Below are 230,686 nucleotides of genomic sequence, written 5' to 3'. Positions count from 1 at the left end.
GGGTAATATGAGTTCAAAATATGTTAAATTAAAGAATATAGTTAAAATATATAAAGGTGACGATGGAAAAACTTTTACTGCAGTAGATAATGTGTGTGTAGATATAAAACCTGGAGAATTTGTTACACTTTTAGGGCCTTCAGGATGTGGTAAAACTACAACACTAAGAATGATTGCAGGATTTGAAGTTCCTACTAGTGGTGATATATATATAGGAGAAGATAAAGTTAACAGTTTGACTCCAGATAAGAGGGATACTGCAATGGTTTTTCAAACCTATGCTTTGTTTCCTCACCTAAATATATTTGAAAATGTAGCTTATGGACTTAGGATAAAGAAACTTCCAACAGCTGATATTAAAAGAAATGTAGAAAATATACTTAGTTTAGTAGGGCTTGAGGGGTTAGCTAAAAGGGCTCCAAATCAACTTTCAGGTGGACAACAGCAAAGAGTTGCACTAGCTAGAGCACTTGTAATGCAGCCATCAGTACTGTTGTTTGACGAGCCATTATCAAACTTAGATGCAAAGCTTAGAGTATACATGAGAACAGAAATAAGAAAAATACAAAAGAAAATAGGAATTACCAGTGTATATGTAACTCATGATCAAGCAGAAGCTATGAGTATGTCAGATAGAGTTATTATAATGAATAAAGGTGTAATAGAGCAAATAGGAACTCCTCAGGAAATTTATAAGAAACCTGCTTCAGAGTTTGTAGCTGATTTTATAGGAGTTGCAAATATATTTAGTGCTAAGGTTAAAGAAGTCACTAAAGATGGAGTTTCTGTAGAACTATTTAATACTAATTTTATTGTAAAAACAGATGCTAATGTGAAAGTAAATGATGAAGTTAAAGTAGTAATGAGACCAGAAGCATTGAAACTTTCAGATGAAGGCAATGTAAAGGTTAATGTTAAGACTTCAGTATTTATGGGGGCTTATCAAGATTATGTAGTAACTTATGAAGGATTAGCTGTGAAAGTTTTAGATTATGATCCAGCAAATAAAAAAGTCTATAAAGAAGATGAAAATGTTTATTTGGATATAAATCCAAGTATCATTCATATAATCCCAAAGGGATAAAATTATAAATTACGACCGCAGAAAAAGACCTTATTGGTCTTTTTTTGTATTAGGCATATGAAAGAAAATAACAAGTCAGTATGTTAGTATATTTTGCGTTATACTGCGTCAACAGAACCCTTTGATAGAACAACTATCAGCGGAACCTGTTTACTTGTCCATGGCAAAATATACTAACATCTTTGACTTGCTATTTTCTTTCATATGCCTTAATGATAAATTTAAAAATATATTGTATAATTGAAATAGTAGGTGATAAGGTGATTAAAGACGTAGAATATAAAATATTGAATTATATGATACATGTGGATGATTTTTTAACAATTAAAGACATAGCTAAACAGTCAGATATAAGTGAGAGAATGGTAAGATACGCTTTAGATAACATAGAATATATTCTTAAAAAGAATAATATGCCTGAACTTAAAAGAAAATATGGACTAGGTATTAAAATTTGTCTTACAAGGAGGCAATTGGATACTATTGCAAGAAAAGAAGCTATATATAAAAATTACTTAGGATTTAGTAATAAAAACAGACTTATACTATATCTTTTAAAAAGTCATTATTCTAGAACATTACTTGAACTTTCAGAATTTACAGGAGTTAGCAAGGCTACTGTATCTAAATATTTATATGAAGTTGAAGAATATTTATTGGAGAAGGATATAAAGCTTGTTAAAAAGAGAAATAAAGGAATATACTTTGTAGGTAAAGAAATAGCTAAAAGAAGATTAATATATGATATTATGTTAGAAAGCTATGACTATTCAAAAATGCAGGGAATATTAAATCCTAAAAATATGGATGATTTAATGATAAAAAATTATTTTTATGGTATAGATATAAAATATATATGGGAAATACTTAGAAAATATCTATTGCAGAGAAAAGTTACCTGTTCTGATGTAGCTTTTTATAATATGCTAATAAATACTTGTATAATGGTAAAAAGAGTTCAGCAGAGATTTTTCGTAGACATAGAATTAGAAAAAATGGATTATTTGGCTGAAACCTTTGAATATGAAGAAGCCAAAAAGTATTGTATGGATATTTCGGAAAAGTATGATGTAGTTATACCTAAAACAGAAATAGTTTGGATTACAATGCATTTTTTAGGTGCTAATCCTGTAAAATTTCTTGAAGATGATATTTTTATTAGTGTTTCAGAAAGAAGCAAACTTATGAAGTGTACAGGTGCTATGGTGGAAGCTTTTGAAAAAGAGATATGCACTAAATTTAGTAATCACAGTGAAATTGTAAGTGGGTTATTTGTTCATTTAATTCCAGCTATAAATAGAATGAAGTATAATATATTTATAAAAAATAATTTAAAAGAAGATATAAAAAATTGTTATCCGTTAATATTTAAAGCTACAGTGAAAGTTTGCAAATATGTTGAAGAACAATTTAACATAAAGTTTATGGAGGATGAAATATCTTATATATGTCTACATTTTGGCGCAGCTTTGGAAAAAATGAATAAAGGATTTACAACTCAAAAAAGAGTTATGGTAGTATGTTCTACAGGCATTGGAACTTCTAAACTTTTAGCTAGTAAGTTAAAGAATAATTATGAAGATATAGAAATAGTAGACATACTTTCTTATAATGAGTTTATATCAAGAAATACCTTTGATATAGATTATGTTATAAGTACTGTGGCTATAAAGGAAGCTAATGTTCCAATTATAGTAGTAAATCCTTTAATTAATGATGATGATAAGGTTAAACTTTCAAAAATTTTTAATCCTAAAGTTAGAAGAAATGAAGGAGATATTGATACTTTAATGAAAATAATAAGCAGTAATTGTATCATAAAAGATGTAGATAAACTTAGGAAAGAACTAACTCAACATATGTTTGGAGATTATAAAGAAAAAATACTCCATATAGATGACTTATTAAATGAAGATTTAGTTTTAACAAAAGGAGAATTTTCTTCTGCAAAGGAAGCTGTAAAATATTGTGGAAAATTACTTTTGGATAAGGGGATTGTAAATGAAAATTATGTGGATAGTCTTGTAAAGTCTATTGAAAAAAAAGGCAAAAATGGACCTTATATTGTTATATCAAATGGCATAGCGCTTCCACATGGAAGACCAGAAGATGGAGCATTAGATACAGGATTTTCTATTATTACATTAAAGGAACCCTTGTGTTTTGGACATAAAAATCATGATCCAGTTAAAGTAATAATAGCATTTGCAACCAAAGATAATAAAAGTCATTTAAAAGCTTTAGAGGAAATCGTAACTGTTTTTAATCATAGAGAGAATTTAAGATCTCTACTCAAGTGTGATACTGAAAAGGATTTTATGAACAATATTATGAATTTAGTTAAAAAAGAAGCTGCGCATTAAAATTAAGAATTTGTTTTACAAATATAGCTTGAAAATTGGAGGTAATTGTAGTGATTGACATAGTGGTAGTATGCAGCCTTGGGCTTGGAAGCAGTTTTATAATAGAATGTAATGCAAAAAAATATTTTCAAAATAAAAATATAAAATATAATATTATGCGATGTGATGTTACTACAGCAGAATTTTATGAAGCGGATGTTTACATATGTTCAGAAGACATAAATTTCACAGTAGATAAAAAACAAATAAATAAAATAGAACTTTTAGATTTGATGGATGAAGACGAACTAAAAACCAAACTTGATGGTTTCTTGAAGAGTAGAGGTTTTTAAATATGGAGACTTTAATGAAAAGTGATGTGTTTCTAGTAATCATTGTTGCATTAGGTCTTATAGTACAAAGAAAAAACTTTAAAACTATAATTGTTTCTTTAATAAAAGTAAGCATGGGATATACAATAATAAATTTTGGAGCTACTATGGCTACAAATACATTAGGTGTGCTCAGTCTTATTATAAGAAGATCAGTGCAGGCATTTGATATTATTCCAAGTAATGAAACTATGATAAATATAACAGGTAATACTAATGGAAAAAATGTATTTTTTATAATGCTTATTGCTATGACAGTTAACATCATCATATGTAAATTTACAAAAATAAAGTATATTTTCTTAAATGGATATTATATTTTTTATATGGCAGGGATGCTGGCTATATTAATTAACAATAAGAATTCAAAAGCATCTGTTATATTAGCAGGAGCGTATTTAGGAATTTTCATGAGTATATTACCTTTTATTACGTCAACATTTATTAAAAAAGTATCAAAAAGAGATGATATAGGGTTAGCTCATTTTGGAAGTTTTGCTTGTATTGTTGGAGGAATGTGTGCCTTCTTATTCAAAAAGTCTGACAAAATAGAAAAAAGAAAAAATAAAATTTCATTTATGAGGGATAGTAATGTGCTTATGGCAGTAAGCATGTTTATAATATACTTTTTAGCTATAATAAATGTAGACAAGGGTTTTTTAAATGATTTTACAGGAGAAACAAATAAGTTATACATAGCCTTTAAATATAGTATGAATTTCACTGTTTCTTTTTATCTAATAGTTTTAGGTGTTAGAATGATGACAGATGAAATATTGTATTCTTTTAAAGGAATTGCAGAAAAAATTATATCTAATGCTAAACCAGCTATGGATGCAGCTGTATTTTTTGTATACAAGCCTGAAATGGTGATGCTGGGTTTTATATGTAGTCTTTTAGCAGGGATAATAACATTTTTTATTCAAATAAATCTTAAAACTATCATAGTTGTTCCAGCTGTTACTGCCCATTTATTTTCTGGTGGTACTGCTAGTATTTTTGGATATTCTGTTTCAGGAAAAAAGGGAGCCGTAATATCTTCATTTGTACATGGAATAATTATTACTATATTACCCATATTTCTACTACCTATATTAAAACCACATATAGGACTTATGAGAACTTGTTATGCTGATTCAGATTTTAGTATATTAGCAATTATATTTAATTTTATAATTAGACTTTGTTTTTGATAACAAAAAAATCATAATGGCATATAATATTAAAGTGTAATAATGTTAAAAGGTGATTTTAATGCTATTTTGTCCTTACTACAATAGGTTCTTTAGACAGGGACCACCATACTCATACATTAGAGTTTTTCATGCAGCACCAGATGCACCAACAGTAGATGTTTATGTTGACAATACTATTATAGTATCAAATGTTAGATTTAAAGGTTTTTCAAATTATATAAAGGTATCATCAGGAAAGCATAAAGTTGAGGTTTTTAGAAGAGGTACTAAAAATAATCCATTAATAAGCAGTGATTTAATTATACCTGAAAGTAAAATACTTACTTTAGCTGCAATAGGTATAATGCCTAATTTAGACTTGAAAGCCATAGAAGATACTTTAGAACCTTTAAGACCAGGAAGAACTAAAGTTAGATTTGTTCATCTATCTCCAGGAGCTCCTGCAGTAGACATTACTCTGTCAAATGGAGATATAATTTTTAAAGATGTTTCTTATGGTGAAGTTACTAGATATAAAGAAATTCGTCCAGGAAATTATAATTTCCAGGTAAGAGTAGCAGGTACAGATAAAAAAGTATTACTTTTACCTAATACTAGATTTAGACCTAATAGGTTTTACACTATTTATGCAGTAGGTTTAGTAAGTAGAGAACCTAAATTGCAAGTTTTAATACCATTAGATGGAAACACATATTTAAAGTTTTAAAATAGATTATTTACAAAGTAAGCATATTGCGAAGCAAAGCTTCGCAATATTTTAGTAAAAAATTATAGCAACTAGTATTGACAAGCTTCAGTGAAAATGTTATCATCAATCTATAATAAGTTAATTGAGGATTGTTACTGGTTATGCAGGCAAAACCTAAATTAAAGTAAACATGTTTTTGTTTGTTTTAATTTAGGTTTTATTATTTTATAAAATAAAATCATTTGATACATACAGTATACTTTAATAGTGGAGTGATACATATGGTAATAAAAAAGATACTGAATAATAATGTAGTTACTATCATAGATGAAACTACTGGTTTAGAAAAAGTTATCATGGGTAGAGGGATTGCTTTTAAAAAAAATATTGGAGAAAATTTAGATGAGTCAAAAATTGAGAAAGTATTTTCTATAGAAAATAAAAATGAAAATGTAAAGTTTCAAAAGCTTATAAATGAAATACCACTTGAATACATAAAAGTGTCTGAAAAGCTAATAAGTCATGCAAGAGAAGTTTTAGATAATAAACTAGATGATCATATATATGTAGCTTTAACAGACCATTTAGCTTTTGCTATAAAAAGATCAATATCAGGCATATATATAGAAAATCATTTGCTTTGGGAAATACAAAGAATTCATAAAAAGGAATATGAGATTGGGCTTTGGGCTTTAAAATTTATAAAAGATGAATTAAATATTGAAATGAAAGAAGATGAAGCTGGATTCATAGCTTTACATTTAATTAATGCAACTATAGGACAAAATATGGCCAATACTATGAATATAACTTCTATAATACAAGATATACTAAATATAATTAAATATTATTTTACTATAGAATTTGTAGAAGAGGATATTTCCTATGATAGATTAGTCACACATTTAAAATATTTTGCTCAAAGAGTTATGAGTAAAAAGCATTTATCAGAAGAAGAGGTTTCATTTTTAAAATTAGTAAAAGAAAATTATAAAGATGCTTATAATTGTACTTTAAAAATTAAAGCATATATAGAAAAGAATTATGATTATATGGTAAGTGATGGAGAAATAGTTTATCTAAGTTTACATTTGCAGAGAGTAATATCTGCTTTAAAAAATTAATAGATTAGGATTGTTACTGTTGTCAGGCAAAACCTAGATTGAATTAATATATATTTAAGCTAAATTTAAGTTTAAATGTATTTTAATCAATTTAGGTTTTTTTATATTAAATTTAAAATTAAAACATTAAATTGTAGGCGCCAAATTTGATGTTATTTATTAAACATGTAAGGAGGAAAATTAATATGGATTATAATAAATTAGCAAAAGAAATTTTACCATTAGTTGGTGGAGAAAAAAATATTGAAAGTGCAGCTCATTGTTCTACAAGGTTACGTTTAGTTTTAAAAGACAATAAAAAAGCTAATAAAAGTAAATTGGAAGCTATGGAAGAAGTTAAAGGTGTTTTTGAAAGTGCAGGTCAGCTTCAGATAATTATAGGTCAGGGAGCTGTAAATAAAGTTTATGATGCTTTAGTATCAGGTACAAATATTTCAAAATCTAGCATGGGAGAAGCAAAAAAGGCAGCTATGAAAAATATGAATCCATTGCAAAAGTTTGCTAGAGTCTTATCTAACATATTTGTTCCTATAATACCAGCCATAGTAGCTAGTGGACTTTTAATGGGTGTTTTAGGGATGTGCAGTACTTTTGGATGGATAAATTCAAAAAGTGGTATGTTTGTACTTTTGGATATGTTCTCCAATGCAGCTTTTGTATTTTTACCAGTTCTAATAGCTTTTAGTGCAGCTAAAGAATTTAATACAAATCCATTTTTAGCAGCAGCTTTAGGTGCAATTATGATTCATCCTAGTTTGCAAAATGCATGGACACTAGGTGAAGGTATAAAAAACAGTATAACAATTTTTGGTTTACATCTTAGTATGGTAGGATATCAAGGAACCGTTTTACCTATACTTATAGCAGTCTGGGTAATGGGATATATAGAAAGATCACTTAGAAAAGTAATTCCCAATGTATTAGATATACTTGTAACTCCATTTTTAACTTTAATGATTAGTGCATTTTTCTCAATGTTTGTTATAGGACCGGCAGGAAGATTTATCGGTGATGGAATATCATTAGGACTTCAATCTTTATATAATGGAGCAGGATTTTTCGCAGGTATTGTACTCGGAGGATTATATTCTACTATAGTAATAACAGGAGTACATCATAGCTTCCATGCTATTGAAGCAGGACTTTTAGCTAATCCACACATTGGTAAGAACTTTTTATTACCAATTTGGTCTATGGCAAATGTAGCACAAGGTGGAGCAGCTTTAGCAGTGTACTTTAAAACGAAAAACGAAAAAATAAAATCTATTGCAGTTCCAGCATCATTATCCTGTTTACTGGGAATTACAGAACCTGCTATATTTGGAGTAAATTTAAGATTTGGAAAACCATTTATTGCAGCAGCTGTAGGAGGTGCAATAGGAGGTGCTTATGTAGTATTTACTAAAGTAGCTATGACTGCAGTGGGAGTTACAGGCATTCCAGGAACTGCTATTGTAAAACAAGGATCAATAATTAATTATTTAATAGGTTTAGTCTTAGCCTTTGTAGGAGCTTTCATTGTAACTATAGTAATTGGCTTTAAAGATGAAGTTGAAGTAAAAAGTAATAAGAATGATGATAATGAAGAAGTAGAAGAAGAAATTATTAATAATGTAGATAGCATTGAAAAATTAGTAGCTCCAATGAATGGAAAATCAATAGATTTGACAGAAGTGCCAGACAAAACTTTTGCAGCAAAATTATTAGGTGAAGGTATGGCTATAGATCCTGAAGATGGTATAGTTGTATCACCTATTGAAGGGAAAATAGCACATTTATTTGAAACAAAACATGCTGTAGCTATAGAAGGTAAATCTGGTATTGAAGTATTAATTCATGTGGGAATAGATACAGTAAAAATGAATGGAGAAGGTTTTAAAGCTTTTGCAAAAAGTGGTGATTATGTTAAAGCTGGAGATAAATTATTAGAAGTAGATTTGGATTTAGTAAAAGAAAAAGCAAAATCGTCTATAACTTCTGTAGTTGTAACTAATACTGATAATTTCAAGTTTGTAAAAGGAATAAAAAAAGGAAAAATAGAATTAAATGATGAATTTATATTGGTAGGAAGTAATAAGGCTTAAAGCATGGATATGTAATTTTTGGAACATTGGATCAATGTCCGCAGAATCATAAAAGGTATTAAAGAAGGGAAGTGAGTTTTAGTGAGAGTTTGAGACTTATTATACAAGCTCTCACTAAAGATAAAATATGAATAATAGTATATTATGTGTAGGTGAACTACTTATTGATTTTATCTGTTCGGATGTTAATTCTACATTATCTGAAGGAAGTAATTTTGTTAAAAAAGCAGGGGGAGCACCTGCTAACGTTACAGCAGCTATAGCTAAGTTAGGTGGAAAGGCTTTATTTGCAGGCAAAGTTGGAAAAGATGCTTTTGGAGTGTTTTTAAAGGATACTTTAGATCAGGTAAATGTAGATACCTCTATGTTAATTATGGATGAGAATTCAAATACTACTTTAGCTTTTGTTTCTTTAAAATCTGATGGGGAAAGAGATTTTATATTCAATAGAGGTGCAGATGGATTATTAAAATATGAAGAATTAGAAGAGCAAAAAATAAAGGCTTCAAAGATAATACATTTTGGATCTGCTACAGCACTTCTTGGGGGAAAATCAAAAGAAACTTATTTAAAAATTATGGAAGTTTCTAAAAAAGAAAATATATTTATAGCTTTTGATCCTAATTATAGAGTAGATTTGTGGAAAGGAAGGGATACAGAATTTATAGAGGTATCTAAATTCTGTATGAAGTATGCTGATTTTGTAAAGGTAAGTGATGAGGAAATAAAAATTATATCAGGAACAGATGATTTAAATAAAGGTCTAGAGATATTTCATAAGTTAGGAGCTAAAATTGTAGCTGTAACTTTAGGCAAAGAAGGTACTTTAATATCAAATGGGAAATTATGCACTACAGTTAGTAGTATAAAAATAAAATCTATAGATTCTACAGGTGCGGGAGATGCTTTTGTTGGAGCATTCTTATATAAAACAGCTAAACTTGAAGATCCTAAGTCTTTAATAGAAAGATTTGATAAAATTGAGGAAATAACTGGTTTTGCAAATAAGGTAGGAGCTATTGTATGTACAAAGTTAGGAGCTATAGCAGCGCTACCAACATTAAAAGAAATAGAAAAACTATAATTAAATATTTTTAAATCTAAGGTTAATAGAATACAAAGGAATAGTGATTTAAATATGAATATAGATAGAAATGAACAATTATTAAAAAAGGCTTATGAAAGTATGAAAAAGATGGAGCCAATAGTAGAATCTGATTATTACAGACTAAAATATCATATAATGCCTCCAGCAGGACTTTTAAATGATCCTAATGGTTTTATATGTATAAATGGTGAATATCATTTGTTTTATCAATTAAATCCTTTTGGTACTAAACATGCATCAAAGCATTGGGGACATGTTAAAAGTAAAGATTTAGTTCATTGGAGAGATGCTTCTATAGCATTGATTCCAAGCAATTGGTATGAAACTCATGGGTGTTATTCTGGCAGTGCAGTTAATAATAATGGTGTTTTAACTATTATGTATACTGGAAATGTTAAAGATAAAGAAGAAAATAGAGAAACTTATCAATGTTTAGCTTTTAGTAAGGATGGCATAAATTTTGAAAAGTATGAAAATAATCCAGTAATCAGTAATCAACCATCAGGATATACCAGACATTTTAGAGATCCTAAGGTTTGGAAAAATGAAGAGTTGTGGTATGCAGTATTGGGCACTCAAACTACAAAAATGGAAGGAAGAGTTTTATTATTTAAATCGGAAAACTTAAAGAAATGGGATCTTATAGGAGAAGTAACAGGTTCAAATATAAATGGCTTAGGAAACCTTGGATATATGTGTGAATGTCCTGATCTTTTTCATTTAGACGGTAAAGATGTTTTAATAACCTGTCCTCAAGGGTTAGAGGCAAAAGGTGATTTATATAATAATATATATCAATCAGGATATTTTATAGGAAAATTGAATTATGATACAGGAAAAATGGATCATGGAAAGTTTGTAGAATTAGATAGAGGATTTGAATTTTATGCGCCACAAACAACTATAGATGATAAGGGAAGAAGAATTTTAATAGCATGGATGGGACTTCCAGACAGAGATGAACATCCTACAGTACAACATGGATGGCTACATACAATGACTATTCCAAGAGTATTACAACTTAAAGGTGAGAAATTGTATCAAAACCCTGTAGAAGAAATGAAATTACTTAGAAAAGAAGAAATTTCATATAATGATATAATAATAGATAATGAAGAAATTCAGCTTGAAAATATTCAAGGGGATGTTTTAGAGCTTTATGTGGAATTTGAATTAAATGAAATAAGCAATTTAGAGGAAATGGGTATAAAGGTAAGGTGTTCAGAGGATAACAAGGAATATACTACATTATCATATAATTTAAATGATGATAAGTTTATACTAGATAGAGATAATAGTGGAAAAGGTTATAAAGGCATAAGAAAGTGTAAAGTAGATTTTTGTGAAAAATTGAAATTGAATATTTTCATGGATACTTCTTCTATAGAGATATTTGTAAATGATGGTGAAGAAGTTTTTTCGGCTAGAATTTATCCTGAAAAAAATAGTACTGGTATAAAGTTTTTTGCTAGAGGTGGCAGCGTAAAAATAAATAAAATATTGAAATGGAATATATAAAAAACATATTGACATAATTAATCGAAAATTATAAAATAATAGTTGAAAGTTTGTAAAAATTAAAAAAAATTGGTGTACAAAGAAGTACATTCTAGAGAAGCAGAGTAGCTCCATAGGAAATTAAATTTCCTGTGGGGCTTTTTTATTTAAGCAGACATTCAAAATCTGTGATTTTAAGACCATAGATTACTCATCCGACCATAGGAGGATGAGTTTCAATATTAAACATAAGGAGGATTTACATGGAAGATTTTAAATTAAAAACAAGTATTTTTTTTGGAGAAGGGTCTTTAAAAAGATTGAGTGAGTTACAATGTAATAAGGTGTTTATAGTAACAGATCCTTTTATGGTTAAATCAGGTTCTATAAATAAGATAGTGGATAAATTTAAAAATACAGATATGGATTTATCAATATTTTCAGATGTAGTACCAGATCCACCTATAGAAAATATAATTAAAGGTGTAAAGGTTATAATGGAATTTGATCCAGATGTTGTAGTGGCTTTAGGTGGTGGTTCGGCTATTGATACAGCAAAAGCTATACGTTTATTTAGAAATAAAATATCAAATCAATTACAAAGCAGTACAAATAAGAAAAAAGTTAAATTTATTGCTATACCAACTACAAGTGGTACTGGATCAGAAGTTACTAATTTTTCAGTTATAACGGATAAAGAAAAAGGTATAAAATATCCTTTAATTTCAGATGAACTTTTAGCAGACGAAGCAATACTTGATGCAGAACTTGTAAAGACTGTTCCAGATTTTATTACAGCAGATACAGGTATGGATGTTTTGACGCATGCAATTGAAGCTTACGTTTCATTAAAGTCCACAGATTATACAGATGCTTTAGCTGAAAAATCTATAAAAATGGTTTTTGAAAATTTAATTGCTGCATATAAGCAGGGGGATAATATGGAAGCTAGAAGAAAAATGCACAATGCATCCTGTATGGCAGGAATAGCATTTAATTCAGCTTCATTAGGCATAAATCATGGAATAGCACATACAATAGGAGGAAGATTCCACCTTTCTCATGGAAGAACTAATGCTATATTATTACCTTATGTAATAGAATTTAATGCAGATATGAAAAATACTTCAATTTACAATTATTCAGATTGCTCAGATAGTAATGCTGCGAAAAAGTATGCACAAATAGCAAGTATTTTGGGACTTCCATGTCCAACTGTGAGACAGGGAGTAAAAAATCTTATATCAGCTATAAATAAGCTATTAAAAGATCTTAAAATACCAAATTCATTTAAAGAAGCAGGATTGGATAAGAAGAAATTTTATGATGAATTGACTACACTTTCACAAAAGTCTATAAATGACAGATGTAGTAGTACAAACCCTAAAGATCTAAACATTGAAGAAATAATTGAATTACTTAAAAAGTCGTACAATGGCAAATAGTAATAAATTTTAAAAATATATTGACATATTTAATCAAAAAGTGTAATATTTAATCATAGATACACAATGAAGTGTATGAATTTAGAAAAGCAATGAGGCTTCTTAGAAATATATTTTATTTTTAAGAGGCCTATTTTATTTGAAAGAGGTGATAATGCATTATGGAAGACAAACAAAGAATAATTCAAGAATATGTGCCAGGGAAACAGGTAACATTAGCTCATATTATAGCCAATCCCAATAAGGATATATATAAGAAGTTAGGACTTGTTTCTGAGATAAAAGATGCCATAGGCATTCTCACTATAACTCCAAGTGAAGCGTCTATAATAGCTGCAGATGTAGCAACTAAAGCAGCTGGAGTATCAATAGGTTTTTTAGACAGATTCAGTGGTTCTTTAGTTATAACAGGGGATGTAGGAAGTGTAGAGTCAGCTGTTAAAGCAGTGCTCAATGTTTTAACTAACACAAATTCTTTTTCAGCATCGCCTATTACAAAGTCATAAAGTATTTTTAAATAATTAAAGTATTAGAGGAGTTATATTAAATATGAAAACGTTATTGCTCATAGGAAGGACAGGCTCTGGAAAAACTACATTGACTCAGGTGCTAAATAAAGAATGTGTGCAATATAAAAAAACTCAAGCTATTGAAGTTTGTGAAAATATAATCGATACTCCTGGAGAATACATAGAAAATAGAGCTTATTATAAAGCTTTAATAGTATCTTCAGTGGAGGCAGATATAATTGCATTTGTTCAGGATTGTACAGAGGAAGAAAGTTTATTTCCACCAGAATTTGCGGGGGCTTTTGAAAAGACAGTTATAGGAATTATAACAAAAATAGATTTGTGTAAATGTGAAGACAGCATAAAAAGGGCACAAAAGTTACTTGAAATTGCAGGCGCTAAAAAGATATTTAAAGTTAGTAGTACAGAAAGTTCAGGTATAGATGAAATAAAAAAATGTATTCATTAAAATTTATTTAAATATATTTTTTATTTATGAGGTGAAGATATGTTAAAAAGAATAGTAATAGCCGATGATGAACCTATTACAAGAATGGATTTACGAGAAATGCTGGAAGAAGCTAAGTACAATGTGGTAGCAGAAGCTTCTGATGGATTTGATGCAGTGGAGCTTTGTAGAAAATATTCGCCGGATTTGGTGATTATGGATATAAAGATGCCTATACTTGATGGACTAAATGCTACAAAAATAATTCAAAATGAAAATTTAGCAGGTGGAGTAGTGCTTCTTACAGCCTACAGTGGAAATGATTTTATTGAAAAAGCAGCTAAAGTTGGAGCAATAGGATACTTGGTAAAACCACTAGATCAAAAATCTTTAGTTCCTACTCTTGAGGTAGCAATATCTAAAAGTAGAGAACTTAAAAAGATGAAGGAAGATCTTGAAAATGTTAGTAAGAAACTTGAAGAAAGAAAAACAATAGAAAAGGCTAAAGGATTGTTAATAAAAAAAGAAAACATTAGTGAAGAAGATGCTTACTCTAGAATTAGAAATTTAAGTATGAATAAAAGATGCACCATGAAACAAATATCGGAGGTAATACTTTCGAATTATGCGTAATTCAAACATAAGAGAATTATGTATACAATATACCGATTTAACTAATTATGATATATTAAAAATAGAAGATATGGTGTGTTCAATACAACCTTTAGCAGATGTATCTAATGGAAATGTATTTATAGATTGTCCAACAAGAGATAAAGATGTAGCAATAGTAGTAGCAGAAGCAAAACCACTAAGTGGTAAGAGTATGTATAAAAATTCAGTAGTTGGGAAATTAGCTTATAGAGATAATGAGCCAGCAGTATTAAGAACATTAGAGCTTGGTATAGCTACCAAGGAATTAAAAGCTGTAACTCAAGAAATGGTAAATGTGAGACAAAATGTTGCACCTATTGAAAATAATAATAGGGTAATAGGTGCACTTATAATAGAAAAAGATGTAACAGGTAAGATTAATAATGACAGATATGTGGAAATGCTAACTGAAGGATATAAAACATTAACAGATACACTTATGTCTATAACTGAAGGTGGCAATCCTATAACTAACAATTTAGATCAAGCTATAATCATGTTTGATGAAAATGGTATAGTAAGGTTTAAAAATCCTAAAGCTGATAGGCTTTATTCCAAATTAGGTTATAAGGATACGTTAATTGGTATGGATTATAATAATATATCCTTTGATAATTCTACATTTGAAAATGTTATAAAAGACATTAGTATGGAGAATACTTCTTCAGGTCAAAGTATTCAAGTACAAGAAGTTAATGTTGGAAATTTGTTTTTAGAATTAAAAAGAATATTTATACCAGCAAAGACAATAAAACTTATTATAATGATTAAGGACATAACCAGTATGAAACAAAAGGAAAAAGAACTTATATTAAAATCTGTGGCTATTAAAGAAATACACCACAGAGTTAAAAATAATCTTCAAACCGTAGCAAGTCTTTTAAGGCTTCAAGCTAGGAGAAGTGATAATGAAAATACAAAAGAGTCTTTAAATGAAAGTATGAATAGGATATTAAGTATAGCAGCTACCCATGAGATTCTTGCTAAGGAAGGTATAGATGAAGTAAATATTCAGGATGTAATAAGCAATATAAAAAACAATAGTGTAAAATATTTTGATGGTGAAAGCAAAAATATAAAAGTAAATTTAGAAGGTGACGATTTTAAAATAGATTCTGATAAGGCAACTTCTATAGCATTAGTTGTAAATGAGTTATTACAAAATTCTATGCACTATGCTTTTAAAAATAAGGATTCAGGAATTATAAATATAATAATTAAAAAAGGCGAAATTTATTCTGCTATAAACTTAATAGATAATGGAATAGGTTTTGATATTAAAAATAAGAGAAGCAACAGTCTTGGTTTAAGCATAGTACAGAATTTAGTAAAAGATAAATTAAATGGAGATATAGATATAGTTTCAAATAGCAAAGGAACAAAAATAAGATTTGATTTTAAAAATTAAAATAGTGAATTAAACACAAAGGCGTGTTTATATAATCAAGCAAAGAGGCTTAAAATTATTATTTAAACTTAAATTTAAATAATAATTTTAAGCCTCTTTGTATTTTTAAAAGGAAGGAGGATTGAAAGTGAAAGAAGAGATTTTAAGTGTAGGAATTGACATAGGAACATCTACTACACAACTTATATTTAGTAATATAACAATTGAAAATACAGCTTCAAGTTTTTCTGTACCAAGAATAAGTATAGTGGATAAGAAAATTGTATATAGAAGTGATATTTACTTTACACCTCTTATATCTCAAAAAGAAATTAATGGTGAAAGGGTAAGAGAAATTGTAAAAAGTGAATATGAGAAAGCAGGAGTATCTAAGGAAGATGTTAGAACAGGAGCTGTAATTATAACAGGAGAAACTGCAAGAAAGAACAATGCCAATGATGTAATACAAAAATTAAGTGGGTTTGCTGGAGATTTTGTAGTGGCAACTGCAGGACCAGATCTTGAGTCAATAATTTCAGGAAAAGGTGCAGGTGCAGACAGAATATCTAAGGAAGAAAATACTGTGGTAGTTAATTTAGACATTGGTGGAGGAACTACAAATAGTGCAGTATTTAATAGAGGAGAATTAGTAGAAGTTGGATGCCTTGACATAGGTGGAAGACTCATAAAAATTGATAAATCCTCAAAAAAAATAATCTACATAGCAGAAAAAGTAAAAGAGCTATGTAAGCTAAAGAAAATTGAAATTCAAGAGGGTGAGGAAGCTTCAAAGGATAAGCTTTCTACTGTAGTAGATGAAATGGTAAAGCTTTTGGAAGAAAGCGTAGGGCTTAGGGAAAGATCAGGATTTTATGAAAGAATTATAACTAATAAAGGATTAGATCTTAAAAAAGATATAAAATGCATAACTTTTTCAGGAGGCGTTGCAGATTATATATACAATGAACCAGATGGAGAAATTTTTAAATATGGTGATATAGGAATATTGTTAGGTCAAGCTATTAAAAAATCTTTTTTATGTGAAAAGTTAAACTTAAAAAAATCTCAAGAAACTATAAGAGCTACAGTGGTAGGTGCAGGTTCACATACTACAGATATAAGTGGAAGTACTATAACTTACACAGAAGATAAACTTCCTATAAAAAATCTTCCAATATTAAAGTTATCTTCAGAAGATGAAAAATTAGATCCTAAAGAACTTACTAAAGTTATAAAAGAAAAATTAAACTGGTTTGTTTTAGAAAATGAAATTCAGCCAGTGGCACTTGCTTTAAAAGCTAAGAAGAATCCTAGTTTTAAAGAAATTCAAGAGATCTCTAGTGTGTTAATAGAAAGTATGACAGAAATAATTAAAGAGGATTTTCCTATTATAGTTGTAGTAGAAAATGATATTGCTAAGGTTTTGGGACAAACTATACAGAATAACTTAAAGTTTAATAAACCAGTTATATGTATAGATGCTATAAAAGTTCAAAATGGGGACTACATTGATATTGGTAAGCCATTAGCAGATGGAAAGGTAGTACCTGTAGTAATTAAGACATTGGTATTTAATTCTTAATAATACAAAGGAGGGAATTGTTTTGAAATTAAAAACAAAATTATTTGGACATGTATATAAATTCAAATCATTGATGGAAGTAATGGCTAAAGCTAATGAAGAAAAATCAGGAGATAAGCTTGCTGGAATTGCTGCCGAATCTTCTGAGGAGAGAGTAGCAGCTAAGGTAGTTTTATCAGAAGTTACTTTGGAAGATTTGAGAAATAATCCAGCAGTACCATACGAAGTTGATGAAGTAACAAGAATAATTCAAGATGCAGTAAATGAAAAAATTTATAATGAAATAAAAAATTGGACAGTATCAGAATTAAGAGAATGGATATTAGATGAGGACACTACTGGTGCTGATATAAAGAGAGTAAGCAGAGGATTAACTAGTGAAATGGTTTCTGCTGTAGCAAAATTAATGTCAAATTTAGATTTGATATATGGAGCAAAAAAAATAAGAATATCTGCTCACTGTAATACAACTATAGGATTAGATGGAACTTTATCTGCAAGACTTCAACCTAACCATCCTACAGATGATCCTGATGGAATACTTGCCTCCCTTATGGAAGGTTTAAGCTTTGGTATAGGAGATGCTGTTATAGGATTAAACCCAGTTGATGATTCTGTGGAAAGTGTAACAAAAGTATTAAAGAAATTTGATGAATTTAAAAATAAATGGAAAATACCAACACAGAATTGTGTACTTGCACATGTAACAACTCAAATGGAAGCTGTAAGAAAAGGAGCTCCAACTGATCTTATATTCCAAAGTATAGCAGGTTCGCAAAAAGGAAATGAAGCTTTTGGAATAACTGGAGACATGATTGAAGAAGCTAGACAACTTGCATTAAAAGAAGGTACTGCAGAAGGACCAAATGTAATGTATTTTGAAACTGGACAGGGATCTGAATTATCTTCAGACAGCCATCATGGAGTTGACCAGCTTACTATGGAAGCAAGATGTTATGGTTTTGCTAAAAAATACAATCCTTTCCTTGTAAACACAGTAGTTGGATTTATAGGACCTGAATACTTATATGATAGCAAACAGGTTATAAGAGCAGGATTAGAGGATCATTTCATGGGCAAACTTACAGGAATACCAATGGGTTGTGATGCTTGTTACACTAACCATATGAAAGCAGATCAAAATGACATAGAAAACTTAGCTGTACTTCTTGCAGCAGCAGGTTGTAACTACTTTATGGGAGTGCCACATGGTGATGATGTAATGCTTAACTATCAATGTACAGGATACCATGATACAGCTACTTTAAGAGAATTATTAAACCTAAAACCAATAAAGGAATTTGATGAATGGCTTAATAAAATGGGTTTTATAGAAAATGGAAAATTAACTAAAAAAGCAGGAGATGCATCTGTATTTCTTAAATAGTGAAAGGAGAAATATCAATGATATCAGAAGTAGAATTAAAACAATTAGTTTCCCAACTTTTAACGGAAATGACAAGTGATAAAAAAGAGGAAGTTAAAAAAGAAATTGAGCATAAAGAATGTGTATCATCATCTCAGGTAGAAAATGGATTTGTAGATGATATAACAGAAATTAATATAAAAGAGCAGCTTTTAGTACCAAATCCATCAGATGCTGAAGGATATTTAAAAATGAAAGAAAAGACTCCAGCAAGAATTGGAATATGGAGAGCTGGTCCAAGATATAAAACAGAAACTTCACTTAGATTTAGAGCAGATCATGCAGCAGCACAGGATTCAGTATTTTCGGACGTTTCTGAGGAATTTTTAAAGGAAGAAAATCTTTTCTCAGTAAAAACTTTATGTGAAAATAAGGACGAATATATAACAAGACCAGATTTAGGAAGAAAATTTTCAAAGGAAACAATAGATGAAATTAAATCTAAGTGCACTAACAAACCACAGGTTCAAATTTATGTATCAGATGGCTTAAGCTCAGCTGCAATAGAAGCTAATATCAGGGATATACTTCCAGCTATTATGCAGGGACTTAATTCTTATAATTTAAGTGTTGGAACTACTTTCTTTGTAAAATACGGAAGAGTAGGAGCTATGGATGTAATTTCAGAAGCATTACAGGCAGATGTTACTTGCGTGCTTATAGGAGAAAGACCAGGTCTTGTAACAGCAGAAAGTATGAGTGCGTATATAGCTTATAAGGCAACAGTAAATATGCCAGAAGCTAGAAGAACTGTTGTTTCCAACATACACAAAGGTGGAACAGCACCAGTTGAAGCAGGAGCACATATAGCTGAAATCATAAAAGAAATTTTGGATAAAAAAGCAAGCGGTATAGATTTAAAAATTTAACTGGTTTAGGAGGAAAAGCATATGAAAAACGAAGCTATTCGTGCAACAGTATTAAGTGTAAAGATAATTTCAAATGTCAGTCCAGAAATGGCTAAAGCCTTTAATTTAGAATCACATCACAAAAGTCTTGGTTTAATAACATCAGATATAGATGATGTAACTTACACTGCTTTAGATGAAGCTACAAAAGCAGCAGATGTAGATGTAGTTTATGCAAAATCAATGTATGCAGGTTCTGCTAATGCAAGTACAAAATTAGTTGGTGAAGTTATAGGTATACTTGCAGGACCAAATCCAGCAGAAGTTAGAAGTGGACTTAACTCACTTCTTGACTTTGTAGAAAATGGAGCACATTTTGTAAGTGCTAATGATGACGATTCAATAGTATATTATGCTCATTGCATATCAAGAACTGGAACATACCTTTCTAAAGTAGCTAATATAAAAGAAGGAGAAGCAATAGCTTATTTAATAGCACCTCCTCTTGAGGCAATGTATGGATTAGATGCAGCTTTAAAAGCAGCAGATGTAAGTTTAGCAGCATTTTACGGACCACCATCAGAAACTAACTTTGGTGGAGGATTATTAACAGGAAGTCAATCAGCTTGTAAAGCAGCATGCGATGCTTTTGCTGCAGCAGTTCAGTTTGTAGCTGAAAACCCAACAGCTTTTTAAGATAAGGTAACTTTATGAATAATGGAGCATTAGGGTTAATAGAAGTATACGGTTACCTTGGTGCCATAGAAGCTGCTGATACGGCACTTAAAGCTGCTAATGTTGATTTAATAGGATGTGAAAAAGTAAAAGGTGGAATAGTTACTGTAAAGATAAAAGGAGATGTAGGAGCTGTTAATTCAGCAGTACAAGCTGCAGAAGAAGCTGCTAAAAAAATCTCTAAACTTATTTCAACACATGTTATAGCAAGACCAGATATAAGTACCTGGAGTATTGTAGAAAAAAATTCACAGCTAATTGAAAGTAATGTCAATGATACACAAAAGACTGAAACTATAGAAGATAATGATTCTATTTGTGAAGATGTAATTGTTGAAAAAGTTTTAAATGATGCAGAGGAAAATAAAAACATAACATGTGAAAAAACTGAGGAAGTTATAACTGAAGAAATTGTAAATGAAGATTTTGCAAAAGAGTTAGAAAAGAAAACTGTGGAAGAATTACGAAGATTAGTAAGATCAATGAAATCGCCTATGACAAACAAACAAATTAAATTTGCTAGAAAAGATAAGCTGATTCAAGAAATACTAACCTATTATAAGGAGGAGTAAATAGATGGACGTTATAGATAAGGACTTAATATCTATTCAAGAAGTTAGAAGTCTTGTATCAAAAGCTAAAGAAGCTCAAAAGATACTTGCAGCAATGAGTCAGGAACAAATAAATAAAATAGTTAAGGCAATATCAGATGCTGGAGCTAAAAATGCAGAAAAATTAGCTAGAATGGCAGAAGAAGAAACAGGATTTGGTAAGTGGAGAGATAAAATTATAAAAAATACCTTTGCCAGCAAGTCAGTTTATGAATATATAAAAGATATGAAAACCGTAGGAATCATAAATGAGGATAGGGAAAAGAAAATTGCAGAGATAGCAGTACCTGTAGGTGTTGTAGCAGGTCTTGTACCTTCAACAAATCCTACTTCAACAGTTATATATAAGGCTATGATATCTGTTAAAGGTGGAAATTCTATAGTTTTCTCACCACATCCTAATGCAAAAAATTGCATATTAGAAACTATTAAAATTATTTCTAAAGCAGCAGTTGAAGCAGGATGTCCAGAAGGAGCTATAGCAGGTATTACAGTTCCAAGTATGGAAGGCACATCTGAACTTATGAAACATAAAGATGTAGCTTTAATACTTGCAACTGGTGGATCAGCAATGGTAAAAGCAGCATACAGTTCAGGAACACCAGCCATAGGAGTAGGACCTGGAAATGGACCTGCATTCATAGAAAAATCTGCAGATATAAAATTAGCTGTTAAGAGAATTTTAGATAGTAAAACTTTTGATAATGGAACAATATGTGCTTCTGAGCAATCAGTAGTAGTAGAAGAATGTTCAAAAGATAAGGTTATTGAAGAGTTCAAAAAACAAGGTGGATACTTCATGACAGAAGAAGAAGCAGATAGATTATCAAAATTTATATTAAGAGCTAATGGAACAATGAATCCTAAAATTGTAGGTAAGAGTCCTAAGAATATAGCAGAAATGGCAGGTATAAGTATACCAGAAGGTACACGAGTACTTATTGCTAAGGAAACAAGAGTGGGAAAACAATATCCTTATTCAAGAGAAAAACTTGCTCCAATTTTAGCATTTTATTGTGAAGAAAATTGGGAAAAAGCATGTGAAAAATGTATAGATGTATTAAATAACGAAGGGGCTGGACATACTCTTATAATTCATTCAAAAAATGAAGATATAATAAGAGAATTTGCACTAAAAAAACCAGTTTCAAGAATTCTTGTAAATACTCCAGGAGCTTTAGGTGGAATAGGAGCAGCAACAAATCTTGTTCCAGCGCTAACTTTAGGCTGTGGAGCAGTAGGTGGAAGTTCAACTTCTGATAATATAGGACCTATGAATTTAATCAATATAAGAAGAATGGTTTATGGAGTTAAAGAAATAGAAGAGTTAAGAGGAGAAGATAAAGTTTCTTCTTGTGAAAATTTAAAAGATTTAAATGAAGAATATATAAATGCAATAGTTGAAAAATTACTAGAAAAACTTAAAGGTTAATAAGTAAAAGATTATAAATTAAAATAAAATTATTTAAATATTTAGGAGGAATTTAAAATGGCAAGTACAAACGCATTAGGAATGATTGAAACAAAAGGATTAGTAGGAGCAATAGAAGCAGCAGATGCTATGGTTAAGGCTGCAAATGTTACTTTAGTAGGAAAAGAACATGTAGGAGGCGGACTTGTTACAGTAATGGTAAGAGGAGACGTTGGAGCTGTTAAAGCAGCTACAGATGCTGGTGCAGCAGCTGCAGAAAGAGTTGGAGAATTAATATCAGTTCATGTAATTCCAAGACCACATACAGAAGTAGATGCAATACTTCCAAAAGTAGAAATTCAATAAATTTATTTAAATAGATAAAGGAATTGCTGTTTACTCCAGATTAAGAACATGGGGACAAGCTAGCGGTTATTAGAAACTAATAAAATATACTATCCGTTAGGTAGTTAACTTACGGATAGTATGTTTATATAGGACATTCTAAAAAGGATGTGAAAATTATGGTACTTACAGAAGCAGGAGTAAGAAGGGAACTTAAAAATTTACCAGAAGGTGAAAAGAATTTTCAAATAGAAAAAGGGGTTATTGTAACTCCGTCTGCAAGACAATATTTAAATGATAGAAATATTAAGTTAGTAATAGTTGATAAATTAACTAATAAAAATAGCAAAGTTGAAGTTTCAAACCAAAGTGAAGATTCGGGTAAAATTTTTCCTAAATATAAGTGCTTTCAAGGTGGTTATTTAGAGGAAAAACCTGAACACATGACTCAGCTTTATGGAAATAAGTTAGTATTTAAAGATCATAAAAAAATTGTATTAAGAGGAAAAATAGATAGTTTAGAGTCTAAAATATTAGAAACTCAAGTTTTAGCAGTAAAACTTCAAAATGAAAAGTTAGTATTAGAGCTGGAAGAAATTTTATCCTTTGTAAGAGAGATATTAAGGTGTGAAGTTTTAGAGAAACCTCTCAGAGATATTAATCTTATAGGAATGAATGAAAAGGAAATTAGAGAAATTTCTCATAATCCTAAAAAGTATTTTAATATGGAACACTTTTTTACAAGTTATAAGATGGGTGAAATTGTAATTTCAATAAATTCATTAAGAAGTGCTGTTCGTGAGGTAGAAATAGAAGCATTTAAAGCTTTTAAAAATGAAGAGGGAGAGGTATCAAGAGAAGATATCATAAGAGCTCTAAATAGATTAAGCAGCTGCTTTTATGTAATAATGTTTAGATATCTTACAGGTAAATATAAGTAGAAAGGGGTATAAGGTTGGCAAGTTTAGATTTGGAATTTATAGTTCAAGAAGCTTTAAAAAGAATTGAAGAAAAACTTTCTATACAGGTTGAAGCTTCTGGAAGGCATGTACATCTTTCGAGAGAAGATGTAGAATTACTTTTTGGCTCAGGGTATAAGCTTACAAAAGCAAAAGAGTTGTCTCAAGTAGGAGAGTATGCTTGCAAAGAAAGGGTTACACTTATAGGACCTAAAGGTACTATTAAAAATGTAGTGGTTTTAGGACCAGAAAGAAAAAATACTCAAATAGAACTTTCTCTTACTGATGCTCTTTCTTTAGGAATAAAGGCTCCTATTAGAGAGTCTGGAAATATTAAAGGCAGTGCAGCAATTACTGTAGCAACAGAAAAATCTTCTAAGGATTTTAAGGAAGGTGCTATAGTAGCTAAGAGACACATACATTTATGTCCTAAAGATGCAGCTTTTTACAATGTAAAGGATAAAGAGATAGTTAAAGTTAAAGTTTTAAGCAGCAGACCTTTAATTTTCGATGATGTTGTTATAAGGGTAAATGAAAACTTCAGAACTTTTATGCACATAGATTATGATGAAGCAAATGCTTGTGGATTTGTAAAAGGAACAAGAGCAAAAATTTTAAAATAGCTTTCCATAAAGGATGTGATATAATTGGATATGGAAAATTTAGTAGATATGATTACTAAAGAAGTAATGAGAAGAATACAAAAGTTATCCTATGATGAGAATAGATACATTAAGGATAAAGTATTATTGCTGGAAGATTGTTTTGAAAATTCTAATATAAAAGAAGCTTTAGAAGAAAAGTATATAGTTGATTCATATAGCAGTGATATAAATGTAGACTGTTATAAGGCAATTGTATTATCAAAATTAAATTTAAAAGTTTTATCTAATTTAGCTCTTGGACTTTGTAATGGTGAATATGAACACATTATTATAAATGCACTTTTTAAAGGTAAAAGAGTATACGTTTTAGAAGATGGAATAGAATATAGAAAATATATGTCAGGTGCCAATAAAAACTTATATAAGCTTTACACAGAATATGAACAAAAACTTATATATAATGGTGTTGATATATTAAATGAAGGAAATTTAATAAGAACATTGTTATGTGGACAAGATATTCACAGATCACAGAACCATGAAGTTTATGAGAACAGTATAAGCGAAAAAATTGAAAAAGAACAAGAGGTTATAAAGAATTCTTTGAGTAAAAAGCTTATAACAGAATTAGACTTAAGAAGGCTTTATATGGATGGTGTAAAGGAAATAGGCATACTTAAAAAATCTATATTAACACCACTTGCACAAGACTTTATTAGAATTAACCATTTAAAAATAAAGAGAGTGTAGCTTTGGAGGAAAACTATGGTTATAGGAAAAGTTATTGGCAATGTATGGGCTACAAGAAAAGATGAAAAGTTAAATGGGTTAAAGTTTCTTGTAGTATCACCGTCTAAAAGTACGGATGAAGGTGGAAGGTCAGCCTTTGTAGCTGTTGATAATGTAGGTGCAGGGATAGGAGAAACTGTACTTGTAACAAAGGGAAGTGCAGCAAAGTCTTCCTTTGATATAAAAGCAGTCCCTATAGATGCAGTGATTGTTGGAATTATTGATAGTCTGGAAGTAGAAGAAAGTTTACTAAAATAAATCATGTTAAAAAAATAACTATTGATTAGTGTATTTCTTTAATATGTTTAAACGGAGGGATGGGGATAACATGCAAATAAATGAAATAATTATATATATCATGGTTGTATTTATGGCTGTTTCAGCTATTGATAAATGTATTGGAAATAAGTTCGGACTAGGAGAGAAATTTGAAGAAGGTTTTATGGCTATGGGTTCACTTACTGTAGCAATGGTAGGTGTTATATGTTTGGCTCCAGTGCTTGCAAACGTGTTAAAACCAGTAGTAGTTCCACTTTATAAAGCTCTTGGTGCAGATCCATCTATGTTTGCAACAACATTACTTGCTTGTGATATGGGAGGATTTCCACTTGCAACTCAACTTGCAGAAACTAAAGCAGCAGGTTTATTTGCAGGAGCAATACTAGGATCAATGATGGGACCTACAATAGTATTTACAATTCCAGTAGCACTTGGAATCATCGAGAAAAAAGATCATAAGTTCTTAGCAACAGGTGTGCTTGCAGGTATTATAACAATTCCAATAGGCTGTTTAATAGGTGGTCTTGTAGCAGGACTTGGAATAGGAATGATACTTAGAAATTTAGTACCAATAGTAATTTTTGCAGCGCTTATAGCTATAGGACTTTGGAAAATACCAGAAAAAATGATAAATGGATTTAACTTGTTCGGAAAATTTGTAGTTATACTTATAACAATAGGACTTGCTTGTGGAATAATAGAAAAGCTAACAGGATTAGTTATAATCCCAGGAATGACTCCACTAGATGACGGAATTAAAGTAGTTGGAGATATTGCAGTAGTATTAGCTGGTGCATTCCCTATGGTTTATGTAATTACAAAAGTATTTAAAAAGCCACTTATGAGACTTGGATCACTTCTTGGAATGAATGATGTTGCAGCAGCAGGTATGGTAGCAACTCTTGCAAATAATATTCCTATGTTTGGAATGCTTAAAGATATGGATGACAGAGGTAAGCTTATAAATGTAGCCTTTGCTGTAAGTGCAGCTTTTGTATTTGGTGATCATTTAGGTTTTGTTGCAGGTGTGGCAAAACAAATGATATTCCCTATGATAGTTGGAAAGCTGGTTGGAGGCGTTACGGCAGTGATGTTGGCTTGTGTAATAGCTTCTAAAAGCAGTATTGTATCTAAAAATAATGAAGGTAAAGCCCCAGGCAGTGAAGCGATGAATTCTTAAATATTAGTTGGTAAAATTAGGAGGTATATATATGCAAAATATTGATTCAAAATTACTTGAAGATATGGTAAGAAAAATAATTACAGAAACTTTAACTGGAAGTACTAACAAGGAAGACTTTGAAAAACATGTAGATCCAAGTGGAATATTATCAGTAAAATTAAATACAGTTAAACCAGAAAAATTTGATACAGGAAAAGAAGGAGATAAAGTTTATCTTAAAGATCTTGTAACTTTAGAGGAGAGTCCAAGACTTGGATGTGGTCTTATGGAAATGGATAAGACATGTTTTGACTGGACATTAACATATGATGAAGTAGATTATGTTATAGAAGGAACTTTAGAAATTAATATAGATGGAAGAAAAGTTGTAGGAAATCGAGGAGATATAATCTTTATACCTAAAAACTCAAAAATACAATTTTCAGTACCAAACTATGCAAAGTTTTTATATGTAACATATCCAGCAGATTGGGCAGAACAAAAATAGAATAAATAGTATATCAAGTGATTCTTAGACTCAGGTGGAGTTTGCTTGTGAGGAATACCTCTTACCTGAGCAAAAACTCGTTAAATGTCATTTAGACATTTAACCCATCTGAGCCTTAGAAGAACTTATCCAGGCGCGTAAAGTAGCTATCCCCCACTTAAAGAAGATGGGGGTATTAGCAATGGTAGCGATCGGATAAATTAGAGCTGTGAAACATAAGGGATAGGACCTTATTTTCACAGCTTTTTTTTATAAGAAAAACTTTTTGAATGAGGATTAGTTTGTTATTTTTTTAAGATTCTTTATAAAGATATTCGCATATACTTATTAAAGATAAACTTGATATAATGCCTATAAGTAAAATATAGAATAATTAAATATAATCACGAAGTATATGTGTTTTAAAAAGTAAAAATATTCGTGATTAAAATCGTATACAAATAAAATCGTGTATTATGTTTTATAAAAAGCATGCAAATTTAATGAAAATGGGTATATATACAAATTTTTTTGTAAAAAAATAAATAAATATTCGTTTTTTATAAAATGTATGATATAATAAATTCTGTAAAAATATAAAAACACGAACAATACATATTTTTGCCCAAGATTACATGATAATGGAAATTTAAATAAGAAATTATAATATATAAGGAGATTAATATGTTTACAATACTAGATCTAGTTCAACCTGAAACAATTGATGAAGCATATAGAATGCTTACGGATAAAAAAAGCAATACCATTCTTGGAGGATGTGCCTTTTTAAGAATGGGTGCAAAACGAATAGGAACAGCTATAGATTTATCAAAACTTAATTTAAATTATATAAAAGAAGATAATGAATATATAGAAGTAGGGGCTATGACAACTTTTAGAGATATTGAGACAAGTCCTTTGTTTAAAGAATATTTTAATGGATTATTACCTAAATCTGTTAGTAACATAATAGGAGTGCAGTTTAGAAATGTAGTCACTGTAGGTGCTACTGTATACTCAAAGTATGGTTTTTCTGATTTAATAACAGCTTTATTATCTTTGGACACAGAAGTAGAACTATATAAAGGAAAAAGAATGTTTTTGGAAGAGTTTTTAGAAAGACCTTATGAAAAAGATATTTTAACTAGAATATTTATAAAGAAAAATAATAGAAAAGCTGTTTATGAAAATTTAAGAAATGCTATAAGTGATTATCCAATATTAAATGTAGCTGTTTCAAGATTAGAAAATCAGTGGAATATAGTCGTGGGAGCTAGACCTTTAAATGCTAAAATTGCTAAAGCTGCATCAAAGGAGTTATCAAGGGAAGATTTTAGTACGCAAAATATAGAGAATATAGCAAGTATGGCTTCAGAAGAGTTATGTTTTGGAACAAATATGAGGGGTTCTGGAGAATATAGAAAATCTATGTGTAAAGTTCTTATAAAGAGAGCAATAATGGAGGTATTACAGTGCAAATAGAAGTTATTATAAATAATAAAAAAGTTAATTTTGAAATAGAAAAAGATGAGTTTTTAGCAGATACTTTAAGAAATAATGGAATAATGAGTGTAAGAAAAGGCTGTGATACAACTTGCTGCGGGCTTTGCACAGTATGGATAGATGGAAAGCCAACTTTATCCTGTTCAACTTTATCTATAAGAGTTAATGGAAAAAATATTACTACTATAGAAGGAGTACAGAAAGAAGCAGAGGAGTTTGCCAAAATTCTTGTATCAGAAGGAGCAGATCAGTGTGGATTTTGTAGTCCAGGTTTTATAATGACTGTAATTGCTATGAAAAATGAGCTTAAAAATCCAACAGAAGAAGAAATAATTCACTATTTAACTGGCAACTTATGCAGATGTACAGGTTATATGGGACAATTAAGGGCAGTTAAAAAATATCTGGGGGTAGCATAAACATGAGAATAGTTGGTAAAGGTATTTCAAAAATAGATGGAATGAGTATTGTAACTGGTAAACCTGTTTATACAGAGGATTTAGCAGTTAAAGATGCGTTAGTTATAAAAATACTTAGAAGTCCCCATGCTTTTGCAAAAATAAAGTCTATAGACACATCAAAAGCAGAAAAAATAGATGGTGTGGAATGTGTTTTAACATATAAAGATGTACCTAATGTAAGATTTACTTTAGCTGGACAATCTTATCCAGAACCTTCACCTTATGATCGTTTAATATTAGATGAAGTTGTAAGATATGTAGGAGATGAAGTGGCAATTGTAGCTGCAGTTGATGAAAAAACTGCATTAAAAGCTATGAAATTAATAAAGGTTGAATATGAGAAGTTTGAACCTGTTTTGGATTTTGAAAAAGCAGAAGGACATAAGTCAGTAATTCATGCAGAAGACAATCTTCACTGCAATTTTGATATTGGCATGCAGAAAGAAAAAAATGTTGTTTCAATTCAAAAGATAGAAGCTGGAGATTTAGAAAAGGAATTTGAAAATTGTGATGTGGTGGTAGAGGATACTTATTATACACAAGCACAGGCTCACTGTATGATGGAAACTTATCGTTCATTTAATTATATTGATCATGCAGGAAGACTTGTTGTTATAAGTTCTACACAAATTCCCTTTCATGTTAGAAGAAAATTAGCTAGAGCTCTTGATATACCATCAAGTAAAATAAGAGTAATTAAGCCAAGAATAGGTGGAGGATTTGGTGGTAAACAAACTGTTGCAGTGGAAATATTTTCGGCTATAGTAACTTTAAAAACAGGAAAACCATCTATGATTATATATGATAGAAAAGAAACTTTTGAATGTACAACTACCCGTCATGCTATGAGAGTAAAAGTTAGAATGGGAGCCGATAGTGAAGGATATATAAGAGCCATAGATATACAGGCTTTGTCAGATACAGGAGCTTATGGTGAACATGCATCTACAGTATTTGGACTTGTAGGTCAAAAAACTCTTCCTTTATATAATAAAACAAAAGCTGTTAGATTTATGGGAAGTGTAGTATATACAAACAAAACTCCATCAGGAGCTTTTAGAGGATATGGAGCAACTCAAGGAACTTTTGCTGTTGAATGTACTGTTAATAAATTAGCACAAGCTTTAAAAATGGACCCAACAGAAATTAGAATGAAAAATTTAATTAAGGCAGGAGAAACGTGCTTAATATATGATGATGGTAAGAAAATAGAAAGTTCTACTCTTCACAAATGCATAGAAAAAGGTAAAAAGTTAATAGGTTGGGATGAAAAATATCCTAAAAGAGAGATAAGTGAAACTAAAGTAAGAGCTGTAGGCATGGCAGTGACTATGCAGGGTTCGGGAATAGAAAAAATAGATACTGCTTCTGCTGAAGTTAGATTAAATGATGATGGAAATTACACACTTCTTGTAGGTTCTACAGATATGGGAACTGGAAGTGATACAATACTTACTCAAATGGCAGCTGAAATTTTAGAAACTGATATGAAAAAAATTATAGTATATTCAGCAGATACAGATGTATCGCCATATGATCCAGGTTCTTATGCTTCTAGTACAACTTATGTTACAGGAATGGCTGTAGTAAAGGCAGCGGAAGATTTAAAAGAAAAGATTGTAAGGCAAGCAGCTAAAATGTTAGAAGTATCTTTTGAAGATGTGGAATTTGATGGAGAAACTATAAAAACTGTTGATGGAAAGAAAAATTTAAGTTTAGAAAAATTAGCTGAACAGATGGTATTAGGCACAGTAAAATGTCAGCTTGTAGGCAATGCTACTCATGGAAGTGAAGTATCTCCACCGCCATTTATTGCAGGATTTGCAGAAATAGAAGTAGACAAAGAGACAGGAAAAATAGACATGATAGACTATGTGGCTGTAACAGATTGTGGAACAGTTATAAATTCTAATTTAGCTAGACTTCAGGTAGAAGGTGGAATTTCTCAAGGTATAGGATTAGCACTTTATGAAGATGTGTTGTATAATAAAAATGGTAAACTTATGACAAACACATTTATGCAGTATAAAATTCCATGCAGAAAAGATGTAGGAAATATAAGAGTGGATTTTGAAGAAAGTTATGAGCCAACAGGACCTTTTGGAGCAAAATCCATAGGAGAAGTAGTTGTAAATACACCAGCACCAGCAATTGCACAAGCAGTTTATAATGCTGTAGGTGTTAGAATTACATCTCTTCCAATAACTCCAGAAAAGGTGTTTATGGCAATACAAGAAAAGAGTAAATAAGGAATCTTCAAAAAAATAACAAGTCCATATGCTAGTTTGTTTTTGTAATACTGCGTCGACAGAGCCCTTAGATAGCTTAAGCTTCTGAGGAACCTGCTTCCTTGTTTTACCAAAAATATATCTTGCATATTGGACTTCTTGTGTTTTAAAGATGCCTAAAGTTATTTTTAGTTAACAGTTGAGAATTAACAGTGAATAGTTATTGAAGTTAGGTTTAACAAATAAAAGGTTTAATCAAAAGGCTTTTGGCAAAAATGTAAAACGTAAAAAATCCAATAACTATTTACTTTTTACTATTAATTCTTAACTATTTATAGAGGTGTTTTATGAATGTAAAGGATTTATTAAATCTAAAAACAGGAGATGTAATATCAATTGTAGGTGCTGGTGGAAAAACCACATTTATGTATTCTTTAGCAGAAGAGCTAAGATATGAAAATAAGGTACTTGTAACTACCACTACAAAGATTTACATGCCGCACAAAAAATATTATGATTTTGCTATTATAGATAAGAATAATTTAAATAAGTATAATTATAAAAAGGATAATGGTATATACTTATATGGCAGTTCTCTAAATGAAGAACAAAAAATAGTTGGATTGAGTACTGAGCTTATAGAAACTCAATTGCCTTATTTTAACTATGTTTTAATAGAAGCAGATGGATCTAAAAGGAAGCCTATTAAAGGATGGAAGGATAATGAACCTGTTATAAGCAAAAAGACTTGTAAAACTATAGGTATTCTAAGTATAGAAGTTTTAGGTAAAAAAATAAATTCTGAAAATGTCCATAGACTAGATGAATTTAAAAGGATAACTAGTTTTAAGGATAATGAATTAATAAATATAGAATGTTTAACATCATTGGTATTTCATCATAAAGGTTTATTTAAAGATGCTGAAGGGGAAAAAGTTTTATTTATAAACAAAGTTGATTCAGAGGCTGAATTTATTATAGCAAAAAAATTGGTAAATAATATTTTAGAAAACAACAATAACTATATAGATAGAATTTTAATTGGAAGCTTAAAAAATAAACAATACCAGTTAATAATTTAATTTTCATATAGTAAGCGTAATCCGACACAATTGCGAGTAACCGAAGAAACGTTAAGCTGTATTACGGCTGATATATGTTGTGCAGGAACACTCGCTTCATTTAAGAAGTTCTAATGCTTGATCTATTAAAAAATAGCTACCTCCTCAAATGTGACGTCCTGTCACTTTCGGAGCTTTTGCCTTCCTGGCAAAAATTACGCTATTTTTCAATATTTCAAGCAAAGAACTTCTAAAATTCGCTCGAATATTCCTGCACGACATATATCAGCCTTCATACAGCTTAACGTTTCTTCTTACTGCAGTGTGTATGTATACTATTATTTATATAAATCAATATGATGTTTAAGGGTGAGAAAAATGATTAGTGCTATTATTATGGCTTCTGGTTTTGGAAGAAGAATGGGAAAAAACAAGCTCTTACTACCTTATAAAAATAAGGCTGTGGTTGAATATATTATAGAAAAGGTAATGGAATGTGATTTTTTAAGTAAAGTGCTTGTGGCTAAGGATGAAGAAGTATTAAAAATAGGAGTAAAAAAAGGAATTAAGGTTATAAAAAATAATAATGCATTTGAAGGACAAAGTGAGTCTATAAAAATAGGAATAGATGCTTCAAAAGAAGCCGATGGATATATGTTTTTTACAGCTGATCAACCTTTACTTGATGTGGAAACTATAGAACTTTTAATAAACACTTTTGAAAATAATAATAATTGTATAGTTCTTCCTGTACATAAAAATAAGAAAGGTAATCCTGTAATATTTCCTAAAAGATTTGTAAATGAACTCAAATTACTTCAAGGTGATACAGGTGGGAAAAGTGTTGTTAATAATCATATTAATGATATAATAACTGTAGATATTAAAAATGAATGTGCTTTGTTTGATATAGATACCTGGCAGGATTATGAGAAAATTACAAATGATTAGAGGATGATTAAATGGATGAAGAAATTATTATAATAAGAGGAGGAGGGGATGTTTCCTCTGGAATAATACAAAAACTGTATAGAAGTGGATTCAAAGTTTTAGTACTTGAGATAGAAAAGCCTACTGCTATTAGAAGAAAAGTCAGCTTTTGCGAAGCTGTATTTAATGGATGTGCAATAGTAGAAGATATAAAAGCTATACTTGTAACAAATATATGTGAAATAAAAAAGGCATGGTCAGATAATATTGTGCCAATTGTTATAGATTCCAAAGGTAAATATATAGAGTTACTGAAGCCTAAAGTTGTTATAGATGCAATACTAGCTAAGAAAAATTTAGGTACAAATATGAATATGGCACCTATGACTATAGGTGTTGGGCCTGGATTTGAAGCAGGAAAAGATGTAAATGTAGTTGTAGAAACTATGAGAGGACATAATTTAGGAAGATTAATATTTAGTGGTTCAGCTATAGAAAATACAGGCCTTCCTGGGGAAATAGCTGGTTACTCAGGGGAAAGAGTAATACATAGTCCAGCTTCTGGTATTATAAGTAATGTAAAAGAAATTTCAGATATAGTTAAGGCTGGAGAAGTTATAGCTTATGTAGGTGAAACAGAGGTTAAAGCTGGTATTGATGGGGTATTAAGAGGAATTATAAAAAATGGAAGTGGAATTTTTAAGGGACTTAAAATAGCAGACATTGATCCAAGAATTGAAGAGAAACAAAATTGTTATACAATTTCTGATAAAGCTAGAAATATTGGAGGAGCGGTGCTAGAAGCGGTATTACATTTGAAAACAGTTGGAACAAAAAGTTTAGAGAAATAACTAAAGTTATATAAAAAGGTTTCTAAACTTTATTTAAAATATAAATGACTTTATTTTATGGATACTATCCGCAATATTTTGAGTCTAAGAATTACTTTATAAAAGGCACTATTTGTTATTTTAAACAGGTAGTGCTATATTTTTGTTACTGATAATGGTAAAATATAGAATGTGGAAAAATTGCAGTTTAAATTAGTATATAAATCAATTTTTAATTAAATTATTGGTATTTAGAAATAAGGCTAAATTGATTAAAAATTAAATGTTGTTTAAAGTAGGTACAAGCTGTAATTTGTAAGCCAAAATAAAGGAGGTTTTTTGCATGAAGGTTAAGATGTCGGATTTTTTAAATAACACAAAGCCAAGTATAAAGAAGCTTATAGAAAATCTTTCTAAAGATTTTAAATGTGTTTCAGTTTTAGGTACTGATGTTTGTGGAAAGTTATATGTAGTTCAAAAAACAGGTATTTCCATTAAGGATTCATTTTGGAGTGAAAGAGGTTTTGTAGTAAAAGTCCATAATGGAATTAACTATTCAGAGTTTTCTTTTAATGAGATAAGTGAAAATAATATTGATAATACAGCAGAAGAAATAAGAAGAAAAGTAAAATCCCAAATTGAGGTATTAAAAAACAAAGTAAATATAAATTCATATGACTTGATAAATGAAGAAAAAATTCAAAAAAGCTTTGTAGGAGAAGTTAAAATACTTCCAGAGGAAACTAGTGATAAAGAAATAATAGAAAAAATGACAGCTATAAAGGATAAGGCTTTTACTTTAAGTAAGCTTTTAATAGATGTAAGAGTGCGTTATCAACGAGCTCATGTATCGAAAATTTTTCTTTCCAATAATAAAGATTTAGCTCAAAGCTATATATGGAGTGAAGGAGCAATATTTAGCATTGTAAGACAGGACAATAAGACTAAATATTCATATAGTCCTCTTTCTGGACTTAAAGCTTCTGAACTTTTAGATGAAATGTCAGAAAAGGTAGATGAAACTGTAGATATTTCTATAAAACTTCTTAATTCGAGCCCAGTTACTCCTGGGGAGTATGATTGTATATGTTCTCCGGATGTTTCAGGAATAATTGCACATGAGGCTTTTGGTCATGGAGTTGAAATGGATATGTTCGTAAAAAATAGAGCTAAAGCAGTGCAGTATATGGATAAGGCAGTAGCATCTAAATTAGTAACTATGCATGATGGAGCTGCATCAGCTTCTGATGTTTCATCATATTTGTTTGATGATGAAGGAGTGTTAGGTACAGATACTATTGTTATAGATAAAGGAATACTTAAAAAAGGAATTTCGGATACGCTTTCAGCTTTAAAGCTAGGAACTAAGCCAACAGGAAATGGTAAAAGAGAGTCTTTTGAAAGAAAGGCATATTCAAGAATGACCAATACTTATTTTTCAGCTGGGACTGATAAACTAGAAGATATGATAGCTTCAATAGAGTTTGGATATTTATTAGATGCTCCAACCAGTGGAATGGAGGATCCTAAGAATTGGGGAATACAATGCATGGTAAATTATGGCCTTGAAATAAAAAACGGAAAGCTTACAGGAAACATTGTATCACCAGTAGTTTTAACAGGTTATGTACCTGATCTTTTAAAATCTATATCTATGGTTTCAGGTAAAGTAGAACTTTGTGGTTCAGGTGCGTGTGGTAAAGGACATAAGGAATATGTAAAAGTATCCTGTGGAGGTCCATATATTAAAGCGAAAGTGAGGTTAGGATAAAATGATAAATAGAATAAAAAATATATTAAAAGCCTCTAATATTAATGAATATAAGATAACTGAAACAAAAGTAAATTCAGAAGAGTTATTTTTTATAAAAAAGAACTTAGATATGAATAGAAGCAAAGATGTTCATAATTTCAATGTTATAGTTTATAAAGATTTTGAAGAAAATAATGAAAAATATAAAGGTTCTTCTATGGTAAGTATTCATCCTACTATGAGTGATAAAGAAATTAAAAAAGCTATAGAAGATGCGGCTTTTGCTGCTAACTTTGCTAAAAGTCAGTATTATGAAATTCCCCAAAAATTCACAAAAGAAGTTGAAAAAATTAAGGAAAGTAAGTTTAAAGATAAGTCTTTTTCCTATTGGATGGAGAAATTAGCACAAAAGCTTTATGAAGCTGATAATAAGGAAAAGGGGAATATAAATTCTGCTGAATTCTTCTTAGAAAAGGTATATAAAAGAGTTGTAAATTCAAAGGGATTAGATGTTAATTTTGAAAATTATAAAGGAAATATTGAATTTGTAACTAACTGGAGAGAAGAAGAGGAAATAGAGTTATATAAATCCATGGACTTTTCAGATTTTGATGAAAAGCAGATTGTAAACTCTGTAAATGAAATGTTATTTGCTTCAGAACAAAGAGCGCTAGCAAAGGACATGCCGAAGTCAGGAAAACATAAAGTTATATTTACAGGGGCAGCTGTTAAAGAACTACTTTCATATTATGTTTATCAGGCAAGTGTAGAAGCAGTTTATAACAATATGTCAAAGGCTAAATTAGATGAAAATATACAAGGAAATGATGCAAAAGGAGATTTATTAAATATAACTTTAGATCCTACTTTAGAAAATTCATCTTTTTCTGCACCTTTTGATGAGGATGGTCTGCCTTTATCAAAAGTTAAAATATTTGATAAAGGGGTACTTAAAAAGTATCATGGAGATTTTAGAAATAGTTTCTATTTAGGAGTAGAACCTACGGGGACTATTCATAATTTCATAGTAGATGGTGGAAGTAAAGCTTACGAAGACATGAAAAAAGAACCTCATATAGAGCTTGCTGAGTTTTCTGATTTTCAAATTGATGAACTTACAGGTGATTTTGGAGGAGAAATAAGATTGGGATGGTATTTTGATGGCATAAAAACTATTCCTATAACTGGAGGTTCTGTATCTGGTAATATAAAAGAATTCCATAATAGTATGTATTTTTCAAAGGAAATTGAAAAGGATAATGAATTTCAAGGACCAAAGGCTTTAGAAATGTTTGATGTATTTATTGCTGGAAAATAGCTTGCTTTGAAAATTTAATGTAGAAAATTTTATTTAATTTGAATGTAATTTTCAATTTAAAAAGCTATGAAAATAGGTGCAGCACCTTTATTTCATAGCTTTTATTTTTGCATAGATCAGTGGTTATTTAAAAAATTAAAACTGCTTTTTAAACCATATGTCCTTTTAATAAAGTAGTAGTTTTTGAATTTAATTTTTTACATATTTTTTCATAAACCAGTAAAGCATTTAAAAGAAGTAATGTGCTGGTAATAAAAAATACATACTTTATACCAAAGTGTGAAGCTAGCTGTCCACCAAGTAAAGAACCAGAAAAGGTACCTAAATAAAATGCGCTCATATTAAAGCCAAACATTCTTCCAGTAAGGGCTTCAGGTGTTATTTTTTTTACAAGTGTATTAATTGATGGCGCTAGTCCTGCTGTTACAAAACCTAATGAAAACCTTAATATTATTAACTGCCAGGAGTTTTTTACAAAAGCTTGAGGTATAAATATTAAGCCAGCTATAATAAGTGATGCAAACATAACCTTTTGAGGTCCAATTTTATCTGATAGTTTTCCAAGTCTTGGAGCTGCAATAATGCTGGCAAGACCAGAAGCAGAAAATGCCATTCCAGAAATTAAGGCAACATGGGATGAGTTTCTAGATAACTGAGATATATATACTGTCATTATAGGTTCTATGGAAAAAAACGCAAGCTGCAAAATAAAAGAAGTAGCAAATAAAACAATAATTAAGTGACAATCGGGTAATTCTTTCCAAAACTCTTTTGTACTGAGTACTTTTTTATTAGATTTTACAAAGTCTTCTTTTACAAATAGTAAAGTTAGAATAAAAGCAATTAACATAAGAACACCAGTAAAGAAAAAAGTAAATTGCAGCCCTAAAAATTCATCAAGATATCCTCCAATAAGCGGCCCAAGTAGTGAACCGGAAATAGAAGCTGTGGACAATGTACCTAATGCCCAGCCAGAATGTTCCTTTTCAGTTTGAGTTGCAATTAATGTCATACAAGCAGTGCTGTAACCTGCTACAACTCCTTGAAGCATTCTTAGACCAATAAGTTGATATACATTTTGTGCAAGTCCCATAGTTGAAATTACAATACACATTCCAATACTTGCACGTAAAAGCATAGGTTTTCTACCCACCTTATCAGCGGCATATCCCCAAATTGGTGAAAATATTGCTAAAACTATAAAGGTAATTCCAAAAGCTAATCCAGATATTTGTTCAATAGTAGATATATTATGAACACCAAGCTGCTTAATATAAAGTGGCATTATTGGTGCTATTTGGCTTAGACCTAAAGCGGTTACAAATGTTCCAAACCAACATACAATTAGATTTCTTTTCCAAGTTTTCAATGGTGTCGTCCTTCTTTCGCAATTAATATTTTAATTATAACTTTAAGAAATATAAAAATAAAGATTATATATTAAAAGTTGATAATTACAATCGAATCTTCATTTAACATTATAAATAAAGAGATTTATTAAGGAAAGTGGCAAAAAGTTATGAAATTAGGGTATTAATCACGCATTTCATAACGTTTGGTATACATATCACTGCATAATTTAAGTTTTTATATTATTTTCCAGTGTATTTATATTGTTAATATTTATTATGTGAGACATTACAATTGAAAGTATAAAAATTAAAATTGAACTAGATATGATTACGTGTCTTATACCAATATAAGTTGACAGAACTCCAATTAAAAACATAAAAATAATTGTTAGTATGCTTTGAAAAAATGAAATGCTGCTGGTTATCCTACTCAATATTGAAATTGGAATGTTTTCTTGCAAAGATGTCGTATAACCTGTACTACATAGAGATTGAAAAAATCCTACCATAAGAAAACCTGTGCCTGCGATAATAAGAGAGTTGGAAAATGAATACATAATAAATCCAAGGGCGCTAAAAATACTACCAAATTTTAAAAGGTTTTTATTTGATATTTTATTGCCAAGAATGGTAAGTAAACTACATCCTAACACATAACCTGCCCCTGCCATGGCAAATAATATGCTGTATTCTGAAGAATTTAATTTTAGAATTTTTGTGGCAAAAACAACCTCCTGGGAATCAAGTGATGCACTTATAACGATTATAATTATATATAAGAAATTAAGTATAGCAAATTTAGAATTTTTATATATCATAAAATCATAAGTGTTTTTCCAGTCTGCTGCTAAAGATTTTGCTATATTCGGTGACTTATTTGCTAGATTATTGTTTTTTATTTTGTATGTCGGCATTAAGCTTAAAAGTATTGCAGCTGCAAAAAATGACATAGAGTTTACTATAATTGCTGTGGATACAGTTGAAAACTTGAGAATTATTCCAGCAGCAGCAGGTCCTATTACAGCTGATCCACAATTCAACATTCCCTGAATAGAATTAAGCCTTGTTCGTTTATTTGGTGGAATACTTTCTGTGAAATAAGGAAATGATGCAGAATTATATATTGAACTTCCTATGTTTAGAAAAAATATTAACAAATAAATAATTGCTAAATTTTTTACATATACCATGAAAATTAATAATATACCACTAAATACATTAATTAATATCATAAATATTTTTTTATTAGATTTATCTAGTACACTTCCAGACCAAAATTTTGTTAATATTGATGCAGCATACGGAATTACCCATATACTTGATACTAGAATTGGAGAATTAGTATTTTTCAAAATATATATATTAATGCATATTAAATATATATAATCTCCTAATGAAGATAATCCTTTGCTTAATAATATTATTAAAACTTTAAAATGCCAATTTTCTCTTATTTTAGGTATATGTATCATTTTATATTCTCCCTAATATGTTTCAGTAAGATCTAATGCAGTAATTTATGTTTATTGTAATTGCTATAATATTTAAACGTAAGAAATCCACGCTATTTTATGTTTTAACTTATATCATAAAATTAGTATATATATGTACTACTAAAATAATTATTTATCATAGTAAACCTCTTTCTTAATAAAAAGATAGTGCAAAGTTTAAGCTACTTATCTTTATTATTTTTACTAATTAAGTGATATGAAAAACAATTAATTCAAATTAAGAACAGATATGGTATAATAATACAATAGTTTATTAAATCATGCAATAATAAATATGGATAATGAAATTCATAATAACACATTAAGTTTGGATATCTATAATCACAATTAAATATTTATTTAATATTATAAATAAAGAGATTTATTAAGGGGAAGGGTAAAGATGAAAAAATTAAACACAGAGAAGCTTTCTGTTCAGTTTAAAGATGGAGCTACCATGGTAAATCCCATTATACCTAGAAGATATACTTTAACTCATTCAGATACAACAGCAGAACTTTTCTTAGTAATAGGGTTAACTTATGCTTACGAAAACATAACAGAACAGAGAGATGAAGTGCTTGGAGAATGGAAAATTGTAAATAATCAATGTGTTTTAAATATTTTTTGTCATGTTGGCGGTGAAAATAATAAAGATAAAGCAGCTATAAGATATAAAATTTTTGTGAGAGAATTACCATTAGCACTAGAAGCAATTTGTTATGGAGATAGAAAGTTTTTGCAAGCATATCCAGCATTAAAAAACGCACCAATAATAGTTAAATTTGAATCTATTTATAAACAATATAATCGTGTAGAATATTGGGGGATGCCTAAGGATTACTTATAATTGAATTATATTAAGAACAAGCTTTAACTGTTAAAAGATATATTAGTTGAAAAAGTAGAGATGAAAGAGAGAATTTGTAACAGAAAAAGCTTGTTTTTTATGATGCCATATATAACATTCATTATATTTTTTAAAGATTTGATTTTAAAAAAGTATGCTTGAATTTAAGAATGTGAATTTTGTATCAACTTAAAAAATATATCAGCCTAAAAAATGTTTCAAAAAAATCTAAATAATATTTATTTTAAAAGTTATTTTTTGGAAAAAGGTTGTAAGTTTCTGCTATAATGATTGTAATATATTTATTTTAATAATGTTTTTAAAAAAGAAGTTATTATAGTAACAGTTGTATCAAACAAAAGGTAGCAGGAATAATATTGTGAGCTTTATTGTTATATTTTGATTTGTAATATATATTTGGAGGGATAAAGGTGATTAAGAAGAACTTAGCCTTAAGTATAGTTCTAGCATTAATATTTTCAGGATGTGGAACAATGAATGAAAATACATCAAAAAATACAGATAATAATAAAGAAACTGCTTTGAATAATAAAAATACATATAATAATTCTATTAATAAGAGTTCCACAGATACAAAAAAGGTAGCTGATACACTTAAATCTAAAGAAAAACCGTTTACTCCTTTGGTCTTATCAGATACTTCATCGCTTAGTACTAAACCTATACCATGGTCATGGCTATATTCAGCAAGAGATAATGCAACATTACTATCAAAATATAAAGGCTATGGTTTTGGAGATACTTCAAAAAAAATTATTTATCTTACCTTTGATGAAGGTTATGAAAATGGCTATACTGCTAGTATTTTAGATACTCTAAAGGCAAATAATGTACATGCAGCTTTCTTTGTAACGAAACCATTTGTAACCTCTAATTTTAAGGGAGTTCCGAATACTACTTTATTAAAAAGAATGAAAAGTGAAGGGCACATAATAGGTAACCACTCTGTACACCATAAGTCTATGCCTAAATTTAAAAATGAAAATGCTTTTGATGCTGAAATTACTGGAGTAGAGAATGCAGTAAATAGCATTCCTGGTTGTAAGATGTCAAAATATTTTAGACCACCAGAAGGCACTTTTAGTGAGTTGTCACTTTATTACACTCAAAAACTTAGTTATAAATCTATATTTTTTACTTTTGCATACCAGGATTACAATGCAGATAAACAGCCTAATAGTGAGATCGCTAAAGCTACTATTTTGAAAAATACTCGCAGTGGAATGATTTGCTTACTTCATGCTATGTCTAAAACTAATGCCACTATTTTAGATAGCTTAATTAAGGATTGGAAGAGTAAAGGCTATGAATTTAAAACTTTAGATGATCTTCCAAATTAATAGGTTTTAGTAAGAGAACCATTAGTTAAATTGTATGAAGAAATATATATTTTATGTTTATTAGAGTTACTAATGATCTTAAAGAAGGATACTATAAAGATAAAACTAGATTATATCTACATATCAATTGTGAATAAAAATTCTGGCATAAAGGTGAAATAACAAATTAAATTAAGTTGAATTGGTTGGCTGTATTATACTATTTTGGAAACAATCAGGTGTTTGCCTTATGATTTTAAAGCTAATTTCTAAAGAAGTTAAATAGAGGCATATACAAGGTAGTGTAGCAGAACTAGGAGTATATAAAGGTGGATTTGCTTATATGAATTTAAAAATTCGGAAGAAAATGAATTTAGTGTTTTTTATATTTTTGTTGTAAAAAATATTGTTTGAATATATAAAGAAATTTTAATAAATAATATTGAACATCAATGGGAAATAATGTATAATTAGTACATGATTGGAAAAAACAGTCCAATCGGATAAAAATATTACAAATTATAACTGCAATTTAATTTGCAAATTTTGTATGTAGAAAGGAGAATGAAAATGAAAGTATATGGAAAAGGTAAAAAAACAAAGGTTAACTATATTCCAACATATATATGGACTCAAGGAACTGATTGTTAATATTGTAACTTATAATGTTTGATTTTTTCTAATAAATATTGAAAGCACCACAGCATGCATAATGTTTTGGTGTTTTCATATTTTAAAATAACTATGAAAGAAGGTATTTAATGTTAACTTTAAATGATAACGATATTGCTTTTTCAAAATATGCTCAATTTATAAAAGAAAAAAATACAGTAATTATAATCAATGGCTATTCCGGTGTTTGGGGGGCAGTGGATAGAGACATGTTCGATAAGATAAATTACTGTATTGTTAATAGATTTTCTCCACTACAATACATAAATAGTTTAGACAGCCAGTGTGATAAACAGCAGTTGAGTGAAATTTTTCAAGTTTTAATTGAAGAAAAGATGTTAAAAAATTCAAGTGAGGAAGAATTAAAAATAGATATTAAAAATATTAAAGATGTTGAATTTAAACTAACTAATAGATGCAATTTAAAATGTTTGCATTGTGCAGCTTCGGCAGATATAAACAATGAAGATTTATTGGGCACTGAAGAAATAATAAAAATTTTAAATAAGATTTCTAAAATGAATGTAGATACTTTACTTTTGACCGGCGGAGAACCTTTAATAAGAAAAGATATAGAACAAATACTTTTACATATAAATAAAAATTTTAAAGGAAAAGTTAATTTAATAACAAATGGTACATTAATAAATAAAGAAATGGCTGCTATATTAAAAAAATGTATAGGCGCTATTTCTATCAGCATAGATGGTTATGATGAAAAATCTACTGAATATGTAAGAGGTAAGGGCGTTTATAAAAAAATAGTACAAGCAGTACATTATCTAAAAGAAGTTGGGTTTACAAAAGATACTATAGATCTTAGTATGACATGCACATATCAAAATATAGAACACAAGGATAATTTTTATAACTTGTGTAAAAAGTTAGATGTAACCGGAAGTGTTAGAAAGTTGTCTCCATTAGGAAGAGGCTTAAAAAACTATAAAGATATTGGAACAAGAGATTATCTAGCATTAAATGGCATTAACAGTGAAGATATAGAGACAATTAGGGAAAGCTTGGAATGTAAAATATTTTGTAGAGCGGGAATCGAAAAATTCATGATTAATGAATTTGGAGATATGTATCCATGCCTTATTTTAGAAAGTGAAGAATATAAGTTTGGAAATATAATAAAGGAAGACCCTAACTATATATTTGCTTCTAAAAAATATTATGAATTTATTAAAAATAAATTACAAAGAAGCATTGTTGATGATGTAGATAAATGCAAAGATTGTAATGTAAGATATTTTTGCATGGATAGATGTTTAGGACAAAATATTGGATACTATAGCAATAAGGAAATTTGTGAATACAGGTGCAATCAAGTGTATCCATATTTAAATAAGGTTTTGTGGGATTAGAATTAATACATTTAAGAAAAAGTTTATTTTACATTAATTAATATTATAAAAATGAATAATTTTGTATTAAAGTAGATTAAAATGCAGGTTTGAAAAACATTTTCTAAGAATTAAGAAATGGTCAGTAAATTCCCAAAATAGATTATATTAAATTGAAAAGTTGTTTTTATTGAATTTGGATTAGATCAACTAATTGAGATATGCTGTACAATATACTATTTAGATTTTAAAGTTATTTAATTAAAATTAATAAAAATGAACTATGTAGAATATCTGCAATTATATTTGTGGATATTTATTTTTTATTAAGTAGTTATAAAACAATTTAAAAAATTAGAATAAAAAATGAAAATTATAATTAATAGCATATAAAATTGAGAAAAATCATAAAATTCTACATATAATTTTCAAAAATTAACATTTTAACACGTATAATTTTTAAAAATTACAAAAAAATTACATAAAAGATTATAACTATAAGACATTAATAAATTTTACAATAAATGCAATTAGTGATAAAATCTAAAATATAATATTTAAAATATACTGAAAATTATTTATTTTACATATTATGAACTAAGCATATAATAAAAACTTTTAATTAGATATTTGCAATAACAAAATAAGGGGGAATAAAATTGAAAAGTAAAAGATTAATGTCATTTCTAGTAACAGCAATGATAGTATCAACTACTGGATTTGTTGGATGTGGAGGGAGTAGTCAACAGACACAAGGATCAAGTGAAAAATTAGATAAGGATCAACATTTAGTTTTATGTCTAGATGAAGAACCAAAAACTCTAGACCCATCAAGATCTACAGATACTTATAGTGGTACAGTTATAACAGATACTCAAGAAGCTTTAACAAGATGCTTAGATAAGAATGGAGAAGAATCTATTGAAGCAGCAGGTGCTGAAAGTTGGAAGACATCTGAAGATGGACTTACATGGACATTTAAATTAAGAAGTAATAAATGGTCAGACGGAAAAGAAGTTAAAGCACAAGATTATGAATATTCAATAAAGAGAACCTTAGATCCTAATACTGCATCAGAATATTCATATTTGCTTTATCCAATAAAAGGTGCTAAGGAGTACAATAAAGGACAAGGAAAGGTTGAAGATGTAGGTATAAAAGCTTTAGATGATAAAACTTTAGAAATAAAACTTGGAAGTCCTTGTGCATATTTTATAAAAACAACTTATTTTAAAGTATTTACTCCTCAAAGAAAAGATATAGTTGAAAAAAGTGGAGAAAAATTTGGTTCAGAAGGTGACACTTTAGTTTCATCTGGTCCTTTTATAATTAAAAATTGGGTTCACAAGAACAAAATGGAATTGGAAAAAAATCCAAACTATTGGGATAAAGATAAAGTTAAATTAGACAAAGTAACATTTAAGATTATAGCTGATGTCCAAGCTAGAATGAATGAATTGTATAATGGTTCCCTTGACTTATGTCGAGTAGAAAAAAAGGAATGGTTTGACAAATTTAAGGCTAAAAATGATTTGACATATGTAACAGGACCAGATATATCAACAGATTATAACTTTTTTTATTGTAAGGACAAATTGTTTTCAAATATGAAAGTAAGAAGAGCATTTTCTTTAGCACTAGATAGAGAAGATCATATAAAAACATTATATCCAGAAACAAGAAAACCTTTTTATGCATGGTGTCCTCCTGCAATGAAAATTGGCGATGAAGATTTTAGAAAAAAGGTAGGAGAAGAACCTCTTAAGAAAATAAAGGAGGAAGTAAAAGATCCTAAGGCACTGCTTTCAGAAGGTTTGAAAGAATTAGGAATGGATCCAGATCCATCAAAAATAACTGTTACTATAGCTGAAGGAGGAACAGATGCTAGAGCAAAACAAGTGTGTGAACATGAGCAGGCAAATTATCAAAAGGTTTTAGGTTGTAAAGTAAAAATAGATTATATGGATTGGGCAATATTCCAAGATAAAGCAAGAAAGGGTAACTACCAAATAGCAGCTATGAATTGGGGTGCTGATTATAATGATCCTATGACAATGTTTGATTTATGGACAACAGGCTCGGATATGAATAATCCTAAGTGGTCAAATGCAAAATATGACGCCCTTATAGAGAAAGCATCAAAAACTATGGATCAAAAAGTTAGATTTGAAGCATTTAAAGAAGCAGAACAAATACTTCTTTCTGAATCACCAATATCTCCAACAAGTTATAGAGTAAAAACCTACTATATGAAAAAATGTATTAAAGGTATGCAGTATCCAATGTTTTCAACAAAGGAAGAATTTAAATATGCATACATTCAAGGAAGAGATAACAAATAAAATTAAATTTGAATTAAGTTTCACTTAAATGAAACTTAATTCAAATAAATTTTTATAATTTGTATGGAGGGTAAAATAATGCTTAAATTTATTCTGAAGAGAATAGTATATATGTTTATAACATTATGGGTAGTTATTACTGCTACATTTGCATTAATGCATGCTCTGCCAGGTGATCCCTTGGCTGGTTTAGCAAGAGAACTGCCTGCTCAGATAAAAGCTAATTACTATGCTAAATATGGATTAGACAAGCCGGTATCACAGCAGTATGTAGTTTATTTAAAAAATTTAGTTAAGGGGGATTTGGGTGAATCACTTACAAATCCAGGTAGAGATGTAAAAAATGAAATAAAAAAGCAATTGCCAGTAACAGGACAAATTGGAGTGCAAGCAGTAGCTATGGGATTTGTTATAGGAATAACTTTAGGAGTTATTGCAGCCTTTAATAGGAATAAAACCCCAGATTATGTAGTTATATTTATAGCACTTTTAGGAGTATCTATACCAAGCTTTGTACTAGCGGCATTGCTTCAATATTTCCTTACAGTTAAAGCTACATTGTTACCAACTACAGGGTGGGGCGGCTTTAAATTTTCAATACTACCATCTATTGCCTTAAGTTTTGCAGCTATTGCAACTTACGCAAGATATATGAGGACAAGTTGCTTAGAAGTAGTAGGACAAGATTATATACTTACAGCTAGAGCTAAAGGTGTATCAGATTTTAATTTAATATGGAAACATATAATAAGAAATGCTATACTTCCAGCTATAACAATATTAGGACCAGAGATAGCAGCAGTATTAACAGGCTCCTTTGTTATAGAAACTATTTTTTCAATACCAGGACTTGGATCAAACTTTGTAACAAGCATAAACAACAGAGATTTTACTATGATTATGGGAATGACTATTTTCTATGCTGCACTATATATATTAGCACTCCTCATAGTAGATATTCTTTATGCATTAGCTGATCCAAGAATAAGAATTGATGGTGGAAAGAGATAGGAGGAAGAGTAATATGGCTGAGCTAAGAAAAGAAAAGTTTAAAATTATAGGGTGCGATGCTTCTGAAGGAGAAGCCATAGTAAGACCTAATATGACATATTGGCAGGATGCATGGAGAAGATTAAAGCAAAATAAGATTGCCATACTTTCTTTGATAGTACTAGGTATAATAACACTTTTGTGTATTATAGGCCCTCATTTAACTCCTTACAAGTTTAGTGCAGTAGATTCTAGCATAGTAAACCAAGGACCAAGTGCGAAACACTATTTTGGAACTGATGAACTAGGAAGAGATATGTTTGCAAGAATATGTAAGGGCGGTAGAGTATCTTTAATAATAGGTTTGATAGGTGCAGTTATAGATGCTACTGTGGGAGTTTTGTATGGAGGTATTGCAGGATATTTTGGTGGAAAAGTAGATGTTATAATGATGAGAATTGTTGAAGTACTTATAAGTATACCATATTTGTTGGTTGTTGTTTTGCTATCTTTAGTTTTAGGACATGGTATGCCAGCACTTATAGTTGCTATGACAATTACAGGCTGGGTTGGTATGGCAAGACTTATAAGAGGACAGGTGCTTCAAATAAAAGAACAGGAATATGTATTGGCAGCACAGGCACTTGGAGCTAGTTCACTAAGGATTATACTTAAACATTTGCTGCCTAATACTATTGGAGTTATTATTGTTGCTATAACCTTTGATGTTCCTTCATTTATATTTGGTGAAGCATTTTTAAGTTTTATAGGTCTTGGAATACAATCTCCAAATACAAGCTGGGGAGCTATAGCTGCATCAGCACAGCAGTATTTAATGTTTTATCCAGAGCAGCTTTTCTTCCCATCACTATTTATAAGTTTAACTATGTTATCCTTTAACCTTTTAGGTGATGGATTAAGAGATGCACTAGATCCAAGATTACGTCAATAATTGGAGGTAAGCAGAATATGGAAAGAGTTTTAGATGTTAAAAATTTAAGGGTATCATACCATACCTATGCAGGTGAAGTTCAATCTGTTAGGGGAGTAGATTTTCATTTAAATAAGGGTGAAACATTAGCTGTAGTTGGAGAATCAGGATGTGGTAAAACTGTAACAGCTAAATCTTTAATGAAATTAATACAAACTCCACCAGGTGAAATAAAGGAAGGTTCGGAAATATTACTTAATGGTAAGAATGTTTTAAATATGTCTAAAGAAGAGTTAAGAAAAATGCGTGGAGAAGAGATAAGCATGATTTTCCAAGATCCTATGACATCTTTAAATCCTACAGCAAAAATTGGTAGTCAAATTGCAGAAAGCTTGATTATACACAGAGGAATGAAAAAGGCTGAAGCACTAAAAGAAGCTGAAAAAATGCTAAAAGTAGTTAATATACCTAATGCAGAAAAAAGAGTTAATCAGTATCCACATGAGTTTTCAGGTGGTATGAGACAAAGGGCAATGATTGCCATTGCACTGGCTTGTAATCCTAAGATTTTAATTGCTGATGAACCAACTACTGCATTAGATGTTACAATACAAGCTCAAATAATAGATCTTATAAAAGAACTTCAACAAAAATATGGAACAGCAGTATTAATGATTACTCATGATTTAGGAGTAGTTGCAGATATAGCTCATAGAATACAGGTAATGTATGCAGGGAAGATAATTGAAAGAGGCTTGACAGCGGAAATATTTTATAATGGAAAGCATCCGTATACCTGGGCACTTTTACAGTCAGTTCCTAGATTAGATACTGCACACAAAGATAAATTGTATTCTATACAAGGGACGCCTCCAGATTTATTAAAGCCACCTGTAGGATGTGCTTTTGCATCTAGATGTAAATATTGTATGAATATATGCAAAGAAGAATTACCACCATATACAAAAATTAGCGATACCCATGAAGTGGCTTGCTGGCTCCAGGATCCTGATGCTCCTAAGGTAGAAAATCAATTATCAACAAGCAGGGAGGCAGAATAATATGAGTGAAAATTTAATAGAAGTAAAAAATCTTAAAAAATATTTTAATGTAGGAAAAGGTGCTGTCCTTAAAGCTGTAGATGATGTGAGCTTTAGCATAAAAAAAGGAGAAACTTTAGGACTTGTTGGAGAATCAGGATGTGGAAAAACAACTTGTGGAAGAACTGTGTTAGGACTCTATTCTGCAACAGAAGGTGAAGCTTCATTTGAAGGTGTTGACATTCATAAATTAAAAGGAAAAGAAAAAGTAGATTTTACAAAAAAAGCACAAATGATATTTCAAGATCCTTATGCATCTTTAAATCCAAGAATGACAGGTGGAGATATAGTTGGTGAAGGTTTAGACATACATAATATGTATAAAGGACAGGAAAGAATGGAGAAGATATATGAAGCTTTAGATTTAGTTGGACTAAATAAAGAGCATGCATCTAGATTTCCACATGAGTTTTCAGGAGGACAAAGGCAAAGAATAGGAATAGCTAGAGCACTTGTTATAGATCCTAAATTTATAGTGTGCGATGAACCAATATCAGCGCTTGATGTTTCAATACAAGTCCAAGTAGTTAATCTTTTAATTAAACTTCAAAATGAATTGGGGCTAACATATTTGTTTATTGCTCATGATCTTTCAATGGTTAAACATATATCAGATAGAGTTGGAGTTATGTATTTAGGAAAGATAGTAGAATTAGCTTCTAGTCATGAATTATATGCAAAGCCAATTCATCCTTATACTAAAGCATTACTTTCAGCAATTCCAATTCCTGATCCTAAAATTGAAAAAGAGAGGAACAGAATAATGCTTGAGGGTGAAGTTTCAAGTCCAATAAACCCTAAGCCAGGCTGTAGATTTGCTTCAAGATGCAGATTTGCAAAACCTGAATGCAAAGAAAAAAGTCCAGAATTTAAAGAAGTGGAAAAAGATCATTTTGTGGCATGCCATCTTGTGTAAATAGGTATAAAAAATAAATAGGTTTTACTATTATAAAAACTATAATAGTAAGCCTATTTTTATGCACTAGTTTAAATGATGTTTTTTATACTCTAGCATAATAGAATATAATATTATATGATAATTATTATATATAGGTATTTTATAAAAGGAATTTTAATAGTATAATTTATTTAATAAAATTAAACATATATCTATATGTAAATTATTTGGGGGTATAAAATGAGCAGATTGAAACAAATATTAGAATACAATGAGAATTTTGTAATTAATAATGAATATGAACCATATGTAGTTAGCAAAATTCCAAAGAAAAAGATGGTTGTATTATCTTGTATGGATACTAGATTGACAGAGTTATTACCAAGGGCTATGGATATAAAAAATGGTGATGCTAAAATAATAAAAGATGCAGGAGCAACAGTTATTCATCCCTTTGGTGGTGTTGCCAGGAGTATAATGGTTGCAATATATGAATTTGGAGCAGAAGATGTTTTTATCGTAGGGCATTCTGGATGTGGGATGAGTAATTTAGATACTAAAAGCTTTGTTGATAAAATGATAAATAGAGGAATAAGGAAAGATACTATAGATACATTAAACAATGCAGGAGTTCATGTTGAACAGTGGCTTCATGGTTTTGAATCGGTGGAAGAATCTATAAAAGAAAGTGTTAAAATGATAAAAAATCATCCTTTAATTCCTAAAGATATAAGGGTACATGGATTAATTATGGATTCAAAAACAGGAAAAATAGATGTAGTTATAGATGGAGATAAAGAAGAGTAGATGATTTGGTAATTAAGGTTTAAAGTTTCAAAACTTAAGTATACAAAAAGGTAAAGCAATGGAGATAGCTAAGATATGCTTTTTGATAACGAAGATACAAAAAAGTAACAAGGTAATAAGTGTTATTTATATAGGTGTAGATTATTAGATGCTCTATTATGAAAGAACTATAAGTGGATTTTTAACTATTAATCTACTTATAGTTCTTATTAAATTCCATCCTAAAAAAGCTATATCTTTAACTTATTTCGTTTCATTAACTTTGAAATAAAACGAAAAGTTGTTGAAGAAAGCATTATACCAAATGCAATAGCTCCTCCTACAGCAACGGTTTGCATACCTTCAGAGTATGCTAAAGAATAGTTTTGCTCTACTATATTATTTATAGTAGTGTATGCTGTTATACCAGGTACTAATGGAAATATCCCTGGTATTGAAAATTGTACAGCCGGGGTCTTAAGTTTTCTTGCCATCAATTCACTATATATACCTACAGAAAATGCTCCTGCAAAGGATGCAGAAACTGGATTAAGAGTATATTTATGAACTGTAAGATATACTACCCAGCCAAGAGTCCCACAAAAGCCTGTCCATATTATCTTTTTTCTATCAATATTAAAAAGAATAACAGGAAATATACTACCTAAAAATGCTAATATTATTTGTTTTATCATAGTTTTATACCTACTCCAAGAGTTAATGCTGAACCGATTCCTACACCTATTGCAGTTATGACAAGCATTGCTTCGCCAAATTTAGTCATACCAGATTCAAAGTCACCAGATATAACATCTTTTATACCATTAGTAAGTGGTACTCCGGGTAATAATATCATTATTGCACCAGTTATAACATTACCTTTACTTACAAATGGCAGTAAGCTTTGCGCTGTTATACTGGAAACACCTATAATAAATCCAGAAAGAAAAAATTCAAAAAACTGAAAAAATCCAACTCCAGATATTTTTTCTAATAAAAAATAAACACATATACTTACAACTGCAGAGACTATTGAATCATATATTGTTCCATTAAAGAACAATGAATAAATAAATGAAGTCATACTGGCGGAAAATAGTCTTACTGGAAAACTGAAATATGGAGCTTGATCTATATCTTTTAATATTTGTTTAGCTTTTTCATAGGAAATAGGTTCATTTTGAATATTTCTTGAAAAAGAATTAATAAGTTCTATTCTATATAAATCTACCCGTCTTGTCCTGATTTTTTTTAACGAAGTTACTTTTTCATTATTATCATCTACAACAGAAATAAATACTCCCTTAGCTGTAACTATACATTCACATTGTAGATTGTAGGAATTACATATTCTCTCAATTGTTTCCTCAACTCTATAAGATTCTGCACCGTTACTTAAAAGCATTTCTCCCGCTGAAAGAGAAATTTCCAAAACTTGTTTGGATTCCATAATATACTCCTTTGTTGTTTTTTCGAATATTGATAATGCTCATAGTAAGCATTAATCATCATTATAAAGTGTATATAAAAATTATAAAAAATGCAATCTTTTTGTATACAGAATTGGTCGATATTTATAACGTAAGTAGTGATAATTTTTAAAATTATATCAATAATGTTTATTTAATTTCATTTTGTAATTCAGTTAATTCATCTTGATTCTTTGATTCATTGGAATCTGTGTCAAAGGAATTATTAACATTTTCCTGTATAAAATTTATCGTACATGAAAGATTATTTATTACATGTTTGTAAGTATCACTTAGCTGAGTTAGTGAAGCTACCTTTTGATGATTTTTTTTCTTTTTACACTCTTCTATTTCTTTTAAAATTTTTTTATTTTCTTCTCTAAATATCCAAACCAGACCGTTAGCTGTTTCGTACTGTTTTTGGCACTTAATTAAAGTGGATGAAGACATTTTCATATTATCAGATTTAGTAGAGCCTTTAAGTAGAATATTAGAAGCAAGATTTAGTGCATTCTTAAATACATTATCTAGTAAACCTGTATATTTATTTGTATCACTTCCATAAGTACCAGAAACAATTTCTTTTTTTATATTTTCATATTCTGAAGAATATTTTTCTATAAAAGGAGACTTAGTAATGTCCTTTATAGAAGTTTCAATACGATTTAAAAATTTATAACCTAGTACAGCATCATTAGAGATACTTGAATTATCGGTACCTTTAAAAATTGTATTATTGGAATTTTCATTTGTATGTTTGTTATCATTGATGGAATTTTTATATTCAATAATGTTGGAGTTAGTTTTATATGAAATTGATTTATTAATTGTAATTAAATCCATAATAATCCCTTCTTACATTTTTTATTTATACTTCCAATATCGAAACATAATTGGATTACTAAAGGTATAATTTCCAAATTGTTGAATTCTTTTTTTAGGTTAGACCATTTGAAAAAAGTAAAACGGTCTTAATATGCTTTTTTATTCAGTATTATATATTTTGCATAAAGAACTATAACATGTTGTTTTTTACAAAGTATCTGTTATAATTAATATATAACAAGCATAACAAATATAATAAATATATCAATAGAAAAGAGGAGTAATATGTTAAATAGAAATGTTAGATTAAGTTTAATTTTGGCTATTACAGCATGTACTTTTATATCTTCTTCAGTTTATGCAGATGGAAATGTCAGTATAAAAAGACTTAGTGGTAATGATAGATATGAGACTTCTGCCAATATAGCTAATTATTATCAAGCTGGACAATTGGATAGTATTATTGTTACTAGTGGTAATGGATTTGCGGATGCACTTTCAAGTAGCTCACTTCAAGGAATTGGAGGTTCCCCTGTAATGCTTGTAGGAGATAATATACAAAATAGCAGTAAAACTATAAATTATATTGAAAATCATTTAAAGAAGGATGGTACTATATATATTTTAGGAGGGGAAGCTTCTGTAAATAGTGAATTTGAGAAATATTTTAAAGAAAAAGGATTTAATAAAATAATAAGATTAGGCGGAAATGATAGATATGAAACTAATATAAAAATAGTAAATCAAACTAATGTAAGGGAAGGTACCCCAATAGTTATAGCAAACGGCGATAATTTTCCAGATGCTTTAAGTATATCCAGCATAGCAGCGTATAAGGGATATCCTGTTTTTATAACTCCATTTAATAGCTTGCCAAGTAAGACAGAAGAAAAAATAAAGAAAATTAAACCTTCTAAAATATATGTTATAGGAGGAAGCAGTTCAATAAGTAGTGGCATAGAGGATAAATTAAAACAAATATCAAAGGATATAGTAAGAATACAAGGTAAGGATAGATATGAAACCTCTATGAATATATGCAAATATTTTGATGAGAATTTAGATAATGTGATAATTGCCAGTGGAGAAGCTTTCCCAGATGCACTTTCTGGAACTGCTCTTTCAGCTAAACTTAAAGCACCTATAGTAATAACAGATGGAAATAATATTAGCAGTATTAAAGAATATATAAAAAATAGAAATTTTAGAAAAGTAATAATACTTGGAGGAGAAGGTACAGTTTCAAAAAATATGGAAAATGTTTTAAGTTCTAATGGGGATACAAATTTATCTCAAGATTTAAAAGTTAAAGCTGAAAGTTTTGTAAGTAATTTATCAAATAAGAATATAGATGAGGCTTTAAAACAATTAAGTAGTGATTTAAAGACAGGCTATGGAGAAGGTATAATGAAAAATTATCTTTCAAGTGTAAGTTTTAAGGGAGTTGACACAAAACCAATAGATGTAAAGCAAGAAGAAGCACCACTTGGAAATGTAATTACGCTAACGTATAAAGTTGAAGCATATTCTACCACTGTGGATGTAAAAATAAAATATGATAATGGTGGACAAATATACGATTTAGTATTTGAAAATACTTCAGCTGTGAGTAAGTATAAACTGCCAGCCTATGCAAATATGGATAGCTTTATTGAAAAGAATGTAATCATAGGTGATGGAAAATATAAATTACCTGGAGTATTAAGTATGCCTAAAGGAAATGGTCCATTCCCAGCAGTGGTACTTGTTCATGGCAGTGGTGCTAGTGATAAGGATGAAACCAATGGTGATACAAAAGTATTTAGGGATATATCAGCAGCACTTGCTTCAAAGGGAATTGCAGTATTACGTTATGATAAAAGAACAGAAGAATATGTACTTCCTGGGTTAGCAGATACAAAGTTTGATTTAAATAAAGAAACAGTAAATGATGCGGTGGATGCAGTAAGTTTATTAAAGAAAACTGAAGGTATTGATTCGAATAAGGTTTTTGTTTTAGGACACAGTCAGGGAGCAATGCTTACATCAACAATAATAAAAGATTGTGGTGATAATGGAGCAGCTGGAGGAATAATGATGGCTGGACCAGTAGATTTTCTGGATACTTTTTTGGAGCAGGTTAAATATTTAAATTCAATAGGTCAGAAGAATGAAAGTATGCTAAAAAGTGTAGAAAATTTATATAACACAGTAAAAAGTAAAGACTTTCCAGGGAATATGACTGAAGATATGCCACTTTTTGGTGCCTATCCATATTATTGGTTAAGTGTTAAAAATTCAACTCAAGTAAATGATGCTGTAAGTATAAAAGCACCTCTTCTTATTCTTCAGGGAAAGATGGATTATCAGGTTGATGTTTCTAATGTTGACAAGTGGAAAAATATATTGAAGAATAAACAAAATGTAGATTATAAATCTTATGATAAGTTAAACCACTTTTTTATAGAAACAAAATCTAAATCAATGGAGGGGTATGGAAAAGCTGCTAATGTGCCTGATTATGTTTTAAATGATATAACTAATTGGATTAATAGATATTCAAAGTAAAAATTAAAAAAGAGAGGAGCGAATTATATTTGTTTAAATATGTAATTGATGAGGATTTAGAATTAAAATTGCTGGATAATTCTCATATAGAAGAACAATTTGCATTAACACAGAGAAATCGTTCTTATCTTAAACAGTGGCTACCATGGGTAGATGGAATTAAAAGCTTTGAAGATGTGGCAAAGTTTATAAAGAAAACTAAAAAGCAATTTGTGGACAATGACGGATTTCAATGTGGAATATGGTATAAGGGTAGAATGGCAGGTATAATTGGATATCATAATATTGATTGGACAAATAAATCTACAAGTATAGGTTATTGGCTTGGTGAAGAGTTCCAAAATAAGGGGATTATGATAAGAGATTGTAAGGTGCTAGTAGATTATGCTGTAAAAGAATTAGGATTAAATAGAGTGGAAATTAGATGTGCTGAAAAAAATTTAAAAAGCAGACATATTCCAGAAAAGTTGGGGTTCAAAAACGAAGGTACTTTGAGAAATGTAGAATGGTTGTATGATCATTATGTTAGCCATGTTGTTTATGGAATTCTTAAAGACGAATGGATTTAATATTAGTATGTTAGCATAAAAAAATAGTGGTTGCTGGGTAAAATGGAAATACTAATCGTATTATAAAAAGTAGGTAAACATATTCTGTAGGACAGACACAGAAAAGAGCTGTGTTATCTTGCAGGGTACAGTTTACCTTTTTTAGTTAGACAAAGTGCCTTGAATTTTGAACTTAGACATTTCTTTACTTAATTGTTATGTGCTTTTTTTAATTATTTTGAAATTAACATAATTATGATTTATTTATATGGAGATAAATAAAAAAGTGTTTTTAGTAGGCGTTTGCAAAATGTTAAATCTTAAAGGATTTAAAGTTTTGCAAGAGTCTATTGTTAATTAAGAAACTAATAATGCATATAAAAACTATAATAATTTAGGAAAAAGGTTAAAAACATATTGACTTTATGTATCACTCTGATATAATTATGTATATCATGGTGATATATGAAAATATGATATATAAAACAGTAATACATAAATAGGAGGCTGGATTAAATTGGCAAAGGTGAATAAAACTAAATATGCTCTTTTAGGAGTACTTACTTTAAGTTCAGGTTCAGGATACGATATTAAGAAATTTTGTGATTCATCTATAGGACATTTTTGGCATGAAAATTATGGACACATATACCCTGTACTAAAGAAGATGGAAGAGGAAGAATTAATAACAAAAGAAGTTCAACAAACAGAAGGAAGACCATCAAAAAATATATATTCTATTACAGAAAAAGGTAAGAAGGAATTAGATGAGTGGCTTGTACTTCCTGTAGAGCAGCAACCTGTTAGATCAGAGCTTTTACTTAAAATATTTTGTTCAAAGGATATACCAGTTAAAAATGTTATTGAAAAAGTTCGAAAGATACAGGAAGAATGTGAAGAAGAAATTCAAGTATATTTAAAAATTAAAAGTTTATTGAGTTCAGACAAAATAGATAAAAAGAATTCAATATTATGGATTAGCACTGTTAATTTTGGAATGCATGATTGTGAAGCAAGATTAAAGTGGTGTGAGGAAACATTAGAAGCTTTAGAAACTATAAAAGATTTATAAAGTAAAATTTAATCCATAAAAAATTAAAACGATTAGTAATTTGATAAAATGAGAGGAGATATTTTAATATGAAAATTTTAGCTATAAATGGAAGTCCAAGAGGAGAAAAAGGAAACACGGAGGTTATTTTAAAGCCATTTCTCAAAGGATGTGAAGAAGCTGGTTCAGAAATAGAAATAGTATATCTTAAAGATAAAAATATAAAGCACTGCAGTGGATGTTTTACTTGTTGGACAAAAACTCCAGGAAAGTGTATTCATAAGGATGATATGGAAGAATTGCTCAAAAAAGTATTAGAAGCTGACATAATAGTTTATGCCACTCCATTATACTATTTTACTGTAACAGGTATAATGAAAGATTTTATGGATCGTATGCTGCCATTAAATAATAGAGAAATTGTTAAAAAAGGTGAAAATTATACACATCCTAAACGTTTTGGAAAATCACCTGCTAAAAGTGTGTTAATTTCAAATTGTGGTTTTCCTGGACAATATAATTTTTCGGGTTTAGTTGAAACATTTAAAGTTATGACAAAAGGAAACTTAGTAGCATCAATTTTATGTGCACAGGGTGGAATACTTGGAGGAATAAATGATAGTGATATGTTAAAGAAGTTATATGTTCCATTTTTCAAAGCATTAGCTAATGCAGGAAAGGAAGTTGTAAATTGTGGATATATAAAAGCTGAAACACAAGCTATAATTGATAAAGATTTTATTAGTCCTGAAATGTATACTAAAAATGCAAATATGAGTTGGTAGTCAAGGAGAATTAATTATGGAAAAGTCATATGTAAAAAAGCCTTCAATATTGAAAAGTATATTTAATAAAGATTTTGTTATAAGTGCTATTATTCCTGTTGTAATTTTTACAATTTTCAGCAAAATAAATATGCAGCTTAATGGAATAATAATTTCTGGCTTATGGAGCATTGGTGTAGTTATAGTTAATTTTGCTAAACAACATGAAATTAATGCACTTGCAGCAATGGCAGCAGTTTTTTCTGGTGTTGGATTAGTAGTAACAATTATCTCAAAAAATCCTACTTTTTATTTAATATCTCCAATAGTTCAGGATATCTTATATGCACTAATTTTCTTTTGGTCATTATTCTGGAAAAGATCTTTTATTCAAATAATAGTAGAACAAAGTTATTTAAAAAATGCTCCAGAAGAACTTAAGAAAAAACCAAAATACAAATCTGCATGGAGAATTCTTACTATTTCCTGGATTATTTTAAATATAAGCCAAGCAGCCTTGAGAGTTGTACTTTTATACACAGTATCTATGAGTTCATATTATACAATAAGCACTTTTTATGCCAATATATCAAGTCCATTACTTTTAATATTTTGCATTACATTTCCAAAGAGGTATTGGAAAAATAGAAATTAGGAGATGTAGATTTAAAAATATATTACTTTGGGGTCAAAGCCTTGGAGGTTATTTAGTCATGGAATGTACATTCTTGGTATAAAAACTCCTGCTGAATGGCTGTTAAAAGCTGAACAATATTGTTTTGATGGTGTATATTATATTTACTTCAAAAGAAGGTAGAGGAAAGTTATGTGTTAGATTATTAGTAGTATCTCATTTACTTTTCTGAAAATAAAGGAAATTTAGCTTTTATGTAGAAGTTATATTCAAGAGGGGATGTGTAAAATCATGGATAAATATAATATACCATTGGGGACTTTAGTTGAGGTAAAACATATTGATTTACAGGCTGATAAAAAGAATCATGGAGTAAGGCTTTATGTTGTGGCACACCATAAAGATGCAAAAGGGACACCTATATATTCATTAGGATTAAAAGGAGAAACCAATGCCTTAAAAATGTACAATGGATATTATGAGGAAAATTTAAAAGTTATTGATAAAATATCCGTTGAGTTAACTAAGGATGAAATAAATGATATAGTTCAGTGGGGAAACACCTGTGAAGAAGAAGGATGGCTAATTGAAAAGGAAGTAAATCTAAAAGATAGGTTAAGTAAAATTATTTAATTTATACCAAAAGAATCTCTGTATTTTTACAGAGATTTTTTGTTGTAGCTTTTTATTATAAGATAGTAAATAAAATTATAAAAATGATTTTTAATAATTTAGATCGATATCTAAGGTTGAAAAATTTTATTTGTTAAATTATTTTAATATTACTCAGTATTTGTTTTTAACATAGTTGGATAAAAACACCTTCTAATTGTGATATAATAAAAAGTAAAATTATATCAAAATCTACATAGTATGTTATTTATGTTTACTATATGGATAAAATAAAGTCTTGTATCATTAAATGTAGAGCATGTATAGGAGGAAATTTTAATGAATAAAAAATTAATTGGAGTTTTAGCAGGAATGGGTCCAAGATCAACAGCACCATTTATTGATTTAGTTATTGATGAATGTCAATTTCAATATGGAGCAAAGTATGATGAAGAATTTCCAAAGATGATGATATATTCTTTACCTACTCCATTTTATATTGACCGTCTAATAGACCATGAACTTATGAAAAAAACTATAATCGAAGGATTGAAAAAGCTTCAATCAACTGGTGTAAGTTTTATTGCAATGCCATGTAATTCAGCACACATATATTTTAATGAGTTGAAAGAATCAGTTAATATTCCTTTATTAAATATTGTAGAGGAAACAGTTAAGAAATTGCCTGTAGATTCACATAAGGTAACCTTGTTTTCAACAAGCTCAACCTTTGGAGCTGAAATTTATCAAAAAGGCATAATAAATGCTGGTCATGAATTTATTTTTAAAAATGAGTGGCAAATAAAATTAAATAATCTTATTCAAAGTATAAAGATAAATAAGGGAGATGAAAACAATATTTGTATTTGGAAGGAGCTTATTGAAGAAGTAAAAAAGGAATCTATTGAAAATATAGTAATAGCTTGTACAGATTTAAATGTAGTATTAGAAAAAGTACATCCTTCAATTAATATTATTGATTCATCAAAATGTTTAGCACAAACAGTAGTTAGCAAATATCTAAAGTTGCCTGAATAAATGAAATAAGAGAGGGTGGGGAACTTATGATTCAATCAAAAGCTTGGGATTGGAGCAAAAATGAAAATAATTGCTGGTTAATTCCTACAACAGAATCTTGTTATTTAGCTGAATCATGGAAATCAAAAGGTTTTAACAAATTTCTAGACTTAGGTTGTGGGTTAGGACGCCATTCAATTTACTTTGCTAAAAAAAGCTTTGAAGTAAATTCTGTAGATTTATCACAATATGGAATAGATCATTTGAAAGCATGGGCAGAGAAAGAAAAGCTAGATGTTAAAAGGGGAGTATGCGATATGGTTAATTTACCATTTGCTAATGAGACCTTTGATTGCATAATGGCTTACAATGTTATATATCATACAGATACTGAAGGATTTATTAAATCCCTTGAAGAAATTAAACGAGTTTTAAAAAGTAAAGGAGAATTGTTTATTACTTTAATTTCAAAAAACACCTGGTCATATGAAAATGCTAATGAATTTAAACGTATTGACAGCAATACTATTCTAAGAAATGAACATAATACAGAATTAAACGTTCCTCATTTTTATGTGGATATTGAAGATATAAAAAAATATTTTGCAGATTTTGATTTTGTGAACATGCCTGTTGAAGAAACTGAATATAATATGAAAAATTCAAAATATTTTTCCAAGCATTTTAAGCTGATTGTCAGTAAGAAATAGTTATGTATAGAATAATTTTAATATGTGCACAACTTTACTTAATTTAAGGTATATGAATTGTTAATATGATCATCATAATTGCATTTAAAGCAAGTAATACTATTGTTATTTACTCAACTTTCGGACATACAAGATTTCCACTTAATATAAAAATAATGCGACGCAACTAAGATATTGAAGTGCGGTAGTAGTTTGTATTTTAACTTTTACTACGTGATATATAATAAGTGTTTCATCACTACATAAAAGTTAAAATCTAGACTAGTAACTTCAAGCGTACGCATATAATTAGATTGTCATAAGTTATTTTAGTAATTAAAAATTATATTTATCAATACCTTATAACGCTTAAAAATTAAGGCGAAGCCTGAAGGTATATTAAGTTTAAAATCAGTTATTTTCTATTTTATTCTATAGGAAATTATAAAAATTTAAATTTGTGGATAACTTGTGGTAATATTAATATTATGGATACGAAAAAGATAACTATTAAAGAAATATTAATTGATAGATATGATGACTTTAAAAACAAGTATTGGTATAGGGTTCCTGAGAATATGCGACAGCATATAGATGATTTAGTAAATAAAGCTATTAACTGTAGTGATATTAAGAATGGATTTGCTGAATATATTTGCGAAGCATGTGGGGATATAATTAAAGTACCTTTTACATGTAAAAGTAAGTTTTGTAATAGAGGTGGTAGACTTTATACACTAAAGTGGGCAGAAAAACAACAACAAAATATGTTGAGAGTTGTTCATCGACATAGCGTATTTACAATGCCTGAGTATCTAAGAAAATTCTTCTGTAGCAGAAGGGGAACTATTAAAAGAATTACAGGATGGCGTATATAATGTTATTTCTCATTGGTATAAAAAGAATAAGAAATGTGATTATGGGGTAGGAGTAATTGCAGTAATACATACATTTGGTAGAGATTTAAAATGGAATACTCATGTACATGCTTTAGTTACTGAGGGAACTGTAGATAAAAGTTTGTTTATAAAGTTGAACTTTAACATAGGATGTATTTAAATAAATTGGAAAAGACAAGAATCATCTTTATCAGCACAGTTGAGCTTTAATACGATAAGTAAAGTAAATGTTGTTGTTAGTTTATATAGCAGCAGCATTTATTTTTATTTTCTATATTATAAACAGTATCCAAAAGTATACTACAATACTTTTATGTGCCTACTTAACAAAAAATAAATATAGTATTACAATTAAAAAAGCTTATGGCTATGTTTGTAAAGTTTACCATATTGAAAATGTGTATTATAGAACAGATTGTTAGGGGGAGTTCCTGTGAAAAGTTTTTTTGTTAATAATGGACTTGTAAAAATACATGTATTGGAGAATGGTGTTTATTCTAGTAAAACGCCATCACTACTTGTAATTAGCGGACTTTGGGAGCCAGCTGAAAGAGCCATACCCATACTTTCAGGTATTTCTAGCCATGTTGTGGCATTGAGTTTGAGAGGACGCGGCTTAAGCTCAACACCTGAAACGGGCTATAGTCTTGAGGATCATCTTTCTGATATCCAGGCAGTTATTAATCACTGCAAACTTCAAAATTATTGTGTTCTTGGATTTTCACGAGGTGCATCCTATGCACTTGGATGGAGCTTAAAAAACCAACAAAATATGTGTGGACTTATTATTGGTGACCAACCCCCCATACATACTAAGTTAAGTTCTGAAAATGTGAAATTTTGGTGCAGTCTTGAATATTTAGGAGTTCCAATACTCAATTTCATGCGCCGCAAAGCAATTGAGGGACTTGGAAAAGAAGCAGAAGAAATTGACTTTTCCTCTAAAATATCACAGTTGAAGATTCCAGTAACTTTATTTGTTGGTAGGGGTAAAGAAGTTAAGATATCATCTGATATCTTAGATGAGACTTTACAATTATATAAAGAGGAAATACCATCCTGTGAGGTTATTGAATTTTCCAAATCTGGACATATGATTCCTGATGAAGAACCTGAAAAATATATTGAAAAAATTATTTCATTTATAAACAAAATAGAATGCAATAATGTTTAATATTCTTATACATATAGATTAAAAAACAAATCAATTCTATGTAAGGCATCTGATTGAATTATTTTTATTCCTAAAATTCTACTGCCTATGACTTTATCAAAGTATAAGAATTTTTCTACAATAAACTAAGAAGATACTATTAAGGCTGAGTTTTTCAAAGGGAGGCAAAGGTTTTATATAACCCAAGAAATTGAACATTAAAAATAATGTATAAAAGTAGTTTTTTTATAAAAACATCTCGAAAGAGATTTCTCAATTGAATTGTTGAAAAATGTAATACGAAAATATAATAACGTTTCAAATAATAAGTATTAAGAAAGCTACGCTTTTTTATTGAGATCTATATCATAATGTATTATAAGCAATTTTTAATATTAGAATTACAATAGTTACTATACAACTTTTTAGGTGGAGGAAGCTTTGAATATATGGTGTATAAAAGCTTTTGAGTGAATCGCTTACTCCTCTGACATAAGGAAGAGGAGTTTCCTTAACTAAAAAAATCTCGTAATTTGAATCAGGACGATTCAAGCCGCGAAAGTCCCAGGACGGGACGTTTGAGCGAGTAGAGATTTTTTGAATTTTAGGCATTAGAGCTCCTTAATAAACGGTCAGCTTTTTTACACCATATATTCAATGCGGACTCCACCTAAAAAGTTGTGTCGCATTTTGCTTTAACTGTGAAAGTTGCGTTATTTAATAATAAGGCCCAGCAAAGAAGAAAGATAAACTGCTTGCATGGTAGTAACTATGGCACCCTTAACATCATTAATATTTGCTCTCATGCCTTCAATATCACAATTGGTAAAATCTATTCCTTTAAGACTTGTAAAGTTCATTTGAGCTTGAAGTAAATTACACTCTTGAAATTCAATTTTTGAAAATGTTGAATTTTGAAAATCTGAAGAACGCAATTGACATTGAAGGAATGCAGTTTGTTTACAATTAGAATAGTTAAAAAAAGCATATTCACCATTACAATTTTCAAAAACTACATTTCTTAAGGTAGCTTCGCTTAAATTAATACCAATAACCTTACAATTTACAAATTCTACTTTATGTAATGAAGCTTCAATAAAATCTGCATTTGATAAATCACAATTTTCAAATATTACATCGACCATTTCTATATGTCTAAAAGTTATTTTGTTAAAAATAACATTTTTAAAAATAACTTGTTTAAAAGTTATTCTATCGGCTTCATAATTATCTAAAGAACAATCAATAACTTTCCCAAAAGAGAATATAGCTTCATCTACAATATCTTCGCAGGATAAGTTTAAGATATCCATGTTACTATCAAGTTTAGGTCTTAAAACCTTTGTTTTTATTTTTTTGTTTTCCATAGGGGTACCTCCACTTTAATTTATAAGCTTAAATTATTTATTTCCTAGTTTGCTAATATAATAATAATAGTTGTTTTTATTGTAATTTAAGGATAAGGCATCTTAAAAAAAATAACAAGACCAAATGTTAGTATATTTTTTGTAATACTGCATTGGCAGAATCTTTGGAGAGATTAGTTTTTGTGTGGAACCTGTCTCCTTATCTTACAAAAAATATACGTTACATATTGGACTTGTTATTTTCTTTAAGATGCCTAATATATTTTAATACCTTTAAGGAAAGGCAACTATTAATGTCTTTCCTTATACCGTAATGATCTTTTAGATAAAATCTACTAATAAATATTATCAATGTCAAGTAAATTTTTAAGTGATTCCTTTTCATAGTTAATTTCTGAAGAAGTTCTTATACCTAATCTTCTAAAAATAGGTACTGGAGGACACCATCCATAGAGTGCATGATACAATAAAAATCCGCCTACCATTCCTGAAAGGGCAAACCATTTTTTATTTATTGTAAAACCAAATATGGTGCTTAAAGATACAATGGATGCTGCATTAGCTTCCAATAATCTTTCAATATCCCATTCTTTATCAAGTTCTTCTATCCTAGATAAAATTTCGCTATCATCTTTGCCAATATAATAAGCAATATTCTCTAAGGTTTCTCTTTTTATTTCATTATTAATATCTTTATCAGTATTAAATTCTACTCTTTTGGTGGTAGCTGGAAAATCAAACATAAAAAATACCTCCTATAATTTACATCTCACAATGTTTAGTTATAGTTATTATACGCAAAAACAAAATAATAATTAAATAGAATTAATGAGCATAATATAAGGAATAAATTCATGAAGTTTTCATATGTGCTTGTATAAAATGCATATAACACAGTATAAAGAATAATAAATTCACAGATAATTTTTCATAGGATAGTAAATTTATTAATAAAGCATAATTGTTATGTATAGAAAAACTATAAAGATAAAAAACTATATAAGGAGGTGTTTGGGTATGGAAATTGCTATTATGGGAGCAGGGATGGCTGGATTATCCTGTGCTACAACATTGGAGAAGCATGGAATAAAACCAACCATTTTTGAAAAAAGGAGCCGTGTAGGAGATAGATTTGTGAACGCAGAGGCTACGTTCAGTATATTAAACAGACCTATTAAGGATGAGCTGCAATATCTTAAGGAAAATTATGATATAAATTTAAGACCTACGGATATGGTTAATAAATTAGTGATTCACTCTAAGAATGAAATAGGATGTATTGATGGACCCATAGGTTATATAAATATTAGAGGTAGACATGAAAATGCTTATGAATGTCAATTGGAAAAACAGGTAAAATCTAAAATAAACTTTAATTCTACTTATGAATATGAACAATTGTGCAAAGAGTTTGAATACGTAATATTGGCAACTGGAGATGGGGCATATGCTTGTAAACTAGGAAATTACAGATGTGATCTTACATGTACTATAAAAGGAGCTACAGTTGAAGGTGAATTCCTTACAAATATTGCCCACGTATGGTTTAATTATGATATAATACCAAAGGGTTATGCATGGTTAATACCTTTTTCAGAAAAAGAAGCCAATTTAGTTATTGCCTATCCTGATTATCCAAGCAATATAAAATTAGATGTAAATACTATATGGGAAATGTTTTATAATACAGCTTGTAGAGCTTTAGATGAAAATTTTAAGATAACTGATAGGTTTGAAATTACAAGATACATGATGGGTATATGTGATAAGGCTATCATTGATAATACATATTTTGTTGGAAACTGCTTTGGAACAATTTCACCAGGACTTGGCTTTGGACAGTTTACTTCAATACTAACAGGAGTTTATTCGGCTTACGATTTATGTAATTTAGAAAAATATGAGAAACTTACAAAGCCTTTGTTTGAAAACTATAATAATTCAATCAATTTAAGAAGATTTTTAGAAAATTTAAGTGATGATAATATAGATCTAATAACTAAAAATTTAGATAATAAATTGTTAGATAAATTAGTTAACAAAATAACTAGCAATGAAAGCCAACTAGAAGTATTAAAAGTTTTAACTCCAACTATGAAACTATGGAATCATTATAAAAAGGTAAAGTCTTAACAATACTTATTTATGATCATTATACCAGCACTTACCACAACTTAGGCAAACTCTAGTGGAATAATTACCACAATGACCATAGCTATCTATTTTAGTTTCTTTTTCCGATTTTAAGCCTGTTGCTATTCTTTTTATGAAACTTTTACTATTTTTTTTATTTATATTATTAAAGCTTAATTTGGTAAATTTCATAATTTAATTATCCTCCCTCTTAAGTGCTATTAAATTTAATATGCTTTGTAATATAAGTATTATACTATAAAATAACTATATATTCCGTAACAATGGTTACGGAATGTGACCTTGTAAAGAGTATTATTTCTTAAATAGGAACAATCTATAAGCAACGATGCAACTTGAGTACTTTTTAAGAGATTTGCACTATAGGTATTAAATTGGGTTAGATTAGATGCTACTATAGTAACATATTTATTAGTGTTTAGAAATACTTTTATGTTAATAAAAGTTATGAAATAAAAAAGTGTTATTTTTAAATTTCTATTGAATTAAATTTAGTAATAATATATAATTTAATTACACCCCCATAGGGGGGTGGGGAGGTTAACGCGTTGGATGAAGAAAAAAGAAGGGAGAGAAGACAATGATAATCAGAAGCTTAAAAATAGAAGGAATGACCTGTGCAGCTTGTGCAAAGGCGGTAGAAAGAGCTTCTAAAAAATTAGATGGTGTAGAAGAAGCTAGTGTGAATTTGGCAACAGAAAAATTGAATGTAAACTTTCACGAATCAAAAATTAATGTTAAGGATATACAAGAAGCAATAGAGAAGGCTGGATATAAGGCAATATTAGAAGCTGCAGTTAAAACTTTAAAAATAGAAGGGATGACCTGCGCAGCTTGCGCAAAGGCAGTGGAAAGAGCTTCAAAAAAATTAGACGGTGTATATGAAGCAAATGTAAATTTGGCAACAGAAAAGTTGACCTTAAGCTTTGATGCTTCAAAGGTTACTGTTTTTGATATAAAAAAGGCAATAGAAAAAGCTGGATATAATGCAGTAGCAGAAGAAGTTAATAGAACCTTAAAAATAGAAGGGATGACCTGTGCAGCTTGTGCAAAGGCAGTAGAAAGAGCTTCAAAAAAATTGGATGGTGTTACTTTGGCAAATGTAAATCTTGCCACAGAAAAATTAAATGTGAGCTTTGAGCCTTCTAAAGTAAAACTTTCGGATATAAAAAAAGCAATAGAAAAAGCAGGATATAAAGCTTTAAAAGAAGAAGTTTCTATTGATACAGATAAGGAAAAAAAGGAAAGAGATATAAAGGCGTTGTGGAACAGATTTGTAATATCTGCTGTGTTTGGAATTCCACTTCTTATAATAGCTATGGTACCCATGATTGGTGAGAAGATGGGATTTATGCTTCCACAGGCTATAGATCCAATGGAGCATCCTGAAATTTTTTCTATAATACAATTAATTTTAGTATTACCTATAATGATTGCTGGTAGAAAATATTTTACTGTGGGTTTTAAATCATTGTTTAGAAGAAGTCCTAATATGGATTCACTTATAGCAATAGGTTCATCAGCAGCCTTTATCTATAGTGTTTTTGCAGTATATGAAATTTTTATAGGAAACACAAACTATCATTTATATTTTGAATCAGCAGGTACAATACTTACGCTTATTACGCTAGGTAAATATCTGGAGTCTGTTGCTAAGGGAAAAACTTCAGAAGCTATAAAAAAGCTTATGGGACTTGAACCAAAAACTGCTACTATAATTAAAGAAGATAAGGAAATAGAAATTTCCATAGAAGAAGTTGAGGTTGGAGATATAATTGTAGTAAAGCCTGGTGAAAAGATACCTGTAGATGGAGAGGTTACAGAAGGAATCACTTCAGTAGATGAATCTATGCTTACAGGTGAAAGTATACCTGTAGAAAAGAAACATTCCGATAAGGTTATTGGAGCAAGTATAAATAAAAATGGCTCCATTAGATATAAAGCTACGAGAGTTGGAAAAGATACAACACTCTCACAAATTATTCGATTGGTAGAGGAAGCTCAAGGATCAAAGGCTCCTATTGCAAAATTGGCAGATATTATATCAGGATATTTTGTGCCTGTAGTAATGACATTAGCTATAATTGGTGCTTTAGCATGGTATATATACGGCGAAAGTGGAGTATTTTCACTTACTATATTTATATCAGTATTAGTAATTGCTTGTCCTTGCGCTTTGGGATTAGCCACACCAACGGCTATTATGGTTGGTACTGGAAAGGGTGCTGAATATGGTGTGCTTATAAAAAGTGGCACTGCACTTGAAACAGCACATAAAATTCAAACTATAGTATTTGACAAAACAGGAACTATAACTGAAGGCAATCCAAAGGTTACAGATATAGTTACAATTCCAGATATAGATGAAAATTATTTATTGCAATTAGCAGCTTCAGGGGAAAAATCATCAGAGCATCCTTTAGGAGAAGCAATAGTTAAAGAAGCTGAAAACAGGAAAGTTGAATTAAAAAAACTAGATTTATTTAAGGCTATACCAGGTTATGGAATAGAAGTTACTATAGAAAGTAACAAAGTACTGCTTGGCAATAAAAAGCTTATGAATGAAAGGAATATTTCTTTAGAAGAATTAGAGGAGAAATCGCAAGCTTTAGCAAATGAAGGCAAAACATCTATGTATGTGGCCGCTTCTAATAAGGCAATTGGTGTAATTGCTGTAGCAGATATAGTTAAAGAACACAGTAAAAGAGCTATAGACAAACTTCATTCTATGGGAATTGAAGTAGCAATGATAACTGGAGATAACAAGAAGACTGCACAGGCTATAGCTAAACAGGTTGGAATAGATAGAATACTTGCAGAAGTTTTACCACAAGATAAAGCCAAAGAAGTTAAAAAACTTCAAAGTGAAAACAAAAAAGTTGCTATGGTTGGAGATGGAATAAATGATGCACCAGCTTTAGCACAGGCTGATATAGGCATAGCTATAGGATCTGGTACAGATGTAGCTATGGAATCTGCAGATATAGTTTTAATGAGAAGTGATTTAATGGATGTAGTTACAGCTATAGATTTAAGCAAAAAAACTATCAAAAATATTAAAGAAAATTTGTTTTGGGCGTTTGGCTACAATACTTTGGGAATTCCAGTAGCCATGGGAGTACTGCACATATTTGGAGGACCACTTTTAAATCCAATGATAGCAGCACTTGCTATGAGTTTAAGTTCTGTATCAGTTTTAAGTAATGCTTTAAGATTGAAAGGCTTTAAGCCATCAATATAAATAATGTGATAAACTTATAAAGTGAAAGGTGGAATAAATTATGAAAAAGAAGATAATGGTTGAAGGAATGAGTTGTGGACACTGCGTTAATCATGTAAAAACAGCACTAGAGGAACTTAATGGTGCAACTAATGTATCTGTAGATTTAGATTCTAAAACAGCCGTAGTTGAAGCTAGCAGTGAAATTGAAGATGCTGATATAAAATTTGCTATTGAAGATGCAGGCTATGAAGTTGTTTCAATAGAACAAGCATAATATTCATAATAAAAATTAAATTTAAAAATATGAAGAAGCGGTTTTACTATAAAAAGTAAGTTATATAGCAAAACCGCTTCTTTTTTAGTGTTTATGGATTAGTAATGTGAATAAATTAAACTTAGGTTAAGGAGGAAATCATGATGGTATCTTTAATGTTAGGTTATTTTATTTTTTGACATGTAAACTGTATAGGAATATTATTAACAAAGAAAGTAGTATTATACTGCAGATAAAATTACATAAAGGATGGATTATAATTATGAACAAACCGGAGCTTTTAGCCCCAGCGGGAAACCTAGAAAAACTTAAGATAGCTATAAATTTTGGAGCTGATGCTGTATATCTAGGAGGAAACAAACTTAATTTAAGAGCACTTGCAAATAACTTTACTGATGAAGAATTGAGGGAAGGTATTGAATTTGCTCATTCCAGAGGTAAAAAGGTACATGTAACAGTAAATGTATTTCCTCATAATGAAGATTTACTGGGACTTGAGGAGTATCTTAAACAATTGGATAACTTGGGTGCAGATGCAATACTTGTTTCAGATCCTGGAATTATAATGACAGCAATGGAAGTTGTGCCAGATTTGGATATACATTTAAGTACTCAAGCAAGTTGCTTAAATTATAAATCAGCGTTATTTTGGCATAATCTAGGCGTTAAAAGAGTTGTTATGGCAAGAGAAGTTGGTCTTAAAGAACTTGAAGATATAAGAAAAAAGCTTCCACAATCCTGTGAAATAGAAGCTTTTGTTCACGGTGCCATGTGTATGGCTTATTCAGGAAAATGTTTACTTTCAAATTATTTAAAAGGCAGGGATTCTAATAGGGGAGTTTGTGCACAACCTTGCAGATATCAGTGCCGTCTAATAGAAGAAAAAGTCCCCGGACAGTATAATGAAGTTACTGAAGAAATAGGTGGAGCTTATATATTGAATTCAAAGGATCTATGTATGATAGAGCATATTCCTGAGCTTGTAGATTCAGGAGTAAATTCTTTTAAAATTGAAGGAAGAATGAAGAGTTCCTATTATGTGGCATCTGTGATAAGAGCATATAGAGAAGCTATTGACAAATATATAGAAGATCCTAAAAATTATGTATTTGATTCTAAATGGAAGGATTATCTTTTAAAACCTAGTCATAGACCGTATACTACTGGATTTTACTTTGATGAGGATATGAGGCAGTATTATGATAGTTCTTCTTATATTCGAAACTATGACATAGTAGGAATTGTAAGAAATTATAATAAAGAACTGCATATTGCAACTATAGAGCAAAAGAACAAGGTTTATAATGGAGATACGGTTGAAGTATTAACCCCTAAAGGAAACAATAAAGTTGTAAAGCTTCAAGATATGAAAAAAGAAAATGGTGAATCTATAGAGAGTGCGCCTTCAGCACAAATGATTTTTACCATATATTGTGATGAGAATTTAGAGATAAATGATATGCTTATTAAAGCAAAAAAATAATGCAATTTAAAATGTGTTAATTGTAGTTACATATAAAATTAGTTATAATAAAGACAATATTATGGAAATGAGGGATAGAGTGAAAAAAGGTATGTTATCAATGGTTACCATAATTCTTTATATACTATTTGCAATTGGAACTGTAATTATGTTGTGGATGGTTTACAATCATATAGAAGGTAAAATAGCTCTCTATTTTGGAATGGCATATGTATTTTTAACTTTATTTTTGATTGTATATGTTCCTATTGTAACTATTTTTAATTCAAGAAAATTGAAATGGGTTGACATAAAGAAAAGATTGTTTAAGTTTTTTATTTTATTTATTGTATTTGGTGCGTTAAACTATGTATTTGATTATATTTTTAGATCTTCCAATGTAGATTTATTTAGAAATTTTTCTATTGCACTAGGTTTAGCCTTTGGTATTTCTTTTATTGATATTACACTGAAAAAAAAGGAAGTTGAGTAAGCAGGGTATTCATAATTGCTGAGCTACAAATATATAGGTAAGGAATGGAAAATATGCTATAATTTTAAGTAAGGGTAGGTAGAAAATATAATATGCTAACAAGGAGGAATTTTACTATGTTACATTCTGAGTATGTAATTGGAATAATTCTCATTGCTGCTGGAGTTATACTTAAATTGTTTCCACCAAAGCATATAAATAGTTGTTATGGATACAAGACACCATTTTCTATGAAAAATAAAACTATATGGGATGAAGGAAATCGTTTTTCGGCTATTATGCTTGTGTATATTGGTGCTGCATCTTTAATAGTAGCAGTATTGTGTGATGTAATATATATGGGTGACTTTGATAAAGCATTTAAAATTTCAACCACCATATCCATAATAGCACTTATATGTTCTATAATTTACACAGAAATTCACTTAAGAATATTATTTGATAAAAACGGAAATAGAAGAATATGATTTTTAGAGCAATTATAATGTAATAAAGTAAAAAATCAAAACCTGATTTAGGCATATGAAAGAAAATAACCAGTGAAAGATGTTAGTGTGTTTTGCCATTGACAAGAAAGCAGGTTCTGCTGACTCAGTATTATGCAAAATATACTAACATACTGACTAGGTATTTTCTTTCATATACTTTAAAGCAAAACAATCAGATTCTGATTTTTAAAATGAGATTTTCAAAAATTGTTAAAAGCTTTATACTATCTATTTGTATCAAATAAATTCATATTAACATTGTTAAATAGGGTACGATTATAATTTTTAGCAATCTTTTTTTGTAAACTTGCAGCATTAGTATTTGTCTGAGACATTAGTTCTAGTCTTTTAGCTTCTGCCTCTTTTTGTTCCTCTAATTGTTTATATTTTTTTTGCAATATTTCATTAAGATCTATACGTGAGAGCTTGCCAGGTTCCTTTTTGGATTTTGAGTCGGAATCCGAATTTGACTTTGAATTAATAGGTTCGGTAATTGCTCCACCAAAAAAATCACCGTTTGCATCAATACCAGTAACAGTAGCTACTACTCTCTTACCCTGTAGAGCATACATGCTTTTTAGCCAGGCTTCTGCTGAAGGCTCCCATTGAAGTTTTGCTTCTAAATCTTCTGCAGCTTTAGGATCAGATGCTACCTTTTTTAAGTAAGTAGGGTCTATTCTAATATTTCCCAAACCCTTAACATCAGGAGGCATAAGTTTACCTGGTGCAAGACTTCCTAATCCTACTTGAAATTTTAAATTAGGAAATTTGCTGGAAAGTTCTTTAAGATAATCATCTACAGAACTATTTTTATTACTAGATGTTAATTCAGTAGTCGATTTTGAAGAGTCTGTAGAATTTGTTGAATCTGTTTTTTTAGATGATGTAGTTCTTGAATTAACACTCGTTTCACTATATTTATTTAAATTGTAATTAGTAGATAATCCTAATGACATGAGAATTCCACCTTTCTTTTAAAATGTATTTAATTTACTTTATAATATTAAGGAAATAGTTGATTTCCTATTTAAATATTTAATTTTGTAACTGTTAATCCTGTGATTTTGTTATTTTTTAATTTATAATCACAAGTTAACATAATTGACATAAATAGTTAGTCATTCCTGTTTTTTATATCGTATTAAAAAAAGGATACTTTATCCAAATATAGGTAGTGATGTTTTCTCTATAGTGAAATGTTAAATATATTTATAAACAATAAATATGATTAAAAAGCTTGTTATAAATTTTTAAATATGAATATACAAGGTTACTTAATTTTTAGGTAAAAAGGTGTACTGCACAGAGAATGTATATTATACTTATATTTATATATAAATCGGCATAAAAGGGGGCTAATTTTAATGAAAACCAAAAAACTTAAATCTAATCTTTTACTTTTACTTGCTGCAACTATATGGGGATTTGCATTTGTTGCTCAAGTAGTTGGGGGGAAATATATAGGGGCATTTACTTTTAATGCTGTAAGATTTGCGCTTGGAAGTATATCATTGATTCCTCTTATTCTTTTTTATAACGATTCAGAGAAAAAGCATGAACATTTTAAAGAGTTAAAAAAAGCATTTTGGCCTGGAATTATTGTAGGAATTTTTATATTTTTGGGTTCATCTTTTCAACAAGTAGGGATAGCATATACTACAGCGGGAAAAGCAGCGTTTATAACTGGTTTATACATTGTAATTGTGCCCATTTTTGGTGTGTTTTTAAAACAGCATATCAATATTAATAATTGGATTGGCGTTATAGTTGCTGTTATAGGGTTATATTTCTTGTGTATAACAGATAAATTTTCTATATCTTATGGTGATTTTCTTCAGCTTATATGTGCTTTCTTCTTTGCGGTTCAAATACTTTTAATAGATAATTTCTCTAAAAAACTTAATATTTTAAAGTTAGCGTTTATTCAATTTGTTACGTGTTCAATGCTTAGTTTGGTGAGTGCTCTATTTGTAGAAAAAATATCTATGAGTTCAATTTTATTAGCTGCAGTACCTATTTTATACGGAGGCATTCTTTCATGTGGTGTAGCCTATACTCTTCAAATTGTAGCTCAAAAAAATGCAGAACCATCTCAAGCGGCTATTATAATGAGTATGGAAGCAGTATTTGGTAGTATAGGTGGCGTTTTAATTTTAAAGGAGAGTATTGGTATTAGAGGAGCTTGGGGGTGTGCGCTTATGCTTATGGGTATGCTTCTAGCACAAATTAATATTAAGAAAAAGGACAATTCTAGTTGTGATGTTCAGAGGAGTGAAGTGAAAGGCGAAGATAAAAGTGCTACTGATTTTTAAAAATAATTTAATGTGATAATTATAAATGTTTAATTATGCTTATAGGAAAAGGTTGCGGGCAAAATATGTTTGTCAGCAACCTTTTCTTAAAATTTATTATATGGTTAAAATAGCAGCTAAAGCATAAACTATATTAGAATTTTATTGAAACATAGAGTAGCAGCTGTGGGATAAATTTAAATGTAGAAATTAAAATATTAATAGAGGTGATTTTTATGAGTTTACAAGGTTTTTATTTAATGCCACATCCACCAATTGTGATTCCAGAGGTGGGAAAGGGAGAAGAAAAGAAGATTACTAATACTAGTAATAGTTTGCATGCCATAGGAAAGGAAATTGCTGAAAAATCTCCTGATACTATTGTAATAATAACTCCTCATGGAACTATGTTTCAGGATGCAATTGCACTTAGCTTGGAGGATGAAGTTTCGGGAAGTTTAGAAAACTTTGGAGCTTCTAATGTTTCTATGAAATTTCCAATTGATAAAGCCCTTACTAGTAAAATTTATGAATTATCATATAAAGATGATATAGCTGTTGCAATGGCTACAAATTCCCTTTTAAATAAGTATAATACTTGTGTTTTTTTAGATCATGGAGCTATGGTTCCTCTGTACTTTATAAATAAATATTACAAAGAATATAAGCTGGTACATATTACTTACACTGGATTAGGTGATATTGATTTATATAAGTTTGGCATTAATATTAGCAAAGCGGTAGAAGAACTAGGTGAAAATGCTGTTGTTATAGCAAGTGGGGATTTATCTCATAGATTGAAGGAAGAGGGCCCTTATGGCTATAATCCTTTTGGAGAAAAATTTGATAAGGAGTTTCTTCATCACTTAGAACAAGGAGATGTAAAATCTGTTTTTACCATGGATAAAGAAACTATATGTAATGCTGGAGAATGTGGTAGGCCTTCTACTGTAATTTTACTTGGCACATTAGAAGGCAAGAAATTTAATGGTGAACTTTTAAGTTATGAAGGTACTTTTGGAGTAGGTTATGGAGTAATGAGGTTTAATGTTGATTCTAAGGATTCGCCTAAGTTGCAGGAGTTAGAGGCTCTTAGGAGAGCTTCCTTAGAAAAAAGAAAAAATGAAAGTGATGCTTATGTAAAACTTGCAAGGGAAAGTCTTACTAGCTATCTAAGTTCAGGAAAACAAATTAAACAGCTTCCAGGTTATGTGACAGAAGAAATGAAAAATAATAAAAGAGGAGTGTTTGTATCTTTAAAAAAGCAGGGAGAATTAAGGGGTTGTATTGGAACTATATTTCCTACAACTGAAAGTGTTGCAGAAGAAATTATACGAAATGCTATTGAAGCTGGAATTAATGATCCTAGATTTTATGAAGTACAGGAGGAAGAACTTTTAGATATTATTTTTTCAGTGGATGTTTTAACGGAATCTGAACCTTCTTCCAAGGAAGAATTAGATCCAAAGGAATATGGTGTAGTTGTAAGAAGCAGAGGAAAAACGGGACTTTTACTTCCTGATTTAGAAGGTGTAGATACTGTAGAAGAACAGTTATCAATTGCTCTGCAAAAGGCTGGTATAGCATCTAATGAAGAGTATACAATAGAAAAGTTTAGAGTAATTAGACATAAAGAAGTGTAATATAAGCGCATAATCTATATTCTGGTCAAAGTTTAAAGGTAAAATTATATCTGTTATATTCATAATTATGCAAATCGAAATTAAATTTATATAATTCCTTATATTTTGGTAAATTGAAATTTAATTACAACCAATTAATTTTTGGGGTAGAAAACCTTTTATATGATTTTCTACCCTTTTGATTTTTATGAAGTAGTATAAATGTGTTTTTCAGATATAATTCAAAATAGCTTTTTACATAAATTCAAAATAAGGTTTTTATTGGGAATACCAAAAAACATCCAGAAATAATTTTGATAAAAGGGTTTAAACAGATAAACAGTAAGGTTTTTATATAATTTTAAGTATCTGCTAAATAAATTAAAAGTTACATAGTTTATTAAAAAGTGATAATACTAAAATAATAAATATATGATGAATTATTTATAAATACTTATTAATTTGTAAATATAGTATCTCTTTTTTATGGGGGTGTTAAAAGTGTGTGCTAATAAGTCTTTATCTAAAAATATAGATGATAATATTAATGAACTTGTTAGTAAATTTAAGGAATGTCCTGATGTAATAAATAAAAAGTTAATACTTAAGGATGGAAGAAAAGGATGTTTTTTTTATTTAAAAGGCTTTATAAACATTGATTTGATTCAAAGGGACTTTGTAAAGCCTATGTTATCCATGGATATTGAAAATATACCTGATAAAGAAATTTTAGATTATTTGCCTTTGCTTGATACCTCATTAGAGTATGACATAGATGCTACTGTTAAATCAGTATTGAATGGAAAGATAATTTTTTTAATGGATAAATTAAATTATGTTATTATATGTGGATTGATTGATGCAGAAAAAAGAAGTATTACCGAACCAGAAAATGAAAAAAATGTTCGTGGACCACATGAAGGGTTTATTGAAAGTCTTGATACAAATATTGCTATGTTAAGAAGAAAAATTAAAAATGAAAATTTAAAATTTAATACTATAACACTAGGAAATGAAACTAAACAGACAGTTGCTGTTGCGTATATTGATGGAATTGCAAATCCCAAATTGTTAAGTACATTAATTAATAAAATAAGTAAAATTAATACGGATGGATTACTTGCTATTGGGTATATAGAACAATATATTACAGATTCACCTAATTCACCATTTCCACAGTATTTAGCAACAGAAAGAGCTGATAAAGTAGTTTCGTCTTTACTGGAAGGTAGACTTGTAATATTAATGGATGGAACTCCTTTTGCATTAATTGCCCCAGTTTCCTTTTGGTCTTTTATTCAGGCACTTGATGATTATAGCACTAAATGGATGTTAGGATCGTTTATTAGATATATAAGAATAATTTCAGTAGTAATTTCAATGACATTACCTGCTTTATATATATCAGCAACTGCTTTTCAATATTATTTAGTTCCTCTAAATTTACTTATACCATTAGCAATATCTAGAACTGAGGTAGCTTTTCCACCTGTTGTTGAAGCTTTAACAATGGAATTCACAATTGAAATCATTAGAGAAGCATCCATTAGATTACCTACATATATTTCAACTACTATTGGTGTGGCAGGAGGAATTATAATTGGTCAAGCGGCAGTTAATGCAGGAATTGTAAGTAGTTTATTTATTATTGTAGTTGCAGTTACAGCTATGGCATCTTATGTAATTCCTGTTTATGATTTTGGATTGGCATTGAGATTAGTTAGATTTTTATTTTTAATGTTTGCATCTTTTTTTGGAATTATTGGGGTGTTAGTAGGAAGTGTTTTTATTATTTCACACTTACTATCATTAGAATCATTAGGTCAACCTTATTTCAGTCCAATAATACCCTTTAAAAAAGATGATATTAAGGATACAGTAGTTAGAGCACCTTTAAGTTTTATGAAAATAAGACCTCATATTTCTCTGCCATTAAAGAAGAAGCGAGGAGGGAAATAGTTGGTTGATAAAAGACATGAAATTACATTAAAACAACTTATAATATTTGGTATATCCGCTCAAATTGGTTTAGGTATTCTTACGCTACCATCTAATCTTGCAAAAAAGACCGGTCATGATGGATGGCTTGTTGTGGTTGCAGCAGGATGCATAATGTTATTACTTGCTATTTTTATAGCATTGCTCATAAATAGATACCCTAATAATTCAATTTTGGATATTAATGTTTTACTATATGGCAAGTACTTTGGAATGTTCTTCAATTTTATATTTATATGTTATATTCTTTTTACTACAAGTTTAAGCAGTAGATTTTTTGCTGAAATGATTAAAATTTCAGTATTGAACCAAACACCATTAATTGTCATATCACTTTTTATTTTTATACCTACAATTTATCAAGTAACTAAAGGATTAAAAGTAATATGCAGATTTGCCAGTTTACTAATATTAGCACACATTACATTAATTTTAACTTTTCTCCTGATTATAAGAGATACAAGGGTAACATATTTAATGCCAATTGCTAAATCAGGTATTATTACAATATTTAAAAACATGCCTTATGCATTTTTTTCATTTTTGGGTATTGAATTAATAACAATTTTTTATCCTAATGTTACAAATAAAAGCAATCCAGTAAAATGGGTAACCATTGAAAGCATATATATAGCTATATTTTATATAATTGTTGTTGCTTTTACTACAGCCTTATTTGGTGAGAATAAATTAAAAATGATTATATTTCCTATGTATAGTGTTGAACGAGCAATAAAAGTCCCAATACTAGAAAGGCTGGATATATTTTTTATTGCCTTCTGGTTTCCTATTATGGCAGGTTCAGTAAGAAGTTATTTTTTCTCATCTTACTATTGTATAGCAAAATTATTTAAAATACGCAGAGAAAAATTATTGATTGCAATAGTATTCATTGTTGTAATGATAATTGGTAGAATACCAAAAAATCTTGAGGATATTTTTACATATATGAATTATGATGCTTTATTAGGTGCAGCAAATATATTATTTATAGCATTTTCATTTTTTATTTCTTTGATAAGGAGGAGGTAATGCTTCCAATGAAAAAGTTTATTGCTTTAGTTATAATATTGTCCTTATTTTTAGAAGGATGCTGGGATCAGAAGGTTTATGAAAATATAGGATTTATACTGCAACTTGGATTGGAAACATCAGATAGCGATGATAAAATTTTAATGACTTATTCAAGTCCTGTTGTAGAACCAAAGACAAAGGAGCAAATTGAGGTTATATACAAGGATAATGAAAATTTGTTAAGGCAATTTAGAGAAGATGCAAGAAAAATATCCTCTAAGCTGTTAGAAGCAGGAAAGATGCAGCAAGTTTTAATATCAGAGTCCTTGGCAGCAAAAGGTGGGATGGCAAATATACTGGATGTTTTTGAACGTGATCCAACTAATCCTTTAATAGCATATGTGGCAATTGTAGAAGGTAGTCCTAATAATTTAATACAAAAGGCTCAAGCTTTCGGAGATAAGCCAAGGCCAGCATTTTATATACGCCAGCTTATTGAGCATAATATAGACCAATCGAATATACCAGACACTCAAGTATATAATTTTACTACAGATCTTTTTTCACCAGGAATAGATCCTGTAGCGCCTATATTGAAATTGGAATTTGAAAGGGGAAAGGGTATTGAAGTAGCTGGAACAGCCTTATTTTCAGATGATAAATTTGTTGGCAAAGTAGATACAAGGCAAACTTTACTTTTGCTATCTATGATGGGAAAAGCAAAAAAGTCAACATACATAAGTATTTCACCTCAAGATCCTAAATATAATAATGGAAAAAAGGGATGTGCCTTCAATATTTCCAAAATTAAGAGGCACATTAATGCATATATAACAGAAAATATACCAACAGCAGATATCAAATTAGATTTCAAAGGGTCTATAAGTGAACTCTATTGGAATGGTATTGGAAATAAAGTAGATTTAAAAAATATTGAACAGGAGTTAGCAGATGAAATAAGGCAAAATTGTAAACAGATCTTAAAATATACTCAAGAAGTTGGTAGTGACCCTTTAGGTATAGGCGATATAGTTCGAGCTAAGCATAATTCATATTGGGAAAAAGTTGATTGGAAAAAAACATATCCTCAAGTTAATTTTAATGTTGATGTTAATGTGCACATATCACATCATGGTATTATAAATTAAAATACCTTTTTATGCTAGATTAACGATATTTATATTATTAAGTGACTATTGAAAGATTTATTGTACCTTAAGTAGATAAAAGTCATTAATTCTGTAATAAGCGTATTCTCCTAATAAAGATATAAAAATAACTAAAATATAATATTAATATATATACAATATCACTTTATATAAGCTCTGCATAATCTATTAGTAAAGTAATCTTATAAGAGGGAAAAAATGAGTACATTATTAACCCCCCTTCATTATATCTATTTAATATTCATATTTATAATTATTGCAGCTATGGCCAAGAAAAGAGATATTTCATTAATTTGTATACTTGGTATATTCTTGCTTGGATTGGTAGGCACAGGTTCTTTATACCATTCTACTATGGGGGTGTTTAACAGCTTTGTTTATGCCACTAAAGAACTTATGCCCACCATATTTATTATATCTGTTATTGTTGCTATGAGTAACGTGTTAATAGAATCTGGTATAAATGAAGAAATAGTACAGCCCTTTAAAGGAGTAATAAAAAATTACTGGATTGCTTATTGGGTTATCGGTATAGTTATGATGATACTTTCCTGGTTTTTCTGGCCATCACCAGCAGTAGCACTAGTGGGGGCTTTATTTTTACCTATAGCAAAGAAGGTAGGACTTCCAGCTATAGGGGTGGCAATATCAATGAATTTGTTTGGACATGGTATAGCTTTGTCAGGAGATTATATAATTCAGGCAGCTCCTAAGCTTACAGCAGATGCAGCAGGTATACCAGTATCTAGTGTAGTTAACGCAAGTATTCCGTTGGTAATTACTATGGGTTTAGTAACCACTATAACAGCATTTTACTTACTTAGAAAGGACATTAAATTAGGGAAAATATCTACAGAATATACTATGGAAGATGAAAATGATGAAAAGAAACCTAATTTAGTTACTCTTTCAAAGAATTTTAAAAGGATTTTAGCATTAATAACTTTTGGTTTATTTATTGTAGACATATTTGTGATGTATACCGCTAAACTGCAAGGTGGGGATGCTACTGCGCTTATAGGTGGAACGGCTATATTTATAATGAGTTTAATATCTCTATTAACTTACAAAAATGAAGCTTTAGAAAAAATAACAGGTAATCTTGTTAAAGGATTACAGTTTGGTTTTAAAATATTTGGTATAGTTATACCTATAGCTGCATTTTTCTATTTAGGGGATTCAGCTTTTAACGAAATATTTGGAAAGGTATTGCCAGTTAATTCTAATGGTATAGTTAATGATTTAGGCGTATGTCTAGCTAATCTGGTGCCTTTAAATGCTGCAGTTGCATCTACAACTCTTACTGTGGTTGGCGCAATTACAGGTTTGGATGGATCAGGATTTTCAGGAATATCTTTAGCAGGTTCTGTAGCAAAATTATTTTCTACAGCTTTAGGTGGAGGAGTAGCTACTCTTACTGCACTAGGACAAATAGCAGCTATATGGGTTGGAGGAGGAACTATAATACCATGGGCTGTAATACCTGTAGCAGCTATATGTGGAGTGGATCCTTTTGAACTAGCGAAAAAGAATTTAAAGCCAGTTATTATAGGTTTGATTGTTACTACAATAGTTGCCATGTTTATCATATGATTTAGAAATGATGAATATACGTAAAAAATGAAATGTTTTCATGCTTAACTGAATTTTCATAGTTTAAAAATAATATTATGCAACTTGAAGTATGGATTTTAACTTTTATTTCGTGATATATAGGGTAAGAGGTTCTAGCTATTCTAAAGCTTAAAGTTTGTGAAAGACTAAGAACTTTGTCAAACTACTACTATTTGAAGTTTACGCTTTAGGTTGGAATTAAAATATATAACTTAAAATATATAGATAAAAAATAATTATTATGAAAGCTACGCTTTTAAACTAATGGGAATAATAGTATATATGTAAACTGAAGTAAGAAGAAACTTTTAACTGTATGAAGACTGATATATGTAGTGCAGGAACATTCGAGCGAATTTTAGAAGTTGTTAAGCAGAGAGCCAAAATCTATGATTTTGTGCGAATCGCTTACTCCTCTGACAAAAGGAAGTGGAGTTTCATTACTCTAAAAATACCGTAATTTTTGCCAGGACGGCAAAAGCTCTGAAAGCGACAGGACGTCGCATTTGAAGAGGTAGGTATTTTTCAATATCTCAAGCAATTAGAACTTCTTAATGAAGTGAGTGTTCCTGCACTACATATATCAGTCGGAATACAGTTAAAAGTTTCTTCGGTTATTTGCAGTTGTGTTGCAATGTGATTACTAATTTAATTTCTCAATTTGTGTTTGTATGCTGCTACTTACATTGCTTCCTTGAAAATAACTGGAATATATAGTATTATCCTTATTTTCACCAACTGTATCATAACCTGTAATAAAATGAGCTGGTCCGCTTAAATTTGAAAAATAGCTATAATCTATAGTTTTGTTTCCGTTATAATAATATAGATTAGTTGGCTCTGCGGGTATCCATCCGTATTCTGGTAAGTAGTACTCTGCCCAGGCATGTCTATAATTGTTTCCATTTGCTACATTATTACTAAAGTTTTCTCCATCAACCCAATATCCAGTAACAACTCTAGCAGGAACACCAGAAGCCCTTAAAAGTGCAACAAATAATTCAGAATAGTCTTCACATACTCCTCTAGAGGTTTGCAGAGCATTTAAAGCTCCTTTATTTTTATTATTTTGATCATAAGTCATATAGTTATTTACAAATTCATAGGCCTTTTTTGCCTTGTAATAAGGATTACTTATTCCTGCAAATAAATCTTTTGATTTGTCTATAATAGCTGAATTATTACTCTCTATTTTATCAGAAGCTGATGTATATTTAGTATAATCACTAAAGCTGCTGTAATTTCCAGAGGTTTTAGATAAATCCTTTATATATTTTATACCACTGACTTGTATAGTTCTAGTGACTTGATATTGTGACTTTTCTCCAGCTTTTAAATAGGTAGAACCTGTAAGTTTTTTGTTCACAGAATTTTCAGAAGTAATTTGAGAATTTTCGCCAGTTCCCTTTAAGTCCATTTCCTTTTGATAAGGAGAGTTACTTGGACTTCCAATGTTATAAGTTATATCCAATTTTGTGTCACTGTCACTTGAAAAAGTTAAAGTATCAGTAACTTTATATGTATGTGTATTCACTAGAGAGTAGCTAGAAGTATCAATAGCTTGTACACCATTTTTAGTTGTAAATTTCATAGTTGCAGGATTTAGAAGAGCAGCTCCATTTAAAGCTTTTATGTTGTTCACATATATAGTATAAGTTTTACCTGGAGTGTAGCTAACTAAGGGCTTTACAGAAATAATATTTCCGCTGGAACTTAAGTCTAATTTTATTGAACTTCCAGTATCATCAATAACTTTTACATTTTCGTTAGTTACGGTGTTTTTATCAATGTCTTTTGAAAATTTAACATTCCAAGTTTTATCTGTACTTATATTTTGTTGGTCAGTAAAAACAGTGTAATTACTTTGTGCAAAAACAGTACTAGTGCAAAATAATACCATTAATGAAATAAGAAGAAAATGTACTTTGAACGTTAAAAATCTTTTAGTACTACTTTTTAGAAACATAATTTCACCCCTTTGATTTACATTAATTATATTATAGCATATTAGGGTTAAGGTTGTTATAGGGTAAATTTTTTCACAATATGGCAATTTTATTTATTAAGATACAAAGGTGATGTTAAAAATAATATTTCATAAATATTTTATTCATTTTAAAATTAGTATAAAAAATTTTCTTTATAAAGGTTCTTTGAATTGTTTTGTTAGAGCGAAAATAATACTCATAGTTAAAATTATTTTATACATTTATTTTGAGTATAGAATTATAGTATATTACAAAAACTTATTTTTGATAGTATAACTTATGGAAGTTTATTTTTTAAAAGTATGATAGTAGTTCTTATTAATTGATTTTTAGGTTAAGATGGAGTTTGCTTATAAAAATTACTTTCCAAGGAGAAATGGTATCCATCAGATAAAATTGAATACATGTATTACAATATTTGGAAATTCGAGGTGTAATTATGAAGACACAGGCTATGTTTTATGAAAAACTTAAAGATAAAATTCACTGCTTCTTATGTCCACACAATTGTGTTATTGAAAATGGGCATTTTGGAAAATGCAATGTGAGAACTCATGAAAATGGAGAACTTTTTACTATAAATTATGGAGAAATTACTTCAGCTTCATTAGATCCTATAGAAAAAAAACCTTTTCATTATTTTAGACCTAATACTGAAATTTTTTCAGTAGGAAGTTTTGGATGTAATTTTACCTGCGGCTTTTGCCAAAACTACAGTATTTCTCAGTTTAAAGCTGAAAGTAGACTCATATCTAAAGAAAATTTAGTAGAAACTGCACTAACTATGAAAAACAATATAGGGCTGGCGTTTACCTATAACGAACCGAGTATTTGGTATGAATATGTATATGATTGCGCTAAACTTTTAAAAGAAACAGATCCTAATGCATCAGTAGTACTTGTTACCAATGGATATATTAGTGAGGAGCCTTTAAAGAATCTCCTTCCTTATGTTGATGCTATGAATATTGATCTAAAGAGTTTTAGTACTGGATATTATAAAGATCTTTGTGGAGGAAGTCTGCAGCCTGTGCTAAAAACAATTGAAATAGCTGCAAAACACTGCCATGTAGAGATTACAACATTATTAGTAAGCGGTGAAAATGATAATCTAGATGAAGTAGAGGAAATTGCAAAGTTTATAAATTCTGTAAATCATGATATCCCTCTACACCTTTCTAGATATTTTCCAAGATACAAACTTGAAAATTCACCTACAGATATAAACTTTATGAGAGAAGCGGAAAAGATTGCTAAAAAACACTTAAGCAAAGTAATTTTGGGGAATGTGTAAATAGATTATTGCTAAAGAATTTAAGGAGGATTTATACATGGAAAATGTATTGTTTAGCACCATAGTTAGAAGTATTATAATTTACATTTTAGCAATATTTTTAACTAGACTTGTGGGAAGAAAACTTATATCTCAAATGACATTTTTCGATTTTGTTATGGGAGTTTCAATGGGGGCAATAATTGCAAATACCATTGTGGGTCCAAGGTTCACTGTAATATCTGCCGTAACTGCTCTTATTTCAGTAACTATTCTAACAATTATAACTGCATATTTACATATTAAGAGTTTTAGGGTAAGAAAGATGGTAAATTCAGAACCAGTTACTTTAGTTGAAAATGGGACTATTGTTGAAAAAAATATGAAAAATATTAGATTGACTATTGATGAATTAATGATGAAGTTAAGAGAAAAGAATACTTTTAACTTAGGTGATGTAGAATTTGCAATAATGGAAACGGATGGAGAGTTATCAGTGCTTCAAAAAGCAGATAAGCAACCACTTACTCCATACCATATGAATATAAAGGCAACAACATCTGGACTTATGAAAGATATAATAATAGATGGGAACATAATGGATGAAAATTTATCAGCTGCAGGATTAAGTAAGAAATGGTTAAAAGCTCAACTAAATAATCAAAATGTTAAAGATGCTTCAGAGGTATTTTATGCGGGAATAGATAATAATAAAAAGTTAGTAATATCAAGAAAAAATAAAAACAACAAAGAATATCATGGAAAATATGGTATTGAGTAATATTGTTATTTAATGATGCATTAACATTAATTTTAATAGTTTTAATCTTACATAAAAGCAATTTGTGTTGTGATAGGATTAATAATATTATATTGGAAGATATATTAACTTTTGTTTTTTTATTCTGCAGACATATGTATAACTAGACAATTCATAAATTAGAATTACTAAAGAACTTCTTACTTAGAAACTGTGTGTTAATAAGAATATATTTTGTTGTACTTACAAAACATATAATAATGTACTTTAAGATATAAGGAGATTGCACCAATGAAATTTTTTAAATCGGAATCTACAAATAAAATTAATGAAGATAACTCAAGTATAGTTATTAGCAAGGATATAAATGAAAATATAAGTAGAATAAAAGTTGATTTTGGCGGCAGTAGTGATTTTAAAATTGACTATTTCAAATTTGATAATAATGCAGATTTTATTTGTGCAACTATATGTATTAAAAGTTTAACTGATAAAGTGATTATGAATTCATTGTCACTGGAACTTTCAAAGTTAAAATTAAAATACCTCAATTCAAAATTTAATATAGAATTTGATACATTAATAAATTATTTTTCTGGCATAAGAGATTTAGAAGAAGATAACGATTATGAAACTCTTTATATTGAACTACTTTTGGGCAATACTGTATTTTTAGTTGATGGATATGATAAATTTTTTTCAATAAGAACTAATACTGATGAAGGTAGGGCAGTTCAAGAACCAACTTCTCAGACAATAATAAGAGGTCCTAAAGATTCATTTACAGAAAAATTGAGTGCAAATATTTTACTTATTAGAAAAAGAATAAAAAATAAAAAATTAAAAATGGAGAATTTGTTTTTAGGTAGTGTAACCAAAACAGCAGTAAGTGTAATGTATATTGATGAAATAGCCAAAGATGACATTGTACAGGAAATAAAAAACAGGCTTAATAAAATAGAAATTGATGCTGTATTAGAAAGTGGGTATATTGAAGAACTAATTAAGGATGATAAATATTCTATATTTCCTACTTTTTTGAATTCAGAAAAACCTGATTCTGTAGCTGCAGCTTTGCTTGAAGGAAAAGTAGCAATTTTAGTTGAAGGAACACCTTATGTATTAACGGCTCCAGCAATTATGTTTGAATTTTTTCAATCAAGTGAGGATTATTATCACCATTATATTATATCTTCAATGATGCGCTTTATAAGATTTATTGCCTTTTTACTGACCCTTTTAACACCAGCAACATATATAGCAATAACAACATTTCATCAGGAAATGCTTCCTACACCTTTACTTATAAGTATAGCTGCACAAAGAGAAGGTGTTCCTTTTCCGGTCTTTATAGAAACATTATCTATGGAGTTTGTGTTTGAAATAATAAGAGAAGCAGGTATAAGGATGCCAAGAGCTGTAGGATCAGCTATCTCTATAGTAGGAGCGTTAGTGCTTGGCCAGGCAGCAGTAGAAGCTGGTATTATATCAGCTTCCATAGTAATTGTTGTTTCAATAACGGCTATATCAAGTTTTGCTATACCTAATTATGAGATGTCAAATGCTATAAGGGCCATAAGATTTATTTTAATGTTTTTGTCAGCTTTACTTGGATTATATGGGGTATTTATAGGACTTATTATTTTGGTGCTTCACTTATGTAAAATAAAATCTATAACAGTTCCATATTTAACACCAATTGCACCAAGAGTGAAAAATAGTAATAAAGATACATTCTTTAGATTTCCATTATGGAAAATGAAACATAGGCTTACGTGTATTAGTGCTACTAGTGCGTTAAGAGTGAGAGAAAAAGATCCTGTAAGCTCAAGTCAAAAGAAAAAACCAGAATTAAGGTGATGTAATGAATTTTAGAAAGGCATTAATTATTTTTATTATATTACAAAGTACATGTCTTACTGGATGTTGGAGCAGTAAAGAAATAAATACTCTTGCAATTGTTGTGGCTACTGGGATTGATAAAACAGAAAAGGGATATTTAATTTCAGAACAAGTTATAAATCCAAAGGTTATAGCTGCTAAAAAAGCCACAAATGAGACACCAGTCGTTTTATATACAGCGGAAGGAAGAGATTTAGATTCAGCGATTAGAAGTATTACAGCAAAATCTCCAAGGGCAATATATAATTCACATCTTAGAATGGTTATACTTGGGAATAAAGTTGCGGAAGATGGAATAAAAGATATTCTTGACTATTTTGCACGTAACCATGAATACCGTACCGATTTTTATTTTGCAGTGGCTAAAAATAGAACTGCAAAAGAAATTTTGAGCGTTTTAACTCCTATAGAATCAATACCAGGAATTTATATGTATAATTCACTTAAGTTATCTAGTAGGGAATGGGCACCTACAAAAGCTGTGAGAATTATTGAATTAGTTAACTCTATTATTTCAGATGGAAAAAATCCTGTAATTACAGGCATCGAGATTAGTGAAGGTGAAACTTTAGCAAAATCTATGGAAAATTTAAAACAAAGTGGTGAAATTAAAAAAATAGCCTATTCAGGTTTAGGTGTTTTTGAAAAAGATAAACTTATAGGTTGGTTAAATGAAGATGAAAGTAAGGGATATAATTATATTGTTGGGAATGTAAAAGGTTCAGTAGGATATTCATATTATGGTGATAAAGTGAAAATTACAGGTGAGGTTATAAATGCTAAAACCAATGTGAAAGTTTCTTTAGTAAATGATAAACCTGTTATAAATGTAAAGATAAATGTAAAGCAAAATATTGGAGCAGTAGAAGGAGAATTTGATGTTTCGAAGGAAGAAAACCAAAATATACTAAATAAAATAGGTGAAGAAAGAATAAAATTGATATGTGAGAAAGCAGTTAATAAGGCACAAAATGAACTTAAAAGTGATATTTTTGGTTTTGGAGAAGCGGTGCACAGGAAGAATCCTAAGTTATGGGCAAAGATTAAAGGTGATTGGAGTACTGAATTTACACATGTTCCTGTGAATATTATGGTTAATCTAAAAACAAATCAGCTTGGTCAAATAACAAAATCATTTTTTATTAAGGAGAAATAGTAACATGGCTATAGTATCTATTTTATCTGTATTGGTGTTTAGTATAGTATTAAGTATTGTGGAAATTCCCAAAATGTTGAGACAAAAACTTTATAAGGAACTATATACATTTATAGTATTACTTTCATTTGGTACAGTACTTGCAATACTAAAAAGTTTTAATGTTGATATACCAAATCCTTCAGATTTTGTACAATGGGTGTATTCTCCTTTTAACAATATTATAAGAGAATTATTAGAATGAGGTGGTGACTATGAATAAAACTAGAATAACAAGTCATCAGTTATTTGCGTTGACGGTAAATTATTCATGTGGTACTTCAATTATTGTGGTATCAGCTAGTCTTGCAGGAATAGCAAAACAGGATGCATGGATTTGTACAATATTAACACCTTTATTTGGTTTGTTTTTTGTCTGGATTTATTATTATTTAGCTAGCTTATATCCTAATAAATCCTATGTTGATATAATTTGTTCAGTATTTGGGAAATGGTGTGGAAGTTTTATATCTGCTGCTTTTGTGTTTATTTGTTTATTAGATGTGCCACAAATTATATGGTATGTTGGAAATTTTATTACAACACAAAGTTTAATAAATACTCCTATATATGTAGTAAATACAGTTATAATTATTGCTGTTGTGATAGGGGTATTATATGGTATTGAAGCAATAGCACGTGCTTCAGAGATATTTATTTATATTGTTTCATTTATGCTTATACTAGCATTTATATTGGTTAGTCCTAATGCTAAGTTTCAAAATGTATTGCCAGTTTTAGAAAAGGGGATTATTCCTGTTTTAAAGGGAGCAGTTCTTTTATCAAGTTATACTACCTGGTCATTGATTGTTTTAAACATGATATATCCTCTAAATGTTAGTAATGTAAAAGATATACGCAAACCTTTATTTATAGGATATTTATGGGGGTCTTTTATTATTTTTATGTGTAATAGTATGTCTATTTTAGTTTTAGGTAGCAATATTGCGGCAAATTTGTCATTTCCAACATATGCACTTGCAAAAGAAATTAACGTTGGTATTGTTTTTACTAGAATGGAAGCTATCATATCAGCATCTTGGATCATAACGTTATTTTTTAAAGCGTTATTATATTTTTATGGAGGAACTATAGGTGTTTCACAATTACTTGGACTCAAGGATTATAAAAAAATAGTACTGCCACTTGGATTAATATCAACAGTATTTTCTAATATTGTTTATCCAAATAGCACTTATGAAGCAAAATGGGATAGCACTACATGGGTACTATTGATAGGTACCTTTGCTGTTGTACTACCAATAGTGATATTAACTATACATGCGATAAAAAATAAAATGAGAATAAAGTAATTTAATGTACATTTCTAAAATACATAGTACACTTAATATTAAAGATTTGTATAAGTGATGTTAATAATATACATATTTTTATTTATAGGAACACAAAATAAAAATATGTATTGGTTTTTTTAGAAATAAAAAGGAAGTGTAGTTATGGATAAAAATAAATGTATTAATAACAGTGGCTTAATATCAAAATCCTATTGGCTTGATTCAACCTCTGAAACAAACTATCCTACTTTAGAAAAAGATATTGAAACTGATGTTGCAATTATAGGAGGAGGCATTACAGGCATTACCACTGCTCTTCTTTTAAAAGAGGAAGGTTTTAAAGTTGCATTAGTTGAAGCAGATAGGATAGCTCAAGGAACTACAGGGCATACCACTGCTTATGTTACTTCGCAACATGATGTAATATACAATGATTTAATAAAAAGTATGGGAGAAAAGAAAGCTAAGCAGTATGCAGATGCCAATGAAGGTGCTATAGATTTTATAGAGAGTATGGTGAATAAATATAATATTAATTGTGATTTCTGTAGGCTGCCAGCATATATTTATACTACGGATGAAAATTACATAGCTACTCTAAAAAAAGAAGCTGAAGCAGCTAAAAGCTTAGGCATAAATGCAAAGTATGTTGAAAATTTAGGTTTGCCATTTCAAATAAAAGGTGCACTATGTTTTGAAAATCAAGGACAATTTCACCCTAGAAAATATCTTCTTAAAATTGCAGAGAACATTCCAGGTGGTGGAAGTGAGATATATGAACATACAAGAATTGTAGACATAGAACATGATGAATTATATACTTTAATAACAGATACAGGGATTAAAGTAACAGCCTCAAAGGTTGTTTTAGCTTCACATTTTCCTTTTTATGATGGTCTAGGGTTATATTTTGCAAGACTTCGTCCACAAAGATCATATGTAATAACTGCAAAAATAAAGGATAAATTACCTAAAGGTACCTTTGTAGATGCAGGAGAAGCAGGATGGTATTTTCGCTCACAAAGCTATAGGGATGAGCAGATGATAATTATTGGAGGCCAAGATCATAAAACTGCTCATGGTACGGACATGGCAGATCATTATATAAAATTAAAAAATTACGCTGAAAGTACCTTTAATATTGAAAAGTTTATATATGTATGGTCAACACAAGATTATATAACCGTAGATGGTGTACCGTATGTAGGAAATCTTACCTCTTCATCAGAAAATATTTATGTTGCTACAGGTTATGGTGAATGGGGCATGACAAATGGAACAGCAGCTGCCAATATAATAAGGGATCTTATAGTTAAAAATGAAAGTCCCTATGAAGATGTATATAATCCATCACGTAGTATTATAACTGAAGGAATTAAAAACTTAGTTAAAGAAAATTTTGATGTTGCAAAGGAATTAGTAAAGGGAAAACTTGAAATTGGGCAGTATAGTGCTGATTTAGAAAATGATGAGGGAAAGGTAATAGATGTTCATGGAGAAAGATATGGTGTGTATAGAGATAAAAATGGTAAATTACATTTAGTTGATATAACATGCACACATTTGGGATGTGAACTAAAATGGAATAGTGCAGAAAAGTCCTGGGATTGTCCCTGTCATGGTTCAAGATTTACATTTGAAGGTGATATTATAGAAGGTCCAGCTGTAACTAGGTTGAACTACTACAAAGAAGGAAAAAATACTATTGATTCAAATATATTTTAATTTTAGATGCTTTCACAAAATTGTAAACTGTAGTTAGTTGTCCCATTGAAAACTTAAATTAGTGTATAATGAAAGTGAAAAATTTTAGTATCCAATGTTTGGGGTTATTAAGATAGTATAATAATTTAAAATTTAAAGGATATAATAAATTATGATTAGTAGGTAGTAACTAAAAGGCAGTTTAAGTGAATAACATTTAAACTGCCTTTGGTTATGCTTTTTAATGGTATTTTCATGAAATAAGTATGCATTAAAATAATTTATAAATCTTAAATAAAATACAATTGGTTTGTTTCATTGATCTCAACGTATGCATGAGAATTTAAAACATTAATTTGGTGTAAATAAAGTAGATTTTAAATTAAAAGTTTTGATTTTTAGTACAGTTAATTATAGAATTAACTATGTGACTATTTTAGTATACTTAATTTGGAGGAATAAATATGATGAAAAAAGAGAATTTTTTAAAGGACATAAAAAGTGGAGATGATGTAAAAATATCACTGATGGTAATGAAGATAATATTTAAAGATGATGATAAGTATGTATGTATATTAGCAGATAAGAGTGGAGAAATAAAGGTTAATGTACCAAGTAAGAATAAAGATATTACAGAAGGAGCAGTAATAGAAATTGAGGGAAGTAAAGATGGAAATTTAAATATTAAAAATTATGAATTAGTTTCAGAATATAATATTTCAGATTATCTTCCATCAGTAAAAAGACCAATTAAAGACATTATGGATGAAATTGATCTATATACAGATAAATATATTGTTTCAAAGGAAAGTAGAGCCTTAAATGATTATTTCTTTAAAAATGAAGCATTTTTAGAAAAATTTAAAAGGGGAATAGGTGGAGTATCTATGCACCATAACTATATAGGCGGTCTTGCAGAACATACATTAAATGTTATGTACTTAACAGCTATGCTTTGTGAAAGATACAATTGTAGAAGAACAGAAATAGCAGTACTTTCAGCAAAACTTCATGATATTGGCAAGGTTTATGAATTGTATTATGATGGACCTTTTAAATATACTAATAGGGGAGAAATGGAAGGACATATTGTCATTGGTGTAGAGCTAATAGATAAAGCTGTTAGAGAAAATCTAGAACTTTATTCAGAAGAATTTATTACCAGGGTAAAAGGATGTATTGTTCAACATCATGGTAAACTTGAATTTGGGTCTCCAAGAACAATGAAAATGGAGGAGTCCTTTATAGTTAATTATGCTGATTCTATAGATGCTACTATGAATAAGATTTCTCAGGTGAAAGATAAAACAGAACCTGGTAATTGGTCAGAATATGACAGGAGAATTGAAACAAAATTATACTTATAGTAAAAAGGATAGGAGTAAATATATGAAGGTTTTACTTGTAAAGATAACTTTAAGAGCATTATGGTCACACTCATTAAAGGAAAAGAGAATGGTAGTTAAGAGTATAATTCAAAAATTAAAGAATAAGTTTAATATATCAGTAGCGGAAGTTGATGAGCAGGATATTCATCAACTAATAGTAATAGGTATTGCAGGAGTATGTACAGCTTCAGCACAGGTGGATTCCACTTTAGAAAATATTATAAATTTTATAGAGTGTAATACGGATGCAGAAATAAGTAACATTGAAAGGGAGGACATTGGAACTTTATAAAACTTAATATAATTAGGCTTATTGATTCTAAAATTATGAGTATAATATAATCTTAGAATCTTTATCATTGACTAGAAATTTATTATAATGTAAAGTAACTATAAGAAAAAAATTAGAAACAAGCTTCTAATGAAAGGTAAGGTGAAAATGAAGATAGACAAAAAATTATTGCAATACTGTTTATATACAGCAGGAACAGTACTTCTAATTTATATGGGTATAATGATTTTTAATAATATAGGAACCATATTTTCTTTGTTAAATGATACAATAACTAAAATTATTACACTTCTTAAACCCTTTATTATTGCATTAGTAATAGTGTATTTATTGAAGCCAGGTGTGAATGCTATTGAAAAATTCTTAGAAAAGAAAAAAATATTTAAAAAAGTGTCTTCTAGAAGAGTGGTTGGAATTTTTATAATGTATACATTAGTAATTGCTGCTTTTATAGGTATTATTAGTGGAATATATATTATGGTAGGTGGAAAACTTTCTAATAATACAACCATAACTAATATGACAATGTTTTTAACTGAACACTTGAAGAATTCAACATTATCAGCTAGTTATATAAGTGATAAATTAAGAAGTTTAAATATTTCAATACCAGGAAATTTAAATGACAAAATTGCTGAAATTGTAAACTCTCTACAGTCATATTTTTATACAAGTATAGGGTCAATGACAAATTCTGTTGTAGCCATAGGTGGAAATATAGCTTCATTTTTTATAGCTGTAGTATTAAGCATTTATTTAGTACAAGATTTTGAGTATTTTATAGGATTATGGAATAAAATTTTTAATCTTATATTTGGGAAAAGTAAAGTAGGAAGTAAATTAAAAGAAACTTTAAATATTATAAATGATACATTTTATAAATATTTAAGAGGACAGTTGCTAGAAGCTTGTATTGTAGGAGTTTTATCAGCTATTGTGTTGTATTTCATTAAAATAGATTATGCTTTTATGATAGGAATTATTGCAGGTATTTGTAATATGATACCATATATTGGACCTGTTGTTGGAACTGTTCTTGCAGTAATTATGGCATTACTAAGTGGACAACCTATTACGGCAATGTGGGCAGTTATTGGAATGCTTGCAGTTCAACAAATAGATAATAACTTATTAGCACCTAAAATAGTTGGAGATAGTGTAGGATTACATCCAGTGTTTACTATGATTGCAATTCTCATAGGTGGAAATGTAGGAGGACTTGTAGGTATGCTTATAGCAGTACCGGCAGCTGCTTCTTTAAAAATATTACTTAGTAAATGGTATAATAATCACATGGAGAAATCCCAGCAATAAATATTAGTAAAGTTTTAAATGTATTTGAATTTAAAACTTTCATTAAAACTATTGTAATTGGTTTTAAAAAATAGCAGGTATTTAAGGCATCTTCAAAAAAGTAATTTGAGCTGTATTTTTAAAGGTTTCAGTCAACTAATATGACTTGAAACTTTAAAGTACAGCTCTTATTAAATGAATTTTATCCGATCGCTACCATTGCTAATCCCACTATATTCTATCAAAGTAGGGTATAAGCACTGCTACGCGCCTGGATAAGTTCTTCTAAGGTTCAGCTGGATAAAGTCATTCTTATAAGCAAACTCCATCTTAACCTAAGAATCACTTGATAAATTTAAAGTTAAAATTTCTTCAAAACTATCAATAACATAATCGTATTCTTCTGCATTGCCAAAGCCATATCTTGCAAATACAAATGGAATTTCAGCTACTTTAGCAGATTCTGCATCTGTAGCAGTATCTCCTACATAAACTGGGCTTTTTAAAGAATTTCTTTTTATGATAAGTTTATTATTTTTACCTTTTGATAGTCCAGTTACTCCAGAACATTCAAAATCAATGAAATATTTATCTAATTTATGTGCTTTGAAAAAGCACTGGATATATCCATCATGACAATTACTAACTATAAATAACTTATACTTTTTACTTAAGATTTTAAGTGTTTCTTCTAATTTAGGATATAATCTTCCACCATGTTCTTCTAAATATACCTGCTCTGTTCCACAAAACTCTTCCATTAATTTAATTTGCATAGATTCGTCTAATTGCGGGAATAATTTCTTGCCAATATCTTTTATTTGGAGTCCCATGCAGCTTTCCATATCTTCATAGGTTATTACTTTTTTTACATCAGGATACTTGGATAAAACATTTTTAAGTGAAGTACAAGCTTCTCCTATACAACTCCAAAGAGTTCCATCTAAATCAAAAATTATACTATCAACAGCCATATTATATTTCTCCAATCTATAAAGTTACTGATATAAAACTACATAAGTAAGTTGTAATTTTATACTACACCTATTATAGCATAATTTATAATTTTAATGTATTAGGTAGATTCGTGTTCAAATTTGTAAAAGTTTGATACAAATTCATTGTTTTGGTGTCAAATATAAATAAGAAACGTAAATACTGTTTGAAAACTAAAATATATTCAAAATTATGATATAAGCAAAGATTTTATCTTATGCTTTATGTTAATATAATATATTATTTTTAGGGGGTGAAACAATTTTTAATATATGGAAGTTATATATCTGTTTTTATGACTAATACTATAACTATAAAGAATTATTACAAGTTTATATAAAAATTTAATTATAAGGAAAGTGTTCAAAATATAATATTGTAATTGATTTGAAAATGATTCCTTATTTTTATTAAACTTTATGTTATTATGTAAAACTTTTAATACATAGGAGGTAGAAGTTTCGCATGAAATACAGTAAAGCTAGCTGCTACTTGAAAAATAAAATAATTCATTTTATATTTTTTGGAAGTGTTTATCTTAATGTAGAGATAATTACTAGAGCTTTTAGTGGTTCATTAGTGGGTTTTAATGGAATGGGTAAATGGAGTTTATGTGGATGGACCTCTTTATGGATGTTTATAGTAGGCGGGTTTTGCGCAGCAACCATAGGTTCTTTAAATGATAAACCAAGGTATTATAGCTTAAAAATGTGGCAGCAGGTGATTATTGGAGGATCTTTAATTACTGCAGTTGAGCTCCTTGCAGGATTGTTCTTTAATGTATATTTACATTTAAATTTATGGGATTATTCAGGGGAGAAGTTTAACTTTTTAGGACAGATATGTTTGCACAACTGCATAGCATGGTATTTGTTAAGTGTGATAATTATATGGCTTGATGATGCATTATCTTATTACTATTACAATGATGAAAAACCAGGCAGCTTATTTAGCTATTTTGTAAAACTATTTAAGCTTCAATAAAAAATTTTTAACAAAATAAATTTATTGATGCAATTTAAAAATGGCAAATAATTTATTCTTTAAATTTTCCATGAAATATATTGTTATATTTGATCTTTATTTTTGTAATGATAAAGATCAAATATTAAATGTTATTTATAAATTATTGTAGCATGGACAAACATTTTAAGATGAATAAAAGTGAGTTATGATGATATAAATTAATAATCATTGAGAATTAGGTAAATTGGAAAAGGATGATAAGATTAATCTGTTATAGACTAATTTAATTTTAGTCTTACTTCAAATATGGTCTTGTTATCTTTACTTGTTACTTCAATTTTTCCATTATGTATATCAATTATGCTTTTTACAATAGCAAGTCCAAGTCCTGAACCACTTTTATTGCTGGAACGAGATTTTTCGGCTCTATATAATCTTTCAAATATATATGGTAAATCTTCTTTAGGTATGGTTTCTCCATAATTCATAATTCTTACTATAGCTTCATGACCTTCACTTAAAAGTTCAATATTAAGATATTTACCTTCCTTACCATATTTAATAGCATTATTTATTAAATTATCAAATAGTCTTGCCATTAGAACAGGATCAGCTTCAACAAATATATTGTTATTTGAAGAAGATATTTTATAATCCATAGATGCTTCTTTAAAAACAGGAATGAACCCTAATACTACTTGCTCTAAAAGTTCATTTATTTTTATTTTTGTTTTATTTATTTTAAGCTCTTTATTATTAAGTTTTGAGTATTCAAAAAGATCATCTATTAATCCCTTTAAATTAGTACACTTAGTATAAGCAATATCTACATAATGCTGAAGTTGAACATCATCAGCATATTTTTGATTTGATATTAATTCAAGATATCCTAGTACTGAGGTTAAAGGAGTTCTTAAATCATGGGATACATTAGTTATTAATTCATTCTTTGATCTTTCCCAATTTCGTTCTTCTTTTATAAGGGTGTTAAGTTTAGATGACATATTATTTATGGTTTCTGCCAGGTTTCCAAATTCATCACTAGTTTTTATAGGAATATTACTTTCTAAGTTATTTTCTGAAATATTTTGGACTGTTTCAGTAATTTCATCAAGATACATCATTTCTTTTTTGGTAAATGAAAGAAAAAACATAGCCATTAATACAATAAATATTAATATCATAATAGACAAAAATGTAATTGCATGATTATTTATCCAAACAGTTACTTTAGTATACTGTTTATAATTTATTAAAAGAAAAAGAAAAAAGAGAAAAAATGTACTTATTGCTGATATAAGAGCACTTACTAAGTATATAATAATGAACTTATATCTAATAGATAAAGATTTACTTTTCAATTTTATATCCTACCCCCCATACTGTTTCTAATATTTTAGGTTCTTTAGGAGTTTGCTCTATCTTTTCTCTAAGTCTCCAAATATGTACCATCACTGTATTGTTTCCTTCAAAGTATTTTTCTTTCCAGACACTTTTAAATATATCTTCTCCACTAAATACTATTCCAGGATTTTCAGCAAGTAATATTAATATTTCATATTCTGTAGGTGTTAGATTAACCTCATTATCAAACACCAAAACTTTATGATTCTTTTTGTTTATTTTTACGCCTTTAAATTCTAATATGTCCGTATTTTCATTAACTTTTATTTGAGAATTTAAATATAGGTAGCGGCGGAGTTGAGATTTAATTCTTGCGATTAACTCCATAGGGTTAAAAGGTTTTACCATATAATCGTCAGCACCAGTTGAAAGTCCTAAAATTTTATCCATATCTTGAGATTTAGCACTAAGCATTATAATAGGAATATTTAAGGTACTTCTTATTTTTCTACATACAGCTAGTCCATCAATTCCAGGCATCATAATATCTAGAATCACAAGATAGATTTTTTCATTATCTAATATTTTTAATCCTTCTTCTCCATTATATGCTTTGTATACCTTATAACCTTCATTAGTTAAATAAACTTCAATTAATTCTACTATTTCTATTTCATCATCAATAACTAAAATATTATAATCATTCATAATTTTATCCTTTCATCAAAGTAATATAGGAGCTATAATTTTACATTTTAACTTAGGCATCTTCAAAAAAATAATAAGTCCATCTACTAGTGTATTTTGCGTCATGCGGCGTCGGCAGAACCCTTAGATAGTTCACTATCTGTGGAACCTGCATCCTTACCTGACGGAAAATATCCTTCGCATCCGGGCTTATTATTTTCTTTCAGATGCCTTATACAATTATATCATTTAGAAATATAACTGCAAATATGCTATATACTTTTCCAAAGGAGTATCAAAATCAAGTGATTTTTAAGTTTAGATTGAGTTTTTTCTAAGTCTATTTATAATTTAAATCCAAGCATATTCCAATAATTTAAAAAACATATAAATAATACTGAAGCTATTGTAATTACTGTATAACAACCTCTTTTTGTTAAAGCCCAATGTTTCTTTCTCCATATTATAAAAGTAAATACTACATTAAATATTGTCAAAATGCTTGTAGCCATTAATCCTGAAAGTAAAGCATAAAATATATTTGGCAGTCCAAAATTCATATCATAGCCTACATGTATTAAAACTGCAAAAATTCCCATAGTACATAATGTGTTAAAAAAACATGATGTTTTTAAAGATAACTTTGCTAAAATCAATAATTTTGAATCCTGGCAGGTCTTTCTTCTTATAATTCTTATAATAAATTTACTAAAACAAACTAAGGATGTTATTGCAAAAATTAATAAACTTCCAGCAAGTAAGCATAAATTTAATTTTTGATTTTCATACCACTTAGTCTTTTCAAAAGATTCTTCAGGAGTATTTCCACTAAATAAATGAGTTACATGTCCACTTTTATCTTTTCTAAAAGCAACATATTCAAGGTTATCCTGCCTCTGAAAAAGCATAGGTTTAATTTGAACAAGTTTTGTGGAAAAAGGTACTTTTTCCATAGACATTCCTTTCATTGTAAGAGTACCATTTTTATTATCTTCAATTTTAACTTCATAATCATCGCCAAATAAAGCAAAGCATTTTGTAATATAGCTTTTTGAAACGTCATGATATTCTCTGTATGTTCCAGCATATTCATGAGTTTTTTCTTTAAAGTTAGAAGGCGGATTTATAAGTTTATTTTGTTTTAAAGGGTAATAATGATTTACAAAAGCATCTTCAAATTGAAATGTAATAGGATTTAAACTATTAGTAGCTACATAAAATCCTAAATTATGTTCAGGCATTAAAAACATTGAAGTTATAAAACCATTAACAGCTCCTTCATGTTTAATTATCTTCTGGTTATTTTTATAGTTTTGAATAAAACCATATGCCATTCCAGGTAAATCAGTGTTATTTGTAAAATGCTGCTTTTGCATTAGCTTTGAAGTACTTTCATTTAATATTTGATTATCACCAAGTTTACCATTTTGTAAATTTGCAATCATAAAATTAGCCATATCAATTACAGTTGAATTTATACTTCCACAACCTAAAGAGGGTTCATATCCAGTATAATTTACAGTATTTAAGGAACCATTTTCAAAATTATATCCTGAAGCCATATTTTCTACTTTTGATACTACATTACTATTTTTCATGTTTAAAGCATCGAAAATATTCTTTTGCATATAGTTTTCGTAGGACATTCCTGAAATTTTTTCTATAAGATAGCCAAGTAGATTGTATCCACTGTTGGAGTAATTTGTAATTGTTCCGGGTTCATTTATTACATTAGGTACATGAGTCTTCATATAATTTTCATAAGAAATTTGGTTAAGCTTACTTTTGGAAGCTCCTCCAATTTCACAACCGCTGTCCAGTCCGCTGCTGTGTGTCATAATGTTTGCAAAGGTAACGGGTTTAGAAAATTTATTATTAACCTTAAAAGTTTTTAAATAGTTATTTACATTATCATCTAAATTTATTAGTCCTTTTTCGTATAGCTGCATAACAGCTGCTGCTGTAAATAATTTACCTACTGAACCATTTCTAAATACTGTTTTATCAGGATCAATTGGTACTTTTTTTTCAATGTTAGCATATCCATATCCCTTTTTAAAAATTACTTTACCATCTTTTACTACAACAATTGCAGCACCTGGTACATTATTTTTTTTCATATTTTGGGTAAAAAACTTATCTGAGAATAATTCTATTTCTTTTTCATTTATAGGTCCATTAAAATTTTTTGTTGTTTTTATATCTACATTACTATTTTCAAGTTCATCTCCATAAACAGTACTATTAAAATTTACTACAAAAGAGAGTATCATTAGTAAACTCATAAAAAATGAAAATGTTCTTTCTGTTGATTTTTTTATTTTCATAGTTAATCCACCTTCCATAAATGTTTTTGTGTTTATCATGTATTTAAATTTACACTAATTATATAAAGATAAATTAACTAATTTCTTACGATTTTCTAACGAAATATTAAAGAAACTAAAATAAAGAATGTACTTATTGACAAAATGTGATATAATGTCATATATCATGCAAAGCTCGTATATATTCGGAGAAATGGTCCGAAGGTTTCTACCTGCTACCGTTAATTAGCAGACTACGAGGTATTAATTTGGGTTTTTAGGTATCAAGTGATTCTAAGATTCAGGTGGAATTTGTTTAAGAGAAAAACTTCTTTTCATCTGAGCAGAGGAAGAACTTATCCAGAGGCGTGTTACGGATGAGCAGCCATTGGATAAAATATCTATTGTCTAAAAAAAACACCTCAATTTTATATTGAGGTGTTTTTTTATAAGTAAGCTAAAAGATATATGCAGAGTTCTATGTATGATTAATATTTCTTAAAATCCATAAGAAAATTACATATGGAATTAAGAATCAAGTGATTCTTAGACTCAGGTGGAGTTTGCTTGTGAGGAATACCTCTTACCTGAGCAAAAGCTCGTTAAATGTCATTTAGACATTTAACCCATCTGAGTCTTAGAAGAACTTATCCAGGCGCGTAGCAGTGCTTATCCCCCACTCAAAGAAGATGGAGGTATTAGCAATGGTAGCGATCGGATAAATAAAGAGACAGATATTCGGTTAGCTTGCAGAATTAGTTATAAGATATAGTTATTGATAATCTTATTAGGGTATATATATTGCAGTTCTTGATAGTATTATGTAATACAATCCCAAAACAGTAATAGGCATATTGGCTGCAGCCGGAATTTAATCTTTAGACTTGTAAAGTCAAACAAAAAATGTATGAGGTGATACTATAATGGAAACATTGTGCAAAAGAATTTTAGAAGAAGGACTAGCATTGTCCTCAACTGTATTGAAAGTTGATTCTTTTTTGAATCATCAAGTAGATCCCAAATTAATGTATGAAATAGGAACTAATTTTAAAAACTATTTTAAAGATCGAGGAATTACTAAGGTATTTACCATTGAAAGTTCAGGAATAGCTCCAACAGTTATGACTGCAATGCAAATGGATTTACCAATGGTAACATTAAAAAAACAAAGAGGAAAAAATTCAGATGGGGATGTTTATCAAACTACTGTACATTCATTTACTAAAGGTAACGATTATGAGTTAACATTATCTAAAAAATATATTACAAAGGAAGATAATATATTAATTATTGATGATTTCCTTGCAAATGGAGAAGCTGCACTTGGAGCAGCACGTTTAGTTGAGGAAGCAGGAGCTAAAGTTTCAGGAATAGGAATTGTAATTGAAAAATCTTTTCAACCAGGTCATGATATTATAGAGAATAAGGGATATGACTTGTATTCTTTAGCGCGTATTGCTAAATTGGAAAAAGGACTAATTGAATTTGTAAAGTAATTATTATTAAAGATGTAGTATGAAAAGTAAATAAGTTGTAAATAATACTAAAAGGCACAAGTTATATATAATGCAAAGTTAGTAAGTAGGTTTGTAAAACTACTTACTAACTTTTTTATTATATAGGGATTCTTTATTTTCTGCACAAAAAAGTATTATGTAAATTATTATAATTAAATAAACATAATAAATTTAATTTTCTATTTAGGTTAATTTACATAAAAGTTTTTTATTTGCAAACAATATTACAAAGATATATTGTTTTTTAAAAAATAAATTAAATTAATAAAAATGAGTAATTAAATAAAGTAAATATAATTTAAAGGTTTGTTTTATGTATGTACTAGGTAGGTTTACTGTGTTAAAATAAAGTTACTTTAAATGATGAATTCATTATTTCGTAGTAAATACTTAATAAAAAGGAGCAGTTTAATGAAAAAGGTAATTATTATATTTACTGGTGGAACAATATCCATGAAAAGAGATGAAAATAATGTGGCAGTGCCATCTATGAGTGGTGAAGATATACTTAAGTTAACCCCAGGTATAGAGAAAATTGCAAATATAGATTTTTTAAATTTTGGTATGATACCAGGCCCACATATGACTCCAGAAAAAATGATGAAGTTATCTAAATTAATAAGTAAGAAAGTTGAAGTTGAAGGATATGATGGAGTAGTTGTTACTCATGGTACAGATTCTTTAGAGGAAACTGCATATCTTGTAGATTTAACCTATAATGGTTCAAAACCTATAGTATTTGTGGGTTCAATGAAAAGTAGTTCTGACTTAGGATGGGATGGTCCTCCTAACTTAATAGATGCAGTAAATACTGTAATATCAGAGGATTCAGTTAATAGAGGTGTAATGGTGGTTATGAATAAAGAAGTACATGCTGCTTCCCAAGTAACTAAAACTAACACACATTCATTAGATACTTTTAAAAGCATGGATTTTGGACCTGTTGGAATTGTTGATAATAATAAAGTCAATTTTTATTACAGTTATAATAAAAAGCAGTATATTCCTGCAGAAAAAGTTGATAGTAATGTAGCCCTTATAAAATGTGGTTGTGGTATGGATGATAGCATTTTAAGGTTTTGTGTAGATGCTGGAAGTCATGGAATAGTAATTGAAGGTATGGGAAGAGGGAATATTCCACCTAAGATGGTCTGTGGTGTAGAATATGCTTTAAGTAAAAATATACCTGTAGTTTTGGTTTCTAGATGTCCTATGGGTAAAGTTTCTGCTGACTATGGCTATGAAGGTGCAGGAAGAGAACTTACTGAAAAAGGTGTTATTCTTGGAGATAATTTACCTGGACAGAAGGCTAGAATTAAACTTATAGCCGCCTTAGGATTTACAAAAGATTTAAATAAAATAAAAGACATATTTGAGAAAAGTTTTTATTAGAAACATCTTTTTTGGGGGTGTGTTTTATGGATATTACTGATTATAAAATAATTGAAATACTTCTTGAGGATGGAAGAATATCAATGAAAGAACTAGCACAAAAAGTATCGTTGAGTGCACCAGCAGTAACAGAAAGGATAAAAAGGCTTGAAGATGCCAATATTATATCCGGATATAAAGCTATTATAAACTATGAGAAACTAGGGAAAAATATTAATGTGCTTATAAACTTAGATATGAAAGTACAAAATACTAAAAAGTTTATGGAATTTATAAGTACTGAACATTCAATAGTAGAATGTCATCATGTTACTGGACCTTATTGCAAAATTCTTAAAGCTAGGCTTGCAAGTATTGTGGAATTAGAAAAATTAGTTGAGAAAATACAGAGATTTGGAAACACAGAGACATTTATAATACTTTCTTCGGTGGTAAAAGATAAAGTTGAAGTTGATTTAAAATGTGATCAAGTACAATCTTAATTTATCCGACGACTACAGCTAGTAACATTTATATTATCTTTGAATGGAAAATATTGAAATTGTCTAGCTCCGAAAATAGGTATTACAGAAGGTAAACTTCATCTGAGTCTAAGAATCACTTGATGTTGAATTATTAGGATTATAGAAGTTCTTTATTCACAAAGTAGATGAATTAAAAAACTATATATTTAATCAAAATAATAGATGTTTAATAAAAATAATAGAAATATGGTAAGTATTCAAATAATATAACAACTTTTAAAGTAAAGATAAATTAAGCAGGAGGGAAATTATGGATAACTATAATCTTCAACGTGAAGAAATAGAAAGGGTTTATGGAAAAATTAGTCCTTTTGAACTTAAAGATAGATTAATAAGTTTAGCTGAAGAATGCAAAGAAAGTGGTGCACATTCACTATTAGATGCAGGTAGAGGAAATCCTAACTGGATTGCAGCAACACCTAGAGAAGCTTTTTTTACCTTTGGTCAGTTTGCTGTGGAAGAAAGTCGAAGGGTGTGGAGTAATAATGACTTAGGTGGCATGCCTCAAAAATCAGGTATTGCAGCTAGATTTTTAGAGTTCTTAAATAAAAATAAAAATGCACCAGGAATCGAACTTTTAAGAAGAATGATTAATTATGGTGTGACAGTAAAATGTTTTGATGCTGATGATTGGATATATGAACTAGCAGATGGAATCATTGGAGATAATTATCCAGTGCCAGATAGAATGCTTAAACATGTTGAAAGTATAGTTCATGATTATTTAATTCAGGAACTATGTTATAATGAGCCACTAGAAAGAAAGTTTGATTTATTTGCAGTGGAAGGAGCTACTGCAGGAATGTGCTATATTTTTGACAGTTTAATTGCAAACAATATATTGTCAAAGGGCGATAAAATTGCACTTATGGCACCAATTTTTACACCATATTTAGAAATTCCTCATTTACCAAGATACAATTTTGAAGTAGTTGAGCTTTTAGCTGAAGAAGTGGGCGAAAATGGAACACATACAGGACAATATTCTCATTCAGAACTTGAAAAACTTTGTGACCCAAGCATAAAAGCCTTATTTATAGTTAATCCAAGTAATCCTCTTTCTGTAGCAATGAAGCCAGAAATAGTAAAAGATTTAAAAGAAATTGTGGAAAAGCATAATCCTAATCTTATGATTATTTCAGATGACGTATATGGTACTTTTGTAGATGATTTTCATTCTTTAATGGCTGATTTACCTTACAATACCATTGGTGTATACTCTTTTTCAAAATATTTTGGAGTAACAGGTTGGAGACTTGGAACTATTGCATTATATGAAAACAATGTATTTGATAAGTTACTTAGAGAACTTGATGCAGATAAAAAGGAAAGGGCAAGAATACGTTATTCTGGAATTTCAACTAATCCTGAGACAATTCCTTTTATTGATAGAATTGTAGCAGATAGTAGGCAGGTAGCTCTTAATCATACTGCAGGATTGTCTACACCTCAGCAGGTGCAAATGGCATTTTTTTCATTGTTTTCTTTAGTAGATAAAGAAAATAGATATAAAAAGTTAACTAAAGATATTTGCCATCGTCGTCAAAAATTATTGTTTAAAGGATTAGGATTGGAACTTACAAAGGATCCATTTGATGCTGCATATTATACTCAGTTCGATTTATTAGAATGGGCTAAATATAACTATAGTGAGGAATTTGCCAACTATTTAAGAAATAATTATAGACCAATAGATGTTTTGATGAGGTTAGCAGAAGAATCTTCTATTGTGCTTTTAAGCGGTAGTGGTTTTCATGGAACTGAATGGTCCATAAGAATATCTCTTGCAAATTTAAGTGACGAATGTTATTCAAAAATTGGAGAAATTATTCGCAAAATATTGGAAAGCTATGCTGAAGATTGGAAACAACTGAAATAAAAAAATCAATAAAACAAAAATATTTAATATTCGGAAAATGCTTTTTCGTATTGACAGTAAAATATGTGGATGTTAGAATGATAAAAATTGAAAAGACGAAATAAATAAAAAAAACACATTTTAAAAAATTATTAGAAAATTATCAAAAGTGTGTTGACAGGAAATAAGATATATAGTATACTCGTAAACAACATTAAAAACTGTGATAGGGATCAAGTAAATATGATTAATATTTTAAAGAGAGTGAATGTTTTGGTGGAAGTTCATAAATATTACATATTGAAACTCACCCTGGAGTTGTAGGCTGAAATGATAGTAAGCTGTGCCGGTGTAAGCCGTTATATGATTGAGTAATAAATTTGGGTGGTAACGCGACAGACTTTCGCCCCATGACGGAGGTCTGTTTTTTTTATACAATTTATTGGAAATATACATGAAAAATATATGAAAAGCTTAGATAGGGATCAAGTAAATATGATCAGTGTTTTACAGAGAGTGGATGTAGGTGAAAGTCCATAAATGCTGCATATTGAAACTCACCCTGGAGCTGCAGGCTGAAATAATAGTAAGCTGTGCCGGTTATGCCGTTATAAATTTAAGTAATAAATTTGGGTGGTACCGCGAACAGACTTCTCGCCCCATGGTGAAGGCCTGTTTTTTTTATACCTAAAATTAATTAGATATAAATTTCCAACTATACGGTGGAAACTTATTATATATCCTTGTAAAATAATACAAAATATGTAATTAAAAGGAGGAACAAGTGATGTCAAAATTTCAAAGTAAAGCTCAATCAGTAAATTCTAAGGGGGTTAATTCAGTGGCAGTAGAAAATAATTTAGTAAATGATTCAGAGGTTTTAGTTTCTCAAAATAATAGTGCATATTATGAATACTTAAGAGATATGAAAAATGGGGATTTCAATGACACTTGTGATTATGTAACATCTTTTATGACATTTTAAAAGTTAAGAAAAATTGTATTAATAAAAGTATATTAAATAAAAAATCATTAATAAATTAGGGGGCAACGGAAATGGCAAAAATGTATTACGATAAGGACGCAAATTTAGAATTATTAGCAGGAAAAAAGGTAGCAATTATAGGTTACGGAAGTCAGGGACACGCTCATGCACTTAACTTAAAAGATAGTGGAGTGGATGTTTGTGTAGGATTATATAAAGGCAGCAAATCTTGGGGCATTGCAGAAGAAGCAGGACTTAAAGTAATGGAAGCTTCAGAAGCAGCAAAAATAGCTGATTTTATAATGATATTAATACCTGATGAAAAACAAGCAGCACTTTACAAAGAAAGTATAGCACCAAATCTTACTGAAGGAAAAACTTTAATGTTTGCTCACGGCTTCAATATCCATTATGGACAAATAAAACCACCTGCTAACGTGGATGTATTAATGGTTGCTCCAAAGGGACCAGGACATACTGTAAGAAGTCAGTATAAAGAAGGAAAAGGAGTACCTTGCCTAATTGCAATGCACCAGGATTATAGTGGAAAGGCAAAGGAATATGCTTTAGCTTACGCAAAGGGAATTGGTGGTTCTAGGGCAGGAGTTTTGGAAACTACATTTAAGGAAGAAACAGAAACAGATCTTTTCGGAGAACAAGCAGTATTATGTGGTGGAGTTTGTGAACTTATAAAAGCTGGATTCCAAACTTTAGTAGAAGCTGGTTATCAACCTGAAAGTGCATATTTTGAATGTTGTCACGAACTTAAATTGATTGTAGATCTTATAAATCAAGGTGGATTAGGTTATATGAGATATTCAATAAGTGATACAGCTGAATATGGAGATTATGTAAGTGGAAAAAGAGTTATTACAGAAGAAAGTAAAAATGGAATGAATGAAATTTTGAAGGATATTCAAGATGGAGTTTTTGCTAGAAACTGGCTTCTTGAAAATCAAATAAATCGTCCAAATTTCAATGCTGTTAGAAGACAGGAAAAAGAACAGCAAATAGAAACTGTTGGTGCAGAACTTAGAAAAATGATGACTTGGAATAAAAAGTAATAAACTTAGCACTATAGGGAGGTCTTTTTATGGATAAGAAGATATATATATTTGATACAACTTTAAGGGATGGGGAACAAACACCAGGAGTTAGTTTAAATCTTCAGGAGAAGTTAGAAATAGCAAAGCAGCTTGAAAAATTAGGTGTAGATGTCATTGAAGCAGGGTTCCCCCTTGCTTCAAAAGGAGATTTTGAAGCAGTTAAAGCAATTGCTAAAAATGTAAAGGGACCTGTTATTGTAGGCCTAGCTAGAACATCAAAGAAAGATATAGATCGTGCTTGGGAAGCTCTTAAATATGCTGAAAAACCTAGAATACACACATTTATAGCTACTTCAGATCTTCATATGGAGCATAAACTAAAAATGGAACCAGATGAAGTATTAAATACAGCTGTAGAAATGGTTAAGTATGCCAAATCATTATGTCCAAGTGTGGAATTCTCACCAGAGGATGGAACAAGAACAAAACCTGAATTTTTATACAAGGTATTAGAATCTGTAATAGATGCTGGAGCTGATATACTTAATATACCTGATACTGTAGGATATTCAACACCAAATGAATATGGTGCATTTATTAAGGGAATTAAAGAAAATGTTCCTAATATTGAAAAAGCAATTATAAGTGTTCACTGTCATAATGATTTAGGTTTAGCTGTGGCAAATTCTTTGGCAGCTATTGAAAATGGAGCAACACAAATAGAATGTGCAGTAAATGGCTTAGGAGAAAGAGCTGGTAATGCAGCACTAGAAGAAATTGTCATGGCTATCAAGACACGATCAGATAATTTTAATTGTTATACAGATATAGTTACAGAACAAATAAGCAAAACTAGCAATTTAGTAAGCCATATGACAGGTGTAGAAATTCAACATAACAAGGCTATTGTGGGAGCTAATGCTTTTGCTCATGAATCAGGTATACATCAACATGGAGTATTAAATTGCAGGGAAACTTATGAAATAATGACTCCAGAATCCGTAGGCTTAAAGAAAAACTCTATAGTGCTTGGTAAACATTCAGGAAGACATGCTTTTGAAGAAAGATTGAAAGAATTGGGATATGCTAATTTAAGTATGGATAAGATAAATGAAGCTTTTATAAAATTTAAGGATTTAGCAGATAAGAAAAAGTCTGTTTCAGATGAAGATATTGAAGCTTTAGTTATACAGGAAGCTTTTCAAATTCCAGAACTATTTAAGCTTGAGTATTTTCAAATTTCCAGTGGAAACAGTACTTTGGCTACATCCACAGTGAAGCTTGGATTTGAGGATAAAAAGCTTGAAGAAGCTTCATTAGGTGATGGACCAGTGGATGCAACTTTTAAAGCTATTGAAAAAGCTATTGGAATTGATGTGATATTAAAGAATTATTTCTTAAAGGCAATTGGGAGTGGAAAGGATGCATTAGGAGAAGTGACTTTGAAGATTGAAAAAGAGGGTAGAATCTATTCTGGCAAAGGAATTAGCACAGATGTTATTGAATCCAGTGCAAAAGCTTTTATAAATGCTATTAATAAAATGCATTATGAAATGAATTATGACGCCAATGAAATTAGGCAAGTACAATAAAAATTAACATATTTATATGAAAACTATAAATCATTTATAATAACTTTCATTAACTATAATTTGTTAATAAAATTGGATTTTTACACCTATAAATAGGTTAAAGAATACAATAAAATAAGTTTTGTAATATTGCTTAAAATACAAATATTAACTTAAACACATGGATAGGGGGCAAATAATATGGCGATGACTATGACTCAGAAAATCTTAGCTGCTCATGCAGGACTTGAAAGTGTAAAACCTGGACAATTGATAAAGGTAAAATTGGATTTGGTATTAGGTAATGATATAACCACTCCTGTGGCTATTAAGGAATTTGACAAAATAGGAGTAAAAAAGGTGTTTGACAAGAAAAAAATAGCTATTGTTCCAGATCATTTTACACCTAATAAGGATATAAAATCTGCTGAACAGTGTAAGTGTACAAGGGAATTTGCGTGTAAAATGGAAATTGAAAATTATTTTGAAGTTGGACAAATGGGAATAGAACATGCACTTATTCCTGAAAAAGGTTTGGCTGTTTGTGGAGATGTAATAATTGGTGCAGATTCTCATACTTGTACTTATGGTGCTTTAGGCGCATTTTCTACAGGTATTGGAAGTACTGATATGGGAGCAGGTATGGCTACAGGAGAAGCTTGGTTCAAGGTTCCAGAAGCTATAAAGTTTGTATTAAAGGGAAAGATGGCACCTTGGGTAAGTGGAAAAGATGTTATTCTTCATATTATAGGAATGATAGGAGTAGATGGTGCTCTTTATAAATCTATGGAATATACAGGTGAAGGTTTAAAAAATTTATCTATGGATGATCGCTTTACTATGGCTAACATGGCTATTGAAGCAGGTGCTAAAAATGGAATTTTTGAAGTAGATGATAAAACTATAGAATATGTAAAAGAACATTCAAATAGAGAATATACTGTTTATACTGCAGATGAAGATGCAGAGTACAGCAGAGTTATAGAAATAGATTTATCATCCATCAGACCTACAGTTGCATTCCCACATTTACCTGAAAATACAAGAACTATTGATGAAGTTGGAGAGGTTTTTATAGATCAAGTAGTTATAGGTTCTTGTACTAATGGAAGAATAGAAGATTTAAGAGCAGCGGCTAAGGTCTTTAAAGGAAACAAAGTTAATAAAAGAGTAAGAGCAATTATATTTCCTGCAACTCAGAAGATTTATCTTGAAGCTTTAAGAGAAGGACTTTTAGAAATTTTTATAGAAGCTGGAGCAGTGGTTAGTACACCTACTTGTGGACCTTGTCTTGGAGGACACATGGGGATTTTAGCCAAAGGAGAAAGAGCTATTGCAACTACTAATAGAAATTTTGTAGGAAGAATGGGACATCCAGAAAGTGAAGTGTATTTAGCAAGTCCAGCAGTAGCAGCAGCATCAGCAATTACAGGAAAAATTTCATCTCCAGAGGAGGTAGCAAAATAATGATTAAGGGTAAAGCAATTAAATATGGAAATAATGTAGATACAGATGTTATCATACCAGCAAGATATTTAAGTACAAGTGATCCAAAAGAACTAGCAGCTCATTGTATGGAAGATTTAGATAAGGATTTTAAAAATAAAATATCAGCTGGAGACATTATGATAGCAGGAAAGAATTTTGGATGTGGTTCTTCAAGAGAACATGCACCCATTGCTATTAAAGCATCAGGCATAGGATGTATTATAGCAGAAACTTTTGCAAGAATATTTTTTAGGAATTCAATAAACATAGGACTTCCTATAATGGAATGTACTGAAGCTGCAAAAGATATTGAAGAAAATGATGAAGTATCTATAGATGTTTCTACAGGAATAATAACTAATATTACTAAAAATAAAACTTACATTGCAGTTCCTTTTCCACAATTTATGCAGAAGATTATAGATGCAGATGGACTTATAAATTATATTAAGCAAGAGGTGGATGAATAATGAAAATAGCAGTAATGCCGGGAGACGGAATAGGTAAAGAGATAATTAAACAGGGAATAAAGGTAATAAAAGCAATTGCCAATAAATACAAATGTGATTTTGAAATTAAAGAAGCGTTAATAGGTGGAGCAGCTATAGATGAAACAGGATCTCCACTTCCAGAGGAAACCATAGAAATTTGTAAAAGTAGTGATGCAGTACTGTTAGGTGCAGTAGGTGGACCTAAGTGGGATAAGCTCCCAGGAAATTTAAGACCTGAAGCAGGTCTTCTAGGTATAAGAAAGACTTTAGAGGTATTTGCTAATTTAAGACCAGCTATTTTATTTCCTCAGCTTAAAGCTGCTTCAAATTTAAAAGAAGAAGTATTAGGCGATGGTTTAAATATTATGATTGTTAGAGAATTAATTGGTGGTGCTTATTTTGGAGAAAAAAAGAGAGTAGATATAAAAGAGGGACAAAGAGCCTCAGATACCATTGTTTATTCTACTCCTGAAATAGAGAGAATTGTAAAAATGGCCTTTCAGGTTGCAAGAAAAAGAAATAAAAAGCTTACATTAATAGATAAAGCAAATGTACTTGAAAGCTCAAGACTTTGGAGAGAAGTTACAGAGAAAATATCAGAGGATTATAAAGATGTAGAGTTAAATTATATGTATGTAGATAACGCAGCTATGCAGCTTATTCGTGATCCTAAGCAGTTTGATACTATTGTCACTGAAAATATGTTTGGGGACATTTTAAGTGATGAAGCATCTATGCTTACTGGTTCTTTAGGAATGCTTCCTTCTGCAAGTCTTGGAGAAGGGAAAGTTGGTATGTATGAACCTATTCATGGATCAGCTCCAGATATTGCAGGATGCGATAAAGCTAATCCTATTGGAACTATTATGAGTATTGCTATGATGCTTAGATACAGCTTTAATATGGAAGAAGCAGCAAGAGATATAGAAAATGCAGTTTCAAAGGTTTTAGATAAAGGTTATCGTACATCGGATATTATGGAACAGGAAAAAATATTAGTAGGAACAGAAAAAATGGGAGAACTTATAGCACAAGAAATTCAATAGAGCGGGTATAAAATGGGATAAATGAAAAGGGGGCTTTTCATTTATAATTTGGGGAATTTTCCTTATACCTTAAGTGCTAGTAAATGAATAAATAAGGGGGTAAACTAATGAAAGCTGCAGAAGCTATTATTCAATGTTTAATAAAAGAAAATGTAAAAACTGTATTTGGGTATCCAGGTGCTACAGTGGTAGCTTTGTATGAAGCTTTAAGAGAATCGGAAATTGAACATATATTAGTTAGACATGAACAAGCAGCAGGACATAGTGCCAGTGGATTTGCAAGAGCTACAGGAACTACAGGAGTTTGCATTGTAACTTCTGGTCCCGGTGCTACTAATGTTATAACTTCAGTTGCTACAGCTTATATGGATTCTATACCAATGGTTATTATTACGGGGCAGGTTAAATCCAATTTAATTGGAAAAGATGTTTTTCAGGAAGCGGATATTACTGGGGCAGTGGAATCTTTCACAAAGCATAATTATTTAGTGAAAAGTACTGAGGATATTCCACGTATTATAAAAGAAGCTTTTTATATAGCAGGAACAGGAAGACCAGGACCTGTATTAATTGATATACCATCAGATATTCAAGAACAGGATATAGATTTTGAATATCCAGAAGAAGTAAACATTAGGGGCTACAAACCTACAGTTATTGGGCATAAAGGGCAAATAAAAAGAGCTTTAGATAAGATTAAAAGTAGTAAAAAACCTCTCATCTGTACTGGGGGCGGTATTGGATGTGCTAAAGCAGAAAAAGAATTAATGGAATTTGTTAAAAAATCGAAGATTCCAATTGTACATACTCTAATGGGCAAAGATTGTGTGCAGGGAGACAATTCTTATTATATAGGGCTTATTGGATCTCATGGATTTAGTTATGCAAATAAAGCAGTATCTGAGGCTGATGTTTTAATACTTATTGGTACTAGAATTGCAGATAGAGCTACAGCAGGATCTAAATATTTTGGAAAAGATGCAGAAATTATTCATATTGATATTGATCCAGCAGAAATAGGAAAAAATTTAGGAACTAATATTCCTGTGGTTGGGGATTGCAAAAACATATTAGAAGAATTAATTAAGGGTATAGAACCTTTGGAAACAGAGCAGTGGATTAATGAAATAAGAAGCTGGCAAAAAGAAAAAAATGTATGTACCTTTGAAAACAAGGTTAATCCAAAATATTGCTTGAAGATTTTGTCGGAAGTTATAGAAGATGATGCCATTGTTACTGTAGATGTAGGTCAAAATCAAATTTGGTGCGCTAGAAATTTTACTGTAAAAGGTGAAAGAAGATTTTTAACTTCTGGAGGACTTGGAACTATGGGATATTCTCTTCCAGCAGCAGTAGGTGCAAAAATAGCAGAGTCTAATAGAAGAGTAGTTGCTGTTATGGGAGATGGATCATTTCAAATGAGTTTATTTGAGCTTGGGACTGCAGCTCAAAACAATGTAAATTTAATAATAATATTGTTTAACAATTCAGGACTTGGAATGGTTAGGGAAATACAAAACAGAATTTATGAAGGAAATTATGGAGTTGCCTTAAATTGTAATCCAGATTTTATAAAAATAGCTGAAGCTTATGGTTTTGCAGGAAAAAAAGTTAATTCTAATGAAGCTTTTGAAAAAGCTCTTAAAGAGGCTATGGAATCTACTAAAACTTTTCTTATAGAATGTGAAGTTGATCCACGAGAAAGTACTTTTTAAAGGGGGCGATTATTATAAATAAGTATGTATTGTCAGTACTGGTAGAAAATCATTCAGGAGTTTTAAGCAAAATTTCAGGATTATTCAGCAGAAGAGGCTATAATATTCACAGTTTAACAGTAGGAGTTACAGAAGATCCTGAAATATCCCGTATGACCATAGTTATTATAGGCGATGAATATATGGTTGAGCAGATTAATAAGCAATTAAATAAACTTGTAGAAGTTATAAAAGTAGTAGAATTGGATACAAACAAATCTGTTTACAGGGAGCTTGCTTTAGTAAAAGTAACTGTGGATATGAATACTAAATCTTCTATTACGGAAACAGTTAATATATTTAGAGCTAATATTGTAGACCTGAATAATAAAAGCATGACTATTGAAATAACTGGGGATGAAGGAAAAGTATCAGCTTTTATTAATCTTATGAAGCCTTATGGTATTAAGGAAATTGTGAGAACAGGTGTAACTGCTCTTGAAAGAGGATGTAAATCCATAGATATAGAAGGGATTGAGTGTAAATTTGCATAAAAGCAAATTTACACTCAATCCTTTTAATTTTACAGAAAAGTGTTAACAAAGCTGTAAACAATCTAAAGTCCCTAAAATGTTATTTTTAAGAGAATATTTAATAAATTTAAAGCCAAAACTGTCAAATAGTAGTATAATAATGAATGTAGATTAATGAAGTTAATATGTTTTAGATAAGGCTTTATATGGTTCTAGGTAAAAACATTGGAGTTAAGTTTCAATTTGTAGGAGGATTCATAGCAATAAATGATAGAAAATGAAAACAATAAGGAGAAAACAATAAAAAAACCTAAAATAAAAGTAAATAGAAAGAAAATGACAAGATCTTTATGTATACTTGTTGTATTGTTTTATATTATGCGTATATCTTGGATACATTTTTGGGTTAATAAGTATGACAAGCTTATATATCCTGGAGTTAAAGTAGAAGGTATAAAATTAAATGGAAAAACTAAAGAAGAAGCTGTAAATACTTTGAAACGCAATTATGTAAATGAAATATTTAAGAAAAATATAGTGATTAAGGTTCAGGACAAATCATATACAATAAATTATTCAAAGCTTAATATAAATTATAATATAGAAGATACTGTAAAAGATGCTTTTAAGTATGGTAAGGACAAAAGTACCCATGATAAATATAAAGCTATAAGAAGTTCAGAAGAAAAGAATTTTAGTTTGAAGTATAAATATGATAAAAAAGAAATTGAAGAAACTATATCAAAAATTCAGCAGCAGTTTGATAAAAAGCCAGTAGATGCTAAAATAACTAAAAATAAAGATGATGACTTTAAAATTACTTCAGAAAAATATGGACAAGAGGTTGATAAGGACAAACTTATTAAGGATATTGATGAGGGAATTAGCAATAAGGCTATTAAGGATATAGTAGTTAATGCTTCATTAAAAAAGGTACAACCTTCTACAAAAAAATCAGACTTAGAGAAGATTGATACAAAAATATCTAGTTTTACTACTAATTTTTCATCTTCATCAGATAGTAGAATTAACAATATTAATATATCAGCAAAGGCTTTAGATGGAACTACTATAATGCCAAAAGGAAAATTTAGTTTTAATAATATAGTAGGAGAAAGAACGGAGAAAAAAGGATATAAAGCTGCAACAATTATTGTGGGTGATAAATTAGAGTCTGGTCTAGGTGGAGGTGTATGTCAGGTGTCAAGTACACTTCATAATGCTGTAGTAAGAGCGGGTATAACACCTACAGAAAGAGATCACCACAACATGCCTGTTAGTTATGTAGGTCTTGGAATGGATGCAACTGTGGATTATGGAAATATAGATTATAAGTTTAAAAATACACTGGATTATCCTATATATATAGAGTGTGTAGTAAAGGACAAGGATATAACATTTAATATTTTTTCTAATTCTAAATTAACTAAAAAAACCTATGACCTTGTAAATAATGTTAAAACCGTGAGCAAGGCTGGAAAAACAATATGTACAGTAAAAGCGTATAAAGTCACTTATGTAGATGGAAAAGAGGTTTCTAGACAGGAAATAAATAGTGATGATTATGCAAAATAAAATTTTGTAATAATTATATAGGGACTTTGAAAGATTTTTTGTTGAAATTTTGTCTTTCAAAAGTCCCTTATTATTATGTAGGAGATTTAAATATTTTTTCAAGATTAATTTTTAGATCTTTATACAATGAACTTACAAAAGTATCTTTAGAGTAAAACACTTTTGGAGTACCATAACTGCCATTAACTAAAGTATATTGAGTTATTGATCCACTTGGTTCAACTATATTATACTCTAATACTCCGAATTTTTGGTATATACGAGCCTTAATAAAATAGTCGTTGTCAGAATATTTTTCAGATACTACTTCAAAAACTATTTTTGGTGATGATATAAAACTTTCACCTAAAGTTTCAGCATCTTCACACATGATAAAAATGTCAGGTAATAAGTTATATTGTTCATTTTCATTCTTAAATATAACTTCTATTTGCTTAGAAAAAGGTTCACAGTTGCTTCCGTCAAAATATTCATCTAACCTAGAAAGAAGTCTTCTTACTATTCTATTATGGTTTTGAGATGTTCTGGAACTAAATAATATTTCACCATTTAGATATTCGCAGATTCCATCATATTTACTTTGAATTTCCTCAAATTGTTTTGGTGTAATAAATACATTTCTAATCGGTTCCATATATTCATCACCTCATTATATTATATTTCTATAAACTTATTATATGTCTATTGTTAACGCTTATCAATTATTTATTAAAATTAGAGTTAATTTAAAAACTAGTTATGAATTACATTAATTATAAAAGTATAATTTAGAAAATATTATATTCTAAGTTGTGATATAATATTTTGTGTAAAACTGGACCATGGAGGTGAATGAAGTTATGGAATATAAATCCACTATTAAGTCCAGACCTTATTTGTATAAAGAAACCAAAAAGGCTGCAATCCTTATAAATCAAGGTTTATCTTTAAGTGAAATAAAAAAGAAATCATTAGAAGAAAATATTTTTCAACTTGAAAGTGAAGCTAGAAAAAAGGAAGTTGCATCAATAATAGCTTCAAGATTACAAATTTTGGATAAGCACATAATAGAAAAAATAGTAAAGGGCAACATAGAAACATCTAAAATACTTGTTTTATATTCAATTATCAAAACAGATAGGTTATTTTTTGAATTTATGAATGAGATTTATAAGGAGAAAATATTATTAAGAGATTTTTATATAAAAGACAAAGATTTTAATTTATTTTTTCAAAGTAAAAGAGAGCAAAGTGATAAAGTAGCTTCTTGGACAGAATATACATTAAAAAAGTTAAAACAAGTTTATATAAGAATTCTTTTTGAATGTGGGCTTATTAAAAACCAAAAAGGGGATAGAGAAATAAAGATTCCTATAGTAGAGAATGAAGTAAAACAATATCTCTACAAAATAGGAGATAAAATATATATAAATGCAATACTAGGAGATAATGAGTAAAGGAGTAGAGATGGTAATGAAGGATATATATCAAAGAATTGATGAAATATTACCTAAGATCGTTGAATCTACATTTATACAAAATAAGGGATTAGGTAATGAAATAGGATTCTATATTTTTGACTATAATCCAGAACATGAACTCTTAATTAGGGAGAGAATAAAATTTATAAAGGAAAAGGCTAAGGAAGTATATGGATTAAATATAGTTGAATTTGATCTTTATGATATAATTTTAGAAATTTTAGAGTCAAAGGGATATTTTAAGAAGAATCTAGAAATGGAACAGAAAAAAGGCAGTGAACAAGTGTTCAATGCTACTAAAAAAACATTAAGATTAACATTAGAAAATGACTTAGTGGTAAAATACATTTCAGAAAGGTTAGAGGGAAGGGACATTGTATTTTTAACTGGTATAGGGAAGGCTTGGCCTATAATAAGATCACATACTATTTTAAATAATCTACATAGAATCGTAGAAAAGCAGCCATTAATAATGTTTTTTCCAGGAAACTATGATGGTGGTTCACTTATGCTCTTTAATACTTTGAAAGATGACAATTATTATAGAGCATTTCCATTAATAGATAAAGTTTAGATTAATTCAGAAAGGTAGAATTGATTAACTAATGTTTGTAAAAGTAAGAGCCTAGTGGTAGTTATCGGATAAATATTAAAAGTATAGGGGGAAATTTATATGGACTTCATGTTAAAAGATATGTTTTATAAAAAAATAGATAGAGATATTAAAGGTGTTATAAAAGTTGGGCAGTATGATGATGAAAATATAAAGCAGGAATTAGATGAATATGTTGTAACTGGTGAGTTAAACAAACATATTGATAGATTTTTTGAAAGCTATAAAACAGGTATATTAGGAAATACAGATAAAAACGGTGTATGGATTTCAGGATTCTTTGGTAGTGGTAAGTCTCATTTTTTAAAGATACTTTCTTATCTTTTAGAAAATAGAGACATAGAAGGAAAGAAAGCTATTAATTATTTTGATGATAAGGGATTGGATAGCGTTATATTAGCAAATATGAAACAAGCAGGAGATGTAAAAGCAGATGTTATTCTTTTCAATATAGACTCGAAATCTGACTCTGATTCTAAGTCTAATAAAGATGCAATTGTCAATGTATTTAACAAGGTATTTAATGAAATGCAGGGCTTTTGCGGATCTATGCCTTGGATAGCAGAATTAGAGAGGCAAATGGTTAAAGATGGAGTTTATGAAGATTTTAAAAGGACTTTTGAAGAAATATCAGGTAATTCATGGATAGATGCAAGGGAAGACTTCTTCTATGAAGAAGATTCAATTATAGAAGCCTTGTCTAAAACTACTAAAATGAGTGAGGAAGCAGCAAGAAATTGGTATAACAAGTGTGAAGAAAATTATTCATTAAGTATAGATAAGTTTGCTTTCAAGGTTAAAGAATACAGTGATTCTAAGGGAAAAAATCATCATGTAGTTTTCTTAGTAGATGAAATTGGTCAGTATATAGGAGATAATACTAGGTTTATGTTAGACCTTCAAACAGTTGTAGAGGATTTAGGTACTAAATGCAACGGAAAATGCTGGGTAATAGTTACATCTCAAGAAGGATTGGATGAATTTACAAAGGTTAAAGGAAATGATTTTTCTAAGATTCAAGGCAGATTTAATACTAGATTATCTCTTTCATCAGCAAATGTGGATGAAGTAATTAAAAAACGTATACTTAGAAAAAAAGATACTGCTATAAGCCATTTAAAAGCATTATATGAGCAAAAAGAATCTATAATAAAGAATCTTTTAACCTTTACATCAGATACTGCTGAAATGAAATTATATAAAAATGGAGAAGATTTTGCAGAAGTATATCCATTTATTCCTTACCAATTTAATTTACTTCAAGCTACCTTTAATGGAATTAGGGAGCATGGAGCATCTGGTAAGAGCTTATCTAAAGGAGAAAGAAGTTTATTAGGTGCATACCAACAAGTTGCTGTAGATTATATGGATAAGGACTCTAATATACTTATACCGTTTTCAGCTTTTTATAGAACCATAGAAACTTTTTTAGATTCAGCCATTAGATCAGTTATCATTCATGCAGAAAACAATGATCACTTAAACGATTATGATGTGGAAATTTTAAAACTTTTATTTTTGGTTAAGTATGTAAAAGAAATTAAAGCTAATATAGAAAATTTATCTACATTATTAGTAAGTGAAATAGATGATGACAAACTAGAAATAAAGAAAAAAGTTCAAGAATCCTTAAACAGACTAATAAGAGAAACATTAGTTCAGAAGAATGGTGATGAATATATATTTTTAACTAATGATGAGCAGGATGTAAATAAAGAAATTAAGAATATGCCAGTAGATAGTGGGGAAGTTGTTCAAAAGATTGGAGAAATAATTTTTGATGATATATATGGTGATCCTAAATTTTCATATTCAAAAAAATATCAATTTACATTTAATAAAATAGTAGATGATAGAACTAGAGGACCACAAACAAATGAAATAGGAGTTAAGGTTATAACTGCAAATTTTGATTTAGTAGGTGGCTCTAGTGAAAGTGAGTTAAAGCTTTTATCTACTAGAGAAAGCAATGTAATTATAAATATTGCAAAGGAAGTTAATTATATTGAAGAAATAGAAAATGTATTAAAGATAGATGCTTATTTAAGAGTTAAGGGAGGAACAAAATCTAGTACAGCTATAGAAGACATTAAAACAAAGAAAAGCAGGGAGAGAGAAGATAGAGCCAAAAGAGCAAAGTTTTTAATAGAAGAAGCTTTAAGAACTGCAGAAGTATATGTGAATGGAAGTTTACTAGATATAAAAGAAAAAAGCAGTATAGATAGAATAAATGAAGGACTAAGGGCCTTAATAGATTCTAAGTATAATAAGATTAACTACATAAAGAGTTTTAAAGAAAATGCTAAAGAGCTTTATGACATTATGGATGCAAGATTAAACCAAATGGAGTTAGTGGATAGCAATCCTAATAGATTAGCGGTAGATGAAGTTAATAATCATATACAAACTAGTTCAGCAAGAAATCTGCAAGTTACAGTTAAGAGCGTATTAACTAAGTTTTCAAAGCCTCCTTATGGATGGAAAGACATTGACATACAGACCATAATAATAACTTTATTTAAAAAGCAGGATATTAAAGTTATATTGAATGGAGAAGTAGTGACTCCTAACAATAGAGAAATAGTAAACTATATTACTAAGAGAGATTATATTGAGAGAGTTATATTAAAGACTAGAGAAAAAGTAAGTCAAAAATACATAGATGTAGTTCGTGATTTAAATAAGGATTTGTTTGGATTTTCATCACTACCAGGTGATGAAGATGGAATAATGAGTATATTTAAAGATGAATGTAAGAAGGAGCTATCAAGAATAAACGAAATGCTTGTTAACTTTTCACATAGAAACTCTTACCCAGGAGAAAATATATTAAAGGATGGTAAGAAATTATTTGTAGAAATAGTAGAGCTTACAGATACAATTGAGTTTTTTAAAAAAGTGTATGATTTAGAAGATGAGTTATTAGATTATGCAGATAATATTGATGAGATAAAGGGATTTTTCTATAAGAAAGAAAATGGAAGAATAGATTTTTCATCTAAAGGCGAGCAGAGGATTATATTTGATGATGCTTTAGATAAGTTAGAAAACTTTCAAGATAATAAAGAATATATAGTAAACGATGATGTAAAGAGAGTTGTAGAAGAAATAAAGGAAATATTGAGAATGTCTAAACCTTATTCTAAGATACCAGGAATACCACTTTTAATAGAAAAGTATAACAACAAGATATTGTCATTACTAGAAGAAGAAAGTATTCCTGTAAAAGGCTTTATAGAAATGTGTAAAAAAGAGGTTTTTGAAACCTTAGACAATTATGATTTTAAGGATAAGTTTAATAATAAAATAATTGAAGAATTTAATAACCTTTATGCTAGAGTTGAAGGAGCAAATAATTTTGCTGTACTTTCATCCATGTCTGATCTCGCAGATAAGCTTAAGCTAAAATTAATTAAGGAAATAATAGAAGAGGATGAAAGACAAAAGATAATAAAGTCTAAGAAAATAGAAAATGCCAATAGAGTGGCAGAGAAACCAGAAAATAAAGAAGAAAAAACTATTGCTGCAGCTTATGAAGTAGATAGTATACCAGAGGTTATTATAAAAACAAAGACTTTAAGCATGAGGGAATTAGTTAAAGGTCAGAAGACTATAAAGAATAATGATGACATAGATGAAGTTGTAGAAGCACTAAGAAAGAAATTAAGAGAAGAGCTGGAAAAGGATACAATAATAAGTTTGGTTTAGTGGGCAGTGATTAGTGAGCAGTAAGTATTGGGTAGATAGTAACTAACCACTGCTCACTAGATATAAGAAGGGGAAAAACAAATGGATAAAAATAAAATAAAAACTTTTGCCATATGGGCTAGAAAAAATTTAATAGGTTCAGTTAGTGAAAGAGCAAATAGAATAGGTGTAACAGAAAATAAAATAGAAGATGCAGTAGCTGTACAAGGTGGATTTAAGTTAGAAGGTAAGGAAGAAATATTTAAACTTTCTAAAGGGCATAGAGATAAGCTAGTAAATGAAGTTAGAGAAAAAGGCTTTGATCAAGTAATGGAAGAGGCAGCGTATACCTGGTTTAATAGATTTATGGGACTCAGGTATATGGAAGTGAATGACTATCTTCCAAGTGGAATAAGAGTTCTTTCATCAGAAGTTGAAGGAAAAACAGAGCCAGATGTTTTAACTAGAATATCCGAAGTAATAGATGAATTAAAATTAGATGCAGAATACATATATAGACTTTTAGATAGTGGAAAGACAGAAGATAGAGAAGAAGCCTATAAGCATATTTTAGTAAAGCAATGTAATGAACTAGGCAAAATAATACCTCAAATGTTTGAAAAGATAAGTGACTATACAGAATTATTACTACCAGATAACCTTTTAGAAGAAGGTTCTGTAATAAGAAAAATGGTAGAAGATATAGAAGAAGTAGACTTTAAGGAAGAAGTAGAAATAATAGGCTGGATGTATCAATACTATATATCTGAAAAGAAAGATGAAGTATTTGCAGCCTTAAAAAAGAATGTAAAAATATCAAAAGAAAATATACCAGCAGCAACACAACTTTTTACTCCAAAGTGGATAGTTAAATATATGGTAGAAAATTCACTAGGCAGATTGTGGCTTGAAGGACATCCCAATGAAGAGATTCAAAAGGAGTGGAAATACTATTTGGAAGAAGCAGACCAGGAGCCGGAAGTAGAAGAAGAATTAAAGAAGATAAGGGAAGAACATAGTAAATTAAAGCCAGAAGATATAAAGGTATTAGATCCATGTATGGGCTCAGGACATATATTGGTGTATGCATTTGACGTACTTTATAAGATATATGTATCAGCAGGATATTCAGAAAGAGAAATACCTAGAATGATACTACAAAATAATCTTTATGGTCTGGATATAGACGATAGAGCAGCACAACTGGCTTCTTTTGCTTTGATTATGAAGGCTAGACATTATAATAGAAGGTTGTTTAGGGAGATTGAAAGAGTAGACTTGGAATTAAATTTATGTTCAATACAAGAGAGTAATGAAATAACTAAAGAGGCTATAGACTACTTTGTAGGAGTTGATAGTGGACAGAAGATAGTGGACAGTAAGAAGATTAAAGAAGATGTATTACAAGAAGTTGCTATGGATACTGTGAAAGTTGGTAATGATACGCTTAGAGAAGATATTGAATATTTAGTTGAAGTGTTTACTGATGCTAAGGAATATGGGTCTATACTTGAGGTTAAAAAAGTAAATTTTAAAGCATTGAAACAGAGATTAATGGAAATAGAAAAAGATGATAACTTTATATTTGGTGATTATAGAAGAATACTTTTGGATAAACTTCCTGTAATAGTTAAACAAGCAGAAATAATGGGTAGAAAATATGGGATTTGTGTTACTAATCCTCCCTATTTGGGTAGAAAAGGTATGTCGATAAAATTAATAGACTATATTGATGAAAAATATTCTAAACATAAACAGGATGTATATTCGGTATTTATTGATAAGGTTAATAACTATACAAACAAATATTGCTTTATGGGAATGATAACCCAACATTCATGGATGTTTTTGGAGAGATTTTCAGAGTTGAGAATTAAATTACTAGATTATACAACAATAATAAATATGGTTCATTTAGGTGCAAGAGCATTTGAAGAAATAAGTGGTGAAGTAGTTCAATCAGTAGCATTTGTATTACAAAACAGAAACAATAAGCAATATATTGGAAAGTATTCAAGGCTAATAGACTATAATAACACATATGAAAAGGAAAAAAATTATCTGGAAAAAGAAAATATAATATGTACTAAGCAAAAATTATTTAATGAAATACCTAATAATTACATTGCATATTGGATAACTGTTAATATGAATAAATTATTTGCAAATAGCAATTTAACTTCTTATGGAAAAGCACGAGAAGGTATGGCAACGGCAAACAATGACTACTTTCTAAAATTATGGTATGAAGTAAATTATAACCATATTAGGTTTAACGAATTTTCAAGGGAGTCAGCAATAATTAGTCAGAAGAAGTGGTTTCCGTATAATAAAGGAGGAGAGTATAGAAAATGGTATGGAAATAGAGATTATATAGTTAATTGGTATAATGACGGGGAGGAAATAAGAAATTTTAAAGATGGAAAGGGAAAAGTAAGATCACATAATTATAATCTAGAATATATATTTAATGAAGGAATTGGGTGGTCGTCAATTAGTTCAGGTATATTTAATTCTAGGTATATACCACATGGAACGTTATCTGATTCTAAAGGACCTACCTATTATTGTGATACAGATGAAAATTTAAATTATATATTAGGATTTCTTAATAGCAAAATTTCAAATGAACTACTTAAAATTTTGGCTCCAACACTAGATTATAAAGTTGGAGATATAGCGGATTTGCCTTTAATTTTAAAAGATGAAAAAAAGTTTTTAGTTAATCAATATGTTGATTTTTTAATAAATAAATGTAAAAATGACTGGGATTCATTTGAAACCTCATGGGATTTTAAAATACATCCACTTCTATTAGTGGATAGTGGAAAGTGGATGGTGGGGATAGTAGAGATGAACAAAAAAATACTAATCACTATTCACTATCCACTACCTGCTATATCTCTGATGCATTTAATATTTGGAAGTCATTTACGGATAGTCAATTTAATCAATTAAAGCATAATGAAGAAGAATTAAATAAAATCTTCATTGACATCTATGGTTTACAGGATGAATTAACTCCAGAAGTAGAAGATAAAGATATAACCATAAGAAAAGCAGATAGAGAAAGAGACATAAAATCATTTATTTCTTATGCTGTTGGTTGTATGCTTGGAAGATATTCCATAGATGCAGAAGGTCTTATTTATGCAGGTGGAGAATGGAAGGATAAATGGAGAGGTGATAATGGAGAGTGGAGAGTTAGGAAGCAATTAAAAAATGAAGATGGTGAAATAGTAGTTGATGAATGGATTAAGGCTACTTTTGTGCCAGATTTAGATAATGTTATTCCTATTACAGAAGATGAGTATTTTGAGGATGATATAGTTTCTAGATTTATTGAATTTGTCAGAACTGTTTATGGTAAGGAAACTTTAGAAGAAAATTTAGATTTTATTGCTGATTCAATAGGTAGAAAGCCTTCCGAAACTGCAAGACAGGCAATTAGAAGATACTTTATTAAAGATTTTTATAAGGATCATTTAAAGGTTTATCAAAAGAGACCCATTTATTGGATGTTTGATTCAGGTAAAAATGACGGCTTTAGGGCTTTAATTTATATGCATAGATATAATGAACAAACTGTAGCAAAGGTTAGAACTGATTATCTTCATACATTACAGAGAAAGTATGAAGCAGAAATACAAAGACATCAATTAATAGTGGATTCAGAAGAATATACTGCAAAAGATAGAACTGCTGCTAAAAAGAAGATAAGTAAAATAACTAAACAGATAGAAGAATGCAGGGAGTATGATCAGGTAGTTGCTCATTTAGCTAATGAGAAGATAGCTATTGATTTAGATGATGGAGTCAAGGTTAACTATGCTAAGTTCCAAGGAGTTAAAGTAATTAACTCTAAAGGAAAAGAAGTTAAGATGGACTTATTAGTAAAGATTTAGAAATTAATATAGGGTATGCTTAGTGTATACCTTATATCTTATAAATAGGAAGATTATAAGGCAGGTGAGTATATAGGTGCTTATTAAATTTGATTATTGGGAGATTGATGAAGAATCTCCATTCGGTAGTGGAGCCAGTGAGAAAAAGTGGCTTATTAATCCTAAAACTAGGCAGAAAGGTATATTTAAATTTCCTAAGGGTGCAGATATGGGGAAGCCTACAGGCGAATATTGGGCTGAAAAAATTGCATCACAATTGGCTGAAGTTTTAGAAATAGAATGTGCTAAGGTTGATATAGGAACATTTAGAGGTAGAGTAGGATCTATGAGTTATATGATATTAAATGATGAAGAAGAACTAATAGAGGGGATTCAATATATTACTAAGATATATAAGGAATATAATCAAGATAAGTTTATTGACTACAAAACAGCAGAACCTTATTCTATAAATATGATACTTCAATCAATTAAGGAAACAGGATTAGAAAAGGATTTCTTAGCTATTCCAATATTTGATGCATTAATAGGCAACAGTGATAGACATCATAGTAATTGGGGAATAGTAAGGAATAAAGTAAGTGGACACATAAGAATATCACCATTATATGATAATGGATCATCGTTATGTTGCCTTATTGATCCAAAAGATGTTCCGAACTTTTTAAGAGATAAGATGAGATTTGAGTCTTTAATATTTGGTAAATCAAAATCTATGATAAGATGGACAAAACCTAATAGAATAAGACATTTTGAATTAGTTGAATATATTAAAAGTGAATACTATGAAGAAACAGTTTGTATAGTAGATAAAATAAGAGAGAAGTTAAATGATAATAGAATAAGAGATATTGTATATAGTTATGATGATGGAATAATTCATCCCAATATAAAAAAATTATTATATGCTTTTTTAATAGAAAGAAGAAAGAGAATTATAGATATATATTATGGAGAAAAGGAGGAATAGTAATGAGTACAATTAATACCAGAGACTATATTTATCTAGTTTGGAAATATTATAAAACTAGGCAAAGATATATAGTTGGGGAGTTGTCTAAAAATGGCAAATATGAATTTAGATATAAAGCTGAAGATATAAACAAAGCAATTAAAAATGGGTTTAAACCACTTATAGCATTTCCTGACATAAATGAAGTATATGAAAGTTATGATATATTTCCTGCTTTTTCAAGTAGATTACCGGATAAGAGAAGAAAAGATGTAAAAGAAATATTAGCAAAATACAAGTTAGAAAAGTATGATGCATTTGAACTTTTAAAAAAGAGTGGAGGTAAACTTCCAACAGATAGTTTAGAATTCATAGATCCAATATTTTTAGATGAAACTAATATTGAGAGGGAGTTTTATATAGCAGGCGTTCGATATTATGACTATTGTGATGAGAAAAGTAAAAATACAAAATTAAAATTAGATATTAATGAAAAGCTGATATTAGAAAAAGATTACAATAATAAGTATGATAAATATGCAATAAAAGTTATTAATAAAGAAAATAAAATTATTGGATATATACCAGTTTTCTTTAGCAAAGAGATAAGTGAAGCCATTGAAAACAACAGAAAAATTAAATGTGTTGTAATTAATAAAGAATGTAGTGATACTTGTGAAGAGTGCATAAAGGTTAAATTAACTATTATTTAAATACTTTAAGATAAAAAAAGAAAACTAACATTGTTGTAAAAATAAGGATTTTTAAATAACATATTGACAAATAGTAAAATTTTAGGTATTATAGTAATAGGAACTAGGTAAATGTTTATAGCATATCGAGAGTTTAACTAGTTACTATAACAAGGCAAATGCCGTAAAGTATCCCCTGTGTTCATATGAGCATAGGGGTATCTTTTTTTGTATTAATTTGTAAAAAATGTATTTTGGTAGAATAGGGTGATTGTATGGGTGAAGAAATTAATTATTCATTAGGGCTTGATATTGGTATTGCTTCGGTAGGATGGTCTGTTATTAATTTAGATGTAAATAGAATTGAAGACCTGGGTGTTAGAATTTTTAATGCTGCTGAAAATCCAAAGGATGGAGCATCGTTAGCACTGCCAAGAAGATCAGCTAGAGGAAGAAGACGTTTACTTAGGAGAAAAGCATATAGAGTAAAACGTGTTAAAAATTTTATAATGGCAAGAAAGATTTTGAGTGAGGATAAATTAAAGAACCTTTTTATAAATAAGAATGTTATAAGTGTATGGGAAGCAAGAGTAAAAGGATTAAATGAAAAGCTGTCAGAAGAAGAATGGTCAAAAATATTAATTAACTTATGTAAAAGAAGAGGGTTTAAGTCAAATAGAAAGAATGAAGCAAAGAATAAAGAAACTGGACAAATTTTGAGTAGTATTAATAATAACCTTGAAAAAATGAAAGAGGTAAATGCTAGAACGGTTGGAGAATTTATTTATAATGAAGTTAAATCTTCAAAAGATAGGTATAAAGCTTTACGCAATAAGTTTGGTGAATATAATATGTGTGTGTCTAGAGACATAATTAGAGAAGAAATTCATACTTTATTTGAAAAACAAAGAGAGTTTGAGAACGAATTTGCAGCAGATGAACTAGAAGATGAGTATTTAGCTATATTTGATTCTCAAAGACCTTATTCGAAATTTGAAGATTTAGAGAAATTAGTAGGATTTTGTACCTTTGAAAAGAAAAAATACAAACGAGCACCTAAAAATTGTATTTCATCAGAGGAATTTGTATTGTATGAAGGAATAAATAAACTTTCAATTATGAATAATGGTGATAGAAGAAAATTGACTAATGATGAAAGAGAATTAATTGTAAATGAAGCTTTTAAAAAGAAAGAAATAAAATATACTAATTTAAGAAAACTATTGAATTTAAAAGAAGAAGATAGGTTTTTAACATTAACATATAGTATTGATAAAGATACTTATAAAACTGAAAATACAAAATTTATTTCATTAAAAGGATATCACGAAATAAGGAAATCTATAGAGTATGGTGTTAGTAAAATGTACTGGCAGGAAATTAAGAATAATAGAAAAATGTTAAACGATATTGCTTATGTTTTAACTTTAGGAAAAACAGATGATGATATTATTAAACAATTAAAATTAAGAAATATTTCAGACACAAAGGTTATAGACTCCCTTTTAGATATTTCATTTAGCAAATTTAATAATTTGTCTATAGAAGCAATAGAAAAGATATTGCCTTTTATGAAAGAAGGATATCAGTATAACGAAGCTTGTGAAAAAGCAGGGTATAATTTTAAAGCATTATACGAGGGAATTAAGAGTAAAAAGTTGCCAGTTATTGAGATAGATGAGATAGTAAATCCTGTAGTTAATAGAGCATTAGCTCAAACAAGAAAAGTTATTAATTCAGTTATTGATAGATATGGTTCACCAATAAGAATAAACATTGAATTGGCAAGAGATTTAGCTAAGAATTTTAAAGATAGGAAAGCTATTGAAAAGGAACAAAAAGAAAATAGATGTAATATAGAGAAGATTAGAGAAGAAATTAAAAGTTTAATGGGAAAAGAGCCAACAGGAAGTGAAGTACTGAAATATCGTTTATGGCAGCAGCAAAGGGGTGAATGTGCATACACTCAACAATCTATATATATAGAAAATTTGTTTGATCATGGATATTGTGAGATTGATCACATAATCCCATTCAGTAGGTCCTTTGATGATAGTCTATCTAATAAGGTATTAGTATTAGGTATAGAAAATCAAAGAAAGAGTAATAGAACCCCATATGAATATTTTGGATTAGATGAGCAACGATGGAACAGATTTGAGACATGGGTAAAAGGAAGTTACTTGAATTATAAGAAAAAAAGTAATTTGTTAAAGAAGAGGTTATCTGAGGAAGAACAAAGAGAATGGAAGACTAGAAATTTACAGGATACTAAATATATATGCAGATACATAGCTAATTATATTAATAATAGACTAGAATTTAAACCAAGTGAGTCAAAACAAAAAGTTATTACTATTAATGGTAGAGCTACTGCTTATTTAAGAGCTAAATGGGGATTGATGAAGGTTAGAGGAAATGGTGATAAGCACCATGCTTTAGATGCAGCTGTAGTTGCAGTTGCTACTCAAAAAATGGTACAGCAAATATCAAAATATAGTAAGGCACATGAATTAAGTAGTATTAGAAATAACCATGAGTTCATTGATATGGAAACAGGTGAAATAGTACAATTAGAAGAATATAAGGATCTTCTTAAAAAAATTCTTCCAAGACCTTGGTTAGGTTTTAGTGAAGAATTATCAATGAGGTTAAGTAATGATCCAATTAGTGAATTGAAAAAATCACCATTTAAAAGTTATGATGAAGAGTTTATTAGAAATACAGTAAAACCAATTTTTGTTTCAAGAGTTCCATTTAGAAAGATTGGTGGAAAATTATTTGGAGAAACTGTTTATTCAAAAAAGCATTTTAATAAAGATGGATATTTTGTTAAGAAAAAGAAGCTGACAGAGTTGACTAAAGAAGATTTGAATAATTTTTATAACTATGGGTGTGATAAAAGACTTTATGATGCAATAATGGAGAGAATGGAACAATTCAATTATAATGCAAAGAAGGCTTTTGAGGGGAAATTTAGAAAGCCAACTAAAAATGGTACTGAAGGACCTATGGTAAGAAGTATAAAAATTAAAACAAAGGTGCCTTTTAAAGATGGAATAGAACTTCAAAATGTTGAAGGTTTAGTTGCTAAAGAGGGAATGGTAAGAATAGATATTTATGAAAAAGAAAATAAGTATTTTGTGGTGCCAGTATATAGATATCAATTAGCTAAAGGAATAATTCCTAAAAAGGCAGTTTTAAGGAACTATCAGGAGGAACAATGGCCGACAATGGATGAAAGTTATAAGTTTAAGTTTTCTATTTATAAAAATGATTTAATAGAAATAAAATATGAAAAGAAGAGCGGTTATTTTGGGTATTATGATGGTTTTAATAGACATACGGATTCATTAACTATTCAAAATCATGACAGATCTGAAGAGTATGAGGGAGTTGGAATTAAATTAGGAGTTGTAGAATTTAACAAATATCAAGTAGATGTATTAGGAAATTACTATAAAGTTAAGGCAGGTGGAAAACAATGAGCTTTAGAAGTGTAATAATCTCAAATTCTGCTAATTTAAGCTTAAGAAATAGCAATTTAGTAATTAATAATGAAGATGAATTTCAAATTCCTATAGAAGATATATCCGTTTTAGTTATAGAAGGGATATCTGTTAGATTAACAAATAGATTGCTAAGTAAGTTATCAGAAAATAATGTTGCAACTATTATTTGTGATGAAACACATTTACCTTCCTCTATAGTATTACCTTTAAATACACATTATAGATCTTATAAAGTGTTAAAACAACAATTGAATCAAAGCCAGGCTTTTAGCAAAAGAATATGGCAAGGTATAATTAAACAAAAGCTATGCAATCAAGGAAAATGCTTAGATATTTTATCATTAAATGGAGGGGAATTTTTAGGAAAATTGTCATCTTCAGTTGAGAGTGGTGATAAAGGCAATAAAGAAGCAATAGGTGCAAAATATTATTTTAAGTGTTTATTTGGAGAAAATTTTACACGTGATGATGAGAATGGAATTAATTCAGCTTTAAACTATGGTTATGCAATTATAAGAAGTGCAGTTGCAAGGGCTTTAGTTATGTACGGATTTAATACTGCGTTGGGTGTAAATCATTGTAATGAATTAAATTCTTTCAATCTTGGAGATGATTTTATGGAACCATTCAGACCAATAGTAGATTTATGGGTTTATAACAATGTGGAGTATGATGATATATTAACAAAAGAGCATAGAATAGATTTAGTTGATTTAATTAATTATGAATGCACCATTGATGGGCAAAATCACTCTATTTTAAATGCTATTGATAAAATGATATCTTCTTATACAACAGCTTGTAGCAAAAAGGATTTTAGATTATTGAAGTTACCTCTGATAAAACAATTGGAATATCATTATTATGAGTAGAAGATTTATGAGATTAATTGTATTTTTTGATTTACCTGTTGTAAAAAAAGAAGATAGAAAAGCATATCAAAACTTTAGAAGATTTTTATTGAATGATGGATATATAATGATTCAGTACTCTGTATATTCTAGAATTTGTAATGGAACAGATGGTGTAAATAAGCATATTATAAGATTAAAAAGAAATTTACCACTTAAAGGTTCAGTTAGGTATTTACAAATTACAGAAAAGCAATATTCTGAAATGAAATTTTTAGTAGGGTCAGCAAAACCACAAGAAAAAAATATAAATTCAAGTCAATTAAATGTTTTTTAGAATCATAAAAGTCATTGAAACATAGCAATTTCAATGGCTTTTATAATTGGTATTATAGCATATCGAGAATTTACTAGGAACTATAACTGCTTGATTCTCTTCATCTGGATTAGCAATATTATAGCATATCGAGAATTTACTAGGAACTATAACATAAAAACAACAAATGATATTCTTGAATGGATTATAGCATATCGAGAATTTACTAGGAACTATAACCTGGCAGCTTCATCATAAGCAATTGGTGCAATTATAGCATATCGAGAATTTACTAGGAACTATAACACTTCATCAGCATAGGTTTTCATTAATATTATTATAGCATATCGAGAATTTACTAGGAACTATAACTTATACTTATTCATATGTATTAATGTGTACATTATAGCATATCGAGAATTTACTAGGAACTATAACTGTGGGAGATGAAGACGCAGAAATAAAATTATTATAGCATATCGAGAATTTACTAGGAACTATAACTCTTCTTCCCTTAACTTCTTTTTCCAATAAATTATAGCATATCGAGAATTTACTAGGAACTATAACGCTAAAAGCCATAGTTCCATCTGTACAATATTATAGCATATCGAGAATTTACTAGGAACTATAACTGATGTATTAGTACTTACTGCATCAGTTGAATTATAGCATATCGAGAATTTACTAGGAACTATAACGTTTAAAATTGGAGCTATTACATTTTCTAAATTATAGCATATCGAGAATTTACTAGGAACTATAACCTTTCACTAGCTACTGGCAGTTCATTTTTTATTATAGCATATCGAGAATTTACTAGGAACTATAACGCGTTCGCTATACTTATATTATATATTCATATTATAGCATATCGAGAATTTACTAGGAACTATAACAATTATGCATTTTTAAAGGCTTGTGGATTGATTATAGCATATCGAGAATTTACTAGGAACTATAACTGTATTAGTGCAGGAATAGCAGTAATAAGAATTATAGCATATCGAGAATTTACTAGGAACTATAACGGTAATTGTTCAAGTCTATGTATGTATTCATTATAGCATATCGAGAATTTACTAGGAACTATAACCAAAAAGCCTAATGGAGCCACTGGGTTCAATTATAGCATATCGAGAATTTACTAGGAACTATAACCATCTTTTATATATATCCACACTACTACCTATTATAGCATATCGAGAATTTACTAGGAACTATAACCCATCTGTAAGTAAGTGATTAGTCATCTTTATTATAGCATATCGAGAATTTACTAGGAACTATAACTTATCTATTGATAACTGTAATTCTTCTTCTATTATAGCATATCGAGAATTTACTAGGAACTATAACTAATTTCTTTAGTTGTTCTATTGTAATCAATTATAGCATATCGAGAATTTACTAGGAACTATAACAAGAAGATGAATAGCAAGAGTAGGAGGAGCATTATAGCATATCGAGAATTTACTAGGAACTATAACAATCTTTCTAGTTCATCTCCTGTTAGGTTGATTATAGCATATCGAGAATTTACTAGGAACTATAACTTACGATACAAGGCACTGCACCATCTAAATATTATAGCATATCGAGAATTTACTAGGAACTATAACTATAAACTTATTTTCATCTCTATAAGATAAATTATAGCATATCGAGAATTTACTAGGAACTATAACTATCACTTATAGTGATTATTTTAAACTTCTATTATAGCATATCGAGAATTTACTAGGAACTATAACTGAATTTTGAACATAATTATATCCTCCTCTATTATAGCATATCGAGAATTTATTAGCATAATATCGCAACTTTTAAGTACTTAAATAGAGATGCTATTTTTAGATAATAATAGTTTTTGTGATAAATGTAGAATACTAGATATTAAGAATGGTATAATTATATTAAAATTAAGTAAATGAGTGGGTGAAATTATGATAAAGAGTTTTGCTTTTGAAAATTTCAAAAGTTTTGATAAATCAGAATTCAATTTAGAGAATTTAACTATAATGAAGAAAATGGTGGTAGTGAGTTTATAGATATAAATAAATATCCTAAATTATTAGCTAAAGGTAATTTGGGCGATTTATCAATAAGTGACGAGCTACTAAAGTCTATTAAAGGGAAAGGTATAAGAGTTAACTTTGTCAACTAGAAGAAGAAATATATAATTTATTTTATAATGAGTGAGCAAACGTAGAGGTGAGCATATGAACTTACAAGAAATAAGAAATTTTCTTAAAGAACTATTTTCAAAACCATTAGGTGATGGAAAGAAACGTCATATTGTATTTTGGTATGATAGTAATGAAGATTTCGCTCAAGATATGGACAATTTTGATATTGAAGATGTTAAAGTTATTAAGTTAACAGACAAGAATGCTTTTTGGGCTAAGTATTATATAGAAAAAGAAGATACAACTAGTAACATACTTGTTTATTCAAATATGGAAAAGCCAATACCTTCGGAAGATTGGCTTCATGATATTTTTTGCTATAGTGAAGAATTTTCTACTGATAGAGCAACTGTAATTATGAGAGAATTAAATATTATGGATGCTTCACTTAAAGAGGAATTTAAGCTTTATAATACTTTTTTTAAGAGAAAAGAAAGAGTAGATGCTTTTAAGAATTTAAATATTCAAGAGTACACCAAGGAAAAAATTCATATTGGAGTTCTAGCGAGTTTAACTAAGGTAAAACTGATGGATATAGAAGAAATTTTAAAGGCTGTATTAAAGGAATATTTAGATGGAAAAAGTAAGATATATGAGGATATAGATAAGTTTGGTGACTTGGATTCATTATGGAATTTAATAATAAGATATTATGGCTATAGCTTTGAAGAAAGAAGCCTGGAAAGATTTATGGCTATGCTTTTAACTACTAGTATGAATGAAACGATTAAGTTTGAATTGCCAAAGCAATTTAGTACATTTATATCAAAGAAGAATACTAATAACATGGTATTTATAAATCACTTTATGAATAACAATAAAGACGGTGAATACTATGATAAAATGCAGGAGTTAATTGGAGATAAGTTAAAAATAAATAGCATATTAGAAAAGAATGATTCAGAAACCTTTGTTAGCTGCGACATCTTTGAAGAAATGGATAGAATAATACTTAAAAGAATTACTAATCTATTAAATGATGGTGTAGAAGAATATAGCAAGTACCTAAAAATTATAGAAGCAAGAAGAACTATGCATTTCTATAAAAAGTATGAAAGTGAATACAAAGCAATAAAATGGGTTATAAACTTATTAAATAAGAAAAAAGAATTGGAATCCATGATAAAAACAGAATCAGCTTATGATATGTTTAAAACATATGTAAAGGACTATTATTATATAGATAAAGCTTATAGAAAATTTTATTATCATTTTGATAACTGCGGAGAAAAAGAAAACTTAAATGACTTAAAAGAAAAGGTTGAAAATTTATACAATAATTGGTATTTACAAGAGTTGTCTATTAAGTGGTTTAATTCGTTAAATACTCAAAATTCTTGGAGAATAGAAGGAATTAGGCAGCAGGATAATTTCTATAAGGAATTTATTAAGTATACATATAAAGAAAGAGTATTTGTAATTATATCTGATGCTTTAAGGTATGAGAGTGCTGATGATCTTTCTATTATGCTTACTAATGAGAGAAAAGGTAAGGTGGAAATTGAGTATATGCAAGGAGTAATTCCTTCTTATACTAAATTAGGAATGGCAGCACTATTACCAAATGACAAAATAGAAATTAATGACAAATATGATGTAATAGTAGATGGAGTTAGTAGCAGTGGTATTGAAAATAGAAATGCTATTTTAAAGAAAGAAAGTCCCAAATCATTAGCAATTAAATATGATAAAGTTATGGATATGAAGTATGATGAAATAGGAAAAGCTTTTGCAGGGGTAGATGTAGTTTATATTTATCATAATGCAATAGATGCTGTAGGAGATCATGCAGCAACAGAAAGAGAAGTATTTTCAGCAACAGAGGTAGCATTTAATGAAATTATTACTTTGATAAATAAATTAGTAAATAGAGTAAGTGCATCAAGTATAGTTATCACTGCAGATCATGGATATATTTATAAGAGAAGTGATATGAAAGAAAGTGATAAGATATCAGGAATTAAATTAGATGAGGATGAGGACAGCAGGAGATTTATATTAACAACTAATACTGATGTAGTAGAAGGAACAGTGGTCTTTAATATGGATTATTTATTAGGTGAAGGCGCTAATAAAAGTGTTATCACTCCAAGAGGAACATTAAGATTTAAAGTACAGGGTGCAGGCGCTAATTATGTACATGGTGGAGCAATGCTGCAGGAAATAGTAGTGCCAGTAATTAAATTTAAAAATGATAGAAGTATATCATCTGTAAATGATATAAGAAAGGCTAATATATCATTAACTAGTATAACGAGAAAAATAACAAATCCTATAACCTTCTTAGAATTCTTTCAGGAAGAAAAAATACAGGATAAGGTCATAGCACAAAAAATTAGATGTTTCTTTGAAGATGAAGAAGGAAATAAGATTTCTAATATAAAAACTATTATAGGTGATTCAAGATCTGAAAATCCACTAGATAGAACTTTTAGAATAGAGTTTGTTTTAGATAGCAGAACTTATGATAAGACTAAGCAATACTTCTTAGTTATGCAGGATGATGAAGATAGTAATGGAATGTATGAAATGATACCATATACTATTGATATTGCTATAGTTGATGATTTTGGATTTTAAAGAAAGTGGATAGTGAGTAGTTATTAGTGGGAGGTGAAAGGAAGGCAAAAAAGCTATCCAATATTCTACTAGTTACTAACCGCTAAAAATGAGCGATAGCGAATGTTTTACGGGGGAGAATTTCAATGGATGAATTGAGTATAAAATTAAATAACTATTTTGCAGGTAAAGTAGTTAGAAAGGATTTAACACAAAAGTTAAAGCAAGGGGCAAATGTACCTACATATGTTCTTGAATACCTTCTTGGTATGTATTGTGCTACAGATGATGAGGATAGTATAAATGCTGGTGTTGAAAGAGTTAAGAGTATTTTAGCTGATAATTTTGTAAGACCAGACGAAGCTGAAAAAATAAAATCTAAGATAAGAGAAATGTCAAGGTATACTGTTATTGATAAACTTACAGTAAAGCTAAATGAGAAGAAAGATATTTATGTAGCAGAGTTTTCAAATCTTGGTTTAAAAGATGTTGAGATAGATGCTAAATATGCTAAAGATTATGAAAAACTTTTAGGTGCAGGAATTTGGTGCATTATAAAGCTTCAATATCTATATGATGAAACTACAAAAAATGCTTCACCGTTTTTAATAGAACAGGTAACCCCAATTCAAATGCCTAATATGGATATGGATGAACTTATAGAAGGAAGAAAGCAATTTACAAAAGAAGAATGGATAGACATCCTTATAAAATCCATAGGAATGGAACCTACTCAATTAAAAAATGAAACTAAGTGGCATATGATTCTTAGAATGGTACCTTTATGTGAAAATAATTATAATATGTGTGAACTTGGACCAAGGGGAACAGGTAAATCTCATTTATATAAAGAAATATCACCTAACTCAATATTAGTTTCAGGAGGTCAAACTACAGTTGCTAACCTGTTTTATAATATGTCTCAAAGAAAAATAGGATTAGTTGGTATGTGGGATACAGTAGCCTTTGATGAGGTTGCAGGTATAACTTTTAAAGATAAAGATGGAATACAAATAATGAAGGATTATATGGCATCAGGTTCTTTTGCTAGGGGTAAGGAAGAAAAAGCAGCTTCAGCTTCTATGGTTTTTGTTGGTAATATAAATCAAAGTGTAGATGTTTTATTAAAAACTTCACATTTATTTGAACCATTTCCGGAAGCTATGGCTTATGATTCAGCCTTCTTTGATAGAATTCATTTTTATCTGCCAGGGTGGGAAATACCTAAAATGAGGCCAGAATTTTTTACGAATAGTTTTGGATTTATTACTGATTATCTTTCGGAGTATTTAAAAGAAATGAGAAAGAGGACTTTTGGTGATGCGATAGATAAATATTTCAGATTAGGTAATAACTTAAATCAAAGAGATGTTATAGCAGTTAGAAAAACAGTTTCAGGCTTAATTAAACTTATATATCCTCATGGCGAATTTAATAAAGAAGAATTAGAGGAGATATTAAGATATGCATTAGTAGGCAGAAGAAGAGTAAAAGAGCAGCTAAAGAAGATAGGTGGAATGGAGTTTTATGATGTTCACTTTTCTTATATAGATAATGAAACTATGAGTGAAGAATTTGTATCAGTGCCAGAACAAGGTAGTGGTTCACTTATACCAGAAGGTGCTATGAAATCAGGTCAGGTATACACTATAGGTGTAGGAGATTCTGGAATGATAGGAATATACAAAATAGAAACAGAAGTAGTTAATGGTTCAGGTAAATTTGAAAAAACAGGATTAGGATCTGCTAGAGAAGCAAAAGAAAGTATAGAAACTGCATTTAGATATTTCAAAGCAAACAGCCGAAATATAAGTGCATCTATATCAACTACTCAAAAGGACTATTTAATGCATGTACAAGACATAAATGGTGTAGGGCTTACCTATCATCTTTCGCTAGCAGCATTGATTGCTATGTGTTCAGGAGCATTAATGAAATCGGTACAAAGTCAGTTAGCAATTTTGGGTTCAATGAGTATAGGTGGAACAATAAATAAGGTAGAGGATTTAGCAAATACACTTCAGGTATGCTTTGACGCAGGGGCAAAGAAGATATTATTACCAATGGCTAATGCAGGAGACTTACCAACTGTACCACCAGAGTTATTTGCAAAATTTCAAATCATGTTTTATGCATCAACAGAAGATGCTGTGTTTAAGGCTTTAGGAGTGCAATAAAAAATTGAAAGTGTAGTTTATATTCTTTAAAGGTGCTGTGCTTCAATTTTCTTTAGAGATAAGCAATTCTAAAAGTTTAAAGGCTACATTAAAAGTAGTTGAAGGGTTATTGGTAAAGGATTACTTGTTAATAATAGGTAAATTAGAAGGACTGTTATAAAATATATTAGTTAGAGGTGAAGGTAATGAAGTTAAAAGTTACGAATCTAACAGAAGCGTGCGCAAAAGAAATTTGTAATTGGAAATATGATGATGAATATTCAGTATATAATTATCCAGAGTGGAGCAGGATATCTAGTGAAAAGTGGGCTATTACAATAGAGGAAAAGAGAAAAGATGAATTTAATGCTATAGTTGATGATGGTAATATTTTATACGGATATATAAGGTTAATAAATAAAGATAAATATATTCTTATTGGAGTTGGACTAAAACCATGTGTATGTGGACAAGGATTAGGAAATGATTTAATGGAAATAGTTAAAGGACAGTGTAGGAAACTATATCCTGGTAAGAAAATTGTTTTAGAAGTTCGGGCCTTTAATAAAAGAGCGATTAAATGTTATAAAAGGGCAGGATTTAGTGTAGTAGATACTTATAAAAAAGATACGCCTATTGGTTATGGGGAATTTGTTAAAATGGAATGTACTTATTAGCTTATAATATTAGGCTTATGAATTGTTAATATGTTATAGTTACAGCAATAAATATAGAATATATATGTTATGATCAACTATATAAACAATAATAGTAGTATTATTATGCATAGGAAGAAAGTGACTAGTTAGTGAAATTGAGCAAGGAAACCTTAAAGGAGTGGAACTTCCAAAATCCTATAATGATTTCCATACTCAGCTTGTTTATCATAAAGATAAAAAATATCTCAACCAATGAGTAAACTAATAGAAATTACATTGAAGCATTGTTGTAATTGGTGATTTTTATCCAGCCCATCTGCATAGAATTAAACCATTAAATTCACTAATATAGTTTTCATTTCCCATAATTAAAATAACTCTAGGTCGTTCTATCTTAAACTTATGGTTGCAAAGCAGATGAGTACAAATATCATAGTTGTAAGTAGTACAATCTATTGATATGCTTTTGTAATTTATACTTTTTGCATATTTTATACAATGATATAGCAGAGAATCTAAAGCATCTTTATAGTTAACATCAGAACTTATACAAAGAAGGGTTATCTCTAAGCAATCAGTGGAATTTTCTCTTATACTTTTATGATGACATAAAGCAAAGCCTTTAATTTCATGGTTTTGTTTTAATACAAAAGCTGTTCCAAAATCATTATATTTTATTAAGTAAAGTTGAGAAGACAAATCTAAACCATTAGATATTTTATTGGAAAAAGTTTTTATATCTTCTTTCAATTTTAAATAATTTGATTCATTGGAAACATCTATATTTGTTATTTCATATTTAGGACAGTAAGAATAATTACAGCAATCATCAAGTTGTTTTTTCATGTTCAAAGAAAGTTTAAGTGGTTTAAATCCCATGCTCATGTATAATCCCACATTATAGCTGGATTCAGGCATAGTGTAAAGACCAATATTTTGAACTTTTACATCTTCTTTTAAAAATTTTATTGTATGCTTGAGCAGCTCTTTACCAATACCCTGTCCTCTATATAAAGGGTCAACTCCAAAACTACCAAACCAGCCAAAATTTCCCCAGATGTGTATGAAATTATAGCCGACAACTTTATTGTTAAGTTCATATACAATGCTAGCGTTATTACTTTTTTCTATATAAGATTTAATTCCTTCAGCTTTTCTTGGAGCATCAGCTTTAAAACATATTTTATCTATTCTTTGTATTTCAGGAATATGATCAAAAGTCATCTTTTTTATCATAGGATATCCTCCTTTTATTCAGTTATAAAACATTTAAATCGTTCATCATATTTTGTAGGTAAAAATTCAACTATTTCATATTCAGCAATTTTTTGTGAGTAGAAAGGGTCTTTTTTTATTATTTCATTTACTTCACTAAAACTTTCTGCATTACATAGTATAACTCCACCTGTTCGAGGATTTTGTCTTCCAGAACATATAAATTTTTTAAGAGAGTAGTATTTTTCTAAATAATTTATATGAGAATTTAGTGCTTTTTCAACTTCATCTATAGGTTTTATATATTTCAAAAGTAAAATGTACATAAATTTAGTATCTCCTTTAATAAGCGATATGCTAATTTATCCGATGGCTACCATTGCTAATACCCCAATCTTTCTTTATATGAAACTCCTTCTCCTATTGTCGAATGAGTAAGTGATTCGCACAAAATCATAGATTTTGGCTCTCTACTTAACTGGGGGATAGCTACTCTACGCACCTGGATAAGTTTTTCTAAGACTCAGATGAAGAGAGGTATTCCTCACAAGCAAACTTCACCTGAGTCTAAGAATCACTTGATTTTAAATATTTAGATGTATAGTTCCTTTTACCAATTTTCATAATGAACTATTTGTTCAAGACTTTTTCTTGGACGGGGTTTAGGTTCTTCATCTGCATAACCAACAGTAAGAATACTAATTACATATTTATCAGAAGGTATATTTAGTATTGGTCTAATGTTCTCTTGAGTAAACCATGCTACCCAGCAAGTTCCCAGTCCTAAATTAGCAGCTTGAAGTACAATATGCTCTATAGCAATAGAAGTATCTCTAATTATTTGTTTAACTTCTTCCTGAGTACTATTTTCGTCTAAGTGGATATGTAAGTTTTCCTTTATTCTACAATTTATATCTGCAACACATACAATAAAAACGGGAGAAGACATCATCCATTTTTGATTATGAGATGCTTCAGCTAACTTTTTTCTCATGGATTCAGATTTTACCACAATGAAGTGCCAGGGTTGTGTGTTACTCCCAGAAGGAGCAAGTCTTGCACTTTCAAGCAATTCAACAATTTTTTCATCTTCTATAGGTTTATTAAGATATTTTCTTATACTTCTACGTGTTTTTATTTCATTAAGCATGTTAGTACCTCCTAATTTAAGAAATTTGTTCTAAAATAATAGTTCTTTAAAAAAATCCATATTTCTTATAAAATTTAAGCACTGATTCATTAACTTGTATTTAATGTGGTACAATTAAAGTGTAAAATATAATTAAATATAATACAATAAGTGAAAATAATGATTGTACTGGTACAAAATGTAGAGGAGTGTATAGATGAGTAAATATAATGAAATTGTAAATTATATAATAAGTGAAGTTGAAAACAAAAATTTAAAATATAAACAAAAGCTTCCTACAGTGAGAATGTTATCTGAAAAATTTAATTGCAGTAAGACAACAGTGGTTAGAGCTTATGATGAATTAGAAAGAGAACACATAGTATATTCAATACCGCAAAGTGGATATTATTTAGTGGAAAATAACAATGAGTTAAATAAAAACTTACACAATGATATAATAAATTTTTCTTCAGCAGCTCCAGATGAAGGTATATTGCCTTATGAACAATTCCAACATTGCTTAAATAGGGCAATAGACATGTATAAACAAACTCTTTTTAATTATTCGGATGCTAAAGGACTTCCTGATTTGATAAGTGTGCTTAAAAATGAACTCCAAGAATATCAAATATTTTGCAGTGAAGATAATATTTTCATAACTTCTGGTTCTCAGCAAGCAATAAATATTTTGTGTAATATGGCTTTCCCTAATGGAAAAAGTAATGTACTTGTAGAACAACCTACTTATAATGGGACGCTAAAGTCACTGGAATTTAGTAACACTTGTGTAATTGGAATTGAGAGAAGCTTCAAAGGCATAAATTTAGATGAACTTGAAAGAAAGTTTGCAAATTGTAATATAAAGTGCTTTTATACTATACCAAGGTTTCATAATCCACTAGGAACAAGCTATTCTAGTGAAGAAAAAAAACAAATTTTAAATTTAGCAGAAAAATATGATGTGTATATAATAGAAGATGACTATCTTGCAGACTTAGAAATTAAAAGTAATTCTTATCCTATGTACTATGATGATGTTTCATCAAGAGTAATATATTTAAAAAGTTTTTCGAAAATATTATTACCAGGTCTTAGAATTGCAGCAGTAGTATTGCCAAAAATATTAACAAATGTATTTAGAGAATATAAAAAATGGTCGGATTTAAGTACTTCAGTGTTATCTCAAGGGGCCTTGGAAATTTACATAAAAAGTGGTATGTTTAAAGCACATGTGAAAAAGATTAAAAAAACATATTCTGAGAGAATGGGTTTACTTAAAAAGGAATTATCACGTATATATATACCTTATTTAAAATGTCATGTGTCTGATACTGGATTTTTTGCTTGTATCGAATTAATGGAAAATATAAATGCAAGTAGTATTATTAAAAAACTTAATTACAGCAGTAATATATATTTAGAAGATATAGAGAAAAATTATTTAAAGGATTATTTTAATAATAATGTTTTGAAAATAAGTATAGCAAGGGCTAACCTAGAAAATATAAAGGATGGAATTCCAGTCATTTTACATGAAATATCTAAGATAAAAGAAGAAAAAAGTTTTTATAATGATGTTTTTAATATTTAAAATTTAATTTAAGATAAAGTTTAAACTGCATGTAAATTTTGAGTAGTTTTATATAAAAATAGAAAATACTTTACTCAAATTTGAACAATGTGGGGTATTATAGATAATAGTAATTAGGATAAATTTTTGCAGCATAGTCTGCAGTATATAAATAGGGGGATAAAATAATGACTTACGAAATTATTAAAAAACAAAATCACAAAACTAGTGAATGGTCAGGAGGTACAACAACTCAGCTTTTAATTTATCCAAAGGAAGCTGTATATGCTGAAAGAAACTTTAAATGGCGTTTGAGTTCCGCAAAGGTTGAAATAGAGGAATCTACTTTTACACATTTACCAGGTATATCTAGGATAATAATGATTTTAGAAGGTGAACTTACTCTCAATCATGAGAAGCATCATAATACAGTATTAAAAAAATTTGATCAAGATAGCTTTAGTGGAGATTGGACTACTAAAAGTTATGGAAAAGTAACCGATTTCAATTTAATGATGGCTGAGAGCTGCAGTGGAAAATTAGAATCCATTGATATTAATAGAGGAGAAAGTAGAGAAATAATACTAGAAAATTTACAAAATGAAGGTTGTTCTATGCTAACAGAGGTATTTTATTGTGTGCATGGACAAGTAGAGGTTTATGAAAATAAGGGAAAAAGTTTTAAATTAAATGAAGGTGATGTATTATCAGTAAACAAAAATGATGAAAAATCACAGGATGTGTTTAAATTTAGTAGTATAGGTGAAAAGAAAAGTGAAATAGTAAGGACTACAATATATTATTAACTTTAGCAATTAAATTAAGTTTTTTAGGAATGTTTATGTCACACTATAATATAAATTATAGTGTGACATAAATTAAATAAGGTGTGATAAAAGTGAATAATATTAATAATTAGGAGGATTTGGAATAAGAATAGTTATTGAAATTATTATTTGAATGTAGTTTAAAAGATGTATTTAGCAAGATAATAAAGGAGACTTATAAAAAGTATGTCAAAAATGATTTTGTATATAGTCTCAACGCTTGGGTCATCTGAATTAACTAACCAATTATATAATATATTGAGTAACATTAATAGAAAAGAATTTAGACCTAAAATTATTACTTTATCAAGGGAACCTGAGGATAGCATGTATGAAGATTTTGAGAGATTAAGAATTAGCATTTATCCTCTAGACTTATCAAAAATCCAATTATGGTTGAAAGGAAAAAGAATTCTTTGCAAAATTTGCGGAGAATTGCAACCAGATATTATCCACACCATAGGATATAATGCTGATAAACTTGCTGTAAAGTGTTTAAGCAAATTTAAGCATTGCAATACAATTCATAATTTTCCCTATGAAGAGTACACTATGTTATATGATAAAATCATGACTAACAATTATATTAAATATCTATCTAGAACTACCTATCCTATTGCATGTTCGTGCGATATCCAGAAAAAGTTAAAGGAATGTCATAACATAAATGTTTATAATATACCAAATGGAGTAGACGAAATATATTTTTCACCAGTGAATAAATTGGAAGTATCAAGACGAAGAGAAAAATTGGGGTTAGATGTTAAAAAGAGAATTTTCATTTTCGTTGGCTCAATGTGTAAATGTAAAGACCCTCTTACAACAATTAATGCATTTCGAAAAGCTAATATTTCACACTCTGCTACTCTAGTTTTGCTTGGAGATGGACCACTTTTAAAAAAATGTAAAAAGTATAATAGTGAAAGTATTGTAGTAAAAGGTAAAGTTAGTAACGTAAGAGAATTTTTAAAATGTGCAGATGTTTTTGTATCTTCATCTAAATCCCAAGGGCCATCAATATCTGTTTTAGAAGCAATAAATTGTGGCTTGCCAGTAATTTTATCAGATAATGAATTTCATAGAGAAATATTAAGTAAAAATGCTATGATAGGTGATAAGTTTAACACTGGCAATATAAATGAATTAAAAGAATGTTTTAGATATTATACAAGATGCAATTTAGAATATAAATCTAAAAAAGCAAGAATAGTAGGAGAAACTTTTTATGGCTCAAAGGTTATGTGTAGTGCCTATGAAAGCATGTATATGCAAATTATGAGATAAGGGGAGGTCATTATTAAAAAAATATGTTTTATTAAATAAAGTAGAGAACTTAAATAGAAATTTTATTGGTTAGTTCTTGATTCATATATACAGACAATACTTTAAAGTTTCTATAACTGTAATAGAATTTTTGTACAAAACTCTAACATATATGTTTATTAATTAAATTAATACTATATTATGTTGGAGTTTTTACAACTATAAATATTTTGCATTAATTTTTGTTATAGATATACAACATCATAATTAAATCGTACATTATTAAGATGAATATTAATTTTCATCTTATAACAAAATTTAAATTTTCAATGTCTAATATTAAAATTTATTATACATGTGTATGATTACAAAGTGCGTTGACAATTAGGGTTGTAAGTAGAATATATTACACTAAATTGATTCAAAGTCATAAAATCAAATTACCTAGAGTATAATTTTAGAAAAGGGGACAAAGAAGTATGCTCTATATTTGGGTACCTAAAGGCATACAGAGTCAGTGGTGCAACCGACCTAATTTTACCGCCTACACGGTTTAATTAGTTTTTTTTTACAAAAAATTATAAAAGTTTAGATTTAGAGATAGAGTGAGTTACTATTTAAGATAAGAGATTAATAATATTCAATTTTACCCTCTATAAATTGGCCTTACTAGTTTTGGATTGTTTTTTCAAAATTATATTCAGAATAATAAAAAATGTATGAAGGATGTGTTACTGTTGTAATAAATTTTATTTTGATTTTTTTAAAATAATAGTGCGAGTGAAGATAAGAAATTAGTGATAGTATTGTTAAGCATAGTAAAAAAGTAGAAGGTACATGGGAAAGAGTAATCTAAAAATGCTTATTAAAAACTAAGTCTTCTTGGGGGGGATGCATATGAAAGTTATTATTATATCAAGTTATACTTTAATAAGAGAGGGTATATATTCAATTATATCAAAATATAATCATGCTGACATAATGCTTGTTGCAAAAACAGTAAATGAATCAATTTCATTAATTAAATCAACTAAAATTGATATCATTTTACTTCATCTACATGAACAAAATAAAGATGAATTATTATTAATTAGAGAACTAAAGGAATGTGGTATTAAAAGCAAATTTATAATATTAGATTTTAATAAGGATAAGAAGGTTTTTGTAAAAGCTATTAGATGTGGTGTAGAAGGATATGTATTAGGAAAGTCAGATGAAATGGAACTTGTATATATATTAGAACAAGTTTACAAAGGAAAAAAATATTTTGATTCTTATTTTATAGACTCTATGGTTAAGGAAAATAGTATTGAGCCTGAAAGAATAGAGCAGCTTACAACAAGGGAGAAAGAGATTTTATGTGAAATAGGAAAGGGTATGAGTAATCAACAAATATCGCAAAAGCTTTGTATTACTGAAAATACAGTAAAAAAGCATAATAATCATATATTTGATAAACTTAATATAAGAGATAGAACTCAACTGGCTTTGTATGCTAATAAATGTGGAATGTTTGATAGGGATGCTGATGTATCTTAAATGTATAAGATTAGTATGATGGAGTGTTCATCATAGTATGGTGTATCAAATTTTAATTAATTGCTAAAAAAGAGAACTATAGTGAATAAACAATTTAGTGCTTGTTTATCCATTATAGTTCTTTTACGTTATACGTGTATTTCTAAGGAAAATAGATTTTGAAAAGGAATTAGTATTTTTGTTTATCTGTATAAAGTGAAAAAAATTAGAATTTCATACTACTAAAAGATGATTGCTTTTACTATAAAGTTATACCACTTTAGTAGTAGGAGTGTATTATACCGTGTATGCAACTTATTAATAAAAGATTAAACTGGGGTGTGATGGAAGGTTTAATAATAAATAGTAATATAAGAGTGTAATAAAACTTGGTCAAGTTACCTCCCTGAAATGAGTATATACTCAGGAAGATTATATTAATACAGATTAAGGAATTGAGAAGTATTATGAAAATTATAGTTATATCAAATTACTCTGTTATAAGAGAAGGAATAGTAGCACTCATATCTAAGTACGATAACTTATCAATACAGTTTATTGGCGAAACAATAAAGAAGTCTATGTTTATGATAAAAAGTAACATGGCTGATATTGTACTTATGGATATAAATGAGGATAACCAAGATGAGCTACTCTTAATTAATCAACTAATGTCTTCAAGAGTAGATATTAAAATAATAATATTAGATTTTTATGGTAACCAGGAATTCTTTGTAAAGGCATTGAAGAGTGGAGTTCAAGGTTACGTATTAGGTAAATCAAATGAAGAAGAAATATTATATGCAATACAACAGGTATATGAAGGAAAGAAGTATTTTGATTCTTATTTTGTTGATTTAATAATAAGTAAAGATACTAATTTGCCAAGTAAACTGGAGGTGTTAACAAGTAGAGAAAGAGAAATATTAATTGAGGTAGCAAAAGGATTGAGTAATCGAAAAATTTCTGAGAAATTTCTTATAACAGAGTATACAGTAAAAAAGCATATTAATCATATATTTAATAAGTTAAATATTAAAGACAGAGCAGAAGCAGCAGTTTGCTGGCATAAATATGGATTAATAGATAATGAAGAAAAATAAAATTTTTATATTAAGTAGTATCCTTATACAAGTAGAATACAGGATAATTTACTTAGGGCTAAGAGGTTAAAACTTTTTTTATTATATTTTGTGTCTTAAGGAAAGAGAAAGGAATGGATACAAATATGGAAGAAGAAATATCGTTAGACTTACATGATTTTTTACACATCATTAGAAAAAGAATAAAGTTAATACTTTTAATAACTATACTAAGCACTGCTGTATCCGGAGTCTTAAGTTATTATGTAATAAAACCTACGTATGAAGCTAAAGCAACTATTGTGGTAGGAAAAGCTGCTGGTATAGGTTCAAATGATAAATCAAAATATGAATTTGATGATGTTATGATGTTTCAAAAACTTGTAAAGACTTATGCTGAAATAGGAAAATCAGTATCTGTAGCAGAAGGTGCCTCAACAAGACTAAATAGCATTTCTGCTAAGAATATATTACATGATATAACTGTAACTCCAATGGCAGATACTCAACTTATTGAATTTAAAGCTCAAAATACAAATCCTCAAACAGCATATAGTATGATAATCGCTGTCTACAATTCATTTTTAGAACATGCACAAAAAATTTATCCAGGTCAAAATATTCAGGTAATTGATGAAGTAGAAGTGCCAGAAAAACCTATAAAGCCAAAAAAGATCTTAAATATTGTTATAGCCTTTTTTATAGGATTAATAGCTTCATTAGGATTTGCCTTTTTGCTTGAATATATGAACAATACTTTAAAAACGGAACAGGATGTAATTAAATATTTAGGCCTTCCTGTCATTGGAATTATACCTAAAGATGCTATGAAATATTAAATTAAAGTAGTGAAGATATAGCACAGAAACTGTGTAAAGTTTCTAGTAAAAAACTATCTTTGATTTTATTGTAAAAAATCATCTTTAAATGGAGTGAAATTTATGAAAAAAGAGAAGTTAATTACCATTGAGTATCCTAAATCTCTAATTGCAGAATCATATAGAACGTTAAGGACAAATATTCAATTTTCATCTTTTGATAGCAAAGTAAAGACCATTGTTGTAACAAGTTCTGGTCCAGGAGAAGGCAAATCCACAATTTGCGCTAACTTAGCTGTAGTAATAGCTGAGAATGGATACAAAACTATTCTAATAGACTGTGATCAGAGGATGGCAAAGCTTCATAAGTTATTTAACAGGTCAAACGAAAAAGGATTATCAGATTTTTTAGTGGATAATATACAGTTTTCAGAAGCGGTTCAAAATACAGAAATACCTAATTTAGATATAATTACATCTGGCACAAAACCACCTAATCCATCTGAATTGGTTGCATCTAAGAAAATGAAAAAGTTCATTGAGGATTTGAAGGAAATTTATGACTATATAATAATAGATACTCCACCTGTAATAGTTGTAACAGATGCACAGTTAATTTCTACTTATGTAGATGGTTGTATCCTTGTAGTTGCTTCATCACAAGTAGAAAAATCTGCAGCTGTAAAGGCAAAAGAACTTTTGGAAAAAGTAAATGCAAGGATATTAGGAGTAGTTATAAATAAGATGGATGTTAAGCAGAATAGGTATTCTAGATATTACTATTCTGGGCATAAAAAGTAAAAAGGTTAGATAATGTGAAATTGTAAGTAAAAATAATGGGAATATTAGTTAGGTGAGGATGTGTTTTCACACAAGTTGATAAAATTTTAACAATCCTATACAGATTTCTAGTATTAGCTGATAATGTTTTTACTTATGGTTTGGAAGGAGCGAAATATGGAGAGGCTAAAGATTTCAAGAAAATGTGTATTAATGCTAATAGATACTTTCTTAATAAATTCATCCTACGTTTTAGCATATTGTTTTAGGTTTAATTTTGATATACCATCATATGAATTAGCAAGATTTAAGAATGATGCAATAATGATTACAGTTATTTATTTGATAGTATTTTATTTATTTAAACTTTACAAAAATTTATGGATTTATGCTAGTATTGACGAATTTTTAGTTACTATATATGCGTGTATTGTAGGCAATTTATTAGGAACCATTTATGGATTTATTTTTGGGGAAAGACTTCCATTAAGTGTTGATATTTTGTCAGGTATGCTTAGTATTCTCCTGGTTGGTGGATTTAGAATGTCTTTCAGAATAGTTAAGGTGTATTTAGACTCAAAGGTTAAATCCCGCAGCACATATCATAAGAGAGTATTGGTTGTTGGTGCTGGTAAAGCTGGAACAATGATTGTTAATGAAATGAAGTTTTGCAACGAAGTGAATTATTTGCCTGTAGCTTTTATTGATGATGATAAATATAAAGTTGGTACAAGTATTGCTGGTGTAGAAGTTATGGGCACAAGAGATAATATAATTCAATTATCAAATCAGTTAGATATTGATGAGATACTTATAGCTATTGCAGCTATAGATGATAAAACGAAGAAAGAACTCTTAGATATATGTAAGGAAACTGGTTGTAAGGTTAAATTAATACCTGGAATATATGAAATTATAGATGGTAAGGTTGCTTTAAGTAAATTAAGAGAAGTTAATTTTGAGGATTTATTGGGAAGAGAGCCTGTTAAGCTTGATATGGAACAAATTAGAGAGTATGTCAAAGGAAGAACTATTATGGTAACTGGTGGAGGTGGTTCCATAGGTTCTGAATTATGCAGGCAGATTATAAAGTTTAATCCAAAAGAATTAATAGTACTTGATAATTATGAAAATAATGCATATGTTTTACAACAAGAATTTAGAAGAAATTGTATATGTAGAGATATAAAGTATGTTATTACCTCGGTTAGGGATAAAAAAAAGCTAGATTTAACTTTTAATAAATACAGACCGGATATTGTATTCCATGCAGCGGCTCATAAACATGTACCACTGATGGAAGAAAATCCAAGTGAGGCTGTAAAAAATAATATATTTGGCACGTTAAATGTAGCACTTTGTGCTGATAAATATAAAGTTAAAAGATTTGTTATGATTTCAACGGATAAAGCAGTAAATCCCACTAATATTATGGGAGCTACAAAGAGAGTATGCGAAATGATTATTCAATCCATGGATAAGAGGAGTAAAACTCAATTCGCTGCAGTAAGATTTGGTAATGTATTAGGTAGTAATGGTTCAGTGGTGCCATTATTTATGGAACAGATCAAAAATGGAGGACCAGTTACAGTGACTCATAAAGATGTTAACAGATTTTTTATGACTATACCAGAGGCAGCTCAATTAGTTCTTCAAGCAGGTGTCTATGCTAAAGGTGGAGAGATATTTATTTTAGATATGGAAAATCCAGTTAAAATATATGATTTAGCCTGTGATTTAATAAGGCTTTTAGGTTATATTCCCAATAAAGATATTGATATAGAGTTTACAGGTCTTAGACCCGGTGAGAAGCTTTATGAGGAAGTTTTGACTGAAGAAGAAGGGTTGAATAAAACATCTCATAATAAAATATTTGTTGGCAGACCTACTTTTGATGATTTTGATACTTTAATGGTTAAAATTAATGAATTTAAGGAAATAGTTGAAGAAGATAATAGAGAAAAAATTATAGCTAAACTTGAGGAGATAGTACCTACTTATAAAAGGTTTCAATCAGAGGTAGCTATATGTAAATGTACGGAGAATAATATTCTTAATCATGAAGAATAGGGGATTTTTAGTCCAATAGGTTAATAAATATTTGAATGGATGGGGGAGAGTGTAGACTATATGACAAAGAAAATACTAATTTTATCAAACCACTTCATAACATTATATAGCACTAGAAAAGAACTGATAAAAAGATTAGTAGATCATGGTAACGATGTATATATATCAATGCCGAAATACGATGCAAATAGTTTTTTTAGTAATATGGGGTGCAAAATAATAGAAACATCGGTTGATCGTAGGGGAGTTAATCCTTTTAGGGATTTGCGGTTAATTTGCAATTATATCAAAATTATGAGGGAGTTAAAACCCAACATTATTTTTTCATATACAATTAAACCTAATATATATGGATGTATTGCTTCAAATATCACAAAGAATATTCAGGTTAGTAATATAACAGGCACCGGGGCCACATTTATGAAAAAGAGTGTTATTAGTAGAATAGTGATGATGTTATATAAGATTTCTGTTAAGAATTCTTATAAGGTATTCTTTCAAAATAGTGGTGATAAGGATTTCTTCGTTCAGAATAAGATGGTTAGTAAAAACTATGAAATGATTCCGGGATCTGGTGTTAATTTACAGCAATATGGTGTGGCTGATTTGCCATCTGAAACTAAGGTGAATTTCATATTTATTGGAAGAGTTATGGAACTTAAGGGGATAGATCAGTATCTTGAATGTGCAAAGGTAATTAAAGAAAAATATCCTAATACAACCTTTTACATTGCTGGTTTTTTTGAAGAGGAGAGATATAAGGATATAGTGGATGAATATAATAATCAGGGCATTGTGAAATATATAGGCTTTCAGAAGGATATTAAGCCATGGATTCAAAAGTGCCATTGTATTATACTCCCTTCTCATGGTGGTGAAGGAGTGCCAAATGTTTTATTAGAAGCTGCAGCCATGGGGAGAATTTGTATTGCTTCTACAATTAATGGTTCTAAGGATGCAGTGGAAAATGATGTTACAGGATATTTGTTTCAAACTAGGAATGCTCAGGACTTGATAGATAAGGTTGAGAAATTCATAGAGCTGCCATATGAGGATAAGAAAAGGATGGGACTAGCTGGTAGAAAAAAAGTCGAGAATGAGTTCGATAGACAGGTTGTAATTGATGCTTATTTGAGTGAGGTTGAGAATGTGTTAGATAAATATGTAGGAGGAGTACAAAATGTCTAGAATAGCAGTAGTAGGTTCGGGTTATGTTGGACTAGTATCAGGAGCAATACTATCAGACTTTGGTCATCAAGTTATGTGTGTAGATGTTGATCAAAACAAAATAGACTTACTAAATGATGGAATTATACCAATCTTTGAACCAGGTCTTGATAGAATAGTGCAATCAAATATAGAGTATGAAAGATTAAGTTTTTCTACAGATATTGAAATGGCAATTAAAGAAAGTGATGTTATTTTCATAGCAGTGGGGACACCATCTAAGGATGATGGTAGTGCAGATTTAAAATATGTTCTTGAAGTAGCTAAGAGTATAGCAACATATATGAATGGGTATAAGATTATTGTAGATAAGTGTACAGTACCTATTGGGACTGGTAAGAAAGTTAAGTTTATTATACAAAGTATTCTTGATGAACGTAATGTGAATTATACCTTTGATGTTGTATCTAATCCAGAATTTTTGCGTGAAGGTTCTGCTGTACAGGATTTCACTCATCCAGATCGTGTTGTCATTGGTACTGAAAGTGATAAAGCTCTAAACATTATGAAAGAAGTTTATCAAGTTCTTTATATTAATGAAACACCGTTTGTAGAAACAAGTATTGAAACTGCTGAAATGATTAAATATGCTTCAAATGCTTTTCTTGCTATGAAGATTGCATACATTAATGAGATAGCAAACTTATGTGAGAAGGTTGGTGCTAATGTAAAGCAAGTAGCAAAAGCTATGGGGAAGGATGGTAGAATATCTCCAAAATTCCTTCATCCAGGGCCTGGTTATGGAGGCAGTTGTTTTCCAAAGGACACGAAAGCTCTTGCTGAAATTGCAAAAGAATATGGTGAAACTATTTCTTTAATAGAAACTACAATCGCTGCTAATGAAAGACACAAGCATAAGATGGTAGATAAAATAATTAACTCTATGGGAAGCATAGAAGGTAAGATTATTTCAGTACTAGGAATTACATTTAAGCCTAATACTGATGATGTTCGTGATGCACCATCTTTAGTTATCTTACCTGAATTAGTTAAATTAGGAGCTAAGATAAAAGTATTTGATCCAGAGGGGGAGAAAGAAGGTAGTAAAAGGTTTACAGATATTTCTGATAGCTTAACATTTTGTAAAGATGAGTATGAAGCAATTAGTAAATCAGATGCAATAGTTCTTATGACTGAATGGAATCAGTTTAGAAATCTCGATATGGATAGAATTGTTTCAATAACTGAAGGAAGATATTTTTTTGATTTAAGGAATATTTACAATCGCAATGTAATGGAAGAAAAGGGATTCTGTTACTATGGTGTAGGAATATAAGGGGAGATAAAAATGATTGATGGATATAAAAAGTTAGATACTTCCAAGATTATTTTGATAACAGGTGGAGCAGGATTCATTGGATTTCATCTATCAAAAGCATTATTAGATAAAGGAATGTTTATTATAGGTTACGATAATCTTAATGATTATTATGATGTAAATTTAAAATATAACCGGTTGGATATTTTAAAACAGTATCCAGCTTATACATTTATTAAAGATGATTTGGTGAATAGAGAGTCACTTATTAACGTATTTAAAAAGTATCATCCAAATATTGTTGTGAATTTAGGGGCACAAGCTGGTGTTCGTTATAGTATTGAGAATCCATATGCATATATGCAGTCAAATATGGTTGGTTTTCTTAACGTTCTTGAGGCATGTAAAAAAAGCAATGTGGATCATATTGTTTATGCTTCTTCCAGTTCTGTTTATGGAGCAAATAAAAAGGTACCATTTTCCACAGAGGACAAGGTTGATAATCCAGTGAGTTTATATGCAGCAACTAAAAAATCTAATGAGCTAATGGCGTATACTTATAGCCACTTATATAAAATACCATCTACAGGGTTGAGGTTTTTTACAGTATATGGTCCATATGGACGTCCCGACATGGCATATTTTTCTTTTACTCAGAAAATTATGAAAGGTGAACCTATAAAAGTATTTAATAATGGTGATATGTATCGTGACTTTACCTATATAGATGATATTTTAAGAGGTATTGAAAATGTTCTTTGCAATCCTCCAAAAGAAGACGAAAATGGTGTTAAATATAAGATTTATAATATTGGCAACAATAAACCTGAAAAACTCATGTACTTTATTGCGATATTAGAAAAATGTTTAGGAAAAGAAGCAAAAAAAGAATTTTTACCAATGCAAGCAGGTGATGTTTATAAGACGTATGCTGATGTTACTCATTTAGTTAAAGATTTTGATTTTAAACCAAGTACGCCTATTGAAGAAGGTTTGGAAAAGTTTGTAGATTGGTATAAAGGATATTATAATAAAGAACTTTAATAGTTGATTTTGTTTCTCAGTGCTGAGAGATAGAAGCAGAGTTGAATTGGAGTTTCATAGTGAGATGGTCACCAATATATATATATGGAGTTAAGAAGATGAATATAAAACAATAAAGGAATGTTGGAGGTTAATATATGGTTAACGTAATATATAAGAAGAAAGGTTTAAAAATTAATGCTATTTGGTTTAGCGACGGTAAAAGTGGTGATATAAATGAGAATAAAGTGGATTTTATTTTCTTTCATGGAGTTAGAGATAATGCTTATAAAAATGCTATTGTAAATTTGCAATATACTCTAATAACAGATTTGGAGGAAGATTTAGATTGTATATTTAAAAAAATAAACAAAAATTTTAGATATCATATAAATCGAGCAAAAAAAGAGGATACTAATTGTGTTGTATTTAATTCTGATGATTTAATGAATGAGCCAGATTTATTAAATAATTTCAAGAAACAGTATGCAATTTTTACTAAATTAAAAGGCATAGATAACACATATAATCAAGCTGCAATGGAAAAGTATATGGAAAATGGAAATGTGATATTAACAAAAGCGTTTAAAGGTAATGAAGATTATGCACAACATATTATTATTTGTGATGGAATTAATGCAAGGCTGCTTTATTCAGTCTCAAATTTTCGAACAGAGGGAGCTGATCGTAATTTTATAGGACGAGCTAATAAGTATTTACACTGGAATGATATTGAGTATTTAAAAAATCGAGGGTTTCAACAGTTAGATTGGGGAGGAATAAGTAGTATAGTTAGCCTCAATGGAGTTGATAAATTCAAAAAACATTTTGGTGGTATGGAAAGACAACATTATAACATTATAGAAGGTAAAAGTTTTTTAGGAAAAGCGGCTGTCATGGCAAAGAAAATGGTAGGAGGTAATTAATGTATCTGCTAAGATTAGATGATGCTTCAGAATATATGGATGTTGAAAAGTGGAGCAGAGTTGAAAGTTTATTAGATAAATATACTATCAATCCTATTGTTGGCATTATACCGAATAATCAGGACAAAGATATTTTAAGTAAGTATCAAAAGGATTTTGGCTTTTGGGATAAAGCTAAAGCCTGGAAAGCAAAAAACTGGGTTGTAGCTTTACATGGATATAATCATGTATATAAAACTAAGAGTGGAGGCATTAACCCTATAAATTTACGTTCTGAGTTTGCAGAGGTTCCACTTGATGAGCAAAAGCAAAAAATACGAGATGGACTTAAGGTTTTAACAGAGAATAAACTTCATGCTAATGTATTCTTTGCACCATCCCATACCTTTGACATGAATACACTTGAAGCGCTAAAAGCAGAAAGCAGTATAAGAATTATAATTGATACAATAGCTAACGATGTTTATAAAATTGACGATTTCTATTTTATACCCCAACAATCAGGTCATGTTCGAAATTTACCATTCAAAATTGTAACATTCTGTTACCATCCCAATGATATGAATAAAAAAGATTTTGATGTGTTACAAGATTTTATTAAGACAAATAAGGATAAGTTTATTAGCTTTGAGGACTTGTATTTTAAAGATAGAAAATTTGGTATGTATGATAAGGTTTTGAGAAAATTTTATTTTTCAATTAGATATGTACGAGATAAATTAATAGGAAAAGGAAGAGAATGATATGACAGAGCCTATTAGAATATTGCATGTGCTAGGAGGCTTAAATTGCGGTGGTGCTGAAATAATGATTATGAATTTATACCGAAACATTGATCGATCAAAAATACAATTTGATTTTATGGTGCACACCATAGACAAATGCGATTATGATGATGAAATTAGAAAGTTAGGTGGCAGAATTTATTCTGTTCCACGCTATAATGGATTAAATCATTTTAAATATAAAAGAGTTTGGAATGATTTTTTTAAGAATCATACAGAGTATAGGATAGTACATGGTCATATAAGAAGCACTGCAGCTATATATTTAAAAATAGCTAAAAAACAGGGAGTAATTACTATTGCACACAGTCATAGTACTGCTTCAAGGGGAAATAAGATTGAGCAATTTGTAAAAAATGCTATGCAGATACCAATCAGATATATAGCAGACTATTTATTTGCTTGTTCAGATGAAGCTGGTAAATGGTTATTTGGAGAAAAGGCTACGAAACAAGATAATTATAGAGTAATTAAAAACGCTATAGATGCAGAGAGATATGTATTTAATGAAGCTGTTAGAGATAAAGTAAGAAAAGACTTAAATATTGAGAATAAACTTGTAGTAGGTCATGTTGGGAGATTTACATATCCCAAAAATCATAAATTTTTGATTGAGCTTTTCTATGAAATTCAAAAACAAAATGAAGATAGTATATTATTGCTTGTGGGCGATGGAGAATTGCGATACCAAATAGAGAAACAGATAAATAGTTTAGGGATAAAGAATAAAGTTATATTAACTGGAGTAGTGCCAAATGTGAATGATTATATTCAGGCTATGGATGTATTTGTATTTCCTTCAATATTTGAGGGCTTAGGTATGGTAGCCATAGAAGCTCAAGCTGCAGGACTAAGGTGTATTGTTTCAGATAAGGTACCACAGGAAGCTTTCATAACAGATTTAATTGAAAGCATTTCATTAACAACAGATATTAGTAAGTGGGCAAGTAAAATACTACAATATCCTAGTGTTTGTCAAAGGCAAAAAACTTTTGTAAAAATAAAACAAGCAGGGTATGATATTCAAAAAAATGCTCAAATTTTAGAGGATTTCTATATTGGAATATTTAAAAGTGGAGTTTAAAATAATTAAAAAGTTATTACTATAAAATAGTATTTTTAAGAAAATTAAAAAGTAGAAAAGGAAATTAGTAATGAAAAAAATGATATTGGTTTTGATGTTATTTACTACACTATCTAAAGTACTTGGTTTCTTGAGGGAAATAATATTAGCGTATGTTTATGGTGCATCAAATATTAGTGATGCGTACTTAATTTCTCAAACAATACCAATTACTATTCTTTCATTTGTAGCTACAGGGATTGCTACAAGCTACATACCTATGTACAGTAACATTAAGAAAGATAAATCAATTGAATTAGCAGATCAATTTACTAATAATATAATAAATTTTATTTTTATTATATGTACAGTGATAATGATTATTGTATTATTATTTACAACTCCACTAGTGAAGCTATTTGCATCAGGTTTTGATGATAAAACTCTAAAAATGGCTGTACTATTTACAAAGGTTAGCGTAGTTGGAATATATTTTTCTGGCCTTACGTATGTGTTTAGTAGTTACATGAGTATAAAAAAAATTTTTATAGCGCCAGCTCTTATGGGAATCCCTTTTAACTTTTTTATAATTGTATCAATATTTATGAGTAATAAAGTTAACATTATAATTCTTCCTATAGGTAGTGTGATAGCAGCAGTTTTTCAAGTGTTGATGTTAATCCCTTTTTTGAAAAAATGTGGATATAAATATTCTTTTGTATTTAATAGGAAAGATGAATATTTAAAAAAAATGATTCATTTATCAATACCAGTAATTATAGGTGTTTCAGTCAATCAAATTAATGTGTTAGTAGATAGAACTATAGCATCTCTAGTAACAGTAGGTGGTATTTCAGCTCTTTCTTATGGAGATAGGTTAATTCAATTTGTAAATGACATTTTGATTCAATCATTGGTTACAGTAATTTATCCTACCATGGCTAATATGGCAGCTGAGAGCAATATAACTGCACTTAAAAAATCTGTATCTAAAGCTATAAGTGGTATTAATTTGCTAGTAGTTCCAATTACAATAGGTATTATGATATTTGCAGAACCATTAGTTAGGCTTGTATTTGGCAGGGGGGCATTTGATTCACAGGCTATATCTAAGACATCTACTGCTATGTTCTTCTATTCAATAGGTATAGTCGGCTTTGGTCTTAGGGAAATATTAGCTAGAGTATTTTATTCCATGCAAGATACTAGGACACCTATGATTAATGCTGTTATTGCATTAGTTACAAATATCATATTGAGTATTACTTTATCTAAGTTTTTAGGAATAGGTGGTCTTGCACTTGCTAATAGTATTTCAGCTATATGCTGTATGTTATTATTATTTATTAGTTTCAGAAAAAAAGTGGGTCCATTTGGTATTAAAGAAATAATTGTTTCACTGGGTAAAATCTTATGTGCTTCATTGGTTATGGGTATGATAGTTAAGTTTATCTATAAATTATTACTTAATAGTATAAGTGGCAATTTATCACTTATAGTTTCAATTGGAACAGGTGCTTTAGTATATTTTGCTATAATTTATTTTATGAAGATAGACGAGGTAGATGATATTGTAAGTACTTTTAAAATAGCAAGATTAAGGAAAACATCATGTAAGGCTCCTGAAGTATTCCAGAAAGGTCATGAAAGAATAGAAAAAATTATTAAATGAATTTTTTTGTTATGAGAGAAAATCAACAATTTCTGTTAATAAGTATATTAAATTTATAAAGAGTTTAGGTGAATAATATGAATTTAAAAAAAATAATATTTGCTTTACTAATATTTACTTTACCAGTAACTAATGCTTTTGAAATAACTGAAAAAATTTCATTACCATTATTTATAGGCGTTATATGTTTAATGTTATGCATAAATAAAATTAAATTTTATTTGCATGATATATTTTTTCTCTTATTTATAATTGCCATGATGCTGACTATGATAATTAATGGTGCCATAAACAAAAGATCAATTTTATATCTTCTGAGTTTTGCTATATTATGTCTAGTATTTTTAAAAGTGGTTTCTGCTAACTATATTTATAACAAGCAGCTTATTTTGAGAATAATGTATTTTTCAACAATAGTATTAAGTATATATATTATTTATGAATTTACTACAAGAAATTTTTTCCCTGGCTTGTTTTTTGATTTGCCTAGAATTATGGACAAACAATATGATGCAACATTTATAGACAAATACTATAGAGCAAGAGGATTTTGCACTGAATCTGGGCATACTGCTTTATTTTTTGAGTTTATACTTCCATTTAATATTTACTATTTATATTTAAATAAGTCAAATATAAAAAAAGTAATATTTTTAATTTTAGTATTAGCTAGCCTGGTGTTTATAAATTCATCAATAAATTTTGTTATAATCAGTGTTGGATCAATTTTTGCTTTATTGATTTACTTAATGAAAGGGAAAAATTCAGTGAAAAAGTATTTGATTGTATGTTTATCAGTAGTATTAGTTATAAGTACTTTAACTCTAATAAGTAATAGTGGAGACTTAAAGTTAACTATTAATGGAATGATGGATAAAATATCTATGACAGACAATGCAGGAAGTTCAATTGAGAGAAAAATGAAAATGAATAAGGGTTATTACGTCATGAGTAATAATCTTATTTGGGGAATTGGACCTATGATGTTATCAAATTATGTTGGTTTTGATAGTACTCTAAATATGTTTATAGATTTATGGTTATATAGCGGAATTTTTGGATTAATATCTTTTTACCTATTTGTATTAATATTTTTTATAAAAATATTTAAAATAAAGGATAATTTTAAATATTGTATGTTATTTTCTTTTTTTATGGTTACTTTTCATTATCAAATAATTGCTAATTTTTACTACCCATGGTTATGGATTTTGTTTGGGATGATTGAAGGTGAAGATGTCTTATGGAAAAGTAAGCAAATAAAAAGCAGAATAAATATCCATTGAGCTATGGTTTTAGCTTGATGGATATTTTTCTTTCAGATGTCTAAGACCTAAATTTTTATTTAACTTTTTCAGTGGTTGAAAGATTTTTAATATATACTGGGGCAGCGTTAGAGTTTTCATTATTAAATTGTACTGGATTATCATTGGTATTTATATATACAGGATTTATATCGGTTATACTTCCTTTTTGTTTTATATCAGCAAAGTTAACACATAGACCATATTGAGCTCTTTCTCCACCATCATGTTTATGGTTTATAATTGTTATATCTACATAAGGTACGTTTTCAGTTGCTATTAATATACCAGCACCTTCAGTATTATAAGTGTATAAATTCTTTACTACATTTTTCTTTAATTTTTGAGTTGAGTAGTTTGGTTCAAAGTCTATTCCAGCTGATGGCGCTGTTCCATTTATATTCATTATCTTTGTACTATCAATAGTTAGATTTACAGCTGAAATTACACTTATACCTTGTCTTCTGTTATTATCAATTGTACAATTTGTAATTTCAATATTTTTATTATAACCACATTCTGAAGCTCCTAAATATATTCCATCTCCCCAACAGTCTCTTATTATCATATCCTTGATTTTAATATTGCTACAATCATTAAGAGATATTCCCATACCCCATTCTCCAGTAGTGCCTTTGTGTGAATATCTTTCGCCAATAATCTTACCTCCGCTAATTGTTGTATTTTTAATATTATTTAGTTTAATAATTTCATAGTCTTCCTTATCATTAGGAATAGATCTTATTTCGGCTTTACTATCAAATACAATTACTTGGTTTGATGAAGGTTTTAAACCTATTTCAGCGTCTATATTATAGATCCCATTTAGGAATTTAACTTTTTTATTAGTAGCTAAAATTTTATTTATTTCTTTTTGTGACATATCTGGTCTAATTGAAATAGTATTAGACTGTTTTATTGATCTAAAGGGAATAGCATTGGACTTTTGGTAGAGTGATATGAAATAGAATATAAAGAATATTAAGGCTGTAATTGCCACTACATATATTAGAATTGTATATATTTTCATATTGATACCCCCTCATATAAATTATTCATTTATTATATTATTTATTCATTTTATTATTTAAACGTGACATATATTTTTTAGTAATTGGCATGTTTTAAACTGAACTATGATAATTATTTTCTTTCAGATGCCTAACTATGTTATTTTTAATTTTAAAAATCATATAATAAATAAATTGTAAAATTATATAATATGGAGAGTAGGTCATTTTATGAAAAATACTGGTAAAATTGTACTAGTTACTATAACTATTTTAGTTGTGGCAGTTGGAATGATTAGCTTATGTTTTAATAATCAATTAAACAAAGTAAAAAAAGTAAAAATAACAAAAACTAATTCAGAATTAAATATAAGCAATAATGTAGTTAAAAAGGATAGTGGAATTATAAATATAGCCCTTTTTGGAATTGATAGGAGACATAAAGATGAAGCATCACGTTCTGATGCACTTATGGTTTTAACTCTTGATAAAAAACATAAAAAGATAAAGATATCTTCTATTATGAGAGATTCTTATGTTAATATTGATGGTTATGGAATGACTAAAGTTAATCATGCATATGCTCATGGTGGAGCAACCCTTGCTATTAAAACTCTAAATAAGAATTTTGATTTAAACATAAAAGATTATGTCACTGTGGACTTTTTTGGATTTGAAAAAATAATTGATAGTGTTGGCGGAGTGGATATAAATATAACTCCAGAAGAATTAAAATACATGACTGAAGATATAGGGGAAAATTTTGAAAATGAACCTATATCTATTGTTACAAGTAGTGGATTGCAAAAAGTCAATGGCAGAGAAGCATTAGCTTATACAAGAATAAGAAATACTGATGGCGGAGATTTTGAAAGAACTCAAAGACAGAGGACTGTACTAATTGATGTATTAAGTAAAATTAAAAAGACACCACCTATAGGTATCCCCAAAATAGTTTCAGAGCTTTTACCTTATACAGAAACAAGTATGTCAAATACTGAAATATTAAAGATGATAACATCTATGTATACATTAGGGATTAAAGATATAGATCAGCAGAGGTTTCCTTTGGATAGTTACTGTAATGGAAAAATGATTGCTGGTGTTTGGTACTTGATATTTGATTTGGATGCTACTAAAAATCAAATGCATAAGTATATATTTGAGGATATTAAACCTGATGCTGCTAAATAAAGTTTAAATTAATATAATAAGCATAGCGTGACACAGTAACCGAAGAAACGTTAAGCTGTATTCCGGCTGATATATGTTGTGTAGGAACACTCACTTTATTAAGAAGTTCTAATTGCTTGAGATATTGAAAAATACCTACCTCTTCAAATGCGACGTCCTGTCGCTTTCAGAGCTTTTGCCGTCCTGGCAAAAATTACGGTATTTTTAGAGCGATGAAACTCCTCTTCCTTTTGTCAGAGGAGTAAGCGATTCGCACAAAATCATAGATTTTGGCTCTCTGCTTAACAACTTCTAAAATTTGTTCGAATGTTCCTGCACAACATATATCAGTCTTCATACAGCTTAACGTTTCTTCTTACTTCAGTCTACATATATACTATTGTTCCTATTATCTTAAAAGCATAACTTTTATAATAATTATTTTTATCTATATATTTTAAGTTAGTTATTCTAATCAAAACTTTCACTGCACTTTGCTTCGCATTATGCTTAAACTGCAAAGTTGAGTATTAACATCTAAACAGTTAAATGAATATATGGTAAAATGATAATTGGTATTATAAATTTTAGCTAAAAAGTAGATTCTATAGTTATATTCCAATAAGATTTGCTGTAGCTAAAATGTACTTAAAACTAAATAGATAAAGGGGTGGCTATTTAATGTTTTCTGAAAAAATAGTTGATAATTTAACAAAGTCCTCCTGGATAAGGGCAATGTTTGAGGAAGGTGAAAAACTTCGTAAAATCTATGGGGCAGATAAAGTTTTTGATTTTTCAATAGGTAATCCAGATCCAGAACCTCCTGAAGTTACAAAAGATACATTAAAAAGGTTGGTTTTGGAAGACAAACCTAAAATGCATGGGTACATGCCAAATGCTGGGTATCCAGATGTAAGAGAAAAGGTAGCAATTCAGATTTCAAAAGAAACCAATGTTCCATTAACTATGAAAAATATTGTTATGACCTGTGGAGCAGGGGCTGCATTAAATGTAGCTTTAAAAGCTATACTTAATCCAGGAGAAGAAGTTATTGTATTTGCACCTTTCTTTGTGGAATATCTTAGCTATATTGATAATAATGGTGGTAAAGGTGTTATAGTAAAAAGCAATAAAGATACCTTTGAACCAGATATTAATGCTTTGGAAGCTAGTATAACTCCAAAAACTAAGGCAGTTATTGTAAATACACCTAATAATCCTACAGGAGTTGTGTACAGCGAAAGTATTCTTAAAAATATGGCTGAAGTGTTAAAGAAAAAAGAAAAAGAATTTAACACTACTATATTTGTTATCTCAGATGAACCATATAGAAAAGTTGTTTATGATAATATTAAACTTCCAAGTGCACTAAAAATATTTGAGAACTCAATAATGGTAGATTCTTTTAGTAAATCTTTGTCACTGCCAGGAGAGAGAATTGGTTATATTGCAGTTAGTCCCTATATTAAGGATGTAGACTTATTAATTGATGCAATTGTTTATTGTAATCGTGTTTTAGGCTTTGTAAATGCTCCTGCACTTTTCCAAAAAGTAATTGCAGAATCGGTAGATACGTCGGTAGATATTAACATTTATAAGGAAAGAAGAGATTTACTTTATAATAGTCTTATAAAAATGGGTTATTCTTGTATTAAGCCTCAGGGTGCTTTTTACTTATTCCCAAAAGCTTTTATAGAAGATGATATAGAATTTAAAAATAGAGCATTAAAGTATAATTTACTTTTAGTTCCAGGTTCAGGATTCTATTGTCCAGGATATTTTAGAATTTCATATTGTGTAAGTCTTAAGACTATAGAAAATTCATTACCTGCTTTTGAAGCATTGGCAAAAGAATTTATATAGTGTCAAGTGATTCTTAGACTCAGGTGGAGTTTGCCTGCGAGAAATGCCTTTTACCTGAGCAAGCTCATAAAATGCCATTTAGGCATTTAGTTCCTGAGCAAAGCTCGTAAAATGCCATTTAGGCATTTTACCCATCTGAGTCTTAGAAGAACTTATCCAGGCATGTAAAGTAGCTATCCCCAAGTTAAGTAGAGAGCTAAAATCTATGATTTTGTGCGAATCACTTACTCCTTCGACAATAGGAGAAGGAGTTTCATACAAAAAAGGTTGGGGGATTAGCAATGGTGACGATCAGATAAATTTTCAAAGCTATGAAATGTAGGCGTAAGGCCTTAGTTTCATAGCTTTTGTTTTTATAATATTATTTATTTTTGTGTAAGAGTGAAAATAAATATTTGTTGTAAATAAACTATTTTGAAGGTATAATTTTCTACAACAGAAAAAGTGGAGAATAATGTTAATAATTAATTCATCTCATATTAGATTTAATAGTAAAGTTATTTGAGATTTAAAGAAAGGCTGGTATGCTTTTATGAAAGAAATTGCAATATCTATAAGAAATTTAAAAATGAATTATGGAGAAAAAGAAGTATTAAAAGGAATAAATTTAGATGTGTATAAAGGACAAATTATAGGATACATAGGTCCAAATGGAGCAGGAAAAAGCACTACAGTAAAAATAATGTTGGGGCTTTTAGAAGGATATACTGGTCAGATAGAAGTTTTAGGAAAAGATATTTCAGATGGAAATGTTGAATATAAAAGAAAAATAGGTTACGTTCCTGAAGTTGCAGAAATATATGATAATCTTACTGCAAGAGAATACTTAACCTTTATAGGAGAATTATATGGTTTAGATTATGAAGAAGTGGAGGAAAAGGGCAGAAGACTTATGAGAGAATTTTCACTAGAAGAAATGTATGATTCTAGAATGTCATCTTATTCTAAAGGAATGCGTCAGAAGGTATTAATAATATCAAGTTTACTTCATAATCCGGATATATTATTTTTAGATGAACCTTTAAGTGGATTGGATGCCAACAGTGTTATGGTGGTTAAGGAAATATTAGCAGAGTTAGCATCACAAAATAAAACTATATTTTATTCATCTCATATAATGGATGTAGTTGAAAAGATAAGCAGCCGAATAGTATTACTTAATGGTGGACAAATAGTTGCTGATGGAAGTTTCGATGAATTAAAGTATAAATGTAAAGAAGGTTCTTTAGAAGAAATATTTAACCAGCTTACAGGATTCAATGAACATAAAGAAATAGCTAAGAAATTTGTATCTATAGTTCAAGAGAGGTAGAAGTATGAAGGATTTTAAAGTATTAAAATTTTTAGATAAGTTTAAAGATTTTTTTGAAAAAATTGGAGTAGACTACTACTTAATGAGAAAAATATTACAATTAAAGTTTATCATGGATGGGCGAAGGGTTCCTACAGCTATAAGTGGATCTTCTAAAAAGAAAAAAGAAAATAAGGATGAAAATAATTTTATAAAATCCTTATGGGTTTATGGATTAATTGGAATAATTATGGTGCCAATAACGTGTTTCGGTAAGAACTTTATATTTCAAATGAGTTTTGTTTTTGGAATATTGATGTTTATGATTATGACTTCTTTAATTTCTGATTTTTCTTCTGTACTTTTAGATATTAGGGATAGAAACATTATAGGATCAAAACCAATAAATAGTAAAACTTTAAGTATGGCAAAAACTATACATGTATTAGTTTATATGTTTTTTATAACAATAGCAATTTGCGGACCTGCTTTAATAGCATCTTTAGTAAGTCAAGGCATTCTATTTTTTATAATATTTCTATTTGAAATAATTCTTATGGATTTATTTATAGTAGTACTTACTGCTTTATTATATTTATTAATATTAAAATTTTTTGATGGGGAAAAACTAAAAGATATAATAAATTACATTCAAATAATTTTATCTATATCCATAGCTATAGGATATCAATTAATAGGCAGATTATTTAGTTTTGTAAATTTAAGTATGGTGTTTACTCCAAAATGGTGGCAGTATTTTATAATTCCAATGTGGTTTGGAGCACCTTTCGAAATGGTGCTACACAGAAATTATAATATTCATTTTATAGTATTTTCAGTACTTGCAATAGTTGTACCTGTTCTTTCAATAATTATATATATAAAATTAATACCTGCTTTTGAAAGGAATTTACAAAAGTTGAATGATAATAGTGGAAAAGTTAAAGGGGAAAATAAAAAGCTTTTAAACCTAGTATCAAAAATAGTTTGTTTTAATAAAGAAGAAAGAACATTTTTTAGGTTTGCTTCTGATATGATGAAAAATGAAAGAGAATTTAAACTTAAGGTTTATCCTTCCTTGGGGTTTTCTTTGATATTTCCATTTATATTTATGCTCAATGATTTAAAAGGTAAAGGATGGGCTGAAATAGCTTCAAGTAAAATGTACTTAAATATATATTTTTGTGCACTATTACTTCCTACAGCAGTTATGATGATAAAATATTCAGGAAAGTATAAAGGTGCTTGGATTTATAAAATTATACCTAACAAAAATGTATGTAATATATTTAAAGGAACTTTGAAAGCTTTCATTGTAAGACTGCTTTTGCCTGTTTATCTTATTGAATCTGTAATATTTATGTTTATATTTGGAGTTAAAATCTTTCCAGACTTAATTTTAGTATTTTTAAATATAATGTTATTTACAGTATTATGTTTTAGAATTACTAAAAAGTCATTACCTTTTTCAGAAGAATTTGGGGTATCACAAGGTAGTGAAGGATTAATGGCAATTCCTCTCATGATAATACTTGGATTTTTAGCTTTCATACACTATAAATATACTTTTGTACATTATGGAGTGTATGTATATATTGGAATTATGCTTATAGTAAACATTATTTTGTGGAAAAAATCATTTAATATATCCTTAGAAAAATTGAATAATTAAATTCAACTAACATGTAAGTATAAATAGCATTAAAAAATAATTATTAAAATTAATAGATGATGAAATAATATACATTAGATATTGAAAGGAGAAAATATGATTACGAATGTAATAGCTTTTGTTATAATTGGTTTAGTTGCGGGAGTATTAAGTGGATTATTTGGAATAGGTGGCGGAATTGTAATAATACCAGCTTTAATGTATTTTGCGGGTTTTACCCAATTAAAGGCGCAAGGAACTTCCCTTGCAATTATGCTTCCTCCAGTAGGAATTTTGGCATTTTTAGAATATTACAAAAAGGGTAATGTTAATATAGCAGCAGGTATAGCAATTTGTATAGCAATGCTTATTGGTGCTAAATTTGGAGCTCAAATGGCAAATGCTATTCCGATTAGCATTGTAAAAAAGGGATTTGCTATATTTACTATACTAGTTGGAATCAAAATGTTTTTTGGAAAATGATTTTCTAAATGTAAGGCATCTTCAAAAAAATAATAAGTCCATCTACTAGTCTATTTTGCGTCATGCGTCGCTGGCAGAACCCTTAGATAGTTCACTATCTGCTGAACCTGCCTCCTTGCCTGACGCAAAATATCCTTTGCATCTGGACTTATTATTTTCTTTCAGATGCCTAAATTAAAATATAAGGTTGTCTGAAAAAGATAACTTTATTTTTTTGTATAAAAATAAGGCGAATTGCATATTTAAAGTACCTTAATTATTCCTATATAATAAACAGGTATTTATATCATTACCAATATAAGTTATAATATATAAAAGATGGATTTGTGAATGGAGGGGGCTAAACTTTAAAATGGATAAAAACATAGAGATGTTAGTTGTTGAAGATGTTTTTGAAAATGCAATACAAAGAGCTAAGGAATTAGAAGATACAAATATCAAATTAAAAAAAGCTTTTAAAACTATAAAGAAACTAGAAAAAAATTATAGAGCAATTCTTGAAAGTAGTAAAGATGCTTTAGTAGTAATCAATTATGATAAAGAAATACTTTATTTGAATCCTGCATCAAAAAAATTGTTTGGACAAAATTATAAAGAATTAATAATAGATATTTTAAATTTTGACGAAATAGAAAATAGTGATAAAGAAATTACAATAAATTATTTGGATGGAAATAAAATTATTGCTAATATGTGTATTTCAGAAATAAATTGGGAAAGTAAACAAGCTTATCTTCTGTCTATAAGAGATGTTACTGATGAAGTACGTTTGCGCGAACGATTTAAAATTCAATCTCTTACAGATGAACTTACACAGTTATATAATAGAAGAGGATTTTTAAGTTTAGTTGAAAATAAAATTGAAATTGCAAAATGCAGTAAGAAAAGTGTAACATTATTTTTTATTGATATTGATGGTATGAAGGACATTAATGATAAGCTATCTCATAATTATGGAGATTATGCTATAATAGGGGCTTCAACTATTTTAAAAGAGACCTTTGGTGAAAACGATATTGTAGCAAGAATAGGAGGAGATGAATTTGCAATTTTAGCTATGGATGTAGATGAATATGAGGCCAAAAGGATTATAAATAAAATTATGGAAAAGCAAAAAGACTTTAATAGAAATAATGAATATTGCTTTAATGTATCTATGAGTATAGGGACTGCATACTTTAATTCAGAAGAACCAATAAATATTAATGAATTAATGGAAAAGGCAGATAAAAAAATGTATGAAAATAAGAAAAATAAACGTGTGCAGCGAAATTAAAAGAAGGAATTTCATATAGCGATAGAGTCATCTAGAAAGGTGGCTCTACTTTTATGCATGTAAACAGAATAATAAGTGATTTTATTACTATATGGAAGTATTTATATAAAGGACAATATAAGGTATAATATATAATGATATTTTAGAAATAGGAGTTTAATATAGTTTATATAAAGTTTTAATTAGAGGGATAAAAATGAATGATGATATTTCAAATAGTGTACTGGAACAAGCAAATAATTTTATAGAAAAGAAGTTCGGAATATATTTTAGTAAAAAAATGACTAAGAATCTTTTAAGAATATTATATAATATTGCCAAACAAAAGAATATTGAAATTGAAGAGTATATTAATAGTATGATTTTAAATAGACTTTCTCAAAAGGAACTTGAATATTTAATAACAAATATAACTATCGGGGAAACTTACTTTTTTAGAGATAAAAAACTATTTGAGATAGCTAGAGATAAAATATTAACTAATGTAGTTGAAAGAAAGCATTCCAGCAAAACTTTAAAAATTTGGAGTGCAGGTTGTGCAACAGGAGAAGAAGCTTTTTCAATAGCTATTATGCTTAAAGAAGCTATTTCTGATTATGAAAATTGGAATGTTGAAATTATTGCTACAGATATAAATGACAATTTTTTAAAAAAGGCTAGGAATGGAATATATGGTGAATGGTCTTTTAGGGGAACTAGTGAAAGTTTTAAAAAAAAGTATTTTGATAAAATTAATAATAATGAATATAAAATTAAAGATTCAATTTTAAAACTTGTAAAATTTCATAATTTAAATTTAGTAAATAGTACTTATTATTTAGATAATGAATTTATCAATGGTGTGGATATTATATTTTGTAGAAATGTTCTAATATATTTCAATAAACATAGAGCACAAGAAATAATTGGGCGTTTTTATAAATCACTTTCAAGTGGAGGATGGTTAATTGTAGCTCCTGCTGAAAATATGTATGTCAATGATACATCTTTTAATGCTGTGAACATTGATGGTGCATTTTTATATAGTAAAAATACTGAAGTGAAAAAATGGGAAGAGATTACTTGCAAAAAAAATGCATTAGAAAATTTTTTACTGAACAGTGAAATTAATAATTATAACATATTAAAAAATAATTTAGTATCATTTTCCGAAAAGGTTGGTACACCTATAAATTCATATAAAAAAGAAGTAAAGACTACTGTTAAGCAGCTTAAAGATTTGTGTCAGCTTCTAGCTAATGAAGGAAAACTTCAAGAAGCACTTGAGTGTTGTAAAAAAATTATTTGTCAAGATAAAATAAATCCTGAAAATTATTATTTGCTTGCAACAATTCAAGAAGAAAAAGGCAATATTACTGAAGCCATAATATCATTAAAAAAAACTATTTATTTAGATTCCAATTTTATTATGGCGTATTTCAATTTAGGAAATTTAAACTTAAAACAGCAAAAATTTAAAGAAGCTTTTAAAAATTTTCAAATATCTCTTATATTACTTGAAAATTTTAATGAAGAAGATATAGTTCCACATTCAGAAAAAACTACAGCAGGAATGCTTAAACAAGTAATTGAAAATATAAAGTTTAAAGGAGAACTATATGGAGAAATGTAATATTAATAATGAAAATAACAGTATAGAAGTAGTTGGATTTTTATTACATAATGACAAAAATAAAGAAAAGTATGCCATTGAGGTTTTATATGTAGAAGAAGTATGTTTTTTCAAAAGCATTACGAAACTTCCATGTACTCCTATTTTTATTATAGGAATAATGAATTTTAGAGGAAAAATAATATCTGTAATAGACATTAGAAATTTTCTACAATTCACTTCGAAATCAATAGATTGTAAAGATGTTAAAAATATAATAGTTGTAAAGTTCAATGATATTGAATTTGGAATAGCAGCAGATTCTATTTTAGGATGTACTAAAATTTCTATGTTAGAAATACAAAAAGATATTTTACCTATAGAAAATACAAAAAAACACTACTTTAGAGGTATAACAAGAGAAAAAAGTATTATTTTAAATATTAAAAATATAATATTAGATAAAAAAATTATTATAGACGAAGAAATTTTTCAATGATATTTACAAGGGGGAAAAATAAAAGTATGAAAAAAATCAATTTACTTAATGGGTTGAGGACAAAACTTATCATATATTTTTTAATAATAGCAATGGTACCATCAGCTATTATAGCAGCACTTGGCTACAATAATTCAAAAAAATACCTTAAGCAGCAAGCTATTGATGAACTTACTGTTTTGAGAAATGAAAAGAAACATGATATAGAAGATTATTTTAAGTCTGGTAAAAGTAGAATTTCATATATGGCGCAAGAACCAGCAGTTGTAGAAGCTATGACAAAGCTCATTCAGACTCCTATTAATAGCGCTGATTATAATAACGTATACAATAAATACAACCCTACGTTTACCAACTTTATAAATACAATGGAAAAAGGAGACATACTATTAGTAGATTCTAAGACAGGAAGTGTTTTGTATTCAACTTTAAAAGAGCAGGATTATGGGGCTAACCTTTTAACAAGTTCATACAAAAATACCAATGTAGGCAGAGCATTTCAAAGTTGTAAAAATAGTAATGACAAAAATTTTACAACGATTACTGACTATGAATTTTATGCACCTTCCAGCAATAAACCTATTGCATGTATAGCAGCACCTATATTCAATGGAGATGAAAAAGTTGGAGTCCTTATTTTTAAGTTAGGAACAGAAAGAATAGATGAAGTTATATCTAACGATAACAATTGGAAAGATATGAATCTTGGGAAAACTGGAGAAATACTTTTAATTGGAAGTGACTACAAGCTTAGAAATAACACGCGATTTTTAAATAACGAAACAGATGAAAAAATAAAAGCAGCAAAATCTACCATACTTTTAAAGGAAATAAAAACTAAAGCTGCAGAAGATGTACTAGCTGGTAAAACCAACATTGATACATACTTTGACTATGATAACAATAAATGCATTATTGCTTATACTCCTTTAAATATTGATGGATTGAGATGGGGAATATCAGTTAAAATAGATGAAAATGAAGCATTTAGTCCAATAAATAAGTTGCAAAATTTAATGCTTATTGTTTTAATAGTTGCACCTTTAGCTATAATAGTTATTTCTTTTACTATAGCATCAAGTATTGCAGCCCCAATGATAAAAATGTCAAAGGCTGCACGTAGGATTTCAGAAGGAGATTTAACAGTTAAAATACCTGAAGAAAAACGTTCAGATGAAATAGGAATTTTAATAAACTCATTTTCTAATATGCTTGGACAGCTTAGAAAGCAGACAAAAGAAATTACTAATGTGGTGAATGTTATAGCAGCTTCTGTAAGTGAAATTACAGTTTCACTTACTCAAGTGACTTCAGGAGCGGCTCAAACATCTTCTTCAGTTAGTGAAACTACAGCAACAGTAGAAGAAGTAAAACAAACTGTACATATATCTAGTGAAAAGACAAAAAATGTTTCGAATACTGCAAAACAATCTGTAGAAATATCAGGAGCAGGTGTGAAAGCAACAGAAGAAACTATAGATGGAATGAACGAGATAAATAATCAAATGCAAAAAATTGCAGAAAGTATATTAGCTTTGAGCGAACAAAGTCAGAATATTAGCGATATCATAGAGAGTGTGGAAAACATTTCAGAGCAGTCCAACATTCTAGCAGTAAATGCTTCAATAGAAGCAGCTAAAGCAGGTGAACAAGGGAAAGGTTTTTCCATAGTAGCACAGGAAATTAGAAATTTAGCAGATCAATCAAAACAAGGAATCAGACATGTAAGAAATATATTAAAGGATATTCAAAAGGCTACCAATACAGCTGTAATGACTACAGAAAAAGGAATAAAACTTGTGGAAATAGGAATGAATAAGGCATCTGAAGCAGGAAATGCTATAGAAAAGCTAATGAATAATATAACCATTTCTGCTCAATCAGCCATGCAGATAGAAGCTTCAAGTCAACAGCAGTTAATTGGAATGGATCAAGTTGCTATAGCAATGGAGGGAATAAATGAAGCAAGTATTCAAAATGTGGATAGCATGAAACAGTTGGAAGAGGCAACTAACAATCTTCAGGAAATGGGAGAAAGACTTAAAGAACTAATTAAACAGTATAATGTTTGAGGAAAGAGAGGATGAAGATGAATACAAATGATGATGAATTTTTAAAAAAACTTATTTCTACATTTAAAATAGAGGCTCATGATCATTTAAAAAATATTTCATTATCTCTGCTAGAATTGGAAAAATCCCAAGGTGATGAAAAAAAATCAGTTGTTGAAACTATACATAGGGAATTTCATAGTTTAAAAGGAGCAGCAAGAGCAGTAAATATTGAGGAAATTGAAACTATCTGTCATAGAGTTGAAAATATATTTTCTGACATAAAAAAAGAAAAGCTGGTTTTAAATGAAGAAATGTTTGATGTAGTTAATGAATCAGTTGATATTATGGAAGAAATAATTTCTTTTCCAAATGATATTAGAGATATTTCTAAGATAATTAGAAAAATAGAGAATGTAGCATTGGTAAACAATTCAAAACAGAAATTAATTGAGGTAAATAATGTAGTAGCAAAAAAAACTCTAGAGATAAAAAAATTGCAGCCGCTTGTTAAGTCAAAAACAGATGTGGATTTAAGACAAGAATATAATAAAAAGCAAGAATCTGTAAAAGTTTCTATAGACAAGTTGCCTAATGTGATTAGAGTTTCTAAAGATAAGTTAGATTCTTTACTAATTCAAGGAGAAGAAATGCTTTATATAAAGCTTTCTGCTAATGAAACTGTAAAGGAAGCTAAAGCTATAAAGGAATTATTAGATTTGTGGAAAAAAGAAAAAGATTATAATTATATAAAAATGATAGAGAATAGCATAAATAGCTTAATAAAGTCATCTGAAAATGATGAAAGTACTGTAGAAACTATGATGAATAAATTTATGGAAGATATAAAAGATATAATGTTGTTGCCATTTTCTTATATCCTTGAGATGTTTCCTAAAATGGTAAGAGATTTATCTAAAAAAATGAATAAAAAAATAGAATTTATAAGTGAAGGAACAAAAGTAGAAATTGACAGGCGTATTTTAGAGGAAATTAAGGACCCATTTATGCATATAATTAGAAATTGTGTAGATCATGGTATAGAAAAGCCAGAAGAAAGAAAAAAGTTAGGGAAAAGTCCTAAAGGAACTATAAAGTTAATTATCACACAAATAAGCGGGGATAAAGTGAAAATTCAAATTTCAGATGATGGTTCAGGAATTAATATTAATAAAGTTAAAGAAAAAGCTGCTAAAAATCATATATTGACACAATCAGAAATTAAAAATATTGATGATGAAAGTGTAAAAACATTGATCTTTAAATCAGGAATTTCTACAAGTGATATAATTACAGATATATCAGGCAGGGGATTGGGACTTGCTATTGTACATGAAAAAATACAAAACCTTGATGGTACTATAAGTATAGAAACTGAAGCCGATAAGGGAACTGCTTTTAATATAATACTTCCAATAACTATTTCTACAAATAGAGGAATAATTGTGAAGGTATCAAATCAGGAATTTGTAGTACCCACAGGTAAAGTTGAAAAAGTTATTAGAATCAAAAATGATGAAATTGAATTAATAGAAAATAGAGCTGTGGTAGTATGGCAAGGATATATTATTCCTATTTTTGATCTTAAGGATATATTAGAAATATCAGATAGTAATATAGAAAAAAGTTCTAGTGATATTGTATCAATTTTAATAATTAATTTTATGGAACAAAGAATGGCTTTAAAAGTTGACGAAATAGTAGTAGAACAGGAAGTACTTGTAAAAAGGTTTAATAAGCCACTAAAAAGGGTTAAAAATATTTCAGGAGCAACCATTTTAGGTTCTGGCAGGGTAGTTCCTATATTAAATGTTCAGGATTTAATAAAATCTTCTTTTAAACATAAAGATAACTATTTTAAAGTTAACTCAGTTAGTGAAGAAAAAGTAGTAGAAAAGAAGTCCATCATTGTTGTAGATGATTCAATTACATCTAGGACGCTTTTAAAAAACATTTTGGAAAACTATGGGTATCAGGTAAAAACAGCAGTAGATGGTCTTCAGGGGTGGAGGCTGATGGAAAATGAAAAGTTTGATTTAGTAGTAACAGACATAGAAATGCCTGTAATGGATGGGTTTGAGTTAACCAAAAGGATTAGGGATGATAGTAAGATTTCAGATGTACCAGTTGTATTAGTAACTTCATTGGAATCAAAGGAGGATAAGGAAAGAGGAATAGATGTTGGAGCTAGTGCTTATATTGTAAAAAGTGATTTTAGGCAAAGTAGTTTATTGGATACAATAAAAAGATTAATATAATAAGGATATTTGATTTTATGAAGCATTTTTATGTAAGAATAGGAGATAGAAAATGATTAAAGTGCTTGTAGTAGATGATTCTCTTATTGTTCAACAAATGATAGTTGATATACTAAATTCTGATAAAGGTATAAAAGTAATAGGTGTAGCTAATAGTGGTGAAAGTGCAATTAAATTTATGCATAAAAATAAACCTGATATTGTAACTATGGATATAATCATGCCTGGAATGGGTGGTTTTGAGGCAATCAAGATGATAATGGAAACAAATCCTGTACCTATTATAGTAATAAGTGGATTATCTGATAATGGAAATATGAATAAAACTTTTGAGGCTATGGAAGCAGGAGCTGTTTCGGTAATAGAAAAGCCTTTAAAAATAGAAAGTAATGATTTTGAAAAAATATCAGAAAATATTATTAAAACAGTTAAATTAATGTCGGAAATAAAGGTAGTAAAACGCAAGGCAAATTACAATAAAATGAAACCCAATGTTTCTAGTAAATTTAAAAATTCTTTTACAAATATAAAATTAGTAGTTATAGGTGTGTCTACAGGAGGACCGCCGGTACTTCAAACGATATTTTCAAAATTACCTGAAAATATTAAAGTTCCTATACTTGTTGTACAACATATAGTGCCTGGTTTTATAAATGGCCTTATAGATTGGCTTTCAAAATTCACAAGATATCCTATACATATAGCTAAACAAGAAGAGAAGGTATTACCAGGGCATATTTATTTTGCACCAGATGGATTTCATATGGAAATTAAGCCAAATAATAAAATTTTTTTAAGTAATGAAGAAAAGGAAAATGGTTTAAAGCCTTCAGTGTCTCATTTGTTTAGATCTTCTGCTGACTATTATGGAAAAGAAGTTATGGGAATTCTTTTAACAGGTATGGGAAAAGATGGAGCTAAGGAACTAAAATTATTAAAAGATAAAGGGGCGCTTACTGTGGTTCAGGATAAAGAGAGTTCTGTAGTTTATGGTATGCCCGGAGAGGCTGTAAAACTTGGTGCTGAAACATATATTCTTTCACCTGAAAAGATTGCAGAATTGTTCAAAAGATACTAGATGCAACAAAATGTTTGTAAGTAAAAGGAGGAAAAGCTAATAATGAATAGAAATGTAGAAATTTTAGTTGTTGAGGATAGTTTAACACAAGCAGAACAGCTTAGACTTATTCTTGAAAAAGAAAATTATAAAGTGAAAGTTGCCAAAAATGGTGTTGAAGCTTTAGAACTTATAGATGAATCTATACCTGATTTAATAGTAACTGATATTCTTATGCCTAAAATGGATGGATATGAATTATGCCAAAAGATAAAATCAGATGATAAACTAAAGAATATTCCAGTAATTTTACTTACATCGCTTGCAGATCCTATTGATGTTATAAGAGGGCTCAAGGTTAGAGCAGATAATTTTATAACAAAGCCATATAAAGAAGAATTTCTTATTTCAAGAATTCAGCATATGCTAATTAATATAGAGCTTAGAAAAAATAGAATAAGTGAAATTGGTATTGAGGTATTTTTTGAAGGAGAAAAATATTTTATTAATTCAGAAAGAATACAGATAATAGATCTTCTTCTTTCTACTTTTGAGAATGCTGTACAAAAGACTAAAGAACTTGAGGATACAAATATGAAACTAAGAAAAGCTTTTAAAACTATAAGAAAGCTTGAAAAGAATTATAAAGCAGTTCTTGAAAGCAGTAAAGATGCTTTATTAGTAATTAATTATAATAAACAAATACTTTACTCAAATCCTGCATCAGAAAAACTATTTGGTGAAAATTATAAAAAAGAAATACTGGATATTTTAAATTTTGATGAAATAGAAGACAGTAGCACAGAACTTACGCTAAGTTATCCAGATGGAAGTGAAATTATTGTAAGTATGCGTATTTCAGAAACAGATTGGGAAGGTAAAGAAGCGTATCTTTTGTCTATTAGAGATGTAACTGAAGAAGCATGTTTACGTGAACAATTAAAAATTCAATCTCTTACAGATGAGCTTACAAAGTTATACAATAGAAGAGGCTTCTTAAGTTTAATTGAACACAAAATTAAACTTGCAAAACTTAGCAAAAAAGGTATGATACTGTTTTTTGTTGATATTGACGATATGAAAAGTATTAATGACAATTTATCTCATAATTGTGGTGATCGTGCAATAATTGGTGCTTCAAATATTTTGAAAGATACTTTTAGTGAAAATGATATTGTAGCAAGATTAGGTGGAGATGAATTTGCAGTTTTAGCTGTAGATGTATATGAAAGTGATATTAAAAAATTTATGGATAAACTTTTAGAAAAGCAGGAACTTTTTAATGAAAAAAATGAATACTGTTTTAGCATATCTATGAGTGTAGGTGCTACTTATTTTAACCCCGAAGATTCAGTAAATGTTAGTGAATTAATAGAAGAAGCTGATAAACAAATGTATGAACATAAAAAAAACAAGCATATACGATGAATTAAATTATTTTTAAAAAGTATATTGGCATATAGTGTGAAAACGGAAACTATATATTTTTATTTACAACTAATTAAACCTTGTTGTGGAAGAGTATATAGTTTCTGCATTATACTGTAATTAGACATTAGGCATCTGAAAGAAAATAAAATTAAGATTTTTTTAAGATTTTAGTAATAAGTATGTAACATAATGATGATATAGTATAATTAAGAGTATTTAATTTAAATTAACCAAGTAAGTGGTTATATATACTTCTTACAACATTGATAATTACCCTTTAATAATATGTTCATTGTTTATTAATAATTTGTTTATTCTTAGCAATTATAATATAATATGTAAAGTGAAATTTTTTACAAATATTTATAGGGTGGATTTAAAGATGAATATTATAGATGTGTTAAATGAAATTAATAAAAAAAGTGAAAAAATTAAAGATAAAATTGCTCCTGTAGAGGTGCTTAAAAAGTTTAATGGTGGAAGATCTGGTGCAGGGGTATATATGGTGGAATATGGTGAGGATAATAAGGTAGGAATTTTGAAGATAACTAGCAGCAATGAAGCAGAAGTATTTCATAAAGCTTATGATTTGGCAGTACATAATAATATGCAAAAGTATGTTGCTAAGCTTATAACTAGCTATGAATTAGATAATAAAAATGACTCTACTTTATATGTTAATTTATATGATTTAGCTGGAGATGATATATACAAAAGTGAAACGTTCTTGGACAAGGTGATTAATGAAGATGAACTTAAAGACAATATAATATCTAAAATAAGTAAGTTTCTTTTCTGCTGGAATAAGGAACACGTTAAAAAGTATATGTCACCTGTTGATATAGTTAAAAGAGAACTTTCTTATAGATATATGGACAATAAATATGTTAAGGCTTTTGAAGATATAGGAGTAGATAAATATACAAAGTGGATATCATTAGATGGAACGGACACTATACTACCTAATCCATATTATTATTTTAATAACGAAAATGTTTGGAATGGATTAAAGGTAATTTGCCTTACTGCCTTTGCTCATGGAGATTTTCAGGGAGATAATATTATAATAACTGAAAATAAACCTATAATAATTGATTTTTGTGATTTACTTCAGAATTGTAATGTGTTTCATGATTTGAGGTATTTAGAATCTATTACATTAGGTGACTGCTTAGCAATTGATAAAGAATCTAATAGAGAACTTTGGAGCAAGGTATGTGAAAGCTTAAGTAGGGGATTAACGGAAGTTGAAATTCCACAGGGAAAAGGAATGAGTCTTTTAAGACAGCTTATATCTAAACTTAGATCAAATGTTAAATTAGTTGTTTCTGACAGCCGTAATAGCTTATATAATCCTTCATTTTATTTAGCAGGTATGTCATCAGGACTAATTAATATGAGAAAGTATATGGATATAAATAAGAAAAAGGCTGCATTTGTATATTCAGCTTATAATTTAAAAATGTTTCTTAAAGATGAGGCAGTTAATATGTATGAGCCTAGATTAGATTCCTGTATGGTTTTTAACTGGAAATGTGACAAAAAGGAAAATGCATTTGTACATTTAGAACCTATTAGTTCAAAAGCAGCTAGAAGAATTAAAATAACGGATAAGGTATTAAGTTTAACTTAAATAAATGTTCTGTATGTAAGTTTTGCTTCATATACACTTTAAATGGAGATGATTATTATGGAAGGCGGAAAAGAACAGGAACTTCAGGAATTATCAGAAGAAATAGAAATAATACTTTCAATTAAAGATGATATTTCAAAAGAGGAAATATGTAATTTTAAGAGTAAATTTTCTTTATTATCTGAGTATGACATAAGAAAAAAGATAAGTGAAATTACTAAAAATAATATATACTTAGAGGAATTTGAAGAAGTAGATATAGATGAAAAAATTGAAGATGATAATGAAATTAAGGATATACATAATGACACAGATGTAATAAATAAGCAGGAAAATAGTATTACAAATTTAGTTGTTACAAATGAAATCAATGAAAATGAAAATGGGAATGAAAGTTTTAAAGAAAATGAAAGCAATGAAAATGGAAATGAAAACGAAAGCTTTAAAGAAAGTGAAATTTCTAAAGAAAATGAAAATCCTAAAGAAACAGTAGAACAGGAAGAAACTATTGATGAGAATAGTAAGCAGAACATTAAAATAGTTTATGAGGATAACAAGAAGAGCGTTGAAATAGTAAACGAAGAAGATATACCAGAGGTTTCTTTTGTGAAAGCAGATATAAAGTATGGGCAGCTTTCACTAGAATGGGGTTGGAATGAAAAAATAGACAAAGTTTTAATATGCTATAGAATGGATAAGTTTCCTACATCACCTAAGGATTCTGCTGCATTTCAAGTTGTAGTTACAAAGGAAGACTGCAGGGAAAAGGGAAACTATATAATAAATAAAGTAAATGAAGGAAACTATTATTTTTCAATTTATGTCATGATGGAATGCAACGGTAAAACACTGTTTTCTAAAGCACAAAGGAGGCTTGTAACAAATAAGGAGCCTGTAGAAATATTTTATGAAATAAAGATAAAAAAGAGTTTATTTGGCAAAGTTAAAAGTGCAGAGGTAATTTTAAGCACTAATGAAAAAGAAATAAATTTGCCACAGCTTGTTTTAATCGGAAAGTTTGGTAATATACCTATTCAAAAATCAGATGGAGAAGCTGTATTAAATATTGATTATGATTCAATTACAGGTGAGGATTTATTAAGTTTTGACATACCAATTGAAAATTTAAGTAAGAACATGTATGTAAAGCTTTTTTTTGTAGATGACAGCAACAGCAAACTATATAGAATAATATCACCTTCAAAAGAAAATTTACATTTTAAGTAGTAAGGGAGATTAGTAAAATGAAGTTGAATTTTAAAAAGAAGGATCAATATATATGTCCCTATTGTTTTTCAAAACATGATTTAAGTGATGTTGAATTTTTATGTAAGAATGAGCTTCAAGAATGTAGAAATGCTAAAGAAGGAGTATTTTTAAGGCTAAAAAATGAGGATGGCAAAAATGAAATGCCAGATCATATGTTTTGTAATGAATGTGGAGAAATTACAAATACAAAGGTATGTCCTACCTGTCATATGGAATTGCCATATACCATAGGTAATTATGATGATTTAATATTTGCAGTTATAGGAGCAAAAGAAGCTGGTAAAAGTCATTATATTGCAGTGCTTATAGACAAAATAATGAACGAAATAGGTTCAGCCTTTAACTGTAGTCTTCAAGCAATGAATGATACTACTATAACAAGATATAGAAATGATTTTTATAATCCTGTGTTTAAGAAAAATGAAATAATAAGTGTAACACGTTCCGCTAAGACGGATTCTTCTGTAAAAACTCCACTTATATATAGTTTAAGCTTTAGAGAAGATGGTTTTTTTGGAAAGTTTTTAAAGTCTAACAAAAAAACTAATGTGGTTACTATAGCCTTTTTTGATACTGCAGGTGAAGATTTAGATTCAGAAGATACTATGAAAACTGTAAATAGATATATATACAATTCTTCAGGAATAATTTTTCTTTTAGATCCACTACAGTTAGAAAAGATAAGAGAAGATCTTCCTAAAGGAACACCACTACCAGAACAGAATACAGAAATAGAAGATTTGCTTTCAAGAACAGGAAATCTTATAAGAAGAGCTAATGGCATTAAAATGGATAAGTTAATAGATATACCTGTAGCTGTAGCATTTTCTAAAATGGATGCTGTAGAATCCTTAGTAGATCCTTCTAGTTGTATAAATTATTCTGGAAAACACATAAAAGAAGGCTATTTTGATTTAGCAGATTTTGAAGATGTTAATGGAACCATGGAAGCTTTAGTAAGAAGCTGGGGAGGAGAAAATTTTGCTAACCAGTTGAACTCTAATTTTAAAGATTATGCTTATTTCGGATTAACAGCACTTGGTTGTAATCCAGAAAGTAATAAGATTACAAAGTTAAGACCTCATAGAGTAGAAGATCCTTTTCTGTGGTTATTATATAAGTATAAATTAATAAAAGGAGAAAAAAGGAAGTGATTTACCTTTGAAAATTCAACAACTTTTATATACTTCCTGTAAAAAAGGACTTTCTTCTGGGGCAGGTTTTCAAACTTATTCTATGTCAAAGGGAATTACTGAAGAAGAAAGAAAGGAAATAGAAACTTATTGTGTGTATATACCACCAGATAATCTTCCAAGTCAACCTACACAGGAAGAAATAGAAACTTTATTTCCTTTATCTTTTTCATATTTTATATTGAAGAACGGAAAATACTGCATTAGTCAGGGAAAATATATAGGTAAAGATTATTCAGGTAGATATGGAAATTATATCTGCCATGTTTTGGTATTTGACAAGCCCTATGATTTTTATCCTATAGAACTTTATAAATCTATAAGCTTTAAAGATTCATTAACTTTAGAGGAGCAAAATGCATCTTCTATAGAATATCTTCCAGAGTTAGATCATGTGCATTTAGGAGATGTAATACACTTTGATAATATAAGTAAATTTTTAAAGGAAAATAGAATCAATAAGAAGAGTAAAAATTTTAGAGAATTAATGCAGGGTATTATAGATTTCAATAAAAGTGGTAAGAAAATAGTATTTTCTGATAGTATGGAGAGCATACCTTACTTAATAGGAGCAGTGGAAATGTCACTGCCTAAAAAGCTTTCAAGACAATTTACTTTCACTACTTATGTATATAATCCTGAGGATACGAATTACATAATGTGTGCTGTAGACAGCGTAGGAAGTAAATTTAAGTTTAATATTGCTCAAAATAACTATAAATACAGTGCTTTTAATTTTTTACATAATAAAAATAAAGAGGTGGAGTTAAGCAGTAATTTTTCAAAGTTAGCTGAAATAGGTTTTACGGTTTCAAAGGAAGTATTTCTACCTTTTATAGATTTTTTAACTCAGTTTGAATATAACAAGTTAAATGAAAATATAGATGACTGTCTTTGCTTATATAACATGGTTAAGAAGGGACTTGCAAAGTCTGATATAGAAAATGTAAAAAAGGCAGTAAATTTTGCAATTAATTATAAATCTATTGAGGCATATAAACAATTGTTTTTGGAATTGAAGCCTAATTTAGAAAAAATAAGTACTGAAGTAGATGTGGAACTTACAGAAATAATAACAAAGTTTTTATTTAAGATGGGTAGAGAAACAGGAAGCATGGATCATATAGAAACTGCGTATAAGTTCTTTTTTAATTCTGTTCAGTATCTTGTTGTAGATGCAGAAGAAATATGCATAGATGATATATTTACTTTATATAAAAATATAAAAAGTTTAAATACTGTGGAATTTGTAAGAAAGTCTTTAGAAAAGGAAAGAGTAAAAGAACTCATAACTTATATGGAAGGTGCTAAGCCTAGACATGCAAAATTTTATTTTGAAACAATAATTTGTGATATGAAGACTTTTAATAAAAATTCTATGGAAAGTGAATTGTTTAAATTGTTTGATTCACAAAGAGAAGAAAATAAAATTGTAACTATATTTTTATACAAGTGCTTAGGTATATTAAGAAAATATCCTGATTATATAAGAGATATTTTAAATTTCTTTAAAGATGATTATGAATGTTGTACTAAGATAATGCTTACAATTTATTGTAAATGTATAGATAAGGATAATATTTTAAAAGAACTTTTAATAGACTTTATTGAAGGTGAAGGAAAAGAACAATGGAAAAATAGAATGTATATTTGCATAAGTGAAGAAACAGGTGGTAATGATTTTTTACTTAGCATATATCAATTTAAATTAGGTAAAAGATGTAGTAGGGAACAGTTTTTTATCAATTACTGTAATGAAGTATTCAGTGCATTTGAAAATTATAGAAAAGAAAAGTTTAAAGAAGCTTTGAGCTTATATTTAAATTACTGTAAAAATGATGATATGTACAGCGATGATATAGCTTTAGAAGAATATGAAGCTATTTTAAATTATATAATAGACAACTCATTAGTTAAATACATGGATAGGACTTTTATTAAAAAGGTTGTTTCAATGTTTGAAAATAAAATTATAAGTGATAATGGAAAAATAAATGATTCTACTGTGAAGAAACTATTTAATATGAAAAATCAGTATAAAATAAGAACTTCATGCAGTGTAATAGAACTTTTATACTTAGGAAAAAGTTTAGATAAGTATGGTTTTGTGGAGAGTTCTAAAGTTTTGCAAAGCATAAAGTGTGATTATAAGGAAATTGGTGAAGATGAGTATAAGAAGTATTTAGAATGGTTTTTACCTAATATATGTATGTATATTAAGGACGATGTAGATCATGGAAAAGTAAAAAAGGCTTTATATTGTGCTGAATATGCAGATATTTATTTTGAAGAATATATAAAGGTAATTAAAGAGATTGTTTTAGGCAAAAAGTATAAAACATTATTAAAAGATCTTAGTATAAAGCCATATAAAGTGCTGTTAGACTTTATTATTTTCACATTAAAGAATATGTACAATGTTAAAGAAACTGCAGTGGAAGTTTTTGATGATGGAATTGTAGATATATTAAAGGAAGTTTCTGAAAAGAAGATAAGTATTTGTAATAGATATGTTATTGATAGAATAAAGCGCTGCAAAGGAAAAGAAGAAATTATGATTCACTGGAGACATATTACAAAAAGAGCAGCAAGTATGGAAAAAGGAACTTTGTTAAAGATAAAAAACTTTTTTGATTAAAGGTGCTTTCAAATTATAAAGTAGGAGATGGTGTTTTGGACCGCATGGGAGAGGTGCTTGAAAAAGTTGTTAAGGTTTTAGCTTCTGTAGGTGGAACTTTTGTAGGAATTGTGGAAGGTTTTATTAAATGCAGCTATAGTTATTTCAAAGGTATAAAGTATATATCTTATAATAAATATTCTCTTAAGGCTAAGGAAGAGTTTGATGAACCTGCAGAGGAAAAGTACTTTTTTTATAAACAGTATGAAGATTTAAAAAATGATTACCTTAGTGCAGCTGCTATAAATAAAGGAAATATCTTAGTATATAAAAAAATGAAACAAGAAAATCATTGTGGTTTAGGAAGGCTTAAAGGTGCAGTAGCTTCTATATATGTGTTTGGAAATATTTTTAATGGAATTTATTTTTTTATACATTTTATTATTATTACAATTATAAGTAGTCCTGTTTATATTTTATATTTCATTATAAAAAACATAGAAAATGTGAGATCAAACCGAGAAAATACAGGAACTATTTGTACACATTGTTATAGTAAATTTAATATACCTTATTACTTATGTCCAAACTGTGGAAGAATTCATAAAAGTTTAGTTCCTGGTCCATATGGTATTATAAAGAGAAAGTGCATTTGTGGTAAGGAAATTCCATCAACAAATATGAGTGGAAGACATAAACTTTCTGCTGTATGCCCTGTGTGTTTAAGCAAGGTTGAAATAAAAGAGATGCCTTCAGCATGTATAGCTATTATTGGGGGAGAAGATTCAGGAAAAACCTCTTTTATTCATAGTGTTATACATGATTTTTTTAGTTGTATTTCTAAAGAAAACAAAAGAAAAGTGGAATTTTTAAATTCAAGTGAAGAAGAAAGTTTTAATAGCATGGTTCAATGTACAAATAATGAAAATTCTAATTTGGAAGCTTTAAAAGAACATAAAAATCTCTACAACGTTTTTATGAATTCTGAGACAAATTCAAGTAAAAAAATATTGTATATATATGATAATAAAGGAGAAAATTTTAATAGTATAAGTGGTATAATGAGACAAAAGTACTATAAGTATGTAGATGGGGTAATTTTTATGATAGACCCATTATGCATAGATAAAGTAATAGAATGTGATTTGGTTAAGAATGAAGCTGAAAACTATATAAAAAAAGATATAAATATAGATGATTTATTAGATCGCTTTATAATAGGTATGAAAAAGCTTTGTGGAATAAAAGCAGATGAAATAATAAATATACCAATAGCTGTGGTAATTAATAAAATGGATCTTATAAATTATAATGGTACAGCAGTAGATTTTCTTAAATTAGTACGGGAAGAAAAGTTTATAAGGAAGGTTCAGTATAATTTTTTAAGCTCAGAATTCTTTTTCACAAATAACTTAAATTCTATTTCTAATAAAACAAATGCAGTAGAACCCATGGAGTGGATTTTAAGCAAAGCTTAATATTAAAAAATGTTGTGTTTTTACAGTTTGAAAATAATACGATGCAACTTCTTTTCAGAGGACAGAGGACAATTGACAGAGGACAGTGAAGGAAGATTTTTCTCCGTTACACTACGAAAAATCTTTAATTTTAAAAAAGCTCACGCTTTTTGCTTTTAAGAAGTACTTTCTAAGGAAGCAAAATTATTTGAAAATCATAGATTTTAGTTTCTTGCTTAAGCTATGTTTTGATTTAGCAAAACAAGCATAAAAATAAATTAGTTTTCTGACGTTAGGAGGAAAACTTACCTTCATTGTCCTCTGTCCTTTGTCAAATGTCCTCTGAAAAAGTTGTGTCACATTGTGTTTATTATACGAAAACTAAGTATTCGTTTATAAATTTAAATTAGAAATTTTTATATAAGGGGGCATGCAATTTTGATAAAAAAAATTAAATCTATTTTAGTTGTATTGGTTGTAGTAATTTTTGGGCTAGGAAACATTTATTCAGTTAGTGCAGAAGGTAGTGGAGCTTCTTCTAATTTGGATGTAGTATTTGTTTTGGATTCCAGTGGTTCTATGAAAGAAAGTGATCCTGAAGAAATAAGGACAGAAGCTATAAAGATGTTTTTAGATATGTCACAGGTTCAAGGAAATAAATTTGGACTTGTAGCGTATTCGGATAATGTAGTTAGAGAACATAATTTGGATACTATAAATTCAAATGATGATAAAGAAAGAATAAAAAACATGGCTTTAAACATTCCTCTTGGGCAAAAAACTGATACAGGTGCTGGTATTTTAGAAGCAGTAAATCTAATGAATAGTGGTCATGATAAAAATCATAAGCCAGTAATAATACTATTATCTGATGGTAAAAATGATCCTCAAAGAAAAACAGAGGATTCTTTAAAAGATTTAAAAAGTGCAATAAGTACTTGTAAGGATAAAGGATATCCTGTGTATACCATAGGACTTAATTATGATGGCACTGTAGATAAAACACAGCTTGAGGAAATGTCAAATGAAACTAAGGGTAAAAATTACATAACTAACACAGCAGCAGATCTTCCTAAAATTCTTACAGATATATATGCTGATAATTCAAAATTAAAGGTTCAGGATGGAGGAACTGTTACAGCTAACGGTGAATATCAAGATTTAAAAGTTAAAATTCCTAATTCCAATGTAATGGAAGCTAATATATCCATGATTTCAGACTCAAAGGTTGAAGTGAAACTTTTAGATCCAAAAGGCACAGAAGTTAGTATACCATCGTCTAATGCAGTTTTTACTACATCTAAAAAGTATTCTATGCTTAAAATTATAAAGCCTACAGAGGGAGATTGGACAGTTAAGGTTAAAGGTGTAAGTGGCAGTAATATAAAAGTAAATTACATATTTAATTATGATTTACAGCTGGAAGCAAACTTTACTCCTTCTTCTCCTAAAAATGGAGATAAGTTAAAAGTGGAAGCTTATCTTGCAAGCAATGGACAAAAGATTACAGATAAAGCACTTTATACAAATATGAAGGGTAAGCTTATAGTAAAAAATATGAAAGATAACTCAGTTAAAGAAGTAGATTTGGATTATGCTGAGGGTGTTTTTAAAGGAGAATATTCAATTCCAGATAAGGGAAAATATGAACTTAAAGTTAGAGTTGATGGAAATAGTCTTTATAGAGAAAGTACGCCTTTATTAGTTGGTGGTGATAATGCAGCAGCAGGCGATTCAGCTGGAAAAACTAGTATGTTAAAAAAACCTGCAGTTTTAGGTGGTATTGCAGCTTTAGTTGCAGCTATCTTAATAGGAGGAGCATTAGCTTTAGTTAAAAAGAAGCGTGTTCAAGGTTTTGGCCGTGTAGAATTAAATATAAAAGATGAAAATACTGATGAAATGTTACCTCCACAGTTTAGAAATTTAGATGGCTATGTTGGAAGTTTTACGCTTTTTGAAGTATTATCTCTTAAAGAAGAATATAAGGAAACTGAAGACATAAAATTTATATTTAGAAATGATGATAGTCTTGAAATTTTAAATAAATCAAAATGTGTTATACAAAAATCAGGAAGAAAGCTTGAAAATGGTGAAAATATAACAATGTACAATGGAAACAAAATAACAGTATTTTTAAATAATGTATCAAAAAGTATAGTTGTAGAGTTCCGATCTAAGTAAGATTATAAAATATGGAGGAGTTAATTTATGAATACTAGAATTAGAGAGCATCTTCAAGACCTTGAAGTTAGCAAGGGCGGAGGTATAATAAGTGATAAAATACGTATAGAAACTATATCAAATCCTATACTTGTAATAGGTCTTGGTGGAACAGGTATAGATGCAATGCTAAGACTTAAATATCAAATAAATAAAAGATTTATACTTGAAGAAGATAAAATATCCAATACTAGAAAGGATAAACCTGAAAAAGTTGAGTTTTTAGGATTTGAAACAAATCAGGGTGAAAAAAATAAGAGATATCCTGCAAATGGTGGAGTAGGATTAGATCCTCAAAGTGAGCTTGTTATGCTTTCAAATGCAGAAATAAGATCCATTTTAAATGATAGAAACATATTAGACGATTGTATAAAAGAATGGTTAGCACCTGAACTTTCAGCAGAAAGTGGAACTGATGGTGCTGGTGGTATAAGACAAGTAGGAAGACTATTATTATTTACAAAGATCAATGAAATAGTAGATTGTATTGAGAAAAAAATAAGACGTCTTCAAGAGGATACAGATGAAACACTTCATGTATTTATACTTTCAGGACTTTCAGGAGGAACAGGAAGCGGAACCTTTATAGATATTGCTTATATAGTAAGAGGAATTATTAACAATATTAAAGGGGTTAAAGGTGATGATAGAGTTAATATAATGGGATATTTATTTACACCAGATGTTAACCTATCTAAGGCTTCTGACAACCAAAGCTCTCAATCCTATATTATAAAAAATGGATTTGCAGCATTAAAGGAATTAGATTACCTTATGGGAATTGCTGATAGACATGAAAGATTTAAACAGCAGTATAGAAATAGATTAACTGTAGATTCACCAATGCCTCCATTTAATCTTTGCCATTTAATATCTGCTACAAACATAGATGGAAGACCTATGAGCAATGCTTATGATTATTGTATGAATGTTACAGCAGAAAATATAGTTAATTTTATATCCAATGAAGTAAGAGAATCTGGTGGAGCTTTTGCTATACAGGATTATATAAGTAATTTAAAGCAGAATACTGACAATATGGCAAAACCTTATATGGCAGGCTATAAGTATGTAATGATAGGAGCATCTTCAGCAGTATTACCACTGGAAGAGATAACTACATACCTTGCTTACAAGCTTTTTGAAAAGATTCAATATATGTTTGAAAATATGCCTACAGAACAGGAAACAGATCGTTTTATAAGACAGCTTAACCTTGATGAAGATTCTGTAATAGATAGATTTGAAAGTGAACTTCAGGGTAGAAAACCTCTTACGGGTTATAAGGGAAGAGATAGGTATAACTATGATAATGTAATAAAAAAACAATCTGTAAATATTGATGATGAAATGAAAGAATATTTAAGAGAATGTACCAATGAATATAATAAGGTAAAGACTCAGTATCCTGGTGAAATTGAAAAAGGTGCAAGAGAGCTAATAGATGAAATATTTAAAGACCCTAAAAAAGGACCTTTTTATGCATCTAGAATGTTGTTTCATCAAAGCTTTTGTGTAGTGAAGACTTTAGAAACAGAAGTAGCATCTCTTCAAGAAAGATTAGCTAATATTTCAAGAGAGATAAAGTTTAAAAGAGAACTTGCAGAAGACAAGATGTTAGAAGCTAGAAAGGCAATTTTGTTTACTAAAGAAGGAAAGAAAAATGATTATATAGAAGCTAAAAGTGAAGAGTATATGTTAAAGTCTGAAGAAGAAAGAACTCTTAGAATGATAGAGTTTTATGGAAAAGTAATTTCAGATTTAAGTGACTTAAACAATAAAATATATAGAATATATACTGAAATACTTAATGAATTAAATAAGATATTTAAAGATGATGGAGAAATTCTTGTTAAAGGTGAAGAAATAGAAGGTGCTCTTGGAAGAAATTATTCCTGGACAGTAGTGAAAGTACCTGATTTAAAGGATTATATAGAAAGCATTGTAAATAAGCAAAGTGCAGATGATATTGTTAGAAGATTTTCAAATAAACTTTTAGAGGAATCTAACAAATGGCTTGATGAGGTTCATATAGATGTAGTAGGATCAATTTCAAACTTTGTGTCTGAAGAATATGGTGATGTAATAACTCAATCTATGGAAGAGTTTTTAACACTAGAATATGGTGAGGATAAATCCATTATAAACATAGTTAAAGATGAAATTGCACCAAAATTAGATAAAGATGCAGTGCCAATTTTCTATATGAGTAATACAGAAGCGCTTAATTTCCCATCATGGAGTATGGTATCAGTACCAAGAAATGCTAAAAAGGTACTTGAAGGTATTAAGGAATATAAAAAGTCCTATATAAAAGGAGATTCCATTAATATAAAAGAAAGTATGGTAACTAATAGAATATTCTGGTTAAATACTAAAAATGGAGTACCTTTATATTCATATACTCCAATAAAACAATATGAAAATGTATATGAAAAAACTTTATTTGAAACTGATGGTATAGGAAGACACTTATATCAAAATGGAGATAGAAATTGGGTGTACCTTCCATCTCCAATACCAGAACAGTCATGGGGAACAACTTATTACAATGAAAGAGTAAAAAAATATAATGATGAAGTAAGAGATATATTTGATAGGGCTATAAAGCTTGGATGTATAGTTGATACAGAAAACAGCATAAATGAAAAGTACAGATGTATTGTGACTAAAGACTTTAATGTTAAGGATTTTATGAAAAATTATTCATTAAACCTAGAAGGGGATAGACCTAATGTAGGTGAAATAAGAAGGGCTTTATCAGATATTAAAAAGCTTTTAGAAAAAGGATTAGAACCTGTAGAAAACAGTGACTTACAGCAGTATTGTATTTTTGAGAGCAGCAGCGAAGAAAAAGCAAAAAATAATTTAGTGAGAACTCCACGTCTTGCTGGACTTGTAAAAAAAGAAGTTGAAAAGTGTGAAGAAATACTACAAGAAAAAGCTAAGCTTGAAGATATTATAAAGAATATGAGCAAGTCAGAAGCAGATATGGATACTTTTTTAAGAGCTATGTATACAGATACCATAGTAAAAAGAGGATTAATGTATGTTTATAATTGCAGTGAAGACAGTAAAGTAAATATAGAACCTTTTATAAATACCTTAAAGCAAAAGGAATATCATTTAGAAGCAATATTCAAGAAATACACAAGCTTGGATGAAAGGGAAAGAAGTATTATAGATAGAACTTCAGATAAAAAGCAGGATGAACTTTCTATGGAAGCTGGAGCAGTTGCACTTACAGCTAATGTGGATACTTTATTAAACAAAGTTAAAGATTCATTAGAAGAACTAGATACAAGAAAATATGATCTTATAAATGGTGATGAACTTTATGCATTTTACAATAATATGTTTTCAAAGATAAAAGATGTAAAGAAGCAATTAGAATAAGCTTTTTTTAGAGGACAGAGGACAATTGACAGAGGACAGTGAAGGAGTATTTTTCTCCGTTACACTATGAAAAATCTTTAATTTATATAAATTAGCGATGTTTTGCATTAGCAAAACAAGTTTAAGAAATAAATTAGTTTTCTGACATAAGGAAGAAAACTCACCTTCACTGTCCTCTGTCCTCTGTCAATTGTCCTCTAAAAATATTGCTTTGCAATATTTTTGTACTGGAGGGATTTTGATGGAGGATATATTAGAAAGTTTTGCTGAGGAGTATTCTTTAAATGCGGATAGAAAAATTTTTGAGGGAGATGCTCAAAGAAGTGCAAATAATCCTATACTTTTTTTGTTTATAGGAGAGGGCGCTAAAGATGCTTCAAAGCATATAAGCAGCAATATAAGATGTAATTGGGATAATGGAAAAGCTATAGTTTTTATGAATGTTTTAAAGGAAAAAGTTGAAGATGATGATAATGTATTCAATTTTCAAATAGAATATAGTGATCTAGATAAAAAAAGTTTAAGAAAAAACATAAGAGACAACTTTTATAGTGATAAGAAGATGCTTGCTTGTTTAAATGAAAAAATAACTATGGTTAGAGATAAAATATTAAGTTCTGGAAAGTTATTTAATTCCTTTGAAAATATAAATATTGCTGTGGTTACAACTTCAGATGATCCTCTAAACATAATATTGCCTGAAATAACTATGCTTGTAAAAAAGAGAATGCTTGAAGTTTTTAAGCTTGGGATTGCTGATCTTTATATACTTATAAAAGAAAAAGATGTGGAAGATGAATTCCTTTCAGAGGCTATGTCTATGAGCTTTTTTAGGGAATTGGAATATGTGCAAAAAAAGCTATTTATCTTTAAAGAAAAAATAGAGATATATGGAGAAGAAAGAGAACTTTTAGTGGAAGCAAAAGGACCTGTATTTTATCTTACATACATATTAGAAGAAAAAAATGAAAAAGGCCTTATACCAGAAAGGTCTATGGAAAACAATTATAATATAATAGGTTACATCAATCTATTAAAAAATAGAAATGTGAGTATTGAAACTTACTCAGATACAGAAAATCAGTATTATGATAATACTAGATTTAAAGCTAATATAAGTTTGGAGGATTCTTTAAATAGATATGTTTCAGCAGGACTTGCAGTAGTAAAAAGACCTAATAAGGCTATTGCTATTACTGTAGTTAGAGCTTTTTATGAAAATTTTATAAAAAGATTAAAAGAATTTTCTAAAAAAGATGAAGAAGCTGTAGTTAGTATTTTGAAATTAGATGAAGATAATGTAGCTTTAAATATAGAAAGAATTTTACCTAAAGCTGTTACAATTTATGATATGAACAGTATAATGATGAATAATACTAAGTCTTTGGAAAAAAGGCTTTCAAAGCTTAATTTAAGACAAATAGAAGAAGAATTATATAGGGATAGATGTGAAAATTTTTTCAATAATAATTTTATAGAATATGCTGATAAAAAACTTAATGATATTAATTTTGAAAATGAATTTAGTGTTTTATTTGAAAAAAGTGTATTAAATAATGATAAATTAGGTTTGTATTGTGCTTTAAATTGGAGTGAGGGAGAAAGTATTGTTTTTAAATACATAAAAAAAGAAAAAAAGATTCTTTCAAATTCTATAGAAGGGTTAAGGAAAGAAATTGAAAATACATATGAAAGCAGGTTTGTAGAAGAATTTAGTTTAAAAAACATTTTTACTAGAGGAAAAAATATTGATAAGGTAAAAGAAAAATTGTTTACAGAAGTATATGGAAGAAAACTTAACATTTTAAGGTTAAACATTTTTATAAAAATCTTAGAAAAATATGAAGCTGCATTGAATAGTATTCATAAAGAAATTTACAAATATATTGAGAAAACTAAAAATATTCATAGCATAATTCTTAAATATGAAGATGAAATAGTAAGAAAACAGCAGAGTTATACAGGACAGAACATAAAGGTCTATTACACAAAAGTTGTAAATAATATATTAGAAAATCTTATAAATAAATATGGAGAAGATTTTTATTTTGGAGAAGAATATTTCGGAAATTCTTCTGAGATTATAAAAAGAACTCAAGAAGACTTTATTTTGAAACTAATAGAATTTTGCAATAAGTATATTTTACCACAACCAGATTTTATAAAGTCCTTTGAAGAAGAATTAAGCGAAAGAGCTAATGTGGATACAGGAAACTTGGAAAATAAGGTTTTATCTAAAGATGAAATATATAGAAAACTTTATGATATTTTAGGAGAAAATTCAGCACTTAAGATTTATATAATGAATTATGATGTAAGGAGTTATGCAGAAAAATATTTCTTTGGAGATTACAGCAGTAATTTTATAAAATATGCTTTTGATTTTGATAGGAAAGTTAGAAATTATAAAATAGGATATGTACATGAGAAAAGAATAAGTGGAATTGAAAATTTAAATTTAATGGGTGGCTTTGCTGCCAAAGATATATTCTATATAAGAAATTCTATAGATAAATATGAAGCTTGTTTGAAATGTGGATACGAATTTCATGGAATAGATGTAAGCAAACTGCCTGAAATCAAGTAAGGGTTGTGAGATATAATAAGCATGTTGCGACACAACTTTTTATGTGGAGTCCGCATTGGATATATGGTTTATAAAAGCTGACCGTTTATTAAGGATCTCTAATGCCTAAAATTAAAAAAATTCCTACCCGCTCAAATGTCCCGTCCTGGGACTTTCGCGGCTTGAATCGTCCTGATTCAAATTACGGAATTTTTTAAATTTTAGACATAAGAGCTCCTAAATTCACTCAAAAGCTTTTATAAACCATATATTCAAAGCTCCCTCCACATAAAAAGTTGTGTAGTAACTATTGTAATTCTAATATTAAAAATTGCTTATAATATATTGCTGAGTAAAAGTTAAAATACAGTTAAAAAAATCTTCTTACTACAGTGTACATACATACTATTGTTTTAAATATAGTACAATAAAAGCAACAGGTTTTATCTTAATTTTTAAGAGCTAAATTATAAAATTATCAATATTAATGTATACAACTGAAATTATTAGTTTGGGGGGGCGAATTTTGATAGAGAAAAGAGTAAATATAACTATGACTATAATGAGTTTAATTGGAGGGGTAATTGGTTTTATACTTGGAGAAATACTTTTAAATTCTTTAAGATATACTATGTCTTCAGTTATTCTCATGGGATTATATTTTGGAATACTAGCGATTTGTATAGGAACTATGTGCCTTATAGGAGAGATGATAAGTCCTAGATTAAATGGGCAAGGGTGGAAAAACAACTATTTAAAAACTTCTTTTAAATTGTTAATTCCATGTACTTTAATTGGATTATTTGTATTTGGAGCTATGTTTCAATTTTTATATGAGATAAGTACGCAAAAATTTAAAAAGGTGGATGATATAGTGTTTACTATAGATACATCTGGAAGTATGAAAAATACAGATCCTAATAATGAAAGATTTTCTGCAGCATTAAACCTTATAGATAATATGGACAAAAATAATAGATTTTCCATGTATAAGTTTGATGATACTGCAGAAAGAATAATTCCTATGAGTCAGGTTACAAAACAAAATAGGGAAGATGTTTCTTTGAAGTTAAAAGATATGCAAAATCCTAAAGGAAATACTAACATGAGGGATGCTTTAGAAAAATCTTATGATGAAATAAAATCCTCAGAAACTAAAAATAAAAATGCCATGGTTATAATGTTATCAGATGGTGGGGATACATATGATTTAAGTAAGAAATTTGATGAAACTCTAAAACCTTTTAAGGAAAAGAATATATCTATATATACTATTGGAATGTCTAATGGCAATAATTTTTCTATGCTTAAGGAAATAGCTAAAGAAAGTGGTGGAAACTACTATAATGTAAAAGAAATAAAGGATTTAAAAAATGTATTTAATAAAATATATAGGGATAGTGGGCAGAGGCTTCTTGTAGATAAGAGATACGGAATTTATGAAGCTTCTTCATTGTATAAATTCCTTAGAGTGATGTTTATTACTTTCTTAGGAGCATTAATAGCATTAAGTGTGAGCTTAGTATTTGATAACAAAAATTTGCTTAAGGGATTTTTAGTAGGTGGAGTTTTATCAGGACTTGCAGCAGGAATTATTATGGAAGCAGGATTTTTATATGTACCATGGATGGGTATGCTGCACAGGTGTATAGCAGACATTGTTATTGCTGTGATTTTTACTATTATACCTGTGAAAGTAGATGTAAAAGACTATTCTAAGAAATCCTCTTATATGGATAAAATAAAGAACTTTAATGTTTATGAAGGTGACAGTTCAAACAATATGTTTCAGTAAAATTAAAAAGAGGTGCTTTTATGAAGCTTATAGAATTTACTAATAAAGAGCAACAAATACAAGATTTAAGCTACAATTTGGATAAAAAAAGCCTTACAATAAGATGGAGATGGCCAAAGGACATTAATATAGTTTATATACTAAAAATGGACATTTTTGAAGATTTTCAATTAGATAATATTAATGAAAAAAGTGTTAAAATGTATACTAGAGAAGAGTTTAAAGAGTTTAATGGTTATGTAGAAACTATAAGAGAAATAAATCAGTATAGATATTTTATTTTTCCTGCCATTGAACAAGAAAATGAGATAACACTTTTAAAACAAAATGATGGTAAAAATGAAATTTTGGTAACTACGGGTACTCCTAAAATCTGCTATGAAATAAAAGAAGTAAGGTCTTTTGGCAGTTTCTTTTCAAAGGAGAAAAAACTGCAAATATGTATATATTCAGAAGTAAATTTAAGTAAAGATGTATTGTGTTATGTTAAAAAGCAAGGTTCCTATCCTTTAAGCAAGGAAGATGGAATATGTTTTGAATTCATTGAAGATATTTATGCTGGTACAAATATTATGCCAGAAATTACAGTAGGTAAAAATGAATTTTTAAAATTATTTATAAAGAATACAGAGAAATATGGAAATATGTATAATCTTAAGAAACAGTGATTTTAAAGGAGTTGAGACTTATGGGTCTTTTTCAAATTTTTCATGGAAAGAATAAAAAGAAAAATGAATATAAAAAAGCTACTTATGAAAAGGGACCTTTTATGATAAAATGCCCCTTCTGTTTTAAGAAATTTAAAACTGATCAGGTAGTTTTTAGGGCTTCTCATGCAGAAGAAGGAGACCCTGAATATGAAAAGACAGTAGATGAATTATTAAATGAATACAATAGAAAAACTGGGAAATCAGCTTTGCCGGAAATAAATTCAGTAATTAAAACTCAGGATATTCCAGAAAAAAGTAAAACAAAAGTGGATGGAGTTCTTATAGAGATTAAAGATAAATATGATATAAGTACCAATGAAAGGCTTTGTCCTTATTGTCATAATGAGCTTCCTATAACTGCTGGTAGAGGGCCTTCAAAAGTTATTTCAGTAGTTGGAGCTTCTCAGGTAGGTAAATCTGTTTATATGACTGCACTATTATATGTGCTTGAAAAATATACTTGCGAGAGAATAGATGCATCGCTTATTGCAGGAAGTTCTGAATACAATGATGAAATAAGAGAAAATCAAGAAAAAATCTTTGATAACAATATAATGCTGGATCCAACACCTAAACAGCATGTAGAACCATTAATAGCAAATATGAAATTTAAAAATGATAAGATTCCTCCTCTTACTTTAATTTTTTATGATGTACCAGGAGAAGGAATGACGGATAAAGGATATATAGAAAAACATGGAGAACATATAAAAAATTCCGATGGAATAATATTTCTTGTGGACCCACTTCAAATGAGAGCTTTAAGAAAAAAAATAAGTCTTATGAATAAAGAAGTTAAAGGAGACTTCACGGAAAAATATCAAGAACCTAAAGACATAATTGTGTACTTCTTTGAAAACTTTATATCAAAGCAATCTCACGAAAAGACAAGCATACCTACAGCAGTGGTGGTAACTAAAAGTGATATGCTTAAAAATTTAAGAGATGAAGAATACATAAGTGAAAATAGTAATATTTTTAGAAATTATAATCATGAAAAGTTTTTTAATTTAAATGAGTTTGAAAATATAAATGGAGAAGTTATGAAATTTCTAGGAAAAGCTGATGCTCCTTTTAAAGGTGCCATGGATGCTTGCTTTAAAACTACAGGATATTTTGCAGTATCTTCTTTAGGGTGTAATCCTCAAAATTTAAAAATAGATGAAAATGTTGGTATAGAGCATATAAGGGTAGATGAACCTTTTTTATGGCTGCTTTATGAGATGAACTATTTAGATGGGAGAAGGGATTAACTATGATTGAGCAGCACTTTTATACTAGAGATAGAAGAGGTATATTTAGCAAAACTCCAGGATATGATACTGTGGCAAAGAGTGCCAACTTGCAGGATGAATTTATAATAAATACCTTACATGACTTATGTTTTTATGAAGCTCCAGCTAGTCTTGCAGGAGAAGAAGATTTGTCCAAATATCCCAAAGCACTTTTTTGTGTAAATACAGAAGAAGGTAGTATGGTAATTGGTGAATCTGCTTTTGTAGGAAGGGATTATACAGGAGAAAGAAATAGATATTTTACTCATAATTACATAATTCCAGAAGAAGAAAAAGATGATTATATAAAGAACCCGGAAAGAATAATATATTCTGAAGGGTTTATTAATAATTATGATATAAATGAGGGACATGTTATTCCAGAAGTTAAGGAAATTAGAAAAGCTGAGTTTTTAAGTGGTAATTCTTCTATAGAAGAAATGTATAGTAAAGCTTCTATAAATGAGGAGATATTTGTAAATATTATTAAAGCTTCTTTTCATGCAGCACAGTATGGGAAAAAGATTTATATAGTGCTTGATTGTGACAATAATTTAATTGCAGATATTTCCAGGGAAATTTTGAAGTATCTATACAGGGTTCTTCCCTTTAAAGTGAGGAGAAAAATAGGTTTTATAACATATATGAAGGCTCCTAAAAGTAAAAGTTTAATAAATATAATTTTTTTATGTAAAGGCAGCATAAAAAGAATTAATACAGAGTTAAAAGCAGGATATATTTTTGATATTCCAAATAAGGAATTTTATATTGATGGAATAGATAAAGAGAAACATCTGTTTATAGATTTTGCTATAAACAATGTGGAAAATGTTCAAGTTCTAAATGATTTTTTTAGTAAAGTAGATCATAATAAGCTTGAAGAATCGTTAAATTTGCGTAGGTATGATGATATATTAAATGTTGATAATGAAAGAAACAGTGTCAAAAAACCACTTAATAAAAATGCTAATAAAGATGAAAAAAAGCAGCATAATAGTTTTAAAGAATATGATAAGGCACAAGAAAATAGGCTTGTAAAAATTATAAAGATGTTAATATATAAAATTAAAGCTGCGCTTAAAAGTAGTTAAGGCATCTTCAAAAAAATAATAAGTCCATCTACTAGTCTATTTTGTGTCATGCGGCGTCAGCAGAACCCTTAGATATTGAACTATCTGCGGAACCTGCCTCCTTGCCTGACGCAAAATATCCTTCGCATCTGGACTTATTATTTTCTTTCAAATGCCTAAGTAAAATTTAAAGTTTTGTGTCATGAAGTTTTTACTAAAGAGATATAAGGATTATGAGAAAGTAAGGTGAATTTTTAAGTGAGTAAATGCAGAAAATGTGGATATGAACTAAGTAATAAAGATAAATTCTGTCCATCTTGTGGTGCAAAGCATAATATAGAAGAGGACAATATAAATAGCAGTATGGAAGATTGTATAATAAAGGATACCATAGAGCAAAAAGAAAATAAAGAAGAAGATACTGTACTAGAAAAAGGTGATTATGTAGAAGATAAAGAAAAAAGAATTTATGACGATAATACTACAAATATAAAATCAAACACTTACAAATATGATATAGTGGATGATGAACCCAAATTTAAAATTCATGATTTGAAATCCAGCGGATTAAAATTCAAAGCATTGGCAGCAGCAATTCTACTTGTGTTTTTGGTTGGATTTGGAATTACTTATATGACTTTAAATAAAGGTAAAAATAATGCTTCTAGTATTTCAAATTCTTCAAATAAACAAACTAGTTATGATGATAAAAAAGCGTCAACAGAGGAAAAGACAGATAAAAATGATACTACATCCTCTGAAGAAAAAGATGCAAATTCAGATGAATACATACTTCCATACAGTAATAAAAAACCTATAACTAAAAATGATTTAAAAGGTTTAAGCAAGAAACAACTTCAGTTAGCTAGAAATGAAATATTCGCTAGACATGGATATGTATTTGGAGAACCTTTTAAAAGTTATTTTAAATCAAAATCCTGGTATAAGGAAGATAGGAGTTTTACTGGTGAAGGGAAGCAGCTTTCAGCTTTAGAAAGACATAATATTAAAACTATACTAATTCAAGAGGGTAATAAGGTATCTCCTGGATATGATTCGGATTATAAGGAAAGTGATTATACTAACTAATTTCAATATGTAAGGAGTAAAAGTAAATGGATACTGAATTAAGTATTGATAGTAAAGCTTTAAAATATGTTAAAGATAAAAATTTATGTTTTGTTGTAAAAAATATTAGTAAGACTATAGAATGTGAATGAAATGGCACTAAGACTCAGGCTAGGAGTCTAAATGTGAAACTTTACTATGAAGATGAAATTGAGAAACAAAATTATAGTGTTTTTCAATTTGAAAATACTAAAGTATTTATATCAAAGGAACTTAAAATAAAAGGAAATGTAACTATATATAGGAAGTTAAAACTGCCTTTTATGGAGCCAATATTCGGTGTTAAAGGTGTGGATTTTTATTAAGTGTAAAATTTTAAGTTTAGTTATTGCATATGTTCTTATTATGTGAGATTATATATTTAAACTACTTACTATAACTTACAAAATATAAAAACTAAAGTTGTTTTGTAATTTTTAATAATACTAAAATGGAGAGAGGGATAAAATTATGAACACAGACATATTATTAGAAAGTGGTACTGGAGAAGTCGAAATACTAGAATTTGTAATAAATAATAAACATTATGCAATTAATGTTATAAAGGTTAAAGAAGTATTAGAAGTAGATAATTTAACCAAACTACCACAATCACATCCTGCAATAGGCGGACTTATATTATGTAGAGATGAAATAATAACATTAGTAAATTTAAAATACATATTAGAAAAACAAAGTGAAATAGATAAAAAGTGTAAAGTTATAATATGCGAATTTAATAAAGTTAAAGTAGGCTTTAATATTGATGACATTTTAGGAGTTCACCGTATTAGATGGGAACAAATAACAAAGCCAGATGATATATCTGCAAATTCTTTAGTTATAGGAAACATTGTACTGGACAGTAAAATAATACTAATGCTTGATTTTGAAAAAATAGTTACAGATATTAACCCAAGTACAGGTATAAGTGAAGATAAAATTGTGAAAGTTGATTATAAAGATAGATCTAATGCTAAACTTATTTTAGCAGACGATTCAGCGTTAATAAGAAAATTGTTGAAAGATACACTTTTAAAGGCTGGCTTTAAAAATTTAATATTATTTGATGATGGTAAACAAGCATTAGATTACCTGACAAATTTAGTAGAAGAAAAGGGTGAGAATTTTGTAGAGGATGTTCAAATGCTAATTACAGATATTGAAATGCCGCAGATGGATGGACATACTCTTACAAGAAAAATTAAAGAACATCCTATTTTGAAAAGACTACCAGTTGCAATATTCTCTTCATTAATAACATCTGAGTTAAAACACAAAGGAGAATCTGTAGGTGCAGATGCACAATTAAGCAAACCGGAAATAGGAGAATTAGTAAAAGTAATAGATGAGTATATAGAACGTGTCAAAGTTAAATAGAGAATTATAATTAAATGAAACAAATATAGCTAACAATCATAAGGAGTTTAAATGCCTAAAAGATTTTTGGAGCTTTGGCAAAGGAGCTCATGTGATTGTTAGTTTAATTTTAAAGATATTTATTCAGTCCTTACAAGTAAGAACTTGCTTATGAGGATATTTTTAAGATGGAGGAAAAATAATGGCAGCTATTATAGGGTATATACTAGTAATTATAGCTATAGGCGCTATAATTACTTTTGGGTCTAGTTTAAAAGATGATAGAGAAATTAAACGTAGAATAGAAGATGAATGGGGAAAGGATATAGAAAGAAAATATAGTGAAGATGATTTAAAAACTGTTTCTGAATACTTTAATAACAGAAAAGAAGATGAAAAAGAAAGATTTTTTATTGATGAAATCACCTGGAATGATTTGAATATGGACAGCATATTTAAAAAAATAAATTCTACTGAAAGTAGCCCTGGTGAACAATGTTTATATAATATGTTAAGGGAACCCTTATATGATGAAAAAGAGCTTAAATTAAGAGATAAGTTAATAAGGTTTTTTCAAAGTAATAGTAATGAAAGAAAGAAAATACAATATATACTTGCTAAATTAGGTAAAAAAAGAAGTTGTCTTATATCAGATTATTTTTATAATAAAGAGAAAAAAAGGGAATCTTCTTTAATTTATTATAGAACCTTAGCTTTTTTACCTATTATAACACTAGCTATTGTATTTATAAGTCCTCACATGGGGCTTAGTTTAATGTTTATAGCTGTAGCTCTAAACATGTTTATATATTATAGTGAAGAAAAGAAAATTAAGTTCAAACTAGAAGCTTTTAAATATATAGTTAGAATAGTTAAACAAGCAGAATTAATTTCTAAAGAAGAAATAGAGGAATTAAGAGATTATAATGAAAAATTAAAGGAAGCTCTTAAGTCAATGAGATCTATTAGGAAGGCATCGTTCAATTCAAGTAATAATGCTACAGATATGGGATTATTAATGGAATATGTAAGCATAATCTTTCTTACAGATTTAATAAACTATGAAAAGATGTCAAATATGCTTGTAGAAAAAAGCAAAGAATTTAAAACTATATTTGGAATTATAGGTGTTATAGATAGTTGTATAGCCATTGCATCTTACAGAGAAAGAATTAAAGAATATGTTACTCCTGAATTAACTAAATGCAGTAAGAAGATGGAACAGGTTAATGTTTTTAAAGACATAAAGCATCCTCTTATGAAAGATGCCGTATCCAATTCTATAGAAATGCCAGATTCAATTTTAATTACAGGATCTAATGCTTCAGGAAAATCCACTTTTTTAAAGACTTTAGCTATAAACATTATTTTTGCACAAACCATATATACTTGTTTGGCTAAGGAATTTAAATGCTGTTACTTTAAAATATATACTTCTATGGCATTAAAGGATAATATATTTAATAATGAAAGCTATTATATTGCAGAGACTAAATCTTTAAAACGAATTATTGATAGTTTAAATGAAGATATACCAACTATATGTTTTGTAGATGAAATTTTAAGAGGAACTAATACTGTAGAAAGAATATCAGCATCTTCACAGGTTTTAAAATATTTAACATTAAATAACTGTGTTTGTATTGCTGCAACTCATGATGTAGAACTTACTCATATATTAGAAAAATATTTTTCTAACTATCATTTTCAAGAAAATATTATAGATAACCAAATAACTTTTGATTATAAAATACATGAAGGAAGATCAACTACGCAAAATGCTATAAAGCTTTTGGGAATCCTAGGATACAGCGATGATATTGTTGAAAAAGCACAACGAAAAGCAAATACATTTTTAAAAGATGGTATTTGGGAGGCAGAATAAATTTATGCTTCTTTTTTGCAAAATAAACATAATGCGACGCAAGTAACCGAAGAAACGTTAAGCTGTATTTCGGCTGATATATGTTGTGCAGGAACACTCGCTTCATTTAAGAAGTTCTAATGCCTGAGATATTAAAAAATGCCTACCTCCTCAAATGTGACCTCCTGTCACTTTCGGAGCTTTTGCCGTCCTGGCAAAAATTACGGCATTTTTCAATATCTCAAGCATTAGAACTTCTAAAATTTGCTCGAATGTTCCTGCACAACATATATCAGCCTTCATACAGCTTAACGTTTCTTCTTACTTCAGTCTACATATATACTCTATTATCCCTATTATATTAGAAGCGTAGCTTTCATAATAATTATTTTTCATTTATATATTTTAAGTTAGTTATTCTAATTACAACTTAAGGCCGTAGCCTGTAAGTAGTAGGTTTATTTCCAGTTTTAAATGTGTGTGTTATATAGTGCTTTGTTTGATTCTTTTCAATTTTCACAATTATATTATACTAAAATGAATATTTTTTGATTTATGTGTCTATCCTGAAGGCTTCCGCCTGAATTTTTAAGAGCTAAATTATAAAATTATCAATATTGATATGTACAACTGAAGTTACTAGTTTTGATTTTAACTTTTACGTAGGGATAGAGGATAAGCGTTTACTCACATTAGCTAAATTGTTTTCTTATTAGTCTTAGCGAGAAGTTAATGAAAGCCTTAGAACTTTAGGCTTGTTTGAGGGAACCGAGTTTGGCAAAGTTCTTAGGTTTTCATTAACTTTGAGCTTTAGACTAATTGAAAACATTTAGCAGTGAGTAAACGCTTATCCTATATCACGTAGTAAAAGTTAAAATCAAAACTTTCACTGCACTTTGCTTCGCAATATTTTTATAATTTGAAAATATAAAGAGTTTATTAAGTTTATTTTAATCAATGAAAAGCAATATATAATAAAAATGAAATAGAAATAAAAACAATTCAATGAATGAGTTGTTTAATACTGTATTATATGATAATATTTTATATATAATGATATTTAGTAATTAAGGGAGGAAAATATGGAACAGGAACATAAGATTTCAAGGGACGCTGTTAAGGTTTTTAGAATCAAAGAGTTTATTTGGGTAGTTGTAATAACTTTAATCTTTATAGCATTTTTAAAGTTTTTACCTCATTTTAAATTTAAAAACATTGTAAGTGGTATTTTTATTGCAGTTATAGTATTAAGTTTTATTAGTGCATTAATTTTTCCTAAAGTGGAGTACAAAAATTGGTCTTATTATATGGAAAAGGACAAGGTAGTACTTAAATATGGAGTATTTGTAATAGAAACTGTAGTAATTCCGATAAAAAGAATACAGTATGTGGATACATCTACAGGTCCAATACTTTCACGTTTTGGACTTACAAATTTAGCTATATATACTGCAGGAGGTAAATATGAAATTCCATCTTTAGTAAATGATATAGCAAAGGAACTTCAAAGTGTTATAACAAGTTCTGTAGTAAGGAGTTTGAATGAAGATGAAGTATAATAAACAACATCCCTATTTTTTTATAAGTAAAATAATTAGTAGTTTAAAAGAATATATAATTTCACTTTTAATATTAATAGGTGCTGTAATTTCTAAGGGTAAGAATGGAAAGATTATATTTTTAGCAATTGCTTTAATTGTACTAGCTACTATAGTGACAACTATAATAAGTTGGAAAAACAACGTATATAGTTTTGATGAAAGCGGCATACATATGAAGGAAGGGGTAATAAGTAGAAAGTCAAGATATATACCTAAGGATAAAATACATACTTTAGATATAGATTCTAAATTTGTTCAAAGGTTATTTGGAGTAGTTACACTTAAAATTGATACAGCAGGTGGCGGAAAAGAAGCTGAGGTTCGCTTAATTTTAAGTAAAAAGGAAGCAGAAAATATTAGAAAGATTTTATTTAGTGATAATATAAAGCAAAATCAAGAAGCAGAAAGTGTTATAGTAGAAGAAAAGCAAGAGAAAGTTTTTGATGAAAGTATAAAATACAAAGCTTCAGTTACAGATTTAATTATTACTGCCATAACATCAAAATATATAATGGGAGGAATGCTTTTTATTTTTGTACTATATGACAAAATAAATAATGTAATTCCAAAGAGCTTTAAAAGTAAGATGGATAACTTTGAAAATAAAAGTGCTGAAAGTATAATGGCTTATAAATCCCTTCAGTTAATATTAGTAATTATAATAGCAGTAGTTTTAATTACATTTATAATATCTATTATTACTACAGTTATAACTTATTATGATTTTACTATAAAAAGGAACGGAAATAAGATAAGTGTAACCTATGGATTATTTGATAAAAAATCAGTAATAGTTCCAATATATAGAATACAGAGCATATCCATTGTAGAAGGAATATTAAAGAAACCTTTTAATGCTGTGTCAATTAATATTGAAAGCATAGGATATGGTAAGGAAAAAGGTGAATCAACTGTTTTATGCCCACTTCTTAAAAAAAGTAAAATAGATAAATTTTTTGCAGAAGTTTTAACTGAAATAAAACCAGAATTTCAATTTTCTTATTCATCTAATAAATCTATTATGGGTTATTTAATTAGAGCTAGTATAATTCCAGTTATAATAACAATTTTTATTACTTATAAGTTCAAATATGGATTTTTTAGTTTGTTAATTTTACCTTTTTTCTTTTTGCTAGGTTACTATAGACAGAGAAATGCAGCAATATGTATAAAAGAAAATGAACTAATTATGCAATTTAGAAGGTTAGCAAAGCATATAGTGATAATACCAAAGAAAAATATTCAGAGTTCAACAAAATCACAAAATATTTTTCAAAAAAGAAATAATTTAATTAATATAAAAGCAGCAGTTCAAGGAGAAATTGCCCAAACAGAATATACTATAAAAGGTATGAATAATGAGGAGTTTACAAAATTACAGCAGTGGTTATTTAATATATAAAATAATTAAAAGTATTGATATAGAAGAAATATAGTAATATAATTTATTTAACTTTACTGGATACAAAATTTTGACTTAATATGAGAAAATTGCGAAGCAACTTTTTTTAGAGGATAGAGGACAAAGGACAGAGGACAGTGAAGGAGGATTTTTCTCCGCTGTGCTATGAAAAATCTTTAATTAAGTTTTTGAAGGATCGTTTCGCTAAAGCGAAACATTGCTGATTTGTATAAATTTAAAGATTCTTTTGAGTTAGCAAAATAAGGTTTAAAATAAATTAGTTTTCTGATGTAAAGAAGAAAACTTACCTTCATTGTCCTTTGTCCTCTGTCAATTGTCCTCTGAAAAAGTTGAGTAATTTAACAAAATATCATAATAGATAAGAGAGGAGAAAGCCATGAAAGTAACTATTGATGAAAAAACAGTTGAAATCATAAAAAATATGCTAAAAGAGCAGAATAAAACTGCAGTAAGAATTGCAAAAACGGGTGTTGCATGTGGTGGCATACAAAAGGAAATAGTTATGGATGAAGAAAAAGAGAATGATGATGTAGTTATGGATCAGGGTATTAAAATTGTAGCAGATAAAAGTATTTCTTTCTATTTTACTAGTGCAGTAATAACTCATAAAGAAGGCATTTATGGAATAAGATTTAAAGTTGTATAAAATTTAGTATTGACAATATAGATAAAACAGTTTAGTATATAAAAAACAAGTTAAATGTTTAAAACCGATGAAAAGAAAGAGTAGATATAAGGAGTTTAGTTTAAGCGAGTTTGGAATGGTGTGAGCCAAATACTGTAGCCTGTATTGAATGGGTCTTTAAGGTGTGATGCGAAATAATAGTAGCAATAACCGGTAGTCTACCGTTAAAAAGACAGGGTATCGAGTAAAATCTGTACCTGCATAAGATAGTTTTGTATTTAGGTGGCATAACGAAATTTAACATTTCGTCCTTATAAGGATGGAATGTTTTTTATTTTTAATTCACTGTAAGTATAAACTAATTTGGGTGGCACCGCGGTCATTTCGTCCCAGTTTGAGGATGAGGTGGCCTTTTTTTGTATACAAATTTAAACCATAGATAAAGTTAAGAGAGGTGGTATTAAATAATGAATTTGTCAGAGAAAGAGTTTTTGTATTATAAGAATTTAAAAAAAAGTTTCCCGCTATTTATAAAAGTAAATGGAGATGAAATTACACCTATAGGGATTTATTATAACTTAAATGGAAAAAACAAATTCTTATTTGAAAGCATATATTCTGAAAATGAAATAGGAAGATATTCTTTTGCAGCAATGGACCCTTATATGAAGGTAAAGAGCTATGGAAAAAATATATTTGTTGAAGGTGAGAATGGATTAAAAAACATACAGGGTAATGTGTTAGATTATGTGAAGAAATATTTAAATGTGGATTATGAATCATTAGGACTTTCTATACCATTTATAGGAGGGGCTATAGGATATGTTGGATATGATGTAATAAGACAGTATGAGAAATTGCCAGATGAAAATGAAGATAATATAAAAACTCCAGAATCCTATATAATGTTTTACAAAGCCTTTATCTGCTACGATCATTTTAAACATGAAGTCTATTTAATTTATAATGTTAGTGCAGATGAAGAAAGGGATTATAAGGATATAGAAAGTTATTTAGAAAAGTTAAAATCCATTATAGTTAAAGGCAATAGAATACATGAGCTTGAAGAAGCAAAAAATGAAAAAAGCGTAACTTCTAATGTAACCAAAGAAAAGTATTGCTACATGGTAGAAAAAGCAAAGGAATATATAAAAGCAGGGGACATATTTCAAGTGGTTCTATCACAAAGACTTAAGATTAAAAATGAATCAAAAGCATTTGATGTATATAGAAGACTAAGAACTAAGAATCCGTCACCGTATTTATTTTATATAGATTTTGAAGATTTTAAAATAGCAGGTTCTTCACCAGAAAGTTTAGTGTCAGTAAAGTCAGGAACAGTGATTACTAACCCCATAGCAGGTACAAGGACAAGAGGAAAAAATATAGAAGAAGATTTGAAATTAAAGGAAGAATTATTAAATGATGAAAAGGAAAAGGCAGAGCATTTAATGTTAGTTGATTTAGGAAGAAATGACATAGGAAAGATAAGTAAGTTTGGCAGTGTAAAACTAGATAAATTCATGGAGGTGGATTTTTACTCTCATGTTATGCACATAGTTTCCAAGGTTTCAGGAAACATGAGAGAGGATTTACATTATATAGATGCACTAAACTCATGTTTACCTGTAGGTACTGTATCTGGAGCACCTAAAATAAGGGCTATGGAAATAATTGATGAGTTAGAGGATACTAAACGTGGAATTTATTCTGGTGCAGTGGGCTACTTTTCTTTTAATGGTAATATGGATACCTGTATTGCAATAAGAACTATATTATTTAAAGATGGTTATGCATATGTTCAAGCTGGTGCAGGTATTGTTTATGATTCTATCCCTGAAAAGGAATATGAAGAAACATTAAATAAAGCTATGGCTATGATAGAGGTGATATAATGATACTTTTAATAGATAATTATGATTCATTTACGTACAATCTTTATCAGTATATTGGTGAAATTTATGAGGATATAAAGGTTGCTCGAAATGATGAAATATCTTTAGAAAATATAGAAAGATTAAAGCCAAAGGGAATTATATTGTCACCAGGACCTGGAATTCCAGAAAATGCTGGTATATGCATAGATGTAATAAAAAGATTTGGAGGACAAATTCCTATTTTAGGTATATGCCTTGGACATCAGGCTATAGGGTGCGCTTATGGAGGAAAAGTAATAAGAGCTAATCATATAATGCATGGAAAGACTTCTGAGATAAGCATAAAACAAAATAAATTATTTCAAAATTTAGAAAAGTTCATGACAGTTATGAGATATCATTCGCTTGTAATAGAAAAAGATACATTCCCAGATGAGCTTTTTATAACTGGTGAGAGCTTAGATGATGGGGAGATAATGGCAGTTAAACATAAAGAATATGAAGTTTATGGACTTCAATTTCATCCAGAATCCATTCTTACTGAAAATGGTAAGACAATGATAAAAAATTTTGTAAAGGAGATTTGTAATGCTGCAGGAGATAATTAAAAAGATTATAGATAAGGAGAATTTAAAAGAAAAAGAAGCCTATGATGCTATGAATGAAGTTATGTTAGGAAATGGAAGTGATTCTCAAATAGGGGCTTTTCTTATAGGTCTTAGAATGAAAGGTGAAACTGTGGAAGAAATAACAGGATTTGCAAAAGCCATGAGAGATAACGCACTTATTTTAAAAACTAAATCAGATTATGTTATTGATACCTGTGGTACTGGAGGAGATGGAGGAAAAACTTTTAATATATCAACAGCAGTAGCACTAGTTGCAGCAGCTGCTGGAGTAAAGGTAGCAAAACACGGAAACAGAGCAGTATCAAGTAAAAGTGGTAGTGCAGATACACTTGAAAAGTTAGGATTTAATATAAATTTAAAGTCAGAAGAAGCAAGAAATTGCATTGATGAAAAAGGAATGGCATTCTTATTTGCTCAAAAGTATCATAATGCTATGAAAAATGTAGCTGCACCAAGAAAAGAATTGGGTACAAGAACAGTATTTAATTTATTAGGGCCACTTACAAACCCTGCTTTTGTTAAAGGACAAGTATTGGGAGTGTATGATAAAAAGATCACTCACACTATGGCAAAGGTGCTTTCAAATTTAGGATGTGAAAGGGCTATGGTAGTTTGTGGAGAAGATGGACTTGATGAAATAACCACTACATCATTAACCTATGTAAGTGAATTGAAAGATAGAAAAATATCAGAATATACAATAAATCCAGAAGATTTTGAAATAAGAATGAGTAATAGTCATGAAATTGAAGGAGGTACTTCTGAAGAAAATGCAGCAACAATACTTGAGATTTTACAGGGGAAGAAAGGTGCTAAAAGGGATATTGTAATACTTAATAGCGCAGCGGCTTTGTATGTAGGAAAGGTATGTGAAAATATGAAGGAAGGAGTAAGAATGGCAGAAGAACTTATAGACTCAGGAAAAGTTTATAAGAAAATGAATGAATTAAGGGATTATAGCAATAAATTTTTAGCTTAATAATGGAAAGTTTTCATTTAATATAAGCATAATGAGAAACAAGGTACAGTGAAAGTTTTGATTTTAACTTTTACTACGTGATATATGATAAGTGTTTCATCACGGCTAAATGTTTCTAATTATTCTAAAGCTCGAAGTTTGAGAAAGCCTAAGAACTTTGTCAAACTCGGTTCCCTCAAACAAGACTAAAGTTCTAAGGCTTTTTCAAACTTTTCGCTAAGAATAATAAGAAACAATTTAGCTAATGTGATGAAACACTTATCATATATCACTACATAAAAGTTAAAATCAAAACTAGTAACTTCAAGTGTATACACTTAATCGTATTGTTATAAATAGTTTCAGTAAGCCTAAATTGTATTAAACCAATAACTAATAACACTTGAAAATTAAGCATACAGAAAGGATTGATATAGACTATGATACTGGATGAAATAGTAGCATATAAAGATAAGCAGCTAAAGTTAGAAAAGGAAAAGGTACCTTTAAATAAAATTATGGAAGGCTGCAATAATGTAGTTATGAGAGATTTTAAAAAAGCAATTAGTAAAGAGGAAATTTCAATTATTGCAGAAATAAAAAAGGCATCACCTTCAAAAGGGGTTATTTTAGAAAATTTTAATCATGTTGAAATAGCTAAAATATATGAAGATATAAACATAGATGCAGTGTCGGTACTTACTGAAAAAAATTTTTTTAAAGGAGATGATAGGTATATAAAAGATGTTAAAAAAGTAAATTCAAAACCTATTTTAAGAAAGGATTTTATTATTGATACTTATCAGATATATCAAGCGAAGGCCATAGGAGCAGATGCTATTTTACTTATAGTTTCCGTATTAAAACATAAACTAAAAGAACATTATGATTTAGCAAAAAGCCTTGGACTTGAATGTTTAGTAGAAGTTCATAATGAAGAAGAACTTAAAATAGCCCTAAAAAGTGGCTGTTCTATCATAGGAATAAATAATAGAAACTTAAAAGATTTTACAGAAAATTTCAAAAATACAGAGAGACTTATAAGGAATATACCTTCTGAAATTTTAGTTGTATCTGAAAGTGCTATAAAAACTCCAGAGGATATAAGATATTTAAAAGGATTAGGGGTAAGTGCAGTGCTAGTAGGTGAAACTTTTATGAGGAACATTGAAAATATAGACAAGCTAAATGAATTTGTGGAGCAGGGGAAACGATTTATTTAGAGGACAGAGGACAATTGACAGAGGACAGTGAAGGAGGAGTTTTCTCCACTGTGCTGCGAAAAATCTTTAATTTAATTTTCAATTGCTCGTTTCGTTAAAGCGAAACATTGCTAATTAATATAAATCTAAAGATTATTTTGCTTTAGAAAAAACGATCTTTAAAAATCAATAAATTTTACTTATTGGGAATTAGTTTTCTGACATAAGGAAGAAAGCTTACCTTCACTGTCCTCTGTCCTATGTCAATTGTCCTCTCAAAAAAAGGTTGCGTCACAACATTTTTAAGATATGGCAAATCGTTACATTTAGGAAAGGAGTATAGTATGACTTTAGTGAAAGTGTGTGGTATAAGACGGATTGAAGATGTAGAATTTTTAAATAAATTAAGGCCTGAATATGCAGGGTTTGTATTCTGTAAAAGTAAGAGACAAATTAATTTAGAAACTGGAAAGCAGCTTATAAAAAAGCTAGATGCAGGTATAAAAAGAGTTGGAGTTTTTCAAGATAATTCTTTGAAGGAAGTAAGAAACATAGCAGAAACTTTAAGATTAGATGTAATACAGCTTCATGGAAGAGAAGCTGAAAATTATATAAAACAATTACGCCAATTTAATATATGGAAAAGTATAAGCATTGATGTATCAGATTCTTTAGAGGAGGTTAATGATAAGGTTAAATTTTATGAAGAAAAGATAAATAAAATATGTGAATGTGGCATTGAAGCTGTACTTATAGACAGTAGTGTAAAGGGAGCTTCTGGTGGTACGGGAATAAGTTTTAATTGGAATGTGCTTAATAATTTAAATGTAAGTGGGAAAATAGTTTTAGCAGGAGGTTTGAATTTTTACAATATTACCCAGGCTATAAAAATTGTAAAACCTTATGCAGTAGATGTATCAAGTGGTGTAGAAGAAGATGGTATAAAAAGCTTTGAAAAAATGAAACAGTTCATAGAAAAAGTTAGAATGCAAAATTTGTAGTAAAAAATTTAATATTAATATAAATGAAAGTGAGGAATTTTTAATGAATGGAAGATTTGGAAAATTTGGAGGACAATATGTACCAGAAACTATAATGAATGCTCTTATAGAATTAGAAAGGGAATTTAATAAGGCTGTAGAAGATGACAAGTTTATAGATGAATATAAATATTATCTTAAAGATTATGTGGGAAGGGAGAATCCATTGTATTTTGCAGAGAATTTAACTAGGGAATTAGGAGGGGCTAAAATATATCTTAAAAGAGAAGATTTAAATCATACAGGAGCACATAAAATAAATAATGCTTTAGGACAAGTTTTACTTGCTAAAAGAATGGGTAAAAAAAGAATTATAGCTGAAACAGGTGCTGGTCAGCATGGGGTAGCTACAGCTACAGCAGCAGCAATGTTTGGTATGCAGTGCGAAATATTTATGGGAAAAGAGGATATTGAAAGACAATCTCTTAATGTGTTCAAAATGAAGATATTAGGATCTAAAGTGACCTCCGTAACCACAGGTACTGGTACTCTTAAAGATGCAGTAAATGAGGCTATGAGAAATTGGGTATCAAATATAGAAGATACTTTTTATGTAATAGGATCTGTAATGGGACCACATCCATATCCAACTATGGTTAGAGATTTTCAAAGAGTAATTGGAGATGAAGCTAGAAAGCAAATACTAGAAAAAGAAGGTAGGTTGCCTGATTATGTAGTGGCTTGTGTTGGTGGCGGAAGTAATTCTATGGGGATTTTTTATCCTTTCGTATGCGATACTTATGTAAATTTAGTAGGAGTGGAAGCTGCTGGTAAAGGTTTGGATACAGAGGAGCATGCAGCTACCATATCAAAAGGTTCTGTAGGAGTAATTCATGGTATGATGACCTATGTGTTACAGGATGAGGATGGACAAATACTTCCGGCTTACTCAATATCTGCGGGACTTGATTATCCTGGAATAGGACCAGAACATGCTTATTATAATGATACTAAAAGAGCAAGTTATGAAGCAGTGACAGATAAGGAAGCATTAGAAGCATTTACTTATTTAGCACATATTGAAGGAATAATACCAGCTCTTGAAAGTTCACATGCATTAGCTTATGTTATGAAACTGGCACCTAAGCTTAATAAAGATAATATAGTTATTGTTAATTTATCAGGAAGAGGAGACAAGGATATAAATACGATAGCTAATATAATGGGGGTAGAATTATAATGAATAGAATAGATTTTAAATTTACCAAGTTAAAAGAAAAAGAAGAAAAAGCATTAATACCGTTTATAACAGCTGGAGATCCTAATTTAGATACTACAATAGACATTGTACTTGCTATGGAAGAGGCAGGAGCAGATATAATAGAACTTGGAATACCTTATTCAGATCCATTAGCTGATGGAGTTACAATACAGGCATCTTCAAATAGAGCACTCAAAAATGGAGCTAAAATAGTAAAAATAATGGACACAGTAAAAAGAATAAGAGAAAAAACACAGATTCCTTTAGTATACCTTGTTTATTATAATTCTATATTTAAATATGGCATGGAAAAATTTATAAAGGAATCTAGTGATAGTGGTATAGATGGCATTATAATACCTGATCTTCCTATAGAAGAAAGAAAAGATATTATAGGCATAGGAGAAAAATATGATATAAATATTATTCCACTTGTAGCACCTACATCCAAAGACAGAATAAAAAATATTGTAAAGGATGCAAGGGGATTTGTATACTGTGTTTCTGTGAATGGAGTTACAGGTACAAGAAATGATATAAGTACTAATGTGGAAGAGTATATGAGTGTAATTTCAGAGTATACAAATCTTCCTAAGGCATTAGGCTTTGGCATATCGTCACCAGAAATGGCAGCAGGATTTAAATCATATTGTGAAGGAATAATTGTAGGAAGCGGAATAATTAAAAAAATAGAGAATGGGAAAAGTAAAGAAGATATAATAAGTAATGTGAGAAAATTTATTAGAGAATTAAAAATGGCTTAGGCATATGAAAGAAAATAGCAAGTCAAAGATGTTAGTATATTTTGCGATGGACAAGGAAACAGGTTCCGCTGATAGTTGTTCTATCAAAGGGTTCTGTTGACGCAGTATGACGCAAAATATACTAACATACTGACTTGTTATTTTTTGAATATGCCTTAGTGTGTTATCAAAAGTTTAAAATTAAAATGAGCTGCAGTTGAAATCAATTGCAACTCTATTTTTTGTACAGAGCCCTTAAATAGATTAAGCTTTTGCGGAACCTGCCTCCTTGTCTTACAAAAAATATCCGTCGCATATTGGACTTGTTATTTTCTTTCAGATGCCTAAGATGTCTATTGATAAGTAAAATGGAACAAATGTATATTAAGATTAAGGGATTCTTAGGTTTGGAGCGAGTGTATTGTAGAAAAGAAAAAACAATTGAAATAAGATAGTTAATATAATAACGATATATCATATTGAGACAACGTTTACATAAAAACACATAGTTTTTGTTAATTAATTAACAATATAACAGCGAGAATATTTTTTTAAATCAGTCATATACAAGCAAAAGCAAAGAATTAGTATTTTAAAATATAAAATCAAACAAAAAATAAACAAAAATATGATTGACAATTAACAAACAATCATGCATAATTATAGCATAGCAACAAACAATTAAATAAATTGTAAAGTTGTAAATAAAAAAAGAACAATTTTTTTTTTACATAAGATAGTTTCTCTTAATGTAAGTATTAAAAAGTTAAGAAAGAGGTGTCATTAATGAAAGTTACAAACGTTGAAGAATTAATGAAAAGATTAGAAGAAGTAAAATCTGCTCAAAAGAAATTTGCTACATACACTCAAGAACAGGTTGATGAAATTTTCAGACAAGCAGCTATGGCAGCAAACAATGCTAGAATAAAACTTGCTAAAATGGCAGTAGAAGAAAGTGGAATGGGAATTGTAGAAGACAAAGTTATTAAAAATCACTTTGCTTCAGAATATATATATAACAAATATAAAGATGAAAAAACTTGTGGAGTTTTAGAAAGAGATAATGCCTTTGGTATAACTAAAATTGCAGAACCTATAGGCGTTATAGCAGCAGTTGTGCCAACAACTAATCCAACGTCTACAGCAATATTCAAAGCTTTAATAGCTTTAAAAACTAGAAATGGTATAATTTTCTCACCTCACCCAAGAGCAAAAAATTCAACTATTGCAGCAGCTAAAATAATACTTGATGCAGCAGTTAAAGCAGGTGCTCCAGAAGGAATTATAGCATGGATAGATGAACCTTCAATTGAACTTTCACAGGTAGTAATGAGTGAAGTAAATTTAACGCTTGCTACTGGTGGACCAGGAATGGTTAAAGCTGCTTACTCATCAGGAAAACCAGCTATAGGAGTTGGTGCAGGTAATACGCCAGCTATAATTGATGAAACTGCTCATATTAAGATGGCAGTAAATTCAATACTTCTTTCCAAAACTTTTGATAATGGAGTAATTTGTGCTTCAGAACAATCAGTAATATCTTTAGATTCAGTATATGAAGAAGTGAAAAAAGAATTTGAAGATAGAGGAGCTTATATACTTAAAAATGATGAAATAGATAAGGTTAGAAAAGTAATTTTGATTAATGGAAATTTAAATGCTAAAATTGTTGGACAAAGTGCTTACAAAATAGCAGAAATGGCAGGAGTCAAAGTTCCAAAAACAGCCAAAGTACTTATAGGAGAAGTTGAATCCGTAGAACTTGAAGAACCATTTTCACATGAAAAGTTGTCTCCAGTTTTAGGTATGTATAGGGCAAAGAGTTTTGAGGAAGCCTTAGTTAAAGCTGAAAGATTAGTTGAATTAGGTGGATTTGGTCATACATCTTCATTATACATAAATACAATGACAGAAAAAGAAAAAGTAGAAAAATTCAGCAGCACTATGAAAACTGGTAGAACAATAATAAATATGCCTTCAGCACAAGGTGGAATTGGAGATTTATACAACTTTAAATTAGCTCCTTCATTAACATTAGGTTGTGGTTCATGGGGAGGAAACTCTGTATCAGAAAATGTTGGGCCTAAACATCTATTAAACATAAAGAGCGTTGCTGAGAGGAGAGAAAATATGCTTTGGTTTAGAGTTCCTGAAAAAGTTTATTTTAAATATGGTAGTCTTGGAGTTGCTTTAAAAGAATTAAAAGATATGAATAAGAAGAAAGCATTTATAGTAACAGATAAAGTGCTTTATGAATTAGGTTATGTAGATAAAGTTACAAAGGTTCTTGAAGAAGTGGGAGTTGATTTTAAAGTATTTACTGATGTAGAACCAGATCCAACTCTTGGAGCAGCTAAAAAAGGTGCTAAAGAAATAGCAGGATATAATCCAGATACTATTATAGCAGTTGGTGGTGGTTCAGCTATGGACGCTGCTAAGATTATGTGGGTAATGTATGAACATCCAGAAGTAAGATTTGAAGATTTAGCTATGAGATTTATGGATATAAGAAAGAGAGTATATACTTTCCCTAAAATGGGTGAAAAAGCAATGATGATTTCTGTTGCAACTTCAGCAGGAACAGGATCAGAAGTTACTCCATTTGCAGTAATCACTGATGAAAAAACAGGTGCTAAATATCCACTAGCCGATTATGAATTAACACCAGATATGGCTATAGTTGATGCTGAACTTATGATGGGTATGCCAAGAGGATTAACAGCGGCATCAGGTATAGATGCATTAACTCATGCTATTGAATCTTATGTATCAGTACTTGCTTCAGAGTTTACTAATGGATTAGCACTAGAGTCAATGAGATTAATATTTAAATATTTACCACAAGCTTATGAAGAAGGTACAACTAATGTGAAGGCAAGAGAAAAAATGGCTCATGCTTCAACAATGGCTGGTATGGCGTTTGCTAATGCATTCTTAGGAGTATGTCACTCAATGGCACATAAATTAGGAGCTCAACATCACATACCACATGGAGTTGCTAATGCTTTACTTATAAATGAAGTTATAAAATTCAATGCAGTAGATGATCCAAGAAAGCAAGCTGCATTCCCTCAATATAAATATCCTAATGCTAAATGGAGATATGCTAAAATAGCTGATTATTTAGACTTGGGTGGAAATACAGAAGATGAAAAAATATCATTATTAATAAAGGCTATAGATGAATTAAAAGCAAAAGTAAATATTCCAAAGACTATTAAAGAAACAGGAATAACAGAAGAAAAATTTTATGCTACTTTAGATGAAATGTCAGAACAAGCTTTTGATGATCAATGTACAGGGGCAAACCCAAGATATCCGTTGATAAGCGAAATAAAACAAATGTATATAAATGTTTTTGATATATTAAAACCTGCTGCAGAAAAGAAAGAAAAGAATAAAAAATAATAAATAGGTAATATAAAAAATGGTGTTTCAAAGAAGTTTTGAAGCACCATTTTTATTATTTTTTTGGTGAATAATAAAAATTAAGGAGAGAAACAATAAATATGTATTAATTAGCTATTCTCTATTTTTGTTCATAGGAATATTAATTGAACTTATCTAGAAAAGTAGTCCATTTTTCTAAAACATTGAAAAAATATACTATTAAAATATGTAGTTAAGGGATAAAGGAATGTTTATTATTTATAAAGTTTCATGTTTTATAAAAGGTCCGCACTAGATAATAAAAATTAAAGTAAAGAATTTGATATTTAGCAAAAAGAAAAATTTTGTTTATATTATCATAAAAAAATTGTGAAAGAGGTGTTATTAATGAAGGTGACCAATGTTGAAGAGTTAACGAAAAGAATGCAAGAAGTGAAAAATGCTCAAAAGAAGTTTGGAAGCTATACCCAGGAACAGGTAGATGAAATTTTTAGGCAAGCAGCTCTGGCGGCTAACAATGCTAGAATAGATTTAGCTAAAATTGCAGTGGAAGAAACTAAAATGGGAATTGTAGAGGATAAGGTTATAAAAAATCATTTTGTTGCAGAATACATATATAATAAATATAAAAATGAAAAAACCTGTGGGATTTTGGAAGAAGATGAAGGCTTTGGCATGGTTAAAATTGCAGAACCTGTAGGGGTTATTGCAGCAGTAATTCCAACAACTAATCCAACATCTACAGCAATATTTAAAGCATTATTAGCTTTAAAAACAAGAAATGGTATAATTTTTTCACCACATCCAAGAGCAAAAAAGTGCACTATAGCTGCAGCTAAAATAGTCCTTGATGCTGCAGTTAAAGCAGGTGCTCCTAAAGGAATTATAGGTTGGATAGATGAACCTTCCATTGAACTCTCACAGGTAGTAATGGAGGAAGCAGACTTGATTCTTGCAACAGGTGGTCCGGGTATGGTTAAGGCGGCTTATTCTTCAGGCAAACCTGCTATAGGAGTTGGCCCTGGTAACACACCTGCTTTAATTGATGAAAGTGCTAGTATTAAAATGGCGGTAAATTCAATACTTCTTTCCAAAACTTTTGATAATGGTATGATTTGTGCTTCAGAGCAGTCAGTAGTAGTTGTAGATTCAATATATGAAGAAGTTAAGAGAGAATTTGCTAATAGAGGAGCTTATATTTTAAATAAAGATGAAACAGCTAAGGTTGGAAAAATACTTTTAGTTAATGGTACATTAAACGCCGGTATTGTCGGTCAGAGTGCTTACAAAATAGCAGAAATGGCAGGAGTTAAAGTACCAGAAGATGCTAAAGTACTTATAGGAGAAGTAAAATCAGTGGAGCATTCAGAAGAACCATTTTCACATGAAAAGTTATCTCCAGTTTTAGCTATGTATAAGGCAAAGAATTTTGATGAAGCTCTTTTAAAAGCTGGAAGATTAGTTGAATTAGGTGGAATTGGCCATACATCTGTATTGTATGCAAATGCAGTAACTGAAAAGTTAAAAGTAGAAAAATTTAGAGAAACTATGAAGACTGGTAGAACATTAATAAACATGCCTTCAGCACAGGGTGCTATAGGAGACATATATAATTTTAAACTAGCTCCTTCATTAACATTAGGCTGTGGTTCATGGGGTGGAAACTCTGTATCAGAGAATGTTGGGCCTAAACACTTATTAAATATAAAAAGTGTTGCTGAGAGGAGAGAAAATATGCTTTGGTTTAGAGTTCCTGAAAAGGTTTATTTCAAATACGGTAGTCTTGGAGTTGCACTAAAAGAATTGGATATTATGAATAAGAAAAGAGTGTTTATAGTAACAGATAAAGTTCTTTATCAATTAGGTTATATAGATAGGGTTACAAAGATTCTTGAAGAATTGAAAATTTCATATAAAATATTTACAGATGTAGAACCAGATCCAACTCTAGCTACAGCTAAAAAAGGTGCAGAAGAATTGTTATCATATAATCCAGATACTATTATAGCAGTTGGTGGTGGTTCAGCAATGGATGCTGCTAAAATTATGTGGGTAATGTATGAACATCCGGAAGTGAGATTTGAAGATTTAGCTATGAGATTTATGGATATAAGAAAGAGAGTTTATACTTTCCCTAAGATGGGTGAAAAGGCAATGATGATTTCTGTTGCAACATCAGCAGGAACAGGCTCAGAAGTAACACCTTTTGCAGTAATTACTGATGAAAAAACAGGGGCTAAATATCCATTAGCTGATTATGAATTAACTCCAAATATGGCTATAATTGATGCTGAACTTATGATGGGCATGCCAAAAGGATTGACAGCGGCTTCAGGAATAGATGCACTAACTCATGGCATAGAAGCTTATGTATCAGTAATGGCTTCAGAATATACAAATGGATTGGCATTAGAAGCAATAAGATTGATATTTAAATATTTACCAATAGCTTACAGTGAAGGAACAACAAATATAAAGGCAAGAGAAAAAATGGCTCATGCTTCAACAATAGCTGGCATGGCATTTGCCAATGCATTTTTAGGAGTATGCCATTCAATGGCACATAAATTAGGAGCAGCCCATCACGTTCCACACGGGATTGCTAACGCACTAATTATAAATGAAGTTATAAAATTTAATGCAGTAGATAATCCTAAAAAACAAGCTGCGTTTCCACAATATAAGTATCCAAATATAAAAAAGAGATATGCTAGAATAGCAGATTACCTTAACTTAGGCGGAGAAACAGATGATGAAAAAGTAGAATTATTAATAAATGCTATAGATGAATTAAAAGCTAAGATAAATATTCCAGAAAGTATTAAAGAAGCAGGAATAACGGAAGAAAAATTTTATGATACTTTAGATAAAATGTCAGAACTAGCTTTTGATGATCAATGTACAGGTGCGAATCCTAGATATCCATTAATAAGTGAAATAAAACAAATGTATATAAATGCATTTTAAATAAAAAGAAGCTAATATATTACTCAACTTTCGTAGTTTAAAAATAATGCGACTCAAAGTGCAGTGAAAGTTTTGATTTTAACTTTTACTACGGGATATAGAATAAGCGTTTACTCACTGCTAAATGTTTTCAATTAGTCTAAAGCTCAAAGTTAATGAAAACCTAAGAACTTTGCCAAACTCGGTTCCCTCAAACAGGGCTAAAGTTCTAAGGCTTTCCTTAACTTCTCGCTAAGACTAATAAGAAAACAATTTAGCTAATGTGAGTAAACGCTTATTCTATATCCCTACATAAAAGTTAAAATCAAAACTAGTAACTTCAGTTGTACATATTAATATTGATAATTTTATAATTTAGCTCTTAAAAACTCAGGCGAAAGCCTTCAAAATAAACACATAAATTAAAAGTATTTCTCTTGGTATAATAGAATTGCTAGGATTGAAAAGAATCAAATAAAGCACTATATAACAAATAGATTCAAAACTGAAAATGAATCTATTACTTCAGGGTGCGCCTTAGGTTGTGACTAGAATAACTAACTTAAAATATATAGATAAAAAATACTTATTATGAAAGCTACGCTTTTAAGATAATAGTACTAATAGTATTTATATAGACTGAAGTAAGAAGAAACGTTAAGCTGTATGAAGACTGATATATGTTGTGCAGGAACATTCGAGCGAATTTTAGAAATTGTTAAGCAGAGAGCCAAAATCTATGATTTTGTGCGAATCGCTTACTCCTCTGACAAAAGGAAGAGGAGTTTCATTACTCTAAAAATACCGTAATTTTTGCCAGGACGGCAAAAGCTCTGAAAGCGACAGGACGTCGCATTTGAAGAGGCAGGTATTTTTCAATATCTCAAGCAATTAGAACTTCTTAATGAAGTGAGTGTTCCTGCACAACATATATCAGCGGAATACAGCTTAACGTTTCTTCGGTTACTTGCGTTACATTATGCTTATATTATTTTACATATTTAAAATCTTTATTTATATCTTGAATTTTATCTTTTAACCCTGAGGTAGTATATATATTGTAATCAGATGTAGTAATTTCGCAGTCTACCTTCGGTAAGTTTTCTACAAATTGTATACCTTTTTCTCGTCCTAATATAAAAACAGTTGTTGACAGGAGATCACATATCATAGAGTTATCATTAAGAGTGCCATCAGCTACTATTGTATCACTAATGGTTCCATTATCTGTTGGATAACCTGTAAATGGATTAATTATGTGATGATATCTTTTGCCGTTTTTTATAAAATATCTTTCGTAATCTCCTGATGTAGATAAAGCCTTATCGGATATCTTAATGATTCCGAGATAAGCGCTATTACTGGTGTTTCTAGGGTGCTGAATTGCAACAGACCAGGGTGAGTTGCTTTCATTTTTTCCAACAGCATATATACTGCTATTTCCTAAATTAATAAGACCATTTTTTATATTATATTTTTTATAAATTTTTAACACTTCATCACAAGTAAAGCCTTTAGCAATACCTCCCAGGTCTATAGACATACCTGGTTTCTGAAGCATAACGCTGCTATCAGCTTCATTAATACTAATTTTATCATATCCTACTAAAGGTAATTTAGCTTTTATTTCAGAATCAGAAGGGATTTTCTCGTTTTCAGTGCCAATACCCCATAGCTTTATTAGAGGACCAGTAGTTATGTCCCAAGCACCATTACTTAATTTTGAATATTTAATTGATGTTTTTATCATTTTCATTATTTCAGGATGAACCTTTATGTATTCTTTTCCAGCGGCATTATTGATTTTACTAACGTCACTGGTACTAATATTTGGACTTGCCATTTTATCTAATTCATCTATTTTTTTGAAAGATTCTTCAACTGCAACTTTAGCATTAGGACCATAAGCTTTTAAATCCATAAATGTATCCATTTTAATGCCATTTTGTTCATACAAAGTATTACTTTTAGAACATGAAGTTAAAGGAAGTGTAATGAAAATGCATATGAATAACAAACAGCTAATTTTTTTCATATTATAAAACCTCCTATGTTAAAAATAAATTCAATGAAAATTATTTATATACGCCCCTCAATTATAGAAAAACTATGCAATTAAGTCAATGAATTTGCTTAACCAAGATAACTTAATAAGAAGTGAATATTGTAAATTGAGTAGTTGGAAAATTAATGCTATAATTTCATTTAAAGTAATCATTCATATTAAATTAAGATGGATATGTTAAAGCTATTTTTAAATGCAAGCATTTTAATTATAAAAAAATTATTAAGTTTAATAAAAACTAAAGTAATACTTATATAATTAATGTGTATAGGGGGAAACAATAGTGAAAGAGAAGTTGCTAATAGTTGAAGATGATGAAGCAATTGCAAATATTTTAAAAGAACATCTTGAAAAAGAAGGTTATGAAGTCAATTGGTCATCAACAGGTAAAGAGGGATTAGAAGATTTTAAAAAGTATGAATTTGAATTAGTAATGGTAGATATAATGCTGCCAGAGATGGATGGGTTTACCCTTTGCAAAAATATAAGATGGATTAATGAAGACGTGACTATAATAATAATAAGTGCAAAGCAAACTGATATGGACAAAGTGAAAGGACTAAAACTTGGTGCAGATGATTACATTACAAAGCCTTTTAGCTTAACTGAGGTTTCTGCAAGGGTTGAAGCACATTTAAGAAGGTACAGAAAGACAGATAGACAATCCATATCAAATGGAATGTTAAAATTTAAAAAAGGTCTTTGTATATTACCAGAAGAAAAAAAGGTTACTTTAGAGGAAAGGGAAATTCAAATGACATCAAAGGAATTTGAATTGTTACAACTTATGGCTCAAAACCCTAATAAGGTATTTTCAAAGGAAGAATTATATCATCATATATGGCAAAGTATGGATTTAGAAGGAAATAACACGGTAACGGTACATATTAAGGAGTTAAGAGAAAAACTAGGGGATAGTAGTAAAAATCCAACTTTTATTCAAACTGTATGGGGGACAGGCTATAAATTTATAGGAGAAAAAATATATTAAAAATATAAATAAGGGGGATAAATATAATGAAAGTATTTCTAAAAAGATCTAGCATTTTTATTTTAGCATTTTTTATGTTATTTTCTTCCTGTAATATGGCATTTGTAGGACAAACTGTTTATGCAGCAAATGCAGATATTACAAGCAGTGAAGTAGGTAAAAACTATTATGGATTCCAACTTACTTCAGTTAAGGAAGAGCCAAAGAGTAAATCTACTGTTATGATGTTTACTCATGTAAAAACAGGTGCAAAGCTTATGTATATTAAAAATGATGATACACAAAGAGTTTTTGATATTACATTCCGTACACCTGTTACAGACAATACTGGAGTGAATCATATTATTGAACATTCAGTTCTTGAAGGTTCTAAAAATTATGCAGTAAAATCTCCATTTAAAGAAATTCTTAAAGGATCACTTGGTTCATTTATCAATGCTATGACTAGCACTGATTACACTACATTTCCTGTAGCAAGTACCAATGAACAGGACCTTAAAAATCTTATGGGAGTATATTTAGATGCAGTATTTTATCCAAAACTAACTACTGATCCAAATATATTTAAACAAGAAGGTTGGAGATATGAGCTTCCATCAAAGGATTCAGCTCTTTCAGTGAATGGAGTTGTGTATAATGAAATGAAAGGTAATTATTCCAATCCTAATAAAATTTTGAATAGTGCAATAAGTCAATCACTTTTCCCTGATACATCTTCTAAGTGGGATTCAGGTGGAAATCCAGATGATATTCCTAATCTTACAAGGGAACAATTAATTTCAACTTATAAGAAAAATTATACACCTTCAAATAGTTATATATATTTATATGGTAAATTGGATATAGAAGAATACCTTAAATTTATTGATAGCAACTATTTAAGTAAATTTGATAAAGTTAATGTAGACACTTCCATTAAAGTTCAAAAACCTTTATCCAATATTCCTGTAAAAGTAGTATCTTATCCTGTACCTAAAGATGGAGATACAAAAAAGAAAACTTATCTTTCATTAAATTTTGTCACAGGTAATATAGATGATAAAGAAACAAATGTGGCACTTAGCTTTTTAGATTATTTGCTTATGGGAACAGATAATGCTCCACTAAAAAAAGCACTTACTGACGCTGGTATTGCAGAAAATGTAAGTTGTTCTTTTAGTATGGAAGGTGCTCAACCTATATTTTCAATTAAGGCTATTAATTCTGATGAAGCTTCAAAAGAAGTTTTTCAAAAGACAATTTTTAATACTTTAGATAGCATTTCAAAAAATGGATTTGACAAAGATTTTCTTAAATCTGCTATGGCATCCTATGACATAGGCAATCGTTCTGAAAAACTTGCAGCCCCTATGCTTGGTGGAAATGGATTCATTTTATCACAGACTGCATTAGCTACATGGATATATGATAAGGATCCTACAATGTATTTTGAAACAGATAGTGTTATGAAAAAAATTAAGGAAATAGATCAAAATAAATATTTCCAAAATTTAATTAACAAATGTTTGCTTTCAAATAAATATCATTCATTAGTTGTATTAAAACCTGAGGCAGGGCTTGAAAGTAAAAATGATGAAAACACAGCTAAAAAGCTTGCAAGCTATAAGAGTCAAATTGGTGAAACAGGAGTTAATTCACTTTTAAAAGGTACTGAAGATTTTAATGCATGGCAGAAAACTGAAGATTCCAAAGAAGCACTTGAAACTTTACCAAAGCTTTCTCTTAAAGATGTTAAACCTGAAATTCCAAATTTAAGTTATGAAGTTCAAAATCAGTCAGGTATGAAGGTGCTTAAACATAATGCAGATTTAAATGGACTTTCAATTATAAATTTTTACTTTGATACATCAAGGGTTCCTCAAGATAAATTACAATATTTAAGTTTACTTTGTTCATTACTTGGAAATGTAGATACTAAGGAACACAATTATAAAGGACTTTCAAATGAAATGATGCAATATACAGGAGGAAGTATAACTTTTGTTCCTTCATCAGTAGCAAACAGTAAAAGTCCTGATAGTTACAGTCCTAAAGTTACAACATCTATTTTAGTGCCACAGGACAGTATTCCAAAATCCTTCGATATGATTAGCGAAATCATAAATAGCAGCAAGTTTGATGATAAGCAAAGAATAAAACAAATTATTGAGCAGAACAAATCAGCTTTACAGATGCTTTTAACATCGGGTTCAGGTGCTGCTGCAATTATGAGAATGAATGCATATATGAATGAAAGTGGAAGATATAATGAAGCAATTACAGGACTTTCATACTATAAATTTTTACAGGATTTAGATAACAACTTTGATGCAAAATGGGATAGTATTTCTAAGAACCTTAAGGATACATGTAATCTTGCGTTTAATAGAAATGATCTTGTAGTAAGCTATAGTGGAAGTGAAAATGATGCTAAAGTATTTAGTAAGGAAATAGATCGTATAAGCCCTAAAATTAATTCACAAGTATTTCCACATCAAAAGTATACTTTTGTTCAGCCCGATAAAAATGTTGCATTTTCTTCTACTGCAAAGGTGCAAACAGTAATACAGGGAGGAGATTTAAAAAAGGCAGGATATACTTACGATGGAAAAATGATGGTACTTCAAAATGTACTTAATATGGGATATTTGTGGAATAAGGTGAGAACAACTGGAGGTGCTTATGGAGTTCAAAGTGCATTTTCACCTGATGGCAGGGTTATGCTTGCTTCAAGGAGAGATCCAAATCTTAAAGAAACTTTAGATGCTTTTAAGGGTACAGTGGATTATCTTAAAAACTTTAAAGCAACGGATAGTGAAATGAACAATTACATTATAGGTGCTGTTAAAGAATATGTTAACTTAAAAAGCAATGGACCTCTTATGGAAAGTTCACTTTGTGATTCAATGTATCTTACTAATTCTTCTGTAAATGATTTGCTTGAATATGAAAAACAGGCTCTTTCAACTACACCAGAGGATATAAGAAACTATGGAGATATGCTTGATAAGATTTTAAAACAAAATATGTATTTTGTAGAAGGTTCTAAAGAAGCTATTGAACAGAATAAGTCATTGTTTAATGAAGTTATAGATACTGGAAAGTAAAGGTGGTTATTAAAGGAGGAATTTTGTTCCTCCTTTAATATATTTGCGGAGTTTTAAGGTAATCTTAAGATTCTAATAAGTTTAAATAAATGATATTACTATAAAATTAAAATAGATAGCTGATAGGAGGATAAATGTGAATAATATAATAGACATATGTTTTACAGAAGGCGCAGGAGGAAGATTTAGAATTGCTAGTAAGATGAATGAACTGGATAGTAAGCCAAAGGTTATAGTTCTTTTTGATGATCTTTCACATGGACCTATAAAAGATGGGATAGATATTGAAGAGAGAATTAATTGGTGGAAAGTTGCAAGTGGAGATGAATATTTTACTGAGTATGGTGCAGATGAGTTAAAAGAAAATTATAATACATTTCACAATGAAATTTCAAAAATAGATAAAAGCGATGTTTTATACTTATGGTATGGTTCCAGTCAGGAGTTTTGTGGAATGTTATATACCTTAGAACTTTTAAAGAATAAGGATTTAAATGTATATTTAATAAATGTAACAGATACAGTTGTTAAACATAAAGGAAATATATATTTAGCTAGAGATACTGGATACATCGTACCACAATATATAGAAAAATATGCAAGTCTAAAGCAAAAACTGACTTCAGATAAATATAGGGAGCTTCTTGATACCTGGGAATTATTAAAAAATCATAATTCAATGTTACGTGTTTTTAAAAATGAAAAAATAAGAATTGTAGATGAAAATTATTTTGATATGGATATACTGAAATACGTTCCAAAAGAATTTAAAAATTCAGCTAAAATTGTGAGGT

The 230,686-nt window shown here is 29.2% G+C and carries 181 protein-coding genes, 1 pseudogene, 1 CRISPR repeat array, 2 riboswitches and 3 other annotated features (1 of these 188 running past the window's edge); of the genes and pseudogenes, 162 read left to right on the top strand and 20 right to left on the bottom strand.

Annotated elements, in window-relative coordinates; translation table 11 throughout:
* The first annotated feature begins 7 nt into the window (after positions 1–7).
* The 35 genes from HBE96_RS14270 to HBE96_RS14100 all read left to right on the top strand — a co-directional run bounded on the left by HBE96_RS14270 (position 8) and on the right by HBE96_RS14100 (position 37,281).
* A complete protein-coding gene (locus HBE96_RS14270) occupies positions 8–1,084 on the top strand; it encodes an ABC transporter ATP-binding protein (protein WP_169298400.1) in 1,077 nt (358 codons plus the stop codon).
* 212 nt (positions 1,085–1,296) lie between these two features.
* A complete protein-coding gene (locus HBE96_RS26355) occupies positions 1,297–3,447 on the top strand; it encodes a BglG family transcription antiterminator (protein ID WP_169298399.1) in 2,151 nt (716 codons plus the stop codon).
* 50 nt (positions 3,448–3,497) lie between these two features.
* Positions 3,498–3,779: an MtlR transcriptional regulator gene (locus tag HBE96_RS14260; RefSeq protein WP_169298398.1), complete on the top strand. Its 282-nt coding sequence runs from the start codon at positions 3,498–3,500 to the stop codon at positions 3,777–3,779.
* A 2-nt stretch (positions 3,780–3,781) separates the two neighbouring features.
* On the top strand, positions 3,782–5,011 hold the full coding sequence (locus HBE96_RS14255; RefSeq protein WP_169298397.1) for a PTS transporter subunit IIC: 1,230 nt from the start codon (positions 3,782–3,784) through the stop codon (positions 5,009–5,011).
* A gap of 61 nt (positions 5,012–5,072) precedes the next feature.
* Positions 5,073–5,720 carry a DUF4397 domain-containing protein gene (locus HBE96_RS14250; protein WP_169298396.1) on the top strand — a complete coding sequence of 216 codons (648 nt, stop codon included), beginning with the start codon at positions 5,073–5,075 and terminating at the stop codon, positions 5,718–5,720.
* Between the two features lie 263 nt (positions 5,721–5,983).
* Entirely contained in the window at positions 5,984–6,826 is an 843-nt protein-coding gene (licT, locus tag HBE96_RS14245; RefSeq protein ID WP_169298395.1) for a BglG family transcription antiterminator LicT, read from the top strand.
* Positions 6,827–7,011: 185 nt separating this feature from the next.
* Positions 7,012–8,910 carry a sucrose-specific PTS transporter subunit IIBC gene (locus HBE96_RS14240; protein ID WP_169298394.1) on the top strand — a complete coding sequence of 633 codons (1,899 nt, stop codon included), beginning with the start codon at positions 7,012–7,014 and terminating at the stop codon, positions 8,908–8,910.
* Between the two features lie 127 nt (positions 8,911–9,037).
* Complete coding sequence (locus HBE96_RS14235; RefSeq protein ID WP_169298393.1) at positions 9,038–9,994, top strand: carbohydrate kinase family protein; 957 nt, start codon at positions 9,038–9,040, stop codon at positions 9,992–9,994.
* A 54-nt stretch (positions 9,995–10,048) separates the two neighbouring features.
* Entirely contained in the window at positions 10,049–11,536 is a 1,488-nt protein-coding gene (locus HBE96_RS14230) for a glycoside hydrolase family 32 protein (protein WP_206154939.1), read from the top strand.
* A gap of 242 nt (positions 11,537–11,778) precedes the next feature.
* A complete protein-coding gene (locus HBE96_RS14225; protein WP_169298392.1) occupies positions 11,779–12,960 on the top strand; it encodes a 1-propanol dehydrogenase PduQ in 1,182 nt (393 codons plus the stop codon).
* Between the two features lie 161 nt (positions 12,961–13,121).
* Complete coding sequence (locus HBE96_RS14220) at positions 13,122–13,466, top strand: BMC domain-containing protein (RefSeq protein WP_169298391.1); 345 nt, start codon at positions 13,122–13,124, stop codon at positions 13,464–13,466.
* Between the two features lie 43 nt (positions 13,467–13,509).
* Positions 13,510–13,938 carry a EutP/PduV family microcompartment system protein gene (locus HBE96_RS14215; RefSeq protein ID WP_169298390.1) on the top strand — a complete coding sequence of 143 codons (429 nt, stop codon included), beginning with the start codon at positions 13,510–13,512 and terminating at the stop codon, positions 13,936–13,938.
* Between the two features lie 39 nt (positions 13,939–13,977).
* Entirely contained in the window at positions 13,978–14,550 is a 573-nt protein-coding gene (locus HBE96_RS14210; RefSeq protein ID WP_169298389.1) for an ANTAR domain-containing response regulator, read from the top strand.
* Positions 14,543–15,979: a sensor histidine kinase gene (locus HBE96_RS14205; protein ID WP_169298388.1), complete on the top strand. Its 1,437-nt coding sequence runs from the start codon at positions 14,543–14,545 to the stop codon at positions 15,977–15,979. Before HBE96_RS14210 ends, HBE96_RS14205 begins: the two co-directional genes overlap by 8 nt.
* Before the next feature lie 127 nt (positions 15,980–16,106).
* The gene (gene eutA / locus HBE96_RS14200) at positions 16,107–17,540 is read left to right on the top strand and encodes an ethanolamine ammonia-lyase reactivating factor EutA (RefSeq protein WP_169298387.1); all 1,434 of its coding nucleotides are present in this window, start codon (positions 16,107–16,109) and stop codon (positions 17,538–17,540) included.
* Positions 17,541–17,562: 22 nt separating this feature from the next.
* On the top strand, positions 17,563–18,927 hold the full coding sequence (locus tag HBE96_RS14195) for an ethanolamine ammonia-lyase subunit EutB (RefSeq protein ID WP_169298386.1): 1,365 nt from the start codon (positions 17,563–17,565) through the stop codon (positions 18,925–18,927).
* Positions 18,928–18,947: 20 nt separating this feature from the next.
* Positions 18,948–19,835 carry an ethanolamine ammonia-lyase subunit EutC gene (eutC, locus tag HBE96_RS14190; protein ID WP_169298477.1) on the top strand — a complete coding sequence of 296 codons (888 nt, stop codon included), beginning with the start codon at positions 18,948–18,950 and terminating at the stop codon, positions 19,833–19,835.
* 21 nt (positions 19,836–19,856) lie between these two features.
* Complete coding sequence (eutL, locus tag HBE96_RS14185) at positions 19,857–20,510, top strand: ethanolamine utilization microcompartment protein EutL (protein WP_169298385.1); 654 nt, start codon at positions 19,857–19,859, stop codon at positions 20,508–20,510.
* Between the two features lie 14 nt (positions 20,511–20,524).
* The gene (locus tag HBE96_RS26695; protein ID WP_169298384.1) at positions 20,525–21,121 is read left to right on the top strand and encodes a BMC domain-containing protein; all 597 of its coding nucleotides are present in this window, start codon (positions 20,525–20,527) and stop codon (positions 21,119–21,121) included.
* A 4-nt stretch (positions 21,122–21,125) separates the two neighbouring features.
* Positions 21,126–22,592, top strand: coding sequence for an acetaldehyde dehydrogenase (acetylating) (locus HBE96_RS14175; RefSeq protein ID WP_169298383.1), 1,467 nt, complete (start codon positions 21,126–21,128; stop codon positions 22,590–22,592).
* A 57-nt stretch (positions 22,593–22,649) separates the two neighbouring features.
* On the top strand, positions 22,650–22,937 hold the full coding sequence (locus HBE96_RS14170) for a BMC domain-containing protein (RefSeq protein WP_169298382.1): 288 nt from the start codon (positions 22,650–22,652) through the stop codon (positions 22,935–22,937).
* 158 nt (positions 22,938–23,095) lie between these two features.
* Positions 23,096–23,857, top strand: coding sequence for a cobalamin adenosyltransferase (locus HBE96_RS14165; protein WP_206154936.1), 762 nt, complete (start codon positions 23,096–23,098; stop codon positions 23,855–23,857).
* Positions 23,858–23,865: 8 nt separating this feature from the next.
* A complete protein-coding gene (eutD, locus tag HBE96_RS14160; RefSeq protein ID WP_425350742.1) occupies positions 23,866–24,498 on the top strand; it encodes an ethanolamine utilization phosphate acetyltransferase EutD in 633 nt (210 codons plus the stop codon).
* Between the two features lie 24 nt (positions 24,499–24,522).
* Complete coding sequence (locus tag HBE96_RS14155) at positions 24,523–25,230, top strand: hypothetical protein (RefSeq protein ID WP_169298380.1); 708 nt, start codon at positions 24,523–24,525, stop codon at positions 25,228–25,230.
* Positions 25,231–25,245: 15 nt separating this feature from the next.
* Entirely contained in the window at positions 25,246–25,527 is a 282-nt protein-coding gene (locus HBE96_RS14150) for a EutN/CcmL family microcompartment protein (RefSeq protein WP_169298379.1), read from the top strand.
* 70 nt (positions 25,528–25,597) lie between these two features.
* Entirely contained in the window at positions 25,598–26,728 is a 1,131-nt protein-coding gene (gene eutH / locus HBE96_RS14145) for an ethanolamine utilization protein EutH (protein ID WP_169298378.1), read from the top strand.
* Between the two features lie 31 nt (positions 26,729–26,759).
* Entirely contained in the window at positions 26,760–27,218 is a 459-nt protein-coding gene (locus HBE96_RS14140; protein ID WP_169298377.1) for a cupin domain-containing protein, read from the top strand.
* A 663-nt stretch (positions 27,219–27,881) separates the two neighbouring features.
* On the top strand, positions 27,882–28,679 hold the full coding sequence (locus tag HBE96_RS14135) for an FAD binding domain-containing protein (RefSeq protein WP_169298376.1): 798 nt from the start codon (positions 27,882–27,884) through the stop codon (positions 28,677–28,679).
* Positions 28,670–29,119: a 2Fe-2S iron-sulfur cluster-binding protein gene (locus HBE96_RS14130; RefSeq protein WP_169298375.1), complete on the top strand. Its 450-nt coding sequence runs from the start codon at positions 28,670–28,672 to the stop codon at positions 29,117–29,119. Before HBE96_RS14135 ends, HBE96_RS14130 begins: the two co-directional genes overlap by 10 nt.
* A gap of 2 nt (positions 29,120–29,121) precedes the next feature.
* Positions 29,122–31,410, top strand: coding sequence for a xanthine dehydrogenase family protein molybdopterin-binding subunit (locus HBE96_RS14125; protein WP_169298374.1), 2,289 nt, complete (start codon positions 29,122–29,124; stop codon positions 31,408–31,410).
* A gap of 326 nt (positions 31,411–31,736) precedes the next feature.
* Positions 31,737–32,471, top strand: coding sequence for a selenium cofactor biosynthesis protein YqeC (gene yqeC, locus HBE96_RS14120; RefSeq protein ID WP_169298373.1), 735 nt, complete (start codon positions 31,737–31,739; stop codon positions 32,469–32,471).
* 357 nt (positions 32,472–32,828) lie between these two features.
* Positions 32,829–33,401 carry a molybdenum cofactor cytidylyltransferase gene (gene mocA / locus HBE96_RS14115; protein WP_169298372.1) on the top strand — a complete coding sequence of 191 codons (573 nt, stop codon included), beginning with the start codon at positions 32,829–32,831 and terminating at the stop codon, positions 33,399–33,401.
* A gap of 11 nt (positions 33,402–33,412) precedes the next feature.
* Complete coding sequence (gene yqeB / locus HBE96_RS14110) at positions 33,413–34,231, top strand: selenium-dependent molybdenum cofactor biosynthesis protein YqeB (protein WP_169298371.1); 819 nt, start codon at positions 33,413–33,415, stop codon at positions 34,229–34,231.
* Positions 34,232–34,553: 322 nt separating this feature from the next.
* Entirely contained in the window at positions 34,554–35,981 is a 1,428-nt protein-coding gene (locus HBE96_RS14105; RefSeq protein WP_169298370.1) for a TldD/PmbA family protein, read from the top strand.
* A 1-nt stretch (position 35,982) separates the two neighbouring features.
* Positions 35,983–37,281 carry a metallopeptidase TldD-related protein gene (locus HBE96_RS14100; RefSeq protein ID WP_169298368.1) on the top strand — a complete coding sequence of 433 codons (1,299 nt, stop codon included), beginning with the start codon at positions 35,983–35,985 and terminating at the stop codon, positions 37,279–37,281.
* 148 nt (positions 37,282–37,429) lie between these two features.
* Here HBE96_RS14100 and HBE96_RS14095 read toward each other — a convergent pair whose 3' ends face one another.
* Positions 37,430–38,650, bottom strand: a complete 1,221-nt coding sequence (locus HBE96_RS14095) for a multidrug efflux MFS transporter (protein ID WP_169298367.1) — start codon at positions 38,648–38,650, stop codon at positions 37,430–37,432.
* A gap of 210 nt (positions 38,651–38,860) precedes the next feature.
* A complete protein-coding gene (locus HBE96_RS14090; RefSeq protein ID WP_169298366.1) occupies positions 38,861–40,105 on the bottom strand; it encodes an MFS transporter in 1,245 nt (414 codons plus the stop codon).
* A 424-nt stretch (positions 40,106–40,529) separates the two neighbouring features.
* Here HBE96_RS14090 and HBE96_RS14085 point away from each other — a divergent pair, with 424 nt between their 5' ends.
* The 9 genes from HBE96_RS14085 (at position 40,530) to HBE96_RS14045 (ending at position 51,402) form a co-directional block, all read left to right on the top strand.
* Complete coding sequence (locus HBE96_RS14085; RefSeq protein ID WP_169298365.1) at positions 40,530–40,976, top strand: staygreen family protein; 447 nt, start codon at positions 40,530–40,532, stop codon at positions 40,974–40,976.
* A gap of 431 nt (positions 40,977–41,407) precedes the next feature.
* Positions 41,408–42,337, top strand: a complete 930-nt coding sequence (locus tag HBE96_RS14080) for a polysaccharide deacetylase family protein (RefSeq protein WP_169298364.1) — start codon at positions 41,408–41,410, stop codon at positions 42,335–42,337.
* Between the two features lie 740 nt (positions 42,338–43,077).
* The gene (locus HBE96_RS14075) at positions 43,078–44,355 is read left to right on the top strand and encodes a radical SAM/SPASM domain-containing protein (RefSeq protein ID WP_169298363.1); all 1,278 of its coding nucleotides are present in this window, start codon (positions 43,078–43,080) and stop codon (positions 44,353–44,355) included.
* A 638-nt stretch (positions 44,356–44,993) separates the two neighbouring features.
* Positions 44,994–46,676, top strand: a complete 1,683-nt coding sequence (locus HBE96_RS14070; protein WP_169298362.1) for a peptide ABC transporter substrate-binding protein — start codon at positions 44,994–44,996, stop codon at positions 46,674–46,676.
* 78 nt (positions 46,677–46,754) lie between these two features.
* Complete coding sequence (locus tag HBE96_RS14065) at positions 46,755–47,687, top strand: ABC transporter permease (protein ID WP_169298360.1); 933 nt, start codon at positions 46,755–46,757, stop codon at positions 47,685–47,687.
* 13 nt (positions 47,688–47,700) lie between these two features.
* Positions 47,701–48,618: an ABC transporter permease gene (locus tag HBE96_RS14060; protein ID WP_169298359.1), complete on the top strand. Its 918-nt coding sequence runs from the start codon at positions 47,701–47,703 to the stop codon at positions 48,616–48,618.
* A gap of 17 nt (positions 48,619–48,635) precedes the next feature.
* Entirely contained in the window at positions 48,636–49,658 is a 1,023-nt protein-coding gene (locus tag HBE96_RS14055) for an ABC transporter ATP-binding protein (protein ID WP_169298358.1), read from the top strand.
* Between the two features lies 1 nt (position 49,659).
* Positions 49,660–50,613: an ABC transporter ATP-binding protein gene (locus tag HBE96_RS14050; RefSeq protein WP_169298357.1), complete on the top strand. Its 954-nt coding sequence runs from the start codon at positions 49,660–49,662 to the stop codon at positions 50,611–50,613.
* 222 nt (positions 50,614–50,835) lie between these two features.
* On the top strand, positions 50,836–51,402 hold the full coding sequence (locus HBE96_RS14045) for a beta-class carbonic anhydrase (RefSeq protein ID WP_169298356.1): 567 nt from the start codon (positions 50,836–50,838) through the stop codon (positions 51,400–51,402).
* A 230-nt stretch (positions 51,403–51,632) separates the two neighbouring features.
* Here HBE96_RS14045 and HBE96_RS14040 read toward each other — a convergent pair whose 3' ends face one another.
* The 3 genes from HBE96_RS14040 to HBE96_RS14030 form a co-directional block, all read right to left on the bottom strand.
* Entirely contained in the window at positions 51,633–52,076 is a 444-nt protein-coding gene (locus HBE96_RS14040) for a threonine/serine exporter family protein (protein WP_169298355.1), read from the bottom strand.
* Positions 52,073–52,831 carry a threonine/serine exporter family protein gene (locus HBE96_RS14035; RefSeq protein WP_169298354.1) on the bottom strand — a complete coding sequence of 253 codons (759 nt, stop codon included), beginning with the start codon at positions 52,829–52,831 and terminating at the stop codon, positions 52,073–52,075. Before HBE96_RS14035 ends, HBE96_RS14040 begins: the two co-directional genes overlap by 4 nt.
* 169 nt (positions 52,832–53,000) lie before the next feature.
* Positions 53,001–53,693: a hypothetical protein gene (locus HBE96_RS14030; RefSeq protein WP_169298353.1), complete on the bottom strand. Its 693-nt coding sequence runs from the start codon at positions 53,691–53,693 to the stop codon at positions 53,001–53,003.
* 267 nt (positions 53,694–53,960) lie between these two features.
* On the opposite strand from HBE96_RS14030, the gene HBE96_RS14025 reads away from it, so the two are divergent.
* The 11 genes and pseudogenes from HBE96_RS14025 (at position 53,961) to HBE96_RS26345 (ending at position 63,610) form a co-directional block, all read left to right on the top strand.
* Positions 53,961–56,222 carry an alpha/beta fold hydrolase gene (locus HBE96_RS14025; protein WP_169298352.1) on the top strand — a complete coding sequence of 754 codons (2,262 nt, stop codon included), beginning with the start codon at positions 53,961–53,963 and terminating at the stop codon, positions 56,220–56,222.
* A gap of 29 nt (positions 56,223–56,251) precedes the next feature.
* Entirely contained in the window at positions 56,252–56,791 is a 540-nt protein-coding gene (locus HBE96_RS14020) for a GNAT family N-acetyltransferase (RefSeq protein WP_169298351.1), read from the top strand.
* A gap of 496 nt (positions 56,792–57,287) precedes the next feature.
* Positions 57,288–57,842: a PadR family transcriptional regulator gene (locus tag HBE96_RS14015; protein WP_169298350.1), complete on the top strand. Its 555-nt coding sequence runs from the start codon at positions 57,288–57,290 to the stop codon at positions 57,840–57,842.
* 68 nt (positions 57,843–57,910) lie between these two features.
* Entirely contained in the window at positions 57,911–58,606 is a 696-nt protein-coding gene (locus HBE96_RS14010; protein WP_169298349.1) for a flavodoxin family protein, read from the top strand.
* Positions 58,607–58,622: 16 nt separating this feature from the next.
* Positions 58,623–59,240 carry a VC0807 family protein gene (locus HBE96_RS14005; protein ID WP_169298348.1) on the top strand — a complete coding sequence of 206 codons (618 nt, stop codon included), beginning with the start codon at positions 58,623–58,625 and terminating at the stop codon, positions 59,238–59,240.
* Positions 59,241–59,510: 270 nt separating this feature from the next.
* Positions 59,511–59,852 carry a hypothetical protein gene (locus tag HBE96_RS14000; protein WP_169298347.1) on the top strand — a complete coding sequence of 114 codons (342 nt, stop codon included), beginning with the start codon at positions 59,511–59,513 and terminating at the stop codon, positions 59,850–59,852.
* Positions 59,853–60,170: 318 nt separating this feature from the next.
* Positions 60,171–60,869: an aspartate/glutamate racemase family protein gene (locus HBE96_RS13995; RefSeq protein ID WP_169298346.1), complete on the top strand. Its 699-nt coding sequence runs from the start codon at positions 60,171–60,173 to the stop codon at positions 60,867–60,869.
* Positions 60,870–60,895: 26 nt separating this feature from the next.
* The gene (locus HBE96_RS13990) at positions 60,896–61,558 is read left to right on the top strand and encodes a class I SAM-dependent methyltransferase (RefSeq protein WP_169298345.1); all 663 of its coding nucleotides are present in this window, start codon (positions 60,896–60,898) and stop codon (positions 61,556–61,558) included.
* Between the two features lie 467 nt (positions 61,559–62,025).
* Positions 62,026–62,415: a transposase zinc-binding domain-containing protein gene (locus HBE96_RS13985; protein WP_169298344.1), complete on the top strand. Its 390-nt coding sequence runs from the start codon at positions 62,026–62,028 to the stop codon at positions 62,413–62,415.
* 49 nt (positions 62,416–62,464) lie between these two features.
* Positions 62,465–62,542 (top strand): annotated as a pseudogene (locus HBE96_RS26970) (transposase); the annotation flags it as partial.
* Positions 62,543–62,869: 327 nt separating this feature from the next.
* Positions 62,870–63,610, top strand: a complete 741-nt coding sequence (locus HBE96_RS26345; protein WP_243186939.1) for an alpha/beta fold hydrolase — start codon at positions 62,870–62,872, stop codon at positions 63,608–63,610.
* A 692-nt stretch (positions 63,611–64,302) separates the two neighbouring features.
* Here HBE96_RS26345 and HBE96_RS13970 read toward each other — a convergent pair.
* Positions 64,303–64,956 (bottom strand): pentapeptide repeat-containing protein, encoded by a 654-nt coding sequence (locus HBE96_RS13970; RefSeq protein ID WP_169298343.1) that lies wholly within the window; start codon positions 64,954–64,956, stop codon positions 64,303–64,305.
* 335 nt (positions 64,957–65,291) lie between these two features.
* Positions 65,292–65,699 carry a YgaP family membrane protein gene (locus HBE96_RS13965; RefSeq protein WP_169298342.1) on the bottom strand — a complete coding sequence of 136 codons (408 nt, stop codon included), beginning with the start codon at positions 65,697–65,699 and terminating at the stop codon, positions 65,292–65,294.
* Positions 65,700–65,973: 274 nt separating this feature from the next.
* Between HBE96_RS13965 and HBE96_RS13960 the strand changes: the two genes are divergently transcribed.
* On the top strand, positions 65,974–67,089 hold the full coding sequence (locus HBE96_RS13960; RefSeq protein WP_169298341.1) for an NAD(P)/FAD-dependent oxidoreductase: 1,116 nt from the start codon (positions 65,974–65,976) through the stop codon (positions 67,087–67,089).
* A gap of 6 nt (positions 67,090–67,095) precedes the next feature.
* Here HBE96_RS13960 and HBE96_RS13955 read toward each other — a convergent pair whose 3' ends face one another.
* Positions 67,096–67,281, bottom strand: a complete 186-nt coding sequence (locus tag HBE96_RS13955; protein WP_169298340.1) for a hypothetical protein — start codon at positions 67,279–67,281, stop codon at positions 67,096–67,098.
* Positions 67,282–67,690: 409 nt separating this feature from the next.
* On the opposite strand from HBE96_RS13955, the gene HBE96_RS13950 reads away from it, so the two are divergent.
* From HBE96_RS13950 to HBE96_RS13930, 5 genes are all read left to right on the top strand, one after another.
* Positions 67,691–70,351, top strand: a complete 2,661-nt coding sequence (locus tag HBE96_RS13950) for a heavy metal translocating P-type ATPase (protein WP_169298339.1) — start codon at positions 67,691–67,693, stop codon at positions 70,349–70,351.
* Between the two features lie 40 nt (positions 70,352–70,391).
* Positions 70,392–70,607: a heavy-metal-associated domain-containing protein gene (locus HBE96_RS13945; protein ID WP_169298338.1), complete on the top strand. Its 216-nt coding sequence runs from the start codon at positions 70,392–70,394 to the stop codon at positions 70,605–70,607.
* A 262-nt stretch (positions 70,608–70,869) separates the two neighbouring features.
* Complete coding sequence (locus HBE96_RS13940; protein ID WP_169298337.1) at positions 70,870–72,090, top strand: peptidase U32 family protein; 1,221 nt, start codon at positions 70,870–70,872, stop codon at positions 72,088–72,090.
* Between the two features lie 79 nt (positions 72,091–72,169).
* Positions 72,170–72,562 (top strand): hypothetical protein, encoded by a 393-nt coding sequence (locus HBE96_RS13935; protein WP_169298336.1) that lies wholly within the window; start codon positions 72,170–72,172, stop codon positions 72,560–72,562.
* 116 nt (positions 72,563–72,678) lie between these two features.
* The gene (locus HBE96_RS13930; protein WP_169298335.1) at positions 72,679–73,029 is read left to right on the top strand and encodes an SdpI family protein; all 351 of its coding nucleotides are present in this window, start codon (positions 72,679–72,681) and stop codon (positions 73,027–73,029) included.
* A 245-nt stretch (positions 73,030–73,274) separates the two neighbouring features.
* Here the strand turns inward: HBE96_RS13930 and HBE96_RS13925 are convergent, their stop codons facing one another.
* The gene (locus tag HBE96_RS13925; RefSeq protein ID WP_243186938.1) at positions 73,275–74,006 is read right to left on the bottom strand and encodes a DUF6033 family protein; all 732 of its coding nucleotides are present in this window, start codon (positions 74,004–74,006) and stop codon (positions 73,275–73,277) included.
* A 408-nt stretch (positions 74,007–74,414) separates the two neighbouring features.
* On the opposite strand from HBE96_RS13925, the gene HBE96_RS13920 reads away from it, so the two are divergent.
* The 6 genes from HBE96_RS13920 to HBE96_RS13895 all read left to right on the top strand — a co-directional run bounded on the left by HBE96_RS13920 (position 74,415) and on the right by HBE96_RS13895 (position 82,737).
* Positions 74,415–75,362 carry a DMT family transporter gene (locus HBE96_RS13920; protein WP_169298334.1) on the top strand — a complete coding sequence of 316 codons (948 nt, stop codon included), beginning with the start codon at positions 74,415–74,417 and terminating at the stop codon, positions 75,360–75,362.
* A 215-nt stretch (positions 75,363–75,577) separates the two neighbouring features.
* A complete protein-coding gene (gene amrA / locus HBE96_RS13915) occupies positions 75,578–76,984 on the top strand; it encodes an AmmeMemoRadiSam system protein A (RefSeq protein WP_169298333.1) in 1,407 nt (468 codons plus the stop codon).
* A 480-nt stretch (positions 76,985–77,464) separates the two neighbouring features.
* Positions 77,465–78,922 (top strand): spore germination protein, encoded by a 1,458-nt coding sequence (locus tag HBE96_RS13910; RefSeq protein WP_169298332.1) that lies wholly within the window; start codon positions 77,465–77,467, stop codon positions 78,920–78,922.
* Positions 78,923–79,993 carry a GerAB/ArcD/ProY family transporter gene (locus tag HBE96_RS13905; RefSeq protein WP_169298331.1) on the top strand — a complete coding sequence of 357 codons (1,071 nt, stop codon included), beginning with the start codon at positions 78,923–78,925 and terminating at the stop codon, positions 79,991–79,993.
* A gap of 8 nt (positions 79,994–80,001) precedes the next feature.
* The gene (locus HBE96_RS13900) at positions 80,002–81,123 is read left to right on the top strand and encodes a Ger(x)C family spore germination protein (protein WP_243186937.1); all 1,122 of its coding nucleotides are present in this window, start codon (positions 80,002–80,004) and stop codon (positions 81,121–81,123) included.
* 219 nt (positions 81,124–81,342) lie between these two features.
* Positions 81,343–82,737, top strand: coding sequence for a hypothetical protein (locus tag HBE96_RS13895; RefSeq protein WP_169298329.1), 1,395 nt, complete (start codon positions 81,343–81,345; stop codon positions 82,735–82,737).
* Between the two features lie 664 nt (positions 82,738–83,401).
* Here HBE96_RS13895 and HBE96_RS13890 read toward each other — a convergent pair.
* Positions 83,402–84,724: a transglutaminase-like domain-containing protein gene (locus HBE96_RS13890; protein WP_169298328.1), complete on the bottom strand. Its 1,323-nt coding sequence runs from the start codon at positions 84,722–84,724 to the stop codon at positions 83,402–83,404.
* Between the two features lie 461 nt (positions 84,725–85,185).
* Here HBE96_RS13890 and amrS point away from each other — a divergent pair, with 461 nt between their 5' ends.
* From amrS to HBE96_RS13840, 10 genes are all read left to right on the top strand, one after another.
* Entirely contained in the window at positions 85,186–86,040 is an 855-nt protein-coding gene (amrS, locus tag HBE96_RS13885) for an AmmeMemoRadiSam system radical SAM enzyme (protein ID WP_169298327.1), read from the top strand.
* 37 nt (positions 86,041–86,077) lie between these two features.
* The gene (locus tag HBE96_RS13880; RefSeq protein ID WP_169298326.1) at positions 86,078–86,800 is read left to right on the top strand and encodes a DUF421 domain-containing protein; all 723 of its coding nucleotides are present in this window, start codon (positions 86,078–86,080) and stop codon (positions 86,798–86,800) included.
* Positions 86,801–87,070: 270 nt separating this feature from the next.
* On the top strand, positions 87,071–88,639 hold the full coding sequence (locus tag HBE96_RS13875) for a spore germination protein (RefSeq protein ID WP_169298325.1): 1,569 nt from the start codon (positions 87,071–87,073) through the stop codon (positions 88,637–88,639).
* Between the two features lie 4 nt (positions 88,640–88,643).
* Positions 88,644–89,837: a Ger(x)C family spore germination protein gene (locus HBE96_RS13870; RefSeq protein ID WP_169298324.1), complete on the top strand. Its 1,194-nt coding sequence runs from the start codon at positions 88,644–88,646 to the stop codon at positions 89,835–89,837.
* A 4-nt stretch (positions 89,838–89,841) separates the two neighbouring features.
* The gene (locus HBE96_RS13865; protein ID WP_169298323.1) at positions 89,842–90,081 is read left to right on the top strand and encodes a hypothetical protein; all 240 of its coding nucleotides are present in this window, start codon (positions 89,842–89,844) and stop codon (positions 90,079–90,081) included.
* A 10-nt stretch (positions 90,082–90,091) separates the two neighbouring features.
* Positions 90,092–91,189: a GerAB/ArcD/ProY family transporter gene (locus HBE96_RS13860; protein ID WP_169298322.1), complete on the top strand. Its 1,098-nt coding sequence runs from the start codon at positions 90,092–90,094 to the stop codon at positions 91,187–91,189.
* A 144-nt stretch (positions 91,190–91,333) separates the two neighbouring features.
* On the top strand, positions 91,334–92,896 hold the full coding sequence (locus HBE96_RS13855) for an FAD-dependent oxidoreductase (protein WP_169298321.1): 1,563 nt from the start codon (positions 91,334–91,336) through the stop codon (positions 92,894–92,896).
* Positions 92,897–93,339: 443 nt separating this feature from the next.
* Positions 93,340–94,242, top strand: a complete 903-nt coding sequence (locus HBE96_RS13850) for a 3'-5' exoribonuclease YhaM family protein (RefSeq protein WP_169298320.1) — start codon at positions 93,340–93,342, stop codon at positions 94,240–94,242.
* Positions 94,243–94,264: 22 nt separating this feature from the next.
* Positions 94,265–94,555, top strand: coding sequence for a DUF503 domain-containing protein (locus tag HBE96_RS13845; RefSeq protein WP_169298319.1), 291 nt, complete (start codon positions 94,265–94,267; stop codon positions 94,553–94,555).
* Positions 94,556–94,702: 147 nt separating this feature from the next.
* On the top strand, positions 94,703–95,869 hold the full coding sequence (locus HBE96_RS13840) for an AI-2E family transporter (protein ID WP_169298318.1): 1,167 nt from the start codon (positions 94,703–94,705) through the stop codon (positions 95,867–95,869).
* 314 nt (positions 95,870–96,183) lie between these two features.
* Here the strand turns inward: HBE96_RS13840 and HBE96_RS13835 are convergent, their stop codons facing one another.
* A complete protein-coding gene (locus HBE96_RS13835; RefSeq protein WP_169298317.1) occupies positions 96,184–96,822 on the bottom strand; it encodes an HAD family hydrolase in 639 nt (212 codons plus the stop codon).
* Positions 96,823–97,309: 487 nt separating this feature from the next.
* On the opposite strand from HBE96_RS13835, the gene HBE96_RS13830 reads away from it, so the two are divergent.
* On the top strand, positions 97,310–97,828 hold the full coding sequence (locus HBE96_RS13830; RefSeq protein WP_169298316.1) for a putative ABC transporter permease: 519 nt from the start codon (positions 97,310–97,312) through the stop codon (positions 97,826–97,828).
* Positions 97,829–98,088: 260 nt separating this feature from the next.
* Here HBE96_RS13830 and HBE96_RS13825 read toward each other — a convergent pair whose 3' ends face one another.
* The 3 genes from HBE96_RS13825 to HBE96_RS13815 form a co-directional block, all read right to left on the bottom strand.
* Positions 98,089–99,171 carry a sensor histidine kinase gene (locus HBE96_RS13825; RefSeq protein WP_169298315.1) on the bottom strand — a complete coding sequence of 361 codons (1,083 nt, stop codon included), beginning with the start codon at positions 99,169–99,171 and terminating at the stop codon, positions 98,089–98,091.
* Positions 99,161–99,862 carry a response regulator transcription factor gene (locus HBE96_RS13820; RefSeq protein ID WP_169298314.1) on the bottom strand — a complete coding sequence of 234 codons (702 nt, stop codon included), beginning with the start codon at positions 99,860–99,862 and terminating at the stop codon, positions 99,161–99,163. The genes HBE96_RS13825 and HBE96_RS13820 overlap by 11 nt, the downstream gene beginning before the upstream one ends.
* Before the next feature lie 323 nt (positions 99,863–100,185).
* Positions 100,186–102,168, bottom strand: coding sequence for a serine hydrolase domain-containing protein (locus HBE96_RS13815; protein WP_169298313.1), 1,983 nt, complete (start codon positions 102,166–102,168; stop codon positions 100,186–100,188).
* 155 nt (positions 102,169–102,323) lie between these two features.
* Positions 102,324–102,424: riboswitch (purine riboswitch) on the top strand.
* A gap of 646 nt (positions 102,425–103,070) precedes the next feature.
* Here HBE96_RS13815 and HBE96_RS13810 point away from each other — a divergent pair.
* From HBE96_RS13810 to HBE96_RS13750, 13 genes are all read left to right on the top strand, one after another.
* Positions 103,071–103,643, top strand: coding sequence for a xanthine phosphoribosyltransferase (locus tag HBE96_RS13810; protein WP_169298312.1), 573 nt, complete (start codon positions 103,071–103,073; stop codon positions 103,641–103,643).
* A gap of 432 nt (positions 103,644–104,075) precedes the next feature.
* Positions 104,076–105,056, top strand: coding sequence for an asparaginase (locus HBE96_RS13805; RefSeq protein ID WP_169298311.1), 981 nt, complete (start codon positions 104,076–104,078; stop codon positions 105,054–105,056).
* Between the two features lie 26 nt (positions 105,057–105,082).
* Positions 105,083–105,538 carry an Lrp/AsnC family transcriptional regulator gene (locus HBE96_RS13800; RefSeq protein WP_169298310.1) on the top strand — a complete coding sequence of 152 codons (456 nt, stop codon included), beginning with the start codon at positions 105,083–105,085 and terminating at the stop codon, positions 105,536–105,538.
* Between the two features lie 292 nt (positions 105,539–105,830).
* On the top strand, positions 105,831–107,459 hold the full coding sequence (aspD, locus tag HBE96_RS13795) for an aspartate 4-decarboxylase (RefSeq protein ID WP_169298309.1): 1,629 nt from the start codon (positions 105,831–105,833) through the stop codon (positions 107,457–107,459).
* Positions 107,460–107,652: 193 nt separating this feature from the next.
* Positions 107,653–107,852 (top strand) — a binding site (T-box leader).
* A 52-nt stretch (positions 107,853–107,904) separates the two neighbouring features.
* Positions 107,905–108,103 (top strand) — a binding site (T-box leader).
* A gap of 122 nt (positions 108,104–108,225) precedes the next feature.
* Complete coding sequence (locus tag HBE96_RS13790; protein WP_169298308.1) at positions 108,226–108,423, top strand: hypothetical protein; 198 nt, start codon at positions 108,226–108,228, stop codon at positions 108,421–108,423.
* 71 nt (positions 108,424–108,494) lie between these two features.
* Positions 108,495–109,487 (top strand): ketol-acid reductoisomerase, encoded by a 993-nt coding sequence (gene ilvC / locus HBE96_RS13785; protein ID WP_169298307.1) that lies wholly within the window; start codon positions 108,495–108,497, stop codon positions 109,485–109,487.
* A 29-nt stretch (positions 109,488–109,516) separates the two neighbouring features.
* A complete protein-coding gene (locus HBE96_RS13780) occupies positions 109,517–111,061 on the top strand; it encodes a 2-isopropylmalate synthase (protein WP_169298306.1) in 1,545 nt (514 codons plus the stop codon).
* Positions 111,062–111,241: 180 nt separating this feature from the next.
* Positions 111,242–112,507: a 3-isopropylmalate dehydratase large subunit gene (gene leuC, locus HBE96_RS13775; protein ID WP_169298305.1), complete on the top strand. Its 1,266-nt coding sequence runs from the start codon at positions 111,242–111,244 to the stop codon at positions 112,505–112,507.
* Entirely contained in the window at positions 112,507–112,998 is a 492-nt protein-coding gene (gene leuD, locus HBE96_RS13770; RefSeq protein WP_169298304.1) for a 3-isopropylmalate dehydratase small subunit, read from the top strand. The genes leuC and leuD overlap by 1 nt, the downstream gene beginning before the upstream one ends.
* Positions 112,998–114,065: a 3-isopropylmalate dehydrogenase gene (gene leuB / locus HBE96_RS13765; RefSeq protein ID WP_169298303.1), complete on the top strand. Its 1,068-nt coding sequence runs from the start codon at positions 112,998–113,000 to the stop codon at positions 114,063–114,065. The genes leuD and leuB overlap by 1 nt, the downstream gene beginning before the upstream one ends.
* Positions 114,066–114,172: 107 nt before the next feature.
* Entirely contained in the window at positions 114,173–115,780 is a 1,608-nt protein-coding gene (gene ilvB / locus HBE96_RS13760; RefSeq protein ID WP_169298302.1) for a biosynthetic-type acetolactate synthase large subunit, read from the top strand.
* A gap of 14 nt (positions 115,781–115,794) precedes the next feature.
* Positions 115,795–116,313 carry an acetolactate synthase small subunit gene (gene ilvN / locus HBE96_RS13755; RefSeq protein ID WP_169298473.1) on the top strand — a complete coding sequence of 173 codons (519 nt, stop codon included), beginning with the start codon at positions 115,795–115,797 and terminating at the stop codon, positions 116,311–116,313.
* 246 nt (positions 116,314–116,559) lie between these two features.
* On the top strand, positions 116,560–117,867 hold the full coding sequence (locus HBE96_RS13750; RefSeq protein ID WP_169298301.1) for a VanW family protein: 1,308 nt from the start codon (positions 116,560–116,562) through the stop codon (positions 117,865–117,867).
* Positions 117,868–117,940: 73 nt separating this feature from the next.
* Here the strand turns inward: HBE96_RS13750 and HBE96_RS13745 are convergent, their stop codons facing one another.
* On the bottom strand, positions 117,941–118,501 hold the full coding sequence (locus HBE96_RS13745) for a Uma2 family endonuclease (protein WP_169298300.1): 561 nt from the start codon (positions 118,499–118,501) through the stop codon (positions 117,941–117,943).
* 205 nt (positions 118,502–118,706) lie between these two features.
* Here HBE96_RS13745 and HBE96_RS13740 point away from each other — a divergent pair, with 205 nt between their 5' ends.
* From HBE96_RS13740 to HBE96_RS13680, 12 genes are all read left to right on the top strand, one after another.
* A complete protein-coding gene (locus HBE96_RS13740; RefSeq protein WP_169298299.1) occupies positions 118,707–119,303 on the top strand; it encodes a DUF1819 family protein in 597 nt (198 codons plus the stop codon).
* A 16-nt stretch (positions 119,304–119,319) separates the two neighbouring features.
* Positions 119,320–119,901, top strand: a complete 582-nt coding sequence (locus HBE96_RS13735; RefSeq protein WP_169298472.1) for a DUF1788 domain-containing protein — start codon at positions 119,320–119,322, stop codon at positions 119,899–119,901.
* A gap of 99 nt (positions 119,902–120,000) precedes the next feature.
* On the top strand, positions 120,001–123,648 hold the full coding sequence (brxC, locus tag HBE96_RS13730; RefSeq protein ID WP_169298298.1) for a BREX system P-loop protein BrxC: 3,648 nt from the start codon (positions 120,001–120,003) through the stop codon (positions 123,646–123,648).
* A gap of 81 nt (positions 123,649–123,729) precedes the next feature.
* Positions 123,730–126,585 (top strand): BREX-1 system adenine-specific DNA-methyltransferase PglX, encoded by a 2,856-nt coding sequence (gene pglX / locus HBE96_RS13725; RefSeq protein ID WP_342590184.1) that lies wholly within the window; start codon positions 123,730–123,732, stop codon positions 126,583–126,585.
* Between the two features lie 1,023 nt (positions 126,586–127,608).
* On the top strand, positions 127,609–128,502 hold the full coding sequence (locus tag HBE96_RS13720; RefSeq protein ID WP_169298297.1) for a HipA domain-containing protein: 894 nt from the start codon (positions 127,609–127,611) through the stop codon (positions 128,500–128,502).
* Between the two features lie 2 nt (positions 128,503–128,504).
* Positions 128,505–129,197: an HIRAN domain-containing protein gene (locus HBE96_RS13715; protein ID WP_206154933.1), complete on the top strand. Its 693-nt coding sequence runs from the start codon at positions 128,505–128,507 to the stop codon at positions 129,195–129,197.
* A gap of 254 nt (positions 129,198–129,451) precedes the next feature.
* The gene (cas9, locus tag HBE96_RS13710) at positions 129,452–132,664 is read left to right on the top strand and encodes a type II CRISPR RNA-guided endonuclease Cas9 (RefSeq protein WP_169298296.1); all 3,213 of its coding nucleotides are present in this window, start codon (positions 129,452–129,454) and stop codon (positions 132,662–132,664) included.
* Positions 132,661–133,560, top strand: a complete 900-nt coding sequence (cas1, locus tag HBE96_RS13705; RefSeq protein WP_169298295.1) for a type II CRISPR-associated endonuclease Cas1 — start codon at positions 132,661–132,663, stop codon at positions 133,558–133,560. Before cas9 ends, cas1 begins: the two co-directional genes overlap by 4 nt.
* Positions 133,553–133,876: a CRISPR-associated endonuclease Cas2 gene (cas2, locus tag HBE96_RS13700; protein WP_243186936.1), complete on the top strand. Its 324-nt coding sequence runs from the start codon at positions 133,553–133,555 to the stop codon at positions 133,874–133,876. Before cas1 ends, cas2 begins: the two co-directional genes overlap by 8 nt.
* Before the next feature lie 51 nt (positions 133,877–133,927).
* A CRISPR array of direct repeats spans positions 133,928–135,609; the repeat unit is 36 nt; unit sequence ATTATAGCATATCGAGAATTTACTAGGAACTATAAC.
* A gap of 468 nt (positions 135,610–136,077) precedes the next feature.
* Positions 136,078–138,624: a BREX-1 system phosphatase PglZ type A gene (gene pglZ, locus HBE96_RS13695; protein ID WP_169298294.1), complete on the top strand. Its 2,547-nt coding sequence runs from the start codon at positions 136,078–136,080 to the stop codon at positions 138,622–138,624.
* A gap of 125 nt (positions 138,625–138,749) precedes the next feature.
* The gene (gene brxL, locus HBE96_RS13690; protein ID WP_169298293.1) at positions 138,750–140,780 is read left to right on the top strand and encodes a protease Lon-related BREX system protein BrxL; all 2,031 of its coding nucleotides are present in this window, start codon (positions 138,750–138,752) and stop codon (positions 140,778–140,780) included.
* 185 nt (positions 140,781–140,965) lie between these two features.
* Positions 140,966–141,436: a GNAT family N-acetyltransferase gene (locus HBE96_RS13680; RefSeq protein ID WP_169298292.1), complete on the top strand. Its 471-nt coding sequence runs from the start codon at positions 140,966–140,968 to the stop codon at positions 141,434–141,436.
* A 285-nt stretch (positions 141,437–141,721) separates the two neighbouring features.
* On the opposite strand, the gene HBE96_RS13670 is transcribed toward HBE96_RS13680, so the two are convergent.
* From HBE96_RS13670 to HBE96_RS13660, 3 genes are all read right to left on the bottom strand, one after another.
* Entirely contained in the window at positions 141,722–142,654 is a 933-nt protein-coding gene (locus HBE96_RS13670; protein WP_169298291.1) for a GNAT family N-acetyltransferase, read from the bottom strand.
* A gap of 14 nt (positions 142,655–142,668) precedes the next feature.
* Complete coding sequence (locus tag HBE96_RS13665) at positions 142,669–142,959, bottom strand: YciI family protein (protein WP_169298290.1); 291 nt, start codon at positions 142,957–142,959, stop codon at positions 142,669–142,671.
* A gap of 284 nt (positions 142,960–143,243) precedes the next feature.
* The gene (locus HBE96_RS13660) at positions 143,244–143,783 is read right to left on the bottom strand and encodes a nitroreductase family protein (protein WP_169298289.1); all 540 of its coding nucleotides are present in this window, start codon (positions 143,781–143,783) and stop codon (positions 143,244–143,246) included.
* 196 nt (positions 143,784–143,979) lie between these two features.
* Between HBE96_RS13660 and HBE96_RS13655 the strand changes: the two genes are divergently transcribed.
* The 16 genes from HBE96_RS13655 to HBE96_RS13580 all read left to right on the top strand — a co-directional run bounded on the left by HBE96_RS13655 (position 143,980) and on the right by HBE96_RS13580 (position 162,933).
* Positions 143,980–145,356 carry an aminotransferase-like domain-containing protein gene (locus HBE96_RS13655; protein ID WP_169298288.1) on the top strand — a complete coding sequence of 459 codons (1,377 nt, stop codon included), beginning with the start codon at positions 143,980–143,982 and terminating at the stop codon, positions 145,354–145,356.
* A 167-nt stretch (positions 145,357–145,523) separates the two neighbouring features.
* Complete coding sequence (locus HBE96_RS13650; protein ID WP_169298287.1) at positions 145,524–146,141, top strand: HutD/Ves family protein; 618 nt, start codon at positions 145,524–145,526, stop codon at positions 146,139–146,141.
* Positions 146,142–146,348: 207 nt separating this feature from the next.
* Positions 146,349–147,446, top strand: a complete 1,098-nt coding sequence (locus HBE96_RS13645) for a glycosyltransferase (protein ID WP_169298286.1) — start codon at positions 146,349–146,351, stop codon at positions 147,444–147,446.
* Between the two features lie 435 nt (positions 147,447–147,881).
* Positions 147,882–147,966, top strand: a riboswitch (cyclic di-GMP riboswitch).
* A 356-nt stretch (positions 147,967–148,322) separates the two neighbouring features.
* Positions 148,323–148,964 (top strand): LuxR C-terminal-related transcriptional regulator, encoded by a 642-nt coding sequence (locus HBE96_RS13640; protein WP_169298285.1) that lies wholly within the window; start codon positions 148,323–148,325, stop codon positions 148,962–148,964.
* A 446-nt stretch (positions 148,965–149,410) separates the two neighbouring features.
* Entirely contained in the window at positions 149,411–150,046 is a 636-nt protein-coding gene (locus HBE96_RS13635; RefSeq protein ID WP_169298284.1) for a LuxR C-terminal-related transcriptional regulator, read from the top strand.
* Between the two features lie 113 nt (positions 150,047–150,159).
* On the top strand, positions 150,160–150,864 hold the full coding sequence (locus HBE96_RS13630) for a YveK family protein (protein WP_243186935.1): 705 nt from the start codon (positions 150,160–150,162) through the stop codon (positions 150,862–150,864).
* 102 nt (positions 150,865–150,966) lie between these two features.
* Positions 150,967–151,644 carry a CpsD/CapB family tyrosine-protein kinase gene (locus tag HBE96_RS13625; RefSeq protein ID WP_169298283.1) on the top strand — a complete coding sequence of 226 codons (678 nt, stop codon included), beginning with the start codon at positions 150,967–150,969 and terminating at the stop codon, positions 151,642–151,644.
* 156 nt (positions 151,645–151,800) lie between these two features.
* Positions 151,801–153,693, top strand: coding sequence for a polysaccharide biosynthesis protein (locus HBE96_RS13620; protein ID WP_169298282.1), 1,893 nt, complete (start codon positions 151,801–151,803; stop codon positions 153,691–153,693).
* 60 nt (positions 153,694–153,753) lie between these two features.
* Positions 153,754–154,881 (top strand): glycosyltransferase family 4 protein, encoded by a 1,128-nt coding sequence (locus HBE96_RS13615; RefSeq protein ID WP_169298281.1) that lies wholly within the window; start codon positions 153,754–153,756, stop codon positions 154,879–154,881.
* The gene (locus HBE96_RS13610) at positions 154,874–156,196 is read left to right on the top strand and encodes a UDP-glucose dehydrogenase family protein (RefSeq protein ID WP_169298280.1); all 1,323 of its coding nucleotides are present in this window, start codon (positions 154,874–154,876) and stop codon (positions 156,194–156,196) included. The genes HBE96_RS13615 and HBE96_RS13610 overlap by 8 nt, the downstream gene beginning before the upstream one ends.
* 12 nt (positions 156,197–156,208) lie before the next feature.
* Entirely contained in the window at positions 156,209–157,222 is a 1,014-nt protein-coding gene (locus HBE96_RS13605; protein WP_169298279.1) for an NAD-dependent epimerase/dehydratase family protein, read from the top strand.
* A gap of 137 nt (positions 157,223–157,359) precedes the next feature.
* On the top strand, positions 157,360–158,127 hold the full coding sequence (locus tag HBE96_RS13600; protein ID WP_169298278.1) for a hypothetical protein: 768 nt from the start codon (positions 157,360–157,362) through the stop codon (positions 158,125–158,127).
* Positions 158,127–158,870 (top strand): DUF2334 domain-containing protein, encoded by a 744-nt coding sequence (locus HBE96_RS13595; RefSeq protein ID WP_169298277.1) that lies wholly within the window; start codon positions 158,127–158,129, stop codon positions 158,868–158,870. Before HBE96_RS13600 ends, HBE96_RS13595 begins: the two co-directional genes overlap by 1 nt.
* 1 nt (position 158,871) lies before the next feature.
* A complete protein-coding gene (locus tag HBE96_RS13590; RefSeq protein ID WP_169298276.1) occupies positions 158,872–159,996 on the top strand; it encodes a glycosyltransferase family 1 protein in 1,125 nt (374 codons plus the stop codon).
* Between the two features lie 70 nt (positions 159,997–160,066).
* Positions 160,067–161,647, top strand: a complete 1,581-nt coding sequence (gene murJ, locus HBE96_RS13585) for a murein biosynthesis integral membrane protein MurJ (RefSeq protein WP_169298275.1) — start codon at positions 160,067–160,069, stop codon at positions 161,645–161,647.
* 77 nt (positions 161,648–161,724) lie between these two features.
* Positions 161,725–162,933 carry a hypothetical protein gene (locus HBE96_RS13580; RefSeq protein WP_169298274.1) on the top strand — a complete coding sequence of 403 codons (1,209 nt, stop codon included), beginning with the start codon at positions 161,725–161,727 and terminating at the stop codon, positions 162,931–162,933.
* A 55-nt stretch (positions 162,934–162,988) separates the two neighbouring features.
* On the opposite strand, the gene HBE96_RS13575 is transcribed toward HBE96_RS13580, so the two are convergent.
* Positions 162,989–163,981 (bottom strand): right-handed parallel beta-helix repeat-containing protein, encoded by a 993-nt coding sequence (locus HBE96_RS13575; protein ID WP_169298273.1) that lies wholly within the window; start codon positions 163,979–163,981, stop codon positions 162,989–162,991.
* Between the two features lie 211 nt (positions 163,982–164,192).
* On the opposite strand from HBE96_RS13575, the gene HBE96_RS13570 reads away from it, so the two are divergent.
* The 40 genes from HBE96_RS13570 to adhE (HBE96_RS13370) all read left to right on the top strand — a co-directional run bounded on the left by HBE96_RS13570 (position 164,193) and on the right by adhE (HBE96_RS13370) (position 223,771).
* Entirely contained in the window at positions 164,193–165,155 is a 963-nt protein-coding gene (locus HBE96_RS13570; protein ID WP_169298272.1) for an LCP family protein, read from the top strand.
* A 660-nt stretch (positions 165,156–165,815) separates the two neighbouring features.
* Entirely contained in the window at positions 165,816–166,997 is a 1,182-nt protein-coding gene (locus HBE96_RS13565) for a pyridoxal phosphate-dependent aminotransferase (protein ID WP_169298271.1), read from the top strand.
* Between the two features lie 532 nt (positions 166,998–167,529).
* Complete coding sequence (locus HBE96_RS13560; RefSeq protein ID WP_169298270.1) at positions 167,530–168,309, top strand: ABC transporter ATP-binding protein; 780 nt, start codon at positions 167,530–167,532, stop codon at positions 168,307–168,309.
* A gap of 4 nt (positions 168,310–168,313) precedes the next feature.
* The gene (locus tag HBE96_RS13555) at positions 168,314–169,960 is read left to right on the top strand and encodes a hypothetical protein (protein ID WP_169298269.1); all 1,647 of its coding nucleotides are present in this window, start codon (positions 168,314–168,316) and stop codon (positions 169,958–169,960) included.
* A 96-nt stretch (positions 169,961–170,056) separates the two neighbouring features.
* A complete protein-coding gene (locus HBE96_RS13550; protein WP_206154932.1) occupies positions 170,057–170,422 on the top strand; it encodes a TSUP family transporter in 366 nt (121 codons plus the stop codon).
* 352 nt (positions 170,423–170,774) lie between these two features.
* On the top strand, positions 170,775–171,698 hold the full coding sequence (locus HBE96_RS13545) for a sensor domain-containing diguanylate cyclase (protein ID WP_169298268.1): 924 nt from the start codon (positions 170,775–170,777) through the stop codon (positions 171,696–171,698).
* A 196-nt stretch (positions 171,699–171,894) separates the two neighbouring features.
* The gene (locus HBE96_RS13540) at positions 171,895–173,310 is read left to right on the top strand and encodes a CheR family methyltransferase (RefSeq protein ID WP_169298267.1); all 1,416 of its coding nucleotides are present in this window, start codon (positions 171,895–171,897) and stop codon (positions 173,308–173,310) included.
* The gene (locus HBE96_RS13535; protein WP_169298266.1) at positions 173,297–173,788 is read left to right on the top strand and encodes a chemotaxis protein CheW; all 492 of its coding nucleotides are present in this window, start codon (positions 173,297–173,299) and stop codon (positions 173,786–173,788) included. Before HBE96_RS13540 ends, HBE96_RS13535 begins: the two co-directional genes overlap by 14 nt.
* Positions 173,789–173,814: 26 nt before the next feature.
* Positions 173,815–175,860: a methyl-accepting chemotaxis protein gene (locus HBE96_RS13530; protein WP_169298265.1), complete on the top strand. Its 2,046-nt coding sequence runs from the start codon at positions 173,815–173,817 to the stop codon at positions 175,858–175,860.
* Positions 175,861–175,877: 17 nt separating this feature from the next.
* Positions 175,878–178,097 carry a hybrid sensor histidine kinase/response regulator gene (locus HBE96_RS13525; RefSeq protein ID WP_169298264.1) on the top strand — a complete coding sequence of 740 codons (2,220 nt, stop codon included), beginning with the start codon at positions 175,878–175,880 and terminating at the stop codon, positions 178,095–178,097.
* A 52-nt stretch (positions 178,098–178,149) separates the two neighbouring features.
* On the top strand, positions 178,150–179,175 hold the full coding sequence (gene cheB, locus HBE96_RS13520; RefSeq protein WP_169298263.1) for a chemotaxis-specific protein-glutamate methyltransferase CheB: 1,026 nt from the start codon (positions 178,150–178,152) through the stop codon (positions 179,173–179,175).
* A gap of 42 nt (positions 179,176–179,217) precedes the next feature.
* Entirely contained in the window at positions 179,218–180,582 is a 1,365-nt protein-coding gene (locus tag HBE96_RS13515; protein WP_169298262.1) for a diguanylate cyclase domain-containing protein, read from the top strand.
* A 385-nt stretch (positions 180,583–180,967) separates the two neighbouring features.
* Complete coding sequence (locus HBE96_RS13510; RefSeq protein ID WP_169298261.1) at positions 180,968–182,218, top strand: hypothetical protein; 1,251 nt, start codon at positions 180,968–180,970, stop codon at positions 182,216–182,218.
* A 42-nt stretch (positions 182,219–182,260) separates the two neighbouring features.
* Entirely contained in the window at positions 182,261–183,445 is a 1,185-nt protein-coding gene (locus tag HBE96_RS13505; protein ID WP_243186934.1) for a hypothetical protein, read from the top strand.
* Positions 183,446–183,462: 17 nt separating this feature from the next.
* Entirely contained in the window at positions 183,463–184,641 is a 1,179-nt protein-coding gene (locus HBE96_RS13500; protein WP_169298260.1) for a hypothetical protein, read from the top strand.
* A 7-nt stretch (positions 184,642–184,648) separates the two neighbouring features.
* Positions 184,649–187,318 (top strand): GAP1-N2 domain-containing protein, encoded by a 2,670-nt coding sequence (locus HBE96_RS13495; protein ID WP_243186933.1) that lies wholly within the window; start codon positions 184,649–184,651, stop codon positions 187,316–187,318.
* A gap of 44 nt (positions 187,319–187,362) precedes the next feature.
* Positions 187,363–188,775, top strand: coding sequence for a GTPase domain-containing protein (locus tag HBE96_RS13485; protein ID WP_243186945.1), 1,413 nt, complete (start codon positions 187,363–187,365; stop codon positions 188,773–188,775).
* Between the two features lie 417 nt (positions 188,776–189,192).
* Positions 189,193–190,935, top strand: coding sequence for a vWA domain-containing protein (locus HBE96_RS13480; protein WP_169298258.1), 1,743 nt, complete (start codon positions 189,193–189,195; stop codon positions 190,933–190,935).
* A 27-nt stretch (positions 190,936–190,962) separates the two neighbouring features.
* Positions 190,963–194,370, top strand: a complete 3,408-nt coding sequence (locus tag HBE96_RS13475) for a tubulin-like doman-containing protein (protein WP_169298257.1) — start codon at positions 190,963–190,965, stop codon at positions 194,368–194,370.
* A gap of 241 nt (positions 194,371–194,611) precedes the next feature.
* Complete coding sequence (locus tag HBE96_RS13470; protein ID WP_169298256.1) at positions 194,612–196,957, top strand: synaptonemal complex protein 1; 2,346 nt, start codon at positions 194,612–194,614, stop codon at positions 196,955–196,957.
* 505 nt (positions 196,958–197,462) lie between these two features.
* Positions 197,463–198,731, top strand: a complete 1,269-nt coding sequence (locus tag HBE96_RS13465; protein WP_169298255.1) for a vWA domain-containing protein — start codon at positions 197,463–197,465, stop codon at positions 198,729–198,731.
* Between the two features lie 20 nt (positions 198,732–198,751).
* A complete protein-coding gene (locus HBE96_RS13460) occupies positions 198,752–199,399 on the top strand; it encodes a hypothetical protein (RefSeq protein ID WP_169298254.1) in 648 nt (215 codons plus the stop codon).
* A 20-nt stretch (positions 199,400–199,419) separates the two neighbouring features.
* On the top strand, positions 199,420–200,694 hold the full coding sequence (locus HBE96_RS13455) for a TRAFAC clade GTPase domain-containing protein (protein WP_169298253.1): 1,275 nt from the start codon (positions 199,420–199,422) through the stop codon (positions 200,692–200,694).
* 2 nt (positions 200,695–200,696) lie between these two features.
* Positions 200,697–201,806, top strand: a complete 1,110-nt coding sequence (locus HBE96_RS13450; protein ID WP_169298252.1) for a GAP1-N2 domain-containing protein — start codon at positions 200,697–200,699, stop codon at positions 201,804–201,806.
* A 237-nt stretch (positions 201,807–202,043) separates the two neighbouring features.
* Positions 202,044–202,874, top strand: coding sequence for a YARHG domain-containing protein (locus HBE96_RS26860; RefSeq protein WP_169298251.1), 831 nt, complete (start codon positions 202,044–202,046; stop codon positions 202,872–202,874).
* 164 nt (positions 202,875–203,038) lie between these two features.
* Positions 203,039–203,218: a hypothetical protein gene (locus tag HBE96_RS13440; RefSeq protein WP_169298250.1), complete on the top strand. Its 180-nt coding sequence runs from the start codon at positions 203,039–203,041 to the stop codon at positions 203,216–203,218.
* 145 nt (positions 203,219–203,363) lie between these two features.
* A complete protein-coding gene (locus HBE96_RS13435; RefSeq protein WP_169298249.1) occupies positions 203,364–204,272 on the top strand; it encodes a chemotaxis protein in 909 nt (302 codons plus the stop codon).
* A 181-nt stretch (positions 204,273–204,453) separates the two neighbouring features.
* On the top strand, positions 204,454–206,136 hold the full coding sequence (locus HBE96_RS13430) for a MutS-related protein (RefSeq protein WP_169298248.1): 1,683 nt from the start codon (positions 204,454–204,456) through the stop codon (positions 206,134–206,136).
* A gap of 1,061 nt (positions 206,137–207,197) precedes the next feature.
* Complete coding sequence (locus tag HBE96_RS13425; RefSeq protein WP_169298247.1) at positions 207,198–207,674, top strand: PH domain-containing protein; 477 nt, start codon at positions 207,198–207,200, stop codon at positions 207,672–207,674.
* Positions 207,664–209,118, top strand: a complete 1,455-nt coding sequence (locus HBE96_RS13420; protein ID WP_169298246.1) for a PH domain-containing protein — start codon at positions 207,664–207,666, stop codon at positions 209,116–209,118. The genes HBE96_RS13425 and HBE96_RS13420 overlap by 11 nt, the downstream gene beginning before the upstream one ends.
* A gap of 397 nt (positions 209,119–209,515) precedes the next feature.
* Positions 209,516–209,785, top strand: a complete 270-nt coding sequence (locus HBE96_RS13415; RefSeq protein WP_169298245.1) for an iron-sulfur cluster biosynthesis family protein — start codon at positions 209,516–209,518, stop codon at positions 209,783–209,785.
* 58 nt (positions 209,786–209,843) lie between these two features.
* Positions 209,844–210,080 (top strand) — a binding site (T-box leader).
* 148 nt (positions 210,081–210,228) lie between these two features.
* On the top strand, positions 210,229–211,659 hold the full coding sequence (trpE, locus tag HBE96_RS13410) for an anthranilate synthase component I (protein ID WP_169298465.1): 1,431 nt from the start codon (positions 210,229–210,231) through the stop codon (positions 211,657–211,659).
* Positions 211,659–212,249, top strand: coding sequence for an anthranilate synthase component II (locus HBE96_RS13405; protein ID WP_169298244.1), 591 nt, complete (start codon positions 211,659–211,661; stop codon positions 212,247–212,249). The genes trpE and HBE96_RS13405 overlap by 1 nt, the downstream gene beginning before the upstream one ends.
* Positions 212,230–213,249 carry an anthranilate phosphoribosyltransferase gene (gene trpD, locus HBE96_RS13400; RefSeq protein WP_169298243.1) on the top strand — a complete coding sequence of 340 codons (1,020 nt, stop codon included), beginning with the start codon at positions 212,230–212,232 and terminating at the stop codon, positions 213,247–213,249. The genes HBE96_RS13405 and trpD overlap by 20 nt, the downstream gene beginning before the upstream one ends.
* Positions 213,250–213,668: 419 nt before the next feature.
* Complete coding sequence (gene trpC / locus HBE96_RS13395) at positions 213,669–214,451, top strand: indole-3-glycerol phosphate synthase TrpC (RefSeq protein ID WP_169298242.1); 783 nt, start codon at positions 213,669–213,671, stop codon at positions 214,449–214,451.
* A 323-nt stretch (positions 214,452–214,774) separates the two neighbouring features.
* On the top strand, positions 214,775–215,431 hold the full coding sequence (locus HBE96_RS13390) for a phosphoribosylanthranilate isomerase (RefSeq protein WP_169298241.1): 657 nt from the start codon (positions 214,775–214,777) through the stop codon (positions 215,429–215,431).
* A 43-nt stretch (positions 215,432–215,474) separates the two neighbouring features.
* Positions 215,475–216,650, top strand: coding sequence for a tryptophan synthase subunit beta (trpB, locus tag HBE96_RS13385; RefSeq protein WP_169298240.1), 1,176 nt, complete (start codon positions 215,475–215,477; stop codon positions 216,648–216,650).
* Complete coding sequence (gene trpA / locus HBE96_RS13380) at positions 216,650–217,435, top strand: tryptophan synthase subunit alpha (protein WP_169298239.1); 786 nt, start codon at positions 216,650–216,652, stop codon at positions 217,433–217,435. The genes trpB and trpA overlap by 1 nt, the downstream gene beginning before the upstream one ends.
* Positions 217,436–218,200: 765 nt before the next feature.
* Positions 218,201–220,822, top strand: a complete 2,622-nt coding sequence (gene adhE / locus HBE96_RS13375) for a bifunctional acetaldehyde-CoA/alcohol dehydrogenase (RefSeq protein ID WP_169298238.1) — start codon at positions 218,201–218,203, stop codon at positions 220,820–220,822.
* 369 nt (positions 220,823–221,191) lie between these two features.
* Entirely contained in the window at positions 221,192–223,771 is a 2,580-nt protein-coding gene (gene adhE / locus HBE96_RS13370) for a bifunctional acetaldehyde-CoA/alcohol dehydrogenase (RefSeq protein WP_169298237.1), read from the top strand.
* Between the two features lie 967 nt (positions 223,772–224,738).
* Here the strand turns inward: adhE (HBE96_RS13370) and HBE96_RS13365 are convergent.
* On the bottom strand, positions 224,739–225,785 hold the full coding sequence (locus tag HBE96_RS13365) for an FAD:protein FMN transferase (protein ID WP_169298236.1): 1,047 nt from the start codon (positions 225,783–225,785) through the stop codon (positions 224,739–224,741).
* A gap of 313 nt (positions 225,786–226,098) precedes the next feature.
* On the opposite strand from HBE96_RS13365, the gene HBE96_RS13360 reads away from it, so the two are divergent.
* The 3 genes from HBE96_RS13360 to HBE96_RS13350 form a co-directional block, all read left to right on the top strand.
* On the top strand, positions 226,099–226,806 hold the full coding sequence (locus tag HBE96_RS13360) for a response regulator (RefSeq protein ID WP_169298235.1): 708 nt from the start codon (positions 226,099–226,101) through the stop codon (positions 226,804–226,806).
* 26 nt (positions 226,807–226,832) lie between these two features.
* Positions 226,833–229,892, top strand: coding sequence for an insulinase family protein (locus HBE96_RS13355; RefSeq protein WP_169298234.1), 3,060 nt, complete (start codon positions 226,833–226,835; stop codon positions 229,890–229,892).
* A 136-nt stretch (positions 229,893–230,028) separates the two neighbouring features.
* Positions 230,029–230,686: the 5' portion of a DUF1835 domain-containing protein gene (locus HBE96_RS13350; RefSeq protein WP_169298233.1), read on the top strand. It continues 371 nt past the right edge of the window; only the first 658 of its 1,029 coding nucleotides appear in the window; it begins with the start codon at positions 230,029–230,031; its stop codon lies beyond the right edge, outside the window.

The sequence above is a fragment of the Clostridium muellerianum genome (assembly GCF_012926525.1).
Taxonomy (GTDB): Bacteria; Bacillota; Clostridia; order Clostridiales; family Clostridiaceae; genus Clostridium_AM; species Clostridium_AM muellerianum.
This window is presented reverse-complemented; position numbering and strand designations above follow the sequence as displayed.

What these genes read in the sequence shown, in the direction of transcription:
- HBE96_RS13880 (WP_169298326.1), top strand. Translation starts at nt 86,078, where the DNA reads ATGGAAAATGTATTGTTTAGCACCATAGTTAGAAGTATTATAATTTAC.
- amrA (WP_169298333.1), top strand. Translation starts at nt 75,578, where the DNA reads ATGAGTTTACAAGGTTTTTATTTAATGCCACATCCACCAATTGTGATT.
- HBE96_RS13850 (WP_169298320.1), top strand. Translation starts at nt 93,340, where the DNA reads ATGATGAAAAAAGAGAATTTTTTAAAGGACATAAAAAGTGGAGATGAT.
- HBE96_RS13970 (WP_169298343.1), bottom strand. Translation starts at nt 64,956, where the DNA reads ATGGAAAACAAAAAAATAAAAACAAAGGTTTTAAGACCTAAACTTGAT.
- HBE96_RS13575 (WP_169298273.1), bottom strand. Translation starts at nt 163,981, where the DNA reads ATGAAAATATATACAATTCTAATATATGTAGTGGCAATTACAGCCTTA.
- HBE96_RS14035 (WP_169298354.1), bottom strand. Translation starts at nt 52,831, where the DNA reads ATGGAATCCAAACAAGTTTTGGAAATTTCTCTTTCAGCGGGAGAAATG.
- HBE96_RS13820 (WP_169298314.1), bottom strand. Translation starts at nt 99,862, where the DNA reads ATGAATGATTATAATATTTTAGTTATTGATGATGAAATAGAAATAGTA.
- HBE96_RS13470 (WP_169298256.1), top strand. Translation starts at nt 194,612, where the DNA reads ATGGAGGATATATTAGAAAGTTTTGCTGAGGAGTATTCTTTAAATGCG.
- eutH (WP_169298378.1), top strand. Translation starts at nt 25,598, where the DNA reads ATGCAAATAAATGAAATAATTATATATATCATGGTTGTATTTATGGCT.
- HBE96_RS13530 (WP_169298265.1), top strand. Translation starts at nt 173,815, where the DNA reads ATGAAAAAAATCAATTTACTTAATGGGTTGAGGACAAAACTTATCATA.
- HBE96_RS13870 (WP_169298324.1), top strand. Translation starts at nt 88,644, where the DNA reads ATGAATTTTAGAAAGGCATTAATTATTTTTATTATATTACAAAGTACA.
- HBE96_RS13735 (WP_169298472.1), top strand. Translation starts at nt 119,320, where the DNA reads ATGAAGGATATATATCAAAGAATTGATGAAATATTACCTAAGATCGTT.
- HBE96_RS14060 (WP_169298359.1), top strand. Translation starts at nt 47,701, where the DNA reads ATGGCTGAGCTAAGAAAAGAAAAGTTTAAAATTATAGGGTGCGATGCT.
- HBE96_RS13525 (WP_169298264.1), top strand. Translation starts at nt 175,878, where the DNA reads ATGAATACAAATGATGATGAATTTTTAAAAAAACTTATTTCTACATTT.
- HBE96_RS13890 (WP_169298328.1), bottom strand. Translation starts at nt 84,724, where the DNA reads ATGTTTCTAAAAAGTAGTACTAAAAGATTTTTAACGTTCAAAGTACAT.
- HBE96_RS14000 (WP_169298347.1), top strand. Translation starts at nt 59,511, where the DNA reads ATGGATAAATATAATATACCATTGGGGACTTTAGTTGAGGTAAAACAT.
- HBE96_RS13835 (WP_169298317.1), bottom strand. Translation starts at nt 96,822, where the DNA reads ATGGCTGTTGATAGTATAATTTTTGATTTAGATGGAACTCTTTGGAGT.
- HBE96_RS13665 (WP_169298290.1), bottom strand. Translation starts at nt 142,959, where the DNA reads ATGTACATTTTACTTTTGAAATATATAAAACCTATAGATGAAGTTGAA.
- trpB (WP_169298240.1), top strand. Translation starts at nt 215,475, where the DNA reads ATGAATGGAAGATTTGGAAAATTTGGAGGACAATATGTACCAGAAACT.
- HBE96_RS14055 (WP_169298358.1), top strand. Translation starts at nt 48,636, where the DNA reads ATGGAAAGAGTTTTAGATGTTAAAAATTTAAGGGTATCATACCATACC.
- HBE96_RS13810 (WP_169298312.1), top strand. Translation starts at nt 103,071, where the DNA reads ATGGAAACATTGTGCAAAAGAATTTTAGAAGAAGGACTAGCATTGTCC.
- licT (WP_169298395.1), top strand. Translation starts at nt 5,984, where the DNA reads ATGGTAATAAAAAAGATACTGAATAATAATGTAGTTACTATCATAGAT.
- brxC (WP_169298298.1), top strand. Translation starts at nt 120,001, where the DNA reads ATGGACTTCATGTTAAAAGATATGTTTTATAAAAAAATAGATAGAGAT.
- yqeB (WP_169298371.1), top strand. Translation starts at nt 33,413, where the DNA reads ATGGATGAAGAAATTATTATAATAAGAGGAGGAGGGGATGTTTCCTCT.
- HBE96_RS13425 (WP_169298247.1), top strand. Translation starts at nt 207,198, where the DNA reads ATGGAACAGGAACATAAGATTTCAAGGGACGCTGTTAAGGTTTTTAGA.
- HBE96_RS14215 (WP_169298390.1), top strand. Translation starts at nt 13,510, where the DNA reads ATGAAAACGTTATTGCTCATAGGAAGGACAGGCTCTGGAAAAACTACA.
- HBE96_RS13635 (WP_169298284.1), top strand. Translation starts at nt 149,411, where the DNA reads ATGAAAATTATAGTTATATCAAATTACTCTGTTATAAGAGAAGGAATA.
- HBE96_RS14230 (WP_206154939.1), top strand. Translation starts at nt 10,049, where the DNA reads ATGAATATAGATAGAAATGAACAATTATTAAAAAAGGCTTATGAAAGT.
- HBE96_RS13945 (WP_169298338.1), top strand. Translation starts at nt 70,392, where the DNA reads ATGAAAAAGAAGATAATGGTTGAAGGAATGAGTTGTGGACACTGCGTT.
- HBE96_RS14165 (WP_206154936.1), top strand. Translation starts at nt 23,096, where the DNA reads ATGGTACTTACAGAAGCAGGAGTAAGAAGGGAACTTAAAAATTTACCA.
- HBE96_RS13840 (WP_169298318.1), top strand. Translation starts at nt 94,703, where the DNA reads ATGAAGATAGACAAAAAATTATTGCAATACTGTTTATATACAGCAGGA.
- HBE96_RS13625 (WP_169298283.1), top strand. Translation starts at nt 150,967, where the DNA reads ATGAAAAAAGAGAAGTTAATTACCATTGAGTATCCTAAATCTCTAATT.
- HBE96_RS14210 (WP_169298389.1), top strand. Translation starts at nt 13,978, where the DNA reads ATGTTAAAAAGAATAGTAATAGCCGATGATGAACCTATTACAAGAATG.
- HBE96_RS13595 (WP_169298277.1), top strand. Translation starts at nt 158,127, where the DNA reads ATGTATCTGCTAAGATTAGATGATGCTTCAGAATATATGGATGTTGAA.
- HBE96_RS14170 (WP_169298382.1), top strand. Translation starts at nt 22,650, where the DNA reads ATGGCAAGTACAAACGCATTAGGAATGATTGAAACAAAAGGATTAGTA.
- HBE96_RS13680 (WP_169298292.1), top strand. Translation starts at nt 140,966, where the DNA reads ATGAAGTTAAAAGTTACGAATCTAACAGAAGCGTGCGCAAAAGAAATT.
- HBE96_RS13420 (WP_169298246.1), top strand. Translation starts at nt 207,664, where the DNA reads ATGAAGTATAATAAACAACATCCCTATTTTTTTATAAGTAAAATAATT.
- HBE96_RS13640 (WP_169298285.1), top strand. Translation starts at nt 148,323, where the DNA reads ATGAAAGTTATTATTATATCAAGTTATACTTTAATAAGAGAGGGTATA.
- HBE96_RS13920 (WP_169298334.1), top strand. Translation starts at nt 74,415, where the DNA reads ATGAAAACCAAAAAACTTAAATCTAATCTTTTACTTTTACTTGCTGCA.
- HBE96_RS13800 (WP_169298310.1), top strand. Translation starts at nt 105,083, where the DNA reads ATGGATATTACTGATTATAAAATAATTGAAATACTTCTTGAGGATGGA.
- pglZ (WP_169298294.1), top strand. Translation starts at nt 136,078, where the DNA reads ATGAACTTACAAGAAATAAGAAATTTTCTTAAAGAACTATTTTCAAAA.
- HBE96_RS13430 (WP_169298248.1), top strand. Translation starts at nt 204,454, where the DNA reads ATGGCAGCTATTATAGGGTATATACTAGTAATTATAGCTATAGGCGCT.
- HBE96_RS13535 (WP_169298266.1), top strand. Translation starts at nt 173,297, where the DNA reads ATGGAGAAATGTAATATTAATAATGAAAATAACAGTATAGAAGTAGTT.
- HBE96_RS13485 (WP_243186945.1), top strand. Translation starts at nt 187,363, where the DNA reads ATGGGAGAGGTGCTTGAAAAAGTTGTTAAGGTTTTAGCTTCTGTAGGT.
- trpC (WP_169298242.1), top strand. Translation starts at nt 213,669, where the DNA reads ATGATACTGGATGAAATAGTAGCATATAAAGATAAGCAGCTAAAGTTA.
- cheB (WP_169298263.1), top strand. Translation starts at nt 178,150, where the DNA reads ATGATTAAAGTGCTTGTAGTAGATGATTCTCTTATTGTTCAACAAATG.
- HBE96_RS14175 (WP_169298383.1), top strand. Translation starts at nt 21,126, where the DNA reads ATGGACGTTATAGATAAGGACTTAATATCTATTCAAGAAGTTAGAAGT.
- HBE96_RS14045 (WP_169298356.1), top strand. Translation starts at nt 50,836, where the DNA reads ATGAGCAGATTGAAACAAATATTAGAATACAATGAGAATTTTGTAATT.
- HBE96_RS13715 (WP_206154933.1), top strand. Translation starts at nt 128,505, where the DNA reads ATGAGTACAATTAATACCAGAGACTATATTTATCTAGTTTGGAAATAT.
- HBE96_RS13670 (WP_169298291.1), bottom strand. Translation starts at nt 142,654, where the DNA reads ATGATAAAAAAGATGACTTTTGATCATATTCCTGAAATACAAAGAATA.
- HBE96_RS13590 (WP_169298276.1), top strand. Translation starts at nt 158,872, where the DNA reads ATGACAGAGCCTATTAGAATATTGCATGTGCTAGGAGGCTTAAATTGC.
- HBE96_RS13365 (WP_169298236.1), bottom strand. Translation starts at nt 225,785, where the DNA reads ATGAAAAAAATTAGCTGTTTGTTATTCATATGCATTTTCATTACACTT.
- HBE96_RS13655 (WP_169298288.1), top strand. Translation starts at nt 143,980, where the DNA reads ATGAGTAAATATAATGAAATTGTAAATTATATAATAAGTGAAGTTGAA.
- HBE96_RS13550 (WP_206154932.1), top strand. Translation starts at nt 170,057, where the DNA reads ATGATTACGAATGTAATAGCTTTTGTTATAATTGGTTTAGTTGCGGGA.
- HBE96_RS14040 (WP_169298355.1), bottom strand. Translation starts at nt 52,076, where the DNA reads ATGATAAAACAAATAATATTAGCATTTTTAGGTAGTATATTTCCTGTT.
- HBE96_RS14050 (WP_169298357.1), top strand. Translation starts at nt 49,660, where the DNA reads ATGAGTGAAAATTTAATAGAAGTAAAAAATCTTAAAAAATATTTTAAT.
- HBE96_RS13405 (WP_169298244.1), top strand. Translation starts at nt 211,659, where the DNA reads ATGATACTTTTAATAGATAATTATGATTCATTTACGTACAATCTTTAT.
- cas1 (WP_169298295.1), top strand. Translation starts at nt 132,661, where the DNA reads ATGAGCTTTAGAAGTGTAATAATCTCAAATTCTGCTAATTTAAGCTTA.
- HBE96_RS13650 (WP_169298287.1), top strand. Translation starts at nt 145,524, where the DNA reads ATGACTTACGAAATTATTAAAAAACAAAATCACAAAACTAGTGAATGG.
- HBE96_RS13540 (WP_169298267.1), top strand. Translation starts at nt 171,895, where the DNA reads ATGAATGATGATATTTCAAATAGTGTACTGGAACAAGCAAATAATTTT.
- pglX (WP_342590184.1), top strand. Translation starts at nt 123,730, where the DNA reads ATGGATAAAAATAAAATAAAAACTTTTGCCATATGGGCTAGAAAAAAT.
- HBE96_RS14135 (WP_169298376.1), top strand. Translation starts at nt 27,882, where the DNA reads ATGTTTACAATACTAGATCTAGTTCAACCTGAAACAATTGATGAAGCA.
- HBE96_RS13475 (WP_169298257.1), top strand. Translation starts at nt 190,963, where the DNA reads ATGAATACTAGAATTAGAGAGCATCTTCAAGACCTTGAAGTTAGCAAG.
- adhE (WP_169298237.1), top strand. Translation starts at nt 221,192, where the DNA reads ATGAAGGTGACCAATGTTGAAGAGTTAACGAAAAGAATGCAAGAAGTG.
- aspD (WP_169298309.1), top strand. Translation starts at nt 105,831, where the DNA reads ATGGATAACTATAATCTTCAACGTGAAGAAATAGAAAGGGTTTATGGA.
- HBE96_RS13985 (WP_169298344.1), top strand. Translation starts at nt 62,026, where the DNA reads ATGGATACGAAAAAGATAACTATTAAAGAAATATTAATTGATAGATAT.
- HBE96_RS13845 (WP_169298319.1), top strand. Translation starts at nt 94,265, where the DNA reads ATGAAGGTTTTACTTGTAAAGATAACTTTAAGAGCATTATGGTCACAC.
- yqeC (WP_169298373.1), top strand. Translation starts at nt 31,737, where the DNA reads ATGAATGTAAAGGATTTATTAAATCTAAAAACAGGAGATGTAATATCA.
- HBE96_RS26695 (WP_169298384.1), top strand. Translation starts at nt 20,525, where the DNA reads ATGAATAATGGAGCATTAGGGTTAATAGAAGTATACGGTTACCTTGGT.
- HBE96_RS14125 (WP_169298374.1), top strand. Translation starts at nt 29,122, where the DNA reads ATGAGAATAGTTGGTAAAGGTATTTCAAAAATAGATGGAATGAGTATT.
- HBE96_RS13510 (WP_169298261.1), top strand. Translation starts at nt 180,968, where the DNA reads ATGAATATTATAGATGTGTTAAATGAAATTAATAAAAAAAGTGAAAAA.
- HBE96_RS13390 (WP_169298241.1), top strand. Translation starts at nt 214,775, where the DNA reads ATGACTTTAGTGAAAGTGTGTGGTATAAGACGGATTGAAGATGTAGAA.
- HBE96_RS13660 (WP_169298289.1), bottom strand. Translation starts at nt 143,783, where the DNA reads ATGCTTAATGAAATAAAAACACGTAGAAGTATAAGAAAATATCTTAAT.
- HBE96_RS13435 (WP_169298249.1), top strand. Translation starts at nt 203,364, where the DNA reads ATGAACACAGACATATTATTAGAAAGTGGTACTGGAGAAGTCGAAATA.
- HBE96_RS13925 (WP_243186938.1), bottom strand. Translation starts at nt 74,006, where the DNA reads ATGTCATTAGGATTATCTACTAATTACAATTTAAATAAATATAGTGAA.
- HBE96_RS14205 (WP_169298388.1), top strand. Translation starts at nt 14,543, where the DNA reads ATGCGTAATTCAAACATAAGAGAATTATGTATACAATATACCGATTTA.
- HBE96_RS13460 (WP_169298254.1), top strand. Translation starts at nt 198,752, where the DNA reads ATGAAGCTTATAGAATTTACTAATAAAGAGCAACAAATACAAGATTTA.
- HBE96_RS13855 (WP_169298321.1), top strand. Translation starts at nt 91,334, where the DNA reads ATGGATAAAAATAAATGTATTAATAACAGTGGCTTAATATCAAAATCC.
- HBE96_RS14240 (WP_169298394.1), top strand. Translation starts at nt 7,012, where the DNA reads ATGGATTATAATAAATTAGCAAAAGAAATTTTACCATTAGTTGGTGGA.
- HBE96_RS13450 (WP_169298252.1), top strand. Translation starts at nt 200,697, where the DNA reads ATGATTGAGCAGCACTTTTATACTAGAGATAGAAGAGGTATATTTAGC.
- HBE96_RS14075 (WP_169298363.1), top strand. Translation starts at nt 43,078, where the DNA reads ATGTTAACTTTAAATGATAACGATATTGCTTTTTCAAAATATGCTCAA.
- HBE96_RS13790 (WP_169298308.1), top strand. Translation starts at nt 108,226, where the DNA reads ATGTCAAAATTTCAAAGTAAAGCTCAATCAGTAAATTCTAAGGGGGTT.
- HBE96_RS13545 (WP_169298268.1), top strand. Translation starts at nt 170,775, where the DNA reads ATGGATAAAAACATAGAGATGTTAGTTGTTGAAGATGTTTTTGAAAAT.
- HBE96_RS14030 (WP_169298353.1), bottom strand. Translation starts at nt 53,693, where the DNA reads ATGGATTTAATTACAATTAATAAATCAATTTCATATAAAACTAACTCC.
- trpA (WP_169298239.1), top strand. Translation starts at nt 216,650, where the DNA reads ATGAATAGAATAGATTTTAAATTTACCAAGTTAAAAGAAAAAGAAGAA.
- HBE96_RS13630 (WP_243186935.1), top strand. Translation starts at nt 150,160, where the DNA reads ATGGATACAAATATGGAAGAAGAAATATCGTTAGACTTACATGATTTT.
- HBE96_RS13830 (WP_169298316.1), top strand. Translation starts at nt 97,310, where the DNA reads ATGAAATACAGTAAAGCTAGCTGCTACTTGAAAAATAAAATAATTCAT.
- leuB (WP_169298303.1), top strand. Translation starts at nt 112,998, where the DNA reads ATGAAAATAGCAGTAATGCCGGGAGACGGAATAGGTAAAGAGATAATT.
- HBE96_RS13995 (WP_169298346.1), top strand. Translation starts at nt 60,171, where the DNA reads ATGAATAAAAAATTAATTGGAGTTTTAGCAGGAATGGGTCCAAGATCA.
- HBE96_RS13780 (WP_169298306.1), top strand. Translation starts at nt 109,517, where the DNA reads ATGGATAAGAAGATATATATATTTGATACAACTTTAAGGGATGGGGAA.
- leuC (WP_169298305.1), top strand. Translation starts at nt 111,242, where the DNA reads ATGGCGATGACTATGACTCAGAAAATCTTAGCTGCTCATGCAGGACTT.
- HBE96_RS13505 (WP_243186934.1), top strand. Translation starts at nt 182,261, where the DNA reads ATGGAGATGATTATTATGGAAGGCGGAAAAGAACAGGAACTTCAGGAA.
- HBE96_RS13620 (WP_169298282.1), top strand. Translation starts at nt 151,801, where the DNA reads ATGGAGAGGCTAAAGATTTCAAGAAAATGTGTATTAATGCTAATAGAT.
- HBE96_RS13895 (WP_169298329.1), top strand. Translation starts at nt 81,343, where the DNA reads ATGAGTACATTATTAACCCCCCTTCATTATATCTATTTAATATTCATA.
- HBE96_RS14255 (WP_169298397.1), top strand. Translation starts at nt 3,782, where the DNA reads ATGGAGACTTTAATGAAAAGTGATGTGTTTCTAGTAATCATTGTTGCA.
- HBE96_RS13645 (WP_169298286.1), top strand. Translation starts at nt 146,349, where the DNA reads ATGTCAAAAATGATTTTGTATATAGTCTCAACGCTTGGGTCATCTGAA.
- HBE96_RS14150 (WP_169298379.1), top strand. Translation starts at nt 25,246, where the DNA reads ATGGTTATAGGAAAAGTTATTGGCAATGTATGGGCTACAAGAAAAGAT.
- HBE96_RS13965 (WP_169298342.1), bottom strand. Translation starts at nt 65,699, where the DNA reads ATGTTTGATTTTCCAGCTACCACCAAAAGAGTAGAATTTAATACTGAT.
- adhE (WP_169298238.1), top strand. Translation starts at nt 218,201, where the DNA reads ATGAAAGTTACAAACGTTGAAGAATTAATGAAAAGATTAGAAGAAGTA.
- cas9 (WP_169298296.1), top strand. Translation starts at nt 129,452, where the DNA reads ATGGGTGAAGAAATTAATTATTCATTAGGGCTTGATATTGGTATTGCT.
- ilvB (WP_169298302.1), top strand. Translation starts at nt 114,173, where the DNA reads ATGAAAGCTGCAGAAGCTATTATTCAATGTTTAATAAAAGAAAATGTA.
- HBE96_RS13355 (WP_169298234.1), top strand. Translation starts at nt 226,833, where the DNA reads ATGAAAGTATTTCTAAAAAGATCTAGCATTTTTATTTTAGCATTTTTT.
- HBE96_RS13805 (WP_169298311.1), top strand. Translation starts at nt 104,076, where the DNA reads ATGAAAAAGGTAATTATTATATTTACTGGTGGAACAATATCCATGAAA.
- trpD (WP_169298243.1), top strand. Translation starts at nt 212,230, where the DNA reads ATGCTGCAGGAGATAATTAAAAAGATTATAGATAAGGAGAATTTAAAA.
- HBE96_RS26355 (WP_169298399.1), top strand. Translation starts at nt 1,297, where the DNA reads ATGATAAATTTAAAAATATATTGTATAATTGAAATAGTAGGTGATAAG.
- cas2 (WP_243186936.1), top strand. Translation starts at nt 133,553, where the DNA reads ATGAGTAGAAGATTTATGAGATTAATTGTATTTTTTGATTTACCTGTT.
- HBE96_RS14065 (WP_169298360.1), top strand. Translation starts at nt 46,755, where the DNA reads ATGCTTAAATTTATTCTGAAGAGAATAGTATATATGTTTATAACATTA.
- HBE96_RS13605 (WP_169298279.1), top strand. Translation starts at nt 156,209, where the DNA reads ATGATTGATGGATATAAAAAGTTAGATACTTCCAAGATTATTTTGATA.
- HBE96_RS13950 (WP_169298339.1), top strand. Translation starts at nt 67,691, where the DNA reads ATGATAATCAGAAGCTTAAAAATAGAAGGAATGACCTGTGCAGCTTGT.
- HBE96_RS13455 (WP_169298253.1), top strand. Translation starts at nt 199,420, where the DNA reads ATGGGTCTTTTTCAAATTTTTCATGGAAAGAATAAAAAGAAAAATGAA.
- HBE96_RS13875 (WP_169298325.1), top strand. Translation starts at nt 87,071, where the DNA reads ATGAAATTTTTTAAATCGGAATCTACAAATAAAATTAATGAAGATAAC.
- HBE96_RS13940 (WP_169298337.1), top strand. Translation starts at nt 70,870, where the DNA reads ATGAACAAACCGGAGCTTTTAGCCCCAGCGGGAAACCTAGAAAAACTT.
- HBE96_RS13615 (WP_169298281.1), top strand. Translation starts at nt 153,754, where the DNA reads ATGACAAAGAAAATACTAATTTTATCAAACCACTTCATAACATTATAT.
- HBE96_RS13555 (WP_169298269.1), top strand. Translation starts at nt 168,314, where the DNA reads ATGAAGGATTTTAAAGTATTAAAATTTTTAGATAAGTTTAAAGATTTT.
- eutL (WP_169298385.1), top strand. Translation starts at nt 19,857, where the DNA reads ATGAAAAACGAAGCTATTCGTGCAACAGTATTAAGTGTAAAGATAATT.
- murJ (WP_169298275.1), top strand. Translation starts at nt 160,067, where the DNA reads ATGAAAAAAATGATATTGGTTTTGATGTTATTTACTACACTATCTAAA.
- HBE96_RS14225 (WP_169298392.1), top strand. Translation starts at nt 11,779, where the DNA reads ATGGAAGATTTTAAATTAAAAACAAGTATTTTTTTTGGAGAAGGGTCT.
- HBE96_RS13600 (WP_169298278.1), top strand. Translation starts at nt 157,360, where the DNA reads ATGGTTAACGTAATATATAAGAAGAAAGGTTTAAAAATTAATGCTATT.
- HBE96_RS13570 (WP_169298272.1), top strand. Translation starts at nt 164,193, where the DNA reads ATGAAAAATACTGGTAAAATTGTACTAGTTACTATAACTATTTTAGTT.
- HBE96_RS14270 (WP_169298400.1), top strand. Translation starts at nt 8, where the DNA reads ATGAGTTCAAAATATGTTAAATTAAAGAATATAGTTAAAATATATAAA.
- HBE96_RS13515 (WP_169298262.1), top strand. Translation starts at nt 179,218, where the DNA reads ATGAATAGAAATGTAGAAATTTTAGTTGTTGAGGATAGTTTAACACAA.
- HBE96_RS14220 (WP_169298391.1), top strand. Translation starts at nt 13,122, where the DNA reads ATGGAAGACAAACAAAGAATAATTCAAGAATATGTGCCAGGGAAACAG.
- HBE96_RS13955 (WP_169298340.1), bottom strand. Translation starts at nt 67,281, where the DNA reads ATGAAATTTACCAAATTAAGCTTTAATAATATAAATAAAAAAAATAGT.
- HBE96_RS13960 (WP_169298341.1), top strand. Translation starts at nt 65,974, where the DNA reads ATGGAAATTGCTATTATGGGAGCAGGGATGGCTGGATTATCCTGTGCT.
- HBE96_RS13815 (WP_169298313.1), bottom strand. Translation starts at nt 102,168, where the DNA reads ATGAAAATAAAAAAATCAACAGAAAGAACATTTTCATTTTTTATGAGT.
- HBE96_RS13610 (WP_169298280.1), top strand. Translation starts at nt 154,874, where the DNA reads ATGTCTAGAATAGCAGTAGTAGGTTCGGGTTATGTTGGACTAGTATCA.
- leuD (WP_169298304.1), top strand. Translation starts at nt 112,507, where the DNA reads ATGATTAAGGGTAAAGCAATTAAATATGGAAATAATGTAGATACAGAT.
- HBE96_RS13740 (WP_169298299.1), top strand. Translation starts at nt 118,707, where the DNA reads ATGGAATATAAATCCACTATTAAGTCCAGACCTTATTTGTATAAAGAA.
- HBE96_RS13560 (WP_169298270.1), top strand. Translation starts at nt 167,530, where the DNA reads ATGAAAGAAATTGCAATATCTATAAGAAATTTAAAAATGAATTATGGA.
- HBE96_RS13865 (WP_169298323.1), top strand. Translation starts at nt 89,842, where the DNA reads ATGGCTATAGTATCTATTTTATCTGTATTGGTGTTTAGTATAGTATTA.
- ilvC (WP_169298307.1), top strand. Translation starts at nt 108,495, where the DNA reads ATGGCAAAAATGTATTACGATAAGGACGCAAATTTAGAATTATTAGCA.
- HBE96_RS14025 (WP_169298352.1), top strand. Translation starts at nt 53,961, where the DNA reads ATGTTAAATAGAAATGTTAGATTAAGTTTAATTTTGGCTATTACAGCA.
- HBE96_RS13900 (WP_243186937.1), top strand. Translation starts at nt 80,002, where the DNA reads ATGAAAAAGTTTATTGCTTTAGTTATAATATTGTCCTTATTTTTAGAA.
- HBE96_RS14085 (WP_169298365.1), top strand. Translation starts at nt 40,530, where the DNA reads ATGAAAAAATTAAACACAGAGAAGCTTTCTGTTCAGTTTAAAGATGGA.
- amrS (WP_169298327.1), top strand. Translation starts at nt 85,186, where the DNA reads ATGAAGACACAGGCTATGTTTTATGAAAAACTTAAAGATAAAATTCAC.
- HBE96_RS14005 (WP_169298348.1), top strand. Translation starts at nt 58,623, where the DNA reads ATGGAAAAGTCATATGTAAAAAAGCCTTCAATATTGAAAAGTATATTT.
- HBE96_RS13500 (WP_169298260.1), top strand. Translation starts at nt 183,463, where the DNA reads ATGAAGTTGAATTTTAAAAAGAAGGATCAATATATATGTCCCTATTGT.
- HBE96_RS13930 (WP_169298335.1), top strand. Translation starts at nt 72,679, where the DNA reads ATGTTACATTCTGAGTATGTAATTGGAATAATTCTCATTGCTGCTGGA.
- HBE96_RS14105 (WP_169298370.1), top strand. Translation starts at nt 34,554, where the DNA reads ATGAAGGTTAAGATGTCGGATTTTTTAAATAACACAAAGCCAAGTATA.
- HBE96_RS13750 (WP_169298301.1), top strand. Translation starts at nt 116,560, where the DNA reads ATGATAGAAAATGAAAACAATAAGGAGAAAACAATAAAAAAACCTAAA.
- HBE96_RS13415 (WP_169298245.1), top strand. Translation starts at nt 209,516, where the DNA reads ATGAAAGTAACTATTGATGAAAAAACAGTTGAAATCATAAAAAATATG.
- HBE96_RS13860 (WP_169298322.1), top strand. Translation starts at nt 90,092, where the DNA reads ATGAATAAAACTAGAATAACAAGTCATCAGTTATTTGCGTTGACGGTA.
- HBE96_RS13990 (WP_169298345.1), top strand. Translation starts at nt 60,896, where the DNA reads ATGATTCAATCAAAAGCTTGGGATTGGAGCAAAAATGAAAATAATTGC.
- mocA (WP_169298372.1), top strand. Translation starts at nt 32,829, where the DNA reads ATGATTAGTGCTATTATTATGGCTTCTGGTTTTGGAAGAAGAATGGGA.
- HBE96_RS13580 (WP_169298274.1), top strand. Translation starts at nt 161,725, where the DNA reads ATGAATTTAAAAAAAATAATATTTGCTTTACTAATATTTACTTTACCA.
- HBE96_RS13565 (WP_169298271.1), top strand. Translation starts at nt 165,816, where the DNA reads ATGTTTTCTGAAAAAATAGTTGATAATTTAACAAAGTCCTCCTGGATA.
- brxL (WP_169298293.1), top strand. Translation starts at nt 138,750, where the DNA reads ATGGATGAATTGAGTATAAAATTAAATAACTATTTTGCAGGTAAAGTA.
- HBE96_RS14100 (WP_169298368.1), top strand. Translation starts at nt 35,983, where the DNA reads ATGATAAATAGAATAAAAAATATATTAAAAGCCTCTAATATTAATGAA.
- HBE96_RS14250 (WP_169298396.1), top strand. Translation starts at nt 5,073, where the DNA reads ATGCTATTTTGTCCTTACTACAATAGGTTCTTTAGACAGGGACCACCA.
- HBE96_RS13745 (WP_169298300.1), bottom strand. Translation starts at nt 118,501, where the DNA reads ATGGAACCGATTAGAAATGTATTTATTACACCAAAACAATTTGAGGAA.
- HBE96_RS14010 (WP_169298349.1), top strand. Translation starts at nt 57,911, where the DNA reads ATGAAAATTTTAGCTATAAATGGAAGTCCAAGAGGAGAAAAAGGAAAC.
- HBE96_RS14140 (WP_169298377.1), top strand. Translation starts at nt 26,760, where the DNA reads ATGCAAAATATTGATTCAAAATTACTTGAAGATATGGTAAGAAAAATA.
- HBE96_RS14090 (WP_169298366.1), bottom strand. Translation starts at nt 40,105, where the DNA reads ATGATACATATACCTAAAATAAGAGAAAATTGGCATTTTAAAGTTTTA.
- HBE96_RS14235 (WP_169298393.1), top strand. Translation starts at nt 9,038, where the DNA reads ATGAATAATAGTATATTATGTGTAGGTGAACTACTTATTGATTTTATC.